Here is a 227,435-nt window from a genome sequence, read left to right on the forward strand (position 1 = left end):
CCCATCGAGCTGTAAGGCGTTCGCGCGCCGTCAGGCGGTGCGTCCGGTCCCGAGCGGCCCGGACGCACCGCCTGACGCGTTCTATAGGATCTTCCGGGTGAGCAAGAGGACCCACACGCGCCGCGGAACCGCACGTCCGGTCAGGCTGCTCGGGGATCCGGTCCTGCGCACCGAGTGCGATCCGGTCCGGACGTTCGACCAGTCCCTGGAACGCCTCATCGACGACATGTTCGTCACCATGTACGAGGAGGACGGCGCCGGGCTCGCCGGCAACCAGATCGGCGTGGGCCTGCGGATCTTCGTCTACGACTGCGAGGACGACAAGGGACGCCGGCACATCGGCCACGTCGTCAACCCGACGCTCGTCGCCGCCGACGGGGACGTCCTCGTCGAGTCGGAAGGCTGCCTGTCGGTCCCCGGAATGCGCTTCGAGACCCCCCGCCACTCGCACGCCGTCGTCGAAGGCGTGGACATGAAGGGCAAGCCCGTCCGCGTCGAGGGCACCGGCTACTTCGCCCGCTGCCTCCAGCACGAGTGCGGCCACCTGGAGGGGAAGGTCTACATCGACGTCCTGTCCGGGGAGGCCCGCAAGGAGGCCATGCGGGCCATCCGCGCACTCCGCGAGTAGGACGCCCCCTTCCAGGACGCCCCCTCGCGGACGCTCAACCGATCCTCTGCCCGCATTCAGGGGACATTCAGGTTGAGATGGGAACCTCTGCGAAGATGTGGAGGGGGACTGTGCACAGTGGTTGAACGTACGGTGAACGGCACCAAGGCGGCGGAAGCGACGCTGCTCGTCGTCGAGGACGAGCCCAACATCCTGGAACTCCTCGCCGGCAGCCTGCGCTTCACCGGATTCGACGTGGTCACGGCCACCAACGGCGCGGACGCGGTGCAGGCGGCGCGGCGGCACCGCCCCGACCTCATCGTCCTGGACGTGATGCTGCCCGACATCGACGGGTTCGACGTCGCGCGGCGGCTGCGGTCCGGCGGCGACCACACCCCGGTGCTCTTCCTCACCGCGCGGGACGCCGTCCAGGACCGCATCAAGGGGCTGACGATCGGCGGCGACGACTACGTCACCAAGCCGTTCAGCCTGGAGGAGGTCATCGCCCGCATCCGGGCCGTCCTGCGGCGGTTCCGCGGCGGCGTGACCGAGCCGCCGCCGCGGATGGTGTTCGCGGACGTCGAGCTGGACGAGGACAGCCACGAGGTGTGGCGCGGCGGCAAGGCCATCCAGCTGTCTCCGACGGAGTTCAAGCTGCTGCGCTACTTCATGGCCAACGCGGGCCGCGTCGTGTCCAAGGCGCAGATCCTCGACCACGTGTGGAACTACGACTTCCGCGGCGACGCGGGCATCGTCGAGTCGTACGTGTCCGCGCTGCGCCGCAAGGTGGACAACACCGAGCCGCGCCTCATCCACACCCTCCGCGGTGTCGGCTACGTGTTGCGCGAGCCGTCGAGAACGGGCTGATGGCCACGCGGGTCCCGGCACCGGCGGCAGGTCCGGCGCCGGCGGGCGTCCTCGCCGGGGAGCGGCACCCGTTCCGGGGCATCGAGCGGCTGTGGGGCCGGACGTCGCTGCGCGTCAAGCTGATCGCCGGGATGCTCGTCCTCGTCACGCTCGGGATGACGGTGATGAGCGCGGCGGGCGCGTCGGTGCTGCGGCAGTACCTCGTCGGGCGCGCCGACGACCAGCTGCGCGGCTCGGTCGGGCGGGCGATCGACCAGGTCGTCCCGCAGCTGCGGAGGGGGCAGACGCAGATCACGGTGCGGATCCCGAGCGAGATGTACGGGCAGGTCCGCACCACCGACGGGCGCCCGCTCGGGCAGAACGAGGCGTGGAGCGAGTCCGGCCATCCGCGGCTCCCGGCGGACCTGAACGGGCGCATCGACCGGCCGTTCACGGTGTCGGGGACCGGCGGCTCCACGTGGCGGATCCTCGCCGAGCCGATCCCCGGCGGCGCCCTGATCGTCCTCGCGTTCAGCCTGGACGAGATCGACCGGACGGTCCGGCGGCTGGTGGCGATCGACGCGATCGTGGGGCTGCTGGTACTGGCCGTCCTGGTCGTGCTCGGCGTGTGGGTCGTCCGGGCGAGCCTGCGCCCGCTGTCGGCGGTGGAGGAGACGGCGGGCGCGATCGCGGCGGGCGACCTGTCCCGGCGCGTCCCGCAGGCCGATCCGCGGACCGAGATGGGCCGGCTCGGCCGGTCGCTGAACACCATGCTCGGGCAGATCGAGGCGGCGTTCGGCGCCCGCGCGGAGTCGGAGGCGGCGGCGCGGCGCTCGGAGGAGACGGCGCTGCGGTCGGAGGAGCGGATGCGGCGGTTCGTCGCCGACGCGAGCCACGAGCTGCGCACGCCGCTGACCGCGATCCGCGGCTTCGCCGAGTTCTACCGGCAGGGCGCGGCCCGCAGCCCGGCGGAGCTGGACCGGCTGATCGGCCGGATCGAGGAGACCGCGTCCCGGATGGGCCTGCTCGTGGAGGACCTGCTGCTGCTCGCCCGCCTGGACCGGCAGCGGCCGATCGAGCGGCGCCCGGTGGACCTGCTCGCCGTCGCCGCCGACTCCGTCCAGGAGGCCAGAGTCCTCGCACCCGAGCGCACCATCGACCTGTCCGTCGAGGGAGGGTTGGCGTACCAGGTGCTCGGGGACGAGCCGCGGCTGCGCCAGGTGCTGGGGAACCTGCTCGGCAACGCGATCGCGCACACCCCGGAGGGCACGCCGGTCGAGGTGCGGCTCTCCCCCGGGACGCTGCGCGGGTCGCCGGCCGCGGTCGTCGCCGTCGCGGACCAGGGGCCGGGCCTCTCCCCCGAGCAGGCGGAACGCGTCTTCGAGCGGTTCTACCGCGCCGACGACGCCCGCTCGCGCGACCACGGCGGCGCGGGCCTCGGCCTCGCCATCGTCGCCGCGCTCGTCGCCGCGCACGAGGGCACCGTGGAGGCCGACTCCGCGCCGGGCGAGGGCGCGACGTTCCGGGTCCTCCTGCCGCTGTCCGACGACTAGCGGGAACTCGCGGCGCGCGTTCAGCGAACGTTCAGGCGGGTGCTGTTAGGTAACTCGCACAGGGCGCGCCCCGGTCTCGACGGAGACCGGGAGTACGCGCCCTGGCCAGCGTGAAGGCCCGGGGGCAGGCACCGCGGCCGGGGGGACGGCGCGCCGCCCGTCCCTTCGGCCGCGGTTTTTCATGACATATCGGCGTTCAGCACACTTTCAGGTTGGCTCCAGGCGTCCTGCAGCCCCCTGCCGCAGTCTCGATGGTGAGAGAACGACAGGGGGATCCACATGAACGCCGACCGGCCGCAGCAGCCGCCCTGGGAGCCCGTCCAGCCGGGCTTCGCCCACGCTCCGTGGACGGGGAGCGTCCCGCCGCCGGCGGAGCCCCGCCCGGGCCCGTTCGGCACGGCGCGGCGCAAGCTCGCGGCGGTGGGGGCCGCCCTGGCGCTGACCCTCGGGGCGGGCGGCGCCGGCGCCGCGATGACGCTGGCGCTGACGCACCAGAGCACCGTCTACGCGAGCCCGACGGCCGTGTCGGGCACCTCCGCCAAGGGCGGGACGACCGCGCAGGTCGCGGCGGCGGTCCAGCCGAGCGTGGTGTCGATCCAGGCGCAGGTGCCGGGCGGCACCTCCGGGGGGTCGGGCGTGATCCTGCGCTCGGACGGCGTCATCATGACGAACGCGCACGTGGTGTCGGGCGCCCGGCAGGTCGCGGTGAAGTTCAGCGACGGCAGGACGGCGTCCGCCCGCGTCCTCGGCGCCGAGACCCGCGACGACATCGCGGTGATCAAGGCGGAGGGCGTGTCGGGCCTCAAGCCCGCGACGCTCGGCGACAGCTCCGCGCTGGCCGTCGGCGACCAGGTCCTCGCCGTGGGCAGCCCGCTCGGGCTGGACGGCTCGGTCACGTCCGGGATCGTCAGCGCCCTCGGCCGCGAGATCCAGGAGGGCGACTCCGACCCGCAGCTGCCGCCGGGCCTGCGCGGGCAACTGTCCCAGCAGCAGCAGACCGTGATCAGGAACGCCATCCAGACCGACGCCGCCATCAACCCCGGCAACTCGGGCGGCGCGCTGGTGAACGCCTCCGGTCAGGTGATCGGCGTCAACACCGCCATCCTCACCGCCGGGAACAGCGAGGGGAACATCGGGGTCGGCTTCGCCATCCCGATCAACTCCGCGAAGGAGACCGCCGGCCAGATCATCGCCGGCGCCAAGGGCTGACCCGGGATCGCCGTCCGTTCCGGGCTCTGGGGGGAGCGGGCGGACGGGCGGAGTCCCGGGGCAGGGGGTCCTTCCGGCCGGGCCGGGCTCGGGAGGACCGTGCAAGGGAGAACGGCCGCGCGACCACTCTGGGGGTCGCGCGGCCGTTCAGCTCCGCACCGTCACCGCGGGCCGCCGCTTCACCTTCGCCAGCATCCGCCGCGTGGTGACCATGGAGTACTCCCTCGGCAGGGTGCGGATCCGCAGCGGAAGCCGCGGGTACACCAGGGCCAGCGCGCCGACCAGCAGCCGGAAGCGGCGCTCCCGTCCGGCGTCCCACTTCCACCCGTACTGCTCGCGGATCGGCGCCGGCATCAGCCCCGCGGTGAGCAGCCGCATCGCCGCCATCCCGGGCGGGCCGCTGAGCGCGCCCGGACGGGGGTTAATCGAGCGACAAGATCACCGGGGCCTGCGACAATGGGGTCATGTCCGCCCCGATCCATGTCCGCGGCTCGGTCTCCATCCCGGAGTCCGAGCTCGGCTGGCGTTTCTCCCGCTCCTCGGGCCCGGGCGGGCAGCACGTCAACACCAGCGCCACCGCGGCCGAGCTCTCCTTCGACGTGGCGAACTCCCCGTCCCTGCCCGAGCACCTGCGGGCCCGCGCCCTCGACCGCCTCTCCGGCCGCCTCGTCCGCGGGGTCCTCACCATCCGCGCCGAGGAGTACCGCTCCCAGCAGCGCAACCGGGACGCCGCCCGCACCCGCCTCGCCACCCTCCTCGCCGAGGCCACGGCCCCGCCCCCGAAGAAGCGCATCCCGAAGAAGGTCCCCCGGGGCATCAACGAACGCCGCCTGGAGAACAAGAAGCGCCGCTCGGCCGTCAAACGCCAGCGCACCACCCGCTGGGACTGACCGGATCCACCGGACGAGCAGGGAGAATGCCCTAGGCTTGCCTCGTAGCCACGCAAGGGCAGTGTCACCATGGGACCGTGGGCGGGGCCGACTGCCCACCGATCGTCAGGACTGAGCATGAGGGCTTACGACCGGCTGCGCTCGACCGCAGTAACGATCATGGAGCGCCTGGACGCGTACGGCGTGGAGCTGGACGACGAAGGGGTGCACGTGATGATGAGCCCGGTCAACCGGCACGAGCTGGCGATCTCGCGCCTGCTGCGCCAGTTGCTACCGCAGGTCGGCCCGGACATGGTGGCGCACTCCGGTACGCCGGAAATCGACGACCCGGCCACAGGCCGGCTACGCCGGCCCGACCTGGTGGTCGTTCCAGAAGCCGCGCTGGCGCGTCCCGGCCAAACGTACCTCCGGCCCGAGGACGTGGAACTGGTCGCCGAAGTGGTCTCCGTGCCCAACCCCGAGAACGACTACGAGAACAAGACGATCGACTATCCCGCGATGGGGATCCCGACTTACCTGATCGTTGATCCGCGCAAGTCGACGGTCACGGTGTTCAGCGACCCGGGGCCCGCGCCCGAAGGTACGCGGTACCGCGTTCGGCATGACTACGTGTTCGGCGACCAGGTCGATGCGGGTAGCTATGCGATCGACAGCGGCGCCTTCCTGCCTTATGAAGGGGACGGCTGAGCGGGGTGGTCCGCGGCGGCGTCGATCACCTCGTCGAGGACGTCGCGGGAGTTCGCCAGCTCGGTGATCATGCGGTCGATGCGGTCGCGCTCGGCGGTGAGGTCGGTGACCAGCTTGGGGGTGGCGATCTCGGACGGGCCGCCGTCCGCGTCCCGCATGCACGGGAGCAGGCGTGCGATCTTCTTGCTGGACAGGCCGGCGGCGAACAGCTCCTGGATGCGGATCACCCGGTCGACCGCCCGCTCGGGGTAGTCGCGGTGGCCGCCCGGGGTGCGGTCGGGCGCCAGCAGCCCCTGCTGCTCGTAGTAGCGCAGCGACCGCTCGCTGACTCCCGTGCGCTTCGCGAGCTCCCCTATCCGCATGTGGCCCTCCCGCGGGGTTGAATCTGACACCGATGTTAGCTTTTACCGTGTCGGTATGACGAACACAGCGGAGAACCGGCTCTACGACTACAGTCCCATCACCGAACGCCCTCCCCTCCACTGGCCCGCCGACGCCAAGGTCGCCGTGTACGTCGGGCTCAACATCGAGCACTTCCTGATCGACCGGCCGTCCACCAGCATCTGGCCGGGCACCGCGGACCTCGTCCCCGACCCGCTCAACCACGGCTGGCGCGACTACGGGACCCGCGTCGGCATCTGGCGGACGATCGAGAGCATGGACCGGCACGGCGTCCGGCCGAGCGTGCTGCTGAACTCCGCGGTCGCCGAGCACTACCCGCAGATCATCCAGGCCGGGCTCGACCGGGACTGGGCCTGGCTCGCGCACGGCCGGACGAACTCGATCCTCCATACCGGCATGGACCGCGACGAGGAGCGGCGCTTCCTCGACGAGGTCGTCGGCACCATCGCCGACGCCACCGGACGGCGCCCGCGCGGGTGGTTGGGCCCGGGGCTCACCGAGACCTTCCACACCCCCGAGCTGCTCGCCGAACTCGGCCTCTCCTACGTGCTGGACTGGACCAACGACGACCAGCCGTACCGACTGAAGGTCCCCGGCATGATCAGCGTCCCGTACACGGTGGAGCTCAACGACCTGCTGCTGTTCGGCCGGGGGTTCACCGGGCCGGAGTTCCTTCAGGCCGTCAAGGACCAGTACGAGCAGCTGCGCGCCGACTCCGAAACGAGCGGGCGGGTGATGGCGCTGGCCCTGCACCCGTTCGTGATCGGCCAGCCGTACCGGCACAAGTACCTGGATCAGGCGCTGGAGTTCCTCGCCTCCCAGCCCGACGCCTGGCTGACCACCAGCGACGACATCGCGGAGCACTACCTGGCGACGACCGCTTGAGAAGGGGCGGTCAGCGGAAGAGGGCCTGCCGCGTCCCCATGATGATCCGGTCGTGGGGACGCAGCGTCCTCATGATGGTCTCCAGCTCGGGACGGGCCATGGCGACGCAGCCGGCCGTCGGACCCGTCCCGATGTGCATGAAGATGGCCGAGCCGTTCCCCTGGACGATCGGGGAGTCCGGCGGCCGGTTGTAGTTGACCACCACGGCCTGCCGGTAGGGGCCGTCCTTCATGATCTGCGAGAGGTTCTCGTCGGCGGGCAGGCACGTGCCGCGGTAGTAGCGGTTGTAGCGCTCGTCCCCGATGGTCGAGCCCCAGCAGTCGCCGGTGTCGCGCAGGGTCCGGTACAGGAGCGCGGTGCCAGGGTCGCCTTCTCCGAACGCCTCGGTCAGGCTGTAGGAGCCGGTCGGTGACGTGCCGTCGCCCTCGCGTTTGGCGCCGGGCTCGGCGTAGCCGTTCCGGCCCACATGTCCTGGAGTGCTCAGAACCGTTTTCCACGAGCGTCCTTTGCGGACGCATTCGGTGACGGTCACCTCGGTCGTCCCGTATGCGGCCGCCACCGCGAAGACCACGTGCCTGGCGGCGCCCGGGTCGTAGCGCGACTCGCCCCGGTTGAGCGCCTGGCATGGATCGTGTCCGGCACTCTCCTTGGCGGACGCCTGGGGAACGAAGACGAACGGCGCGGCGAGCGCGACCGCGCAGCATGCCACGACCCGTGTGACGCCCATGGATTCTCCCTGTGACCTCGATGATCGTCCCGCGGTCGATCTCTACCCGCGGCAAGGTCATCTCACCCGGCGTCACCCTGTCCCCGCGCGCGGCGCCCGTCCCGCGGAGGGAACGGGACGGGCGCCGGCGGGGTCAACTGAAGTACTCGATGAAGGGCGTCTTCCTGTCCGCCTGGGAGGCGGTGCCGGCGCTGACGACGGCGGTCGTGCCGGGGCGGGCGTCGACGTCGGAGGCCTGGACGGAGCCGCTGCGAGCGGGGCCGTTCAGGGTCGTCCAGGCGGAACCGTCGTAGTGCATGTACTGCGCCGCGGTCCCGGTGGTGATCGGGAGCATGACCACACCGGAGCCGCCGTCGGACGACATACCGATGCCCGCGGCGTTCAGCGGCGTGCCGATCGTCGTCCAGGACGTGCCGTCGTACCGCAGGATCGCGTTGGTGACCTGGGCGTTCTGCCGCACACGCAAAACGTGCACGTTCGTCGGCGAGGTGGCGACCATGCGGTGAAGGGGGCCCTGGTTGCCGGGGACGCCCAGGTTGCCCGGAACATCGATCCTCTCCCAGGACGTGCCGTCGAAGTGCATGACGAGGCCGGTGACGGACGTGCCGGTGGCGGCCGTCGTGCCGGCGAGCCACACGTCGCCCGCGGCACGGACGTCCACCGCGGTGATGGACGACGAGGGCGGCAGCGGCACCTGCGGGTCGACCCAGGCACTACCCGTCCAGCGCAGGATGGCGCCGGGGCCGCCGGCGGCGGCGATGCCGGCGATGGAGTAGCCGGTGCCGTCGGGGGCGGCGGACACGGCGGTCGGGAAGCCGACCAGCGGATAGGCGACCTGGCTCCACGCCGTGCCGTTCCAGTAGAGGCCGAGGGTTCCGCCGAGGTTGTAGCCGATGATCCACGCCTTATACGCCAAGACGCCCGGAACAGGGAGGTTCCGGGCGTCTTGCGGGAGCCGGGCGAGGCTGTGCCGCTCTACTCGCCCTTCCAGTTCGGCTTGCGCTTCTCGGCGAAGGCCGCCGGGCCCTCCTGGGCGTCCTTGGACATGAACACGGGCAGCGTGATGTCCTGCTGCTTCTTCCACGCCTCGCCGGACGTCCAGTCGGCGGACTCGACGATGACCTTCTTCGTCGCCGCGAGCGCCAGCGGGGCGTTCTCGGCGACCTTGAGGGCCAGCTCCTTGGCCGCGGCGAGCGCGCCGCCGGACTCGGCCAGCCGGTTGACGAACCCGAGCTCGGCCATCCGCTCCGCCGGGTACTTGTCGCCGGTGAGGGCGATCTCCATGGCGATGTGGAACGGAATGCGCTGCGGCAGGCGCAGCAGCCCGCCGCCGGCGGCGACCAGCCCGCGCTTGGGCTCCGGCAGCCCGAACTGGGCGTCCCGCGCCGCGACGATCATGTCGCAGGCCAGCGCCACCTCGCAGCCGCCGGCGAGCGCGTAGCCCTCGACGGCGGCGATCAGCGGCTTGGCCGCCGGGCGCTCGGTGACGCCGGCGAACCCGCGGCCCTCGACGGTGGGGTTGTCGCCGGTCAGGAAGCCCTTGAGGTCCATCCCGGCGCAGAACGTCCCGCCCGCGCCGGTGAGGATGCCGATGGACAGGTCCTTGCGGGAGTCGAGCTCGTCGACGGCCGCCGCGATCCCCTTCGCCACCTCGCCGTTGACCGCGTTGCGGGCCTCGGGGCGATTGATGGTGATGACGAGGACTGCGCCGTCTTCTTCGGTTAGCACCGCGTCGTTGCCGGGGGGCGTGGGGGGTCGTCCCCCCTCGGGCGATACAGCGTCGGTCATGGGTGCCTCACTTCGGCTGGAAGCGGATGCCGCCGTCGAAACGGATCGTCTCGCCGTTCATGTAGTCGTTCTCGATCAGGGACTTGACGAGGTGGGCGAACTCCGACGCCTTGCCCATCCGCTTCGGGAACGGGACGGGCGCGGCGAGCTTGGCCTTGAACGCCTCCGCGGCCTCGCCCTGGCCGTAGATCGGGGTGTCGATGATGCCGGGGCAGATGGTGTTGACCCGGACGCCGATCGCGGCGAGGTCGCGCGCCGCCGGCAGCGTCATGCCGATGATCCCGCCCTTGGACGCCGAGTAGGCGATCTGCCCGGTCTGCCCTTCGATGCCGGCGATGGACGCGGTGTTGATCACCACGCCGCGGGCGCCGTCCTCGTCGGCGGGCTCGGTCTTGGAGATCGCGGCGGCGCCGATCCGCATCAGGTTGAAGGTGCCGATCAGGTTGACCCGGATCACGGTCTCGTAGGAGGCGAGGTCGTGGGGGCTGCCGTCCCGGTTCACGGTGCGCGAGGCCCAGCCGATGCCGGCGCTGTTGACGATGACGCGCAGCGGAGCGCCGGTGTCGACGGCGGCCTGGACGGCGGCCCGCACCTGCTCCTCGTTCGACACGTCCGTCTTGACGAAGACGCCGCCGACCTCGTCGGCGAGCGCCTTGCCCTTGTCCTCGTTCAGGTCGGCGACGACCACCTTGGCGCCTTCGGCGGCCAGCGCGCGGACGGTGGCCTCACCGAGGCCGCTCGCGCCACCGGATACGACGGCGGAAACTCCGTTCAGGTCCATACAGCGACACCTTACGTGAGGGACCGAATGTGGTTCGGGATGATGGTAGCCGGACGTCGTTCGCACGCCCCGCCCGCACCCCCGTGGACCGCCGAGCCGCGATATTACCCGTCGGTACGATAGGCGGGCGTTTGCTCCCCGTGACTCAGGGCATGCGGCAGCACATGAGTGAGCGTCCGGCACAGAGCCAGTCCTACCCCGGCCGGACCGGGGACATGGCACCCGAACCCCGCGACGAGATGCTCGACTACACCGGCCGCGACCTGCTGCGCGGGCGGCGCGCGCTGATCACCGGCGGCGACTCCGGGATCGGCCGCGCCACCGCCGTCGCGTTCGCCAAGGAGGGCGCCGACGTCGCGATCACCTACCTGGAGGAGGAGGACGACGCCCGGCACACCGCGAGCCTCGTCGAGGCGGCCGGACGGCGGTGCGTCACGTTCGGCGGCGACCTCGCCGAGGAGCGGCACTGCCGCGAAGTCGTCGAGCACACCGTCCGCCGGTTGGGCGGGCTCGACCTGCTCGTCCTCCACCACGGGACGCAGACGCCGGTGAAGGACGTCCGGGAGATCGACAACGCGCAGCTGCGCCGGACGTTCGACGTGAACGTGTTCGCGCTGTTCTGGATCGTCCAGGAGGCCCTCGACCACCTGGGGCCGGGATCGAACATCATCATCACCGGATCCATCAACGGGCTCCGCGGCAACAAGACGCTCATCGACTACTCCGCCAGCAAGGCGGCCGCGATGGCGCTGACCACCTGCCTCGCCCAGAACCTCATGGACCGCGACATCCGCGTGAACTGCGTCGCCCCCGGCCCGGTCTGGACTCCCCTGATCCCGGCCACCTTCGACGAGGAACGCGTCGAGAGCTTCGGGCAGCAGGCGCCGATGGGACGCGCGGCCGATCCCGACGAGATCGCGCCGTCCTACGTGTTCTTCGCCGCGAACCGCCTGTCGTCCTACTACACCGGCCAGACGCTGGTTCCCGCCGGCGGAGAGATCCATCCGGGCTGATGCGGCAGAGCGACCCGAACGAGCCCGGCTACGGACGGCGGAAGCACGGCAGGGGATGGGTGTATCTCGGCCTCGACGGGCGTCCCCTGGTCGATCCGGCCGAGAAGGAGCGGATCCGGTCCCTGGTCATCCCGCCCGCCTGGAAGGACGTGTGGATCTGCCCTGACGACGACGGGCACATCCAGGCCATCGGGACGGACGCGGCCGGACGGCGCCAGTACCTCTACCACGAGACGTGGCGCGAGCAGCGCGACCGGGAGAAGCACGAGCACGTCCTGGAACTCGCCGAGCGGCTGCCGAAGGTCCGCGACACGCTCAGCAATTTCCTCGCCGGACGAGGATATTCGCGAGAGCGGGTGCTCGCCGCGGCCGTCCGGCTCATCGACCTCGGCTTCTTCCGGATCGGCGGCGAGGCGTACGCGGCGGAGAACCAGACGTACGGGCTGGCGACCGTCCTGCGCGAGCACGTCACCTGCCGGCGCGGCCACGTGACGTTCGAGTACCCGGCCAAGGGCTCCAAGGAGCGCTACCAGGCCGTCGCGGAAGAGAACGTGTGCAAGGTCGTGAGCGGGCTCAAGCGGCGCGGCGACGGCGGCCCCGAGCTGCTCGCCTACCGCACGCGGAACGGCTGGCACGACGTCACCACGTCCGACATCAACGACTTCGTCCGGGAGGTCACCGAGGGCGACTTCACCGCCAAGGACTTCCGGACCTGGCACGCGACCGTCCTCGCGGCGGTCGGGCTCGCGGTGTCGGTGCGCGCCCCCGACGGCGACGCCGCCCGCAGGCGCGCCATCGTCCGCGTGGTCAAGGAGGTCGCGTCCTACCTGGGGAACACTCCGGCCGTCGCACGGGCGTCCTACATCGACCCCCGCATCATCGAGCTGTACGAGCAGGACAAGACGATCGCCCCCGCCCTTGACCGCCTCGGCGTGGACGCCGCCGAAGGCGAACTGGCGACCCAGGGCCCGGTAGAAGAGGCCGTCCTGGACCTCCTCCGCTCCGCCCCCTGACCCGGCACGGGGGCTGCCCGGCGGAGAGCCGGCTCGGCAGCCCCGACCCGGCGACAACCAGCCCGCCAAAGGATCGCCCGCCCGGCCAAGGGCTGTTCGGCGGGCGGTTACCAGGCGGAGACGTGGTTCTCGGTGTGGCGGTGGGCGGGGGGTGCCGCGGGGTCCAGGCGATACAGCGCGTAGGCGTGCTGGATCACTGGGAGGGCCACGTTGCGCACTCGGACGCCGCCGGAGGTGAGGCCGCGCTCGGTGCCCTTGTGGGCGTGGCCGTGGATCGCCAGGTCGGCGCCGGCCTCGTCGATCGCCTCGCCCAGCAGGTAGCTGCCGAGGAAGGGGTAGATCTCCGGCGGCTCGCCTTCGAGGGTGTCCGCGGCGGGCGAGTAGTGCGTCAGGCTGATCGTGACGTCGGCGTCCAGTTCCAGCAGGGACGCCCCGAGCCGCCCGGCGAAGTCCTTGGTGTGGCGGACGAACGCCTTCATCTCCGGCTCGCCGAAGTCGCCGGCGCACCTGCCCTCGAACCCGCCGCCGAACCCCTTGCCGCCGGCCACGCCGAGCCGCGTCCCGTCGCAGTCCAGGACGGTCCCCTCCCCTTCGAGGACGGTCACGCCCGCGTCCCGCAGAATGCCGGCGATCTCCTCCTCGGCGTCGCTGTGGTAGTCGTGGTTGCCGAGGACCGCGATCACCGGGACGCCGAGGTCGCGCAGCTCGGCCGCCGCGACGCGGCCCTCCTCGACCGTCCCGTGCCGGGTCAGGTCCCCGGCGACGAGGAGGACGTCGGCGCGGCCGGCCAGCGCCGACAGGTGCCCGCGGTACTCCCCGGCCGCCTCGGGCCCCATGTGGAGGTCGCCCGCCGCCGCCACGTGGATCATGAGATCCGCTCCTCCCCCTCGGGCGCGGGGACCGCCACGACGTGCAGCTCGTTGCAGATCTCGCGGCCCCCGGCGGCGACCCGGGCGGCGTCCTCCACGTCGCGGCGCCGCTCCTCGCTCACCACCTCGCCGTGCAGGTGCACGACGTCGCCGCGGACGTCCACGCGGATGCCGAGCTCGTAGGCCTCCGCCGCGAGCCTCTCCTGGATGTGCGCGGACAGGTATTGCGCCTGGTCGGTCATGTCGTCCCCCCTTCGGTCACGGCACGTCCTCCCCGATGACGTCCAGCCGGGCCAGCAGGGTCAGGAACGCGTAGGCGTAGGGGGACGCGGCGGTCTCGGCGGCCACCCGCCGCCAGTCCACCTGCTCCCGCAGCGCCCGGCCCACGTGCAGGAACCCGCCGAAGTCGCAGGCCGTCTCGGTGAACGCCAGCAGCCGCATGATCATCAGGTCGGTGGCCGGGAGGACGGGCATGAACACCGCGCCGACCGCCATCTCCTCGGCCCGGCCGAGCAGCTCGTCGTCCACCGGCCGGCCGGACGGCGTGTGGATCAGGTCGATCGGCTGATCGCCGTCGTAGGCCTTCTCCAGCCAGTTCTCCGGGCTCCGCTGGTGCGTCATGCCGGCGGCGGCGAGGGCGTCCAGGGCGGCCTGGACGTCCCGCTCCCGCACCACGAAGTCGACGTCGTGCGTCGACACGGCGGCCCCGTGCGCGTACGCGGCGAACCCGCCCGCGAGCGCGTAGCCGATCCCGGCGTCCCGGAGCGCGGCGGCGGCGCGCTTCAGCGCGAGCATCAGGCCGTCCGCCGCGCCGCCGAGGCCCGGCGGCCCCGGTCCCGCGGTGCCGGACCCGCGCGGCGCGACGGCCCGCGGGTGTGTCCGCACGTCCCCCAACGTGTACCCCTGGTCTTTGGCGGTGCCGTGGGACTACCCGGGGACGCGCGGGTCATGCCCCGTTCGTCAGCCGACCGAGCGGTAGGCGGCGGGCGGGGTGGGGGTGGTGCCGAGGCAGGTGGCGATGGGATCCTCGATCGAGCACCATCCCGGCTTGCGCACCGGCACGTACCCGGACGGAACGCCCCGGTTCGCGATGAGCGACCGGTAAGTGGGAACGGCGTCGGTCGGACGGCGCTCCAGGGACGGGTCGGTCAGCGCGTCCACCGTGTACAGGCCGAACCGCGGCCGGTAGCTGCCCCACTCGTAGTTGTCGGTGAGGCTCCAGTAGTTGTAGCCCATCATCTTCACGCCCTCGGCCATGGCCCGCTGGATCCAGTAGATGTGGTCCCGCAGGTGGTTCGAGCGTGTGTAGCCGTCCGGGCGCGGCTTGCCGTCGTCGGTCGGCATGCCGTTCTCGACGATGTAGACGGGCAGGTTCGGCACGCGGCGCTGGTAGTTCTTCAGGACGTAGTACAGGCCCTCGGGTTCGGGGTCGATCCTCCAGAACTCCCCGGTCAGCGAGTGGACCGCGGTCAGGTTCTCCAGGTTGGCGCCGTAGTAGTAGTCGAGGCCGATGAAGTCGAGCTTGTCCGTGACGTCGTTGAACAGCGCCGCGTCGAAGATGCCGTTGAGGGCCGACCCGTAGGCGACGTTACTCGACACGGGGGCGCCCGGGTCGACCTGGTGGATCATGTCGTAGGCCGCGCGGTGCGTCTTGATCAGGGCGTCGCGCATCTTCATCATCTGCCCGAGGTCCATCGGGCGTGTGGTCAGCTCTTTGTAGATGTAGGTGCTGGCCTCGTTGAAGGTGATCCAGATGACGCCCTGGCCCTTGTACCTGTCGACGATGTAGCGCGCGTTGCGCAGCCAGTCCTCCTGGGTCTTCGGGTTGTCCCAGGCGCCCTGGTCGGCGACCCATCCGGGGTACACCCAGTGGTCGAGCGTGAGCATGGGACGCATCCCGTTCGCCTTGATCCGGCGGACGAGGTCGTCGTAGTACGCGAGCGCCCCGGGGTCACGGTGGCCGCGGCGCGGTTCGATGCGGGACCACTCGACGGACGTCCGGAAGACGCTCACGCCGAGCCCCTTGGCGAGCTTCAGGTCGCTGGGGTAGCGGTTCCGGAAGTCGACGGAGTTCCCGTACGGGTCCTCGACCCCGGGGGCCTCGTTCTCGGCGTATCTCGTCCAGTTGCTGTCGGGGAACGACCCTTCGCTCTGGAAACCGCTGGTGGCGACGCCCCAGAGGAAGCCGGGCGGGAACTTGGCGGTCGTGGGCTTGGCCTCCGTCGGCTGGCCGGTGGGAGTCACGGCGGTGGCGGGGGACGTGGCGGTCAGCGCCAGCGCGACCGAGAGGGCGAAGGCTGGGAGGAGATGGACGGGGCGTGCTCTGCCGGGCCTGCCGAACACGGGGCTCCCTCCGGTCACAGGACATGAATCTCCTTCGCACTACAGGGGGGCTCGCCGCCGCCGTCAATGGCCGGACATGGCCGGATCCGGCAACCTCACCCCGCGCCCCGGCTGTGCCGCACATCACAGATCAATAAATGAACCACACTCTTAACGGCCGCATGTGACTCACTTCACAATTCGCTAATTCCCTCGATCATCCATGCTGGCCGGGCGGTAGACCGCAGTCTCAATCGGACGGCCGTCCGATGAAGAAATGGCTTCGTGATTTGCCAGCCGTCACGGACGCTGGCTAGCTTCCTGCCCGGTTCATGCGGCACATCGGCCGCCCGGACAACAGAACACGCAACCCGGCGCACGGCGGCGGCGCGCCCGGCCACCAACCAGGGCCGGCGCGGACCCCCAGGTCGTCCTATCCAGGGACCCCGCCCAGAGCCGCCCGCCGGAAGCCGAATCCGTGCAGCCATGAGGCACGGAACCGGAAGCGGCCGCCATTTTCGGAAACGGCCGCGGCATCCCGATCCCATGATCAGTACCGGTGGGTGACGGCTGCCCGGTAGGCATCGACCGCGAACTCTGGAGTCATTCTGCATACCCCCCGAACGACCCTGAAGACCGGATTCACCGTGGGCGGCCTCGTCCTCACCACGACCACCGCGCTCGGCGCGTCCGTCCTCGCGGCGGGCCCGGCGCAGGCGGCGGTCCCGCAGCGGGCGACGCTCGCCGCGGCACCGGCCGCGCAGGCCGCCACGGCGAAGGCGACGGCGAAGCAGTCCCGGGCCGCGAAGCAGAGGAAGCGCGCCGCCTACGCCGTCAAGTACGCGGCGAAGCAGATCGGCGACCCGTACCGCTACGGCGGCACGGGCCCCGGCTCGTGGGACTGCTCGGGACTGGCCGGCGGCTCCTGGCGCAAGGCCGGGGTGAAGCTGCCCCGGACCACGCAGCAGATCTACCGCGCCGTCAAGAAGAAGGTCTCCTGGAAGGGCGCCGTCAAGGGCGACCTGCTGTTCTTCTACGGCGGCAGGACGCACATGGGCATCTACGCCGGGCACGGGTACATGATCCACGCGCCGAGTTCCGGCCAGCGCGTCAAGAAGATCAAGCTGACCAAGTACTACAAGCGCAACTTCAGCGGCGGTGTCCGCCCGGGTCTCTGACCCGGCGGCGCCGCGAGGCCCCGGCACCGGCTCCCCTTGGCCGATGCCGGGGCCTCCCCCTGTCCCGGCCGGGGCACCGGTCACGCGAGGACCGGGTAGTCGGTGTAGCCGCGGTGGTCGCCGCCGTAGAACGTCGCCCGGTCCGCCTCGTTGTAGGGGCCGCCGGCCCTGATGCGGGCGGGCAGGTCCGGGTTGGCGAGCCACATCTCGGCGAACGCGACCGCGTCGGCCACCCCGTCCCGCAGCGCCTCGGCGCCGTACTCGGGCCTCGCGGGGAACGACTCCGGCGTCGGATGCGGGTTGAGGATCAGCGTCCCCGGCCACACGGCGCGCAGCCGCCGGGTCATGTCCCGGTCGCCGAGCTCCATGATGTGCAGGTACGCGAGCCCCAGCGGGGCGAGCGCGGCGAGCAGCGCCGCGTACAGCTCCGCCGTGTCGCTCTCGCTGACGCCGTTCGCGGTGCCGCCGGGCGACACGCGGAAGCCGACGCGGTCGGGCCCGATCGCCTCCGACACCGCCCGCGCGACCTCGACGCCGAAGCGGATGCGGTTCGCGATCGTCCCGCCGTAGGCGTCGGTCCGCGTGTTGCTGCCGTCGGCGAGGAACTGCTGGATCAGGTAGCCGTTCGCGCCGTGCAGCTCGACCCCGTCGAACCCGGCGTCGATCGCGTTGCGCGCGGACGCGGCGAACTCCTCGACCGCCTGCGCGATGTCGTCCACCGCCATCTCGCGCGGGACGGGGTGGTCGAGCATTCCGTCGGGGGTGAACAGCCGCTCGCCGGACGCGAGGGGCGACGGCCCGAGCGGCGCGCCCCCGTCCGGGTACAGGACGGGGTGCCCGACGCGGCCCGCGTGCATCAGCTGGGCGAAGATCCGTCCGCCCTCGGCGTGGACGGCGTCGGTCACCGCCCGCCACGCCGTCACGTGCCCGTCGTCGTGCAGTCCCGGCGTGAGGATGTAGCCCTGGCCCCGGACGCTCGGCTGGGTTCCCTCGGTGATGATCAGCCCGGCGACGGCGCGCTGCCGGTAGTACTCGACGGTCAACCCGGTCACCGCGCCGTCCTCGGTGGCTCGGCTCCGGGTCATCGGCGCCATCACCAGACGGTTGGACAGCTCCAGCTTGCCGGCCGACAGCGGCTCGAACAGCTCCTGCATGATGTCCTCCTAGTGGCGTCATCGCTGGCCATGAAGCTACGAGCGACCACTTAGGGGGCGAATCCGTAGGGTTTCGGTATTCGGCCCCGTAGTTTTGGAGGCGTGCTCTACGGGCGGAACGACGAACAGGCGCGGATCTCCTCGCTGATCGACAAGGCGCGCGACCACCGGCGCAGCGGCGTCCTCGTGCTGCGCGGAGAGGCGGGGATCGGCAAGTCGGCGCTGCTCGCGCAGGCCGCGGACCGGGTGCCGCGCGCGCTGCGGGTCACCGGGATCGAGGCGGAGTCCGGGATCGCGTTCGCGGGACTCAACCAGCTGCTGTGGCCCGTCCGCGACCGGCTGGACGCCCTGCCGGCCCCGCAGGCCGCCGCGCTGCGGTCCGCGCTCGGCGAGACCTCCCCCGGCCACGACCGCTTCACGACCGGCCTCGCCGTCCTCACGCTGCTCGCCGACCTCGCCGACGCGGACGGCCCCGTCGTGGCCGTGGTCGACGACGCGCAGTGGCTGGACACCGCGACCGCGGAGGCGCTGCTGTTCGCGGCGCGGCGGCTCGCGGCCGAGGGCGTGGTGATGCTGTTCGCCGCGCGGGACGACGCGTTCGCCGCGACCGGGCTGCCGGAACTGCGCCTCGGCAGGCTGCCGCGCGCCGACGCCGAACGGCTCCTCGCCGCGCGCGACCTGGCGCCGATCGTCCGCGACCGGGTCGTCCGGGAGGCGGCCGGGAACCCCCTCGCGCTGCACGAGTTCGCCGCCGCCGACGCGCGCCGGCGGGACGACGCGCGGCCGCTGCCCGTCACCGACCGCGTCCTCGGCGCGTTCCAGGCGCAGATCGGCCGGCTGCCGGAGGGCACCCGGCTGATGCTGCTGATCGCGGCGGCCGAGGGGCGCGGCCACATGCCGAGCCTGCTGGGCGCGGCGAGCACCTTCGGGGTCGGCCTCGCCGACCTGGAGGAGGCCGAACGCGCCCGCCTGGTGGAGGTCTCCGGCCGCACCATCGCCTTCCGGCACCCGCTGATCAGGGCGGCCGCGTACCAGGGGGCCGTCGCGGCGCGGCGCCTCGCCGTCCACCGGGCGCTCGCGGAGTCCGCCGACGACATGGACTGCCGCGCCCGGCACCGCGCGTCCGCCGCCCTCGGGCCGGACGAGGACGTCGCCGCCGAGTTGGAGGACGCGGCCGTCCGGGCCCGCTGCCGCACCGGATACGGGACGGCGGCCGCCCTGTACCGGCAGGCCGCCGACCTCACCCCGGACCCGCCGGCGCGGGCCGCGCGGCTCGGCGCCGCCGCCGACCTCGTCCTGCTGGCGGGACGGCTCGACGAGGCCGAGGAGCTCGCCGTCCAGGCGGAAGGGCTCGGCCCCGCGCCCGCCGACCGCGCCCGGCTCGGCCGCGTCCACGCCGCCGTCGAGTACGAGCGCGGCGACCCCCGCGCCGCGGCCCGCCGGATGGTCGACCGCGCCGCCGGGGACGACCGCGCCGCGATGCTGCGGACCGGCGCCATGTACGGGTGGACGTCCGGCGAGCTTCCCGCCGTGCTCCGGGCGGCCGAGCTGCTGCCGGACGACCCGGCCGTGTGCGGCCTGGCGCTGCTGGCCCGCGGCGACCACGCGGGCGGCGCGCCGCTGCTCGCCGGGCCGGTCGCCGAGGCGCTGGACGGCACCGGCGACCGCGTCCGTGGCGCGCAGCTCGCGCTGATCGTCGGGGACGACGCCGCCGCGCTGGAGCTGGCCGCCGCCGAGGTCGCCGACGGCCGCCGGCACGGCCGGATCGGCGAGCTGCCGAACGTCCTGCAGGTCCAGGCGCAGACGCAGATCGCGGCCGGGCTGCACGCGGACGCCGAGGCCACCGTCGCCGAGGCCATCGCGCTCGCCCGCGACACCGGCCGCCCGCACCGCGAGGGCCGGCTGCGCGCCGTCCTGGCCCGGGTCGCCGCGATCGAGGGCGACGAGGCCCGGCTGCGCGAGCTGATCGCGCACGCCCCGTCCTCGGCGGGCGGCATCGCCGACAGCGCGCTCGCCCTACTCGACCTCGGTCTCGGCCGGCATGACGACGCGCTGCGCCGCCTCGAAGAGATCTCCCGCGGGCATCACCGGCACGGGAGCCTTCTCTCCGCCGCCGACCAGGTCGAGGCCGCCGTGCGCACGGGGGCCATGGACGTCGCCCGCGAGGCCCACTCACGCTTCAGCGCCTGGGCCGAGGCGGTGAAGCAACCGTGGGCGCTCGCCGTGTCACTGCACTGCGAAGCTTTGCTCTCTGACAGTGAAGAACCGTTCGTGCAGGCCGTGCGGTTGCATGAACAGTCAGGCCGGCCGTTCGAGAGGGCCCGCACGGAACTCCTCTACGGCGAGTTCCTGCGCCGGTCCCGCCGCCGCGCGGACGCCCGCGGCCCGCTCCGGTCCGCTGTGTCGATCTTCGAACGCCTCCGCGCGGCCCCCTGGCTGGACCGGGCACGCGCCGAACTCCGCGCGACCGGCGAGTCGGGGACGTCCGTCCCCACCGCGCCGGACCTCCTCGACCGTCTCACCCCGCAAGAGCTTCAGGTCGTCCGGCTGGCGGCTTTGGGGACGAGCAGCCGCGAGATAGCCGCGCAGCTGTTCCTGAGCCCGCGGACCGTCGAGTACCACCTGTACAAGGCGTACCCGAAGCTCGGCATCTCGTCGCGCAGGGAACTCTCCCGCCTCACCCTGGAGCCCGTGTGAAAGACCGCGCGTACGCCTCGCTTCAGGCCCTCGCCGTCGGGGACGCCCTGGGCTCCCAGTTCTTCGTCCCGGCCAACCGTGCCGCGTTCGAAGCGCGAACCCTCCCCCCAGGCCCCTGGCAGTGGACGGACGACACGGAGATGGCCGCGTCCGTCTACCTCGTCCTGACCCGCCACGGGGCAATCGACCAGGACGCCCTGGCCGCGAGCTTCGCCGAACGGCACGACTTCGACCGCGGCTACGGACCGTCCACCGGACGGCTCCTGCGGCTCGTCCGGGAAGGCGGCGACTGGCGGACCCTCGCCCGGGAACCGTTCGACGGCGCGGGCTCATGGGGGAACGGCGCCGCGATGCGGGTCGCGCCCCTCGGCGCGTGGTTCGCGGACGACCCCGCCGAGGCGGCCCGCCAGGCCGCCCTCTCGGCCGAGGTGACGCACCCGCACCCCGAGGCGGTGGCGGGTGCGATCGCCGTGGCCGTCGCCGCCGCCATCGCACCCTCCCGGCCGCCGCCCGGCAAGTTCATCGACGAGATCCTCCGGCTCGTCCCGCCCGGGACGGTCCGCAAGGGCATCGTCGACGCCCGCCGGCTGCTGACCATCGGCGACCCGTCCACCGCGTCCGCCGTCCTCGGCAACGGCCGGCACGTCGCCGCCCACGACACCGTGCCGTTCAGCCTCTGGGCCGCCGCACGCCACCTCGGCGACTACAAGGCCGCCTTCTGGACGACCGCGGCGGCCGGCGGGGACGTCGACACCACGTGCGCCATCGTCGGCGGCATCCTCGGCTCATCCCCCGCCGACTGGCTGGAGCACTGCGAGCCGCTGCCGTCCTGGGCGCTATGAAAGCGTCCGCTGGAGGAACTCCTCCGTGAGCCTCCAAGCGCGCGCCGCCGGCTCCGGCTGGTAGAACATCGGCGCCTTCCGGTTGTGGAACGCGTGCCCGCCGTCCTCCTGGACGTGGATCTCCATGCCGTCCCGTCCGTCCACGGCCCGCTCCACCTTGGCCACGTCCTCCCTGGGGATGTAGGGGTCGTCGCCGCCGAAGTGGAACTGCGTCGGCGCCTGCACGGCGTCCAGATGCTCCAGCATCCCCGGCACCCCGGACCCGTAGAACGACACCAGGGAGTCGACCTCGGCCCGAGCGGCCAGCAGGTACGCGAGCGTCCCGCCGAAGCAGAACCCGAGGACACCGACCTTGCCCACCTCCGGCAACCCCTTCAGCACGCCCAGCGCCGCCGCCGCGTCCTCCACGCCCTTCTCCCAGTCGAACTGGGAGACCATCGACATCCCCTTGGGAAGGGCCTCCTCGTTGTGCTCGGTGGTCCAGTTCGGCTCGATCCGCCAGAACATGTCGGGCGCCCCCACGACATATCCGAGCGCCACCAGGTCCTGCGCGACCGCCTCCATGTAGTCGCCCACACCGAAGATCTCCTGCACGAGCAGGACACCCGGCCCGCCGCCCTCGGGCGCCCACACCCGCAGGTCGAACTCGCCGTCCGGAACTACGACTTTCTCGATACGACTCATGTCAGCCGATGATGGCGTAAACCGCGCTCGCGTGCGCCACGGTCTTCCCGTCCGCCGTCATGTCGATCTCCGCGAACGCCAGCGTCCGGCCCAGCTTCGTCAGCTCCACCTGGACGAACACGTCCCGTCCCACCACCGGCCGCTGGAACGACGTGCTCAGCTGGACGGTCGTCATCGGCACGAACTCCCCCTTCGCCCCCGACACCGCCAGCACGACCGCCGTGTCCGCCGCCGCCATCAGCGCCTGCCCCGACAGCGCGCCGCCCTCCCGCGCCAGCCGGTCCGACCAGGGCAGCCGCAGCACCGCGGACCCGTCCCCCACCTCCTCCGGCACCAGGCCCAGGTCCAGCACCCAGGGCGCGAAGTTGTCACGGAGGATCTCCTCAGGCTTCAACGTCACCCCGACATGATGCACGCTGAGGACATGCACGAGGAGATCTTCCTGCCCGCCACCTACGCCACCGGGGTCCCCTACGGCACGTTCCGGAAGCTCCGCGCCGAAACGCCCGTCACCTGGGTCCCCGAACCCGCCGTCGGCCCCTGGCCCGCCGGCCCCGGCTACTGGGCGGTCTTCCGGCACGCCGACGTGAAGCACGTCCTGCGCTCCCCGGACCTCTTCTCCTCCAACCTCGGCGCCACCCAGATCCGCGACCCCGACACGCCCGAGGATCTCGCCTTCGTCCGCGCGATGATGCTCAACCAGGACCCGCCGGACCACTCCCGCCTGCGCCGCATCGTCGCCGCCGCCTTCACCCCCCGCGCCGTCCGCGCCCTGGAAGAAACGATCAACGACCGCGCCCGCGGCCTCATCGCCTCCGCCCTGGGCGAGGAGACCGACTTCGTGGACCTCGCCGCGGACCTCCCCGTCTGGACGCTCGCCCACATCATGGGCGTCCCCGACTCCGACCGGCGCCTCCTCTACGACTGGGCGTCCCGCGTCATCGGCTACCAGGACGACGAGTACGCCGGCCTCTCCACCGCCGACGCCGCCGCCATGACCCCCATGGCCCAGGAGGCCATGAAGTACCGGCCCACCACGTGGGCGCACCCGGACGGCCGCCCCGTCAACCCGCGCTCCTACACGGCCCTCGCCGACATGTTCGCCTACGCCCACGCGCTCGCCGCCGAGAAGCGGCTGCGCCCGTCCGGCGACATCATGTCCCGCATGCTGGAGGGCGGCCTCACCACCCACGAGTTCGAGAACATGTTCTTCCTCTTCGCCGTCGCGGGCAACGAGACCCTCCGCAACGGCATCCCGGGCGGCCTCCTCACCCTCCTCGACCACCCCGCCGAACTCTCCCGCCTCCGCGCCGACCCGTCCCTCCTCCCGTCCGCCGTCGAGGAGATGCTGCGCTACTGGCCCCCCGTCATGGACTTCCGCCGCACCGCCACGAAGGCCGTCGCCCTCTCCGGCCAGGAGATCGCCCCCGGCGACAAGGTCGTCGTCTACCACGCCTCCGCCAACCGCGACGAGACCGTCTTCCCCACCCCCGACCGCTTCGACATCACCCGCACCCCCAACGACCACGTCAGCTTCGGCTTCGGCCCCCACTTCTGCCTGGGCGCCCACCTGGCCCGCACCCAGATGCGCGCCATCTTCCGCGAACTCCTCCCCCACACCGTCACCCTCACCGGCACCCCCGTCCGCCTGGCCTCCAACTTCCAGAACGGCCTGAAGCACCTCCCCGTCCACCTGACCCCCGCCCCCTAACCCCGTCGCAAACCCCCCGCCGATCTCGGTACCCTTGCGGGACGGGTCGCTAGCTCAATTGGCAGAGCTCCGGACTTTTAATCCGTAGGTTGTGGGTTCGAGTCCCACGCGACCCACCCATCCCGACCAGGGCAAACACGAGATTGCCCCGGTTTGCCCGCCGCCGGTTCCGTCCCGGTTCGTCCCCACGTTTGCTCGACGTTTGCTCGGCGGCTCGATCCGGGCTCCGTGCGCGCTCCGTCCGGACTGCTGGGCCCGGCCCTGCTGAAGGCCCGTAGCTCATGTTCCGTATTGGTGCTGTCGACGACGGGACGGGTCAGGAGCGTGCTCGGCGTAGGTCGGTTCGCCGCCGGATCGGGCTGAGCGTGGCGGGCGGCGAAGGTTTGGGAATGCGGAGTCGGCGATTGGGGCGCCCTTGCGTTCGTATCCGTCGCCCGGATTCCAGTTCGGTTCTCAAGCGGTCGAGGTGGACGAGAAGCTCGCCATGGAGCGGCCAGTCAGGGCTGTCGGCCCGCAGCATCTCGGTCAGCTTTACGCGCTCTTCGCGCGCGGCGTCCAGGTGGGAGGCGAGCGAGTCCTCGAACTCGGTGGTTCCTGTGGCGAATTGCTGCCGGCGCATTCGCCCGTAGGTGCTCATCGCCGAGGCCAGGTGTCCTACGGTCGTGGCCAGCTGGATGCGGGTGTCGCTCCTGGATAGGGGGTCCTCGCTCCCCTGCTCAGGCTCGTTGGCATGGTCGGCGAGGCAACGTGCGAGGCCGCGGATGGTGATTCCGCAGTGTTCCAGTGCGACCAAGGTCTCCCGCAACGCCACCATTGACCGCAGCATTCCGACGCCCTGCGGGTTGAGGCGGATGCTCTCCTCGGCATGCACGAGTTCGCCGTCCACGCGTTGGACTTCCCGGCTGAGGGAGCGGGCCTGGAAGAGCAACTCGTCGAACGTGCGTGGCTCGGGGCGCTTCTCCACAGCGCCGGCGATGTCGTGGAGGTGACGGGCCATGGTACCGCTGAGGTCCTCTAGTGCCTCCTCGGCTGCCTGGATCTTGACGGGCGAGGTCAGGATCCCGGCGGCCAGGCCGGTGAGCGCGCCGACGAGGGTCTCCACGATCCGCCCCTCGGCCGCGGCGCCGGTTTCGAGGGACAGGATGAGCATGGCACTGATCGGCACCTCGAGAATGTAGTTGCCGAGCCGCATCACGAATCCGCAGATCAGCGCGGCCGTGATGGCCAGGCCCAGGCTCCACCAGCTGAATCCAACCAGGCTCGACAGCAGTGCCGCGACCATCACACCGACCACGACGCTGACGACGCGCTGCCAGACATGGTGGATGGTCTGGTACAGCGTGACCTGGACGACGAGGATTGCGGTCAGAGGGGCGAGTACGGGCCTTGGGCTGGTGCCGGGCAGCCATGACGCGAGTTGGAACGAAAGAACCGCAGTCACGGCGAGGCGGGCGATCACGATGGCCGTAGGCTGTGTGCGCAGCCGCTTCAGGCGCACCCGCACCGGTATGACTGCGGTGCGGGCTGCTGCACGTATCCGCTGGTCACCGCTCATCTCACAGCCGACGGCCGGTCACCGGTTCAGGCGCTCGAACGCCAAACGGACGGCCATCGCCCCCTCTCCCACCGCAGAGGCGACCCGCTTGATCGAGCCGCTCCGCACGTCGCCGGCGGCCAGCACGCCGGGGAGGTTGGTCTCCAACGGCAGGGCCTGCGGGCCGCCGGTGCGCACATATCCCTTGTGATCGAGGTCGACCGTGCCGGACAACCAGGCGACGCAGGGGTCGGCTCCGATGAAGACGAACAATGCGCGAACCTTGAAGCGGCGGACTTCACCGGTCCGCTTGTTCTCCGTGACGACTTCCTCCAGTAGATCGTGACCGTGCAGTTCACGGACCTCGGTGTGCAGGAAAACGCCGATCTCGGGGCAGTGCTCGATCCGATCGATGAGGTAGCGCGACATGCTCTCGCCGAGCTCCGCGCCCCGAACGAAGAGCAACACGCGAGTGGCGTGCCGGGCCAGGAACACGGCTGCCTGACCAGCGGAGTTGCCGCCGCCGACGATGGCCACCGGCACGTGCCGGCACTGCAGCGCCTCAACCTGAGTCGCCGCGAAGTACACGCCGGCACCATCGAAGTCGTCTAGGTGCGGGACGTCCAGTCGGCGATAACGGGCGCCGGTCGCGATGACGACCGTGCGGCCGGACAACTCGCCGCCTCCACCGAGGTCGACGGTGTACCGGCCATTGCCCACCCGCAGGCCCATGGCGTCGCCGGGCACGTGGAGCTTCGCCCCGAACTTCCCGGCCTGGATGACCGCCCGATCGGTCAGCTCCGCGCCCGAAATGCCGGCCGGGAAACCGAGGTAGTTCTCGATCCTGGATGATGTGCCGGCCTGACCTCCGGTGGCGATGGCATCGACGACCATCGTGTCCAGGCCCTCCGAAGAGCCGTACACGGCCGCGGCCAGCCCGGCCGGGCCCGCGCCAATGACAAGCATGTCGTACGCCGACGAGGCCGGTGCCGGTGGCGGCAGCCCGAGCAGCCGTGGGAGTTCGTCGTCCCCCGGATTGCGCAGCACCCGCTCACCGTTCAGGATCACGACGGGTGTCTCCGACGCTGGGACGCCGAGCTCTCTGAGCAGCGATTCGGCGTCCTCATCGTCCTCGACGTCGATCCATCGGTGCGGCAGCCGGTTGCGCGCGGCGAAGTCGCGCAGTCGGCGGCAGCTGGGAGAGAACCGCGAACCGATGATCCGCAGCCCGGCGCCCTGCTCGACGAGCAGGGCGCGGCGGATGAGGAACGCGCGCAGAACGATGTCGCCGAACCAGGGCTCCCTGCCGGCCAGCTCGCGCAGCCGCCGTGGCGGCACCGCGATCACTTCGCCCGGCTCCTCGACGCGGGCGGTGAGGAACGTGGGCTGACCGGTCAGCAGGCCCAGCCCGCCGAGGAAACGCCCCGGACCGTGCACCCGGATGACTTCGCCCTTGTCGAGCATCGCCACCGTCCCGGCCAGGATCAGGAAGAAGTCGTAGGCACGGTCCCCTTCGGAGAAGAGGACGTCGCCACGGCGGGTCGGGCGTCGTTCCCCGTATGCCGCGACCAGCTCGACCTGCTCCCGGTCGAGCCGGGGGTAGGCGCCGTACAGATCAGATGTCTCTTCCAAGGGCTTCCTCCACCCACGTTCTGAGTGGACCAGCAGGTACGGCGCCCGCTCTCTGGTCGATCACCTTCCCGTCACGCATCAGTAGGAGCGTGGGAACGGCACGCACGGCGAAGCGCTCCTGAATGTATGGCGCCCGGTCGATGTCGATCTTCACGAGCTTCAGCCGCCCGGCCATCTCGTGGGCGATGCGCTCCAGTACCGGGCTGACCGTGCGGCACGGCGCACACCAGGTCGCCCACAGGTCGATGATGACCGGGACCGAGGAGCGCTCGGCCACCTCGGCGAAATCCTCGTCTCCGGCTTCTGCGATCCACGGGAGCGGCCGGTGACAGTTGCCGCAGACTGGACCACCGTCGGCGGCTGCCGGCACACGGTTCTTCTTGCCGCAGTGCTCGCAACGGATGATCATCGGCTCCTCCCGCTGGCGTGGGCGGGTCGCCCCCGTGAGGGTCAGTCCTTGACCTCGATGTGGCGGTCCTTCTCGGTCGTGGCCTTGGGGACCGTCACGGTGAGCACGCCATCGCCGAGGTTCGCGTCGACCCGTTCAGCGTCGATGTCACCGGGCAGGTACACGCGGTACTCGAATCGGCCGCTGCGCCGCTGCTTGCGATGCCGCAGCCCACGGCTCTCCCTCTCCTTGACCTCTCCGGTGATGGTCAGCTCCCGATCGTGCAGTGATACGTCGATCTCGTCCTTCTTCAGGCCGGGAAGTTCGGCCTCGATTACATAGGCGTCGTCGGTCTCGCTCACGTCCGCCGCAGGTGCCCAGGGCATCTCCGTGGTGGTGCCGGCGAAGGCCGCGTTGACCAGCTGTTCCATCTGCTCGTAGAGGGGGTCGAATGCCCGCGGCCTCGGGGTGAGCATCGTGTCTCCGGGGTGGCGGATGCTGGGCAGTGCCATGGTCTGATCCTCTCGTTGGGGACGTTCTCTGAGTGGGACGTTGCCCGTCCGGCCGGTCCGGCACATCCTCAGAGGGTTGTTTGTTAGGCGTTGTCTCGTTTAATGGCGAAGAGTCCTGATTCGGGTTCTTCGGCTAGGTCTCGGCCGACGAGGCGTTTGAGTTTGGCGCGGACGCCTTCGACGGTGTTCTTGCTGGTGGCGGGCAGGTTGAGGGCCAGGGCGACGTCTTTGGTGCGCAGGCCGCCCGGGTTGTCGGCCAGGACGGCCAGAATGTCGCGGTAGGCGGGCGGGAGCGGCGGCCCGGCGGCACCGGCGAGTTCCAGCAGTGTCTGGTGGGTGACCTCGAGCCGTTCCAGCTGGTGGCGGGCTTCGGCGAGCTCGGCGGTGAGCCGCTCGACCCGGGCGCGGGCCGCGTCACGGTCGTCGGCCAGGCGGCGCAGGAGCTGGTCGGGGACCGGCGGCGGCCGACCGGTCACGCGGCCGTGCCTGAGGCCGGAGGCGGGGTGCCGCGCCAGCGGGTGGTGGTGCCGGTCAGCCGGCGCGTCATCCGGTCGGTGGCCGCCCAGTACAGGTGGGACTCGCTGCTGGCGGGCAGCTTCTCGTGGTCGCGGGCCAGCCGCCGGTGCAGCATGGTGGTGCCGAAGGTCTGCTCGGCCACCCACCGCTTGGGCACCGGGGTGAACCCTTTGGTCCCGGGTTCGGGCTGCACCACGGTGACCGTGATGCCCAGCCCGGCGCCGTGGCCGGCGACCGCGTTCTTGAACCCCGCGTCCACCCACGCGGTCCGCACGCCCGGGTTGTCGATGGCGACCCGGTCCAGCAGCTCGATCCCGATGGCGTTGTCGTGCACGCTCGCGGCGGTCACCACCACCGCGATCAGCAGGCCCAGCGCATCGGTGGCGATCCCGCGCTTGCGGCCCCGGCTCTTCTTCCCAGGGTCCAGGCCCGTGGTGGCCGAGGGGACCCCGGCCGCGGCGTGCACGGTCTGCGAATCCATCACCACCGCCGACGGGTCTTCGGCCCGTCCGGCGACCTCACGGACCCGGCCGCGCAGCAGATCGTGGATCGTCTGGGTCAGCCCGTCATCGCGCCACCGGGCGAAGTAGTAGTACACCGCCGAGCGGGGCGGCAGGTCATGCGGCAGGTACTCCCACCCGCAGCCCGTCCGTTCCTGATACAGGATCGCGTTCACGATCTCCCGCATCTGATACCGGCCCTGATGCCCCGACACCGACGGGTGCCGCGCCTTCCACGCCGCGATGACCGGCTCGATCAGCGCCCACCGCTCATCGGACAGGTCACTGCGATACGGCTTCCGGCCGCCGGCCACACCCTCGAGCCCCATGCCACCCACAGCAACCCAACGGTGACGCATCGTCAATGAGCCGTAACGAAACCCTCACCAACCCACCCAACCCAGACAAGGACATTCCCTGTCAAACAACCCTCTCAGAGTTGACAGGTCTGGACGGGGCGGCGCCCGGTCAGCCGACTTCCCGGATGTCGGGGTCCTCAAGATCGAGCCACCGATCCACGGCCCGCAGGACCTCGGCGCTGATCTTGCCTTTGGAGTAGAGCCGGCGCAGCTTCTCGCGCTGCGTCCGCACCAGTTCGCGGCGGAGGCCTAGGGAGTCGGTGACCTCCTCGTCGAGGTCCTCGCCGAATTCGGTGCGAATCTGGTCCAGGAGATCCTCGTACAGCTGGTGGAAGGTCCTGCCGGTGCGATCGTCGACCTCGCCGTTCTCGATGAGCTCGTCCAGCCGTGCCAGGGCTGCTTCCACCACTGCCTTTCGCGCCTCCTGGTACTCGATCCGAACGCGGTCGGACTCGGCCAGGCCGAGCCGTCTCAGCAGGCCGGGCAGCGTGGTCGCACACCCGAGCAGGGTGATGAACACGACGGCGCCGGTCACGAACAGCCGCTCTCCGCGTCGTTCCGGCGGTAGGCCCGGCGCCGACACCGGCAGGGACAGCACGATCGCCAGTGAGATCGCGCCTCGCATGCCGCTCCAGCCGATGGCGAGCCGCTCGCGCCAGTTCAGATGGTCGAAGGCGACGTGCCGGCCGGGCAAGTACCGGGAGAGCGGGAAGACGAACTGGGTCCAGGCCAGCCGCAGGGCCACGATGGCGGCCGTGACCGCGGCCGCGCCCAGGATCGCCGGCGACCATGCCGAGCCGGTCAACTCGCGCACGATGACGCGAATCTCAAGACCGAGCAGCACGAACAGCGCCGACTCCAGGAGGAAGACCAGCACCTGCCAGAACAGATGACCGGGCAGCCGGGACGCCGGCTGGAGCATGCCCTCTCCGCGGGTGCCCAGATAGAAGCCCGCGCAGACGGTGGCGAGTACCCCGGAGAAGCCGAGTTCGTCGGCCGGGACGAACGCCAGGTACGGCGTCAGCAGGGACACGATGATCTGGCTGGCGGGATCGCGGATCCGGCGGCGGAGGCGGGACGCGATGAACCCCACCGCCAGGCCGTACGCCACGCCGCCGGCGACGACCTCGGCCAGCCGTGCGATGCCGTGGCCGATGGTGAAGGGTGTCGTCAGCGCCTCGACGGCCAGCACGAAGGCGGTGAGCGCGACGGCGTCGTTGATGAGGTTCTCCCCTTCGACGATGGTCGCGATCCGGCTCGGCGCGTTCAGCCGCTTCATGATCGAGATCGCGGCGACGGGGTCGGTGGGGGCCACGGCGGCACCGAGGGCGACGGCCGCCGCCCAACCCAGATCGGGCAGGACCCCGCGCAGGACCACGGCGACGGTGAAGGTGGTCACCGTCGTCAGGCCGATCGCGAGCGCCGTGATCGGCACTGCGTCCGCCTTCGCCTCGCGCGGGGAGCTGAAGAACGCGGCGTAGTAGACGAGCGGGGGCAGGAAGCCCAGTAGCACCAGTTCCGGTGGCAGCTCGATCTCGGGCATGCCGGGCAGGAACGCGGCCGCTGCGCCGAGGACGACGAGAAGGATCGCGTCGGGTATCCCTAGGCGCGAGGACAGGGCCCGGGAGAGCAGTAGCACGGCCGTGATGACCAGGCCGACGATGAACAGGGATTCCGAACCCATGATCGCGGCCTTCCCGCGGGAGACCCCGTCCAGCCGAACAGGCAGGTAGCGAAATGTACAAGCGGGACGGATTTTCCGGCGATCACTGCCGGGGCGAGTGAATCGCGCCAGTAGCGGCGGCTACCCGGACTGAGGATACGAGGCGCATCGCGGCACACGCAGGGTGTGGACGTGACCGAAGTACCTCTGCTGGGTTCGAAACTGCAGCCCCCCGCCCCTCCGCCAGGGCTGGTGGAGCGGCCACGCCTCGGCCGCGTCCTCGACACCGCGCGGCAACACCCGATGACGCTGGTGAACGCTCCGCCCGGCTGGGGGAAGTCCGTGCTGCTGAGCTGGTGGACGAGGGCGACCGACTTTCGGGTCGGCTGGTTCGGCATCGAAGACGGGGACGACCCCCGATTCTGGTGCTATCTGCGGGCCGTACTGATCTCCACGGGGGGTTTCGCGGGGCATGCCCTGCCGTCGCCGGACGAGATGCGCCATGAAGAGTTCCTGCCCCGGCTGGCGGCCGAGCTGGCCGAGCTGCGCGATCCCGTGGGCATCGTTCTCGACGATTTCCATCGAATACGGGACCCGCGGGTCTTGAAGGGGCTGGAGTATCTGGTTCAGCACGCCGGGCGGGCACTGCGGGTGGTCATCGTGACGCGTGGTGGCCCGGGACCTCCACTGGCGCGCCTGCGGCTCGCCGGGGCGGTCACCGTGCTGGAGGCAGCGGAGCTGTCCTTCACCATGCCGGAGACCGTCGAACTGCTGGCCGCACTGGGCCTGGAGCTGCCTGACCGCTACACGCGCATCCTGCTCCGGCGCACAGAGGGCTGGCCGGCGGGCCTGCGGCTGGCGGGGCTGTCCATGCAAGGACATCGTGATCCGCTGCGCTTCGTCGGTGGGCTGACCGGCGACCACGAGACCATCGCGGGCTATTTCACCTCGGAAGTGCTGGACAGACTCGACGGCGCGCATCTGGAGGTCCTGCTGTACGGCTCTGTGCTGGAGCGGATCAACGGCAGCCTGGCGGACGCGCTGACCGGCCGGTCGGACGGGGAACAGATCCTGGCCGAGCTGGGGAACGCGGGGGCATTCCTCGACCCGGTCGACGACCGGCGCTCCTCGTATCGCTACCACCATCTTCTCGGCGAGTTCCTTCGTCGTGAGCTGGCCAGGCGAGAGCCGCGGCAGGTTCCCCACCTGCATCGGCGGGCGGCCGCCTGGTATGCCGCGCGGGGCTCGTCCCCGGACGCGCTGCACCACGCCCTCCTGTCCTTGGACTGGCGGATGGCCACGGACCTGCTGGCCGACCATTGGCCCGATCTCGTTGTGTCGGGTCCGGACCGGCCGCTCTGGGCGTTCGATGCCGCGCCGCCAGAAGCGGCATTTCGCGTCAACTCGGATCTTGCGCTGGCCTGTGCGTTAAACCAGCAGATTCTCGGCGATCGGCGAGGTACCGACCGTTACCTGCGGCTTGCCGGTGATCAGACCACCGAGGCCGACGACGACAGGATCACGGCGATCCGCTTGGCGCGGTCGGTGGCGGTGGGTGACGTCGCCGCGACGTTCTCCCAGGCGTCACGGCTCCTCGCACACCGGGACGGCGATCGCACCCGCTCTGTCGCCCTTTCCGCACTCGGCACGGCCCAGCTGGCCACCGGCGACCTGCGCATGGCAGAACGGGTACTGGACGACGGGCTGGCCGCGGCCGAGCGGGCGGGCCTGGAACGGGTCCGGGCCGCGTGCCTCAGCAGGCTCGCCGTGGTCCGTGCGCTGCTCGGCGAACTCCATCTCGCGGAGCAGGCCGCTCAGGATTCGCTCGGCTTCGCGACGTCCCCCGCGGCTTGCGGATACGCCCAGCTGGCCCTGGCGATCACGCATCACGAATGGGGGGAGGCTGACGAGGCGGCCCGATACCTGGATCTCGCCGACAGCAACGGCGACCAGTTGCTCGCCGCACTGATCAGCATCGTCCGGCTGTGGTTGCTCCAGGCTGGCCGATCCCAGGCCGGAGCGGACGAGGTGTTGCGCGAGGTCCGCCACCAGCTCACCGGCTGGGCGGTGCCGAGATACATCGCCCACCGGTTCACCGCCGCCGAGGCGGCGCTGCGGACGAACTTCGGGGACACCGGCACGGCCGCGAGGCTACTGGCCGACCAGGTTGGGGCGTCGGGCGGCTCGGCCCCGCTGGCGGTCGCGCTCGCGCGCACGCAGCTGAGAAACGGCGATCTGGACGCGGCGATACGGACGGCCGCCGGAGCTCCGAACATGGAACTGGGGGGCAGCCTGGAGGCGGGCCTCCTGGAAGCGCTGGCCGCCGACCGCCTCGGCCAGGACCGGCACGCGTCCGCGATCCTGGAGAAGGCCCTGCAACTCGCCGATCAGGAGCGTTTCCGGGGTGTGTTCATCCGCGAGGGCCCGGCCGCGCGGCGGCTGCTGAGCGCCCACCTGGACTCCGGGACGGCATACTGGCCGTTCGTCCTGGACATCATCGAGTGCGCCGCCGAGCGGACGGACCACCCCGTCGCGCCGCTGACCGAGCGGGAGCTGACGGTGCTGCGGTATCTCCAGAGCGTCCTGACGACCGAGGAGATCGCGGCCGAGCTGCACGTCTCGGTCAACACCATGAAGACGCACATGCGCCACATCTACCGGAAGCTCACCGCCTCCCGGCGCCGGGAGGCGGTGCGCAAGGCGCGGGAGGCTCAGCTTCTCTGAGCGCCGCCGCTCTCTTGTCCGCTGCGGTGACGGTTCCGGAAGGCTCGGAACAGGCGGAGCGGGAACAGCCCGATCAGCGGAGCGCGCTTGCCGAGATCCTCGCGATCCTCCCGGTTGAAGGCACGGGCGTAACGGGCGGCGTCCGCGGCGGTCTCGTACTCCTTGGCACCTCCGGCCGCGCATTTCCGGTCGCAGATCCACACCAGCATGTTCCCTTCACTGGTGAACCGCGGACGGTGGCCGAGAAGACGGCAGGCGAGCGTCACTCCTCGTTCCCCCTGGCGTCTCCAGGGCCGTACCTGCTGCGCGTCAGCCGCCGTAGGCGCCCCTCCTTGATCGCCTCGCCCAGCGCTTGCCTGAACCGGCCGGGGCCCCAGCTTCGGGCGCTGACCCGCTTCGCCAGGTCGCGCCGCTCCACCGGGCCCACCCCGGTCGCGTGGACGAGATCATCGATCTCACGGTCGAGTTCGCGCTCGGAGACCGCCGTCGACCGGCTTGGCGTGCCCGCGGTTCCCATCATTCCCGGCGAGTAGGTCTGCGAGCCCCCAGGCCCGGGACGGAAGCGCTGCGGCCTCGCCATTTCCCGCTTGCGGCGCCGGGCGGCGCGCTCCCCTGCGCGGCGATCGCGTTCGTCGGACCGGCGCCTGTCCTCGGCCGACAGTTCCCGCTCCAGTGCGGCCCGCCGGAGGCTCTCCTGCTCCTGCGGCGTGGTGGCCTCGGCCTCCTCCGCGGTGAGCGGACGGGCGATGTTCTCCAGCGACTGCTGTTCGGCGCGGACGCCGAAGATCAGCTCCGCGAACCCGCCCAGCATCATCGCCCCGCATCCGATGAAGAACCCGACGGCGACCAGGTCCAGCCGGCCGCTGCCGATGAACTGACCGAAGAGCGCCGGGCCGGTGATCCCGCCGGCCGCGGTGCCGACCGCGAAGAACAGGGCGATGGCCAGGGCGCGGGTCTCCATCGGGAAGATCTCGCTGACCGTCAGGTAGGCGGAGCTGGCCCCGGCCGAGGCGACGAAGAAGCTCAGCGCGACCAGGATGATGAACGTCGTCGAGGTCAGGAGGTCGGCCATGAGCAGGGCGGCGGTCGCCGCGATCAGCGCCGCGGAGCCGAAGTAGGTGCCGGCGATCATCGGCTTGCGGCCGACGGTGTCGAAGAGGCGTCCGAGCAGGAGCGGCCCCATCAGGTTCCCGAGCGCGAACGCGGCCAGGAAGTAGGGCACCGTGCCGGACGCGACGTCGAAAAAGTCGCTGAGGATCGTGCCCAGGTCGAACGTGACGGCGTTGTACATGAACGCCTGCCCGACGAACAACGACAGCCCGAGAACGGTGCGGTTGGGATAACGTTTGGCCGTCACGCGGGCGATTTCGCGGAAGCTGATCGACCTGCGCTGCCGCACGGTGATGCTCTGCGCCGGAGGGGGCAGCGGCTCCCCGGTCTCGGTCTGAACCTCCCGCTCGATCCGGTCGACGATCCGTTCCGCCTCCTCGTCACGGCCATGGATGAACAGCCAGCGGGGGCTCTCCGGAACGTTCCGGCGCACCACCAGGATCCCCAGCCCGAGGACCCCGCCAATGGCGAAGGCCAGCCGCCAGCCGAGGTCCGCCGACAGCAGGGCATCGTTGAGGAGCAGCACGCTGCCAAGGCTTCCAATGGCCGCGCCCAGCCAGTAACTGCCGTTTATGGCGAGGTCCACCCGGCCCCGGTTGCGGGCGGGGATCAACTCGTCGATGGCCGAGTTGATGGCCGCGTATTCACCGCCGATGCCGGCCCCTGTGAGGAAACGGAACAGGAACAGGTACCACGCCTCGGTCGCGAACGCGGTCGCCACGGTCGCCACCAGGTACAACCCCAGTGTGATCATGAACAGTCTCTTGCGTCCGAAGCGGTCGGTGAGCTGGCCGAAGAGAAGCGCGCCGAGGCATGCGCCGGCAACGTAGAAGGCCGCGGCCGTGCCGATGTCGCCGCTGGAGATGTCGATGCCGCTGCCCGGCTCGGTCATCCGGGCGGCGATCGAACCCACGATCGTGACCTCTAGCCCGTCCAGTACCCAGACGGTGCCCAGGCCGATCACGATTCTCCAGTGGAACCGCGTCCAGGCCAGGCGATCCAGCCGAGCGGGAATCTGGGTCTGAATCGTGCTCAATTCGCCGGCATTCGTCATCCCGTTACCCCCTTGAAAGCGGGTCACTGTCATCGACCAGCGTCTGAGTGAGGGGGTGAGGGGACGTCACCCATGCGGGGTGAAACGGACCCGGTTCCGGCGTCACCCTCATCGGGTGACGCGTTCTCACCCGGTCCCGCGCGACGCTGTGGGACGAAAGGTCCTCCTCATACGGAAGGGAGGTTCGCATGAGCGCCACGGGATTCGCGACCTTCGACAAGACCATCGACAAGACGAACCGCGTGCTGAATGAGATCGAGCATGCCCACGGGTGGTCAAAGGAACGACGGAACTGGTCCTTCGATGCGCTGCGCGCCGTTTTGCACGCTTTGCGCGACCGGCTGACCGTGGACGAGTGTGCGCATCTCTCCGCCCAACTCCCCTTGCTGGTCCGCGGTGTGTACTACGAGGGCTGGGACCCCAGCCGAGTGCCGGTGAAAATGGACAAGGAGGAGTTCCTCCAACATGTCCGGCGTGGCTTCCCGCACGAGGTCGACGGTGGTATGGAGCGGCTGGTGTCCACCGTCCTGCAGGCGCTGCGGCGATACGTCACAGAAGGTGAATGGGAGGACATCAAGTCCAGCATTTCCCGGGACCTGCGCCCGCTCATTCCCGTCTAGGGCGTCGGTCGGGCCGGGGGTGACTCGGCCTTCGTGCCGTCGGAACTCTTCCTGGTATGCGCGTCTGGAGGGTCATCAGAATGTTCGAGGACCTGCCGCGCCAATTCGACGCGTGAGCGGATGTCGAGTTTGCGGAAGACCTGCCGCAGGTGGAACGCGACGGTGTGAACGCTGACGGACAACTGATCAGCGATGCGCTGGTTGGTGAGCCCTTGGGCGACAAGCCCGGAGATCCGCTGCTCGGTCCCGGTGAGGCTGTCCCAGCCGGCCGCGGGACGTTCGCGGTGGTTCCAGTGCCGTCGGCGTTCCCCCATCCGCCGCAGGCGCCCCCGGATCCGGGCGGCATCGCGTTCGGCGCCGGCCGCCGCGTAACAGGAGAGAGCCTTGTCCAAACACTGAATCCTCTGGCCGCGCGCGCCGCCCGCCCCGTCCAGCAGCATGCCGAGGTCCTCGTAGGCGGAGGCGCACGCCCAGTGGTCGGCGTGCTGGGCGGCCGCGTTTCGCAGGAGGTTCGGATCGCCGTGCAACAGCCCCCGGGCGTGCTCGGCGGCGGCGGCCAGGCTGGGCAGTCCCGGGTTCATTTCGGCGAGCCGGTCGGCCGCCGCTACGACCTCCTCGGCCGGTCCGGGCTCACCCGCCGCGACCGCCGTCCGGACCAGCCAGGCCGCCGCCGTCGGCTCGCAGGTCAGCGCCCGATTGTGCTCCGCCAGGCCGTCGAGGAGCAGGCTCAATGCGGGCAGGGCGGCCCGCGGCCCGTCGCACGCCTCTGTCACCTGCGCCCGGACCAGCTCGCTACGGGTCAGGTCGAAGGGAGGGAGTGCCGGGCCGCCCGCGTTCTCGCCGCCGAGGCTGTGCTCGGTGGCCGTCTCGAGATCGCCGGAGCGCAGCGCCGCGAAGGACAGCGCGGACCGGGCACAGGCGCCCAGCAGGTGCGCCCCGCCCGCGTCGGCCGCCTCCAGAGCCGCCCTCGCTCCGCGGATCGCCTCCTCCGGACGCCCCTCCGCGAGGTCGATGCGTGATCGCACGATCGCCGGTCCGGCCGCCCAGCCGTCCCGTCCGATCCCGTCGGCCCCGCCGGTCCCCAGCACCATCGCCCGCCGTGCCTCGTCCATGAGCCTGACGTCCACCAGGAACGAGGCCAGGATCAGACCGGGGTGGAGCCGGCACTCATGCACGCCGTCGTTGAACGCCTGCCGCACACCGGTCCGTGTGAACTTGAGCGCGCCGATCAGGTCGCCCTCGTCCCAGCCGTTCAAGGCAAGGACGATGAGCGCCCCGGTCACCAGACCACGACCGGGCACGTCGTCCGCCTTGACGATCGCTCTGGCCCGGTCCAGTACGCTCCCGCTCTCCTGCAGCCCGGCCTCGGCCTGCAGGAGGGCGAGTTCGGCGTGGTCGCGCACCTCGGCCGGCAGATCCGGCATGTCCAGCACGGCCTTGGCCGAGTCAAACGCCTTGGCGGCCTGGCCCATCGGCACCAGGACGAAGGACAGCGCGGTCAGCAGTTCGGCGGTGGACGGGCCGGACGCGCACTGGTCGAGCGCGGCCTCCGCGAGCTCCGCGGCTCCCACCAGGTCACCGGCGGCGACCAGCGTCCGCATCGCCGTCATCGTGCGCGCGAACCACCGCGGGTCGGCGGGCTCGGTGAGATCGAGCGCCCGGCGGGTCAGCTCGGCGGCGACCGCCGGGTAGGTGTCGAGCATCTCCGCGCTCGCCCGGTCCAGGCTCTGGAGGACCTCCGGGACGCCCGGTACCGCCCCGGCCATGAGGTGGGTCGCTGCGGCCTTCACCCGGCCGCCGTGCTCCAGCAGGTTCCTACCGATCTGCACGTGCAGCGCTTGCCGGACGGGACCGGGAATATCCATGATCATCGATTCGCGCACCACGTCGTGCCGGAACACCAGAGCCTCTTCATGCGCCGCCAGCAACCCTGTCGCCAGTATCGCCTCCAGTGACGGCAGCAGTTCGGAGGGGGTGATGCCAAGCAGGTCGGCGGCGACCAGGGGATGGAATGCCGGCCCCAGCATCGCCGCTACCTCGAGAAGCCGCCGGGCCGCCGGATCCAGATCGTCCAGTCGGCCATGGACGACGATACGGGCCCGCTCCGGCAGCCGGGAGGTGATGAGGCGGGCCTGGCCCTGGGAGATCACCACCCCGCCCTCGTCGAGCAGTCCGTTCATCAGCTCGAGAAGCAGCAGCGGATTACCGCCCGCCCGGTCCGCGAGCACGCGCAGGTCGGGATCAGGGCGCGCACCCAGAGCGGCGGTGACCAGGTCGGAGACGGCCTCACCCGACAGCGGGCGAAGCTGGAGCAGGGTCGCGCCGCCCGCCTGCAACCGGAGGAACAGCCGGTCGAGCTCGGTGCCACCGGAGCCGGTATGGCGTGCGAGGATCCAGCACACGGGAGACGACGCGAGCCGGATCGGCAGCGTACGCAGCGCGAGGACCGTAGCGGGATCAGCCCATTCCAGATCGTCCAGGACGACCAGCAACGAGGTGGAGCGGGCCCGCCGCTCCAGCGCGGCCCGCAACCGCTCGGTCGGCCGGTCCTGTCCGGCCGGCGGTGGGTTCGGGCCGGGCTCGTCGAGTACCGACAGCAACATCTCCAGTATCGCGGGCCGATGCAGTTCGGGGGCCGTGTCCGCGACCAGCACCGCGAAGCCCTCGTCAGCGGCTCTCTGTGCGGCCTCCTCGAGCAGGCGGGTCCGCCCGATGCCCGCCTCCCCCTCGACGAGCATGACCCTCGGGCCGTCGACGCGCGTCAGTAACTCGTCGATGCTCGCTCGTTCCTGTTGACGACCGAAGGTCGTGCCCCGTGTCGGCGGCCTGCCGTCCATACAGGGCAACGTGCCCTGGATGGCGCAGGGCGATACGCGATCGTCAACGCGCCGCTGTCCTGTTTTTAGGCAGGGTCAAGTCAACATTGGACAAAGGCGGATCACCTGGGGACCATCTGCCGCAACCCGGTCAAAGCGGCAGTCCGGGTCACAAGAGCAGGTCGAACATGCGCTGGACCCGCTCCCACTGCGTGGTCTGCGGGTTGCGCCGGTCCGGGAACATGATCCGGAAGGCCTGCGACAGCGCGTAGGAAAGGCCGCCCGCGATCTCGGGGAGCTTCTCATCGGTGGCATCGCGGACCGCGAGATCCAGCGGCGGCCGCCTCGCCAGCAACTCCAGGATCGGCTCGACCTCGATCTCCTCGTCCAACCGGCGGAACCGGTGGATGCTCTCCTGCAGGCCCTTCGTGATCGGCAGGTCGAACGGCTCGATGATGTCGCGCCCGTTCGCCTTCGCCTTGGCCTGTCCGTTGAGGAGCAGGTCGTACAGCTTTGCGTCAAGGAACTCGTGGTAGCGCCGCAGATCATTCTTATCGACATCCAGCCCCGCGGCCGCTCTGAAGAAGCGCTCGAACCTGCTGATTCCTATCACGGCCATGCCAGTTACCTCGCCTGTCGTCTCCTGAAAGGAGGAGAAGGAAGTCCAGTTCGTACAGCCTTCCCGCTCGGAGAGGGCGTCACATCGTCAGATCTTGTAGGACCAGATCCGCGCGACAAGGTCGTGCGCCCAGGCCGGCCGGGTGCCTGACCCCCGCGAGCCCGCCTGGACAGGTGCCCTTCCGCTCACGGCGAGTTCACGGACGCGCCGCGGTGGCGCGAGCACAGACCTACACGGTCGGTGGATGTGCCCGATCACCTGATGACGCAGCGTCGGTCACTAAGACGTTGCCATCTCCGGCAACCGTGCACGCCCTCCCACCGTAATGCGCGGTGGGAACCATCGGAGGGAAGCTGATGGCCAGAGCAGTCGGCATAGACCTCGGCACCACCAACTCGGTCATCGCGGTGACCGAAGGCGGTGAGCCCCGGGTCATCCCCAATGCGGAAGGATCACGGACGACCCCGTCCGTGGTGGCCTTCACCGAACAGGGGGAGAGGCTGGTCGGGCAGTTGGCCCGGCGGCAGGCGATCCTGAACCCGAAGGGCACCATCACCTCGGCGAAGCGCTTCATCGGACGACGCTACGAAGAGATCGAGACCGAGAGGGACGCGGTCTCCTCCGACGTGGTAGCAGGGCCTGACGGAACTGCGCGCTTCGACGTGCGCGGCAAGCAGTACGCGCCGGAGGAGATCTCGGCGCTGGTCCTGCGCAAGCTGGCGGACGACGCCGGAAAGTCGCTCGGCGAGAAGGTCACCGAGGCGGTCATCACCGTGCCCGCCTACTTCAACGACGCCCAGCGGCACGCCACGAGCGACGCGGGGAAGATCGCCGGGCTCGAAGTCCTGCGCATCATCAACGAGCCCACAGCGGCGGCACTGGCCTACGGCCTCGACAAGAAGGCCAACGAGACCGTGCTGGTGTTCGACCTGGGCGGCGGCACGTTCGACGTCAGCCTGCTGAACATCGGCGACGACGTGGTGGAGGTCCGCGCCACCTCCGGTGACGGCCATCTCGGCGGCGACGACTTCGACCGCCGGATCGTCGATCACCTCGCCGATGACTTCCAGCGGGAGAACGGGATCGACCTGCGCGCGGACCCCCAAGCCCTGCAGCGGCTGTTCGAGGCCGCCGAAAAGGCCAAGGTCGAACTGTCCACGGTGTCCCAGACACAGCTCAGCCTGCCGTTCATCACGGCCGACGCCAGCGGCCCGAAACACCTCAACACCTCGCTGATGCGCTCCACGTTCGAGCAGATCACCGCTGACCTGATCGAGCGCTGCGTCGGCCCGGTGGAACGGGCGATGAGCGATGCCAAGGTCACCGCCGACGACATCGACGAGGTCATCATGGTCGGCGGGTCCACCCGGATCCCCGCCGTGCAGAGCCTCGTCCGCAGGCTGACCGGCGGCAAGGACCCCAACATGTCGGTCAACCCGGACGAGGTCGTGGCGCTCGGCGCCGCGATCCAGGCCGGCGTCCTCAAGGGCGAGGTCAAGGACGTCCTGCTGCTCGACGTCACGCCCCTGTCGCTCGGCGTGGAGACCATGGGCGGGGTGATGACCAAGATCATCGAGCGCAACACGACCATCCCCGCCCGCCGCACCGAGACGTTCAGCACCGCCGAGGACAACCAGAACGCGGTCGACGTCGTGGTCCTGCAGGGTGAACGGGAACGGGCCGCCGACAACCGGGTGCTCGGTCGCTTCCGGCTGGAGAACATCCGCCCCGCGCCACGCGGCCAGCCGCAGATCGAGGTGACGTTCGACATCGACGCCAACGGCATCCTCAATGTCTCCGCACGCGATAAGGACACCGGCGCCGAGCAGCGCATCACGATCAGCCAGAGCTCGAACCTCGACGAGAGCGAGGTCGAACGCATGATCGCCGATGCGGAGCGGAACCGGCAGGAGGACGCCCGGCTGCGCGCGCAGGTCGACGCGCGCAACGAGCTGGACTCGGCCATCTACCAGGTCGAACGCCGGCTCGGCGAACTCGCCGACACCGTGCCCGTGCATGAGAAGGCGCGGGCCGAGGGGCTGATCGAGGACGCCCGGCAAGCCATCAAGGAGGAGGCGCCGCTGGACCGGCTGCGCACGCTCACCTCCGAACTCCAGCAGATCCTGCACGGCTTGGGAGCGACCACCGGAGCGGGCGCGGGCGAGCGTTCCGCTGGGGCGACGACGGAAGGCTCGGACGAGGATGTCATCGACGCCGAATTCACGACGGACTGAGCAGACCGGGCAGCCAGTCGGCCAGGACCGGCCACTCGAGCAGCCCGAGCACGCCGAGCAGGAAAGAGCCGCCGAGGCGGCCGGCCGCGATTCCGGCGAGGTCGAACGGCTCCGGGCGCGGATCGAGGAACTCGAGGACCTGTGGCGGCGCGCGCTCGCCGATCTCGACAACCTGCGCAAGCGCATGACGCGTGAACTGGAGACGCAGCGCCGTGCCCAGCGGGCGGAGGTCACCGCGATGTGGCTGCCGGTTCTCGATGACCTCGAACGCGCCCTCCAGCACGCCGAGTCCGATCCGGCCAGCGTCATCGAGGGCGTTCGCAGCGTCCGGGACCGGGCCGTGTCGACGTTGCGCGACCTCGGTTACCCGCGTCGCGATGACCTGGGGGTCCCGTTCGACCCGGCCCGGCACTCGGCGGTCGCCGTGCGCACCGACCCCGACGTTCCGCCCGGCACAGTGGTCGAGGTGCACCAGCCGGGCTACGGCGACGACGAGAACCAGTTGCGTCCGGCGCTGGTGTCGGTGTCGGCCAAGGCCGGTGACTGATGGCCGTCCGAGATCCGTACGAGGTGCTCGGGGTCTCCCGGGACGCCGACGAGGACGAGATCCAGCGCGCCTACCGCAAGCTCGCCCGTGCCCATCACCCCGACATCAACAAGGACCCCGGAGCCGAGGAGAAGTTCAAGGACGTCTCCGAGGCCTACGCCATCCTGTCCGATCCGGAACAGCGCCGCCGCTATGACGTCTTCGGGCCTGACTTCCGGCGGGTTCCGGAAGACGTCGACCCGGACATGTGGGCGCGTTCCCGTGCGGGTGCCGCCACGGGCGCCGGCCCCTACGCCACCACGGGCGGCGTCTACACCGGCGGGTTCGGGGAGGACATCGACGTGGAGGAGTTGTTCGGCGGGATCTTCGGTGGCCGCCGGCGGGGCGGCGGTCGCTGGTCCGCCTGGTCGCCGTCTCGCGGTGCCGACCAGGAGGCCGAGATCGAGGTCAGCGTCGAGGAGGCGTACCGGGGGACCAGGCGCACCATCACCCTCGAGCGTCCAGAGGGCCCGCGGAACCTCGACGTCACCGTTCCCGCCGGTGTGACCGACGGCCAGCGCATCCGGTTGGCCGGGCAAGGCGGGAGCGGCGACACCGCTGGAGACCTTTACCTGGTGGTGCGGATCGCCCCACATCACCGCTACCGCGTCCAAGATCGCGACGTATACACCGACCTGCCGCTCGCTCCGTGGGAGGCCGCCCTCGGCACGACGGTGGGACTGCAGACGCCCGGCGGCGAGGCCAAGGTGAAGGTGCCCCCCGGCACCTCCAGTGGGCGACGGCTCCGGCTGCGCGGACGCGGGCTGCCCAATCCCCGCGGTGCCCCGGGCGACCTGTTCGCCGAGGTCCGGATCGTGGTCCCGCCCGAGCCGTCCGAAACGGAACGCCGGCTGTTCGAGGAGCTCGCCTCAGCGTCGCCGTTCGACCCGAGGAGATCGTGATGGAACATCTGCTGCCCGGCACGGTCTACGCCATCATCCCGACCCGTCCCCGGCGGATGGACCTCGACGCCTTCGCCGATGCCGCCGGAATCCATCCCGAGCTGGCACGCCGGCTGGTGCGTCTCGGGCTGCTCGACCCCGAACGCGACCCGTCCGGCCGGCTCTGGTTCCCGCCCGCGCAGGTCGCCGCGTACGCACGCCTCGAACGCCTGCGGACGGGGCTCTGCCTCAACTACGCCGCGCTGGGACTCGTGGTCGAACTGCTCGACCGCATCGCCGAACTCGAGCGGGAACTACGCATCCAACACCACACCGGAGGCCGAACGTGGACCCCAACCGCCTGACCCAGAAATCCCAGGAGGCCCTGCACGACGCCCAGACCAAGGCCCTGCGCTTCGGGCACGTCGAAGTGGACGGCGAGCACCTGCTGCTCGCCCTGCTCGACCAGGCCGGCGGACTGGTCCTGCGGCTGCTCACCGATGCGAAGGCAGATCCGGCACGGTTGCGGGAGGCGCTGGAGGCCGAGCTAGGCCGCCGCCCGAGCGTGAGCGGTCCGGGGACCGAGCCCGGCAAGGTGCTGGTGACTCAGCGGCTCTCCCGCCTGCTCGAGACCGCCCAGCAGGAGGCCGAACGGCTGAAGGACGACTATGTCTCCGTGGAGCACCTGGTCATCGCACTGCTGGAGGAGGGCTCGGCGACGGCGGCGGGCCGGCTGCTGCACCGTCAGGGCATCACCAGGGACTCCTTCCTGGAGGCCCTCACCCGGATTCGCGGCCACCAGCGGGTGACGTCCACTATGCCCGAGGTCGCCTACGAGGCGCTGGAGAAGTACGGCCGGGACCTGGTGGCCGACGCCGCGGCAGGCAAACTCGACCCCGTTATCGGCCGGGACGCCGAGATCCGCCGTGTCGTCCAGATCCTGTCCCGCAAGTCCAAGAACAACCCGGTGCTGATCGGCGACCCCGGCGTCGGTAAGACCGCCATTGTCGAAGGGCTCGCCCGACGCATCACCGACGGCGACGTCCCCGAGGGCCTCCGCGATAAGACGATCTTCAACCTGGACATGGGCTCGCTCGTCGCGGGCGCCAAGTACCGGGGCGAGTTCGAGGAACGCCTCACCGCCGTGCTCAACGAGGTCAAGGCGGCCGAGGGCCGAATCCTGCTTTTCGTCGACGAGCTCCACAACGTCGTCGGCGCGGGCGCCACCGAAGGCGCCATGGACGCCGGCAACATGCTCAAGCCGATGCTCGCCCGCGGCGAACTTCACATGATCGGCGCCACGACAGTGGAGGAGTACCGCAAGCACATCGAGAAGGACGCCGCCCTGGAGCGGCGTTTCCAGCCCGTCCTGGTCAACGAGCCCACCGTGGATGACACCGTCTCCATCCTGCGCGGCCTGCGCGAACGCCTGGAGGTCTTCCACGGCGTGAAGATCCAGGACGCCGCACTGGTGGCCGCCGTGACGCTCAGCCACCGCTACATCTCCGACCGGTTCCTGCCGGACAAGGCCATCGACCTGGTCGACGAGGCGTGCGCCATGCTGCGCACCGAGATCGACTCCATGCCCGCGCCACTGGACGAACTCACCCGCCGTGTCATGCGCCTGGAGATCGAGGAGGCCGCACTGTCCAAGGAGGAGGACGCGGCGAGCAAGGCCCGCCTGGAGAAACTCCGGAAGGAACTGGCCGAGCTGCACGCCGAGGCCGGCTCCATGCGCGCCCAGTGGGAGGCCGAGCGCCAGGCACTCCGCAAGGTGCAGGCGCTGCGTCAGGAGATCGAACAGGTCGGGCAGGAGGCCGATCGGGCCGAGCGCGACTACGACCTCAACCGTGCCGCTGAGCTGCGGCACGGCCGGCTGCCCGAGCTGGAGCGGCGGCTGCGCGCCGAGGAGGAGCGGCTGACCGACAAGCAGAACGGCGGCCGGCTGCTGCGCGAGATCGTGACCGAAGAGGAGATCGCGGCGATCGTGTCCCGCTGGACGGGCATCCCGGTCAGCCGTCTGCAAGAGGGCGAGCGGGACAAGCTGCTCAGGCTCGACAAGGTTCTACACGAGCGGGTGGTCGGACAGGACGAGGCCGTCCAGCTGGTGTCCGACGCCATCATCCGCGCCCGCTCGGGCATCAAGGACCCGCGCCGACCCATCGGCTCGTTCGTCTTCCTCGGCCCCACCGGCGTCGGCAAGACCGAACTGGCCCGCACCCTCGCCGCGGCCCTGTTCGACACCGAGGAGAACATGGTTCGCATCGACATGAGCGAATACCAGGAGCGTCACACCGTCAGCCGGCTGGTCGGCGCGCCCCCCGGCTATGTGGGATACGAGGAGGGCGGCCAGCTCACCGAGGCCGTCCGGCGCAAGCCCTACTCGGTCGTGTTGTTCGACGAGATCGAGAAGGCGCACGGCGACGTCTTCAACACGCTGCTCCAGGTGCTCGACGACGGCCGCCTGACCGACGCCCAAGGCCGCACCGTCGACTTCCGCAACACCGTGATCATCATGACGTCCAACATCGGGTCGGAGCATCTGCTGCAGGGCGTCACCTCGGAGGGCGACATCGAGCCGGACGCCCGCGCCCGTGTGATGGGCGAGTTGCGCCGGCATTTCCGTCCCGAGTTCCTCAACCGGGTCGACGACATCATCCTGTTCAAGCCACTCACGCTGCCGCAGATCGAGCAGGTCGTCGACCTGATGTTCAAAGACCTTCGCGCCCGGCTGGCCGACCGGCAGATGCACCTGGCGATCGACGAGGACGCCCGGCGGCTGATCGCCGAGCAGGGCTTCGACCCGGTGTACGGCGCCCGCCCGCTCCGCCGCTTCATCGCCCGCGAGGTCGAGACCCGCATCGGCCGCGCGCTCATCGCAGGTGACGTCCGGAACGGTGCGACCATCCACATCACCGTCGCGAACGAGGAACTGAACGTCCGCTACGAGAACCCGGAGTGACCGGCCGGGCGCGCCGGCCTACTCGCGGTGGACTTCACCCGATTCCTTGTCTGTGCGGACGCCACGCCAACTCGGGTGCCGCAACCGGCCATCACCGGTCCACTCGGCGAAGGCGACCTCACCGACCAGTTCCGGTCGCACCCAGCGGGCGTCCCGCGCATGCTGAGGAGGCACGTCGGGAACCGGCGGGTCGTCCTGCCGCAACGGCGCGAGACGCTCGGCGAGGTCGTCCAGGATCGCCTCGGTGAAGCCGGTACCGACCTGACCGGCATATCTCAGCCGTCCCCGCTCATCGTTGACGGCCAGCAGGAGCGCGCCGATCCGGTCGGCGCGGCGGCCCTCCCCCGGCTTCCAGCCGACGATGACCACTTCCTGGATCCGGAAGTTCTTCGTCTTGGTCCAGTCCCGATGCCGTTTCCCCGGCCGGTAAGGGGAGTCGACGCGCTTGGAGACCACGCCCTCCATGCCGAGACGGGACGACTCGGCGAAGACGTCCGCGACGTCGTCGTGGGAAATGGTCGTCTTCCAGCGCGGTCCCTGCAGTTCGAGTGCGTGGAGAACTCGGCGCCTCTCGGCGTAGGGCAGGGCGATCTGCGACTCGTCACCGCGGTGCAGCACATCGAAGATCACGTAGGAGACGGGGTCGGCCTGAGCCAGCGCCTTGATGCGGTGTGGCCGACGCAGGTGCATCCGTGGGCCGAGCGCCTTGAACGAGGGCCTGCCGTCCGGTCCGAACGCCACGATCTCCCCGTCCAGCACCACCGGCACGTCGACCGCGGCGGCGAGCGGGGCGAGTTCGGGCCAGGCAACGGTGATGTCCTTGTCGTTGCGCGACATCAGCCGTAACCGTCCATCGCGGATGTAGGCGACAGCGCGGACTCCGTCCCACTTCAACTCGGCCGCCCAGCCTTCCATGGTCGGCAGTTCCCCCAGCACGGCCAGCATCGGCGGATACATCGGCAGGCTCCCCATGACCACGACCTACCGCCCAGCGGGCGGCAGGATGCCGGCCGACCGCAATAATCAGGGAAACTCGGGTCTTCCCCGCGCGAGCGGGGTGGTCCGCGGGTCGTGCGGTTGCGGGACGAGACGCCCCTCGTCTTCCTCGCGCGGGCGGGGTGGTCCGGCCTGCAGGACGCCGACCTGCTGGAGGCCACCGTTCTCCCCGCGAGCGGGGTGGTCCGGGGGACGCTGGGCTTGTTATGCGATCTCTGGCGAGGGGACGCCCAGGACACACCGCCCAGAGGTGGGCAAGACACACCTTTGAGAGGGCATTACGGGCACACTCTGCGGCGCGACGGAGATTCACCACGTGCGCGTCGACAGCACGCCGACGGCGGTGATGGGGTGTGGGATTACTGGACGTGTCGCCCCATCGACACGCGGCTATGGGATCGTGAAGCGGGATGGGATGGTTAGGCGGGCGTTGGGTGGGGTGGGGGCTGGAGCCGGTTTGGGGCGGATCCCGTACTGAATTCGAACTGGCGCTAGATCTGACTGGCGCCAGGTGGAAATGAGGAACGACGGAGCTCCCAGATCTGATCGTCGCTGCTGGGCCGACCAGTCAGGCGAACCAGCGGCGGCCCCGGCGCGGCCAGGCGCGTTTGGGCGATGTTGACGAACTCGCGGCGCTTGGCTTCGATCCCATCCCGTAGCGCGAACCAGTCGGTATCGGAGGTCCACCCGCGAGCCACCTGGAGGCCTACCGGCCAGAACGCCGCATCAATCTCCTGAGCGGCTTCTACGACCTCATGGTCCGCGATCAGGGCCACCATCGCCAACGCTTCATTCCACGGCCGCCAGTCGAGTGGCGTCGGGATGCACACGCCCTCTTCCGCTGGAGGCATGCGCCGACCGTTCACCTTCCCCAGCTCCACGAGCACGTTGGAGGACTCGCGTAGAACCAGCGCGCAGACCTCTGCCCGGCGGTCGCGTGACCATTGCAGTTGCTGCAGGCGATGGCTCAACGCGCCACCCACGATGACACCGAGCAGCGTGGTGAGCACAGCGCCGACGGTAGTGATGAAGAGGCTCATGTCCAGGAGTGTGGGCCCGGCCACTCCTTCGTTCTGCCGACCAGGTCACAGAGCAGGAGGCGAGGGACCCCGTGACATCGTGACAGGCGTGCAAGCCACCTACTGAGCAACCGGATGCGGCAAAGAGCGCCATCCAGGGACGCATGAGACATGTGCTGTGCGACTGTGCCGTGTGCCGACTCAACTCGCACGGGCCCTCTGCTCCGAGCCATCGTTGGCCGGGCGTGTTTGCTCGTTGTCTGCTCGGCGGTTCCGAACCGGACTAGCACGGAACGGGATGTAGCGGCACGAGGATGGTGCTGGATGTGGACAGAGCGGTACAGCTTGATAGTGAGAGCACTGTTCTGATACGACAGTTCCGGCTTTTAATCCGTAGGTTGTGGGTTCGAGTCCCACGCGACCCACCACCCCTGACCAGGGAAAACACCATCCCCCGGGTGCGCTGGGGAACATGCCTGGGGCCCGCCTGGGGCCGACCTGGGGCCACAACCAGCCGGTTCCGGGCACGCGTCGCTGACGTCGCCGGGGCTCCGATCCGATCGGAGACCGGGCAGCAGCGATCCGGCATCCGGACCTCCTCGGCACCAGACGCGGTCTGCTGTTCAGTTAGCCCTTCCGCGGCAGACGACACAGCACATGGAGCGGATGCTCACCATTACGCAGCAGGCACGTGGTGGACCGGCCACCAGCGCGGGCGGCGGCGGGTCGCCCTCTGGGGCCTGATGGTCGCCGCCTGCGTCGGGTGCCGGGCACCCGCCACCCGGCCCGCAGTACATGGGTGGCGGTCTGCTCGGCGGCGGTGTGCGCGAGTTTGGGGAGCACGCCGGTGTAGGTGTCGGCGGTCAGCACGATGCTGGAATGCCCCAGCATCTCCTGCACCACCTTCAACTCCACCCCCGCCGCCAGCGCCAGCGTCGCCGCGCCGTGCCGCAGGTCGTGCAACCGCACCGGCGGCAGCCGGTGCTCGGCCAGCATCTTCTGGAACACGTGCGTGAGCTGGCCCGGACTCACGGGATCGCCGTTGAGGTTGGTGAACACATACCCGCTGTCGCGGTACCGGTCCCCGTACGCGGCGGCCTCTGCCTGCTGCCGGTCCCGGTGCGCCCGTAGCGCGGCGATGGTGGTGCGGTCCAGCGCGATAACGCGGGCGCTGTGCGCGGTCTTGGGCAGGCACGCCGTCAGGCGGCCGTTCCGCCGCTGCAGTTGCTGGCAGATGGTCGCGGTGCCGTGCTCCAGGTCCACATCCATCCAGCGCAGCCCGGCCACCTCACCACGCCGCAGTCCTCGCAGCGCGATCAGATGGTAAGCGGCGTAGAGCCGGTGGCCGCGGACGGCGTGCAGGAACGCGGCGGTCTGCTCAGCCGTCCACACCGCCACCGCCGGACGCTCCCCGGTCCGCTCCCACTCCTCGACACGGGGCGGCGGTCCACACCACCGCACGCGGCCGCCGCGCCACCGGCATCACCAGCAGCGCCGCAGGGTTCTCGACGATCAGCCCGTCCCGCAGCGCCGTGTTCAGCGCGCTGCGCAATGTCGAGCGGATCCGGTTCAGCGTCGCCTGCCGGATCCGCCGCCCCTCGGCCTGATGGTCGTGCACGATCGCGGCGAACATCTCCCGCACGTGCTCCACGGTCAACTCGCCAAGCAGCAGTCCGCCCAAGTGCGGGTCCAAGTAGAGGCGGACATGGTTGGCGTACCCGGCCACCGTCGAAGCCGCCCCCGCATGGTCGCGCAGCCACCGGTCCAGCCACTCCCCCACCGTGACCGCCGTGCCGGTCGGGCCACGCAACCGCGCCAATGCCTCCTCGGCCGCCTTGCGGGTGGGGTAGCCGCCCCGTCGGACCCGCCGACGCTTACCGTCCAGCCCGGCGCCGAGCTCCAGCCTCAGATACCAACTCCCATGGCCCCGCTCCGTCTGAAGCCGGGGACAGTTGCGTCCAACGGCCCGGCCGGTCCGCGGATCCTCACAACCGCACCGCCGGTACACCCCACCGCCACTCCTCGCTCTTCGCATGCACTCATCGTGTGCGCGACGAAACGCCGCCGCTATCCGCCGCCATAAACAACACGCTGGAGCTGGACCCGGCGGTGCCCCAGCGAAGCGGAAACCTGACTCGAGATCCTGCACGGAACCGAGTGCGGCTCACTCGGCGCCCGTGGCCGTATCAACCGGGGTGAGGGCGAGCCAGCCCAGCACATGCTGCTGCAGCGGTGGTCGCGGGTCGAGGTGATGCCCGGCAGGCCAACCGAACGTGCTCGCCAATGGCCACGCCGAGCAGGAACGCCGGCGAGACGCGCACCGGTTGCCGGGTGGTCACAAAAATGATCGCCAGCATGATCTGGGGCCCGGCCAGCATGTCAACCGCCCAGCTTCACGACCAGCGAGCGCAGGTGAGGTGTCGCGGCGTTCTCCTGGCCGCGCTTCACCCACGCCGCGATGTGTTCGCTGACCAACTCGGCGAGGCTCGCACGCTCGTCATCGCTGAGCTCAACCGTGGTCGTGGTGCTGGTCCGGCAGTCGTAAGCCGTGAAGAGAATGTGTCCGACTGCCTGTTCGGCCGCCGGGGGCTTGCGGTTGCGCTGAGCATGCCACCCGGCACTGCTGTTGACGACGCCCCAACCATGCAGGGCTTCGCAATTGGTGAGTTCGAGCCTCATGGGCCGGCACCTCTCGCCGCAAAGGGGCGGAGCCGCACCCTACACAGATACCCTACGCGGGTGTGGCGGCCACACAAGCCAACCGGACGACACGCCTACCACCGGCCACGAACGGCAACCGATCCAGACCCTGCGGAACCAGGCCGGCAAACTCGAACTCACCGAAGCGATCTGCGCTTCTCGTCGACCCGCCGCTTCCACCGGCCAACCCCCGAGGCAGAGGGGTGGGTCAGGCGATGGCGGCAGGACGACGACCTTGCCTGAGAAGGTCCCTGCGGCCACCCGGGCGTGACCGATGCCGGGTCTGTCAGTGGGACCTGCTCGGCTACGTCGCCGCCAGAGCTTTCCGCGCCCTGGCCTCTCACTGCGGATATGGTCGTCGGCACGGGCAACGTCCGAACCGCGCCTCCACCGCCACAGTGGTGAAGCGGCACGAGCAGAGAACGTCCGACCTCCGCACTATGGTGCGTCTTCATGAACACACTCCACACCAGCGTCGATGAGAAGGCCCGGGCGTGAGCCGCTACAGGGGACCCGCCACCCTGATCAGCAGTGGGGGAGTCGAGGTCGAGGTCTACGTCGATCTGCGCACCAAGCAGCGGGAGTGGTCCGGGACCGCGACCATCTCCGACTTCGATGCCAGCGACCCTCACGACCAGACGTTGAGACTTCCCGACGGCCGCGAGGCACAAATCACGCTCGGCGATTCAGAAACCTGGTCTGACGTCATCATGCTGGTCGGAAGCGGTCCGCCGCCTTTCGCCTGAGCAGATCGCCCAACCGGCGACCTGAATGCGCCCTCGCCCGGGTAGGCGATCGCCAATGACCAGCGCCTCGCACCCGCGAATCCGGCCTGGGTGGCGCCGGCGATGCCGCGGCGATCCGGTCCAGACGGAAGCCGCGAAGATTGGAGGGCCGCACGGACGCTTCGCCCGAGCGGCTGTGGGAGGTCGTCGAGGGGATCGGCGGGGAACACGGCTGGTACTCCTTCCCCATCGCCTGGCGGGCACGGGGCCTTCTCGATCGGCTGGTGGGCGGTGGGGCTTCGGCGGGGCCGCCGGGACCCGCGCCGGCTGCGCACCAGGGAGACGGTGAACTTCTGGCGCGTAGAGGAGATCGCGACCGGGCGGCTCCTGCGGTTGCGCACCGAAAGCGGCTGGCTGGCTGGCCTGGCTGGAACTGAGGGTTTCTGAGAAGAACGGGAGGAGTCTGCTGGAGCAGCGGGCGCTGTTCCACCCGAGAGGACTCGCCGGTCACACGTACTGGTGGGCACTCCGGCCGTTCCACGACCTGATCTTCGGCGGATGTGCCGCGGCATCGCCTGGCCTACCGGTCACCGGCCGGGGTCGGCAGGAGGGGCTTTGGCGCGGGAGCGGCCGGCCGACCGACGGGCGAGTTCGTCGCGTTCGCGGGTGACCTCGGCGAGTTCGTGCTGAAGTTCGAATATCCGGCGGATGGCGGGCGGGGTCATTCCTTCGCCCATCATCGTGACCACTTGCTGGACGCGGCCGATCTCGTGCCGGCTGTAGCGGCGCTGCCCGCCGGCCGAGCGCCGCGGCGAGGTGACGTGCTGGTCGTCGATACGGCGCAGGAGCGCCTGTTGCGCCTGCAGCCTGTCGGCGACCTGCCCGACGGTGAACAAGGCCGCGTACGCGTCGTCCATCGGCAGCTTCATCTGCTGCTTCCCCTTCTCATCGTCCCGCCGGTCGTGGCTCCCCCACGGCGGCGCCCGGACCCGGCGATGCCGGCCGGTTCAGTTCCGGATGGCCTTCTGGGTCTCGCCGGCCTGGACAGCGACCTTGCGAGGCCTGGCCGTCTCCAGGACCGGGATGCGGACGGCCAGGACCCCGTTGTCGTAGGCGGCCCCGATCGCGTCGGCGTCCAGTTGCTCCGGCAGGTAGACCCGGCGAGTGAAGGCCCCCATCGTCAGTTCACGGACAAGGACGCGCTCGTCCTCGTCGAACTCCTCCTCGCGCCGCGCGGTGACCGTGAGCACGCCGCGGTCCACGGTGACCTCGATCGAACCGGGGTCGACGTCCGGCAGGTCGAACCGGGGTCGAACTGGCGCTCGAACGTCTGGACGAACGGGTCGAGCGACGTCAGCACCTGGGACCCGAGTCCGACCCGCTGGATCGTCTTCCCGAGGAGCGGCCATCTGCGTCATCTCCGCCTCCCCTCCATATGCCGGGACTGCCTACCTGCACGCAGCCGGAGCACTCTTGATCGATGAAGACAACCAAGCAATGTGATCTACGAAACTCTGTAGTGACCGAAGTAGATTTTCGAGGGAGCGTCAGGTAATGTTCCTCTCATCGAAGAGAGACGAGTCCAAGAGAGGCGGCAGAGGACGAACTGCCGTCAGGTATGGATGACACAGGCCGGGCGTGCCGGGGCCAACGCGGTGAAAGGGGCTCCGGCAGCCGGGCGGCCAGCGAATCGCTGGGCGCAACGAAACACGGCACGACGCAGTACGCAAGGAAACACGCGGTACAGGTAGTGATGTCGAGGAAAGGAGGGGCCGACGCCATCGGGATCGCCCGCAGCAGGCTCCAGTCACGCCGCGCGGGTACCGCAGCTCCACAGATTGGACGGTGGTCTACGGTCACGCATACGCGATCCCCGCGGCCCCGCTCTCGTTCGAGTGGCGGACGCGGAGGACCAGCTCGTCAGAGCCGGTAGATGGTGTTGTACCTCTGGGCTCCGGCGCCGCAGTCTGGCGCCGGAGCCCCTGTCGTCGTCCTGCCGACCGAAGGCAGTACGGAAGGTTTAGTGAAGACATCCCAGCCGGCGACCAGCCGGACCAGCACCGCGCGCAGGCAACGACCCCGGACGACTCCGGCGGGCTTGAAGACAGGTTCGACGACGAGGACTACCCGGCTTACAGCATGGGCCGCGCCGCGGAGATGCTGGGCGTCCCCCCCGCGTTCCTGCGCAGCCTGGACACCGCCCGGCTGATCGGGCCGCCATGCTCTGCCGGCGGTCACCGCCGCTACTCCCGCTACCAGCTGCGCCTGGCGCAACGCGCCCGCGACATGGCCGACCAGGACACCCCGCTGAAGGCCGCGTACCGCATCATCATCCCTCGAGACTCTGTATAGACAGGTCCCGGGGAGTCGTGTGCTCATCTCGACGGCACCGATGTCCCAGCGCAGCCGCTCCGGGAGCCGCCGCCTCTACCCGGCCATGGACTGCGCAACCTGAAATCGATGGGGACGACGACGGCTGGTCTGGCGGGGCCGTGGATTCCTCTTCGGCCGGAGTCAGGTGCCTGGAGAGCCTCCAGGGTGGAGCGGGGGCCTAGGGCGGACGTCGAGATCCGCGCCCGGTTCGGCAGCACGGCCACCGCACGCAGGCCGGGCATGGTCCGTTCGTCCGAGGGCCTGCGCCATCTCCATACCGTCGTCGGGCCCTTGCGCCCGACCTGGAGTACCGAGCCCGCCGGACGGCCACCCATGCCGGATCGCGGCGCTGGGCTTACCCGATCCTTGAACGATCCTTGCCGATCCGGCTGCTGGGTCAGTTGCTGGACCGGGCGCACGAGATGCCGCCGCAGCTCATCGCACCACTGGTCGCCGAGGAGGTGCACGCGAACGGAGGCCGGGACGTCTCGATCCTGCTGCAGGACTACGCGCAGCTCACGCTGGTGTCCCTCCCAGGCCGGGGCCTCAAGGAGATCGAGCCGGTGCCGTTGGTGTGTTCCCGGTCCGGGCAGGCGTTCCTGTCCGAGACCGCCGTCGAGCACTCGCACGCCGACGGGGTGAGAATGTTCCTGCCCCTGTTGGACGGCAGTGACGAGATCGCGTGATGGCGCTCACTCTGGGCGTCATCGACGACGACGACCGCCGACTGCTGCGGCGGCTGGCCGGCCTGGTCGCCGACATGCCGGTCACCAAGAACGGCTACACCGACCAGTTCTTCCAGGCCCGGCGGCGTGAACCGATGAGCGTGTCCGCGGAGATCCAGTGGTCACTGCTGCCACCGCTCACCATGACGACGCCGCAGGTCGCCATCGCCGGGATCCTCGAACCCGCCTACGACGTCGCCGGGGACAGCCTGGACTACGCCCTCAACGACGACATCCTGCACCTGGCCGTGATCGACGCTATGGGCCACGGCCTGAACGCCGCCGTGCTGGCCACCGTCGCCGTGGGCGCCTACCGTCACGCCAGGCGCGCCGACGCCGGCCATCCGGCGCCCTTGCTCATCCGGGGCCACCACGTCCTGCGCGCCTTGGAAGGTCCCGGAACGCTGCCCGTCGGCGTCGGCGGCCCGCCCCCCTGATCAACACCCGGCGGCTCCGCCCCGGCGACCGGATCCTGGCCTACGCCGACGGCCTCATCGAGAACACACCACCGGTGGGGAGCAGTTCGGCGAGGACCGCCTGATCCGCCGCCATCGAACGCGTCGGGCCCACCGCCGCGACCGTGCAGCAGATGGTCCGGAGCCTCTCCCACACGCTCAAGCGGGAGAGAGGCGGGATCACCAGCGACGACGCCAGCCTCTTCCTCATCGAATGGCGGAGCGGCACCGCCGACCACCTCGCCAGGTCACAGCTGTGACCGTCCCTCGTCGGCGTCAGACCTCGCGCCGATGGACACAACACCATCTCCACGTCGATCCGGGCTCCATACCGCCGACGACTGGATGATCGGACTCCTGGTAGTGCGCTCGGCCGTGCCGGTTGGGCCAATTGTCGGAGTACGCCCCCAGCCGCAGTCAGACCCGCAGCCTCGTCCAGGTGTCGCCGAGGGCTTGGCGGCCTGGCCCTTGCAGACGCGTCCCGGCACGGCCGGGCACACTCACCCGCGTTAGGTGGTCACTCTCGTCGGACCGACGTGATGCCGAACCCTCTATGTTGAGTGGTGAAGGCCCTGCGGGCAGTCGGAGCCGAGGAGATGAGGCCCATGAGCGGGACTGTGGCCGAGGTCTGGGTCGAGGCCGGCGGGGGCCGTGACATGGTCCGCGCTGATGCGATCGTGATGCTGAGGCTGGATGACACCGGACGGCTGACCGCCCAGCTTCGCGACGACGCCAAGGTCAGTGTGACCCTCCTGAAAGGCTCGTCCGGCGCCCACCCACCCGATGACTTCCATCGTCAGCTGATCCGCGTGGTCGCAGAGCTCGCCGACTCCAGCGGCGCGCAACTCGTCCGCGCACGGCACGAGGGGGGTGCCTGGCGCTGGATCAGTGAACCTCTCTAGAGGCACGCTGCGATGCAGGTACCGCGCGCAAGGTGGGCCGGCAGGTACAGCGGCTGGAGCGGGAGATGGGCGTGCGTCTGCTTGAGCGCGCCACGCACCATGTCACCCTGACGCCGGCGGGGGCGGCGTTCCTGGTCGAACTCCTCAACGGTCGTCTCAACGTGGGCATCGGCCGTGCCGCACTGGCACCGAGCGGGGTCGCCTCACACCTGTTCCGCCTGGACTGTCCGGAGTTCTGCCTGTACGAGGACACCGCCGACAGCGTCCACGCCGCGGGATAGGCGCGGCCATTGGGATCATGCGGCGACTTCAGCATGGACGTCCGCGGTCGGATGGACGATGAGGGCGCGGTCCAGCCCGGTGACGCGGAGCAGCGCGGCAACCTGCGGGCATGGGGCGGCGACTCGGAGGATGATGCCGAGTCCGGCGGCGCGCCGTTGGATACCGATCAGCACGGCCAGCCCCGCCGCGTCGGCGGACGCCACCTCCCTCAGGTCGAAGATCAGCAGGCGGCCGCTGTGCCGCAACACGGCGATCAGGTGCTCGCGCAGCGCCGGAGCGGCGGCTCCGTCCAAGGTGCCCGTCAACGCGACGATGGTGTGGCCGGGACGCCGGTGAGCGGGCATCCTCACTTCGTCGGGAACTCGGACGAGTTCCGCGGCGGTGGACGCGGCGGCGGTGAATGTGGTCACGGTGATCTCCGATCACAGGTAGGCGGGAGCGCTGTACCCGGACGGTCTGATGATGGGCCGATTGGCCGGGCTCGACGTCTCGCGAGGGCTCTCCCCGCCGGTCGCCACGGAGACCGGGACGGTGAAGAGACTGACGCGCCGGCCGTCGGCGTGGATCGCCGTGAGCAGCCCGGATGGAAGGGAGTCGAACCAGGTCAGCCGCACCACCCGGGCGCCGGCCGGGCCGCGGATGCGCAGCCGGCGGGGACGCGGGGCGCAGCAGCCGCAGCCGCAGCCGCAGCCGCAGAGTGGAGGGTGGGGTGATGACAGGCTGATCGTCGTGCCTTGTCCGCCGGTGTTCCGCATGGCCGGCGCCTTCCTTGAAGTTTCGATCTGTGCGGCGAGTGGGTTTTCATCGGGAATGTTCGCCGGATACTCGGATCTTACCTGAACAATCTTCAATATGAAAGAAAGGTGGGGAATATTTGCTTGGCGAGGGACTGCGACGTCAGGAATATCGGGGCCGGAGCGTGAAAAAAACCGTTCCACCTCCGGCCGAGTTCCATCGCGGCAACGGTTAGCAGCGCAAGTGATGGAGTGTGCGCCAAATCGCCTGTGGCAGCAGACGGGTCGCCGGGCTTGGCTGGGGTCGCGGCCGGTCACTGCTGGTGATCGCGCCTGCTGATCCGGGGCCGCCCGCTCCTCCCCGAGCCGGACGGCCCTGGACCGCCAGCCGTCCGCCCGTCCACGATCCGCCACAGGGGCGTCCCCGGGTGCCGTGCGGTTCAGCGTGCTGCCGGATGTTCGCACAGTCGTCCGCCTTCGGACTCCCAGACGCTTCGGGCTGCCGATCCGGTCCAGGCCGGATCATGCGGGTCTGCGGGTACGGCCAGGGCGGCCAGCAGGTCGGGGGCGGACAGATGGTTGGCGGGGTGGGCCGCCAGTTCCAGGGCCGCCCGAGCCGCCGTGCGGCCGGTGGGGGCCGGGACGGTGAGCAGGTCGATGCGGTGGCCGTCGGCGTAGATCGCGGTGAGCAGCCCGGCGGCGGGGTTGTGGAACCAGCTGAGCCGAACCTCCCTTGTGTCGTTCGGGCCCTCGACGCGGAGTCGGCGGGGGTGGGTGTCCCAGTCGGCCGCCCGCAGCATGATGTGGGCGATGGGCCGATGCCCGTCCGGCGGGCCGTGGGCCTGCAAGGCCAGAACGAGCCCGGGCAGTTCGGCGACCGGATCGGCCGAACGGGGCCACCAGCCGCCGTCCAGTGGCGTGCGGCCCGGGCCGGTGCGGTCGGCAGGCGCGGACGGCCGCAAGGTCAGCCGGGGAGTCGAGTACGCAGAGAGGCTCATGGTCGTTCTTCGTTCAGCGGCGATTCGCATGAATCTGTGCCCCTTTCCCCGGGAGCCTCGGATGGAGACCCCAGGGCGGGTTGTTCATCAGGACGGACCGACCCGATGGATCAGTGGTGCCCCGCAGATGCACGGGGTTATCGACGTGAGCAGTGCCCCTTGTTCGTGGTGAGCCGGTAAAGCGGATCACCCCAAGAAGGGGTATGTCATTGTTTACCGAATACCTTTATCTTACCCTCGAAGCGTCCGATATTACCGGTATCTGAAGTAAACTTTGATTGCCTCCCCTGTACCTTTACTTCACTTCGGCCGGGGCCAGCACCCACATTCCGCGTCCAGTGAAGGGGCGGGATCTCCGCTTCCGGCGACGATTTCGGTTTCCGGATGGACACTCTCAGTCAGCATCAATTCCCGTCGAGGATAGGAGGCCTCTCGGGGGTTCCGAGGGCGGGGCGCGCCGGCACTGGTCAGCTGGGGGTGCGGAGGGCGAGGAGCGGCACGTCGTCCTCGCAGCAGGGCTCCACGCGCTCCAGGAGCTTGTCGCACAGGTCGGGCAGGGAGAGCTGGGCCAGGTGGGAGCCATCGAGGCGTGTCCCGGTGAGATCAGGCTCGCCGAGGAGCGGTCGGTGCTCGTCCGGGAAATGCGTGCCGCCGTCGCCGGTGCTCAGCAGGGGCGGGGGATAACCGGCGTTGCACCAGCGCAAATGCCATGGCCCGGCCGGGCTTCCTTCGACGCGGCCGAACACGGCGAATATGCCCGATTGTCCAATCGGGCGTGCGGCGAGGCAGGGCTTTGACGCGACCCACCTCCGGTCACCGGCGAGATCGTCGGCCTCACGGGCGGCTCAACCGCGGCGGGTGGAGATGTCGCAGGAGGCCAGGATCTCCTGCGGCATCGCGACACCGGTCTCGACCACGGACCTGGCCAGAGCAGCCTCCGCCGAAGAGGGCGCCGCTCCCGGTGGGATGACGAGAAGCAGGATCGGGTCCGCGCGGCCAGTGGTGACCGCGACCATGTGTTCGCGGTGGGCCAGCCAGCCCACCCTGACCTCGCGCCCCCGGACGATGATGCGGAGCGGGACGGCGTCCCAGTCGTCGAAGTCGATGTTCACGCGGGTGACCGTGTTCCCCGGCTCGGTCAGGGCGGCCACCAGTTCGGTGAGTTCGGCGGTGGTGTTCCGGGATCGAGGCCACCAGCCGCCGTCCATGACTCCGCGTCCCGCGCGGCCAGGGGCCAGCCGCAGGCGTGGCGCCGGCGGCATCGCGCTCTCGGCCGACGAGGGTGTGGCGGGCGCCAGGTCGAGCTGCGTGGTTTCGCGGGCCATGGAAGGGCCCCATTCTCGGTCAGAACGAGACCGGTTCGTATACCGCCGGGGACGGCGCCGGCATGGCGGCCCGCGCGCGAAATGCCCCCGACATCACGAGTGTACGTCACGGAATGTGCACATCTGGATTTGTAGGCTTACCAGTGACCGGCAAAACTCACCGGCGCCGCGACGGCTTGTGGATAGCACCGCGATGGCATGCCAAGGGCGTAAACTCGTGGCGACGAGGGATTTCTCGATGCGGGCGGCCAAGCCCGCGTCCCCTGGTTTCTCGAATCGCAGGCCCCTCTTAGGGCCAGACAGGTCCGGCGCTATGACGCCGCAACACCATCCCGTCCAGACTATCGGCCGCCTTCCCGGGGCCGCCGGCCTGACCCTTGAACGGCGCGCCGACCACATCGTCAGCGGCGAACTCGACGTCTCCTCCACCCCGTCCTTGCGCGAGCGCCCGCATGTCGCGCTGCAGGCCGCCGACCGGGCGGCCGAGAAGAGCGGGATTACGACGTGACAGGCGACGATCTGCCGGCGACCGTCTGGGGGCCGCCGAACATGTCCCGGGGCGCGGCCGACGGACGGCGGCTGGCCGCGTCGTTCGGCCTCATGGCGGCAGTTCTGGACGGGGTCGCCCTGCCCAGGCTCCTGACGCTCGTGGCCGAGCGGGCCCGCGCCATGGCGGGCGTTCCGCTGGCGTTCATCGCCCTGCCCACCAAAGAAGCCCACACCTTGCGGATCGATGTCGCCGTCGGTGCAGGCAGCGACCGGATACGCGGGCTGACAGTGCGACGCGGCCGGTCGATGCTCGGCCGCGCGTTCAGTTCCCGCCGGGCGCTGTCCGCGCGGATCGTCGCCGACCAGACGCTCAGCGGCCTGCCGGCCGGCCCGATCCTGATCCTGCCGCTGGACACCGGGGAGGCCACGCGCGGTGTGCTCGCCGTCCTCGGACGGCCGGGCGCGGAGGCGTTCAGCTCATCCACCGCCCGCCAGCTGCTGCTGTTCGCCGACACCTCCGCCCGCCTGGTCCAGCTGGCCGAGGACCGCCGCGCGACCGACCTTCCGGACCCCGCGGCCGCACAGATCATCGCACTGCCCCCGCCGCGGCCCACGCGAATGTGACATGCGCTAGCGGGGATTCACTGACCCCTTTTCATCCGTCTGGGCGGGCACCGATCACGGCATGATCGCGATGGGGACGTTCGGCGGGCGACGTGAAGAAACCCCTGGTAGACGAGTTGATCACCACAACCACCACGTCCGAACCAGGGGCTCCGCATGCTGTTCTATCGCGCCGCCGTCGATTTGTTGCGTCCAACGCTGAACTACCTGGCCGGAGTGATCCGGCGGCACCGCAAGGCGATCGGGTCGACCTGGCGGTTGCTCAACCCCGGGCAGCAGGCCCTGCTGGTGCTGGCCCACCTGCGCAAAGGCCAGACGTTCGCCGAGCTCGGGGCCGGGGCCGAGGTGTCGACGAGCACAGCCTGGCGGTATGTCCAGGAGGCGGTGGCGCTGCTGTCGGCGCGGTCACCGAAGCTGGCGGCGGCGCCGCGCAAGGCCAGACAGGACGGGCTGCACCTGCTGGTGCTGGACGGCACGCTCATCGCGTGCGACCGGGTGCGGGCCGACCGGCCGTACTACTCGGCCAAGCACCGCTGCCATGGAATGAACGTGCAGGTCATCGCCGGCCCTGACGGGGCGATCCTGTGGACGTCCGGGGCGCTGCCCGGCCGGACGCACGACCTGACCGCCGCCCGCGTGTGGGGCATCCTGCGCGAGCTGGACAAGACCGGGATCATCACGCCGGCCGACAAGGGTTATCAAGGCGCCGAGGCCTGCGTCGTCTTCACCCCGTACAAGGGACGCGACAAGCCCGAGGCCCAGAAGCAGGCCAACCCTCGCACGCCAGGCTCCGCGGCCCCGGCGAACGCAAACGCCCAGCTCAAGAGTGGCGGCTCCTCCGCAGGCTCCGCTGCAGCCCCGGCAAGGCCGGCCACCTCGTCAAGGCCATCGCCGTCCTACAGAACTACGAAGCCACCCGAGGATGAAAAGGCTCAGGGTCGAGTAGACGGTCCAGCCGTTCGTCCACTGCGGGGCCGGCGCTGACCGTGCCGCCGTAGAGCGCGGCGCGTTCGGCCATGCCGGCGAGGCCGAGACCTGCGTCGCCCGGCGATGCCTTCTTCATACTGAGCGAACCTGAGGCGACTGTTAGAACGGCGCTCAGGCCGGGTGGCCGCCGGCGCGGGTTCGTCGTCGGTCGGGCCGCTGTCGTGCACGACGATGTGGACCTGGCAGGGGTCGGCCGCCAGGCTCAGGTCGACGGTGGTGCGCGGGGCGGCGTGCTTGAGGGTGTTGGTCAGGGCCTCCTGCAGGATGCGGAAGGCGACCAGTTGCACGCCGAGGTCCAGCCGGTCGGGGCTGCCGGATCGCAATCATCGCAACAGCCGATTTCGCAGCGCTCGGATCTCGTGCTCCAGGGCGACGTTCGACTCCTTGCGGTGCTCGATGATCACGCTTGTCTCGATCGGGGCTGGGAGACACTTGCGCACGGAAGCAGCCGAGGCTCCTCGGAAATAGCTCTAGTGAGGTGATCTCAGGGATTTTGAACCGGACAACGAGGCTTTCTTTGGCCTGAAGGGTGCGGTTCGGGGAGACACATGGGCATCACGATCCCCCCGTTCACCGCCTGGAACAAGACGAACGTGCTCATCGGCCGGTAGAGCAGCAGGAGCACACCGATCAGGCCGACCGTGGCCCACGTCCAATTGATCCGCAGCATCAGCTCGCCGGGGCAATTGACCGACATCGCCAGCCCCGTGAGCAGGTCGACCGAGACCAACATCCCGACGGCGCGGTCATCGCCCGCTTTGCGCAGCAGCAGCACGGCACCGACGGCGATGAGCAGGAGCTGCACGCCCCAGATGGCCACCCCCCCGCCGGCGAGCGGTACTGGTCCAAGCAGACCAGGAGCGCAGCGCCCGCCGAACCCAGCTGCCACAGCCCGACCGTGATGACCGTCGCCATGTCGAACGCCCTGCTGAACCAGACTTGGAACCCGCCGCCGATCACCGCTGGTCATCTCGCCATGTGAGAACGCATCAGCCTGCCGGGCCGGCCGGGACACGGCATGCGCTGGGACGAGGCCGCCCTCGATCGGCTCCGCGTGCGGTGAGCCGCCCGGCCCACACCGGGAGTGCCGCACCCATCGCGAACTCAGGTTCTTCTACCAGGCATGAAGCCGAAGTGAAACAAGCCGATGGTACACACTTGATCACTTCGAGAAGCAGCGAGGAGACACAATTATGGCTGAACACCGGCTCTCCCGGTAGGACATGACGTGAGTCGGCTCCGTCCTTATCTTGCTGGTCACAGCTTGATGCGCCCCCGTGGCGGCTCTATGGGAAATCACATCATTGACAGGGAGAGACTTGTGAGGCGAATGCTGGGCGCCGTGCTCCTCGCCTTACCGCTGCTGCTCCCGGTGAGCGCGCATGCGCAGGGCCCGAGGCCGCCCGTGATCATCTTCGATACCGATATGGACTACGACGACGTGGCCGCGCTGGCCTACCTCGCCGAGGAACACCGGCTGGGCAGAATCGACTTGCGCGCCGTCACAGTTGTCAACAACGGCGGAGGGCTGCCTGGGCGGGCGATCCGCAACGCCCGCTGCGTGGTCGAACGGCTCGGGCTGCACGGCGTCCGGGTGGCCGACGGCTCGAACTCCGCCCCCAACACGTTTCCTGAGGAGATCCTGCAAACCGTCGACAGGGTGGTCACGTCAGTGACCCCGGGATGCGACGCGACGGAAACGCCCTCGCGGGTGCGCGCTCCGCAACTGATCCGGCGCGTGCTGAAAGAAGAGCCGGGGGCCCGGATTGTCGTCACCGGGCCGCTGAGCAATGTGGCGGCCGCGCTGCCTGAAGCAGCGGGGCGGATCACGTCGATGGGCGGCGCCATCGGCGTGCCGGGAAACCTCTGCTGTGGCACCCCGCCGGAGTTCGACGGCACGCAGGAGTTCAACTACTGGATCGACCCCGCCGCTTCGCAAACCGTCATCAGGCACAATCCCCAGCCGGTGCACCTGATGCCGCTCAACGCCACCGACGACGTGCCCATTACCCAGGAGTTCCTCGACCGGCTCCGCGCAGATCACCATACGCCGGCGGCCGACATCGTCTTCAAGGCCTACACGCACCCGGACATTGAGCCGCTGATCTCGGCCGGCCTGTTGTTCTGGTGGGATCCGTTGGCCGCGATGACCACCGTCCACCCTGAGATCGTCAAGTCCACCACCGGACGTGTCGATGTCGTGACCGACGGCCCGGCGGCCGGACGCACTTTCCTCTCCCCGAAGGGGCGGTCGATGACCTACGGCGTCGCCGCCGACAGAGCAACCTTCGAGGAACGTTTCCTGAACACCCTCAACGGCCGGAGATAACCGGGAGTCACGGCGGGCCGACCTTGAGCGCGTGCGACTCGGTCGGGCTACTTCCGGCTGGAGAGCGAACAGGACCGTGACGGAGGAGATGAAGACCGTGAGCCAGGCGGCCTCCATGCCGCCGGCGACCGACCCGGATGTTCAGGTGGGCGATCTGGTCTGGTTCGATGATCGGTGGAGGCAGCGTCCTCAACGGGCGGGCGTTGGCGATGCCCTGGTGAGGCCGATGCGTGTTGTAGTGGGTCTCGAACTCGCCGAGTGCGTGAAGCAGGTGCCGCTGGTTCCAGATCAACATGCGGTCCAGGAGTTCACGGCGGCAGGTCTGCACCCACCGCTCCATCACCGCGTTCACCCTCTGTATCCGCACCCCGCTCAGCACCGTCTGGATTCCGGCATCGACCAGGACAGCGTCGAACAGTCGGGGACTTGCCGTCCCGGTCGCGGATCAGGAACCGTGCCCGGCAGCCGGCATCCTCCAGGTCCATGACCAAGTTCCGCGCCGCCCGGGTCACTCACGCTGCGGTCGGGTGGGCGGTGGCGCCCAGAACCCGGCCCAGGTGGTGACCGAACGCTCAGGTGCCGGATCGATGCCGGCCTCCTTGAGGATCTCCCAGACCGTGGAAGGCGCCACGTTGATGCCGAGCACCAGCAACTCGCCGTGCACCCGCCGATAACCCCAGCTCGGGTTCTCTCGCACCAGTCGCAGTACCAGCAACCGTATGGAGCGGACGGTCGGTGGCCGGCCCGGCCGCTTGGGTTCGGATCGGGCGGCGTGCCCGCCCCAGATCAGGTCCCGGTGCCAGCGCAGTACTGTGTCCGGCCGTGCGAGCGACAGGAGCTCCTCCTGGCTTGCCTCCCATCACGGAAGCCGGGGCACCTCACCTTTCAGGACGGGGGCGTTGAGGAGCCGGAACCGCAGGTTCAGGGCGGGGCTGATCACCCTGTGCTCGTCGCGGACGCAGTCCCCGCGATGGACGGCCATCCGCAGCCGGTGTGGGCGATTCCAGGCCGGATGCACCGTCCGGCGGGTGTGAAAGCATGCGGCTGTGACGCCCATTGCCACCCGTGAGGGAGCCGCCCGGTTCGCCGCCCGTCTCCTGGCCACCGCCGCCGCTCCGCTCGACCCCGCCTCGGCGGACGGCCCACGGGTACTGCACTGGCCGGGGCGCAGGCTGCTGGTGCAGCGCGGGGACACCGAACTGGCCGTCCGCGACCTGGAGGGGGCGGGGGCGGAGGCCCGTTTTCCCGCGCCGTGGCCTCGCCGGTACGGCTCAGTGGCGGTCTCTCCCGCCGGTGATGTCGCCGTGTTCGCCGGCGTGCACGCCTTGCGGGCCGTGGATTCGACCGGCGCCGTGCTGTGGGAGATCCGCCACGGTTGCTGGTCCGCCGCCGTGTGCACGACGGCCCATGCCTCGTTCTCCGAGTACGCCGACGATTACCACCACGGCCACGCCGACAGCGGCTCGGCGGCCTTCTCCTCCGACGGCAAGGTCCTGTGGGCTCACGTCCGCGGCCACATGGGGCACGACACCGAGGAGGAATGGCTGATCCTCGACGCCGCCGACGGCTCGCTGCTGGCCCGGGTCGCGACGATGACCGTGGGATCGGGCTCCTTCCACTTTCCTCACCCCGATCCGGCGTACATGGGGCTGTCCATCGCGGAGGGCGAGGAGAGTTCACCCGTGCTGTGGGGACGCTGGGACGGTACGCAGCTCACCGTCCAGCGATTCGTCGAGGAGGTCTTTCTCGCGGTGAGTCCGTCCGGGGAGCACTTCCTGACGACGGATACGGGGCAGTGGGCCCTCTACCTCCACCAGGCGGAAGACGGCACGGAACTACGGCGACTGAACGCCGGGGACGCCGTACCCCTCCTTCGGGAGACGACCGCGCTCGCTGGGACTTCGAAGCGGCGTTCCCGTACGACGACATCGCCGTGGCCGGCACCGAGTACTACGCGAAGGTCCCCCGCCACTGGCTCGTCAACCCACACACAATGGCCCTGCGAGGATCAGTCGTCTACCCCTTCCCTGTCTCGGGGCCTCCCCTGTCGGCAGGAAAAGACGCTTGGTGCACGGTCTCCAAGGATCAGACCGCTCTCCATCTGTGGGACCTCCCGCACCGGGAATGAGGCAACAGCCCGTGCCCGGTGCTCAAAGCTGCTCGTCCCCCCGAACGGTGGTTCGCACCGGGACGGCTCTCCTCAACGCCGCCGAGCCTCTTCTCCGTGCTCGGGTTGACGTCCTGCGGTCCTTCCGGCTGTCCTGGCGAAGACAGCAGGTCGCCGCTCCGATCGTCCGGCGGTGCGGCGGAAGCCCGGCCAGCTCGGCACGGGGCGGCTCGGTGCGCGATCCTGTCCCCGGATCCCTTTTGAGTAGTGAACCCGCCACGGCGGATCCGACGGCGATTGCCACCCGGACCGGCGTCGAGCTCCAGGTAGAAGTACCAGGTACCGTGCCGCGGATTCCACGTGGCGCCCTCGTGACGCAACTGTGGGCAGCGGGAAGAAAGTTCCTTTCCGTCCGCACCACGGCATTTACACCTCCTGTACGTCGACCCATTCATCGAAACCCGGGGCTACATGCCAATTTGCCGCCGTTTCACTAACGCGTGCAGTTCTCGGTCGGAACTGACGAGCTTTCGGCAGACCGAGCCACAAGGGTGGCCGCCAGGCGCAGCGCCGCTCCCGCGGGTCCTGAGCCGGATAGTGCGGGGGATCTCTGCCAGGTAGGTGAACTCGTTCACGATGCCCACGACGCTGCAATCGAACCGGTGCGAACGCCTTGCCAAGTCGATCCAGGTCTACGGGCAAGCAGAATCGCCCTTCATCTGCACCTTCCTCGGCCCGGAGCAGATCGCCGCCACCGCCGAGACACGCCGGCAAGGCGGCTGGCACGGCACCGGCGATATCGGGTACCGCGACGCCGACGGGTTCATCTACATCGTCGACCGCAAGAAGGACATGATCATCAGTGGCGGCTTCAACGTCTTCCCGCGGGAGGTCGAACAGGTCATCCACACGCTCCCCGGCGTCAACGACTGTGCCGTGATCGGTCTCCCCGACGATAAGTGGGGCGAAGCGGTCACGGCGGTGGTCGAGCCCAAGAACGGCCACGAGATCGACCCGGCGCTCGTCATCGCCACCTGCCGGGAGGCGCTGGGGCCGGTGAAGGCCCCCAAGTCCAGGGCTGGGCCGACCCGGCCCTGAACCCCAAGACCCTCATCCGTTATTACGACGCCGTCGCAAGGAAGACACGACCGGGAACGGTGAGCGATTTCGCCCGGCTCTTCATGGTGCCTGGAATGTTCCAGTGCGGCGGCGGCCCCGGCACAACCTCCTTCGGCACTCTGACCGCGATGGAGAAATGGCTTCGCCACGGCATCGCTCCCGACCAGATCCTCGCCACCAATGCCGCAACGGGACGAACGCGGCCACTCTGCCCCTACCCCGCAGGTAATCATCTTGGCGGCAGCGTCGAGAAGGCCGAGAACTTCCGATGCGAAACCCCGCGGCCGCACCACAACGTCCGGTAAGCGATCAGGAAAGGCTCAGACCTACCAGTCGCCGAGGTCGAATAATCTAACCGCGACCGCGGATGGCGCCGACGAGGGTGGGGTGGTCGTGGTCGGTCTCGATTTGCTGGCCGTCTACACGGACCTGGTAGCCGTCCAGGTCGAGTTCGACGCCGTTGGCCTGCAGGATGCGCGGCCGCCCGATGGTCTGCGGCCGCCCGATGGTCTGCGGGCGGACGGTGGTGTGGGCGCGGGTGGGTCGTTGACGGGTCACCGATGTTCATCCGAATTTTCCGGTGATGTAGTCCTCGGTGGCTTTCTTGTCGGGCGTCTGGAAGCTCTTGGCGCTGGGGCCGGTTGCGGGGGTGGCGACAGGGCGGCGGGGGATGCTGCCGATGGCCGCCAGGGCGGCCAGCGCCGCGGCGGCGGCGAGCGCGATGAACAGGGCGGGGTAGCCGCCGAGGCCGGCGGCCAGGGCGGCGCCGGCGGCGGGGGCGATGGCGCCGGCGATGGTGACGGGCGCGGCCATGACGCCCGACAGGGAGCCGTAGGCGGCGGTGCCCCACCGGTCGGAGACGGCGGTGGCCTGCAGCAGGGTGGCGATGCCGCGCGTGGTGCCGGCCAGCACGGCGATGGCGATGAGCAGCGGAAGGGGGCCGGGCACCGCGGCCAGCACGAAGGTGGTGACGGCGGAGCCGGCCAGGATGCACACGGTGCGGGTCCGGACGCTGCTGCGGCGGACCAGGGCACGGTAGCCCAGCCGACCGGCGACCTGCCCGACGCCGCCGAGGCCGAGTGCCCAGGCGGCGATGCCACTGGAGGCCCCGCGCGCGGTGAGCAGCGGAATGAGGTTGGTCAGCACGGCGAACATCGAGAACGCCGACAATGTCAACGCCGTGGTCAGCAGCAGGAACGGCGTACTGCGCACCACCGTGTGCACCGCGGCGCCCACCTGGTCACTGCCGTCGTCGCGGCCGACATCGCCATCGTCCGCGGCATCGTCCGCGGAGGCGGTGCCGTGCTCGATGGGCGGCGGCCACGGGCGGCGCAGCGCGAGGTAGTGCAGGGGGATGGTCACGGCGGCCAGGACGACGGCGAGGACGAGGTAGACGGCCCGCCAGGACATCTGGGTGGCCAGGGCACTGGTGAGGGGTGCGAAGACGGTGCTGGCCAGGCCCGCGACGAGCGTGAGGGTGGTCAGGGCACCCAGGTGGTGGGGGGCGTAGTAGCGGGTGAGGGCGGCGAACGCGGGTTGGTAGAGCACGGCGGTCATCGCGGTCCCGGCCAGCAGCCACGCGGCCACGAACCAGCCCAGGTTCGGCGCGGCGGCCAGGCCGATGACGGCAAGGACGCCGAGCACTGAGCCACCGGTCATCGGCAGCCGGGGGCCGTGCCGGTCCAGCGCGCGGCCGAGCGGGATGCCGCCGAGCGCGGCCAGGATCAGCGCGGCTGAGAACGCCGCGGTGATGGCGCTGGTGGACCAGCCGGTGTCGCGGCTGATCCCCGGAGCCAGGACCGGGAAAGCGTAGTAGAGGACGCCCCAGCTGGTGATCTCGGTGACGCACAGCGCGAGCAACGGGACGCGGGAGGCGACACCGGTGTCGACGGCGGGGCGGGCCGCCGCCGACACCGGGACTGAGGATTCGCGGCTCACGGGGCTAGTTGTCGCCTCGTTCGGCGTCGCCGGAATAGCCGTGCACGCTTCCGGTCGCAAAGCCCAGTCCGGCGGGAGCGCCGATGCCGATGGCGACCGGCTCGGGCGCCGATCCGCCGCAGCACGAGCCGCCTCCGGCTTCGTCCGCGGTGACCGCGGCCGGTGTCTCGGCGGGTTCGGTGCCGCAGGAGGTGCCGCAGCCGTCGGCGGCGGCGCCGGGCAGCTGGTCCTCAGTGATCAGGTTGGTGGAGCAGACGCCGGTTTCGGGGAGGTCGAGTTCGACGGCGTCGGCCGCGGCCCGGTCTCCGGCCAGGGCGGCGACGATGGAGCGGACCTGCTCGTATCCGGTGGCCATCAGGAAGGTCGGGGCCCGGCCGTAGCTCTTCATCCCGACCAGGTAGAAGCCGGTCTCGGGGTGGACGAGGTCGCGTTCGCCGTGCGGGGGGACGGTGCCGCAGGAGTGGAAGTTGGGGTCGATCACCGGCGCGAGGCGGACCGGCGCCTCGGTGGCCGGGTCGAGCTCGACCCGGACTTCGCGGAGCATGTCCAGGTCGGGCCGGAACCCGGTGGCCGCCACCACGGCATCGGCCTCGATGACGCGCTCTCCGTCCGGGGTGGTGCCGGCGACCTGGACGGGCCCGGTAGCGGGGCCGCCGGCGGGTGCGGCGAAACCGGTGATCGTGAAGGACCGGACCAACTCGATCTCCCCGCCCTGCACGGCGGCCTTGAGGCGGGTGCCCAGCGCGCCGCGCGCCGGGAGACCATCGGCGTCGCCGCCGCCGTACGAACGGGCGACCGACGCCGATCGGACGGCCCAGGTGATACGGGTGCCCGGCGCGGTCTTGGCGAGTTCGGCGAGGGCGAGCAGGGTGTTGGCGGCCGAATGGCCCATGCCGACGACCAGGGCGTGCTTGCCGGCGAAGCGGTCGCGGTCGCGGCCCAGCACATCCGGCAGCGGCCCGGTCAGGTAAGGGGCGGCCTGGTCCTCGCCCGGGGCGGACAGGCCGGAGTGGCCGAGCGGGTTGCTGCGGCCCCAGGTACCCGAGGCGTCGATGACGGCGCGGGCGGTCAGGTCGGTGACGGCGCCGTCCGGGCCGACGGTGCGGACCAGCAGCGGCTGCTCGTCGCGGCCGACGGTGCGGGTCACGTCCACGCCGCGCCGGGCGACGGCGACCACGCGGGTGCCGGTGCGGATCCGTTCGGCCAGCTCAGGCACCCTGGCCAGCGGGGCCAGGTAGTCGCGGACCAGCTCGGCGCCGGTCGGCAGCGCCTCCGGATCGGGCAGCGTCCATCCAGTGGGCTCCAGAAGTCGGCGAGCGGCGGCGTCGGTGTCGTACCGCCACGGCGAGAACAGCCGGACGTGTCCCCATTCGGAGATCGCCGCCCCGGCGGCCTCGCCGGCCTCCAGGACCACGAAGTCCAGGCCGCGTTCCGCCAGATGAGCGGCAGCGGCCAGTCCGACCGGTCCCGCCCCGATGACCACCACCGGCAGATCGCCGGAGTCTGCGCTGTCAGCACAGCCGCCCCCGGCGCTGGTCTTGGCCCCGATCACGGTGACCGCCGGGTCCGGGGGCTGCTCGGTGTCGGCGCAGCAGCTGCTGACCCCGCAGCGGCTGCCCCCGGCCGCCGGCTCGGGCGCCTGCTCGGTGGGCTCCTGGGACTGGTCGTTCTCGCTCATGATCTCCTCGCTGCGTTGTGCGGGTGGCTTTGCACGGGTGGCCCGTGGAACGGGCGGTTCGGGTCCGAGACAGGTGCGGTGGCGGCGGTGGCCACTCGGTTGCGGTGAGGGTCCGCACGGCACGCTGATGCAGATTCCCCCACGGTCGTCGTGGAAGGTGACGCGGGTCGCTGAGGCGAACGAGCGCGCCGCGTACCTTTCGTCAGAGTCCGATGGCGCCGGCCGCATCGTGGATGTAGGCGGCGAGCTGACCGGCGACGTAGTCGGCATCGCGGCTCACTCCGCGCACGGTGTTGGAGGAGAACGAGCGCTGGAACTCCAGCCCCAGGTAGACCAGCCCGGCGTGAGTGACGGAGATCCCGTGGACGTGTGCGGGCAACCCCGCGTCGTCCAGAGCTCCCAGTGAGCGCAGGTAGCCGAGATCGGGCCGGTATCCGGTGGCGTACAGGGCCACGTCGACCTTCTCCCGCCGCCCATCCGGCCAGACGACCCCGTCGCCGTCGAATGCGGTGAACATCGGCTGACGGTCGAACCGGCCTGATTCCAGGGCGTTGCGGTAGTCACCGGTGTCGAGCACGAGCGGGCCAGGCACGAGGTGCCCGAGCCATGGGCCGGAAAGCAGGTCGAAGCCGCTGGTCTCGAGCCAGTGGTGCAGGTCGTGGCCGCCGATCCGCTGGTGCATGAAGGAGATCGGCTGCAGGGTCGCGATGGTCACCGAAGCGACCTCGGCCAGTTCGTAGGCCACCTGGACGCCCGAGTTGCCGCCTCCTACGACGACGACTCTCTGGCCGGCGTATCGCTTGGGGTGACGGTACTGCGCGACGTGCAGGATCTCGCCGGTGTAGTCCTCCTGGCCTGGCAGGACGGGCTGGTACGGCTTGCCGAAGGAGCCGCTGGCGGCGACGATCCCGGCGGCGGGGATGGCCTGACCGTCGGCGGTCTGGACGACGAACCCCCTGCCACGGGATTCGACATCGCTGACTCGTGTCCCGGTACGGATCTCCACGTCGAGGTGGGCGGCGTAACTATCCAGGTAGTCGGCGACCTCGTCGCGCGTCGGATAGCGGTCGGGATCGCCGGGGAAGGGGAAGCCGGGCATCGCGCTGTAGCGGGCGGGAGAGAACAACGTGAGGCTGTCGTAGTAGCCCGGCCAGGAACCTGAGGGGCGATCGCCGGCCTCCAGGACGAGGGGCCGCATGCCCGCATCACGCACGGCACGCGCTGCGGCCAGGCCGGACTGCCCGGCTCCGACGATGACGACTGGATCGGTTGATGTGGTCATGCCCGAGAACATATACGTGATTAGAGATATGTCAAAGCAGCGGTATGTGGTTGAATGACGCTGGAGGGGAGGATCCATGCCGCAAACCTCGACCGTGCCCGCCGCTCCGGACGCCTGCATGGCTGCCTGCGCAGCGTCCGGCACGACAGCGCCCGACGAACAGCAAGAGCCGGTCGAGCTCAGCCCTGCCGTGCACGACTTCCTCAAGGCGCTGGCCAGCCCAACCCGGCAGCGCATCATGCTGTTGTTCGCCCGGGGCGCGGAGCTGTCGGTGAACCAGGTGTCCCAGCTCGCCGGAATCAGCCAGCCCCGGGCCTCCGAGCAACTCGCTGAGCTGAAAAAGGGCGGCATCCTCACCTCCCGCAGGGAAGGCAAGGTCGTTCTGTATCGCGCCGATAAGGAGACCGTCGCCTCCGCTCTGTCCAACCTGCAGGCGTATCTCCAGCATTGCTGCTGATCGCGGAGTGGCCCCTAGCCTATTTCGGACCGGGGCGCCCTGCAGCGCCACGGGCCGAGGCGAACGCGTCCACGTCGATCCGCAGCCGCACGGCCACCGATTCACCGTCCGGGCCGAGCCGCTGAACCGTCATCTCCTCGGACAGCGCCCGAAGCCAGCGGCCGATCGCGGCGGGCAGGAACCAGAAGGTGATCGGGGGCAGCAGTTTCCAGAGCGGCAGCCGGGGGCCGTTGTCGACGTCGAAGGCCGTCAGCAAGGTGATGTAGGAGACCGCCATGGCGGTGATGTGGTGGCCGCCACCGCATCCGGCGTGCCGCGTACCCGACGCCTGCGGCGGCGATGCCGGACGCACCCGGCAGGAGATGGCCGAGCCTGAGGTTCCGATCACGACGGGCATCCGGTCCCTGGTCCTGTTCGCCTTGACCGCGCTCGCCGAGATCGACGGCGCCCAGCTGATCTGGTAGGGCATCCGCGAGCACAAAGGCCCTGGTGGATCGTCGCGCTCGGCGTCTACGGCTCCGTCGCCACCTTCCAACCCGACGCTGAATTTGGCCGCGTCCTCGCTGCTTACGGCGGCGTGTTCGTCGCCGACCCGCTGGCTTGGGAATGGTCCTCGACGGCTACCGGCCCGACCGCTGGAACATCGCTGGTGCCTTGGTCTGCCTGGTCGGCACCTATCTGATCATCATGTACGCCCTCGAACCTGTCACCGGTACCGCCCGTCCGCCGACTCTTCAGTTCTCCGGGCGGAGCTCGCCGAGGAGGTTCTCGACGCGCTTGCGGATCTCGTCGCGGATGGGGCGGACGGCGTCGACGCCCTGCCCGGCGGGGTCGTCGAGGGTCCAGTCCAGGTAGCGCTTGCCGGGGAAGACCGGGCAGGTGTCGCCGCAGCCCATGGTGATGACCACGTCGGAGGCCTGGACGGCGTCCACGGTGAGAATCTTGGGAGTCTCGGCGGAGACGTCGATGCCCTCCTCGGCCATCGCGGCCACCACCGCGGGGTTGACCTGGTCGGCGGGCTCCGATCCGGCGGAGCGGACCTCGACCCGGTCGCCGGCCAGGTGGGTGAGGTAGGCGGCGGCCATCTGGGAGCGTCCGGCGTTGTGCACGCAGACGAACAGGACGCTGGGCTTGGCAGAGCGAGACTGATCAGGCATCGGTGTTCCTTCGCTGGTCGAGCCTGGATTGGTCGAGGCCGGGTCGGCCGGGGTCGGGTTGGTCGAGGGTGGTGAGCAGGTCGGTGACGAGCAGGTCGAGCTCGTCGCGGATGCGGCGGATCTCGGCCGGCGGCTGGTGGGCGGGGTCGGGGACGGCCCAGTCCAGATACCGGGTGCCGGGCAGGAGCGGGCAGGCGCCGCCGCAGCCCAGCGTGACGCCGCTCGGCGGCGAACCGCTCGGCCAGCACCACCAGATGGGCGCCGACTTTGGAGGTGCCGCGCAGTTGCCGGTAGGACTCGGCGACCAGACGGCGGGCGGTCTCGGCGGAGACCAGACCGTGGAACCGGTCGGCCAGCCGCGCGGCGATGCGGTCCAGCAGCGCGTCGCCGGGTGTGACGGTCACCGTGGGCCTCCCCCGCACGTCTCCAGGCCGATGCGGGTCATCGCCGCGTCACCGCCCGGCGGCCAGGGACCGGCGACGCAGCCACAGCGACACGTACACCAACCCCACCAGGACAGGGACCTCGATAAGCGGGCCGACCACACCCGACAGCGCCTGGCCGGAAGTGACACCGAAGGTGCCGATCGCGACGGCGATGGCCAGCTCGAAGTTGTTGCCGGCGGCGGTGAACGCCAGCGTCGCGGTGCGCGGGTAGGGCAGCCGGACGGCGCGGCCGAGGGCGAAGGATCCACCCCACATCAGCGCGAAGTAGACCAGCAGCGGGACGGCGATGCGTGCGACGTCGACCGGCTGGTTGGTGATGGTGTCGCCTTGCAGGGCGAACAGGATGACGATGGTGAACAGCAGCCCGTACAGCGCGACCGGGCCGATCCGGGGCAGGAACCGGTCCTCGTACCACGTGCGTCCGCGGGCGCGTTCGCCGAGGCGGCGGGTGAGGTATCCGGCCGCCAGCGGGATGCCCAGGAAGACCAGCACGTTCACCACGATCTTGCCGGCCGGGAAGTCCGCCTCGTCGGTCGCCAGCCCCAGCCAACCGGGCAGGACCTGCAGATAGAACCAGCCGAGCGCACCGAACGCGATGACCTGGAAGACAGAGTTGAGTGCGACCAGCACGGCGGCGGCCTCCCGGTCGCCGCACGCCAGGTCGTTCCAGATGATGACCATCGCGATGCACCGGGCCAGCCCGACGATGATCAGGCCGGTGCGGTACTCGGGCAGGTCGGGCAGAAAGATCCAGGCCAGCGCGAACATCACCGCCGGGCCGATCAGCCAGTTCAGCCCGAGCGAGGCGAGCATCAGGCGGCGGTCGCCGGTGACGGTGTCGAGCCGGTCGTAACGGACCTTGGCCAGCACCGGGTACATCATCACCAGCAGGCCCAGGGCGATCGGCAGCGAGATCCCGCCGGCCTCGACCTTGGCGAGCGCGTCGTCCAGCCCGGGGACGGCGCGTCCCAGCCCGAGACCGATCACCATCGCCGCGACGATCCACACCGGCAGGAACCGGTCGAGGGTCGACAGCCCCGCGACCACCCCGGCTTCCCGCGGACGAGTCGTGGTGCCGGAGTCCTGCGTGCTGGTCACGTGCACGGCCTCTTTCGCCGGTGGGTCTGGACGTCGCGGGCGGCGGCCGCCAGCTCGCCGAGTTCACCCGCCACCTGCTCCAGCGCTTCGGGCCGCAGCCGGTAGTAGGTGAACCGCCCGCAGGGCTCGGTCTCCACCAGTCCGGCTTCACGCATCGCCCGCAGATGGTTGGAGATGTTGGTCTGCCTGGCGCCGGTCTCCTCCACGAGGTGACAGTTGCACAGCGCCTCAGCGGCCAGCAGCGACACGATCTGGGCGCGCAGCGGGTCGGCCAGCGTCCTCAATAGATCAGTTTGAACTGACATCACCACAAAATGATACAACGACAAGTCACCGCGGTCCCACCCACCGGCACTGAGCTGGACAAAGTGCGGCGCATCACGCCCGCACGCCGTGACCGTCCACCGCCTTCCGTCTAGTGCACACCGTTGGTCACCGCGGCAGGCCGGTGCGGCCGCAAACTGCCGGGCCAGTGCAGCCCCCGAGCCCAGTCACGTTAGGGCGATCCCTTCAAATCCCTAGCGCGACTGGAACAGGGGTGCCGGCCTGGGGCTGTCTGGCCCGTGGCCGGTCCGCTCTGCCGGATCCGGTTGGTCAAAGCGGCCGCGGCGCCAGGGCCCGGTGATGGCATAGGTACGGCCGGGCGGTGTCAGGTCGGTGGTGGAGCCGAGGGTGTTGACGAACAGGGTGGAAGCACCAGACCTGCCCGTAGCCCTCGCGGAACCCGTCGGCGCCTGGGGCGTCGCCGTTCTTGGCGTCGCCTCCGCTGGTGGAATTGAAGTAGATGCCGCCGTCGCCGTACCAGCAGCCTTCCAGGGGGTGAACTTGGCGGCCCCGGCGGCCAGGCCCTGGTTGGCGACGGTGGTGGCGCCGTTCAATCGGGGCCGGGGACGTTGAAAGGACTCGCGTCCGACGGTCAGGCCCATGCCACCGGCCCGCTTGTCGACCACCGCGGCGCGAACCGCCTTGGCCAGGTCTCCGCCACCCCGCCGAGGCGCCACCCACCCGGGGGTCGGATGGTGAGGCCTGTCGGCGCCGACCAGGCGCGGATGGAGGTCGCTGTTTGTGGCCCCAGGCGGGCCTCAGACGCTAATGCCCATCCGGCGGAGGGTGGCTTGCCGTCCGCTCGGTCACCAGGTGACGTCCAGGCGCTGGGGGCCGCAGAACATCGGGCTCTGGACCTCCTGGTAGGGGGCGTCGGGGGTGAGGAGGCGGAGTCCGGGCAGGCGGTCCAGGAGGACCTCCAGCGTCGCGGAGATCTCCAGGCGGGCGAGTTCGGCGCCGAGGCACAGGTGGATGCCGTGGCCAAAGGACATGTGACGGCGCGCGGTGCGGCGCCGCGGGTCGAACTCGTCGGCGTCCGGGCCGAACACCGCCGTGTCGAAGTTCGCCGACTCCAGGCCGATGATCATGCGGTCGCCGGCCTGGAGCGGTTCGCCGCCGAGGTCGGCCGTACGGCGCACTGTGCGGAAGACCCAGCGGATGGCCGATCCGTGCCGCAGCCCCTCCTCGCGGACGTCGGGCAGCATGGAGCGGTCCGCGAGAAGAGCCTTCCAGCGGTCCGGGACGCTGAGCAGCTGGTACACGGTCGAGCCGATCGTGTACGCGGTGCTTTCGAGTCCGGCGACGAAAAGCTGCCAGGCGTGAAACGCGACCTCCCGGTCCGAGAGCGGGCGCCCGTCGATCCGGCCTGCGGCCAGGCGGGTCAGCAGGTCGTCGGGCTGCTCGGCGGCTGCGCGGCGCTGAACGGCCGCGGCGGTGAAGTACGACTCCAGCCGCCGCCATTCGTCGCTGCCGACGAAGCTCGCGGGCAGCATCGCGGTGATGGCCAGGGAGAGCCGGGCCAGTTCGTCGGCGTCCTCGTTCGGTACGCCGACCAGCCGGGCGATGACCGTCGCGGTCAGCGGCAGCGCGATGTCGCCGACCACGTCGGCCGGACCGCCGTCGGGCAGCGCGCCGACCAGCTCGTGCACCCGCTCGGTGATCCACGGCGTGGCTTCGGCGATCGGGGTGCGGGCGAAGCCGGGGCGCAGCAGGTCGCGCAGGGCGGTGTGCTCGGGGGGATCGCTCTGGGTGATCAGGGACGGCGGCGGCGGTCCGTCCCCGTCACCCTCCAGTACGAAGTTGCCCTCGTTACTCAGCGCGTCCGAGTCGAGCAGGGCCTTGCGGGCGAACTCGTGCCGTGACACGAAGCCCAGCCCGGGAGCAACGTGCGACACCGGGCAGCCCGACGCGCGCTGCTCGGCCAGGCCGCGCCGCAGGACGTCGACCGGGGCGACCGCCAGGGGATCGAACGCCGCGCTCTTGCCACCGTCCATGCGAGCCTCCTTCGAAGCATGTGACATTTGACACCTGCGTAGATTATTCAACGTCTGTGGTGAACGTCAACGTCATGACAAGGAGTCGCTAGGGTTCGCCGTGTGAACGCAGAGGGGAAGAACACATCGAAAGGGCGCCGCGCGAAGCGAGCCGAGGCTCCGGCGGCGGGGACGCGCCGCTCGCTCGTCGAGGGGCAGATCCTCGACGCGGCGACCGAGTTGTTCGCCGCGCGCGGTTACGCGGGGACGAGCCTTCAGGACATCGCCCGGGAGACCGGGCTGACGCGCCCGGCCCTCTACCACTACTTCCCCAGCAAGGAAGCGCTCCTGCTGCGGCTGGTCAAGGAGGTCGCCGTCGGGCCGGCGAGCGAACTGCGGCAGACGCGGATGCGCGAGGACCTGTCCGTCGCCGACCGGCTGCGGGAGATGGCGGCGTCGGTGGCGCGGCTGCAGGCGCGGCACCCCGAGCGGTTCCGGCTGCTGATCCGGTCCGAGGCCGACCTCCCGGACGAGATCTCCGAGGCCTACGACACCGCGCGGCGGGACGTGCTGCGCGAGTTCACCGCGCTCATCTCCGAAGGCATCGGAACCGGCGAGCTGCGCGCGGTCGATCCCCGCGTCGCGGCGCTCGGCATCATCGGCCTGTGCAACTGGGTCGCCTGGTGGCACAAGCCCGGTGACGACGAGGCCGATCGGCGCGTCGTGACGGAGCTGGCGGGTATGGCGGTGGCGACGGTGCTGGCGGGCGACCCGCGAGAGGCGTCCGGCACCGGGGTGGCCCGCGTGGTCGAACTGCTCAAGCAGGACGTCACGGCCCTGGAGACGCTGCTGTCGGCGCAGCGGGACTGAGGGCGGCCGAGGACCCTCCACGCCGGACTCGCATGGCAGATGCGGTGTTCGTCCGTCGCCCATGATTTGACGCGTGTGTAGAATTATCTTCATCTTAGTCAAACATGGAGGTCGGGCGTGCGTACGTATCGGATCGGGCTGGTGGTCCCCAGCTCGAATGTGACGGTCGAGTCGGAGATGCCGGAGCTGTTGCGCCGGCACCCGCAGGCCCGCTTCTCCTTCCACGGCAGCCGGATGCGGATGCAGACCGTGTCGCCGGAGCAGCTGCGCGCCATGAACGCCCAGCGGGAACGCTGCGTGCTGGAACTGGGCGACGCCGGCGTCGACGCCCTGCTCTACGCCTGCCTCGTCGCGCTGACGGCCGCCGGCCCCGGCGAGCACCGCCGGGCGGAGGCCGCGGTGGCCGAGCAACTGGCGGCCGGCGGGTCGGCGGCCATCGTCAGGTCGAGCGCCGGCGCCCTCGTCGAGGGCCTGCGCGCGCTGGGCGCGGAGCGGATCGCGCTGGTCACCCCGTACCTGCGGCCGCTCGCCGAGCAGGTGGTCGGCTACCTGGAGGCAGAGGGCTTCACCGTCGCGGACTGGCGGACGCTCGAAGTGGCCGGCAACGCCGAGGTCGGCTGCATTCCGGGGGACCGCGTCATGGCGGCCGCCCGGTCGCTCGACCTCGGCGGCGCCGACGCGCTGGTCATCTCCGCGTGCGTGCAGATGCCGTCGCTGGACCTCGTCGCCGCCGCGGAGGAGGAGTTCGGCCTCCCCGTGCTGTCGGCGGCGACCGCGGGAGCCTTCAGCCTGCTCACCGGGCTCGGCCTGCCGGCCGACGTCCCCGGCGCCGGGCGGCTGCTGCGACTCGACGTTCCACAGCCGGGCCACCGCGTCCGGTAAAGACAGGAGGTTGTCACCATGTCCGAGCGGCTCGCTCACAAGGCCCGCGGGGTCGACCACGTCGCCTATCCGACGTTCGATCCGGCCGGGACCGTCGCGTTCTACCGCGACGTGCTCGGCTTCCCGGTCGTCCACTCCATCTGCGCCGCGGGCTGGGGGCCCGAGAAGCACCCCGACTTCATCCACTTCTTCTTCGACATCGGCAACGGCGACCGGCTCGCGTTCTTCTACTACTTCGGCCTCGCGCCGTTCGGGGGCGGGTCGAAGGGCGACGCGTACTCCAGGTTCGCGGCGGAGGTGCCGGACTACTTCGTGCGCTCCCGCCACCTCGCGATCCACGTCGACGGCGAGGAGGACCTGCTGGAGTACCGGCGGCGGCTGGACGGGAGCCGGTGGCCGGTGGAGATGCAGATCCAGCACGAGACCATCGAGTCCATCTACACCCACGACCCGAACGGCTACATGATCGAGGTCACCCGCGCGCTGCGCCCCGTCACGCCGCAGGAGGACCTCGACGCGGCCCTGACGATCGACGCGCTGGTGGACGTCGTGTCCGGCCCCGGAGAGCCGAGCATGGCGGCGCTGCTGGAGCGCAAGGCCGAGCTGATCGTCGAGCGTGCGGCACGGTGGCAGGAGCGCCACGGCGAAGGGGCGCGGGAGGCGCAGAGCGCGCGGGGGCAGGCATGACCACGCTGTTCGTCCTCGACGTCCCCGAGAACGTGCCGTTGGTCGAGGTGGCCGGCCGGGACCCGGCGGTGTCCGTCGGCCGCGTCGGCCCCTATTACCGGATCACCTCACCGGGCGCGATCGTGATCGACCGCCGGGCGACCGGCTGCCGGCACGCGGTCTGGTACTCCAGCGTCGCCGGGCTCGGTGCCGCGCGCATCACCCAGCACGACAAGGACGCTCTGCGCGTCGAGCCGGCATGAGCGGCACGCGGCTCGGCTCGGGGCGCTGGGTCGACGCGGGCGCGTTTCCGCCCGGCACCACCGAGAGCACCCATCAGCTGACCACGGCCGACGGGGCGAAGGTCAGCGGGGTGCTGCGGACGGTCGCCGGGGCCACGACCGTCGTGTGCCTCGCGCACCCGCGGCAGGACGTGACCCACCACGTCCTGGTCCCCTACCTGCTCGCGGGCGGCTACGCGGTGTGGACGCAGGGCACCCGCTCGCCCAACAACGACCTGTCGCTGCTGCACGAGCAGGCGCTCCTGGACCTCGCGGCCGGCCAGTGCTTCCTCCGCGAGCGGGGCTGGGTGTCCGCGGTCAGCCTCGGGCATTCCGGCGGGGGGCCGCTGTTCGCCTTCTACCACGAGCAGGCGAACGCGGCCCCGGACGAGCGGATCGCGCGCGGCCCCTCGGGGCGGTCGACCGGGCTGGCCGAGGCGGAACTGCCCGTCCCGGACGCGGCGGTGTTCCTGGCCCCGCACGTCGGGCAGGGGCAGCTGCTGATGCGGCTGATCGACCCGTCGGTCGCGGACGAGGACGATCCGCTGTCGGCCGACCCCGCGCTGGACCCGTACGACCCCGCCAACGGGTTCGTGCCGGCACCGGCGTCCTCGTCGTATCCGCCCGAGTTCGTGGCGCGGTACCGGCGGGCGCAGCGGGAGCGGGTCGCGCGGCTGGACGCGCTCGCCCGCGAACGGGCGGCCGAGGCCGCGGACGCGCGAGCCGCCTACGCCGCCTCCGGCGACCCTGCCGACCGGCGGCGCGCGCTGGCGCCGCGCCTCCTGACCGTCTACCGCACGGACGCGGACCTGCGCGGCACCGACCTGTCGCTGGACCCCAACGCGCGGCCCTACGGCTCGCTGTTCGGTCGGCGGCCCGACCTCAGCGACTACGGCCTGGTCGGGTTCGGGCGGCTGGCCACGCCGGACGCCTGGCTGTCGACCTGGTCGGGGCTGTCGAGCAACGCCGGGTTCCTGCGGTGCGCCCTGGGAGTCCGGGCGCCCGCGCTGCTCATCGGCCTGAGCGGCGACCAGGCGTGCTTCCCCGCCGATCTCGACGCGATGGCCGCGGCGCTGGGAGCGGACGACCTGACCCGCGCGGAGGTGGCCGGGACGCATTTCGGCGGCCCCATCGCCGAGGGCGGTCCGAGCGGCGCCGCGCTGGCGGCCGGGGTGATGCTCCGCTGGCTGGCCGAGCGCTTCCCCGCCGCCCGCACGGCCGGCTGAAGCGCGGCGCCGCCCGTCCGTGGCAGGTCTGACCTGCGGACTCTTGACGGAATGACGATAGTGTCGAATAATCAACGCAAATGTAAATCGCGGGCGCCGATTCTGCCCCGATCTGCAGAGGAGCGACCCCACATGGCATACGTCATCGGCATCGACGTCGGCGGCACGTTCACCGACGCGGTCCTCGCCGACGAGAGCGGTGACATCGTCGCGGCCAAGGCGCCGTCCACCCCGCCGGACTACTCCGCGGGCGTGCTGGACGTGCTCGCATCGCTGTCCGAGCAGCTCGGCACGACCGTCGAGGACGTGCTGGCCGACACCCACCACATCGCGCACGGGACGACGTCGTCTCTCAACGCGCTGGTGATGGGCAACGTGCCGACGGTCGGCTTCGTCACCACGCGGGGGCACCGCGACTCGATCTACATCATGAACGTGGAGGGCCGGTACCTCGGCGGCTCGCCGGACCAGCTGCAGAACGTCCTGGGCCAGACCAAGCCTCCGGGCCTCGTGCCCAAGCGGCACGCCTGGGAGGTCAACGAGCGGATCGACCGGGACGGGCGGGTCGTCGTCCCGCTCGACGAGGAGGACGTGCGGCGCGCGGTCCGCGCCCTGCTGGACGACGGCGTCCGCGCGATCGCGGTGTCGCTGCTGTGGTCCTTCCGCAACCCCTCGCACGAGCGCCGGATCCGCGAGATCGTGCACGAGCTCGACCCGGACGTGTTCGTGTCGCTGTCGTCCGAGGTCAGCCCGCGCATCCGCGAGTTCGCCCGGAACGCCACCACGATCATGAGCACGCAGGTCGGCCCGGGGCTGCGCGACTACCTGTCCAACCTGGAGGACAAGCTGCGCCGGCGCGGCCTCACCGGTCCGCTGCTGGTCATGCAGAGCAACGGCGGCGCCGTCGCCGCGCGCGAGGCCCCGGCCGCGGCCATCAGCACGGTCGGCTCGGTGCTCACCGGCGGCATCGTCGGCTCGGTGTCGCTGGGGCGGCAGCTCGGGCACCGCAACATCATCAGCACCGACGTCGGCGGCACGACCTTCCTGGTCGGGCTGGTCGTCGACGGCGAGCCGACCCGGGCGTCCACGACGATCATCAATCACCACCCGATCAACGTCCCCACGCTGGAGGTGCACGCCATCGGCTCCGGGGGCGGTGCCATCGCGTGGATCGACCCCGGCGGCAACCTGCAGGTCGGCCCGCGCAGCGCCCAGGCGGTACCGGGACCGGCGTGCTACGGCCAGGGCGGCACCGAGCCGACGAACACCGACGCCAACCTCGTGCTCGGCATCCTCACCGAGCGCGGCCTGCTCGGCGGCAGGCGGGCCCTCGACCTGGAGGCGGCGCGGGAAGCCATCCGCACCCGTGTCGCCGAGCCGCTCGGCCTGTCCGTGGAGGACGCCGCCGCCGCGATCCACGCCATCCAGAACGCCCAGACCGGCGACCTGCTGCGCAAGGTCGTCGTCGAGGCCGGGCACGACCCGCGCGAGTTCGTGCTCTACGCCTTCGGCGGCGCCGGTCCCGCGCACTGCGCCGGCTACGCCGCCGAACTCGGCGTCGGCCAGGTGGTGGTGCCGCTCGGACAGGTCGCCTCCGCCTTCTCCGCCTACGGTCTGGTGGCCTCCGATCTGGCGCTGGCCGCCGAGCTGTCGGACCCCTCGCCGTTCCCGATGGACCCGGCGGCGGTCGAGAAGAACTTCGCGCAGTTGGAGAGCCAGGTCCGCGAGGGGCTGGCCCGCCAGAAGGTGCGGTTCGCCGACGTCCGGCTGTACCGCGAGATCGACATGCGGTACTCCATGCAGCTCGCCGAGCTCGCCGTGCCCGTGGACGACGGGCCCGTCGGCGAGGGGCGGATCGCCGCCGTCGCCGCGCGGTTCGAGCGCCGCTACGCGGAACTGTACGGAGAGGGCTCCGGCTTCCGCGAGGCCGGCATGCAGGCGATCACCTACCGCGTGCGGGCGGTCGGCGTGCTGCCGTTCTCGCCCGCGCTGCCGGCCGTCGCGCCGGCCGACGGCCCGGACCCCGCCGCGGCCCGCGTGGGCAGCCGCCCGATCCGGCTCGGTGCCGGCGGCTACGTCGACACCGCCGTCTACGACTACGCCGCGCTGGGCGCCGGGCACCGCATCACCGGCCCGGCCATCGTCGAGGTGCCCACCACGACCGTCGTCGTCCCCGCCGGCACCGCCGGCACGGTGGACGGCCTCGGCAACCTGACCATGACCCGCGAGGAGGCGGCCCGATGACCATGCCAGTCGCAGGCTCCGAGCAGTTCGCCAGCCGGCCCGTCGACCCGGAGGCGCTGGCCGCCTCGTTGCCGGCGTCGCTGCCGCTGCACACGGTGAGCCAGGAGCAGATCGACGCACTCGACCCCCTGACCTACGAGGTCGTCCGGCACCGCCTCTGGTCGGTCACCGAGGAGATGGGCGAGGCGCTGAAGCGGATGTCCGGCTCGCCGATCGTCACCGACGCCAACGACTTCGACTTCGCGATCGGAGACGAGCTCGGCCAGGAGGTGCAGGTCGGGCTCTACAACACGATGCTGGTCGGCGCCGTGGACCTGGCCGTCTACTGGACGCTCGCCAACCGCGCCGCCAACCCCGGCATCGCCGAGGGCGACATGTTCCTGTGCAACGACCCCTGGGTGGGCGGCGGCCTCCACCAGAACGACGTGATCGTCTACCAGCCGATCTTCTACGAGGGCGAGCTGTTCGCCTGGACCAGCGGAATCTGCCACGAGCCCGACCTCGGCGGCGTCGGGCTGGGCTCGTTCTCGCCCGCCGCGCAGGACGTCTTCTCCGAGTCGGTGCCGACCCCGCCGGTGAAGGTCGTCCGGGACTTCACGATCCAGAACGACATAGCGGACCTGTACGTGCGCCGCTCGCGCGTGCCGATGCTCGTCGGCCTCGACCTGCGTGCCCAGGTCGGCGCCAACAACGTCGGCCGGGAGCGCCTGCTCGCCGTCATCGAGCAGTACGGCGCCGACACCGTCAAGGCCGTGATGAAGCGGATGATGGCCGACGCCGAGCACCGGCTGCGGGCCAAGCTGACGAGCCTGCCGGACGGCACCTGGCGCGCCACCGGCTACCAGGACCAGTCGCACGAGGGCGACCGCGGGCTGCACAAGATCACGGTCGCGATGACCAAGGCCGCCGACCATCTGACCTTCGACTTCACCGGCACCGACCCGCAGGCGGGCGTGATCAACTGCACGTACGCGGGGATGCGCGGCGGCGTCATGCTCGCGCTGCTGCCGATCCTCGCCGGCGACATCCCCTGGTCGGCGGGCGGGCTGATGCGCTGCTTCGACCTGATCGCCGAGGAGGGGACGATCAACAACGCGACCTTCCCCGCCGCGGTCAGCCGCGGGCCGATCGGCCCCGCCTGGCTGACCGGGACCCTGGTGGCCGAGTGCCTGTCGCAGATGCTCGACCGGTCGGTCGAGCTCGGCCGCAGCGTCCAGGCGTCGTGCTGCGGCACCTGGGACACCGCCGTCATCGCCGGGCTCGACGAGCGCGGGGACGTGCCGGTGCCGTTCCTCAACATCCTGATGGAGCCCATGGCCGGCGGCTACGGCGCCCGGCCGCACGCCGACGGCATGGACACCGGCGGGCTGTTCTGCATCCCGATGGGACGGGTGCCCGACACCGAGATGTCGGAGTTCCTCTACCCGATCCTGATGCTGTGGCGCCGCGAGGAGCCGGACTCCGGCGGGAGCGGCCAGTACCGCGGTGGGGTCAGCGCGTCCCTCGCGATGACGCCGTGGGGCACGAACACGCCGATGGGCCTCGTGCTGGCCTCGGCGGGCAAGGCCGTCGCGCAGAACAACGGCCTGGCCGGCGGCCATCCCGGCAACACCGGCCTGGAGATCATCGCCCGAGACACCGGGGTCGCCGGAGCGCTCGGCGGCGGGCGCATCCCCGCCGACCTCGCCGAGGTCGGCGGGCAGCAGGAGGTCGGGCAGAACTACTCGCAGACCTATCTGGCGCCCGGCGACGTGTTCTACATGCATTGGCAGGGCGGTGGGGGCTATGGAGACCCGCTGCGCCGCGACCCTGCGGCGGTCGTCGCCGACCTGCGCGAAGGGAAGATCACCATGACCGGTGCGCGCGACGTCTACGGCGTCGTCGTGAGCGGGGACGGAACAGTCGACACCGCCGCGACCCGGGACGCGCGGGACGCGCTGCTGGCCCGGCGCCGCGAACGGGCCGCCATCGACGCGCCCCTGGACTCCGACCCGATCGATCCGGCGGCGGCGAGGCGCCTGGACGTGAATCTCGTCCTCGTCGACGACGGCGGCCACCCGGTCGTCGGCTGCGCTCATTGCGGCCACCGGCTCGGCGACCGGCGCCACGGCCCCGCAATGGCGCTCGCACGCTACGACGGACCGCCCGAGGACGCCGGGCCCCAGGTCACCGCGCGCGCCGCCGACTACGTCGACGCTCCGGTGGTCTTCCGGCAGTACTGCTGCCCGAACTGCTGGACCGCCATCTACTCCAGCGTCGTCCCGGCCGACCACGCGGACCACGTCTCCGCGCTGGAGCGGCTGCTGCCCGCCGAGGCCGGGGCCCGATGAGGCTCGCATCGGTCGCGGTGCTCGGGGGCGGGCCGGGCGGGCTGTACGCGGCCCGGCTGATCAAGCTGGCCCGCCCCGGGTGCGTCGTCGACGTCTACGAGCAGGCCACCCCGGAGACCACGTTCGGGTTCGGCGTGGGCCTCGCCGCGGGGACCCAGCACAACCTGCGCCAGGCCGACGAGGCGTCCCTGGCCGACATCATCGACCACAGCCATCCGCACGAGATGAGCCTGCGCGTCGGCGACCGGGTCGCGAGCATGCCGAACGGGAACCTGCTGGCGATCGCCCGCACCACCCTGCTGACGGTGCTGCAGCGGCACGCGGAGGCGGCCGGCGTCCGGCTGCACCACGGACGGCGGGCGGACGCCGACGCGCTCGACGCCGACCTCGTCATCGCCGCCGACGGCGTCAACAGCGCCACCCGTGACCGCCACGCGGCGGACTTCGGCGCGCAGGTCGAGTCGGGCGACGGCCTGTACCTGTGGTGCGGAACCGACGCCGGGCTGCCGAGCGCGCTGTTCATGCCGGTCACCACGAGCGCGGGAACCTTCGTCACGCACGCCTATCCCTACGCTCCCGATCGCAGCACCTTCCTCGTCGAGACCGATGAACGGACCTGGAGGAACGCCGGTTTCGCCGGCACCACCGAGGCGCTGGCGTCCGGTCCCGCCGACGCGTCCGACGAGACCGCGCTGCGCTACCTGGAACGCGCCTTCGCCGACCCCCTGCGCGGTCACGCCCTCATCGGCAACCGGACGCGCTGGCTGCGGTTCCGCACCGTCCACTGCGAGCGCTGGCACCGCGGCAACGTCGTGCTGCTCGGCGACGCGGCCCACACGGCGCACTACTCGATCGGCTCCGGGACCAAGCTCGCGATGGAGGACGCCATCGCCCTCGTCGCCGCCCTCGGCGAACACGGCACGCTCGCCGACGCCCTCGACCACTACGAGGCCGAGCGGCGTCCCGCCGTCGAGCACCTGCAGGACGTCGCGGCCCGCAGCCGGCGGTGGTGGGACTCCTTCCCCGGCCGCCTGGACCTGCCGGTCAACCGGCTGCTCGTCGCGTACATGACCAGGGCGGGCAAGGTGACCCTGGCCCGGTTCGCCGAGTCGGCACCGCACGTCGTCGGCGCGGCCCTGGCCGAGTATGCCGGCCGCCCGTGCCCCGGCGACCGGCCGCCCACCGGTGACGCGCTGATCGACTTCGTGCTCCGCCAGCCGCTGCGCCGCGACAGGATCGCGGTCCCCGACCGGACCTCCCTGCCAGAGGGCACGATCGTGGACGTCGAGTTCGCCGATGCCGATCCGTGGGGACCCAAAGCCGACGCGGTCCTGAGCCGCTTCGACCAGGCGGCCGGCTCGGACGCGGCGGCGGTCCGGATCGCCGGCCCGCCGGACCGGGACGATCTGCTCAACCGCCTCGAACTCGGCGACCGGCTCCGCGGCCGCGGCCTCCCGGTGATCGTTCGAGGCCCCCGCGAGTTCCTGCCCGATCTCGCCGCCGGCCTGGTCGCCGGCCGCGCCGACCTGGTGGAGGCCTGCTGAGCCATGGCACTCGCCGACCACGATGAAATCGACCATTCCGCCAAGGCGCCGCCGTTCCCGCCGGAGGCGGTCCGCCGCTACCGCGCGGCCGGCCTCTGGGAGGAGCTGACACTCGCGGAGCAGTTCCACGCCGCCGCGGTCCGGCACGCCGACCGGCCCGCCGTGGTCGCCTCCGAAGGGCGGCTGAGCTACCACGACCTGGACCGGCGCACCGATCTGTTGGCCGCGGGCCTGCACGCCGCCGGGCTGCGGCCCGGAGATCCGGTGCTGTTCCAGGTCACCAACCGGCTCCACACGATCCTCGCCTGGTACGGCGTGCTGAAGGCCGGGCTCGTCCCGGTGGCGACGCTCGCGCTGCACCGCAGGCACGAGCTCGGCCAGATCGCCGCCCGCACCGGGGCGCGCGCCCACCTCGTAGAGGTCGATCCGGAGGACAGGTTCGACCTGGTCGCCCTGGCGGACGAGCTGCGGCGCGACGCGCCGGCACCGCGGCACGTGATCACTGCGGGCGCGGCGGAGGACCGGCCCGGCTGCCTGCGGCTCGAAGACCTCGGCGCGGACACCGACCCGGCCGAGGCCCGCCGCCTGGTCGAGCGGATCCAGGACCGGCTCGACCCCGACGGCGTGGCAGTCTTCCAGCTGTCCGGCGGCACGACCGGCGTCCCCAAGGTGATCCCGCGCCGGCACGCCGAGTACTGGTACAACGCGGCCGCCTACGCCCGGTGCCTGGGGTGGGACGCCTCCAGCCGGGTCGGGCACATCATCCCGATCATCCACAACGCCGGAATCGTCTGCGGCCTGCACGCGGCGCACGGTGTGGGCGCCCGCCTGATCCTCGGCTCGCCGAACCCGGGACGGTCCCTGCCACTGCTGGCCAGGGAAGGCGTCACCGACCTGGTCATCGGGCACGGTCACTTCCAGGACGTCGCCGACCAGGGCATGGGGGCGCTGGCCCCCACCCTGAAGCGCGCGATCCTGTCCGGCGCCAAGATCCCGCCGCGGCTGATCGAGCACATCGAGCGGCTCGGCGTCTGGCCCGGCCAGCTGTTCGGCATGGCCGAGGGCTTCTTCGCCGTCACCGGGCCGGGCACCCCGCGCGAGGCGCGGGCGCAGACGGTGGGCGAGAAGTTGTCGCCCCTGGACGAGTTCGTGATCCTCGAACCCGGCACCGAGAACCCCGTCCCCGACGGGGTCACCGGCGAGCTGTGCTGCCGCGGCCCGTACACCATCCCCGGCTACTACGACGCTCCTTCGCACAACGCCGGAGCGTTCACCTCGGACGGCTTCTACCGCACCGGCGACCTGGCCTCGGTGCGGGTCTTCGGGGGCAGGCGCTGCCTCTCGATCGACGGCCGCATCAAGGACCTGATCAACCGGGGCGGAGAGAAGATCAACGCGGAGGAGGTCGAGCTGCTCCTGCTCCACCACCCCGGCATCGCCGAGGCCGCGCTGGTCGCCATGCCCGACCCGCGGCTGGGCGAGCGCGCCTGCGCCTTCCTCGTCCCCGCCGGCCCCGAGCTGACCATGGAACAGGTCCAGCACCATCTCGACGGCCTCGGCGTCGCCAAGTACAAGTGGCCGGAACGGCTGGTCTGGGTCCCCGAACTGCCCCGCTCCAACGTCAACAAGATTGACAAGAAGACCCTGCGCAGCTGGGCCCGGAACAGATGACCTCTCCAGCGGCACTGGGCCGAGGTCAGGGACCGAGCAGCCCGATCAGCGCGCCAACGTCCCGCAGCGCTGAGATGCTGCTGGAGCAAGGCACCACCCTCTGTGGCCTCGACGATGTTCTGCTCCGTCGAGCCGGCCACCGCGTGGTGGCCGTGCCGCGACAGCGCCTCCGACAGATCGGAGTAGTAGCGGGTGATCTCATCCTGTGCGCGGCGCCACGCCTCGTCCCCGTCGTCGACGTGCTGGAGGCGCTCCTCGGCGCGGCGGGCGAGCCGCACGGCCGGGTCGGCGGCCACGGTCCGCCGGTGTCGGGGACCTCCACGGCACAGCCGAGCTGGAGCAGCCCCGTGGCTGCGAAGCGCTGCAGTTCGACGATCGCGGCGTCCCGGCGGTCGCCGGTCTCGGTGAGCTGCTCCTCACGCCCCTGCGCCTTGGCACGGGTCTCGCCCGCCCTGCGGTGCTCGCCGTCCAGGCGCCGGATCGCGGTCTCGAGTTCGGCGATGCGCTGCTTGGCGTCCTGCAGCCGGTCGCGCAGCTCGTCGACGGACGCCAGCAGATCCGGGATCGCCTTGCGTGCACGGGTACGCAGCAGGTCGGCCTGGCACGGATGACCCCGTCCGCCGACGAACCACGACCACAGACCCGACCAGCGCCCCTCCCCCAGCGCCAGCTTCTCCCCCGTCGCCGCGCTCACCGCGACCGGCTGATCGGTCTGCTCGTCCGGCACAGTGGCTCCGTCCGGCACAGCGTCCGCGACCTCCCACCGGGCGGCCAGCGCCAGCAGGTCCGCGACCCGCTCCGGCGGCAGCGCCCGCAGCGTGGCGGCGATGTCATGATGCTTGACGACCAGCTCGGACACGAACCTTTCCAGGTAGGCGATGAGCCGGTCCTTGTAGACCAGGAACGCCTCCTCATCGACGTCCTGGAGCTCGATGGTGCGTTGCAGCCCGCTCATGAACGCACTCGCGTTCGCCGCGAGGCTGTCCGGCCGGTTCATCAGCTCCAGCAGCGGTTGTGCACCACGGCCGGATCGGGATACCCGGGCAGGTCCCTCAATGCGCGCAACCGCACCCGGATGTCCTCCAGAGCGACCGCCTGGAGTTCCCCGCGACGGCCGATCTCCTCCTCGTACACCTCCAAGGCCCGCTCGGCCGCCTCCCCCTCGCGGCTGAGCTGGTACAGGAAGCGGGCCCGGTAGAAGTCCTCCACCGTGGTGACCCGGCTTGTATCGGGGTCGGCACGCAGGTTCCCCCAGTCCGCCAGGCTGCCCAGCGCCTTGTCGACCGTTTTCTGCGGGACCGGGGCACCGCCGTCGCGGCGCAACGCCTCGGCCACGTCCTCGGGCCTCAGATGCACCACGAACCGGCGCTTGCTCTCCACGAAGACGCCCATGACCCGGTCCAGCTGCTCCATCACCATCCTCGGTCGAATCGCGGCGGCATCCAGTATGCGACCTCTCGCCACCGCCGCCGCCTTGAACGACCGAACACGCAGCGCTCTAGAACGCGCACGCAAAGCTAACGAACGGTGCGCCGCCCCGCGCAACGATCTTGAGACCGCCCGGCAGAGCCGACCGGCGCAGAGCTCGTCCTGCCCGCTCGACGGGCGGGTCACCCCACCATTGGCCCTCCGTACTTGCACGGCGATCGGATGAACCTCTGCGGGCGGAACACAAACCATGTTGGCTCGTTGTCAGCTCGGCGGTTCCGAAACGGATCGGCGCGGCTCCTGACCCCGTCGAAGGCGGCGAGGTGATCCTCTTCGGATGGGCCGAGGCAGGCCGCAGCGACGGATGTTTCCGATGCGACGCCTTCGGGCCGCTCAGATATCCACCCATGGAGGTGGCGGTGAGGTGAAGTCGGAGTGGTCACGGCAGGGTCCCCTCGGAGGGAGCCGGACGGTGGCTCGGCCGTGACGGATATCTGTGCAGCGCCCGAAGCAGCAAGGGGAGGCCGATCGCGGCGGGCAGGAACCAGAAGGTGATCGGAGGCAGCAGCTTCCAAAGCGGTAGGCGGGGGCCGTTGTCGACGTAGAAGGCGGTCAGCAAGGTGATGTAGGAGATTGCCATGGTGGTGATGTGGTGGCGCTGCCATCCGCGCCACCGCATCCGGCGTGCCGCGTACCCGACGCCTGCGGCGGCGAGCGCCAGGGCTCCGAGGATCAGCAGGTAGGCGGTGTGGGGGCGGGCGGCGGCGATGCCGGACGCGGTGACCGCGACGAGGACCAGGGCGCCGAGGTAGATCCTTCCGCGACGCGGGTGCCGGCCCGGTCGTTTGGGGACGCGCATCGCGTCGATCCCGGTGATGACGGCGGTCAGCCCGGCCCCGATATGCACGATGATCACACCGTCCAGCAGCATGGTTCTCACCCTTCGGCCCGGTCGGTCTGTGCGGTGAGGAACTCGGCCAGCAGGTCGGCGACCAGAGCGGGCCGTTCTTCCATCAGCAGGTGACCGGCACCCGGCACGATCACCAGGCGTTCGGGGCGCCCTCGGGTGCCGGGGATGTCGCCGTGCAGCCGCTCGGCCCATTCGGGCGGGAAATGCACGTCCTCGGCACCCCAGACGATGAGTGTCGGGGTGTCGAATCGGCGGAGTGCGCCGAGCGCGGCGGCGGTGTGGGCCTGATTGGCGGGGTCGAGTTGGAGGCCCAGGAACCGGCGGGTCTTGGCGCGCCGGTGGGCCGTGGCGAGGTTGGCGGCGATGTAACCGTCGACCAGTTCGTCGGTGAGTGCGTCCGGATCGTGCACGGCCTTGCCTGAGGCCAGCGCCCATCGGAAGAGCGGTCGCCGCGACCATGCCCAGAGCACCGTGCGGCCGATGACGGGCAACTGGGTGGCCCGGACGAACGGCAGTTCTTCCGATGAGGGCCAGTTGTCGTAGGCTTCGGCGTCGGCCAGCACCAGCGCGGTGATCCGGTCCGGATGGTCCGCGGCCAGCAGCTGCGCGACCGCGCCGCCTTGGTCGTGGCCGACCATGGCCGCCTTGTCCAGGCCGAGTTCGTCCAGCAGTCCGAGCATCGCTGCGGCCTGGGACGGCAGCCGCCAGTCCGCGTCCGCCGGGGTCTCGGTGTCGCCCAGCCCGAGCAGGTCCGGCGCCACGCACCGGAACCGCCGACGCAACCGGGCGATGACACGCCGCCACACGAAGGACGAGAACGGGCAGCCGTGCAGCAGCACCACCGGCGGTCCGTCCCCCTCATCGAGGTAGGCGATGCGGTTCTCGCCGATCCGGGCGTGCCGTTTGGTCAGATCGTTCTGCTCATGTCCGGTCATCACCGGCCACCGCCGTCTCCTCGGTCAGGCACAGGGCCAGGTCCAGGACTGCGGGGATGCACGGGTCGGCGATCGAATAGAAGATCCGGTTGCCGTCCCGGCGAGCCGCCACCATGCCTCGGTCGGTCAGCCGCTGCAGCTGGTTGGAGATCGCCTGGGGCCGCATCCCCACCTGCTCGGCCAGTTCCCCCACGGGCACCTCGCCGCCACGGTGCAGCGCGTGCAGCAACCGCAGGCGGGTGTCGTTGCCCAGCACCTTGAACAGCACCACCAGCTGCGACGCTTGAAGCGGTGTCAGCAACGGCCGCTCGGCCAGGGGCGGCTTGCCCGCCCGCGCCGGTGGTGTCAGCGGACGCCCTGGTTCGTGTGCCGGCGGGCAGCACTCTCGAGCTTCATCCTGCACAACCCCACTATCACACTATTTTGTGTAATTGTGTAGAGCGACTCCGGGTGGTTCCCGGAGAGTGGACGGGCAGGGGCGCCGGAGTGGTGCGAGGATGCGGCCATGGCTGACCTCCGCAAGCGTGAGCCCCAGGCGATCAAGGCACACTTGGCCACGGTGATACTGCACGGTGATCGCGTGGAGATACGCCGGAGAGGGTTGGCTCGCATGGCCAGCGATCGGCACACGGTGATCCCTCTGGCCGAGATCGTGCAGAGTCCGGCTGGCCCCGGGCCGCCGGTCATCAAGACGCGGGGGCCGTACCGGTCCAGCGCGCGGCCGACCGGGACACCGGCCAGCGCGGCGACTATGAGCGCGGCGGTGATGGTCGCGGTGGACCAGCCGGTGTCGCGGGTGATGGCAGAGGCGAGGACGGGAAAGGCGTAGTACAGCACGCCCCAGCTGGTGATCTCGGTAACGCAGAGGGCGAGCAGCGGGACGCGGGACACCGTGCCGGGGCCGGCGGCGGAGGTGTCCGCCGCCGGCCCCGGCACGGGAATCAGGGCGTTGCCCCGTCAGGCACCGCTGTGTTCGGCCTCTCCGGAGTAGCCGTGCACGCGCCCGGTCGCGAACCCCACTCCGGCGGGTGCGCCGATGCCGATGCTGACCGGTTCGGGGGCCGCGGAGCCGCAGCATGACCCGCCACCAGGCTCGGACTGGACGGCAGGGGCAGGCATCGCCTCGGTGTAGCACGATGTCCCGCAGCCGCCATCCTGGCTGGCTCCCGGCAGCAGGTCGTCGGTGACCAGGTCGGTGGAGCAGACACCGGTTTCGGGCAGGTCGAGCTGGACGGTGTCGGCGGCTTCACGGTCGCCGGCGAGCGCGGCGACGATGGAGCGGACCTGCTCGTACCCGGTGGCCATCAGGAACGTGGGGGCGCGCCCGTAGCTCTTCATCCCGGCCAGGTAGAACCCGGGCTCGGGGTGGGCGAGGTCGCGTTCGCCGTGAGGTGGGACCGTCCCGCAGCTGTGGAAGTTGGGGTCGATCATCGGAGCGAGCTTGGCCGGCGCCTCGGTGGCGGGGTCGAGGTCGACGCGGACCTCGCGCAGCATGTCCAGGTCGGGACGGAATCCGGTGGCCGCGACGACGTTGTCGGCCGGGAGCGTCCGTGCGCCGTCCGGGGTGTCGCCGGTGACCTGGACGGGTCCGGCGGCGGGGCCGTCCTCGGGGACGGTGAAGCCGGTGATGGTGAAGCTGCGGACCAGGTCGATCTCGCCATCGTTCACCGCCTGCTTGAGACGGGTCCCCAGGGCTCCGCGCGCGGGGAGGCCGTCGGCGTCTCCGCCGCCGTACAGCCGGGCCACCGATGCGCCCCGCACCGCCCAGGTGATGCGGGTTCCAGGCTCGCTCTTGGCGAGTTCGGCCAGCGCGAGCAGCGTGTTGGCCGCCGAGTGGCCCATCCCGACCACCAGGGTGCGGCGGCCGGCGAAGCGGTCCCGGTCGCGGTCCAGGACGTCCGGGAGCGGCCCGGTCAGGTACGGGGCGGCGTCCCGCTCGCCGGGCGCCAGGAGACCGGAATGCCCCAGCGGGTTGCCGCGGCCCCAGGACCCGGACGCGTCGATGACCGCTCGGGCGGTGATGTCGTGCACGGCTCCGTCCGGGCCGACCGCGCGGACCAGCAGCGGACGCTCCTGGCGGCCGACCGTCCTGGTGACGTCCATCCCCTGACGGGCGACGGCCACCACCCGGGTACCGGTGCGGATCCGCCCCGCCAGCGCGGGCACCTTCGCCAGCGGAGCCAGGTAGTCGCGCACCAGCTCGGCACCGGCCGGCAGCGCCTCGGCCTCGGGCAGGCGCCAGCCGGTCGGCTCCAGCAGCCGCCGGGCGGCGGCGTCGGTGTCGTACCGCCACGGCGAGAACAACCGGACGTGCCCCCATTCCGAGATCGCCGCGCCGACCTCGTCCCCGGCCTCCAGGACCAGGAAGTCCTGGTCGCGTTCGGCCAGATGCGCGGCCGCGGCCAACCCGACAGGCCCGGCTCCGATCACCACGACCGGCAGACCGTCCTGCTCACCCTCGGCGAGGCAGCCGCACCCGGCCTCGGCCTTGGCCTCCTGGACCGTCTTCTCGGGGTCCACGACCTGCTCGGCGTCGGTGCAGCAGGCCTCGACACCGCAACAGCTTGCTTCGCCGGCGGACGCGGCGGGCGCCTGGTGTCCGGTGTTGTCGTTCACGATGGCTCCTCGGTGGTTCTGTGATGGATCTTGCCTCAGGTGAGGTGATCAGGGGCGAGCGCGGTAGGCGGCGGTGGTGGTGCGGTCGACGTGCGCGGCCGAGCGGCACGCGGGAGTGCAGACCTCGCCGCGGGTCTCGCGGAAGGTGATGCGGGCGCCGTGGCGGCGGTGGGCGGCGATCCGGGCGAGCAGCGATTCCATCTCGACTCCTTGTTTAGATGTCTGTCTAAGCAGGCGCCAGTTTGCATCACTGGGTAGATGGCCGTCAAATTAGATGTATGCCTAAGTTGATGGAGATCGAGGATGTGTCCGCCACCGACGTCTGCTGCGCACCCCTGAGTGGCCCGATGCTGGACGAGGCAGAGGCAGTCGAGCTGGCGAAGGTGTTCAAGGCGTTGTCGGATCCGGTGCGGCTACGCCTGCTGAACATGATCGCCTCTGCGGACGGCGGCGAAGCCTGCGTGTGCGACTTGACGGGCGCGTTCGAGCTGACCGGACCGACGATCTCCCACCACCTGAAAGTGCTGCGCCAGGCCGGTTTGATCGATGGTGAGCGACGCGGCACGTGGGTGTACTACCGCGCGGTGCCGGAGCGGCTGACACGCTTGTCGGGCTTGTTCGCCCTGCCCGCCCTGACACCGGCATAACCCCAGCAGCCCCGGCAGATCCGGGCGGTAGGGGCGACTGAACCCGCCCGTCGCGGCGACCACCATCGGGGCGGTGAAGACCTCACCGCCGGCCGTGACCACCTCGAACCGGCGCTGACCACCACCGGTGAGGGCCACGACCTTCTCGACACGCTGCCCGGAACGGATGCCGGCGTCCAGGCGCGCGGCGTAGTCGGCGAGGTAGGCCACGACCTCGTCCCGGGTGGGATAGCCGTTCGGGTCGCCGGGGAACTTCGCCCCGGGCAGAGCACTGCGCCGGGCAGGGGAGAAGAGGGTGTCAATCCCCTCGAAGCGTGGAGACGGTGTTATGCCACTTCGGCCTTGCACTGGGCCGTTGACGCCCTCCGCGCTTCTGCCATCTGACGCGAGTACGAAGTCTGCACGGTCTATGCAACCTGGTCAGTTCGGATTGCACAGTCCGCCTCTGTCCGCCGGCTCACCGGGCTGCTTAGGCTCGAAGCGCCTCGAGGCCGTTTCCTGGCATCCGAGGTTCAGAGAACGACGCACTACGTGCCCGTCCTCGGCGGGCCCGCCACTTGCCGGGCCGAGATCCCGGAGAAAGACCTTTCATGTCCTCAAGGCACACAGACCCGCACCTCCCGCTCGGCGACCCTCGGCAGGAGATCCGCGACGCCGAGCCGCCCGAGGGCCTCGCACCGGACTCGGTCATCCGGCTCGACGACGCCGACGAGATCGACACCGACGTATTGATCATCGGTTCGGGAATGGGCGGCGGGACGTTGGCGTACGCGCTGCGGGAGGCTGGGGCCCATGTCCTGATGGTCGAGCGCGGCGGATTCCTGCCGCGCGAGCCGGAGAACCACGATCCCGTGCACATGTACCTCAAGGGGCGTTACAAGAACGCCGGCTACTGGTATGACGGGCGCACCGGGAAGCCCTTTGCGCCGGGCACGTACTACTGGGTCGGCGGGAACACCAGATTCTACGGCGCGTCGTTGCCCCGGTTCCGGCGCAGCGACTTCACCGAGGTCGAGCATCAGGAGGGGCGGTCCAAAGCCTGGCCGTTCTCCTACGAAGACCTCGAGCCCTACTACGGCGAGGCTGAGCGCCTCTTCGACGTTCACGGTCAGACCGACGAGGACCCGACCGAGCCACACCACTCCACGCGATACCCTTTCCCGCCGCTCCCGCACGAGCCCGCTGTCGAACGCCTCGCGGAGTCGATGCGCGTCCAAGGCCTCAACCCGTTCCACACTCCGAACGCGATGAACATCACGAGCCGGGCCGAGCGCATCGCGGTCGCCACCGCCGACGGCTGTCCGGACGACACCGGGATCAAGGCCGAGGCGGAGAACAAGGTCATCGTGCCGGCCTTGCGGTCCGGGCATGTCAAACTGATGGTCCGTACTGAGGTCACCCGTCTGCTGCCCTCCGATGACGGGCGGCGGCTCGTGGCCGCTGAGGCCCGCCACCTGGGACGCGTCATCCGGATCAACGCCCGGCGAGTCGTACTCGCCGCAGGCGCCGTGAATTCCGCGGCGCTGCTGCTGCGATCGGCCACCCGCGCCCAGCCCGACGGCCTCGGGAACTCCTCGGGATTGCTGGGACGCAACTACATGGTCCACAACAGCACCTTCCTCGTCGGGGTCAATCCGTTGCGGACGAACGACACCCACTGGCAGAAGACCCTGGGTATGAACGACTTCTACGAGGCAGGCGCGAGCAACCGATATCCACTGGGCAACCTGCAGATGCTGGGTAAGCTGCAGGCTCCGATGCTCAAGCCCGCACGGCAGTGGGCTCCGATGTGGGCGCTGAAATTCATGTCCGCCCGCAGCATCGACATCTACCTCACCACCGAGGACCTGCCCTCTCCTGACAACCGTGTCCGGGTCGACGGCGACAGGATCCTCATCGACTGGGTTCCGACCAACGTCGCGCCACACCACGAACTCGTGCGCCGAGTCACCCGCATCGTTCGGAAGGCCGGCTACCCCTTCATCTTCACCCAGCAGATGGGCATCGAGACGAACTCGCACATGTGCGGTACCGCGGTCGCGGGCCATGATCCGTCCACGAGCGTCCTCGACGCGACCTGCCGCAGCCATGACCTCGACAACCTCTGGATCGCCGACGCATCGTTCTTTCCGTCCTCGGCGGCGCTGAACCCCGCTCTGACGATCGCGGCCAACGCCCTCCGGATTGCCCCGTCCATCGTGGCCGGACTCTGACGAACTGCCCACCAATGAAGCAGGGCCGGCACCGTCGCGTCAGAGACGGAGGGTGCCCGCGGCTTGTCCCGCCCACCACGTACGAGACAAGCGGCGGATGAGCTGCGTGCGCGCTGTCAACGCTCGCCTTAAGTCAATGGTCCGGCAAGCGCGAAGTCCTGGCCTGCTCGCGACGTCAGCGGTGGTGAGCGCTGGGCGCGTCATCGGAGACTTTCGGGCTCCCCGAGCAGGTCATACCGGGTACGGGTCGGGACGGCGTGGTCGAGCGGAAGTCGCCCGAAGAGATCACGCCGTTCCCCGGCCGGTGACGGGCCTCATTGCTCGCGCTGTTCTCCAGAGGGAAGCGACAGCCCTATCGGCGGGCAGACTGGAGGCCGCCGTGGCCCGAGCCGGATCGGCGTGGGGCCACGGCGGCGCTTGGAGTGGTGGTGGACCTGGGGTGATCGTCGGTCCGGGTGGTGTCAGAGGTGCTGTTCGGTGGCTCGGTTCTGCGCGTACTCGTCCTGGCGCTCGTCGGTGATGTAGGCCGGGACGGGGAAGTCCCACCAGCCGGGCACCCACGGGCCGGCGGCGTCGCGGTCGGTCGGCACTTCGATCAGCGCCGGAGCGCCCGAGTCGACGGCCTTCCGCAGGGTCGGCTCCAGCGAGGCGTCGTCCTCGATCTTCCACGACTGGATGCCGAACGAGCGGCCGAGCGCGGCGAAGTCGGGGCTGTAGGGCAGCCCGTCGGGGTAGGAGAACTCGGTGCCGATATGGCGAGAGGTCTGTTTGCGCTGCCCGCCGCGAATGGACATGTAGCCGGCGTTGTTCTGCACCACGAAGATCACCGGGGCGCCGGTGGTGACGCTCAGGGCGATCTCCTGAGCGGTCATCAGGAAGTCGCCGTCACCCAGGACGCAGACCACCGTCCGGTCGGGGCGCCCGAGCTTGGCTCCGACCGCGGCCGGAACCGCCCAACCCATGGATGAGAAGCCGCCCGAGGTGAGATGGGTGCGCGGCTCGTAGACGGGGAACGTTTGCTTGACCGCGCCCTGGGTGTTGCCCGACCCGGCGACGATGATCGCGTCGCGCGGGAGCACGTTGCGCAGCGCGCCGAGCGGACGCTGGGAGGTGAAGGGGAAGCGATCGCTGTCCCGGCGGGTGGCCAGTTGTTGCTCCCACTCATTCTGCAGTGTCTCCAGCTCGGCCAGATACTCCGAGCGTGGGGCCGGGAGCCTTTCGGGCAGGGCGGCCACGATGGCCGCGACGGCCCGTTGGGCGTCGGCGACGATCCCGACCTCGGCGGGGTAGTTCTTGCCGATCTCGTGCGGGTCGATGTCGATGTGGATGAGCTTGGCGTCGGGAATGGAGAAGGTGATGCCCTTGGCATAGCTCGACGCCGACCAGTCGGTGAAGCGGCAACCCGCGGAGACCACAACGTCGGCGGTGCTGGCGATGCGGTTGCCGGTGATGGTGCCCGTCTGGCCGACGCTGCCGGCGAACAGGTGGTGGTCCTCAGGGAAGGCGCCCTTGCCGTTCCAGGTCGTCACGACCGGAATCTGCCAGCGTTCGGCCAGGGCGAGCACCTCGCCGGCGGCGTCGGCGGTGATGGCGCCGCCACCTACGACGATGACGGGACGCCGGGAGCCGCGCAGCACGCCTGCCGCGCGCTCGATCGCCTCCGGGTCGGGGTGCTGGCGGCCGACGGGCAGGCGCCGGGCGAGGTCGTGCAGATCGACGTCCGCGGCCTCGGCCTGCACGTCCATCGGGACCTCCAGGTGTACCGGGCCGGGACGTCCGGTCAGCATCGAGTTGAAGCAGCGGTGGATCACGAACGGCAGCTCCTCGACCCGGGTGACGACCCAGTGCCGTTTGGAGACCGCCTCGGCGACCTTCGGGAAGTCGTTGGCCGTGTAGCGTTCCAGTTCCTGCAGCAGGCCGTGCCCGCGCATGTGGGTGGGCGGCCCGCCGGTGATCACCAGGCAGCTGGTCGAGTCGGTGAACGCGGTGCCCATGCCGATCACGGTGTTGCTGGCGCCGGCGCCGATGGAGGTGATGGCCGCCATGGGCTTTCCGGTGGCACGCCAGTAGCCGTCGGCCAGGTGCACCGCGCTCTGCTCGTGGAAGGTCTGCACGAAGGGAATGCGCGAGTCTTCTTCTAGGAAGGCGTCGGTAAGCGACCAGATTCCGTGGCCGGGGATGCCGGCGACGTAGGGGACGCCATAGTTCTTCAGGGTCTGGGCGACGATCTGGCCACCGGTCAACTTCGGCATGAGAGTTGTCCTCGTTGTCTCAGGATCGGATACCGGCAGGCGGTCTACCTGACCTCTCGCGCGGCCCAGGCGAAGCCCTGCCGGCACAGCCGGGTCACGTCGGGATTCTGCAGGTCGTCGAGGTCATGGCCGACCGCACTGTAGAACACCCGGCCGCGCCCCCAGGTCCGCGTCCAGGCCTGCGGCATGGTGCGTCCGTCGAGCCAGGCCAGCTGGTCCCCGGTGAACCGAGTCTGGGCCAGGACGTGGTTGTTGGGGTCGACGGACATGTAGTACTGCTCCGAGGCCACGCGGAAGTCGGAGACGCCGGCGGTGATCTCGTGGTCACGGTCGACGATCGTGACCTCGTAGGGGTACTTCACGCCCTCACCGGCGGGGTGTTCGAGGAAGCTGCCGCCGAGCAGCCAGTGGTACTTCAGGCTGGTGCGGAACGCGGCGGCCGCGCCGTGCCAGGCGGCGATGCCGGTACCGGCCTGGACGGCCTCGAGCAACCGGTTCTCCTGGGCGGTGGTGAGGCCTTCGGAGAGCAGGGCGTTGTTCCAGTTCAGGGCGATCAGGTCGTAGCCTGTGAGATCGGCGTCGAGGGAGAAGACGTCGTTGGTCTCCTTGACATCGAAGCCCAGTTCGCCGAAGACCGGGCGCGCCCACTGGGCGGCGACCTCGTACGGCTTGTGGCCGCGCCATCCACCGTACAGATACATCACGCGGGTCATGAGGTCCCCTTTGCGGTCGTCTCGAGCCTGGCCTGACGGGCCCGCAGCTTCTGCGCGATGTCGATCGCGTCGCCTTCGGGGGCGGTCGACTTGCGCTCGGGCTTGGCGATGAAAAGGTAGGCCAGGCCGGCGGCCGAGACGATCAGGAAGCCGATGAGTGCGATCCACCGGTCGACGAAGGGCGCGTCGGCGTCTCCGGTGGGGGCGGCGAGCAGGATCATCGCGATGATCCCGTAGGCCAGGGCCAGGACGTTGACGATCGTTCCAGCCCTGCCCAGGGTCCATGCTCCTGCCGGGCGCCACCCCTTGAGCCGCATCCGCAGGGCCGCGAAGACCACCATCTGGAACGCCAGGTACCCGGCGAGCATCTGGAATGCCGCGATCTTGGTCAGCGAGTCGGGTGAGACGTAGACGAACACGAAGATCAGCAGCGGCAGCACGTTGACCGCGATGAGGGCTGTGAACGGCACGTGGAAGCGCCGGGAGAGCCGGTTGAAGATCCGGCTGCCGGGGAACATGTCGTCGCGGGCGAAGGAGAACACGATCCGGCTGGCCGCCGCTTGCTGGCTCATCACGCCGGCGATGAACGAGGTCAGGGTGACGATCAGGACCAGCTTCGTGCCGAGGGTGCCGATGGAGCCCTGCAGGATCGCGGGGATCGGGTTGGAGTCGGCCCCGGATACGATCGCCGGCAGGTCCGGTGCGGCCAGGGCGTATCCGGCGAAGGCGAAGACGGCGGCGAGACCTCCCACGACGACGGTGAGCTGCATGGCCCGCGGGATGCTCCGCGCCGGGTTCGGGACCTCCTCGGCCACCTCACCGCACGCCTCGAAGCCGTAGAAGAGGAACAGGCCTACCAGCGAGGCGCCGACGAAGGTGCCGAGGTAGCCGCTCGGTCCCGCGGTGCCCATCGTGTCGAAGAAGATCGTCGGGGAGTTCTCCCGGGAGAAGATCAGCAGGTACAGCCCGACCAGGACGATCCCGATGAGCTCGGCGGCCAGACCGATCTTGGAGATCAGCGCGAGGGTGCGGGTGCCGAAGCTGTTGCACAGGAAGCACACGATGGTCACCGTGACGGCGATGAGCAGCCGCTGCCCCGAGCTGGAGGCCACGCCCGGCTCCCGAGCGGTGCCCAGGAACAGGCTGGCGGCGAAGTCAGAGCTGAACAGGGCCGTGCTGGTGATACCGATCGTGATGCAGGCGAGGTAGGTCCAGGCCGTGAACCAGGCGTAGCGCCCGCTCCACAGCCGCCGCGACCACTGGTAGAGGCCCCCGGCGAGGGGGAACTGCGAGACCACCTCACCGAAGACCAGCGCGACCAGCAGCTGCCCCAGACCGACGATGACGATCCAGAAGATCGATGGGGGGCCCGCGCCGGCCAGCCCGACCGCGAACAGCGACACCACGCCCACCAGGGGCGACAGGTAGACGAAGCCCAGCGCGAAGTTGGCCCAGAGGCTGACCTTGCGGTCGAACCGCTCCTCATAGCCGAGCGCGGCGAGCAGCTCGGCGTCCTCGGACTTGCCGACCGGTGCGGTGGGCGCCGCACCGGAGCCTTGATTTTCACCCAGTGTGGTCATGACATTCCTTCAGAAGGCCAGGGCGAGACGTGCCACACCGCTCGTTTCGCCGTGCCGGCCGCCGACCCCGGAAACCGGCGTCGGCGGGGGGTTAGGTGGCGCCCCAGGGGGCGTGAGGGCGGCGGATCAGCATCGAGGGAAGTCCTGATCGGTCCACTCGAGGCGGGCCGAGCCGTAACGCGCCGCGCGCAGATCTCCCGAGCGGGCGTGACCTTCGAAGTTCTCCAGCCTGGAGGCCCGGCCGCAGCGCTCACCGAGCTCAGCGCTGATGCGTGCGTCCTGCACCTCCTGGTGGGTGACGGTCTTCAGGTACTTGCCGACCCACAGGCCGCCGGTGTACCTGGCGGCACCCCTCGTCGGGAGCACGTGGTTGGTTCCGATCACCTTGTCGCCGTAGGGCACACAGGTCTTTTCGCCTAGAAACAGCGCACCGTAGTTGCGCATCTTCTCCAGAGCAAGCCGGGGCTCGATGGTCAAGATCTGTACGTGCTCGCTGGCGTATTGGTCGGCCAAGGCCCACGCGTCGTCCAGGGAAGCGACGAGGTGCACTTCGCCGCGGTCGCGCCAAGCCCTGCGGGCTACCGGCGCGGTGGGCAGGGTCACCAGTTGTTCCTCGATGTGGTCCATCGTGCGCCGTGCCACCTCTCGCGAAGTGGTGATCAGCACGCATGGGGAGTCCGGGCCGTGCTCGGCCTGGCTGAGGAGGTCGGTGGCGACGACGAAGGGGTCCGCGTGTTCGTCGGCGACGATCAGCGTCTCGGTCGGGCCCGCGAACAGGTCGATACCGACCTCGCCGAACAACTGCCGCTTGGCCTCGGCCACATAGGCGTTGCCGGGACCGGCGATCATGTCGACCACGCCGACGGTCTCGGTGCCCAGCGCGAGTGCCGCGACGGCCTGCACCCCGCCGAGCACGTAGATCTCGTCGGCACCGGCCATGGACATGGCCGCCACGCTGATCGGTGGCGGCGTTCCCCTGTCCGGAGGCGTGGTGGCCGCGACCCTCTCGACGCCGGCGACCTTCGCGGTCACCACCGTCATGTGCGCCGAGGCGGTCAGTGGGTACCGGCCCCCGGGAACATAGGCGCCGGCAGCCGAGATCGGGATGTTGCGCTGCCCGAGGTACACCCCGGGTAGCGTCTCGACTTCGAAGTCGTGAAGCGAGTCCCGCTGCGCCTGAGCGAATCCGCGGACCTGGCGCTGCACGTACCGAAGGTCATCGAGCACGGTCCCCGGCACCGACGCCAGCACTTTGCCGATCTCGTCCGCCCCGAGGCGAAACGACTCGGGGCTCCACGAGTCGAACTTCTCGGAGTAGTGGCGGACCGCGTCGTCACCGTTGGCGCGCACGGCCGCGATGACCTCGGCGACGGTCTCGACGATCTCCGGAGGGCTTGTTCGCCCGGGCCCCGAGGCCCGAGCGGCCTTGACCAACGTGCTCGGTGTCGACACTGCACACTCCTTGTGGATGCTTCCGCCAGTTACACGGGGATGACGTTGCGGAGAACCGCTGGTGGGGGTGACGACAAGTGTGCGGCTACGGCAGAGCGCCACGGCAGATACAGAAGGTGCAACAATCTCCTGAAGTTCTGCACGAAGTGAGGTATCCAGTGGTCGAGGTCCTGACGGTTCGCCAGGCGCTTCAGCTCGAAGTCTTCCAACGGACGGAGGTCCGGGTCTACGCAGGTGAGGCGTATCTGGACCGGCCGGTCCGGTGGGTCCACGCGGGTGAGATCCCCGACATCCACCGGTTCCTCTCCGGCCAGGAAATGCTGCTGACCGCTGGGCTCGGCATGGGCGAGACCGCGGATCTCCAACGTGCCTTCATCCGCCGGGTCGCGGACGCGCGCGCCTCCGTTCTGGTCATCGAGCTCGCCGGCCGGAGATTCGACACGATGCCCGCCGCGGCCATCGAGGAAGCCGAAACGGCAGGCCTCACCCTGGTCGGGCTGCGCGACGAGATCCCGTTCGTGGAAGCCTCCGCCCAGGTGCACGAGGTGCTGGTGCAGGGCCGGATGTCGCAGATGATGGCCGACGAGGCCACCGGACAGGCGTTCATGAACCTGCTGCTCGCCGACGCGGACTACCTCGCGATGGTCGACGAGGTAGCCCGCCGCACCGGGCACCCGATCGTGCTCGAGAACGTCGCCCACCAGATGCTGGCCTACTCGGGCGCTACCGCAGAGTCCGACGCCGTCGTCGCGGACTGGGAGGCGCACTCACGCGCCATCCACGAGCGGCGAACACCCGCCATCAGCCGGGGATGGCATGCATCTGCGGCACGGCCAGGCTCCTTCCGCGACGACTCCGCCTGCGCCCGACGGGCGGTGGTGCTGCGAGGCGAGTCGTGGGGATGGATTCATCTGCTGCACGGGGCCACTCAGCCAACGTCCGCGGATCTGAACGCCCTGGAACGCGCCACCGCCGCCATAGCCATCAGTCTCCTGAGCGAGCGGGAGAGCGGGGCCCGTTCGGTCCAGCGGCAAGGAGCCCTGCTCAGCCGGCTCATGCTCGACGACATCTCAGGCGAAGAGTTCGTCCAGAGCGCCCTCGGACTCGGCAGGGACCTGCGCGGCAAGCCCCTCCTCGTCGTCGTCGCCGCCCGGAGAAGGGGCGATGAACGCGATGGCTCCCCGGTCCAGTCCGTCGAACACGCCATCCGCAGGCTCAGGCTCAACGCCGTCGTCGGCGACATCGGAGATTTCGCCCTCGCCGTCGTCGCTCTGGACCGCGACATCGCCGAAGACCAGCTCACTCGAAGCCTCACCGAAGGCGGCCACTGGGGCGGCATCAGCCGACTGGTGCCCGCGACACTCCTGACCACCGCGGTTCGCCAGGGCAGGAGCGCGGCATCCGCGGCGACCGCAACCGAGGCCGACCACTTCCTGCGCTTCGACGACCTCGGTGCCCTGCGACTCCTGGTCGCGCTCGCAGAAGGCCCTGAACTGGCCCGCTACGTCGAGGACGAACTCGGGCCGATCCTCTCCCACGACGCGCAGAGCTCGAACCCCTTGCTTCCGACGCTCCGCGCCTTTCTCGACACCGGAGGCAACAAGGCACGTACGGCCGAGCTCCTGTTCGTTCAGCGGCGTACGCTGTACTACAGGCTCGACCGGATCAGCAGGATTCTCCGCCTCGACCTGAGCAGTAGCGACGCCCAGCAGCGACTGCACCTCGCTGTGCGTGGACATGGCTTGCTTCGGCATTCGGCACCTCGCCGCAAGTAGCCCCGATCACAGTCAGCGCCACCCAGCTGCAAGGCCGTTGGCCTCCCCGTTCCTGCCGGTACGTCTGGTTCAATGGCGCGAATGAGATCAGTTCGGGTCGGGTTGTCCCTCCCTCCGCAGTTGCCGCCCGCGCGCATCCCACGGATCGCGCGGCATGCCGAGGATGCCGGTTTCGACGAGCTCTGGCTTGCCGAGGACTGCTTCTTCGCTGGAGGCATCGCCGCCGTATCGGCCGCCCTGGCCGCCACCGACGACATCACCGTCGTCATCGGGATCCTGCCGGCCGCCGCCCGCAACGCGGCCTTCACCGCCATGGAGTTGGCCGCCCTCGCGGAGCTCTACCCACATCGCGTCGTAGGCGGGCTCGGACACGGCATGCCCGGCTGGATGCGCCAAGTCGGCGCCGCCCCACGGTCTCCCCTGACCGCGCTGCGCGAGCGGCTGGAAGCGGTGCGCGCCCTGCTGGCGGGACAGACCGTGAGCGTTAATGGCGACTACGTACACCTCGACGCCGTCAAACTCGACCACCCACCGGAAACGCCACCACCCGTTCTGGCCGGTGTTCGCGGGCCTAAATCCCTGGAACTGGCCGGCCGCAGCGCCGACGGCGTCATCCTGGCCTGGCCGGTCACACCCGGCTACATCGAGCATGCCGCCGACCTGGTCGCCCAGGGACGACGCGAAGCGGCCAGTCCGGACCCGGGAAAGCTCTTGGTGGGCACTCCGATAAGCCTTGACCAGGACAAAGCTGCAGCCGCGGAACGACTGCGCCCGCTCGTCGCCACCGAACTGAATTCTCCATCCAGCCAAGCACACCTGGAACCCACCGGCCTGGCCGAGAAGGTGAACGAGCTTCGCGCCATGTGCGCATCCCTGGACGAATTCGCCGCCCGCATTCCCCGCGAATGGATCGAGACGCTGACGGTCTGCGGTACAGCACACGACTGCGCCAACGCCGTTCACGCCCTTCACCAGGCCGGCGCCGGGTCGGTCGCACTGTCTCTGCCCGGCTCCTTGACCCGGGAACAGATCACGCATCTTGGACGCGAACTGCTTCCCGAACTGCGCTAATGGCGGCGGAGGCCAGGTAGGCGGCGCCTATGAGCGACATGGCGGCGATGCCGGTCTTGGCGGCCGAATGGTCGCTCTGGCCGATGCGCAGTTGCCACTACAGCGTTCTGGGCTGGCCGGCTGTGCGGTGTAGCAGCCGGCGGGCGTTGGACGTGGTGAGGGCGCGCCAGGTGGCCGCCCCGGGTGGCGGGGGCGCCGTGTCCAGGGAGCGCAGGTGCGCTTCGACGACGAAGTCCGGCGTCCAGCAAGAATCGCTGCCGTACAACAGGCGCCCGGTGCCGAACGCGGCGGCCAGCGCGGGAGCTTGGTGAGGGAAAGGGGTTCCCGCCAAGTCGTACCAGAGGTCGCCCAACTGCTCCCGAACGCTGTCGTCCGAACCGCCCGCGGGCTTGGGAAGCACGAAGCGGAACAACTCCAGCCGGTCGGTGAGCGCAGGCAGGACGCCTCCGCAATGCGTGAAGACCCAGGAGATCCCCGGGTGACGGGCGAGTACCCCCGACAGCGCCAGGTCCGAGGCGGCTCGTGCGGAGTCGAAGAGGAATTCGAGCATGGGACGTGGCCTGCCGAGCGCCACCGCGTCGGCGTGCGGCGGCGAGGTCGGGTGGACGAACACCACGGCGCTTCGCCGGTCAAGTTCCTCCCATAGCGGCTCAAACCGTGGGTCTCCCGGATAGGTGCCGTGGTGGTTGGACTGGATCGCCACCCCGTCAGCTTGGAGAACGTCCAGGGCGTGGGCGGCCTCGATTAGCGCCCCCTCGATGTCGGGGAGAGGCAGGGCGGCCAGGTGGCCGAACCGCCCGCGGTACCGGACGTGCATCGCAGCGGCGAACTCGTTGACCCGGCGGCTCAGCGACCGCGCGGCGTCGTCGTCCCCGAAGTGCGTGCCCGGGGACGACACCGACAGCAGCGCGGTGCCGATTCCGTGCCGGTCCATGAAGGCCACCTGCCTGTCGGCGTCCCATTCCGGCCAGCCGGGCATGCCGTCGGGGTTGACGTGCCCGGCGGCGCGAGCCTCGGCCACATAGAAGTCGGTGACGAAATGCGCATGGACGTCGATCAGCGGAACGGAGTCCTCAGCAGGGCTGGATTCCATCATTCCCCTCAAAGCATCGAGCCGTGACATGGCAGGGCGGAAGGGTGCCGCACCATGCTTCACACGACGATAAGGAGCCCATCGGACCCCAAGGTGAGTTCGCCCTTGTAATGGTCGGTCATGCCCTGGGTGAACAGGCGGCGGGCCATGAAGCCGGACGGGTAGGGCGTGAGATGGGTGAGGACGAGTTGCTTCACGTCCGCCTGCTGCGCCTGCTTGGCCAGGGCGATGGTGTCGGCGTGGTAGCGGATGGTGCGTTCGGCGACCTCGGCGTCGTGGGTGCGGCCCATGTCCCGCATGTGGGGGATGGCGCGGCGGACGAGGTGGGTGGCGTAGGCCTCGTGGACGACGAGGTCGGCGTCCTGCATGGCGGGAAGGTTGACGGGGCTCACCTCGGTATCGCCGCTGATGAAGACCTTCTTACCGCGGTAGCCGAGGACGTAGCCGAAGGCGGGTGAGACGGGATCGTGGACGACGAGCCGGGCGTCGATGGTGACGCCGCCCTGGTCGTAGACGCGGACGGACCGGGTACCGGGCGGCATCTCGATCTCGGTGGGGACGGCGTCGGCCGCCGCGCCGCTGGCGTCGAGGGTGCGCATGTTCGCCTTGCGGTATCCGTGGTCGAGCGCGTAGGCGGAGTTCAGGCCCTCGACGACCTTGTCGAGACCGACCGGGCCCCGAACATCGAGCGGTTTCTCGCGGCCCCAGATCCAGGTCGCGTTGATGAGGGAGCCGAGTCCGTTGAAGTGGTCGGAGTGGAAGTGGGTGATGAAGACCCGCTCCAGCGCGCCGAAGGGGACCTTGGAGTCGGAGAGCGACTTGGTGGTGCCCTCGCCGGCGTCGAACAGGAACAGCTTGCCGCCTGCGGCGACGAGCGTGCACGCCTGGGCGCGGGCGGCGCTCATTTCGGGCGAGCCGGTGCCGCACAGCAGGACGCGAATGTGCTCTTTGTCCTGGACGAACGCGTGGTCGGTGTCGTCTTTCAGACGGTCGCGGATTACGGAGTCGACGATGCGGTCGCGGCTGAGGTAAACCGTGGCCGCCGCGACGATCGAAACGGCGATCAGTACTGCAAGGACGATCCGCAATCTTTTCAGTTTCACGGGTTCTCCTCTGAGGGGTGGGTGCGGCTCCTCTTACGAGGAGGCGGAAGCAAGGAGGGTCAGCCAGCCGGGCGTGGAGCATCCGGTGGAAGGGGAGGCAGGTGGGAGAAGGGTGAGGACGGTCCGGTCGGGCCTGACGACGACCGCGGACGTGCCCATCCGCTGTAGCCAGCCGCCGAGGACGCTTTCCCGTCCGATCCCCGGCACGCCGTCCGGGGGATGGATCTCGATGCCGTCAGGACCGACGCGCACGACCGTCGCGTGCAGGACGGCGGCCAGGCGCGCGGTCACCGGGGTCTCCGGGCGGGTGGTGACGATGGCGAAGCCGGGGCCGATGAGGTCGTCGAGCCTGCGGCGCGCTCCGTCGACGGTGACGGAAGGCTGGGGCATGAGGGTCCCCGCCCATCGGGATCGCGCCACGAGAGGTCCCGGTCGCAGCCGGGGCGAGACGCCGCGCAGCATCAGCGGGGTCACGGCGGACATCCGGAGCACCCTGGCCAGGGCGGCGCGCCGCAGGGACGCGGCCGGGCCCTGACCGCCGGTCATCGCCCACCCGGTGGACACCGCCATCCGAATGATGCGGGTGACGTGCGGTTTCCGTTCCCTCTCGTAGGTCTCCAGGAGCCCGTCGCCGCGGATCGGGTCGGCGTCGGCCGCGGCGAGTTTCCAGCTGAGGTTGGCCGCGTCGCGCAGCCCGGCGCACAGGCCCTGCCCGATGAACGGCGGAGTGAGGTGGGCGGCGTCGCCCAGCAGGAAGAGCCGCCCGCTCCTCCACCGGTCGGCCACGCGGGCCCGGAATGTGTAGGAAGCACTGCGGATCACCTCGATCTCCGAGAACGAGACGCCGCGGGTCCAGGGAGCGAGGAGTCGGGCGAGCGAGCCGGGGACCGTGAGGTCCTCGGCGGTCTCGCCGGGGCGCATCCGGAACTCCCAGCGGTAGCGGTCCGGGCCGATCCTCATGAAGGTGGCGGCCCGGCGGGGGTCGCAGATCTGGTCGACGCCGTCCCATGTGTCGAGTCGCCGCGCGCAGCGCCCGTCGACCACGAGCCACCGCTCGGTGAACCGCAGGTCGCGCATCCGCGTGCCGATGGCCTCCCGGACCAGGCTGTTGGCCCCGTCGCACCCGAGCACGGCTCGTGCCTTGACGGTATCGGCGACCCCGGTGGCCACGTCGCGCAGTCTGACCTCGGCGGGCCGGACGGCGTCCCCGGGGTCGATGTGCTCGGCCTCGACGCCGGCGCGCAACCGGATCTCGGGGTACTCGCCGAGAGCGGCGCGCAGCAGCCGTTCCAGGTCGGGCTGGTCGAACAGGTTGGCCTGGGGCCAGCCGTGGACGCCGACGAGTTCGTCACGCCGGTACTCCGCGATGACCCGGTGCCGCCCATCCAGCAGGCGCATGCCGAGGGCCGGCCTGCTGACGGCGGTGAACCTCTCGGCCACGCCGGCCTTCTGCAGAATCCGCAGCACCTCGTCGTCCAGGTGGACGGCCCGGGGCAGCGGGTAAACGTCGCGATGCCGCTCGACGACGAGGCTGCGCACTCCGTGCCGGGCCAACAGGATCGCGGCCGTCAGCCCGGTCGGCCCGGCCCCGATGATCAGCACGGGCTCGGCGGTCACGCCGTGACCTCGTGCGTGAAGGCGTACCTCTCGAGTTCGGCGGTCAGCGCGCTCGTGTCTTCCCCTCCGGTCAACCGGATGCGGGCGTGCGGTCGCCCGTCGCGTGTCTCGACCCACACGTGCCCGGTGGCACCCGCCTGGCCCAGCGCGGCCTGCACCAGACGGCGTACGGCGTCCTCGATGAGCGCGGGTTTGAAGACCTTGCCGATGGGCGTCGTCGGCAGGCTGTCCACCACGTGCACCGCCTTGGGGGCCGCCGCGGGCTCGGGGGCGCGGGCGCGCGCCCAGGCGAGCAGGTCCGCCTCGTCCGCGCCGGCGCCCCGGGAAAGGACGAGGTACGCGACGGGCACCTCACCCGCATGCGAATCGGGCGCGCCGACGACGGCCGCGGCGGTGACGTCGGGATGCCCGAGCAGTGACTCCTCGATCGGCCGCGGGTCGATGTTGTGGCCGCCGCGGATGATCAGGTCCTTGGCGCGGCCGGTGAGGTAGACGTAGCCGTCGGCGTCCACCCTCCCGAGGTCACCGGTGAGCAGCCACCCGTCGAGAACCTTCTCGGACGGGTCGGGCGCGGGCCCGTCCGGTCCGGGTCGCAGGTAGCCGGGGAAGACGCTGGGCCCCTTGATCGCCAGGACTCCCGTCCTTCCGGTCGGGCAGTCGGCCGGCGGGCGATCCGCCGGGCCCAGCGTCACGGCCTTGACCTGCTGGTAGGGCAGCCGGAGCCCGACCGAGCCCGGACGCGGCGCGAACGCGGGGGTGGCGGCCGTCGCGCAGGTGGCCTCCGTCAGCCCGTACCCCTCCAACATCGGGACCTTGGCGGACTCCTCGAACCCGCGCCGCACCTTCCGCGGCAGCGGAGCCGCACCGACGGCCCCGGCGCGCAGGCTGGAGATGTCGACGTCCTCGGGCACCTCGGGCAGCCCGGCGTAGACCGTCGGCACTCCGGAGAAGCTCGTCACCCTGTAGTGCTCGATGATGCGCCAGAAGTCGTCCATGAGCACCCCGTCCCGGTAGCCGAGCGGTCCGAGGCTGACGACCGGCGTCCCATGCAGGAACGGACCCAGCCCCGTGACGTGGACGGCGTTCACATGGAACAACGGCAGGCCGGACAGGACGACGGCGTCGTCGAGGTAGGCGCCTGAACAGCCCAGCGCCCAGGCCATGTAGACCTCCATGGCGTGGGTGTGCGGGGCCACCTTGGGCACCCCGGTCGTCCCGCCGGTATGGAAGTAGGCGGCCAGGTCGTCGGGACGGGGGCGACGTCCCGTGCACAGCTTGTCGGGCGGCTGGCGCGCGGCGGCCGCGTCGAAGTCCGCTCCCATGTCGCCTGGCGGCGAACCGGCGGCGGCCAGGATGAACTGACCGGGCAGCCGGGCGGCGATGCGCTGCGCCTTGTCCCACAATCGCGGCGACACGCCGGGCCCGGGCGCCAGCAGCAGCCGCGCACCCGTGAGGGTGAGGATCTCCGCCAGGTGGTCCTCGGCGAGCATCGGGTTGACGGGATTGGCGATTCCCACGGCCTGGGCGCCGAGCAGGGCCGCGTAGGCGGCCCCGGAGTTCGGCAGCATCGACGCGACGACACCGCCTTCGGGAACGCCGAGGTCAAGGAATGCGTTCGCGGCCTGATGCACGCGCTCCAGCAACGTGCCGTACGTCCAGCATGGGGCCTCACGCCAGGCCCGGCCGCGCTCTCCGAGCAGATACAGGGCGGGCCGGCTGGGATACGCGGTGGCAGTGCGGCTGAGGAGTTCGTACGTGCTCGCGGGCAGGTCGCGTTCGTCCAATGGGACCGCCTCCACGGCGGGCAGGTCCTCGGGCAGCAGGATGAGCGGACGATTGCCGTGCGTGTGCGGCGCAGCGGTCATCGGAATTCTCCTCGGATACGGAGGTCAGGAGGGGCGCATCGCCTTTGCGAGGGCGAGCAGCCGCGTCAGGTCGAGTTCGTTGTCCGCGCGCAGGGCCGCGATCGCTTCGCGCAGCAGGGCAGGGGACGGAGTGCTGCCGAGGAAGTCGGCGGTGGCGGGCGGTCCCCACTGGGCGAGCCCGGAGGCCGACATGGCGGCCCAGCCCGGCTCGACGGAGGCATCGAAGCGGTCGCCGTCGGTGAAGTGCTCCAGCAGCAGCCGGTCGGGGTCGCGCCAGTAGTCGAAGATCTGGCTGCCCTGGATATGCCGGCCGATTCCCCACGAGCGGCGGTAGCCGCGCTCCTTCAGGTACTCACCGCCTGTGGCCAAGGCATCAAGGTCGGCGACCTGGTAGGCGGAGTGGACGTAACCGGTGGACGGGCCGAGGTGCATCGCGAGGGTGTGATGGTCGGCCGGCTCGCCGCCCCGGTCGCAGCGGATGAACGCCATGGTCGGGCCCCGGCCACGCTGACCGTCCAGGTAAAGGAAGTCGCTGACGATCAGACCGAGGTGTTCGAGGAACCAGTCGAGGTCCCGCAGGAAGACCGGGGTGGACAGCACCACGTGGCCCAGCCGCTCGACCCGCGCGGGCTCCTGCGGTGGACGCTGAACGGCGTTGACCCGGTCAACGCGCGCGCCGTAGTTGAGCGTGAGCGGCCGCTGCAGATCGAGGCCGCCGTGCTCCGGCGCGCCGTGCACGACCCGGACTTCGATCCCCGAAGGCGTCCGGGCGCCGGCGTACCGGCCGCCGCCTTCCAGATCGGCGACCTCGCCGCCGGTCGCGTCGGCCAGCCGCCGCAGGTCGCGAAGGTCGGCGGCCTGAAAGACCGGGCCGGCGAACCGGGAGGCCGGGGACTTGCGGATGACGAGGCAATCGGTGCCCGGCAGCACCCCGCGCAGCCGCAGCGCCGCGGGCGTGCGCTCGACGGTGGTGAAACCGAAGTCACGGGCGAAGGTCTCGGCCCGATCCAGGTCCGGCTTGCCGAACTCCAGCCAGGCGAGGTCAACGACCTTGATAACGGGATCGGCGGCCCGCCCCTGGTGCTCGCCGCGCAGCGCACCCTGTTCACTGTGCAGGCCCTTGTGCGGATCAGTGTGCATTTCCCCTCCTCAGACGGACGCGACGGGGGTGCGCTGCTCACCGAGGTCCAGAGCACCGTCGTCGGTTCGGATGCGCAGGGTCATGACGTCGCCGTCCTTCAGGTAGGCGGGGTTGCCCTCTTGGCGCCGGAAGAAGGTCTTCCACTTGACGTGCGCGGGCAGCAGCGCGCCAAGCTTCTCGATCAGCAGGCCGGGCGAGCGCAGCGCGGTGCCGCCCGGGGTACCGGTGAGCAGCACGTCGCCGGGCTCCAGCGGCTGGAAGCGCGACAGCAGGCTCAGCGCCCGCGCAGGGGTGACGATCATGTCGGACGCCGTGCCGTCCTGCCGGATCCGGCCGTTGACCGCGCAGGTCAGGCGCAGGTCCGTCAGCCGGGCGAGGTCCGCGGCCCCGGTGAGCAGCAGCCGCGGCCCGAGGGGCGTGAAGGTCGGATAGGACTTGCTCTCGTAGAACTGGGTCTTGGGCAACTGCAGATCGCGCGCGCTGACGTCGTTGGCGATGACCAGACCCGCGACGAAATCGGCCATATTCTCATCGGTCACCTCCGTCCCGACCGGCATCGGGGCGCCTATGACGAGCCCGAGCTCCACTTCGTGGTCGAGCAGCCGCACGCCGTCCGGGCGCAGAACGGTCGCGTGCGGGCCGGTGATCGATCCGGACGACTTGCGGAAGAACGCGGGCGGCACCCGGTCCGGGTCGAAGTTCGAGTCGACGGCATGCGACCGGTAGTTGACCATCTGCGCCACCACCCGGCAGGGAGGCGTCACCGGCGAGAGCAGCGTCTCGGCCTCCACAACCGGCTCGGCGGCCCCGCCATCGCTCACGGCCGCCTCGATCGCGGCGCGGTCGGCCAGCAACTCGGCGGTGGTGGCCGCGGCGGTCCTCACAGGGACCAGGCCGCCGGGCGTATCGATCCGCCAGCCGGCTGATGTTCTCACGATGGGCACGGTCATGGGCTGTTCCTTGCATAAGTGCTGGTGCCTGGGAGGGAAGCATCAGACCTGCCCGACCAGAACGTCAACGTCTATCAGTACTGATACTTTCATCAGTACTGATAGACGTTGTATCTTTCAAGCGTGAACGACACAGCACGGAGCACGCATCCGGCCAACCGGATGGACCGGCGCAAGGCCCGCACGCGGGCCGCGTTGATCGCGGCGGCGCAGCGGCTGCTGGCAGGGCGGCACGGGACCGAGGCGAGCATCCAGCAGATCACCGATGCCGCAGACGTCGGGTTCGGCTCGTTCTACAACCACTTCACCAGCAAGACCGAACTGTTCGACGCCGCCATCTCCCAGGCCCTCACCGACCATGCCGACCTACTCCGCCGGGCCACCGCCCACTTGAACGACCCGGCAGAGGTCTTCGCCGCCTCCGTCCGCCTCACCGCCCGCCTACGCGACACCCACCCCCAGGTCTCGAAAATCCTCCTGCACAGCGGCCTGCCCTACCTCACCGCCGGTCAAGGCATGCCCGAACACGCGCTCCACGACCTCCAGGCCGCCCACGCCGCGGGCCGCCTGGACATCGGCGACCCCGAACTCGCCGTGGCCTGCGTCGGCGGCGCCCTCCTCGGCGCCCTCCATCTCCTCGACGCCCGACCCGACCTCGACCCCGACACCGCGATCCAACAGGTCACCATCAACCTGCTCCGCATGTTCGGCCTGAAGGCCTCCGAAGCCCACCACCTGGCCACCCGGCCACTCCCCGACCTCCCCTGAGCCCCGAGAAGTTGCTCCTCGAACGCTGGTTACTCGGCGAGGGCCAGGACGGTGCACCACCGCAGCGCGCTGATCCTGGCGACGACGATGATCGACAGCGAGGCGACCAGGGTGATGTCGATGAGCATCAGGGCCAGCCGTTGACGTCGACCATCCCGCCCACCAGCGCCGGGCCCAGGAAGCCGCCGCCGGCCCAGCTGCCGGTGTACATGCCGGCGTAGGTGCCGAAGACCTTGGCCGAGGGCGCGAGCAGGTCGTGGCGAGCCGGCTATGATCCTTGGTCCCGGGTCAGGCTCTTGCGGGCCGCAGTGGGCGGCGAGGTCAGCATGGGTGTGATGGCTTCCACGAAGGCCTCGGACGACCGGTCACCGGCGAGGTGGACGAGCTTCAGGTACCGGCTCTTGCGTTCGACCAGCGTCCCGATCCTGCCCGGCGGCGAGGTGGTCACCTCGGTCTCAACCCTGCGGTTTTACGAGCGGGACGAGATCGAGGCGTCGCTGAACGCCGCCGGGTTCGAGGTCGACGAGGTCTTGGACGTGCCGGACCACCGGCCGGGCCTTGAATGGGTCTTCGTGGCCCGCGGGCCCTGACGCGGAGTCAGGAAATGCCGCGGAAGAAGGTGTGGATGTCGTTCGCGAGCAGCTCCGTCTCCTCCATTGCGGGGAAGTGACCGCCCTCGGTGAACTCGCTCCAGTGGCCGATCGCCTTCCACGGGTCCATCGCGCGGCGCATGAGCGGGTGCGTGCCGAACACGGCCCATCCGGACGGCACGTCGGAGGGCATGAACAAGTCGATTCCGGAGTGCTCGGACTCGTAGTAGAACTGCGCGCTCGACGCGCCGCTGCGGGTGAACCAGTACAGGCTGATGTTCGTGAGGAGCTGGTCGCGGTCGACCGTCTCGTCCGGCGTCCGGTGGTCGCCACTGGTCCTGGTCTTGAACTTCTCGGCGATCCACGCGAGCTGACCGACCGGCGAGTCGGTGAGCGCCGCGCCGATCGTGTCGGGGCGGTGGTCCTGCATCAGGAGGTACCCGCGCTCGGCCACATCCTCGGTGCGCATCGCCTCGAGCTGGGCGGTCTCGTCATCGGACAGACCGTCGGGGTACGGGAACTTCTCGCCGAGCAACCCGAGCACCCGGGGGTCGCTTCCGGTGTGCGTGCCGATGACGCGCTCCGGGTAGAGCGCCGCGAGGCGCCCGGTGGTGCCCGCACCGATGTCGGTGCCGTGGGCCGCGAACCTCTCGTAGCCGAGACGCGTCATGATCTCGGCGTAGGCATCCGTCGTCCGCGCCAGCTCCCAGCCGGTCCCTGACAGCGGGGTGGAGAACCCGAAGCCGGGCAGCGACGGGATGACCACGTGGAACTCATCGGCCAGCAGCGGGATGAGTTGCTGGTACTCGACGAACGAGCCCGGCCAGCCGTGGTTCAGGATCAGCGGGGTGGCCTCCGGGTTCGTCGATCGCGCGTGGACGAGGTGGAACGTCTGGCCGTCGACGACCGTCGTGAACTGTTCGTACTCGTTGAGCTTCGCCTCCTGCGCACGCCAGTCGAACCCGTCGCGCCAGTACTCGGCGAGCTCCCTCAGGTACACCAGCGGGATACCGCGGCTGAAATCAGTGCGATCGTCCCGGCCCGGCACGGGGATCGGCCAGCGCGTGCGTGCCAGCCGGTCACGCAGGTCGTCGACGTCGGCCTGCGGGATGTCGATACGGAACGGTGTGAGTGCGTTGTTCTCGTGCATGACTCCGACGCTCCCAGGCAATGCGGAAGGTTGGCTTCCGCGATTGCTGGAAGGATCGAGAACATGTTGGAGACCTCCGCCCGCCTGCTCGAACTGCTGTCATTGCTCCAGCTCAAGCGCGACTGGACGAGCTCCGAGCTCGCCGGCCGCCTCGACGTGAGCACGAGGACGGTGCGCGCCGACATCGGCAAGCTGCGGTCGCTCGGCTATCCCGTGAACGCGCGCCCCGGTGTCGCGGGCGGATACCGGCTGGCCGCCGGGACGGCGATGCCCCCGCTGCTGCTCGACGACGACGAGGCCGTCGCCGTCGCCGTCGGACTGGGTGCGGTCGCCACCCAGAGGCTCGGCGTCGAAGAGACATCGCTCACCGCGCTCGCGAAGCTGGAGCAAGTGCTGCCCTCGCACCTGCGCCGGCGCGTCGAGGCGGTGCGCGAGGCGACGAGCGTCGTTCCAGGGGCTCGACCGCCGCTCGATCTCTCGATTCTCGGTGCGGTCGCCGCCGCGATCCGCGGCCACGAACGGCTCCGGTTCGGATACACCAAGCCCGGGGGCAGCGAAGCGGCCCGCCACACCGAACCGCAACGGCTGGTGAGCTGGGGGTCGCTCTGGTACCTGCTCGCGTGGGACCTCGACCGTGATGACTGGCGGATCTTCCGCGTCGACCGCATGGTTCCGCACGCACCGACGGGCGAGCGGTTCCAGCCGCGCGTGGTCTCGGAGGACAAAGTCGTCGAGTACGTCGTCAGGCGCGTCAGCAAGGCGGCCTGGAAGTACCGCGCCCGGGTACTCGTGCATGCTCCCGCCGCCAGGGTCGCCGCGAAGATCCGCATCCCGGTCGATATCGAGGTGGTCGACGAGTCCACGTGCCACGTCGAGCTGGGTTCCGACGACCCGGACCGGCTCGCGCTGTGGATGACTCAGTTCGACCTCGACATCGAGGTGATCGACGGAGACGAGCTCGCGGCGGCGTTCGATCGCCTCGCGACGAGGTTCCGCCGCGCGGCGCGTGGCGCATCCACGACGTGAATCTCGACCGTCTGCGCCCCCGCTTGCGTGACAGTGATGCCCAGCCTCGCAGTGGCGGACCTGGGCGTCGATCGGAAAGTTGGCACGCGAACGCGGTCCCCGTCTTGATCGACTGGCTTGGACATCCAAGATCATCGGGGATCGCGTTCGTCGTTCTCGACCAGGCCACCCGCCCCGCCGTGCCCCCCGCAGGCCGACCGGCTCATCTCAAGATCTGAGAACGCATTCGCCCTGGGCAGGACCTCGACGCCACCACGCTGGTGCGTGCGCTGGGCACCTGGTTCGGCCAACCGGCCTGAGCACCGTATTAACGGTCGTCTCAGGTTCGCTCAGTAGGAAGCAGGCGTCAGATACGCGATGTAACCCGTGTAGGAGGCCAGTGATGGCAGTCAACGCAGCGCCGTCCGGGGAAGCGCCACCCGGCCGGTTGGCCGGTCGATGGGTGCCGTGGTTGGTGATCGGCTTCTGGATGGTGCTGGCGGCGTTCATGGTGCCGCTGAGCGGAAAGTTGAGCTCGGTCACCACCGACAGCGCCGCGGACACCCTGCCGGCCAGTGCCGAGTCCACCAAGGTGGCGGTGCTGGAAGACAGGCTCCCCGGCGGTGACGACAACACGTTCGTCTTCGTGTACCACCGCGCCGGCGGCATGACCGACGCCGACCGCGCGACGGTCGAGCGTCACTACAACACCCTTGCCAAGCGGTACCCGCCGAAGGCGGCGGCCCCGGCCGACGGCGAGGACGAGGGCCCGCCGACGAGATCCTCCACCGACGGCAAGGCGATGATGTTCACCCTCCCGGTGAGCACGACCTACGGCGAACCGGAGGCCATCGTCGGCCCGTTGCGTGACGCCGCGAAGGACCGCCCCGCCGGCCTGGAACTCGACGTGACCGGCCCGGGTGCGATCGACGGCGACATGGACGCCGTCTTCGACGGCATCGACCTGCAGGTCTTCCTCACCACCGTCGTCGTCGTCACGCTCCTGCTCATCCTCACCTACCGCAGCCCGGTGTTGTGGTTGATCCCGCTGGTGGTCGTGGGCGCGGCCGCACTGACCGCGATGGCGACCGTCTACCTGCTCGTCAAGGGCTTCGGCATCGTGGTCAACAGCCAGAACTCGGCGCTGCTGACGATCCTGGTATTCGGCGTCGGCACGGACTACGCGCTGTTGCTCATCGCCCGGTACCGGGAGTCACTGCACCACCACGAGAACGTCCGGGTCGCGATGGTCCACGCGCTACGCAGCGCGGCGCCGGCCATCGTCGCGTCCGCGGCCACCGTGGTCGCCGGCCTGCTCTGCCTGCTCGCCGCGGACCTGAACAGCACCAGCGGGTTGGGCCCGATCGGCGCGGCCGGCATCCTGTGCGCGCTGGTGGCCATGCTGACGCTGTTCCCGGCGGTGCTCGTGGTGCTCGGCAGGCGGATCTTCTGGCCGGCCATCCCGCGGTTCAGCACGGCCGTGGAGGAGAAGCCGGGGCTGTGGGGACGGCTTGGCACCGCCATCAACCGCCGCCGGTGGGTCGCGACGCTCGGCTCGTTCGGAATCCTCGCCATGCTCGCCATCGGGCTGGCGGGCAACACCGGCCCCCTGCGGGAGCAGGACCAGTTCCTGTCCGCGCCGGAGTCGGTCACCGGCTTCACCGTTCTCCGCCAGCACTTCCCAGAGCTCGGCGGCCAGCCGATGACGATCTTGACGCGGCCGGCGCACCAGGAGCGGGTGCTCGACATCGTCAAGGACACGCGCGGTGTGGCCATGGCCATCCCGGAGGAGACCAGCGGTGGCTGGGCCAACATCTCCGCGTTCCCGACGGACGCGCCGGAAACCGCCGCCGAGTACGACACGATCAAGCGGGTGCGCACCGCCGTGCACGCGGTGAGCGGGGCGGAGGCGATCGTCGGCGGGCCGAGTGCGGAGAACCTCGACACCGAGGTGACCACCAGCCGCGACCAGAAGCTTGTGATCCCGCTGGTGCTCGCCGTCGTCCTGATCGTCCTCGGGCTGCTGCTGCGCGCGATCGTGGCCCCGCTGGTCCTGATGGCCACCGTGATCGTCTCATTCGCCGCGGCCTTCGGCGGCAGCGTGTTCGTCTTCGACACGATCCTCGGGTTCAAGGGCATCGACTATTCGGTGCCGCTGCTGGCATTCCTGTTCCTGGTGGCGCTCGGCGTCGACTACAACATCTTCCTGACCAGCCGGGCCCGGGAGGAGACCGTGCGTCTCGGCACCAGAAGGGGCATGCTCAAAGCCCTCTCCGCCACCGGTGGCGTCATCACCTCGGCAGGCGTGGTCCTGGCGGCCACGTTCGCGGTCCTCGCCACACTTCCGCTGGTGATGCTGATCGAGGTCGGGTTCCTGGTCGCCTTCGGCGTCCTGCTCGACGCCCTGCTGGTGCGGTCGGTCCTGGTGCCCGCCCTCACCCTGCTGATCGGCCGGCGGATCTGGTGGCCGAGCCCGCTGTCCCGTCCAGCGGCGGAGCTGCCGGACGGTCAACAGTCGCTCGCCGACAACGCGGAGCCCACGCTGCAACGGTAAGCGCGGCGGCACGGACGAGATCCGGGACGGGGCCCCAGCCCCGTCCCGGATCTTTCCATGGGTCCGACCGGCCGCCGGCCTCCGTCCTGCGCCGTGCGTCGGGGCTAAGGTCGGCGTACCGTGTCCTCCCCGGTGGTGAGCCGCGCGGGACCATGCCCGAGGGCTGCCAGCCTTTGGTCCTGCGCCGTGCGGCCGGGGCCAGGGTCGGCGTACCGTGTCCTACCCGGCGGTGAGCCGCACGGGACCATGCCCGACGGCCGCCAGCCTTTGATCCTGCGCCGCGCCCCTGGGGCGGGGGGCAGCGCGCCGCGATGTCCTACCCGGTGGTGGGCCGTGCGATCGGCGCGGGCGGGGCCGCGGCCGGAAGGTCGACCCGAAGCAGCGCGCCACCGCGTGCGGAGCGGGCGACGGTGGCCCGGCCGCCGTGGGCGTCGACGACCCGCTGCACGATCGACAGCCCCAGACCGGATCCCGGCAACGCCCGGGCGCTGTCGGCACGGTAGAACCGGTCGAACACCCGCGGTACGTCGGCGGCGTCGATGCCGGGCCCGGCGTCGTCGACCTCGAGCACCGCCGATGCGCCCTCGGCGCGGAGCCGGACCTGGACCGGCTGGTCCGCGGGAGACCACTTGCCGGCGTTGTCGATGAGGTTGAGCACCGCCCGCTGGAGCGCAGCGGGACGTCCGCTCACCCACACGGAGGTCACGTCGAGCGCGACCTCGATGTCGGGTACGCGGGAACGCGCCCGGGTCGCGGCGGCCACCACCACGTCGGCGAGGTCGAGCAGCTCGGTGCTCTCGTCGCTGACGTCGCCGCGCGCCAGGTCGGTCAGCTCGGCGGCAAGGGTGCTCAACTCGGCCACCTGGGCGCCGAGATCGTTGAGCAGCCGGGTCCGGCTCTCCGCCGGCAGTGCGCTGTCCAGGGTGCCGCGCCGATCGAGCCGGATCAGCAGCTCGACGTTGACGCGCAGGCTGGTGAGCGGGGTCTTGAGCTCGTGGGCGGCGTCCTCGGCGAGCAGCCGCTGGGCCCGCCGGGAGTCCCGGAGCGCGGCGAGCATGTCATTGATCGACTGGATCAGCCGCCGGATCTCCCCACCGCCCTCATCCGGGATGTCGGCGTCGAGATCCCGGGTGTGCGCGACACGTACCGCGGCGGCGGTCAGCCGGTCGATCGGTGCCAGCCCGGTCCGCGCCACGGTCCGTCCGACAAGGGCGCCACCGACCACGCAGAGCAGCCCGATCAGCAGCATGACCAACCCGAACCGGGTGATCGGGCTGTCGTCGTCGGCGACGCGAGCCACCTGGACCGCGCCGTCGCCCACCCGCAGCGTGTAGATGAAGTAGCCGTCGTTCGACTCCACCAGATCGGCCGACGCTCCCTGCGCCACGCGCCCGGCGGGCTTGCTGACCGGGGGCAGCGCGGGCTGGCCGGCCGGTGTCCGGGTCGAGCCGTCGGGCAGGATGACCCGCACCAGCCGACCGGATTGGAGATACGGCGGTAGCTGGACCTGCGCCAGACCGGTGCGCTCCGCGTTCGTCGCCAGGACGCGGGAGTCGGCGCGTAGCTGATCCTCGGCGGTGTCCTGCAGCTCCCAGTTCAGTAGCTCGATGCCCGCCTGGAAGGCCGCGAACACGCTGACCGCGATGGCCGTCGCCGCGATCACCGTCAGCCTGGTCCGCAGGGACCGCCGGCGCCACCATCGGGTCAGCCGGCGCGGTTCCCGACCGGCGGGCCTGCTCACGGAGGGGTCTCCCGCAACGTGTATCCCAGGCCGCGCAGCGTGTAGATCAATCGCGGCTCACCCTCGGCCTCCATCTTGCGGCGCAGGTAGCTCACGTATACCTGGAGGTTGTTGGCGGTGGCGCTCATGTCGAAGCCCCAGACCGCCTCGAACAGCGCGTCGCGGGTCAAGACCCGGGTCGCGTTGCGCAGGAGGACCTCCAGGAGGGAGAACTCGGTCCGGGTCAGGCGCAGCGGCCGCCCGCCACGCCACGCCTCGAACCTGTCGGGATCGAGCCGGACGTCGGCGAACGACAGGATCTGCGACTCCTCGTCGGGCGGCGTGCGCCGGCGCAGCAGGGCCCGCACCCGGGCCAGCAACTCCTCGGTGGCGAACGGCTTGGGCAGGTAGTCGTCGGCGCCCGCGTCCAGCCCCGCGACCCGGTCGGAGACCTGGTCACGGGCGGTCAGCATCAGCACCGGCAGATCCCGGCCCGCGGCCCGCAACCGCCGGCAGGTCTCCAGCCCGCCGAGGCGGGGCATCATCACGTCGAGGATCAGCAGATCCAGCGTGTCACCGCCGGCCCCACCGACCCCGTCGAGCACGGCGAGACCGTTGGCGACGGTGCTGGTGTCGTAACCCTCGACCTGGAGCACCCGCTCCAGCGACTCACGGATGGCCCTCTCATCATCCGCGATCATGATCCGCACGCCGGCCCGCCCCCTTCCAGTCGATGCTTTTGCCGCTCATTGTCCCCGACCAACCTGAGACCAGCATTAGCGCGTCGCTGGGGACCGCGCTCTCACGGATACCTAATACTGCGACGGCCCTGGGGCTTGCTCTTGGTCGGCGCGGCAGGCTTGATCGGTGGACGTCGATGTCGGTGAGTTGGGTGGCTGGGCTGGATGAGCTGGGTATCCGGGTGGACCACCGGTTCGGGCGGTTGAGCCGCGGCGGGGGCCATGGCGTATGTGCGGGGTCTGCTGGCCGGGCTGGAGCGCAAGAACGGGTGGCCGCTGCCGAGTTCGCCGGTTGTACATGGCCGCCTCCCAGATCGAAGACCGGGAACGTTGCCGGGCGGCCGGGGACGTGGAACGGGTCGCGTCCGTACAAGGGGATGCTCATGCTGATGACGGGGTCTGCGGCTCACATCACGTTGTCGGTCACCGAAGGAGAAGCGGACTGCTTCCTGCGTCTGCGGGTGCGGAGCGCCATTGCCAGGACGACCGCGAGAACGAAGGCTCCGGCGATCCAGCGGACGCCGAGGGCGTCGAGCCATGTGGTGACCTGCCCCTGAATGTCAGTGACGGTACCAACGATCGGGTCGTCGGCGGAGGCTCCGGCGTTGAGGCGCAACTCGTACCAGCCGTAGTAGCCGACATAGACGCCTGCCAGGAGCAGGAACACCCCGCTGGCTCGCGAGACGTGGGGAAGGACCGCTCGGGTCCTTCGGACGGCGGCTTCCTGGGCAAGGGCGACGAGGAGGGCCAGCAGTCCGACGACCAGGCCCATTCCGACACCGTACGCGACGAACGCGGCCAGCCCGTCCAGCAGATCGCCGCCCCCGGAGACCAGCCCGGTGACGGCGAGGAACGGCGCGATGGTGCACGACAGGGAGGCGACCGCATAGGAAGCGCCGTATCCGTAGAGGCCGACGAACGAGCCGGTCGGCCCGCCGACGTTCAGGCGCGGAAGCCGCAGCAGCAGTTCCCGCCCGGACGCCAGCCAGACGCCGAGCACGATCAGGAGCCCGCCGGTCACGACGGTGACCCACGGCAGGTGCCGCTGGATCGGAGCGGTCGCGACGCTGATCACCAGGCCGAAGATTCCGAAGACGGTGATGAAGCCCAACGTCATGGCCGCCGTCAACCGCAGCGCCCGCGCCGCACCACCGGGCCCGGAAACCAGCAGGGCCAGGAACGAAGGCAACATCGCGAAGCCGCACGGATTGAAAGCCGCGACCAATCCGGCGGCCAACGCGAGTGCGAGGTCGTCCATTTACAGGGCGTGCTTGTCGATGAGGGAGGACAGCTTGGCCTCGTCCAATGGACCCACCGCCGAGTGGCTGCCACCCTCGGGGTTCACGATCAGATAAGAGGACTGCGAGGTGACCTTGAAGTGCTTGTAGAGGGCACCGGTCCGGTCGTCCAGCTGGACGATCCCGGACGTGCCGGTGCGCGAAACGAACCTTTCCATCGCCGCTTTGTCCTTGTCGAGCCCGGCGACGCCCACGAAGGCGACCTTGTCGCCGTACTTCTGAGCGGCCTTGGCGACCGCGGGCCCCTCGGCCTGGCATTTGGGGCACCACGGCGCCCAGAACCAGAGCACTACCGGCCTGCCTGCCAAGCTCTTGCCGTCGAACGCCGTTCCATCGAGCTTGGCTCCCTGGAACCTCAGCAACGCGGGTGCTTCCTTGACGGGCGCCTTGCTCGACGCCGCGCTCGTCGGTGCTGAAACCGTCGCCGACGACGCGGCGACACCCGGCTCAGCGGTCTCACCACCGCATGCGGTCAGCACGATTGCCAGCGTGGATAGGGACAGACTGAACATCTTCATGCCGTCACGGTAGATCTGCTCCGTCCACGCCGACCCTTACATGTCGATGACGTCACCGCCCGGACCGAACCAAACGCCCATCCCAACCTTGTGCCCGCCGAAAATTGCGTCCGTGCAGGTGAATCGGGCAGGGAGTGGGCTCTGCGGCGGGGCTTGGTGGCGGTCGGCGCAGAGTGGCCATGACCGCGGGTCCGTGGCCGGTGTGGATCTGGGCGACGCCCGCGCGGTCGGTCAGGCGCGAACGCCCCGCGTGAACTCAACGGTTGGGGGACGAATCCCCCTCCCCGGGCGACAGGCGCCGCTCGGCCAGCGGGCCGTGTCGCGTTCAGTGGACGCTGATGCCGCCCGCCGTCGACTCCCGTACCACCAGGTCGATGCGATGACGCTCGGCGGTTTCCCGTGCCGGGCCGCCGGCGAGATGTCGAAGCAGGGCCTCCGCGCAGTGGCCGCCGAGGTCTCTTGGGTGCTGGTCCAGCGCGGTGATCGACGGCTGGACGAACTCGAACGGAGTGCTGTCGACGCACGCCGCGACCAGCAGGTCGTGGCCGACGCGCAGGCCCCGCTCCCGGGCGGCGTCGAGCACGCCGAGGGCGGCGCCGTCGGGCGCGCTGACGATCGCGTCCGGGCGAGGCGGCTTTGTGAGCAGCTCCCGTGTCACCTGCCACACCTTCGACCGGGTGGCGTTGAAGGCCGTGTCGGACAGTTGCGGGACGATTCCGCGCGCTTCGCACCAGCCGAGGTAGGCCGAGTGCAGGGTCCGGCCCCACGAGGAGTTGTCGCCCGGCGCGATGAGGGCGGGCATGGTCGCTCCCTGGGCGACGAGGTGGTCGAGCAGCTCGACGAGCGCGGCCTGGTGATCGCCTTCGACGACGCCCACGGGGGGCGGCCCGTCCCCGAGGTACCGTTCACTGGTCACCACCGGCTTGCCGGAGGCCATCAGTGCCGCCACGTCGAGATCGTCGACGAGCGGGTCGACGACGATGAGCCCGTCGACGTAATCGCTCACCAGTGCCGCGGGCATGTCCGAGGCTTCGAGCAGCGTGACCGCGAAGTGGTCGGCGCGCGCGCGTTCCGCGGCTCCGAGGACGAAGCGCATGTAGAACTCCATGCCTGCCACCTGGCCGGGCAGGGAGATCCCGAGCACGCCGAGCCGCCCGCGCCGGAGGTTGCGCGCCGCCGGGTTGGCGGTGTAGCCCAGGGTCTCGGCGACCATGACGACCTTCTCGCGGGTGTTGTCAGAGATCCGTCCGCTGCCGCCCAACGCGGCCGACGCCGTCGTACGTGATACGCCGGCCGCGCGGGCGACATCGAGGAGGGTCACCGTATGCGTCCTGGGCACGTTTTCACGATATCCGACCCAGGCTCAGGCGATCACGAGGCGTCCGGCCGGGCGGCGTCGTACACGAATTCGCCTCCCACCATCGTCATGAGAACCTTGGTGTTCGTGATGTCCGCCGGCGGGATGTGGGGCAGCCTGCGGTCGATCACGATCAGGTCGGCGAACTTTCCCCTCTCGATCGAGCCGGTGGTCTTCTCCTGGCCGAGGTCGTAGGCCGCGTTGATGGTGACCGCTTTGATCACGTCCTGGACCGACAGGCCGGGATCGGTGCCGAGCCGTCCCATCTCGTAGTAGGGGTCGGTCGACCTGGTCATCCGGGTGATGCCGACCTGCAAGGCGAACCATTCGTCGAGCGGGTCCACCGGCCAGTCGCTGCCGTAGGCGACCCGCGCTCCGGCCCGCCGCAGGCTGCCCATCGGCTCGACCCGGTTGAAGCGCTCGGGCCCCAGATAGTCCTTGAGAGCGTCGATCATGTTCGGACCGGGCTTGGCCCATTGGAACGACATGACCGGGGTGACGTCGAGCTCCTTGAAGCGTCCGAAATCCGCCGGGTCGACGTTCTCGGCATGGCCGATCGACAGGCGCGGCGGCTTGCCCCGGACCTTCCGGCGGACGTGCTGGAACGCGTCCAGCGTCTCGCGCACGGTCCGGTCGCCGATGGCGTGGACGTGCGAGCCGATGCCCTCCCGCGCCAGCCTCAGCGTCAGGGCCTTGAGCGCCGGGAGCTTGATGAACGGTTCGCCGGTATGGGTGCCGGGCTCCCAGTGGGGATCGTCGGGCGTGCCGGTGTTGACCCAGTACGGTTCCAGCAGGGCGGCCGTCTGTGACGGGTACTGCTCGACGCCGTCTCCGAAGATCTTGACGTTGTTGATCCGAAGTCCCGGCGCGACCGTGGTCCCGGAGTCGTATTCGTCACGCAGCGCCAGCACGCGCCGGGCCGCCGCGCCCGGGTCCGCCACGTCGTCGTCGCCCATCCGGGGCGAGGCGAAGATGCGGGCGGTGAGGTCTCCTTCCTGGCGAACCGCATCGAAGGCGGCCAGCGACGCTTCGGTGGTGGCCGCCTCGCGGGCACTGGTGACGCCCTGGGCCCTCATCGCCTTCAACGCGGCCCGGACGGCGGTCGGACCGTCCGGCTCCAGCGGAGGCGGCGCGGTCGGACCCGCCTTGATGCCGTCACGGGCGCCGTCGGCCAGGAATCCCGTGGGGTTGCCCTGCTCGTCCCGCTCGATCCGGCCGTCGGGTGGATCGGGCGTGGCCGCGGTGATGTTCGCCAGTTCCAGCGCCCGCGAGTTCACCAGGCTCGTGTGGCCGTCGCGGTTGTTCACGATGATGGGCCGCCTGGTGTTGAGCGCGTCGAGCATGGACTTGTCCACCTTGACGCCGTCGGGGAGCATCGACTCGTAGTACCAGCCGGTGACGCGCAGCAGCCCGTCCGGCTCCTCGCGTTCCGCGGTCTCGTCCAAGCACTCCTGGATCTTGGCCTGGGTCTGCGCGACGGTCAGCGAAGCCTGCTGCAGATCGCATCCGGCCAGCGCCCGGCCGGCGCTCAATGGGTGCATGTGCGCGTCCTGGAGACCGGGCATCAGCATCTTGCCCTGGAGGTCGATGACCTTGGTGCGGGAGCCGATGAACCGCTTGACCGCATGGTCGCCGCCGACAAATACGATCTTTCCGGCCTGTACGGCGACCGCCTGGGCGATCGTCTCTCTGGCATCGACGGTATAGACGTAGCCGTTCGTGAACACCGTGTCGGCCTTCTTCGCCTTCGCGGTGGCCGGCTGCGGCACCACCGCGACCGCGACGGACGCCAGACCCATGCCCAGCACCGCTCGGCGGTCCGTCGAGTAGCCTCGTCTGAACACACGGACCATTTGTTTCTCCTCTCAGGCATGCGGGTCCAGAGCCCGCAGCCGGGGGTGGCGACCGCCCGGCTAGGGCGTGTCGGCGAGCGTCCCGTAGGCGTCGGGACGCCGAGTGGACAGGAACGGGAAGAGTTCGAGCCAGTCCCGGCGCTGGTCGAGGTCGAGGTCGGCGACGAGCACGGCCGGCTCGTCGCGCGGCGCCCGGACCAGGACGCGCCCGTACGGATCGGAGATGAACGAGCTGCCGTAGAAGGTCAGCGGCGGCTCCGCGCCTATGCGGTTGACCGCGACCATGAACATGCCGTTGGCGATGCCGCTCCCGGTGATCACCTGCTGCCAGAGCGGCTGGGTGTCGAAGTCGGGATGGCCGGGCTCCGAGCCGATCGCCGTCGGGAAGACCAGCACATCGGCATCGGCGATCGAGTACGCACGGGCGACTTCCGGGAACCATTGGTCCCAGCAGGTCGGGAAGCCGAGGCGCGCGTCGTCCAGTGGCAGTACGGGGAAGGCACCGCTCCCCGCCGGCCCGGGCAGGAAGTAATGGTCTTCGTGATAGCCCCTGGTCACGGGGATGTGCAGCTTGCGGGTGCGGCACGCTACCGAGCCGTCGGCAGCGACGACGATCGCCGTGTTGTAGCCGCGTTTCTCTCCGTCCACGCGCTCGAAAAGCGACGCGTGGACGTGGATCCCGAAGCGTTCGGCCTGCTCGGCGGCAAAGCGGTACGTCGGTCCCGTGATCAGGTCCTCCGGGACCACCTCGCCGGACGTGAGGCCGTCGGGAGTGCTGGCGAAATAGGGCGACAGTGTCAGTTCCTGCAGGCAGACCAGGCGTGCGCCATGCTCGGCGGCGATGCGCACGCCTTCGGACAGGGCGCGCCGGTTTTCTGCGGGGTCGGGGTGGAACCGCTGCTGAACCACCCCGACGCGCAGCGGCGCGCGCTCGGGGTCGCGCGTGCGCGCGGGCGACGCCGGTGGCTCGAACGCGGTCAGTACACGCATCTACCTGTGGCTCCTGTTCAGGTGCTCGATGTGGGGTTCTCCGGTGGCGGCGTTCAGTGCCGTGGCAGCAGGGCTTCGTCGCGGACCATCGCCTCCTCCCGCGTCCGGTCCAGGTTGCGGGTGAGCAGCCAGTACAGGCCACCGGCGACCGGCAGGCCGACGAAGATCGAATAGTCGACGCCGCCGAGCTGCTTGGCGAGGAAGCCGGTGAACGGCGTCGTGACCATGAACGGGACCATCAAAGCGATCGCGACGAGATACGCGGTGATGCCCTGCGAACCCCAGCGGCCGTAGATCCCGTTCGGGTTGAAGATCTCCCCGATCACGTACTTGCCGCGCCGGACGAAGAAGAAGTCGACGAGGTTGACGGCGGTCCAGGGCGTGAAGAGATAGGCCAGGAACACCAGCGCGTTGCCGTAGAACTCGTTGAACCTGTCGATCCCCACGGACTGCGCGAGGCCGAAGACCACCAGCGACATCAGCGCGATCGACCCGGCGCGGGCCCGCTTGGTCGGCTTGAGCGCCCAGAACGAATCGGCCATCGAGAGCATCGTCAGGCTGCCGCCGTACTGGTTGACCGCCATGATCGCCACCAGCCCGACGAGCATCAACAGCACGAGGACCGCGCCGAAGCCCGCGAACAGCGAGTCGCCGGTGCGTCGGATCGCGGTCACGGGATCGGCGCCGGGCACGGCGGCCGACACGATCGAACCGAGCACGAACACCCAGATCCCGGAGATCGCGCTGGGCAGGTAGGTCCACCAGAGAGTCGAGCGGACGCCCACACCGGCCGGCAGATAACGCGAGTAGTCGGACACATACGGCGCCCAGCCGAGCTGGAAGCCCGCGACGATCACGAACACCGACATGAACGGCGCGAGCTCGAACGGACCCGGAGTGAACGAGGGCAGCCTGTCGCTGGTCAAGGCCGCGTACGTGCACAGCACCAGCAGGACCAGCATCGGCCACATCAGCCAGCGGTACACGCGGTGGATCCAGTGATAGCCGCAGAACGCCAGCACCGCTGCGAGCAACGCGGCGATCAGGTACCCCAGGCTCTTCGGCATCCCACTGAGCGAATTCGCCGAAGCCCCCGAGAGCAGCGCGTCCGAGGTGTTGTACGCGACATAGTTCACCAGCACGAACACCCAGACGGTCAGCGCCGCACCGACATAGCCGAACTGCGGGCGGGATTGCACCAACTGCGGCAGTCCGAGCTGCGGGCCCTGCGCGGAGTGGAACGCCATGAAGAAGGTGCCGAAGAGTGAACCGAAGACCGTGGCGACGACCGTCCAGAACAGCGATGCACCGATCGACAGCGTGGCGAAGCCGGTCGCCAGGCCCGTGAGGTTGACGCTCGCGCCGAACCAGACCGTGCCCAGATGCCACGCCTTGCCGGTCCGCTCCTCGTTCGGAATGAAGTCGATCGACCGCGCCTCCGCTCCCAGCGGCGGTGAGCCGCCGCCGCTGGCGGGCGCCTGCGAGTGGACTGTCCCGGTCATGGGCTGTCCTCTTTCCTCGTCCCCTCGCCCGGCTTTTCGTGCGGAATCGATTCCGCAATGAAGCTGGACGCATGTTGGCGCCCGAAGCGTAAGCTGTGCGGGATCGATCCCGCAATACCCTTGCCTCGTAGACCTGCGGGAACCCCGAGCCCGAGGGATGACCCACCGTCAAACCCCCCAGGGGTTTTCCCCTACCAGGCAGGCCGGGACGCCACGCTTCGGTCGCCGCTGCACCAGATGACGCGCGGGTTCTGCGCCGGGAACGTCTTGATCAGGTCGAATCCACGCCCGTCAAGGACACGAGCGAGGGTGATGTCCCCGACCACGTGCTGGGACGGGCTATCCAGAACGATGGCGCCGATCGGTCGTCGGCCCCATACGCCGCGTACGCAGGCCGATGCCCGACGCCGAATTCCGCGGCGCCGCGCTGCGCAGGACAATGTCGCCGTCCCAAGGAGCCGGAGAACACGCCAGCGTGTCGAGTACGTCCGGCAGGGTTTGGGGTTCCAGGCTCACCCCACCTGGGGGCCGGCGTCCATGATGCGGAGCGCGGTCGCGACCCGGCGGTAGGAGCCGGCGCAGACCTCGCACAAGTCCTGGGTCAGGACCACGACGGGTCGCAGTTCGGTCAGCAGCGCGGTGTCCAGGGTGTAGAGGCCGGAGCCCTGGTGGGCGGCCACGTGCGGACCTCTGTCCTCGTGCAGCCGCTGCCGGTGTCGCTGCGCGATCGGGAAGGAGTTGGATCATGGGATGTCGCCTTGGGTGGGTCAGGGTTCCAGCAGGGTGCGGCCCACGTAGTCGCCGGGAGCGGTGGCGCCGCCGGGGACCGCGAAGATGGCGCTGGACTCGTGCCGGAGGTAGCGGGTGAGGCCGTCGGCACCTGCGAGTTTGCGCTGCACCTGGATGAAGCCGGTGGTGGGGTCGGCCTGCCAGGCGACGAACAGCAGGCCGGCGTCGGGCGCGCCGTCCTCCCGCTGGCCGTCGTGGTAGGAGAAGCCGCGGCGCAGCATGGTCGCCCCGCCGTTGGAGGCCGGGGCGGCGACCCGGATGTGGGCGTCGCCGGGGATGGCGAGGGTTCCGTCCGGACCGGTCGCGGCCAGATCGGCCGGTGCGGTCTCGGTGCCGCCCGACAGCGGGGCCCCGTTGTCCTTGCGGCGACCGATCACACGTTCCTGCCGGTCGACGGACAGCTGTTCCCAGACGTCCAGCAGCATCCGGATGCGGCGGACGACCGCGTACGAACCGCCGTCCATCCAAGCCTCGGGACCCGTAGCGCTGGCGAAGATCTTGCCGTCGAAGCCGGGGTCGGACGGGGCCGGGTTGCCGGTGCCGTCGAGCTGGCCCATCAGGTTGCGGACGGTGCGCGGGCCTTGGGCGGCTCCCCGGGCACGGTTGAAGCCGTTCATCTGCCAGCGGACCCGCGCGGTACGGGACGCGGTCTTCTGCAGCACGCGCAGGGCGTGCACCGCGACCAGCGGGTCGTCGGCGCCGATCTGCACCCACAGGTCGCCGTCGCTTCGAGAGCGGTCGAGGGCGTCGCCGGGGAAGGGCGGCATCTCCACCAGCGCGGAGGGCATGCGGTCCTCCAGCCCGGTCTTGGCGAAGAACGTGCGGCCGAACCCGAACGTCACGGTGAGCGAGCACGGCCCGGCGTCGAGGGCGATCTGGTCGTCGCCGGTGGGCGGGCGCCCGGCCGTCATCGCCTCGGCCGCTCGCGACCAGCGGCGCATGAGCTCCGCCGTCGCGGCGCGGTCCGCGCCGGGCTCCAGGTCGAAGGCGACCAGGTGTCCGCATGCCTGCGGTGGAGTCGTGATCCCGGCCTGGTGGCGGCCGTGGAACGGGACGGCGGTGGCGCCGACCACGGCGAGGGGCGTTTCGGTGCCGCCGCTCGAAGGCCGGCCGAGCGCGCCCGCCGCGGCGCCGCTCGCGAGCCCCGCGATGCCTACGCCGCCCGCCACGCTCAGCACTCGGCGCCGGGTGACGCCGGAAGATTGATCGGGTCGTTCCATGGGTGTTCTCCCGGGGGTTCCCGCGCGCCGGCCCCGGCATGGCCAAGGGGCCGGCGCGCGGGGTTCGGTCACTGGTCGGGGCGGTACGTCGCCGGCTTGACCGGCGCCTTGACGCTGATCGGTGCCGAGGCGGCGAAGTGCAGGACGAAGGTGACGGTGTCGCCGGTCCGCGGCCTGCGTTTCAGGTCCATCAGCATCAGGTGCAGTCCGCCGACGCGCAGCGTCAGCCGGCCGGCCGCCGGGACGGGCAGTTCCTTCTCATGCTTCATGGCGCCGTCCGAGGTGGTGCGGTGCATGGCCACCTCTGCCGCGATGTCGCTGGTCACCGACGTCAACCGGTCCGCCTTCGTCCCGGTGTTGGCGATGGTGAGGTATCCGGCGGCGAGGTCGGCCAACGGCGGCTCGGGCACGTAGGCGCCGGACACCGACAACCGCGGGCGGCCCTGTGCGGCCTCGTCCGGTGAGGACGCGTCGGGCGACGACGACGCGTTCGACGATGAGCAGGCCGCCAGCACGGTGACGGACGCCAGCACGGCAGCCGCGGCTGCCGGGCGCCTCACATCTCCCCCTTGACGAGCTTGGGCAGGTCGGCGATATAGCGCTGGGCCGTTGTCCCGGAGGTGTAGATCATGTGGACCTGGTCGTCGGCCGGTGAGAACGCCAGAACCTGCGCGCCGTGCGTGACGTTCCAGCTTCCGTCGGCGTTCTTGACCGGCTTGTCCACCGAGACGCCGACGCTGCGGGCCGCTTTCTGGACGGCGGAGAAGTCTCCGCTCAGCCCGATGAACCGGTCGTCGAACGCCCTCAGCCACTGGTGCAGGCGCTTGGGTGTGTCACGGCCCGGGTCGGTCGTCACGAAGACCACCCGGAGCTTGCCCTGGTCGGCCGCGGGCAGCTTCTTGACCGCGTTGGCCAGGTCGGCCATGGTCGTCGGGCACACGTCCGGGCAGTGGGTGTACCCGAAGTACAGCACGGTCGGTCTGCCCGCCGTCCGCTCGGCCAGGTCGAAGGGCTTGCCGTCGTCGTCGGTCAGTTCCAGGTCCGGTTTGGGCATCGGCCGGTTCGGCCGCACGGCGTTACCGGCTCCGGGAGCCGGGGGCGACACCGGCGCGGACGCCGCGGCGGGCGCCTGACCGTCCGACGGGTCGTCGCCGCAGGCCGCGGCACCCATGCAGATCGCCGCGATCACGGCGGTTCCGCCCGCCACGCCGGCACGCCGGCGGGAGGAACGGGATGAAGCATGCGTGAAAGCACGCACAAAAGCCTCCATTGAAGGACTCGCCATCGGCCCGAAGGCTCACGCGATGGCGCACGAAGGGAGGCGGCCCGACTCGCGCGGCAGGAGCGCGCGGCACGGCCGCAGGGGGCATCCGCACCAAGCCGTCCACGATCACGAGCGACCGCGACCGACCAGGCGGTACGGGAAAGAGGCCGAGCGGCGATGACGCCGCCCGCGCCGTCAGCGGTTCACACGGCCGGCGGCGGGCCCCGGCGTATCACCGCGTGGTGCAGCAGGACGATCTCACCGGGCACGTCCTCCACCCCGGGAGTGGCCCCGGCGGCGGGTATTACAGGCAGTGCGGGCAGGCCCGCGAGGATCGCGCCGAGCAGCGCTCGCAGCGGAGCGGTGAGCGTGCCCGTCGCGCGCCGCGATACCCGGACCAGGGTCCACAGAGCACGGTCACCGCGGTGCACCACCGATCCGAGCACTGCGGCGGCGGCCAGATGCAGTGCGAACATCGCCGGTCCCGGCATCAGCGACGCGCCCATGCCCGACCCGGCCACGTGACCCGGCATCGCCTGAGCCGCCGGTGGCATCCCGCCGTCGGGGGCTCCCGCGACCGCATCGTGGCATTGCCCCACAGCGAACACCACGTGCAGGACCATCTGGCCGCACAGCAGTGTCGCGATGATGCCCGGCCTCGATCGCTCCCGTCCCGCCAGAGGCGTCACCAGGAACAGCATCACCAGCCACCCGGCAAGCAGGGACCGCCATGGGAGTCCCGCATGCGAGGCCAGAGCATGCGCGCAACCGGACACCGACACGCAGACCGCGGAGAACGCCACCGCCCGGAGCACCCGCATGCCCGGATCGGCGCGATCGGCCTCCGCCGTACCTCCGGCCGGATGCTCTGTCATCGGGAACGCGTTCGTCCTTCGCTCATCAGGTGTGCACCACCGCGTGTACTACGAACCGTAGTACACGCCTCCCCCACGCTCGACTCGCCCCTCGGGAGCGCTGCTGCCGGTCTGCCGGAATGGTCACGCCAAGGTCCTCGGCCGACCGTCGTTCGCCTTCCTGGCCCGTTGGACCGCACTGGGAGGCCGACGGCCCGGAGGCGTTGCAGCGGGTGCGACGTCAGGAATGAGGGGGCACGGCGAGCTTGAGGAGCAGGGCGGCCAGCTCGACCGGCATGGTGATCATGCAGTCGTGACCTGTCGGCAGTTCCCAGATCTGCGCGGGGGCGCCGTTGGGCTGAATTGCGGGAACAGGGCGGCGTTCGAAGCCTTCCGGCACGACGGTGCAGTGGATGTGCGTCCGTGCGATCGCGTCCGCGGCCGGGTTGCCCAGCTGAACGGGCTGCTGGAGGCAGCGCACCGGCTGATCCGACAGCATCGCTTTCAGCCAGGCGACGTCCGCCGTATCGGTGACCCCGAAGAGTCCCAAAGGCGGTGGCAGCTCCGGCAGTGGCGGAACCCGCCAGCCGCTGCCGGACTCCAGGGCCCGGTCGATGAGGACCTGCGTGACGGGCATGACGTCGACCGCGCTCTCCCCGTCCTCCGGGACCATCGCGTCAAGGTAGACCAGATGTGCGATCCGGTGCGGGATCTCGTTGGCCACGGACGAGATGACCAGCCCGGCATAGCTGTGCCCGAGCAGCACCACGTCGGTGAGGTCCTCTTCGGTGATCAGCCGGACGATGTCGTCGACGTGCGTGTCCAGCCCGACCTCGGGACCGAGCAGATGCGCCTTGTCGCCATAGCCCGTCAGCGTTGGCGTGACCACCCGGTGCCCAGCCTCGGTCAGGTGCGGGACCACCCGCTCCCAGCACTGCCCGCTGTGCCAGGCGCCGTGTACCAGCAGATACGTTGACATGATCCTCGCTCTGTCTGTGCGTTCGCATCGCGATGTGGGTTGGAGGCGGCGACCGCGCACGGTCGGCGCCCGCCTGATGACGGCGTCTCGCCCTTGCCGGGAACGCTCTGCCACGGCCCGGACCGCACCGGCCTCCGCGCCGTCCGAACCTCTGATGAAGAACTAGTCCGTACACGGACATAATCAACCGTAGCGACCGCCATCCATCGCGTCAACCGCATGTTGCCCACAAGAACGTGCTCGGGTAACGTGACCACCCGATATATTCCGTACACATACGAACCACAGGAAATAGCTGACTCGACAGAGCCAACCGCCTGATCGGAGTGGAGATGGCGACGACACGCTTCCATGCGGCGGACCCACAGCTCGAGGTGCTGTACAAGCGACTGTCCGAGGGAGACCTGCAACCCCTCTGGAAGTTGCGGGGCCTCCTGACGCCCCAGCCGGTGGTCCGGAGCGTCCCGCATCGCTGGGCGGGTAAGGAACTACGTGAACTGGGCGCCCGTGCCGGAGCTCTCGTTGCCGTGGATCACGGCGGGGATCGGCGCGTTCTCGCGTGCTGCAACCCAGGCCTCGACGGAGCACCTTTCGCGGTCTCGACACTCTGGACCGCCGTCCAGTTCCTGGGCGGTCACGAGGTCGCGCCCGCCCACCGCCACACACCCGCCGCACTGCGCTTCGTGGTCGAAGGAAGCGGAGTGTTCACTCTGGTCGACGGCGACCCCGTGCACATGGAGACCGGCGACCTCATCCTCACCCCCAGCTGGACCTTCCACGAACACCACAACCCGACCGACCGCCCCATGATTTGGATCGACGTGCTGGACCTGCCCATCGTCGCCGCTCTCGACGCCGTGTTCTTCGAACAGGGGCGGTCGGAGGAAGCCGACACCTCGACATCCGACATCTCGGCATCCGAGCGCTGGTACGGCGGCGGCCCCGGCCTGACCCCCGTCCCAGGGCCCGCGCTGCCCCAACACCGATCGCCCCTGCTCGCCTACCGCTGGTCGGCCACGGACCGAGCACTGACCGAACAGCTCGACGCGTCCGGCGCCCATCACGCTCGCATCCGCTACACCGACCCCGTCCGCGGCGGCGACGTCATGCCGACCATGCGATGCGAGATCGAGCGCATCCAGGCGGGCGCGCGCACCGAAACGGTGCGGCAGACGGGCGGTCGCATCGCCACGGTCCTGCACGGGCGCGGGCGGATGCACGTCGGTGACCAGACCTACGACGTCGAGCCGGGTGACATCGTCGCGATTCCGTCGTGGACCCCGTGGTCGGTCGAGGCGGACCTCGAAATCGACCTGTTCTCCACGAGCGACGCACCAGTGCTGGAGGCGCTCGGACTGTTCAGGAACCAGGCGATCGATGGAGCGGACTCTTGACCACGACCAAGGTGCCCACCCTGATCGTCGGCGGCGGGATCTGCGGGCTGGCGACCGCGCTCTCGCTCGCGCGCGCCGGGCGGCCGGTCCACCTGCTGGAACGGGCCGAGGAGTTCACCGAGATCGGTGCGGGGCTCCAGTTCGGTCCCAACGCGAGCCGGGCCCTCGATGCGCTGGGGGTGCTGGAAGACGTCCTGCCGCTGGCGGTCCGGCCCACGAGGGCGGTGATGATGGACGCGTACGCCGGAGAACCGCTCACCACACTGGAACTGGGCGAGAAGTTCCATCGCCGGTTCGGCTATCCCTACCTCGTCCTGCACCGAAGCGATCTACTCGATCTGCTGCTGGCCCACTGCCGCGCACATGCTCTGATCACCTTGGAGAACCGGCGGACGGTCGTCGACGCGCAGGTCCGGTCGAACGGTGCCACCGTCGTCTGCGCGGACGGATCCCGCTACGAGACGCCGGCCCTGATCGCAGCCGATGGACTGCACTCCACTCTGCGGCGGCATGTCGTCGACGACACGGCCACGTGCAGCGGGTACGCCGCCTACCGCGGGACCCTGCCCATGGAGAAGGTCTCACACGCCATCGCACCGGACGACGTCGTGTTGTGGGTCGGCCCCGGGGTGCATCTCATGCAGTACCCGGTACGGCGGGGTGAGTTGTACAACCAGGTCGCGGTCTTCCAAAGCAGGAGATTCCTCTCGGGCCACACTGGAGCCGGCGAATGGGGCGGCCCCGAGGAACTCGACGCCGCGTTCGCCGGCGCGTGCGGCCCCGTCCTCGACGCGGTGTCGCGGATCGGGCGGGATCGGTTCTGGGCGATGTTCGACCGGAGGCCGGTCGACACCTGGATCAACGGCCGGCTGGTCCTCATCGGAGACGCGGCACACCCCATGCTGCAGTACCTGGGGCAGGGCGCCTGCCAGGCGCTCGAGGACGCCGTGGAGATCGGGTACCGCCTCCAGCGCCACGATTCCGACGTCGATGCCGCTTACCGGGCTTTCGAGGCGGCCCGGCTCCCCCGTACCGCCCGCTGCCAGACCAGCGCGCGCCCGTGGGGAGATTTGTGGCATACCGCCGATCCGCTGCTGATCGCGGTGCGCAACCGGCTGTTCGCCGCCAGGGCGTCGGACGACTACCGCGATGTCGAATGGCTCTACGCCCCCGCGGAACCCGGAACCGCAGCGCCGGGACTCACCGCCTCCACGGCCGCCGTCCAGCCCGAGCGATTCGTCCCCAGGAGATCGACATGCGCTATCTGAGCTTCCGGGCCGCCGCCGGCCCGGTCCGCGCCGGTGTGCTCGACCCGGCCGCGTCCGGAAAGGTCCATGACGTCACCGACCTCCTGCCTCCGGGCGAGGGCTCCCCGATGCGAAGGCTCATCGCAGCGGTCGCCGCCGGGCTGGACGTCGAGGGGACGCTGAGCCGATCGCCGGTGCTCGACCTCGGCGACGTCACCGCGATCGCACCGGTACCGGATCCGACGAAGGTCGTCGCCGCGCCCGTGAACTACCGCAACCACCAGAGCGAGATGGGGCAGGCCGGCCATATCGACTCGCTCGGCGTGTTCCTCAAGGCGCCCTCCTCGGTCGTCGGTGCGGGCGCGGTGGTCACGCTGCCCTACCACGACCGCCGGTTCGATCAGGAAGGCGAACTCGCCGCCGTCATCGGGAAGACCGCTCGCCATGTCACGGAGGCGGATGCACTCGATCACGTCTTCGGCTACACATCCCTGCTCGACATGACGATGCGCGGCGGCGAGGACCGCTCCGTGCGCAAGTCCTTCGACACGTTCACCCCGACCGGCCCCACGATCGTCAGCCCGGGCGCGGTGCCGCCGGTCGAGGAGCTGGAGCTCCGCCTCTGGGTGAACGGCGCGCTGCGTCAGCGCGCGGACCTCAAGGATCTCATCTGGGGCCTGCCCAAGCTCATCGCCTACGTGTCGACGGTGATGACGCTCGGTCCCGGCGACATCGTCACCACCGGAACACCCGAAGGCGTCGGGGAGGTCTTCGACGGGGACCGGATCGACGTCGAGGTGACCGGCCTGGACCGGCTCACCGTCACGGTCTCCAGCGCCGGCGCGGTCGCCTGCCCGACCCGCGGCGCCGGCCGCGGGCCGAGGCCCCCGGAGCGTCTCACCCCGGTCTCCGAGCGCAGCTGAGGTAGCCATGTGCACGACATCGGTCCTACTCGACCCTCGGCTACCGGAACAGCAGGGCCTGGAAGCCGAGGCGGCCGCAATACGCACGGCTCTGCTCGCCGAGCGGGCCGCCAAGGATCTCGGGCAATGGGATGTGATGGCGTCGCTGTTCGCGCCCGATGCCAGGATCTCCGTGTCCTGGTTCCAGGGCCGTGCCGACGACTTCGTCGAAAGCGCCCGCGCCCGGAGCGCACGCGGCGGCAGCCCGTCGTTCCACGAGATCGGGGCGATCTCGGTGCTGGTCCGTGGCCACCGCGCGCTGGCGGACGCCGGCTGTGCCGTCCATGTCCGCGGGGTACTGGGCGATGTGCCGGTGGACGTGGTCAGCCGCGGCCGGCTGTGCTGGCGCGCTGAGCTGGTCGGCGGTCGCTGGCTGATCGCCGGCATGGACATGATCTACTTCCGGGACGGCATCTCGGCCGTCGAGCCCGGCGCACCGCTCCCCCTCCCGGAGTCGCCCCGCCCACGGCGCGCGAGCTATCAGTACCTGGCGCTGCTGCTATCGGCCGCAGGTCATCCCATCGCACCGGATCTGCCCGGGTCGGACCGGCCCGATCTGATCGAGTCGCTGCTCTCCGCGCAGCGGCAGTGGTTCTTCTCCTGAAAGGGGTCTCGCTTTGAGCTCTGTGACACCACCAGACGGACCCTCTATCGCCACCAACGTCGATGACGATTTCACCCTGGCCGCCGCCGGCGACCTGCTTTCGCCGGGGACGGTGGCGGTCCATGAGCGCAACCGGGAACTCGTGCGCCTGCTCCGATCCGCGGACGCGACAGTGGCGAATTTCGAGGCTCCGGCGATCGACCTGCGTGAACCCGGACACGAGCCGGTCGGCGGGGGCCCCGGCTGGCCGCTGGTCTCGGTACCCGCCGAACTCCCCCGGTTCCTGAAGGGGTGGGGGTTCGACATGGTCGGGTTCGCCAACAACCACGCGGTCGACTGGGGACCCAAGGGCGCACGCGAAACCATCCGCCTGCTGGACGCGGCGGGCATCTGCTCCGCAGGTTTCGGTGAGACGCGTGCGGCCGCGCGGGCTCCCGCCTTCTTCGCGTCGCCGAAGGGCCGGGTCGCGTTGGTCGCCTTCACCGCGACCTTCCGCGAGAGCAGCGCCGCGATGGACGCGCTCGGCCTCACTCCCGCCGTCCCGGGGGTGAGCGCCCTGCACACCACGCCGATCGACATCGTCACCCGCGAGCAGTTCGGGGTTCTTCGCGAGATCGAAACGCAGCACAGTGCGGGCGGATACCGGTTCAGTGCGCCGCCCGGCGGCGATGAGCTGAGGTTCCGCGGCAATCTGTTCCGTGTCGGCGACAAACCCGGAACCGTTTTCCAGATCAACCCCGACGACGAGATCGATATCTTGCGCAGCATCCGGGAGGCCAAGCAGCGGGCGAACTTCCTGGTGGTGTCGGTGCACAATCACGAGGAGCCCAGTAGCGAGAACCCGGTGCGCAGCGGCGACGGCAGCGCCTGGCCGAGCCAGGAGCCCCCGGACTTCTTGCAGACCATGGCCAGGGCCGCGATCGACAACGGCGCGGATGCCGTCATCGGACACGGTCCCCACGTGTTGCTGGGAATCGAGATCTACAATGGCCGGCCGATCTTCTATTCGCTCGGCGACCTATTCGGCGGTTTCGAACAGGTTGATCTGCTGGCTGATACCGTTCCCGCGGGATTCGATGCGAAGCGGGAGACCGTCGCCGAATACTGGGAACAGTGGTGGGCGTATTACGCAGGCGACCGCACCGTCTACCAGAGTGTCATCGCCGAGTCCCGCTTCCGCGGCAACCGGCTGGCGGAGGTCAGGCTCCATCCTGTCGACCTCGGGCAGCAGCGCAGGCTGGCGGACCGGGGCTATCCCGAAACGCCGTCCCCCGCCGAGGCGCTCAGCATCCTGCAGCGGCTGCAGCGGCTTTCCGAGCCCTTCGGAACGAAGATCTCGATCGAGGGCCGGGTCGGGGTCATCCGGCTCTCCTGACGCGCGACCGTGGGGCCTCTTCTGGAGCACGTCCGCCCGGCCCGCGCCCGGGCCGGGCGGACGCCACGCTAGGTGGCCTCGTCAGGCGGCTCGCCCTGGAACGCCACGCGGGCGAGATCGCGGACGAAACCCGTCCGATCATTGGGGCGCAGCGCCTCCAGCAGGCGCTGCTGGACCGACTCGACTTTGGGATGAACATCCTTGAGCCAGGTCATCGCGTCGCATGTCAGGTTGAGGATCCGGCCGCGACCGTCCTCCGGGTCTCGCTCGCGGTCGATCCACCCTTTGCGCGCGAGCCTGTTCACGATGTCGGCCGTACTGGACTTGTCCAGCGCCGCCAGCTCGCCGAGCCGGCGCTGGTTGATACCCGGCCACCTTCCGACCACGTGCAGCACCGCATACTGCGGGCCGGTCAGCCGACCGTCCATGATCTCAGCCCAGTACGCGGTGTGCACCTGCTGAGCGCAGCGGATCAGGTGGCCGGGCGCGGACAACTCGAGAATCGGGTAATCGGCTCGGCGCCCGGCATGCAGCTCATGCTCGGACAGCCGGGCGACGGCCGCCAGCCCATGTGAAAAGGCGGCGCGGCGCGGCGCCGGTACGGGCGCCAGCAAGGCGTCCTGAACGGCGCTGACTTTCGGGGTGATGGACGACAGCGCGAGGGCCGCGGCCGATGTCAGCGTCAGCAGGTAGCGGCGGCCGTCCGCATCGCTCCGTTCTCGCTTGATCCACGCCTGCCTGGCCAGCCTGGCCACCACATCCGCCGTCGACGACTTGTCCAGCGATGCCAGCCTCGCGACCTGCTGCTGATCGGAGCGGGGAAAGGCCGCGAGCACTGACAGCACGGCGTACTGAGGCCCGGTGAGCTCCCCGGGCACCAGCTCGCCCCACAACACGTTGTGAACGGTCTGGGCCCGTCGTATGAGATGGCCGGGGATCGACACCAAAGGCATCGGGCTGACCGCACCACCCTGCGGTCGGTCAATACCGCGAGCACTCAAAGAAGCACTCCCTCCACGAGTGCCTGCGAGTATAGCAACGATGGTCCGTGTACCTACAGTTGGCACAGCACGCCGACCGTCTGATGGCTCCGCCGATTTATGCGATCCCGCCTGTCATGATCAGTCAAGCCGGACGAATCGAAGTAGAGGAATCATACGGCTCGTCTTTTTCTGATATTCGATGACAGCCGGTATCTGGGCCACGACTTGCGCCCAGACGGCGTCCCGCGCCTTTCCGGTGATCTCCTCTGCCATGACAGGGAATCTCTCGACGCCCACCTCGACCTCCGTCCGCGGGTTGGCCATCAGGTTGCGGTACCACGAGGGGTTCTTCGGTGCCCCTCGGTTGGAGGCGACGACGACGATGCTTCCGTCGTCCTGGGGGAAGTACGTCATCGGACTCACGTACTGCGTGCCCGTCTTCTCTCCCACGTGGTGCACGAGAATGATCCGCGCACCCTCGTAGGGGCCGCCGACACGCCCTCCGTTCGCGCGGAAATCAGCGATGACCTGTGCATTCAGATCAGGAACGTTCGCCAAGTCCTTGTGTTCTTTCACGTCGCGCAGGTCGGTCATGACGCTCCTTGCTCCGTATCGTTACTATCATCAATAGTGCCCGAGGTTCATGGGGGCCACTAGGTGGCCCCCATGAACGACTTCACGAACACTCGGGGTTCAGGCCGGCGGAGGCTCCACCGGTGACGCCTGCACCTCCGTTGCCGTTCGGGTGCCGGCCCCCCGGGCCTCCGGCTTGGCGCGTCCGGTGCCCGTGATCCCCAGCTGGAGAGTCGGTACGCGATGGGTCTCCGGCCCGGCCAGGACGGCGACGGCGGCGGCGCCCAGCAGGCCCGCGAACAGCCAGGCGACCTGTCCCCAGTTGTCGGGATCGTTGTGGACGAGCGACTGGGCGATGACCGGAAGGAGCCCGGTCAGCACGATGCTGATCATGAAGCTGACAGCCATACCGGAGAACCGGATGTGTGCGGGGAACATCTCCAAGAAGGCGGCGAGGAGGATGGCCGTCGTCATCGCCAGGAAGATGTCCATGAGAACGAATCCGGCGAGGTAGATCACCGGCCACTCGCCCGCGTGGACGGCTCCCAGCCACAGCGGGATCAGTGCCGCGCAACCGGCCAGCCCGATCAGGAAGACCGGCTTGCGGCCGATGCGGTCGGACAGCATCGCGAAGACGGGGATCGTGATGCTCATCCCCAGCGCGGAACCCGCTACGAGGATCAGCATCAGCGACCTGCTCAGCCCGATCACGTTGGTGCCGTAGGACAGGCCGAAGACGTAGACCATGCCGGCCGGCGTGAGGCACAGCCCGGACACCACGACGCGAAGCACGGCACGCCAATGCCCCCGGAACACCTCGACCAGCGGGACCTTTACCGTCGACGCGTCCGGCGCGCGCCGGCCGCCGACCTCCGGCTCGACGAGTCTGCGACGCAGCACGAACGTGAGTGCGATGACCAGCGCGCTCGCCCAGAACGGGATCCGCCATCCCCAGGCGAGCATGGCGTCCTTCGACAGCAGAGCGGTCAGCGGCAGGAACACCACGCTCGCGACGAAGTTTCCGAACTGGGACCCGCTCTGCGTCCAGCTGGTGTACCAGGCACGCCTGCGGTCCGGTGCGTGCTCGAAGGCGATGAGCGCCGATCCGGCCTGCTCGCCGCCGGCGGACAGCCCCTGGATCACCCGGAGCACGACCAGGAGCACCGGGGCCGTGGCGCCGACCGCCGCGTAGCTCGGAAGGCACCCCACCAGGAAGGTGGCGATGCCCATCGTGAGCAGGATCGCCAGCAGGATCTTCTTGCGACCGACCTTGTCGCCGAGGTGCCCCCAGAGCACCGCACCGAACGGACGGGCGACGTAGGCGACACCGAAGGTGCCCAGCGCCAGGAGCGTCCCCAACGAAGGGTCGGGAAAGAAGACCTCGCCGAAGAAGAGTGCGGCGGCGGTCCCGTAGATGAGGAAGTCGTAGTACTCCAGAGTCGTACCGAAGAATCCCGATGCGGCCGCCGTGCGGACATTACGTCTTTGCACGGCATCGGGCGGTGCTGCGGTAGCGGGCATGGACGAGCCCTCCAGGGTCTTCAGGGCGGACACGGGGTGGGTTTCGACGGTGGGCCGAGCCGCCAGTCCGGCCCCCGACCAGGGATAGTCCGTATACGGACCACTTGGTCGAGTCAACGTACCTGAGCACTACAGGGCACGCAATACCCTTGACGAGCCGTGGTGTGACGCATAGCCTTCTTTATGTCCGTATACGGACTAGTTTGCTCAGCGGTCCGCGCTGGCGGACACAGGGGGTGTGCGCGCGGCCCCGGAGTCACCGGTCACTGCCATGACGCACGGCCGCGTATCACGGCATTCACGAAGAGGAACCGCATGCAAGGAATACGCGGTGTCCAGGGAATCCTGGGGATTCCGGCACCGGTCAACGAGCCGATGTTCACCCTGGCCGAACGCGATCGGCGATGGGCTCGGCTGCGGGAGCTGATGGACGCCGAGGGCGTCGAACTGCTCATCGTCCTGCCGGAGTCGATCACGTCCGACTCGCTCTACATCGCGGACACGGCCGGAGTGACGATCTTTCCGCGTGCGGGCGATCCCGTCCTCATCCTCGGTGGGGAATCGAGCAATCTCGCTGTGGAACGGCCACAGTGGATCGAGGACCGCCTCAGCGCGACCGAGCGCGGCTCCAGCGCCGTCGAATACGGCAGCACGACCGCGAACGTCCTGCGCAGCCGTGGTCTGGTGGGCAGGAGAACCGCGATCGCCGGTCTGCAGGGCGATGCGCTGTCGTCCGTGCGCCAACCCGACGGGTATGCCGTGTACACCACGGTCCGGCGTATCGCCGAGGCGGTCGGCCCCGGAAACGTCGTGAACGGGACCAATCTTCTCGGCCGCGCCCGGTACGTCAAGGGCGACGAGGAGATCGCCCGGCTCGCCGCGAGTGTCCGGGTGGGCGAGGCATCGCTCGCGGCGATGGCCGCCACGGCGGACGTCGGAGTGCCGCAGGCCGAGGTGTTCGGTCAGATGCTGCTCGCGCAGGTGCGCGCCGGCGCCGACGCACTGGCCGTGGCGTGGGCACCCGGCTCCTGGGGCGAGGCGCGGCACCGGTACGTCACCACGCCACCGGGACTTCTGGAGCGCGGAACCTACGTGTCCACCGAGCTGATGCCCGAGATCCGCGGGTACCAGGCGCAGGTCGCGCAGCCCATGGTGATCGGCTCGCCCTGCGCCAGGGCTCAGGAGATCTTCGACCGCAACGCGGCCGCCTTCGACGCGGCGCTGGCCGCCCTGCGTCCGGGCGCGCGATGGGGCGACGTCCTCGCCGCCGTCGAATCCGCCGCGGGCGGGGGCGACGGGGTGATGTTCCCGTTGCTGCACGGGCGCGGGCTGGGCAACGACGGGCCGTTGCTGGTACCGGGCCTGGACGAGACCCGCGTGCCCGAGCAACCGATCGTGGCCAACACGACCTTCGTCCTCAAACCGTTCCTGCAGGTGCCGGAGGCACCGGCTGCCTTCGCGCGCCAGCACGACGTCACCTGGGGCGACACGATCGTCGTCACCGACGCCGGGGCCCGGCGGCTCGGTACGCGACGGCGGGAACTGATTGTGCTCGACGAGTGACCATCACGAACCCACGTTCCACGAAAGGCAACGATGAGCGAGATACAGGCCGATTCCGCGACCGCGTGGCGGTCGGTCGAAACGGCGGACGGCGCCATGAACGTCTACCGGGCAGTGCCCGCCGGCGCCACGGACACCGCCGTGATCGTCCTGCAGGAGGCGTTCGGCGTGAACGAGTACATCCAGGACGTGACCCGTCGCATGGCCGGGCGTGGTCACCTCGGATGCGCTCCCGACCTCTTCCACCGCAACGGCGTCGGCGTGCTCGGCTACGACCGGCACACCGAGGCGATGCCGCTGATCGGAGCCATCGGCGTCGACGAGATCATCGCCGATGTGCGGGCCGTGGTGGACGGCCTCGCCGTGCATGACGGGATCCCCGCCGAACGGATCGCCGTCATCGGGTTCTGCTTCGGCGGCCGGGCGGCGTTCACCGCGGCCACGGCGATCGGCGGCCTCGCGGGCACGGTGGTGTTCTACGGGCCGGGCATCGCCGCGGGCCCGCACGCCGTCCTCGACCGTGCCGATCGGCTCGACGCGCCGATCCTGATGCACGTCGGATCCGAGGACCCGACGATCCCGGCAGACCAGATCGCCGCGATCGACGCCGCACTCGCACGCACGTCTGTTCCGGCGGAACAGCACGTCTACCCCGGAGCGGGACACGCCTTCGCCTGTGACGCCCGCCCCGCCATGTACGACGCCGGCGCGGCCGCCCTCGCCTGGGACCGCACCTTCGAGTTCTTCGACAAGCACCTGCCCCGGACGCGCGCCTTCGACCAGGCTCCGTCCGCACCTGACAGTGACGCCACGATCCGGCACCTGGCCCGCTGACCTCACCGTTCACCCGTCGAGGCGCCCGGACGACTTCGAACTCGGCTGCCTGGTCAACGGCGAGCAGCAGATGCAGAAGGGCCGGACACGGGACGTGGTCTTCCCGGTCGGTGAGCTGATCGCCCGGCTGTCGGCGGTGACGCCGCTGCTTCCCGGCGACCATGCGCGACCGCATGGTCTCCGGCCACTGAGCGCCCGATCTTCCCCCAGGAGGTAGTTATGTCGCTGCACGGGCTGTCCTCGATCACGGTGGGTGTCCCCAACCTCACCGAAACACGCCGCTACTACACGGAGTTCGGGCTCGCCCCGGAGCCGGACGGCTGGCTGTCCACCCGGGACGGCGGACGCCAGCTGCGGCTGGTGCGGACGCCGACCCGCCGGCTGGCCGAGGTGGTGATCGGCGCTGACCACCCGGACGATCTCGACGCCGCCGCCGCCCGGCTGGGCGAGCTGGGGATTCCGGTGAGCCGCGGCAGGGGCTCGATCACCGCCCTGGAGCCGGTCGCCGGGTTCCGCGCGACCGTCCGCGTCACCGGGCGGATCGTCCAGACCGGGCAGCCGCCCACCCCGTACAACGGGCCAGGCCGGATCGAGCGGGCCGACGGCCGGGCGCCCGGCGTGCTGCGCGATACCCCCGTGCGGCCACGCAAGCTGGGACACGTCGTGCTGGGCTCGACCGACTACGCGACGACCCGCCGGTTCTTCGCTGACGGGCTGGGTTTCAGGACCAGCGACGAGATCGCGGGCCGCGGCGCGTTCCTGCGCTGCTCCACCGATCACCACAACGTGCTCGTGCTGGACGCGCCGGTCGACTTCCTGCACCACAGTTCCTGGCAGGTCGACGACATCGACGAGATCGGCCGCGGCGCCGCGGCCATGCTGGAGGGCGACCCGGAACGGCACGTCTGGGGCCTGGGCCGCCACCACGCCGGTTCCAACTTCTTCTGGTACCTGAAGGACCCCGCGGGCAACTTCTCCGAGTACTACTCCGACATGGACTGCGTCGTCACCGACGAGCTCTGGCGGCCGGAGACGCTGGAGGGCGCGAAGGGCCTGTTCAGCTGGGGGCCGCCGCCACCACCGTCGTTCCTCCATCCGGAGGACCTGGCAGCGCTGATGACCGGCGCGCACCAGGCGAGGTGAGCACGATGCCGGAGAAAGAGCATGATGTCGCGATCGTCGGATTCGGTCCGGTCGGGCAGCTCCTCGCGCTGCTGCTCGGCCGCCAAGGTCACGACGTCCTGGTACTGGAGCGTTGGTCGCAGCCCTACGACAAGCCGCGCGCGGTCCACTTCGACCACGAGATCGGCCGTATCTTCCAAGCCGCGGGCGTCTCCGATGACGTCATGGCGGTCACCGACCCCGTGCCCGACTTCTACGAGTGGCGCAACGCCGAGGGTGAAGCGCTCCTCCGGATCGACTGGAGCGGGCTCGGCCCCAGCGGCTGGCCGACTGCGAACTTCTTCTCCCAGCCCGACCTGGAGCGAGTGCTGTCCAAACGGGTCGAGGCACTGCCCCACGTGAAGATCCTTCGCGGTTACGAGGTCGTCGAGCTCGTCCAAGACGAGAACGGTGTGCTGTTGGACGCGGCCGGACCGGTCGCCGAGCACCGGCGCTTCCGCGCCCGCTGGGTGATCGGCGCCGACGGCGCGAACAGCTTCGTGCGCCGGCACATGGACACCCCCGTCACCGACCTCGGGTTCTTCTACGACTGGCTCATCGTCGACACCGCGCCGCATGACGAGCGCGAATGGTCCCCGATGAACTGGCAGCTGTGCGACCCCGCGCGCCCCACGACCATCGTCTCCGGCGGCCCGGGCAGGCGGCGGTGGGAGTTCATGCGGCTGCCCGGCGAGACCAGCGACGAGCTCAACACCCTGGAGACCGCCTGGCGCCTCCTCGAACCATGGGGCCGGCACCCCGGCAACACCACCATCGAACGGCATACCGTCTACACGTTCCAGGCCCGCTGGGCCGACGACTGGCGCGCCGGGCGCGTCCTCCTCGCCGGTGACGCGGCCCACCAGATGCCGCCCTTCGCAGGCCAGGGCATGTGCTCGGGACTGAGGGACGCCATCAACCTGGCCTGGAAGCTCGATCTGATCCTGCGCGGAACGGCCCGGCCCGGCCTGCTCGACACCTATACCAGCGAGCGGCGGGCACACGTCCGGCACGCGATCGGGATGTCGATCGCTCTCGGCGAGGTGATCTGCGTGCTCGACCAGGATGCGGCCGCGGAGCGCGACCGCCGCATGATCGCCGGCGGCGCGGCCCCGGACACCGTGCTGCCGCCGATGCCGCCGCCCGTGCTCGGGGACGGCGTGTTGCAGCAGGACTCCGACGGGGTGCGCCTGCCCACGGTCGGTCACCTCACACCGCAGCACCGCGTACGGTACGGCGGCGCGAGCGGCCTGCTCGACGACGTCACCGGCTTCGGCTTTACCGTCCTCACCGACGGTCCGGCCCCCGAGGGCGTACTGGACGAGAGCAGGCGGGCGGTTCTCGCCGACATCGGCGCCACCGTCGTGCCGCTGACACCCGACACCGACCTCGACCACGCCTACCTGCCGCATCTCCGCGAACACGGTCACGTCGCCGCCGTCATCCGCCCCGACTTCTACCTCTACGGAACGGCTGCGACCGCGGGCGACCTGAGCGCTCTGATCGACCAGCTACGCGACCAATTGCGGATCTGACCCCCAATGATGCGGCCGTGCGGACGATCGAAAGCCGAGCTCGGATGAGCTGCAAGTTCCTTCGGGCACTGAGCCCTTTCAGGAGGTGTGAGACTCGCGGACCTGTCGAACGTGACAGGTCTGTTCCGCCGCCCTCACCCCTCCAATACCCTCCGCTTTACTTAAGATAGCCTTACCTAAATTCTGCCTCTCCCTGGAGGTCGTGGGTGTCTCAGTCAGGGCGGGCAGTCCTGGTCCAGGCCATAGCCGGGCAGCGTCGCAACGTCCTGTCGAGCTCGCTGATGGTCGCCGGCCATCAGGCGGGCGAGGCGTTCGTCCCCTTCGTGATCGGCGTGGTGATCGACCAGGCGGTGGCGGGCGGGATCGGTGATCTCGTCCTTTGGCTGGGCGTCCTCGGCGGGGTCTACGTCGGGCTCAGTCTCAGCTACCGGTTCGGCGACCGCGCTGCGGAGCGGGCGTCCGAGCAGGCCGCGCACGAGCTGCGGCTGGCGTTGACCCGGCGGGTTCTCGACCATCGGGGCGGCGCGGAGGCCGGGCGGCTGCCGGGCGCCCTGGTGAACATCGCCACCGCTGACGCGGCCCGCGCCGGCGCGGTGAACCTGGCCGTCCCCGCCGGGATCGCCGCCATCGCCGGCCTCGGGCTGACCGCGGCACTTCTGCTGCTGATCTCACTGCCGCTCGGCCTGCTGGTGCTGCTGGGCACGCCGCCGCTGCTGTGGTCGTCGCACCGGCTCGGCAAGCCGCTGGAGCGGCGTAGCGAGACCGAGCAGGAGCACGCCGCGCAGGCGTCCGGTGTGGCCGCCGACCTGGTGTCGGGCATCCGGGTGTTGAAGGGGCTCGGTGCCGCGGACCACGCGCTGCGCCGTTACCGGCGGACGAGCCAGGAGTCGTTGCGGGCCACTGTGAAGGCGGTGCGGGCCGAGGCCGCCTACGAGGGTATGGCGCTCGCGCTCAATGGCGCGTTCCTCGCCGTCATCCTCCTGGTCGGCGGCCGGCTCGCGGCCGACGGTCACATCACCGTTGGCCAGCTCATCTCCACGGCCGGGCTTGCCCAGTATCTCCTCACGCCGCTCACCAACCTGTCCTGGGTGAACGGGGAGCTCGCGCAGGGCCGGGCGTCGGCCGGGCGCATCGCCGAGGTGCTGTCCACTCCTCCGGCCGTGACGCCCGGGTCCCGCGCCGTCCCGGACCCGGCCACCGGGAGGATCTCGCTGCGCGGTCTGTCCGGCAGGGGGATGCGCGGGATCGACCTGGACGTCGCGACCGGCGAGTTCGTCGGTGTCGTGGCGACCGATCCGGCCGCCGCGACCTCGCTGCTGGCCCATCTCGGCCGTGCCGCCGATCCGGAGGAGGGCTCGGTGGAACTGGACGGGGTGGCGCTGACCGAGTTGGACCCCGAAAAGCTGCGAGCCGCGATCCTGGTCGCCGCGCATGATGCCCGTCTCTTCGATGGCACGGTGCGCGACAACCTGCTGGACAGGCGGGACACGGAACTGGAGGCCGCCTTGGCGGCGGCCGGTGCCGACGAGGTCGTTTCTGTCCTGCCGTCCGGCCTCGGCACCGTTCTCGATGAGCGGGGCCGGTCCCTGTCCGGTGGGCAACGTCAGCGGTTGGCGCTGGCCCGGGCCCTGGCCGCCGATCCCCCGGTCCTCGTCGTCCACGATCCGACCACGGCGATCGACGCCGTCACCGAGGCCCGCATCGCCGAGGGGGTTCGCGCGCTGCGCCGCGGCCGCACCACGATCCTGGTCACCACGAGCCCTGCCCTCCTCGCCGTTACGGACCGGGTGGTCCTGATTCATGAGGGAGCGATCCTCGCGGAGGGCGTCCACGGATCCCTTGTGGCCGAGCATGCGCCCTACCGAGCGGCGGTCCTGTCATGAGCGAGGCGACGGAGCGCGCACTGCTGCCGGTCGCGAGCGGGCGGAGGACCCTGCATGCCGTCGGTGGCCTGCTGCGGCCGCGGGCCTGGAGGGTCGCCGCGGGGCTGGCGGTTCTGGTGGCGGGGGTCCTGGCGGGCCTGCTGGTGCCGCCGCTGGTCGGGCGCATCGTCGATCTGGTCGTCGACGGGCGTGGTGCGGACTCGATCACCTGGCCGGCGATTCTGCTGGTCGTGGCCGCCCTCGGTGAGGGGACGCTGTCGGCTGCCGGGATCGCGGAGCTGGCCAGGGCCGGGGAGAGCGCGCTGGCGGAGCTGCGGGAGCGCTTTCTGGGCCGCGCCTTGCGGCTGCCTCTGGGACAGGTCGAGCGCGCCGGGTCGGGGGACCTCACCTCGCGGGTCATCAACGACGTCACCGTCATCGCCGAGGCGGTACGCGAGGCGATGCCGGCGATGGTCCGGTCGCTGATCACGATCGGGCTGACGCTGGGCGGCCTGGCCGTGCTGGACTGGCGGTTCCTGCCGGCGGCGCTGATCGCCGTGCCGGTGCAGGTGCACACCGTCCGCTGGTACGTGCGGCGGGCCGGGCCCTTGTACGCGGCGCAGCGGGTCGCGGTCGGGGCGCAGCAGCACCAGTTGCTCGGCACGATCGACGGTGCCGCGACCGTCCGGGCGTTCCGGCTGACCGAGGCGCATCTGGACCGGGTGGGCGGGCGGTCACGGGCGGCGGTGGAGCTGCTGCTGCGCGGCATCGTCCTGCAGACGCGGTTCTACAGCAGGCTGCACATCGCGGAGTACCTGGGGCTGAGCGCGGTGCTCGTCGCCGGTTTCATGATGGTGCGCGACGGGACGGCGACGGTCGGCACCGCGACGGCCGCCGCCCTGTACTTCCACGGATTGTTCGGGCCGATCAACATGGCGCTGTCGCTGGTGGACGACGCCCAGGCCGCTGCGGCGGGGCTGACCCGGCTGGTGGGCGTCGCCGACCTGCCCGAACCGTCCCGGGACGCGACGGCCGGGACGCCGCGGGACGCGTCGGTCAAGGTGACGGCCCTGAACCACGCCTACGTTCCGGGACGCCCCGTGCTCCACGATGTCACGCTTGAGGTCCCGTCCGGGGAGCGTGTCGCGCTGGTGGGTGTGAGCGGCGCGGGCAAAACCACGCTGGCCAAGCTGATCGCCGGGGTGCACCGGCCGAGCGAAGGGTCGGTACTGGTCGGCGGCGTCGAGCCGGCCCCGGAGGCTCCCGCACCGGCCGCCGTCCTGGTGACCCAGGAGGTCCACGTGTTCGCCGGGACGCTCGCCGACGACCTGCGGCTGGCCGAGCCCACTGCGACCGACGCGCAGGTGCGCGCGGCCCTCGACCGCGTCGGGGCGCTCGACTGGGTGGAGCGGCTCCCGGACGGCCTGGACACAACGGTCGGCGACGGCGGGCACGCCCTGACGATCGCGCAGGCCCAGCAGCTCGCGTTCGCCCGGGTCGTGCTGGCCGATCCGCCGGTCGTCATCCTCGACGAGGCGACCGCTGAAGCGGGCAGCGCGGGTGCCCGGAGCCTGGAGGACTCCGCCGAGGCCGCGCTGGAGGGGCGGACCGCCCTGGTCGTCGCACACCGTCTCGCCCAGGCCGCCGCAGCCGATCGCATCGTTGTCCTGGACGCCGGCCGCGTCGTCGAGTCCGGCACGCACACCGACCTGGTGGCCGCGAGAGGTCGCTACGCCGCACTCTGGTCCGCCTGGTCCAGCCGTCGCCTGCACAAGACCTGAGCCCCGGACCGCGGCCGCCCGAGCCACAGGCGGTCGGGAATGTCAGCCGTCGAAGCGGCCTGCCCTTGATCTTTGACCCCTTTCCAGGGGACCTAGTCGCGCTGCTCCTTCGGACCGCCGGAGGGCTGAACGGCCGGCTCGTGCTCCGCCGTGTGATGGCGGCCGATCGGTATCACCAGCGGCGTGCCGCTAACGGGATCGGTGGTCACCTGGCACCGCAGGCCGAACACGTCCTCGACGGCGATGGCCGTGACGACCTCGGTGGGGTCGCCCTCGGCGACGATCCGGCCGGACTTCATGGCGACCACGTGGTCGGCGTAGCGGCAGGCCTGGTTCAGGTCGTGCAGGACCATCACGATGGTCCTGCCCTCGCGCCGGTTCAGGTCGACGACCAAGTCGAGGACGTCGATCTGGTGTGCCATGTCGAGATAGGTGGTCGGCTCGTCCAGCAGCAGCACCCGCGTGCCCTGGGCCACCGCCATCGCGATCCAGGCCCGCTGGCGCTGGCCGCCCGACAGTTGGTCGACCGGGCGCAGGGCCAGGTCGGTCATCCCGGTCGCGGCCAGCGCGGCGTACACGGCGCTCTGGTCCGCCTTCGACCACTGCTTCCACCAGGTCTGATGCGGCGAGCGGCCCTGGTTGACCAGGTCCAGTACGGTCATCCCCTCGGGGGTGACCGGCCCCTGCGGGAGGATGCCCAGACTGCGCGCGAGTTTCCTGGTGGGGATCGACTGTAGCTCGCGGCCCTCCAGGTACACCGCGCCGCCTTTGGGGGCCAGCAGCCGCGCCAGCGCCCTGAGCAGCGTGGACTTGCCGCACGCGTTGGCGCCCACGATGGCGGTGATCCGGCCCGGCGGCACGACCAGATCCAGGTCGGTGACCACCGGCTCGCCGCCGTAGGCCAGTTTGAGGCCGCTCGCGCGCAGCTCCGGCCCGGCGGCGCCGTTCGCCGTGCCGTGCATGGGGTCGTGCATGGGGTCGGCCATGGGGGTCAGCCTCCGGAACCGGCTCGGTTGGCGCGCAGGAGCAGCCAGAGCAGCACGGGCGCGCCGAACACGCCGCTGACGATGCCGACGGGCAGCTCCGTGCCGGGAACGATGACGCGGGCGATCAGGTCGGAGCCGACCACGACCAGCCCGCCGGTCACCGCGGAGGTGACCGGCGGCGGCCAGGCGGTGCCGCCCAGCCGCTGGGCGATCTGCGGGGCCATCAGCGCGACGAAGGCGATCGGGCCCGCGGCCGCCGTGCCGAAGGCGATCAAGCCCACGCCGGTGAGCATCACCGCCAGGCGCGCCCGTTGCACGGGCGTGCCGAGCCCGGCGGCGACCTCGTCACCGAGCTGGAGCGTGCGCAGCAGGCGGCCGAGCCCCAGCGCGGCCGGGACCAGCACCACCATGGCGACCGCCAGCGGCAGCGTCTCCGCCCAGTCGCGGCCGTTGAGATTGCCGACCATCCAGCCGATCGCGGCCTGCGCCTGGTACTGGCCGCCCCGGGCGAGCAGGAAGTCGGTCGCGCTGATGCACATCCACGAGACCCCGATGCCCACCAGGATGATCCGATACCCCGTGGCGCCGCCCCGCCAGGCCAGCACGTACACCAGCAGCGCGCACGCGACGGCGCCGAGCAGACCGAGCACCTGCAGGCCCAGGCCGCCGTCCCAGCCCAGCACGATCCCCGCCACCACGGCCGTGGCCGACCCCTCGGTCAATCCGATCATGTCGGGGCTGGCCAGCGGGTTGCGGGTCATGGTCTGGAACAGGGCACCGGACAGCGCGAAGGCGATGCCGACGAGCAGCCCGGTGAGGACTCGTGGCAGCCGCAGATCCTGGACGATCAGCACGTTGCCCGGATCGCCCGTGCCGACGACGGCCCTCGCCGCGTCCCCCAGGCTCATCGAGAAGTCGCCGATCGACACGCTGACGCACAGCAGCACGAACGTGACGGCCGACAGGACCAGGCACACCCCGATCAGCCGCAGGCGCAGCATGCCCGAAACCGGTGGCACCCGCAGCCGGAACGTCCGCGGAGCGGGAAGGTCCCGTGCGGGCGCGTCGTGGGCGGGCGCGTCGTGGGCGGGCGCGTCGTGGGCGGTCACGGCTCACACCTCCGCGAGGCGGCGACGGCGGACCATCGCGATGAAGAAGGGCCCGCCGATGAAGGCGATGAGAACACCCGCCTGGATCTCCACGGGCCGAATGATCATCCGGCCGATGATGTCGGCGGCCAGCAGCAGCCCGGGGGCGATCAGCGCCGACAGCGGCAGCAGCCAGCGGTGGTCCGGACCGCGCCCCGCCCACTGGACCAGCACCCGCGCGATCTGCGGGACGACCAGGCCGAGGAACACGATCGGGCCGATCACCGCCACCGTCGCCCCGGTCAGCAGCATGATGGCCACCATGCCCTGGATCCTGATCAGGCCGGTGCGCCGCCCCAGCGAGGCGGCCACGTCCTCGCCGAGCGCCAGGCTGTTCACCGCGGGCGCGCAGACCAGCGCCAGGACCGTTCCGACCACGGTGAACGGCAGGATGTCGACCACCACGTCGCCGCTCAGGTCGGCGAGCGAGCCCGCCGCCCAGAACCGGTACCGGTTGAGAGCGTCAGGATCGGTCACCACGATCGCGCTGGTCAGCGAGTTCAGCAGCGCGGTCATCGCGATGCCCGCCAGCGCCAGCTTCACCGGGGTCAGCCCGGAGCGGCCGGTCCTGGCAAGGGCGAAGACCACCACGCTGGCCAAGGCCGCCCCTCCGAACGCGAACCACACGTACTGGTACAGCGCCCCAAAACCGAACACACCGACCGCGAGCACGACACCGAACGCACTGCCCGCGCTGACGCCCAGCAGGCCGGGGTCGGCCAGCGGATTGCGTGTCAGCGCCTGCATGAGCGTCCCGGACAGACCGAGCGCCGCGCCGGCGACCAGGCCGAACAGCGTGCGCGGCACCCGCACCGACCACACCACGTTGTCGACCACCCGGCTCGGCGGATCGCCCGCCAGGGTCTGCGCGACCCGTCCCGGCGACACGCTCAGCGCGCCGAGCGCCAGCGACAACAGGCAGAGCAGGACCACGCCCCCGGTGAGCCCGGCCACTAGCAGGACCCGGCGCGGCAGGCCGCGCACGGTCACCACGATGTCTCCACGTTCCGGCCTTCTCCGATCGCGGGCCAGGCCCGAGAGCCCGGCCCCGGCACCATGTCGGCTATGGGTGTCGGCTCGCGAGGTCAGCTCGCGGGCTGCTCGACCTTGGTGGCCGGGTTCCCGTCGACGGCCGCCTTGAGCTGCGGAACCAGCCGGTCGATCACGAACGGCAGGCTGAGCACGGACTGGAACGAATACGCCACCCCGTAGGGAGTGTTCTCCCCGACGTACACCTCCCTGCCCTGCTTGACCACGTTCAGATCGGCATACAGCTTGTCCGCGTGCAGCTTGGGCATCTCCTTGGCCACCTCCGCCACGGTCCAGACGATGACGTCCTGGTCGAGCAGGTCCGTCCGCTCCTTGCTGATGCTGACGCCGAACTCCTTGGTGCCGACCACCTTGTCCAGATCCTCCGGAAGGGAGAAGCCGAGCAAGGCGAGCGTCCGCGTCCTGAGGTCCTGGCGGCCGTAGACGAAGTGCCCCTCGTACGGCGTCCCGGTGACGGCGGTCTTACCGTCGAACTCCGGGTTGTCCGCCCTGGCCTTGGCGAACTTCTGCTCGAGCGCGGTCACCAACTTGCCGGCCTCCGCGTCCTTGCCGAGCGCCTTGCCGATCATCTTGGTCTGCTCCTGCCACGGGACGCCGTAGTCGACGTACTGCTTCGGCTGGGCCACAACCGGCGCGAACTTCGACAGTGACTGGTACTGCTTGTCGGTCAGCCCTCCGTACACCGCCAGGATCAGGTCCGGCCTCAGGGCCGCGATCTTCTCCACCTGCGGGCCCGTCCCGGTGTCCTTGAGGACGGTCGGCAGGGAAGCACCGCCCACCTTGTCCTTGGCCCAAGGGCCGATCGCGCCGGGATACTCACCGAACCACTCGGTGGTACCGACGGGCACCTTGCCCAGCGCCAGCACGGCGTCCTGATCGGTGAGCCCGACCGTGACGATCCGCTTCGGCTCGGCCTTGATGGTCGTCTGACCGTACTTGTGCGCGATGGTCACGGGGAACGCGCCGCCCGCGGCACCCGCCGCGGCCGGAGTGTCGGCCTCATCGGATCCGCACGCGCTGGCCAGGGCGGTGGTGAGAAGGAGCGAGACGAACGCCGCGATCAGACGCGCGGCCCTGGGAGGTCTGAGCATGGGGGGTGCTCCTTCGTCCGGGTCCTCGGTGGGACGGCCGCCCTGGGGCAGCGCGCCGCGACCAACGACCTCGCTGAATCTAAGGATAGGCTTACCTAACCGAGGGGAGCCCAACTCAACCGTTCGCGCGAAGACAGCCCCACCCCAGGCCACGGGCGGTCCGGACGCCCCCTAGGGCGATGCCGGTCTCCGCTCACCATGCTGGACCCCACATGCTGGAAGCCGCTTCGGACCGAGGTTCAGCCGAAGAACGCGCCGCCGCGCGTAGCGATCGACCGCACGCTCTCCCCGACCCGGACCACGATCATCCGCTTCGGATTCCGGACCGAGGGAAGCCGATCCAGGAAGTCCTCGCTATGCCAGACCCGGTCATCGCCGACGACGCCCTCGGGCACCACCGGATCGAGCCCACAAGCGATGACGAGGTTGCATGTGCGCTTGGTCGTGGCCCTTGTACCGGCTTGTCAATCTGCGGAAGGCTCGGTGCTCGCCCATCCGACTCACTGCCGTTGTGCAGGCCGTTCTCACCCCCCACCACCAGCCCGGATGGGGTTGGAATCAGCTGGGTGTATGCGCTCCCGTCTGAAAGCAGGTTAGCTTTGTCCGGCCTGCTCTCCTGAGTTGTTGTGCTCCCGGCCGGCAGCGGAGTGTGTGCTCTGTAGCCACCACAGTTCGGAACGGACGTGATACAGAGCGCCTAGCCCCATCGGCGGCATGTTGCCGTACACCCCGTGATGAGCCCCCTCGGCGACAGGGAGCAATTCGTGCCAGACGCCGACCGCATCGCTAGAGCCGTAATGCCGCCACAGGCGCCGTTGCGCCGACCGGTGCGTGCCTGACAGATCTCGGGCGAACCGAAGAAGGCTGTCCTGCCGATCCCAGTACTGCACCAGTGTCGCCTGCCGCACGCCAGGCCCGATCAGCAAGCGATATGCAAGCAGTCCACTGTCCGCACTTTTGACCAACTCCCGCAGCATGCCTGGGAGCGTGAGCAGGAGCGGCAGCCAGTGCCCGACCCTACGCCACTTGTTGATCCTGATGCCCACCAGGAAAACCACGACCGGCTCCGCATTGTCGGCCACGACCTTTCCCGACCGAGGGGCTGATCGAGCAAGGTTACGCGACCACTCAGGCCGCAGCAGAAGTCGCAGAACATCCCTCAAAGCAGCAAACACCTGGCCGCACTCCCCCGATCAACAGTACCTCCCATCACCGTACTGCCTGCCTGCTTCAACCGTCACAGCAGAAAACCTTCGATCCCGGGGGCCCGACATTGTGTTCTGACACCCTGCCTAAACTCTGTTCCGCAACGCTCGGGCATCCGGTTCGCTGATCTTGCTGCGGAGCAGGTGATCGGCGCGGATCGGCTGAATGTAAGCCGATGTTCACCGGCCTGTCGGTGCGTCACTTCCGCAGGTGGTGCGGATCGACGACAACGCCGCCGGCCAGCGTCGAGGGCACTGGGCGCCACCGAGATGAACCAGACCTACGAGGTCCACCGTGCTGGCGAGTTCGGAGTCCTCCAGCAGTGGCCGGTGATGGGCGGCGTCGACGCGCAAGATGCTGGCCAGGTTGAATGCGGCGGCGTACGACGAGCTCGCCGTCGGAGTTTCCGGGGCCCAAGTCTCTCGGGAGTCATTACGACGCCACGACCTCTGACCAGGTCAAACTCGTGCACCGCCTCCGTGGGCGCAGCCGAGAACGGTCTTGAGGTTCACCTGCGGCGCTCCGGAACCGGTGCCGGCGGAAGGGCGTCGTATCGATCATGCTGAGAGCTGAGGACTTCATGGCGTCGGCCGATGTGGACACCGACGTGGCGGCCAACGTGCTCGCCTATGTGGCCGAGTTGGAGCGGCGTGGTGTCGTCGTCTCCGAGGTGGAACACGAGCCGGACGCCGATGGCACGGAGGAGTGGTCCTTCCGCCTCAAGATCGCGAATCGGTGGCTGGTGCGCGTCATGATGCCGGTCTGGCCGCTGGAATGGGTACAGCGCCCCGAGAAGTTTGAGGAGCAGCGGGCAAACGTCGAGTGGCAGGGCGACATTTACGTTGACGGCAGCCTGGACGGCCCGGACGACTTCGACGGTGAGTACCCGACCTGGGAGGAGGCCGTCGAAGCGGGCGTCCGCATCGCCCAAAGCGCTGAGCAGGAGGTCTAACCGGCCTGAACGGTCACCGTAGGTGGTGGCTGCCATGGACCGGCGGCAGCGGACGATCATGTTCACCCCGCGGCACAAGGCTGCGAGGCCAGCAGGCATACGACGTCAAGAACGACCGGAAGAGCAGCCGTGCCGCCTGGGCTTGCGGATCATAATTCCGCTGCTTGACCAAACCTGCTGGATGGGCTTGGTCAGCCAGATGAGCGCCGTACGGCCCGGGGCCCGATTTTGCGCCGGGATCCGGACGACGGCGGGGCGCCCGTCGGGGTGCGAGCGATCTGCTATTGCGGGACGTGTTGTGCCAGCGCGCCCGCCAGGGTGGCACAGCGCGGTGGCCAGGGTGCGCAGGTGGCGGTACCAGGCCGGGCCGGTGCGGCCAGGTCCGTGCCGGTGCCATCGGCGAGCCGGGATGTGCCGGTCCGGGAGCTGCTGGGCTTCGTCCGACGTCGGAATCGCCATGCGACCATGGCCCACCGTCGCTCCTGGAGTGGGCGTTGGAGGCTGGAGCAGGTCGAGCGGCTCAGCGAAGGACGCGGTAGCGGATGTGCGTGGCCTCCGGTGTGTCGATCACTCGGACGATCTCCAGCTCGACCTCCGACGGCAGGACGTCGAACAGCCGGCGGCCACGGCCCAGAAGCACCGGGATCAGGTGGATCTGCACCTCGTCCAGCACCTTGGCCTCCAGCGCCCGCTGCGCCGTGTACCCGCCGCGCACCTGCACGTCCCGGTCCCCGGCGGCGGCTTTGGCCTGCGCCATCGCGCTCTCGATCCCGTCGGTCACGTACGTCACCATCGGATAGCCCCAGCGGGCGGCCGGCCCGGGCGGCCGGTGACTGGGCACGAAGATCGGCAGACCGCCGTGATCACCACCCCAGTGGTCCATGAGCTCGGCGGTGCGCCGTCCCGCGAGGACCGCACCCGCCGCCTTCCATTCGTCGTTGAACCGCCCGACGGGCTCGGACGGGCCACCGGCGTCCGCGTCGGCCCACTTGTGCAGCCGCTCGCCGTCCTCGCCGCCGAGGAAATCGTCGGAGTCGGCGATGTAGCCGTCGAGCGACATCGACATGTCGAGCACTGACACAGACATTTCAACCTCCAGTGGTGTCGATCCGAACCGGTAGGCGAAGACGGCCGGTCGGTCCATGCCGATCGGCCCGGACCGGAGAGGTTCGGGATGCTCGCCAGCCTGGCGATGGCAGGTGACAGAGTTGTGACACTCGGGTGAAACCCGCCACTGGTACAAGGAGGTGATGTTCCGCGTGCTGGCCGTTGACGTGCTCGGGCCGTTGCGCGTCTCAGTGGACGGGCGGCCGGTGGAACTGCCGGCCGGGCGGTTGCACGCGTTGCTGGCCGTGCTGGCGATGTCGGCGGGCCGCACCGTCCCGACGAGCAGGTTGGCGACCGCGGTCTGGGGCGCGGACACGCCCGGCGACCCGGGGACCAATGTTCGGGCGAACGTGAAACGGCTGCGTCGCGCCCTGGGCTCCGCGGCCCCCCTGGTCGTGGCCCGGCCGGGCGCGTACCAGCTCGCCGTCGACCAGGACAGTGTCGACGCCCTTCGCTTCGGCCGCCTGCTGGACGAGGCCGCCGCGGCGCCCGACCCCGTGGTCGAGCAGTCCCGGCTGGCCGAAGCGCTGGCACTGTGGCGCGGCACGCCCTTCGACGGAATCGCGTCCGACTGGCTGGAGCAGTCCGTGGCGCCCGCACTGCAGGAGCGGTACCTGACCGCGCTGGAGCGGCGGGTCGATCTGGGCCTCGCAAGCGGAGCACCGCCCGACCCAACCGAACTCACCGAGTTGGCCGAGCGGCATCCGCTGCGGGAATCCCTCTGGGCGCGGCTGCTGCGGGTGCTGGAAGCATCCGGCCGTCCCGCCCAAGCGCTGGAGCGGTACGAGTTGATCCGACGGCGGCTGGCGGACGAGCTCGGCGCCGACCCCAGCCCTGAACTGCGGGAACTCCACGCCACCCTCCTCGCCGGCGGCGCCCCGCGCGGTGGAGGCGCGGTGCCCAGGCAGTTGCCCGCCGGCACCGACGGTTTCGCCGGGCGGGCGGCGGAGCTGGCGGCTCTGGACTCGCTCCTGCGCCCGCCGGACCAGGCCGGGCCGGACGGGACGAGGTCTCGGTCGCCGCTCATCGCGGTGATCACCGGCACGGCCGGCATAGGGAAGACCACGCTGGCCGTGCAGTGGGCGAACCGCATTGCCGACCGCTTCCCGGACGGTCAGCTCTGCATCGATCTGCGCGGATACGGCCCGTCAGGAGAGACGGTGTCCTCGGCGGCGGCCATCCGCGAGTTCCTCGACGCCTTACAGGTTCCACCGCAGCGGATCCCGGAGGGTCCGGCCGCGCAGGCGGGGCTGTACCGCAGCCTGCTGGCCGGGCGGCGGATGCTGATCCTGGTGGACAACGCCCGCGACGCCGGCCAGGTCGTCCCGCTGCTGCCCGGGACACCCGGCTGCCTGACCATCGTCACAAGCCGCGATCAGCTGGCCGGGCTCGTCATGACCTATGGCGCGCGTCCGATCACCCTGGGGCTGCTGCCGCCGGAGGAGGCCAGGCGGTTGCTGGCTCTCCGGCTGGGCGCCGCCCGGATCGCCGCCGAGGTCGAGGCGGCGGACGACATCGTCGATCGCTGCGCCGGGCTGCCGCTGGCGCTGGCGATCGTCGCCGCCCGCGCCGCCATCCATCCCAGGCACCCGCTCGCCGCCCTCGCCGACGAGCTCCGCGACGGCCTCAGTGCCCTGGAGAGCACCGCCGACATGCGGGCGGTCTTCTCCTGGTCCTACGACGCGCTGAGTGACGCGGCGGCACGGCTGTTCCGGCTGGTCGCCGGGCTGCACCCCGTCCGGGACGGCACGATCGCGACCGCGGCGAGCCTGGCGGGCGTCCCGGCCTCGCGGGTACGGGCGCCGCTGGCCGAGCTGACTCGCGCCAACCTGCTCAGCGAGCACGTCCCGGGCCGCTATTCATGCCACGACCTGCTGCGCGCCTACGCATGCGAACTCAGCCAGGCCCACGACACGGACCGGGAGGCCGCGCGCCACCGCCTGGTGGATCACTACGTCCACACCGCGAGCGCCGCCCAGCGGCTGGTCGGCGGAGATGTAGAGGACGACATCGGCGCCGACCCCGCCGCGCCCGGCACTCCGGGTGTCTGCGTGACCGGCTTTTCGGGACGTGATGAGGCGATGGCCTGGTTCGAGGCAGAGCGTCCGGCCCTGCTCGCCGCGCTGAGTCTCGCCGAGGATCTTCACCTCGACCGGCAGGTCTGCCGACTGGCCCGGGCGTTGTTCGTGTTCCTGCACGGACGGGGCCACTGGCACGACCGGGCTGAGACACAGCGAGCCGCCGTGACCGCCGCCGAACGGCTGGGCGACCTGGTGGAACAGTCGCGCGCGTACCGCGACCTGGCCTTCGCACTGGCTGACCTCGGTCGCTTCGACGAAGCCCACCGCAGCCTCGACCTGGCCCTGGAACACTCGCATGACGACCTCGCCGGACAGGCGTGGACGCATTACCGCCGCGACATCGTGTACGCCCTGCAGGGCCGGGAGGCCGACGCGCTCGACGCCGCGCGACGCGCACACGAGCTGTTCGACGAGCTGGGCGATCAGGTCGGCCGGGCCATCGCGCTCACCGACCTCGGCTGGTACCACGGCCGCCTGGGAGACCACGGCCAAGCGCTTGAGTTGTGCGAGCAGGCCCTGGTCCTGCACCAGAAGCTCGGCAACCTCGCCTACGAGGCCCACGCGTGGTCGTGCCTGGCCGACGTCCACCTCCGAATGGGCGACCCCGGCCGGGCCATCCCCTGCTACCACCAGGCCGTGGACCTCTTCCGGAAGTTCGACGACCCGTACGCCGAGGCCAGCACCCTCGCCCACGTGGGCGCCTGCCACCACCTCGCCGGCGACCTCGAAGCCGCCAGCGAGCAGTGGCGCCACGCATACGCCCTCCTCGGCGACCTCGCCTCCACCACCGTCGACCAGATCCACACCCAACTCACGATCATCGATACGTCCGCCGCCAACGCCTTCCTCCGACACCTGAAGCCCTCACCGGAGGTTGATCGACGCCGAGTCGCCACGGGGAATTCCTGACACGCAGCCAAACCCACATCCCATACCCGCGACTACGTGCGCGCGGAGCCTGGCTCCGCCTCCCTCGGGACATCAGCTCGGCCGCATGCACCGGGCGTCTTTGAAGGCATCGACATCTTCGCCCAACCTCTGCACGGTGCCTCGTCCTCGCGGAGGCCGAATTCGGCACCCTGCGTGAACTCCTCGGCAATTACGCACCACAAGCGAATGTGTCAGCACCCCAGGTCGGTGCTACGGAAGGTTGTCTCCCAGTGTGCCCAGGTGTTCAGGCGCTGCCGGTATATGGCCGTAGCGACGTCGGAGGCCTGCTCCGCCGAATAGCACGCGCAGCGGCGGCCCCGGTGACTCCACGACGGACAGGGCGGGCAATCGCTGCCCGCTGGGAGATGGCGGCCGCCACCCGGAGCGGGGCGTGGACGGAGTAATCGGCGGCCGCTCCCATGGCCAGAATGGCACCCAGAGCACCGCGCGGCGCCCCGAGAGGGTGCCGTCGGGCGCGCGAGTGAAAGCGGTCAGCCTGGCGCCAAAGGTACCGGCGATGATCAGCGGCTACCGGGAGCTCGCCGAGACGGCCGTCGTGGCATTGATGAAACTCGGGCCGCCGAAGTTCGCCGAGATCGACGGCGGGTGTTTCGGAGCGGGTTGCAGCCTCGCCCTGGCCTGTGATGTTCGCATCTGTTCGCCGACTTCGCAGTTCGGCATACCCGCGCTCAAGAACGGCCTCACCTACGAACCGGTCTTCGTGCGACGGCTGGTGGAGGTCGTGGGTTCTGGGCCGGCCGGTCTGCTTCTATACGGAGGGGAGCGCTGGAACGGCCACGTGGCAGCCGCACGTGGCCTCGTCGACGACGATGTCCATCAGGACCGCGCCGCGGTTCCAACGCTAGCAATGTGAGAGGACACCCATGGATCTGCGTCTGAGCGGTGCGCGCGCGATTGTGACAGGGGGCTCGCGCGGAATCGGGCTCGCCGTAGCCCACCGTCTCCTGGCGGAGGGGGCGAGGGTAGCGCTTGCCGCCCGGGACGAACGGCGCCTCAAGACGGCCGCGGACGGCCTTCGCGCCGCGTACGTCGACGCCGACGTCCTCGCGATTCCAACGGACACCACCGACGACGCCTCCGTCCGAGCCATGGTCGACAGGGTCGTGGCCGCGTGGGGCGGCGTCGACGTCCTGGTGAACGCGGCCGCCCAGCCAGCGTTCGCCTCCGCGCCCCCGGCCCTCGCCGATCTGACCGACGGCGAGGTGCAGCGGGACTTCGACACCAAGGTGCTGGGCTATCTGAGGTGCGCCCGAGCAGTCGCCCCGCACATGACCGCGCAAGGCCAGGGCAGGATCGTCAACATCTCCGGTCTCAACGCGCGCCGCACCGGCTCCGTCTCGGGCACGATACGCAATGTCGCCGTCGCCGCCCTCACCGCCAATCTCGCCGACGAACTCGGGCCTCACGGCGTGGGGGTCACGGTGGTGCATCCCGGAATGGTGGAGACCGAGCGCACTCCCCGGCTCATCGCGGACCGGGCCGCGTCCACAGGGTCCACCGAGGACGAGGTGCGCGCTGCTCTCGGCGCGAGGACGAGCCTGCGCCGCCTGGTCACCGCCGACGAGGTCGCGGATGTCATCGTCTTCCTCTGCTCTCCTCGGGCGGTCGCGGTGACCGGCGACGCGGTGACCGTGGCGGGCGGCAACCACGGCACGGTGCACTACTGAACGCCGCGAGGTCCGTGATCGGAGCACCCGGGACGGGCTGTTGGGTGGTTACTGGTCGCCGCACAGGTATCGGGTCACCATGTCCACCAGCTCGTTCTCGAACGTCTCGACAGAGGTGGTCTGCGGACGGGCCATGATCTTGTGGGTGTTCAGCTCGACGGTGGTGACGATGAGGTCCGCGGCGGTGTCGAGGTCGCGCACGCGGACGTCCGGGTGGCGGGCCAGCAGATCGCGCACCTGACCGACGCGCGTCTTCTCGTGCCGGTCGATCGTGTCGAGCAGGTTCCGTGAAAGGGGCACCTCCTCGATCATGATGCGCAGCAGGCGCGGGTCGTCACGGTGGTTGTCGATGGCGTCGCGGACCAGTGTCCGCACCGCCGCCTCCAGGCTCCCGGCGGACAGATCGACCTGGTCGGCTCGCGTCCAGGTGCCGCGGTCGAGGTGCCGCACCGCCAGCTCGGCGAGGATGGCGTCCTTGTTCGGGAAGTACTGGTACAGCGAGCCGATGGAGATGCGGGCGCGTTCGGCGATGCGGTTGGTGGTGCCGGCGGCGTAGCCGTACTCGGTGAAAACGTGAGCAGCGGCGGTGAGGATGCGCTCGCGGGTGAGCTCGGCGCGCACCTGGCTGGGCTTGCGACGTGGCTGAAGACGGCGGTCGGCCGACGGCATCCGGGGTCCTCCTGGGGTACGGAAAAGCGAGTAGCCAAAGAGCTGAGCTATTGCTCACAATAGCCTTATGAGCTGGGAAAACAAGGCCATGACCGAGATGGGGCAGGTGCCGCGGCATCTCCGGTCGAACATCCCGCACCGGGTGACGACCGTGGACGAGGTCGAGACGATCGTCGGCCGCCCGGCGTCGGCGGTCATGCTCAAGCAGATCAGCGCCCTTGACGAGGGCTGCCGGGCCGTCCTCGCCCAGTGCCCGATCGCGGCCTTCGGCTACAGGGACGGGAACGGCGCCGGCAGGACGACCTTCATCGGCGGAACCCCGGGGTTCGCGCGCGTCCACTCCCCCACGCGGATCTCGTTCGCCCTGTCCGAGCCCGGCGCCCCGCGCGGCCCGGTCTCCTTCTTCTTCCTCCTGCCGGGCGTCGGGGAGATCCTGCGCGTCAACGGTTCGGTGGCCGAGCGCAGGGGCGCGGAGACGACCGTCGACATCGAGGAGGCGTACGTCCACTGCGCGCAGGCCGTCCTCCGCTCCCGCCTGTGGCAGCCGCCCGCCCCGGCCGAGCCCGCCGCCGAGATCACCGGTGACGGGCCCCTGTGCCGTCCCGGCGTCGCCGATTTCCTCGCCGCGGCGCCGTTCCTCGCGCTGTCCTCCTGGGACTCCTCCGGTGGGAGCGACACCAGTCCGCGCGGCGACCGGGAGACGGTGGCGCGGATCCTGGACGGCCGCACGCTCGTCATCCCGGACCGCAAGGGCAACAAGCGCGCCGACACGCTCCACAACCTCCTGGAGGACGACCGGATCTCGTTGGCCGCGCTCGTCCCGGGACGCAGCGGAGTGCTGCACGTCCGCGGCCGAGGCGCGATCACGACCGATCACGCACTGCTGGAGACGATGGCGCTGCGCGGGATGCCCCCGCACGCGGCACTGCTCATCGACGTCGAACACGCCGAACTGACCGGCAACGACGCCGTGGCGCGCTCGCGGCTGTGGAGCCCCGGCACGCGCCTCGACCGCGGCGCCGCGCCGGACCTGGTCGCCCTGGCGGGAGAACACCTCACCGCCAACTCCGTCACCACCGACGGCGGACCGCCCGCGTTCCTGCTCAAAGCCGTCGGGGCGATCCCTGGGATCAACCGGCTGCTCAGGCTGGCGACCAACCGCCTCTACCGGTCCGGGCTGCGGAAGGAAGGCTACGAGGACATCGAGGACGGCGCGGGCGATCGGCGCCGCGGCTTCGTGCGCCGCCTGCTCCGGCGCCCCGCCGACGACGGCGCCGACGACGGCGGGGCGCGCAAGCCCCTGCGGGAAGTGCGGATCGCCGAGGTGCGCAGGGAGACACCGACCGCGCTCACCTTCGTGCTGGAGGACACCGGCGACGGCCAGGGGTCGTTCGACTTCCGGCCCGGCCAGTACTTCACGCTGGTCGCCGACATCGACGGCCGCACGATCCGGCGCGCCTACTCGGCCACCTCGGTGCCCGGCTCGTCCCGGCTGGAGGTCACCGTCAAGCACGTCGAGGACGGGCGCTTCTCCACCCACGCACATCGCGACCTCCGCGCCGGAGACCGGCTCGCCGTCCGCGGCCCGTCCGGCTCGTTCCACACCGAGCCGCGGCTTCCCGAGGAGATCGTGCTGGTCGCCGCGGGCAGCGGCATCACCCCGATGATGAGCATGATCCGCACCCGCCTCGCCGACCGGGCGGGCCGGGGCCGGATCGCGCTGCTCTACAGCAGCCGCGGCGAAGAGGAGATCATCTTCGCGGACGACCTGGCCCGGCTGGAGAAGGACGATCGCGATCGACTGTCGGTCACCCATGTACTGACCAGCAGGGACGGCCGACTCGACGCCGCAGGTGTAGGCCGCTGGATCAACGAGCTGCAACCGAGCCGGGACGCCCATTACTACCTCTGCGGTCCCGAACCGCTCATGGACACCGTGCGAGACGTCCTCGCGGGTCTCGCGATCCCGGACACTCGGGTGCACCACGAGCGCTACACCAGCGGAGCGGACGCCACGACCGCGGCGACCGCGCCGCAGCAAATGACCATCGAGGAGGACGGACGCCCCGTGGGCACGGTCATGGTCGAACCCGGCCAGACCCTCCTCGACGCGGGACTCGCGGCAGGGCTCCCGATGCCGTACTCGTGCACCGTCGGCAACTGCGGCGACTGCATGGTCAAACTTCAGACCGGAGAAATCACGCAGAATGAACCGAACTGCCTCACACCGCAACAAAAAGCGGACGGCTACATACTGACCTGCATAGGCTGCCCGCTGTCGAAGGTCACCCTCGACATCGCCGACCCCTGATCACCGCCGCGCGCGGCTGAGTACCGCACGGCGACGAGCCGGCGCCTCCTGCGGGCGTGATGGACGATCAGGACCGGACGGTGGGGAACTTCACCCCGGTGAGGTCTTCGGAGACGGCCCACAGCCGCTGCTGGACGGCCACCTCGTACGACTGCGGGCTGGAGGTGACCAGCCGGGGGTGGCCCATGACCTCGTTGCGTCCACCGGGACCGTAGTACTGGCCGCCGAGCGCGGCGGGGTCGGTGGCGGCGCGCAGGGTCGGCAGCGCGCCCATCGCCGGCGTCTGGGTGATCAGCGGCGCGAGCCAGGTGAGCGGGAGCCGGAAGGCCGCGGGGGTGTTGCGGGCGAGCTCGGTGCTGGATATGCCGGGGTGCGCGGCCACCGCGACGGTGGTGCCGTGCGCGGCGAGCCGGCGCTGCAGCTCGTAGGTGAACATCAGGTTGGCCAGCTTGGATTGACCATAGGCGGCGACCCGGCTGTACGACCGCTCCCACTGCAGGTCGTCGAAGTGGATCGCGGCCCGGATGCGGTGGCCGGTGCTGCTGACCGTCACCACGCGCGAGCCGGGCACCGGCAGCATCAGGTCCAGCAGCAGCCCGGTGAGCGCGAAGTGGCCGAGGTGGTTGGTGCCGAACTGCATCTCGAAGCCGTCCCGAGTGGTCTGCTTCGGGGTGTACATCACGCCGGCGTTGTTGATCAGCAGGTCGATCCGGTCGAGCCGGGACCGCAGCGCCGCCGCCGCGGTCCGGACGGAGTCGAGCGAGGTCAGGTCCAGCGCCTGCACGGTCACGTCACCGGTCATGCGGGCCGCGGCCTGCTCGCCCTTCTCGACGTCGCGCACGGCGAGCACCACGGACGCCCCGCGCTCGGCGAGCGCCCTGGCGGACTCGTACCCCAGTCCGGTGTTGGCCCCGGTCACCACGGCCACCCGCCCGCGCTGGTCCGGGATGTTCGCCGTCGTCCACTTCTCGCCCATGCCGGGCTCCTAACGTACCGAAGGTATCTTGTGTCGACGACACTAAGGTACCGCCGGTACGCTGTCAACGTACCGATGGTACTTAAGTTAGGCTGGCGATCGTGACCTTCCAGCGGGCACGAACCGAAGAGCAGCGGGAGATCCGCCGGCGGACGATCCTCGACATGGCGTCGGCCATGCTCGACGAGATGCCTGTCGCCGCGGTCACCCTGAACGAGCTCAGCCGCCGGGTGGGCCTGGCGAAGCCGAACGTGCTGCGCTACTTCGAGTCCCGCGAGGCGGTGCTGCTGGAACTGCTGGACCGGTTCCTGCAGGAGTGGCTCACGGAACTGGCAGGCGAGTTGGCCGCCGGCGTCGACGAGAGTCTCCCCATGGCCGAGCGGGCGGCAGCGGTGGCCGAGATCCTCAGCCGCTCACTCTCCGGCCGAGTGGTGCTGTGCGACCTCTTCGGCGCGCAGGGCAGCGTCCTGGAACACAATGTCTCCGTCGAGGTCGTAGCACGCTACAAGCGCGCCTCCCTGGAGCGCCTGACGACCATGACCGCGCTGATCCAGAAGTACCTGCCGGAGCTGGGCGAGAACGCGACACAGTTCAGCCTGCAGGCCATGGTCATGGCCGGCGCGCTGTCGGCGTACAGCACCCCGCCGCCCAGCCTGCAGGCGGCCTACCAGGCCGAGCCCGACCTGGCCCGCTTCCACTTGGACCTGAAGGACTCCTTGAAGGTGACCCTGACCGCGACCCTCCTGGGTGTGCTCCCCCGCCACTGACCTGCGTCGCACTGGACAGGCGATGCGGCGACCATGCCGTCAGAAGCCCTCACGATGAGCCCGACGTGTCATGTGCTCGGCTGGGGGACCTTGCAGTTGGCGGTGGGGTTGAGACCGATGTAGTTGAGCGGACCGGAGGCCAAGGTGATTCCGATCGTGGCGATTTTGGCGCAGCTGCCGTCGAACTGGGCGTAGTAGTCGCGCTGTCCCGCGGCGAGCGCTCCAATGATCAGCCAGGCGACGAGCATCCACCGTCCGGACCTCATCGCTACCTCCAGTGACCGCTTCGCCGACCCTGGCGTACGACAGTAACGACAAGATCGTCCATAGTTAAGCAAGTCGGGCCGGGTGTGTCATGTCACCGACGTCTCACGCGGCCGCCACCCCCGAAGAAATGGGCGGACCGCGCGAGCGAGGTGGCGCCCGCCCAGAAGCATCCCGCGTACAGAGGCCATACGCGTGGCGGGCGTCGGGCGTGCCCGCCACGCGTGGGGAAGGGAGGCGTCAAGCCGCGCCTAGGGGCGGTTCTGGTCGATCTGCATGACGACCGCCTTGGGCTCGGTGAAGAACTCCCGGCTGAAGTCGCCGCCTTCGCGGCCGACGCCCGACGCCCCGACACCGCCGAACGGCGCGCGCAGGTCGCGGATGAAGAAGCAGTTCACCCAGACAGTGCCGGCGCGGAGCGCCGCCGACACCCGGTGCGCCCGGCTCAGGTTCTCGGTGAACACCATGGCGTTGAGGCCGTACGGGGTGTCGTTGGCCTGGCCGACCGCCTCGGCCTCGGTGTCGAACGGGGACACCACGACGACCGGCCCGAAGATCTCCTCGCGGCAGTGCGGCGCCTCCGGCGGCATGTCCGTGATCACCGTGGGGCGGATCGACCAGCCCTCGCCGAGCCCACCGGTGCGGATCCGGCCGCCCTCCGCCTCGACGGTCTCCACGTACCCGCGCACCTTCTTGTAGTGCTCCTCCGAGGCGAGCGGGCCCAGCCGGGTGTCCGGGTCGGAGGGGTCACCGACCTCCATGGCCTCGGCGGCGGCGGCGAACCGGCCGAGGAACTCGTCGTAGACCTCGCGCTGCACGTAGAGCCGGCTGCCCGCCAGGCACACCTGGCCGGCGTTGGTGAAGATCGCCCGGATCGACCAGTCGACAGCGTTGTCCAGGTCCGCGTCGGCGAACACCAGGTTGGCGCCCTTGCCGCCGAGCTCCAGGCTCACCGGCACCAGGCCGCCGCCCGCGGTGCGGCCGATGACCCGGCCGGTGCTGGACGCGCCGGTGAACGTGATCCGGTTGATCCCGGGGTTCTCGATCAGCGCCTGACCGGCCGATCCGGGGCCGTGGCCGTGCACGACGTTGAGGACGCCGGAGGGCAGTCCCGCCTCGGCCGCGAGCCGCGCCAGGATCGTCGCGGAGGACGGGGTGTCCTCGGCGGGCTTGAGCACGACCGTGTTGCCCCAGGCCAGCGCGGGCGCGATCTTCCAGGTCTCCAGCATCAGCGGGAAGTTCCACGGGGCGATGGCGGCCACCACCCCGGCCGGCCCGTAGGCGGTGTAGGCGTGGTGGCCGCTGTCCATCGGCAGCGTGTCGGCCGCCGCGAGCTGCGCGTGGTCGGCGAAGAACCGCAGGTTGTGCGCCGACCGGCCGACGTCGTTGCCGACGCTCTGCGAGACCGGCTTGCCCATGTCACGGGTGTCGGCCATGCCGAGCTCCCGTGCGTGCTCCTCGACCAGATCGGCGAGCCGGTGCAGGAGGCGGCCGCGTTCGGCGTAGCCCATGCGCGGCCAGGGCCCGTCGTCGAACGCCCGCCGGGCGGCCGTGACGGCCCGCTCGACGTCGCTCGCGGAAGCGAGCGCCACCTGGGCCCAGGCCCGCCGGGTCCAGGGATCGACGGTGTCGAAGCGCGCCCCGTCCTGGGAGTCGGCTTCCTCACCGTCGATGAAGTGCCCGAAGAACTCCATGTGCTGTCAACCCTCTTCCTCTGTTGTGCCGGGAGCCGGCGTGCCGGCGGCTTCTCGCTCGGCGAGCGTGACGCCGCCGGCGGCCCAGTGCGTCGATGGGAGCTCGTGGACGAGCACCCGCACCCGTGCGGGATCGGTGCCGGTGGCGCGCACGACCGCGTCGTGCACCTCACCGATCAGGGCCCGGACCTGGTCGGGCGGCCGTCCCTCGGCCAGGCTGATGTGGACGAGAGGCATATCGGGTCCTCCATTTCACCGCTGTGCCGTCAGTGAGGGGATGAGCCGCAGCGCGTTGCCCGCGAGGAGCGCGCGCTCGACCGCCGGGTCCAGTCCCTGGTTCCGGATCGTCGCGACCGCGTCGACGTCGGCGAGATCGAACGGCAGGTCCGTGCCCAGCAGCACCCGCTCATGCCCGACGTCCTCGATCAGGCGGCGGAGCGCGGCGTCGTCGAACACAGCGGTGTCGAAGTACAGCCGCCGCAGATGAGCGCGCGGCGACGCCGGGATCGTTCCGGCCTCCCGCTTGCGCCGCCAGCCGAGGTCCAGCCGGGGAACGAGCCCGGGCAGGCAGCCGCCGCCGTGCACCAGGCACAGCACCGGATCGTGCCGGTCCAGGACGCCCCCGAAGATCAGCCGGGCGGCGGCGAGCGCCGTCTCCGCCGGGTAGCCCAGCAACTGCACCAGGTGGAAGTCGCGGAGCCGGGCGGGTGACGACGCGCGGCTGGGATGCACCAGGCAGAACGCCCGTCGCTCGGTCAGCAGGGCCCACAGGTCCTCGTTGACCGGGTCGTCGAGTTCGCGGCCGCCGCCGAAGGTGCCGACCGTCAGCCCGGCCATGCCGAGTTCGTCCAGGCACCGGGCCGCCTCCCGGGCCGCGCCGGGCAGGCCCACCGGCACCGTCCCGAGCGCCGCGAGCCGGCCGTCCCCCTCGGCCGTGTACGCGGCGAGCGCGTCGTTGGACCGGCGGGTGACCTCCATGACCAGCGTGTCGTCCGGCGAGGTCGATCCGAACACGAACGGCGGCGCCGCGACCAGCTGGACATCGATGCCCGCCGCCTCCAGGGAGGCGAGGCGCTGTCCGGCGTCGTACTGGTCCGCGGGCAGCGGGATGCGGGCGCCCTGGGCGACCCCGGACAGGCCCGGGTCCAGCAGCAGCGTTCCCGAATCCACCTGGGACAGGTCCGCGAGGCCGCGGTCGGCGAGGTGCCGGAGCAGCGGCATGGGCAGCGCGTGCGCGTGGACGTCCACCGCCGCCGGGCCGTCCGGTGCGGGAGCGGGCCCCGGCGAGGCGGGCTCGCTGGTCGATCTCATGCCTACCTCCGAATCAAGTTTCCAATAACCATTATGATTGATTCGGCTCCGCTAGACAATGACCTTGCGTTACACCCCAGGTCAGAGGGCATGCGACCGACCTCGACTATTGACTCTAACCAATATGATGGTTAGCCTCGGGCGAGCGGTGGGCGCCGGTGCTCCCGGGTCGTGCCCGCCGGTCGCGTACCGAGTCGAGCGAGGAATGCACATGTCGAAGATCTCGATCAGTTCCAGCAACGCGCCCAAGGTCGGCTTCTCCTCGGGGACCGTTCCCCCGCTGTCGCAGGCGATCGTGCACGGAGACCTGATCTTCTGCTCCGGGACGGGCCCGCTGGACCCGGCCACGCGCACGATCGTCTCCGACGACCTCGCCGAGCAGGTGCGGCAGACGCTCACCAACCTGGTCGCGGTCGTCGAGGCCGCGGGCGGCACCAAGGACTCGATCCTCAAGTGCAACTGCTACCTGCGCGACGCCTCCCAGTTCCCCGAGTTCAACCAGGCGTACCGGGAGTTCTTCGCCGACTGCGAGAGCTTTCCCGCGCGCACGACCGTCAACGCCCCGCCGCACCGCGCGGGCGTGCTCGTCGAGGTGGAGTGCGTCGCCGCCGTCGCCGAGAAGCGCTGAACCGGCCGGGTGACGAAACCGCGCATCGGACGCGCACGAGAGAAAGGCCACCGACCATGACCGAGCCGTACCGCATGCCGGTCGTCGATCTGGACGCGATCGCCGAGCGTCTGGGCAAGAGCGGCAAGCGCGTCGAAGTGCTGTGGCAGCACAGCGAGTCGCTCGCCTTCGTGGCGCGCGGGCGCGAGTACCGCTCCGAGTTCCACCTCAACCCGAGCGACGAGGTGATGTACACGATCCGGGGCGAGCTGCGCCTGCACAGCAGGCAGCCGGACGGTACCGAAGTGGTCGACGTGATCCCGGAGGGGTCGGCGATCTTCACGCCGTCCCGCCTCCCGCACTCGCCCCGGTTCGATCCGGACGCGTTCATCATCGTCATCGAACGCCTCCGCCGTCCCGGCGAGCTCGACCGCTTCCAGTGGTTCTGCCAGGGATGCGGCGAGTTCCTGCACGAGGAGTCGTGCTTCGTCGAGGACTACACGGTCGACCCGGTCGGCAAGGCGTACCAGCGCTTCTTCGACGACGTCGAGGCCCGCACCTGCGGCGCCTGCGGCGAAGTGCTCCAGCCCTACTGAACCCGTCGCGCCGCCGACCCCGTGCGGTCTCAGGGAGAAATCAATATGGAACGAACGCAGGTCGCCATCATCGGCGCGGGCCCGGCCGGGCTGCTCCTCGGCCGGATGCTGGAACTCGCCGGTGTCGACGCGGTGATCCTGGAGAACCGGACCCGGGCCTATGTCGAGGGCCGGATCCGGGCGGGCATGCTGGAGCACCGCACCGCGCGGCTCCTGGAAGAGCTGGGCCTGGACGGGCGGATGCGGGCGGAGGCCGCGGTCCACCACCTGTTCGAGCTGCGGTTCGACGGCCGGCGCCACCAGATCCCCATGGCGGAGCTGACCGGCGGCTGCACCGCCGTCATGTACAGCCAGCAGGAGATCGTCCGCGACGCCGTCGAGGCCCGCGTCGCGTCGGGCCTCCCCCTGGAGTTCGACGTCGACGACGTGCGGCTGGAGGGCCTCGACGGCGCCGGGCCGACGGTGCGCTACCGGGCGGCCGACGGCACCGAGCACGTGCTGGCCTGCGACTTCATCGCGGGCTGCGACGGCTTCCACGGCGTGTCCCGCGGCTCGATCCCGGACGGCGTGCTGACCGCCTACGAGCACGACTACCCCTTCGCGTGGCTCGGCGTGCTCGCGGACGTCCCGCCGTCCACGTTCGAGCTGATCTACGCGTGCCACGAGCGCGGGTTCGCTCTGCACAGCATGCGCTCGAGCAAGGTCAGCCGGTTCTACCTCCAGGTCGCGGCCGACGAGGATCTGGCCGACTGGCCCGACGACCGCATCTGGCGCGAGCTCCGGGTGCGGCTCGGCACCGACGACGGCTGGACGCTCGCCGAGGGCGCCATCACGAAGAAGAGCATCACCGCGATGCGGAGCTTCGTGGTGGAGCCCATGCAGTACGGACGGCTCTTCCTGGCCGGGGACGCCGCCCACATCGTCCCGCCGACCGCGGCGAAGGGCCTCAACCTGGCCGCCGCGGACGTCCGGCTGCTCGCCGACGCGCTGTGCACCTGGTACGAGTCCGGCGACCGGTCCGCGCTGGACCGCTACTCCGAGGACGCGCTGCGCGGCGTGTGGCGCGCGCAGCAGTTCTCCCGGTCCATGACGTCGCTCCTGCACCACGACCCGAGCACCCCGATGGAATGGCGGCTGCAGCACGCCGAGCTGAAGCACCTCTGCACGTCCGAAGCGGCGATGAAGAGCTTCTGCGAGAACTACGTGGGGATGCCGCCGGTGGGGCGGATCCACCGGCGCGACTCCCGAACCGAGATGACAGAGAAGGTCCGCCCATGACGAACGACACCGGAGCGCTCGATCGGGCGGCGGAGCGCCTGGACACCGCGCAGCACACCGCCGAGGCGGTCGAGCAACTCCCCGGAGGGCTCACCCCCGCGGACGCGTACGCGATCCAGGACTCGGTGATCGGCCGCCGCCTGGCGCGGGGGGAGCGCCCCGCCGGGCTCAAACTCGGCTTCACCAGCAAGGCCAAGATGGAGCAGATGGGCGTGTCCGAGGTGATCGTCGGGCGGCTCACCGACGCCATGCGCGTCCCCGACGGCGGCGAGGTCGCGCTCGACCGGTTCATCCACCCGCGCGTCGAGCCGGAGGTCGCCTACCGGATCGCCCGCGACGTCACCCCGGACGACGGGGAACTGGCCGTCGACGCCGTCGCGCCCGCGCTGGAGATCATCGACTCGCGCTACCGCGACTTCCGCTTCAGCCTGCCCGACGTGATCGCCGACAACGCGTCGTCCGCCGGGTTCGTCATCGGCTCCTGGCAGCCGGCCGGCGTCGACCTGGACGACCTCGCCGTCCGGCTCACCGTCAACGGCGACACGGTCGAGACGGGGTCCACCAGCGCGATCCTCGGGCATCCGGACCGCGCCCTTCCCGCGCTGCTGGAGATCGCCCGCCGGCAGGGCATGGCGCTGCGCGCCGGGGACGTCGTCCTCGCCGGCGGGGCGACCGCCGCGGCCCCGTTCCCGCCCGGCCGGGTCGTGGCGGACGTCGCCGGGCTCGGCAGCGTGTCCGCGGTGGGCCGCCGCGGCTGAGGGAAGGCCGCGGCCCCCGGGCCTCGGCCCCGAACCGGGGAGGACCCGCGTCCTCCCCGGTTCAGTCGTTTCCCGGGACATGACCGTGCCGATGCGCGAAAGGCGGGCCGGACGTCGCGTCCGGCCCGCCTCCGCCCGTGGTGCGAGGGACTCAGCCCGCCGGCTCCTGGATGAGCTCCTCCACTCTGACCGGCTTCTTGATGAGCTTGTACTTCTCACTCAGCCGCACCAGCTCCTCGATCGAGTCCCGCTGGAACGTGGCGGGCCAGGCGATCATGTTGATCTTCTTCGCCTGGGCCGGCGGGATCTTGGCGTAGGACGGAAGGATCGCGCGGACCTCGTCCGGGTGCGCGTTGGCGTACGCCTGCGACCGGCGCACCGCCGCGTCGAACCGGCGCACCACGTCCGGGTTGCTCTTGGCGTAGGCCGTCGAGGTGAAGTACGAGGCCACCGCCAGATTCGGATGGGTGTCGGCGTAGTTGTTGAGGATGGGTCGGGCGCCCTGCTCCAGGAGGGTCGTGACGAACGGTTCGCACTCCCAGGCGGCGTCGATGCGTCCGGTATCGACCGCGGTGACCATGTCAGGGAAGCCGAGTTCCGTGAACTGGATCGAGTTCGGGTCCACGCCGCGCTTCTCCAGTGCGGCGCGGATCGTGACGTCGCCGATGTTGTTGAGCGTGTTGACCGCGACGCTCTTGCCCGCCAGGTCACCGACGTCCCGGATGTCGCCGTCCTTCGGTGCCAGCACCTGGCACGCCTCGTTGGCGTTGGGCGCGATGCCCACGCCCGGCGTGATGACCCGCAGCGGCACCCCCTTGCTCTTCGCGATGATGAGCGACACGTTGTTGGAGAAGCCGAACTGGTTGCTGTTGCTCATGACGGCGGGGACGATCGCCGCGCCGCCCGCGGCCAGCTGCGGCTCGATCTTGAGCTTCTGAGCGCTGAAGAAGCCCTTCTGGACGCCGAGGTACAGCGGGGCGACGTCGGTGATCGGGATCAGGCCGACCTTCACGGTCGTCACACCGTCGGCGTCGGTGCTGCCCGCCGAGGTGCCCCCCGAGCCGCAGCCCGCGGCCAGGCCGACCGTCAGCGCCGCAAGGGCCACCCGGAGCCCACCGCGTCGGATCGTTCTCATCATGGCTGCACTCCTCGTGAGTGGGACACGGCGATCGTGCCGTACTGAGTAGAACGATTATCTTCAATTCACCAGAGAAAGCAACGGTGTACCGAGGGGAGATGCACCTGATAACCTGCAATCGTTATGATGAATCATGAGGATGGCTACATCGTCCGAGCCGAGACCGTCCACACGATGGACGCGGCGGCGCCCCGCGCCGAGGCCCTCGCGGTCCGCGGTGAGCGCATCGTCTCGGCCGGCTCGTTCGACGCCGCCCGCGCGGCCCTCGGCGAGCACGCGCCCGTCCTGGACCTGGGCGGCGCGGCCGTCGTGCCCGGGCTGATCGACACCCACATGCACCTGCTGTGGACCGGACTCGCGCACGTCCTGCTCGATCTGTCCGGCGAGCGCAGCATCGCGGGCATCGTCGCGGCGACGCGCGCCTGGGCCGACGCCCACCCCGACGCTCCCTGGGTGGTGTCGGCCGACGGCTGGGAGATCGAGGACATCGCCGAACGCCGCCTCCCGACCCGCGACGAACTCGACCGCGCCTGCCCCGACCGCCCCGTGCTGATCCTGCGGTGCGGGCACCAGGGCGTGGCGAACTCGGTCGCGCTGGCCCTCGCGGGCCTGACCGACGGCGCCCCCGACCCGTCCGGCGGCCGTCTGGGCCGGGACGCCTCCGGACGGCTCGACGGCGAGCTGATCGAGCCCCCCGCGATCGAGCTGGTCCGGCGCCACGTGCCCCCGCAGGACGACCGGGCCCGGCGGGCCGCCATCGCGGTCGCGGCGCGGCAGGCGCTGGCCGCCGGCCTGACGTCGGTGATCGAGCCCGGGCTGCGGACCGAGGAGATCGCCGGCTACCAGGGGATGCACGCGGACGGCGAGCTGCCGCTACGGGTGACCGCGATGCCGCTGCTCACCGCCGGCGCGTCCGTCGAGGACGAGATCGCCCGGCTCTCGGGCCTCGGGGTGCGAACCGGCTTCGGCGACGACCGGCTGCGCCTCGGCCCCGTCAAGGTGTTCCTGGACGGCGGCGGCTCGCTCGGGACGGCCTACCTTCGCGATCCCTGGCCCGGGCGGTGCGGCGACCACGGGCAGCTCCTGCTCGACCCGGACACCATGCGCGCGCTGGCGTCCGGCCTCGCGGCGCGCGGCTGGTCCCTGGGGGTGCACGCCGTCGGGGGCGGCGCCCTCGACCTGCTGTTCGACGTGCTCGACCACGCCGATCGCACGGCTCCGGTGAAGCCGCTGCGCTGCCAGGCGATCCACGCCTACCTGACGCCGTCGGAGCGCAACGTGGCCGACGCGCGGCGGCTGGGCGTCGTCGTCGCCACCCAGCCGACCATGCAGGAGCAGTTCGCCGACCGCCTCATCGCCCAGCTCGGCCACGACGCCGCCGCCGCGGCGACGCCGCTCGCGACCTGGCACCGCGCGGGCGTCCGGCTCACGGGCGGCTCCGACTCGCCGGTCACGCCGTACGAGCCGCTGCGCGGGATCTGGCAGGCGGTCACCCGCCACCACGCGCCCAGCGCCGGGCCGCTCGGCCCCGACCAGCGGCTCGACGTCGCGGCCGCCCTGCGGATGTACACCGCCGACGCCGCCTACGCCGCGTTCAACGACCACGCCGTCGGCGTGCTCCGGCCGGGCATGCGCGCCGACTGGGTGGCGCTCGGCGCCGACCCGGCCCGGTGCGCCCCGGACGACCTGCGCGACCTGCCGGTCCTGGCCACCGCGGTCGACGGGGAGATCCGCCACCGCGCCTAGCCGCCGGCCCCCGGCGCGGGCGCCGGGGGCGCCCGCGCCCGCGTCAGTCGATGACCGAGGTCGGCGGGCTGTGCCGGCGCACGGCGCGGCGCACCTGCGCGGGGTCCTGCGACTCGACCGCGTCGACGAGCGCCACGTGGACGCGGAAGGTCTTGCTCGCCGCGAACAGGTCGTCGGAGCTGACGTCCTCGATCTCGTTCTCGATCGTGTCGAGCATCGTGTTGTAGATGACGCGCAGCACGGTGTTGGGGGAGATCGCCGATATCCGCCGGTGCACCGCCCAGTTGGCCCGCAGGAAGGCCCTCGCGTCGGTGCGCTGCTCGTCCATGCGGTCCAGCAGCTCGCGCAGCTCCGCCATGTCCGCGTCGGTGCGGTGGGCGGCGGCGTCCATGAGGATGGGCTCCTCGAGCGCGTCCCGTACCGCAAGGCAGTGCGCGCTGTTGACGCCGTTCTCGCGCAGGCCGAGGATCAGATGGTTGACCCGCACGTGGCTCGGCGGGCGCAGCGTGAACAGCCCGCCCCCCGGACCGGGCTTGGCGGCCACCACGCCGCGCGTCTCGAGCAGCCGGACGGCCTCGTTGATGGTCCCGACGGCGACGCCGTACTCCTGGCGCACGTCCTCCTTGGTGCCCAGCCTGCTCCCGTCGGGCAGCGCGGACTCGATGATCTTCCGCTCGATCTCGTGCGCGATGGCCTCGGCACGGGACGGCCGCCACTCGGTGCGGCCACTGGGGTCAGGACGACTCATCGATTGCTCTCCATGCCTGGGGTCGATCGGATGGCGGCTGGTCAGCGGTGCCGGGCGGCACCCCGGCACCCTTGACAGATAATCATCATAGTGAATACCTTCACTATACGGCTGGACGCCGTCCTGTGGCGGACAGCGTCCCACGAGAACTTTCGCGGAGTTCCCGGCGTGCGCCCGAACCCGCCACATGTGGCCGACGGCGGCCGCCCCCATTGACGCGGACGCGGCCGACACATGCCCGGAAGGAGCTTCCGTTGACCCGGACCTGGACCATGCCGATGTCGGAATCCACCGGACCGAGACGGCGCCTCCCGCGATCGCCGAAGCTCGGCGACGGGGTTCTCGGCGCCGCGGGCCTCGTGGCCGCGCTGGCCGTCCTCGAACTCGCGACGATCGCGGGGGCGCTGCCGGAGAAGACGTTCCCCCGGATCAGCAGCGATCTGCGCGAACTCGTGAACCTGACCGGCGACCCGGCACTCTGGACCGCGATCGGCCACACGCTGCAGGGGTGGGCGGTCAGCTTCGCCATCGCCGTGGTGATCGCGGTGCTCCTGGGCGTCGCGATCGGCTCGAACGAGATCCTGCGGGCCGCCACGACCGCGCTCATCGAGTTCATGCGCCCGATCCCGTCGGTCGCGCTCATCCCGCTCGTCGTCCTCGTCCTCGGCACCGGCCTGCAGAGCAAGATCTTCCTCGCCGCGTTCGCCGCCGGCTGGCCGGTTCTCATCGCCTCCATCTACGGCATGCGCGACATCGAACCGGTCGCCCTCCAGACGGCGCACGCGTTCCGGGCGCGGCCGCTCGACCGGCTGTTCCTGGTGGTCCTGCCCAACGCCGTCCCCTACATCGCCACCGGCCTGCGCGTGGCGTCGACCACCGCGCTGATCCTCTGCGTGACCGCCGAACTGGTGATCGGTGCGCCCGGACTCGGCCAGTCGATCACCGTGGCGCAGGCGGGCGGCCAGTACCAGCTCATGTACGCGCTCATCATCGCGACCGGGATGCTCGGGGTGCTGCTCAACCTGGTGTTCGTCGCGATCGAGAAACGGCTCCTCCGGTGGCACCCTTCGCAGCGAGCCCAGGAGGTCGTCCAGTGAACCGGCGCGCCATGCTCCTCGGCATCCAGATCGGAGCGCCCGTCCTCGTCCTGCTCGGCTGGGGGCTGTGGTCGGCGGGCAGCACGAACATGTTCTACCCGCCGCTCACGCGGATCCTCGCGGTCTTCAAGGACACCTGGCTGTTCGACCGGGTCGGCTCGGACGTCGTCCCGAGCCTGATCAACATGTTCGCCGGGTTCGCGCTGTCGATCGTCATCGGCGTCCCGCTCGGCATCCTCGTCGGCCTGGTGCGCAGGCTCCGCACGGCCGTGACGCCGCTCATCGACTTCGTCCGGGCCATCCCGCCGCCGGCGCTGATCCCGTTCGGAATCGTCGTCCTGGGGGTCGGCGTGACGATGAAGGTGTTCATCATCCTCATGGTCAGCCTGTTCCCCATCCTGATGCACACCATCGACGGCGTGCGCGGCGTCGATCCCAACCTGCTCGACAGCGCGCGCGCCTATCGCGTCAGCCGGCGCGACCGGCTCGTCCACGTCATCGTCCCGGCCGCCGCGCCGCAGATCTTCGCCGGCGTGCGCGTCGCGCTGTCGCTGTCGCTGATCCTCATGGTGATCAGCGAGATGGTCGCGAGCACCAAGGGGATCGGCTACTTCATCCTCGAATCGCAGCGCACCTTCGCGATCCCCGAGATGTGGTCGGGGATGGTGCTGCTCGGAATCCTCGGATTCCTGTTCAACTTCGCCTTCGGCATCGTCGAGCGCCGCTCGCTGCGCTGGCACCGCGGAGCACGAAAAGGAGCGTCCTGATGACCAACGAAACGCCGATCCTGGAGGTCGAGGGCCTCGGCAAGGTGTACGGCACCGGCGATCAGGCGGTGCACGCGATCGACGAGATCGGCTTCACCGTCGAACGCTCCGAGTTCGTCTGCGTTGTCGGTCCTTCGGGCTGCGGGAAGACCACGCTGCTGCGCTGCCTCTCCGGACTGATGCCCGCCACGAGGGGCCGCGTCCGCATCGAGGGACGGCCCATCGACCGCACCCCGGAGGACATGGCGATCGTCTTCCAGGACTACAGCAGGTCCCTCTTCCCGTGGATGTCCGTGGAACAGAACATCGCCTTCCCGCTGCGGCGCAAGAAGCTCGACCGCGGGAAGCGGGGGAAGCTGATCGCCGACTCGCTGGAGGCCGTGGGCCTCGCCGACGCCGGCGCCCGCTTCCCGTGGCAGCTCTCCGGCGGCATGCAGCAGCGCGTGGCCATCGCCCGCGCCCTCGCCTACGAGCCCCAGATCCTGCTCATGGACGAGCCGTTCGCCTCGCTGGACGCGCAGACCCGCGCCGACCTCGAGGACCTGACCCTCAAGCTCCGCCACGAGTACGGCGTCACCGTGATCTTCGTGACCCATGACATCGACGAGGCGGTCTACCTCGCCGACCGCGTGATCGCACTGACGAACCGTCCCACCCGGGTGCGCAGCATCGTCGAGGTCGATCTGCCGCGCCCCCGCGACCAGCTCACCACGAAGGAGCTTCCCGGCTTCGCCCGGCTCCGCGGCCGGGTCTACCGGGAGGTGCGGCAGCTCGGCGACGACGCGGACAAGATCGTCGCCAGCACGTCCAGGGGCTCCTAGCGCCGTCCGGAGGCGCGTCCGCTCGCCCGGCCCGGACCCGGTGCAAGGCCGGCTCCTCACGGAGGCCTACCGATCGAGGGCTCTACCGGTCGAGGATCAGGCGCGGCGAGCGGCAGCGGGAGACGCAGGGGAACATCGTGTTCCCGGCCGCGCGCTCGTCCTCGGTCAGCACGGAGTCGAAGTGCTCCACGTCGCCTTCGAGCACGGTGGTCTCGCAGGAACCGCAGATTCCCTCCAGGCAGGAACTGGGGATCGGGACGCCGCCCTCCTCAAGGACGGAGAGCACGGTGCGGTCCGGCGGGACGTGCAGCGTGACGCCCGATCTCCGCAGGACGACGTCGAAGGCACCGGGCTCGCCCGGCGAAGGCTCGGTCCGGGGCTCGAAGCGTTCCGCACGCAGGTCCGGGACCCGCTCCTCCATCGCGGCCAGCAGAGACGCCGGGCCGCAGCAGTAGACGGCGAGGCCCGGCGCTGACCCGCCCGTCCCGGAGGCTTCGCGGGCTTCCGCCAGGGCGGCGTCCAGATCGAGAGGGCCGTACTCCTCCTCCGGCCTCACGACGACATGCTCGCCGTAGCGTCCGAGTTCATGGAGGAAGGCCATCGACGTCCGGGTGCGGCCGCCGTAAAGCAGCCGCCACGGCGCGCCGGCGGCGGCGACGGCGTGGGCCATGGGGAGAAGCGGCGTGATGCCGATGCCGCCCGCCACGAACAGGTGGCTCGCGGCCTCGGCCAGAGGGAAGTTGTTGCGCGGGCCGTCGTAGCGGACGAGCGAGCCGGGCCGCAGCGAGTCGTGCACGTAGGCCGACCCGCCGCGGCTCGGGTCCGCGCGGAGCACGGCGATCCGCCACCGGTGGCGGTCGGCGGGGTCGCCGCACAGGGAGTACTGCCGGGTGGGAGCGCCGCCGGGGATCAGGTCGATGTGCGCGCCGGGCGACCAGCGGGGCAGCGCGGCGCCGTCGGGCGAGGCCAGCGTGACGGACAGGACGCCGTCGGCCTCCCAGGTCAGCGACCGCACGAGCAGGTCGCTCATTCGACCATGAAGGCGGCCGCGTCCAGCCGGAGCAGCGCGTCGTCCTCGGTGAAGGCGACGCCGACCGGATCCTCGCCCGCCGCGACGGCGTCGATCTGCCGCTTGAGCAACCGGCGGAGCATGACGACGCCGCGATCGGTGGTGGCCAGGTGCTCGGCGGCGTGGTCGGCGAAGTCGCCCTGGCCCTTCTGCGCCTCGTAGTCGCCGGGCATCCGCTGGTGCTCCTCGTCGGTCAGGTCCTCCCACGGACGCCCGTCGAAGCGGGTGCGGATCTTCGCGATCGCCTCGGGGTTCCCGGTGCGGAACACCGTGTAGACGCGGAACGCCGTGTCGTCCAGGGGGACGACCCAGCCGAGGGAATCGGCCGGGCCGAGGACGTCCAGCACCGGGTCGGGGACGATCCGCAAGTTCGGCGGGGCCACCTCGGTGCGGCGCCGGTAGGTGCGCCCGTCGTCGAGGCGGCGGTCCTGGACGCTGCGGACGCCGAGGCCGGTGAGCTCCCACCGGACCTCTGGCAGGACGCCCATCTCGCTGACGAACTGCACGCCGGAGAACGAGCCGTGCAGGATCGGGATGTGGAACGGGTCCATCACGTTCTCGAAATGCTGCAGCCAGTTGAAGTCGACGATGACGGGGCCGCCCGCGCCGATGCTCCGGTCGTCGGCGACCAGCGCCTCGCCCTCCCCCAGGTGCTCGAAGATCGAGAAGCGCGGGAAGACGGGCATCCGGTCCGGCGGGCCCATGTAGGCGAAGATCAGCCCGGCCCATTCGCGCAGCGGGTACCACGGCTGGCGGACGCGGTCGCGGTGCCGCCCGCCCTCGGGCTCGCAGGGCTGGTCGAGGCAGGCGCCGTCGGTGCCGTAGAGCCATCCGTGGTAGCAGCACCGGATGCCGTCGTCCTCCACCTTGCCGTAGTAGAGCGAGGCACCGCGGTGCGCGCAGTTGGGGTGGACCAGGCCCGGTTCGCCCTTGCGGGTCCGGAACAGGACGAGATCCTCGCCGAGAATCTTGATCTTGCGCGGGGTGGTCGTGGCGTCGGCAAGCAGGGCGACCGGCTGCCAGTAGCGCCGGAACAGCTCGCCGGCCGGTGTGCCGGGACCGACGTGTGTCAGTTCCGGATTGTGCGTGGCGGCGGCGCGCCCGTAGGCGGTTTCCATCGGCATGCGGGCTCCTCGGTCGATCGGTGGGGTGAGCGAAGCGAGCCGGACAGGGCGCTCAGGCCGAGGCGGCGGCCGCGGTGCGGGTGGTCGCCTCGATGAGGCGGACCAGCTCGTCGAGCAGGCGGCGCATCAGGTCCTCGGTGACCTCGTCGGGAAGGAGGGTGCCGTCAGGGGTGAAGCGCTCGTGGGAGCGGAACACGGTGATCTCGGGCTGCACGACGACCGGTGCCTGGATTCGGTGGAGCACCTGGCGCAGGACCGTCTGGCCGCGGGCGGTGCCGAACTGGGACGGGGACGCCCCGAGGATGGCGACGGGTTTGCCGCGGAGGCTGGAGTCGTCGGCGGGACGGGACGTCCAGTCCAGGGCGTTCATGAGCACCCCGGGGATCGCGGAGTTGTACTCGGGGGTGGCGATGACGACGCCGTCCGCCTCCTTGATGCGCCGGCGCAGATCGGCGACCGGGGCGGGGACGTCCTCGCGCTCGCGGTCCTGGTCGAAGAGCGGCAGTGCGCGCAGGCGGTCGCAGAGGTGGACGGCGACGCCCGGCGGGGCAACGGCCTGGAGCGCGCGGAGGAGTCCGGTGTTGTGGGAGGTGCGGCGCAGGCTCCCGGAGAGGGCGACGATGTCGAGAGTCATGATCGGCCCGTCACCGCGCCGCTTCGGAGGGCCGGATGTCGTAGGAGATGCGGCCCGCGGGCAGGTAGAACAGCGCGATCAGCGCGCCGCCGCGCACCTCCGGATAGTGGTGGCTGCCGGGCGCGGGGGCGGTCCAGCCCGCGCCCTGCCAGCCCCGCGGGCCGAGGAGTTCGGCGTCGGGGCTGATGGGCGCGACCATGTTGACCTCTCCGTACGGGTGCGCGTGGTACTGCCCCCGGTAGCGGGCCACGCTGTCCATGTAGACGGCGGTGATGCTGAAGTAGGAGGTCTCCTCCGAGGGCGCGGTGATGAGACCGCGCCGGTAGCGCGGGCCGTCGACCTCGGTGTCGGCCGCCCAGCCCTCCTCGAGGACTCCGATTCTGATCAGCCTGGACAATTCGTCGTAGAGCCCGGTCCCCGCCGAGTACGTGGCGTTCAGCCAGGATTCGAGCTCCTTTCCGGCGGTACGGTTCTTGATCTCGCTCAGGAACGGAATGCTGCACTCGATGAGTGCGCGCTTGCTGTCCATCGCCGTCCTTCCAGGATTCAGTGATGTCCGGAAATCGGTGACGATCCGTGCGCCCCCGACAGGCGGATGGCCCCGCCGCGGACGAGTTTCACACAGGGTTTCGTTACAGTCAATAGCTGTAACGAAACGACCTCGGGCCACCCCCTCCCCGGCTATCCTTGGCGCCGGAGGTGCACAGATGAGCAACAGCGACCAGGACGACCGGGGCCGGACGCCCCGGGGCGGAGCCGCCGGCGCCCGTTCGTCGCGCGCCGGCGGCCGTCCCCGCGATCCCGCGATCGAGCACGCGATCATCCAGGCCGCGCGCAAGCGCCTCGCCAGCGACGGCTACTCCCAGATGACCATCGGCGACATCGCGGCCGACGCGGGCGTCACCCGCCCGACGCTGTACCGCCGCTGGGCGACCAAGTACGACCTGGTCGTCGACGCGCTCAAATACGGACTGCGCATGCAGCGCGAGGCCTATCCCGCCATTGACTGGGATCGGCTGGAACCGGTCGACGCTTTCAAGGAGGCCGTGCGCCGACTCGACCCGCGCTACAACAACAAAGCCGCAATGGCCCTGCATGGAAACTTCATGGCCGAGGCCGATCGCGAACCGAGGTTGCTGGAACAACTGCGCGAGCACGGCGTGGGGCCGCGCTGCCAGGAGCTGATCACCACGCTCCATCTGCTCAGGGAGCGCGGCGCGGTACGCCCGGACATCGATCTCGACATCGTCGTGACCATGTGCTTCGGCAGTTACTTCGCGGACTACCTCCGCACGGGCGAAAGCCCCGGCGCCGATTTCGCCGACCGCATCGTCGACACCGTGTGGCCCGCGATCGCCGCCGACCACCGTGACGTCCGCACCGGGAGCGGCGCGCACGGCTGACCCCGGCTACTCGCCGCTCGCGGCCGACCGCGCGGGCGGCGCGGCCGGCGCCGAGCCCCGCACCTTCCGCGCCGTCGGATAGGCGTACGGCCCGAGCAGCAGGAAGAGAAAGGCCGTGGCCACGAGAGCGCCACCGCAGAGGTAGAACGCCGGGTCGTAGCCGCCGAGCCTGTCGTAGAACACGGCGAACAGGAGTCCTCCCGCGCTGGCACCGAGCACGAAGATCGCGAACATGGCCCCGTAGATCTGCCCGAAGCTGCGCAGGCCGAAGTACCGGCTCGTGAGATAGCTGGCCAGGTCGACCTCGAGGCCCACGGCCAGGCCCAGGCAGACGGCGCCGAGGACGGGCGAGACGCCTGTGCCGATCAGCACGAAGGCCACCACGGGGACGAGTTGCTGCACGAAGGCGACGCGGGGCCCCCGGAACCGGTCCAGCAGCATCCCGGCGACCGGCCGCCCGACGAGCGAGGCGATGCCGACGGGGATGAGGACGGCCGCCGCCGCGGCGCCCGTCATGCCCCGGTCCGTCAGCATCGGGACGAGGTGCGTCATGCTGCCGTTCAGGGAGACCGAGGCGACGAACGTCCCCGCCGCGAGGATCCAGAACGACCGCATGCGCAGCGCCCGGCGGCGTTCGATCCCGGGCGCCTCGCCGGCCTGCTCCGTGCCGGGCGCCGGGCGCGGGGCGTCCCCGGTGAGCCGCCGGCGCTCCTGCGCGTTCGGCTCGCGGATGACCAGGATCCACGGAGGCAGCGCGACGACCAGCAGGAGCACCGCCAGGCCCGCGTAGGCCCCCCGCCAGCCCACGTGGTCGATGAGGAACTGCGTGTACTGCGGTATGAGCGAGGTGCCGAGCCCGATGCCGCATACGGCGATGCCGATCGCCAGACCCCGCCGCGCGTCGAACCATCCGGCGACGGCCTTGGTGTAGGGGGGCGGCTGCTGGGCCGCGCCGAGCAGGGAGACCAGCATCGAGATCGCGTAGAACACCGGCAGCGAGTCCGGCGTCAGCGCGAGCAGCGCGATACTGCCGGCGAAGGGGACGAGCGCCGGGATCATCACCCGGCGCAGCCCGAACCGGTCGATGAGAAAGCCGAAGAGCAGGACGCCGAGCGCGGCCACCGGCCCGGCGAGGCTCTTCGCGCCGCTGACCTCGGTGCGCGTCCAGCCGAAGTCCTCGCCGAGTTCCTTCATGAACAGGCCGACGGTCTGCAGGACGAGCGGTGAGGCGCTCACGGTCAGCGCCGCGGTACTCCCCCAGACCACCAGCCACGATCGTGTTGTGAGGTTCATGGACGCCACGAGATTCTCCCGTCGCCGAAGATGATGAACACCTCGCCTGGAGGACCGGCCCTGCGGCGTGGTGCGCTCATCTTGCTGGGGAGATTAGTTACAGTCAAGCCTTGTAACTTAACTGCCTTCGCGGAACACCGGCGGCGCCGTGACCTCGCACGACATCTCGGGCGGCTTTCGTTACAGCTATTGACTGTAATGAATCAGCATGGCAATATCCCCGCCACGAACCCGCCGGCGGGAGGATGACCCTTGGACGTCCACGAAGCGCTCTACACCACCCGGATGATGCGCCGGATGCGGCCCGACCCCGTCCCGCTGGAGACGCAGTGCCGCATCCTCGACGCGGCCATCCGCGCGCCGAACGGGGGCAACACGCAGCGCTGGCACTTCCTGGCCGTCGACGACCCGAACCACAAGCGGCGGCTCGCCGAGCTCTACCGCGAGTGCCGGGAGCTGGAGTACCGAGACCTCGCGGCGGGCACCCTGGGCATGACGGTCCCGGGCGACGACGCGGGCCGCGCCGAGACCATGCGGAAGATCAAGGCGTCCGGCGGGTACTTCACCGACCACTTCGGGGAGATTCCGCTCCTGATCTTCGTGTTCGCCGTGGACGACCACGGCGGCGCGAACATCTATCCCGCGATCTGGAGCGCGTTCCTCGCCGCGCGGGCCGAGGGCGTCGGCGGTGTCATGAGCACCGTCCTCCGGTACGCCGAAGACACGGTCACGGACATGCTGGGCGTCCCCGTGGAGCAGGGGTGGCGGCTGACGGCGATGCTGGCCTTCGGCTACCCGCTCGGCCCGTGGGGCGTCGCGGCCAACCGCCGCCCCGTGCACGAGGTGGCCTCCCGCAACCACTGGAGCCGCCCGTTCGGCGCCGAGGTCCCCGAACCCTTGTGGAGCGGCCCCGCGGAGAGTTCCGCGAGCTGACCGGAGTCGTCCGGCGCCACCGCACCGGCCAAGACCGGGCGCTAGTCGAGGACGAAGATCGTTCCCGTGCCTCCCTTCAGGTGCACCGCCACACCACCAGGGATTTCCACCGCACCCAGGGACCGGGTCAAGCACCACTCCTCGTCCGGAACGCCGGCCGGATGGAACGGGCCGTGCCGTTCGCCGGTGGTGATGTCCCAGGCCGTCAACGCACAGCCGTCGAACCGGCCCGTGGCGGTCGACTCGCGGTACGCGACGAACAGCCGGCCGTCCCGGAGAAGGGCTTGTGGACCGGGAGCATCGTTCAGATCGCGGACCTCGATGCCGGGGACGTCGCGAGACCACGACTTCTTACCGGTCCGGACATCGAAGGCGCGCAGGGCCGTCGAGTAGCGTGCTTCATCGCCCGTCCCGGTGCGGAGGTTCTCGGCGAAGACCGCCGTACCGGCCGCGGCATGCAACGGCCCGCGCTCGCCCGGGTCGCCCGACCTCAACCGGGTTCGGTCCTCGCCCGGCAGCCACCACTGCGGCCGTCCGTCGGCGACCCGGATCCCGGCCAGATTGTGCGTCACCGTCGTCTCCGCGGCTTCGCCAGCTGATCGCCGGATCTCGCGGGCGTCGACGACCGCCACGCCATCGGTGACCCCCACCGACACCTGCTCGAACCGTTCCACGCCGCCATCCCGCCTGACTTGCCAGGACCACAACGGCCGACCATCGCCACCGCCGATCCGCACCAGCCGATGACGGGGATCGACATGGCTCTTGTCGCTGTAGCAGGAGACGATCGTCAGCACGTCGCCGCCGACCGGGATGACTTCGGTGGGCCGGCAGCCCTCGTCCAGGACGAACCGCCACGACGTCTCACCCCCGAAGGTGAACCTGCTGAGCGCGCCGCGCTCGGTGGCGCCGGGTTCGTCCCGAGCCGGCCGCAGGTCGATCGTCACACGGCCCTCGCCGACCGAGACGACGCGCGCGGTGTCCGGTACCACGAAATCCGCTCGCAACCTGCCGGAGACCGTGTCGAACACCAACACACGGGTCCTGGCGCGCAAGCCGTCGATGAACAACGTCCGCGGTGCGTCAACGAAGACAATCGTCGCGAGGAACCGCCCATCCGGGCTGACCGCCGTGCTGCCGATGTCCACCCGGTTGGGCCGGTGCCGTGGGCCGCGTACCCGGGCGTCCCACCCGGTGGAACGCCCAGCGCCGGGCTCCGCTCGCCGGATCCAGCATTCGCAGGCCGCGTGCCTCCAGCACCGCCAAGCCGCCGGCCGTTCCGATCACGGACAGGCCCGCAGAGCCGGAGGGCCCGCGTCCGCGCGACGGCGTGGACCACGCCACCGCGCCGCTCAACGCCGGGGCGACGGCAGCCGGGGCCGGACGGTCCGTCGTCACCCCCTCGGTGTTCACCGCGACCACCCACGATGGCACCACGCCGACCGCTATGGCCACGGTGAGCAGCGGCATGGCTGCGACCGGCCCGATTCCGGCGGCCAGCCGCAGGCCGTACCGCGGGACGACCCCGTCCACGGAGTCCGCACCCGGCCACCGCAGGCTGCCCATCGCCGTCGCGAGGGCGCCGAGGGCCGCCAAGACGAAGGCCAGCAGCATCAGCGGCAGGCTCAGATCCACACCATTCGCCGGGCCCGGTGTCGGCATCCACAGCACCACCAGGACCGACGCGGCCACACATCCAGCGGCGAAGACCGAACTCGCGATGCCCCGTACTCGACGCCGGCGACCGGTCTGCGCGTTCCGCGAACCCGGGCGGGTGGCCCAGACACTCCACAACCAGGCCAGGCAGGCCACCGTCAACGCCAGAGCCAGCCCAGCAGACCAGCTTTCCGGATCGTCCGGACGCCGCCCGGTGCGCTGGTACTCGTTGACACCTTCACCGGGGATGTTGGCGACAACAGCTACGCCCACGCCGCACAGCGCCGATGTCACGCCAGCGCTCACCAGGGGGTTCTTCGCCATCATCCGCAGGCGTGACATCGCATACCTCCGGGGGGGTGCGGTAGCCGACCGAATCCTGAGGGACGGCCACGACGTATGGACCCCGATTGGCCAAGCTCGGCCGGCTCCGGGCGCCCTGCCCCTCGTCAGTACGTCTCAACCTGACTCAGGGTCCAGATCGCCCAGGCGACCGTCGCCAGCGCCAGCGCGATGGCCACCAGCCCGAGAGTGATCCCGGCCCGCGCCCGGCGACGGTCGGCGTCCTCGTCACCCCGCATGCGCTGGAGAGCGACGCCTCCGGAGACCAGCGCGCTGATGACGGTGGGCACGAACAGGTATACGGGGAGAAACCGAATCCACGGCGACGCGAAGGACGGCGACCAAGGGCAAGCGATCATCGCCACGGCGAGCGCACCGAGCACCAGGGACGCCGTCCCCCTCGCCTTCCGCGAAGCCCGCGCCTCGCCGATCGACCCGACGGTCTGCTGTCCAGAACTCATGGTCTAGAACGTAGGCGGCGACCGGTGCCCAGCCTTGAGCACTGATACTCAACTACACGTGAGCACCCGATCGGCAGTACCTGAGAGGGCATCGCCCACATCGCGCCTCGCGAGGACGCCGCAGCCGGATCGACTGATGGAAGATCCGGGGTCCGTAGGGAAGCGGCGGAGCCGGATTCATGCTGGCAGAGCGATTGCCGGGCCGCTCGCGGTGGACGGCGGTAGCGTGCACAATGCTCTGCACGGTCACCTCCTTCCGGCCGGCTGGTCCTCATCTTTCCCGTAGGCGTGAACATGGACGTTGAGAAGCATGCGGTCCCCGTTCAGCCTGGCCGGTTCGCGAACCTCCGGTCCAGGCTCCGCGACGGGCAGGACCGCCTGCCGACCTCGGTCTTCGTCGTCGGCACGCTGTTCTCGGGCTCGACCCTGCTCGGGCGGGACATGACCGCTCGGATCCGGGGCGCCCACTACGTCGGTGAGCTGAACAACTTCACGCAGATGCCCGAGTACAGCCACAAAGACGCCGGACTGGTCTGCGGGCCCTGCTCACTGCTCGGCAAGGAGTGCCGGCACTTCACGGACGCGCTCCGGGAGCGGGTGTCGTACGACGACATCCTCGGCATGCACCGGCGGTTCGCCCGGTCACTGGGCGTTTCGGTGGTCGTCGACGGAAGCAAGTACGTCGCCTGGCTCCGGCAGGCCGTCGAGCAGCAGCTCGCCGACCCGACGAGCCGGGCGACGCTATCCGTGATCGTCACGGCGCGGAACCCGATCGCCTTCGCGCTCAGCTACCAGAACCGGACGGGGGAGCCGCTGTGGCGGGGCGCGGGCATCTGGCGGGACACGTACGTGGACGCCCTCCGCACCGTCAACACGTACGGTCTGCCGCACATGGTCGTCCGCTACGAGGACTACATGGCGCGCCCGGAACGGTCCCTGGAGCGGTTGGCCGGCTTCCTGCACCTTCCGCTGGACGCGGAGCCCGACAACACGAGGATCCATGACACCGGCGGCAACTGGAGCTCCTTCGTCCCATATGTGGGGAAGGAGCAGTTGGAGGGCTACATTCGGCGGCTCGACGGTCCCGGGCGTGCGGAGGCTGAGGACTTCGTGAGGCATGCGCGGGCGTACTGGAACGACGAGAAGCCCCGGGAGGACACCCGCTGGCGGCGCAGCCTGAAGGCCGGCGAGGCCAACGCGGTCCTCAGCACTCCGGGACTTACCGACGTGGCGGGCATCCTCGGCTACAACGTCGCGGAGGTCGTCCACGCGGCCGTCCAGGGCGCACCGGCGAAGCCCCGCAAACCCATGCCCGCCACCGAACAGTGATCCTCGCCGTCTCGGCGTGCATCCTGAAAGCGCGCCTCTACCTCTTCGTCGGACTGCGTGCTTGAGGATCTCCCGGAGCCTTCTGGCGGACGGCGGTGAAACACGCGAAGCCTTGACGTCACATGGGGAGGAGACGGAAGCAACGGACCGTGACCAGGTGAGAGCATGGATCCATGGAAGTCGGCGGCGGCCCTGGTGGTGACGCCTCGCACGGTCCAGGCGCATGACAGCCTTCCGGAGGGACGGCTACGCCCGGCTGCGCGACTACGCCGTGATCGGGGACGGTCGGAGTGCCGCGCTGATCGCCGCCGACGGGTCGGTGGACTGGCTGGGAATGCCGGACCTGGACTCACCCTCGATGTTCGCCGCCGTCCTGGACCCCGTCCGGGGCGGGCATTTTCTGCTGGAGCCGGCGGAGCCGTTCACGGTCGCGCGCCGGTACCTGCCGGGCACGAACGTGCTGGAGACCACATTCACCACCGCCCGCGGCAGTCTGCGGGTCACCGATGCGCTGACCCTGGAGGGCGACGGGACGCTGGGGCCGATGCGGGAACTGCAACGGCGTTTCGACGGTGTGGCCGGGACCGTGCCCGTGCGCTGGAGCGTGCAGCCGCGGTTCGGTTACGGCGCTCACCGTCCACGCATCACAAGGCGCGCCGGTGTACCGGTGGCGGAGGCAGGCGGGGACGCCCTCGCCGTCTGTGCCTGGGACGCGGGTGAGCCGGAGTGCGCTGACCAGGCGATCAATGGCCGCCTTGAATTGAGAGAGGGGCGGCGAGCCCTGCTGGCGATGCCGTTCGCGCACCAGGAACCGCTCGTCCTGCCGACCCGTTCCGAATGCGATGCCCGTATGGAGCACACCATCGCGGCCTGGCAGGGCTGGTCGCGGGAACGTTCGTACGAAGGCATGTGGCGCGACGCCGTGCTGCGCAGCGCACTGGCGCTCAAGCTCCTGATCTTCGCGCCCTCGGGGGCGATCGCCGCCGCGGTGACATCCTCACTGCCGGAACACATCGGAGGCGAACGCAACTGGGATTACCGCTTCTCCTGGGTCCGCGACTCGGCGTTCACGCTCGACACACTACTGCGGCTCGGATGTTCCACCGAGGCGCACGCCTACTTCTGGTGGCTCATGCACGCCACCCAGCTCACGCATCCGCGACTGCGGGTGCTCTACCGGCTGGACGGGGGCCCCGACACGCCGGAACGGGTACTCCCCCTGGACGGATACCGCGGTTCCAGACCGGTGCGGATCGGCAACGCGGCGGGCGCCCAGAACCAGCTGGACACCTACGGTGAGCTGATGCAGACCGGCTGGCTGCACGCCGGCGCCGCCGGACGCCTGGACGCGGACATCGCCCGGCGCCTGGCCGAGCTGGCCGACTTCGTCTGCGCCGCCTGGCGGTCGCCGGACTCGGGGATCTGGGAGGTCCGCAGCGCTCCCCTGCACTTCACGCATTCGAAGATCATGTGCTGGGTCGCGCTCGACCGTGCCATCGACCTCTGCGAGCGCGGCCTGATCCCCGACCGCGGCTCGGACCGCTGGCGACTCGCCCGCGCCCAGGTGCGCGACTTCGTCGAGACACGCTGCTTCTCCCCCCGTCGCCGCTGCTACACGCGCTCCGCCGGCAGTTCGGACCTGGACGCCGCCGTGCTCTCCGGCCTTCTCCACGGCTTCTCGCATCCCGGCGATCCCCGCATGCGCACCACGGTCGACGCGGTGGCACAGGAACTGCGGCACGGTCCGTTCGTCGACAGGTACTCCGGCGAGGACGGGTTGAGCGGCACCGAGGGCGCGTTCCTGGCCTGTTCCTTCTGGCTGGCCGAGTGCCTCGCCCGCACCGGGCGCCTCGCCCAGGCCGTCGCGTTGATGGACGACCTGATCAGGCTGGCCAACGACGTCGGCCTCTACGGCGAGGAGATCGATCCGGACACCGGCGCCTTCCTGGGAAACCTGCCCCAGGGGCTGAGCCACCTGGCGTTGATCAGTGCCGCGTGCACCATCGACTCGGTCGCGGGGAAGGCGGGCAGGTGAGCGCCGGGGGAACCGCTGCGGGCGCGTTCGTCGGCACACTGGTCCTGACCACCGTCCTGCGCACCGCCAGCGAGTTCAAGCTCACCCGGATGGACCTGCCGTTCCTGCTCGGCACCGCCGTGACCGGCGACCGGGCCCGCGCCAAGGCGATCGGCTACCTCATGCACTTCGTCAACGGGGAGCTGTTCGCGTTCGTCTACTACGCCGTCTTTCTCGCCATCGGCCACGCCGGCTGGTGGCTCGGAGCACTCTTCGGTCTCATGCACGGGATCTTCGCCGGCACCGCGCTGGTGAACGTCCTGCTGCCGTTGGTCCACCCGCGGATGGGCAGCCCGATGACCAGCGCTCCCAAGGCCGCCCAGCTGGAACCCCCGGGCTTCTTGATGCTCAACTACGGACCCAGCACGCCACTGGTCACCGTCCTCGCCCACGTTGCCTTCGGAGCAATAGTCGGAGGTTTCACTTCGCTCGGCACCCCTGGATGATCCAAGCGGTGCGTTCGTCGGCAGGGAGGCTGGCCTTCACTTCTGCGCGGCGGTGGGGTACTCGCTGGGTAGGTCGAAGCGGGAGAACAGGTCAGCGTCGAGGAAGGCGACGACCCGGGTGATCGACGTGTCGTCGATCGTGAGCACATGGATGGCGTGTGCCCAGTGCACACCGGTAGGCCGCGACGGCCGGCTGTCCATTGGCCTGCGTGGGCATGAGCCGCGACGTGCCCGGCCGGTCGAGCACCCGGGAACCGATGAAGCGTGCGACGGCGTCACGTCCCTCGAACCACGTCGAGAACGGCGGCATCTCGAAACGGGCGGCCGCCCGTAGCAACTGCACCAGCGTGGTGATGCCGGCGTTCTCCAACGCCGACACACAGGCTTCGAGCAGCCTGCGCAGTCGGGGCTCCACCGGTTCGGTGATCTCAGCCTCGTTGGGAGCCGTCCTTGCCAGTCGGGCCCGGGCACGCTGCAGGATGCTCTTGACCGCGACCGGCGAGATGCCGAGCAGGTCGGCCACCTCGACGGCTCGCCAGGCGAGGACGTCGCGCAGGATGAGCACGGCACGTTGCCTGGGTGGCAGCAGTTGCAGTGCCGCGACGAACGCGAGACGCAGGCTCCCGCGTGACTCGATGACCCACGCCGGGTCAGAAGGTCCTGGCCGGGTCGATGCGGTCGGGTACGGCTGCAACCAGCCGATGTCGGTTCCGTCGGGGGTGCCCGGCACGTTGATGTCACTGCTCGGGCCGGCCATCCCAGACGGCAGCGGTCTGCGGGCGTTCTGCGCGGAAGCCGTCAGGCAGGCGTTCGTCGCGATCCGGTACAGCCAGGTGCGCACTGAGGATCGATGCTCGAAGGACGACCCGTCGCGCGGCTGGAGCTCACCGCCGATCGTGGCCTTCGTCGTCGCCGGGGCCGTCCTCCTCGGCCTCTTCGTCCTCCACGAGCGGCGCGCCGACGCCCCGCTCGTGGACCGCGACCTGGCCGCCTCGCATCGCTTCGCCGCCGGCAATCTGGCGCGCGGCCTCGGAGAGTTCGCCAGCCTCGGCCTGTTCTTCGGCCTGTCCCATCTCCTGCAGGTCCAACTCGGCCACTAGGCCCTGGTAGCCGAGGCGTTGCTGATGTCGATCATCGCCGGTGCGGTCGTCGTCGCGCCCATCGCCGAATCCCTCACCGGCAAGGCGCCGGGCCCATCCCGGCTGGACGTTCTTCCTGGCCCCGCCGGCGATCGCGGGCGCCGGTTTCGGGCTCCAGGAAGACCCGACCGCCGCCCACAGTCGCCGATCCGGCGAGGGCAACGCGACCCACTCACGGAACGTTCGTCCCGCCGGAGCGAACGGACGGCCGCGACCGTCGGCTATGAGCTGCGCGACACGTGACCGGGGCAGTTTGATCAGCAGCGCCGCGCTCCGGCGGTCCAGTGCGGCGAAGAAACGTCCATCATGCCGCAGACATGGCAGCCCCATCATGGTCGAACGCGTGATCGCGCTGTCGGCGAGCATCGGCTCGGCCAGCTCCCAGAACAGCTCTTCCGGAGTCACAGTGCCCTCCCGTGCCGTCGTCGGTCGTCGCCATGTTCGATCCGCCGTGGGCGGCCGACTCATCGGTCGTGTCGTGGAGGGCGGCTACTGTGCTGGGCATGGAAACGGCCGACGCCGACGCGGCGGCGCTGCTGGAAGCCGCGCGGTCGGGTGACGAGGTGGCCTTCGAAGCCCTGATGGCACCGCACCGGCGAGCCCTGCACCTGCATTGCTACCGCATGCTCGGCTCACTGACCGAGGCCGAGGAAGCCCTTCAGGACACCCTGCTGCGGGCCTGGCGGAGCCTCCACACCTACCAGGCTCGCGCCCCGTTTCATCACTGGCTGTTCCGGATCGCCACGACGACCTGCCTGAAGAGCATCGAGCGCCGCAACCGGACACCCACCGTGCTGGCCGAGGTCGGCCAGCTGCAGCCATACCCCGACCGGCTTCTGGACGAACTCGACCCCGTCCACGTGGTCGAGCAACGCGAATCGGTCGCCCTGGCCTTCGTGGCGGCCCTGCAACTACTGCCCGCCACACAGCGCGCGGTGGTACTGCTGCGCGAGGTGCTGTGCTGGAGCGCAGCCGAGGTCGCCGACTATCTCGGCACCACCGTCCCCGCGGTCAACAGCGCCTTGCAGCGCGGCCGCGCCACCCTGCGCTCCAAGGCCGCACCTTCAGAGCGTGCACTGGACGCGTATGAGCAGCGGATCCTGCGACGGTTCGTCCGGTCCTGGCAACGACGCGACCTTGATGCGCTGGCGGCCCTGCTGCGTGAGGACGCCGTCCTGCGCATGCCGCCCGAACCGGTCGAGTTCGTCGGACGCGCGGCGGTCATCGGCTTCTTCGCCACCCAGCCCGCCGGCGGCCGCCTGGAGCGGATCCGGCTGGTGCAGACCGCCGCCAACCGCCAGCCCGCACTGGCCGCCTACCTGCCGGACGCCACCGGTACTTGCCTCGGCTACGGCATCATGGTGCTGACCATCCACCCGGCGGGAATCGCCGAGATCACCGGGTTTCCGAACGCCGACATCTTCGGCTGGTTCGCTCTCCCGCCCTCACCCCCTGAGCCCTCGCATCCGCCGGTCAACGCCCCCATCCACGTGTGACGGCGCAACCGAAGGTCAGCGCGAGGCGGCCATCGCACAGGTCATGAGGGTCTGCAAGAACCAGATCCACCTCATTGGCCACTCGCGGAGTTGGGCGCGCCGGCCGCCGGGGCAAATGGCCGTAGGACGAGCGCCATGGCACCGATGAGTCGTCATGCTCCCGAGGATCTGTCAGGGTGCACGGCCGCGCCGCGGCCCGATCCCCGGGAGAAACCGTGGATGTCCTCGCCATCGCCGACCAGTACTACGACGCCTGGATCCACCATGCCGGTGACATGACCGACGTCCCATTGGCCGCCGACCTCACCTTCACCGGCCCGGTCGCCAGCTTCCGCACCGCCGACGGCTACCGGGCGATGGCCCGGAAAGCGGGCGCCGCCGTGCGCGGCTTCCGCGTCCGGCACCGATTCGTCACCGGCCAGACGGTCTGCTCGATCATCGACTGGGAAAACAGATCACCACTCAAGGCTGGGCCTCCCCCAGCCCCTGCAACGGATGGACGGTTCGGCAGACCGCCGACCACCTGACCGGCGGGCTGCTCCTGATCGCCCAGGTAGCCGAGGGCACCCCCCTCGACCCCGCCGAAGCCGACGCCCAACGCCAGGCCGACACCGACCATCTCGGCACCGACCCCGCCACGGCTTTCCGCGCGGTGGCCGAACGCTCGCTGGCCGCCTTCAGCGAACCCGGGGCGCTGGAACGGCAATCCCCCTTCCTCGCCGGACCGTCACGCGCCTACGAACCTGATCCCATCGAGAACGATCGCGGATCGAGGACGTGATCCAGGCCGCCACCGCCGCCGTTCCACCAAGCCACCTTTTGTCCTTGCCACCCAGGCGGCCGGACCATCGCGGTGATCTCCGCCGCGTGTGACCGCTCCCCGAACCCGGCAGGCCCAGACCCGTATGACTCTGAAGGCCGGTCGCCGTGTCGAGGCATCAAGGGCGGTTCAGGGCACGAACGATGAGTTGGCCGACGACGAGGTAGAGCAGCGCGGCGAATCCGTAGTTCAGGACAACACCGAGTGTGGCGTCGTCGGGGGTGAAGACGTCTCCGAGGCCGAGGACGAGGGCCTTGGCGACGCTGTAGACGCCGTGGACGAAGCCGTTGCCCTGGTTGGCGTCGAAGACCACGAACAGGATGTGCAGCAGGAAGATCACGGCGACGGTGCCGGTGACCCCGCGAACGACGGTGGCCACAGCCGCTGAGCCGTCATGGCGGCGGCGGGCGTCGTGGCGCGACTGATACGGGTCTACCCCAGGGTGAGGCGGCGGCGGGTGAGGGCCCTGGCCGTATGGGGGAGCGTGGCGGGGATCTTGACCGTACGGGGGAGGATGTGCCATGCCCACGCATTGTAGGGGCGTGCGAACTCGTCGTCACAAACTGTGTGGTTCATTCTTCCCGTTCGCCATTCGCAGCTCCCATAGACCAAAGTGATATCCAAACGCCGACATGACCATTGATCTGGAGACTGTCACTCTGCGCCGGACAACGTGTCGAGGAGGCGCAAGGTGGTGGGGTCGGGCGTCCAGCCGCCTCGGCGGGAGGCCTCGTCGAGCTTGTCGCGTATCTCGGCGACCTTTTCGGCGAGCTCGTCGTCCTTGCCCTCGCGGACGTGTTCGGCGATCTTCTCCAGGTGTTCGGTGACCTTGTCGGCGGTCTCCTCGTCGAGCCGTCCGCTGTCGGCCTGCCGGGCTATGCGTTGCTGGAGGGCGATCAGTGTCGATGCCGTGGACGGCGGGCGCGTCGCCGGTTCGGTTGATCGCGCCCTGCTCGGACCTTGGGCCGACGGACCAGTGGACTGGGAGGGAGCCGCGGCGGGTCGGTCTTCCGGCCCGATGACGGCGACCATGACGGCGACCATGATGACGACCACCGCGCCGAGTGCGGCGACGAGCAGCGGGCGCCGTGCGAGCCATGCCACCAGGGAAGACTGAGGCGGCAGCACCTTGGTGTGCGGACGGGCGTGCCGGGCGCCGGTCGGAGCAAGGGCGGGAAGCACCTCGGTGACGTTGGACGGCTTGTCCGTCACCGGGCTCGGGGTTCCAGCCTGACCGATCAGCTCCAGCACCTCGGCCACGCGGGCGGCGTCACTGGTCCGCCTCTCGGGGTGTTTCGCCAGAAGCCGCAATATCACCTGCTCCAGGTTCGGCGGGACCTCCGGACGCAGCCGTCCTGGCGGGACCGGGGGGTCGTGCAGGTGCCGGTGGAGCACCGACACGGAGGTGTCGGCCGTGAACGGCGGCTGTCCGGTGGACAGCTCATAGAGCACGCAGCCCAGCGCGTACAGGTCGCTGGCCTCGCCGGGTGGCTGCCCGAGAGCGACTTCGGGGGCCAGGTACCCGGCGGTGCCCACCACCTTTCCGGCCGCCTCTTCGGTGGCGGGGACGTGCAGGGGACGGGCGACGCCGAAGTCGGTGAGCTTGAGGACGCCGTCGTCGGACAGCAGCAGATTCGCCGGCTTGACGTCACCGTGCACCACGCCGGCGGTGTGGGCGGCGGCCAGCGCGCGGGCCGCCTGCGCCCCGAGCCCGGCCGTCTGCCCGGGCGGGAACGGTCCCCTCACGTCCAACATCGCGGCCAGGTCCTGGCCGGTGACCAGCTCCATCACCAGGAACACCCGGTCACCGTCGGCCGCCACGTCATAGACCTGCACCACGTTGGGATGCACCAGCCGCGCCGCGCCGCGGGCCTCCCGCCACACCCGCTCACCGACCGTGCCGACCGACTCGTCGCGGGTCCCCGCGGCCGGGGACGCGGGATCCAGCAGCTTGACCGCGACCCGCCGCCCCAGCGACATGTCCTCGGCGCACCACACCTCGGCCATCCCGCCCCGGCCGATCGGCTCGATCAGCCGGTAACGGCCCGCCAGCAACACCGTGCCATCGGCCGTGCGTCCATGTCGTCCCATAACCCCAGTTCCCATTAACGCCACCACAACGTCCGTCGCCAGGTGGCGCCAGCCGGATCGTCCGATCGACCCGTGTCCTTCCTCTTAGAGCGCTCGCAGCGACAGCGACGTCACGCTGGAGCCATCGCAGACCGCCACTGGGCCCGGGCCTCGTACGCTCACCGCCCTCGGCGGCGCCCGCGCCGGCCTCTGCCGGCAAGCAGTTCATCCACCGGGAAGGCCCCGCCCCTACGGGGGCGAGGGGCGGGGCCGGCGCCGAGGGATGCCTCAGTCCGATCAACATCCCGGCACACGGTCACGGCGGGGAATCCGCAACCTCTTAGCTAGCAAGCGCCGCATGCTCCAGATCTGTCACACCTTCGCCGGCAGGGGCCAAGCCCGAGCACTTCCCGGCCTTCGTCGGCATCGCCGCCACGCTCATCTGCCACCGCCGAGACTCCCCAAGCGAAACGAGGTTTTACGGCGGACGGTTGGTGGATCTCGCCTAGGCGCATGGCCCGGGGGGCCTGTCGGCTCGCAGGTGGACTCGGCGGGGCTGGGATGCGGTCTGGCAGTGCAAGCCGGTCGAGCGCGGGATGCTGCAGCGACGGCGGGATCATCCCGACCGTCTGAGCACCGGCCAGCGCGAAGAACAGGGCCATCACCCTGAGTTCCGTGGTCATCGACGCTGCCAACGTCGACGCGGAGCGCGCCTTCTGGCACCGGCTGCTCGGTGGCTCGATTCATCGCACGCCGACCCATCACTTCATCCAGGCCCCCGGTCTCCCGGTGGTCGTCGTCAGTCCGCTGCCGGACACGCCGCGCCGAACTGACCGGACGGCGCGTCCCAGCAGCTCAGGGGGTTCGCGGGGTTTGCGGGGTCGGGACGGCGGTGGCTTAGTGCGCCGGCCTCGGCGTCGTCTCACTTGGTCGTGCTACTAGTCGGAGCCCTACCGGGGTGAGGGTTCCGTCGGCGACGCGACGTTGCTCGATGTCCCGCAGTACGGCGAACCAGCGTCGGCCGGTGGCATCGTCGGGCAGCCATCCGCCGAGATAGCGGTGCAGGTAGGGCACGCGGGCGGATTCGGTCAGGTCGAACTGGGTGGCGATCGCGTCGGTCATCGCGGCTCCGGTGTGCGACGGGTCGCCGTCGCGGTGGCGGCGGGTCCAGTGCTGGAGCGGCTGGTCGGCCGGCTCGGCGGGCCCGCGCCATCCGGGCAGGCCGGCGGACGAGATCAAGGCGGCGATGTCGTAGAACCAGGCGGCGGTCGTCCGGTCGGCGCGTTCCCAGGCGAACTCGTCGGCGATCAGAAGACCGTCCGGCTTCAGGAGGGCCTTGGCCCGTGCGACCGCCGCGTCGAGGCGGTCGACGTGGTGCAGCGACAAGGAGAACAGCACAGCGTCGAAGGGTCGGTCACGGTATCGGGTGATGTCGGCCTCGATGACCGGGGCTGCGTTGTCCTGTGCGGCGGCCACCTCGTGCGGGTCGCTGTCGATGCCGGTCACCTCGTAGCCGCGGTCCTGCAGAGCGGCCGCGAGTTCACCGCGGCCGCATCCGGCGTCCAGGACGCGGGCGGGGGGCGCGGGCAGGTGTTCGGCGAGAAAGGCCAGTTGCTGGGCCGTCGATGTGATGGTCACGGCAGTAGCCTCGACCGGCTTCGCCATGAGCGCCACTGCGGGTTTGTATGACTTCCCATAAACTCAACACATGCTTGATACGTGGACCTTGCGGGTGTTGGTGGAAGTGGCCGACCGCGGCTCGTTCTCCGCGACCGCCGAGGCGCTGACCATGACGCAGCCGGCGGTCTCACGCCAGATCGCCGGGCTGGAAAAGCGGCTCGGCATCCACCTCTTCCAGCGGTTGCCCCGCGGAGTGCGACCCACCCCCGCCGGAGAGGTCGCGATCGAACTCGCCCGCGACACCATCGCCCGCCTGCGGGCGATGGAAGACCACCTGGCCGCCTTCGCCACCCTGGACGCCGGCCAGCTGCGGCTGTCCGCCTTCCCGAGTGCGAACACGTTCCTCGTGCCGGAGGCCATCCGCCGCTTCAGTGACGCCCATCCCGGCGTGACACTCAGCCTCAACCAGACCGACCAGGGTGATCCGCTGATGCCGGTCCGGGACGGCCGCGTCGATCTGGCCCTGGTCACCTCCTGGCAACCAGTGAACGACCAGGCCGCCGTGGAACTGATCCCGCTGCTCGACGAGGAACTCCTCCTCGCCCTGCCCTCGCACCACCCACTGGCCCGGCACACCTCGGTTCGCCTCCGTGACCTGCGGAACGAAACGTGGATAGAAGGCGCCCACCCCGACTGCCTAGGCCCCATCCCGCGCCTCGCCGACGTGCTGGGCAACCCACCCCGCATCGGGTTCACCTGCGACGACTGGAACGGCAAGCAAGCTCTTGTCGCCGCCGGCGCCGGCGTGACCCTCGTGCCCACCTTGGCGCGGGCCACGATCCGCGCGGACGTTGCGTTGCGCACCACCAGCCCGCCGCTGCCGGCGCGCCGGCTGTTCGCCGCCGTGACCGCATCTCCATACCGGCCGCCGGCGGTGTCGGCGATGCTCACCCTGCTCACCGCCATCGCCGCACAGCATCGAACCGACCGGGGTGAGAAGGGGTTGTGAGAGATGCGGCCCGGTTCGGTGGAGCATCGTGGATCGGCCGATGCTCTCCAGCGCGGCGGTGGCCACGGGGCGGCCGTGCCGCCCGATGGCCGTCCCGGCGTCGGCTCGCAGGTCCGCGTTTCGTGTGCGTCGTCGACGACTAACTCCACCAACCGACCAGGTCGCTGTGCATGTCCCTGATGCTTTGGGGGGCCTTGCGGGGAGAGCCGGTGTCGTAGGGCGGCTGCGGGTCGTACTCAAGGAGGAGCTGGGCGGACTGGGCGGTCTCGGCTCCGCTCAGCCGGGCGATGACCTCCAGGGCCAGGTCGATTCCGGCGGACACTCCGGCACCGGTGACGATCTTTCCTTGGAACACCACCCGCTGCTCGGTGGGCTCGGCGCCGTACTTGCGCAGTTCGTCGTAGGCCAACCAGTGCGTGGTCGCCTTCTTTCCTTGCAGGAGGCCGGCCGCCCCGAGCAGCAGGGATCCCGTGCAGACGGACGTGGTGTACGTGGTGTGCTCGTGCGTTGAGCGGATCCAGTCGATGACGGGGTCGCCCTGACGGGCCATCTCCCGGGTGATGTTTCCGCCGGGCACCAGCAGGACGTCGGGATTCGGAACATCCTCGAAAACGTGGTCGACGTCGATGTGCAGCCGTCCTTTGGCGTCGGCGAGCCGGCCCCTTTGCGCGGCGCAAACGACGACCTCGGCATCTGGGACGGCCGAGAAGAATTGGTAGGGGCCCAGAGCGTCCAGGATGGTCACCTTGGGGAACAGGGCGATGGCGATCTGCATTGCTTCCTCCTCTTGGCAGGGCCGTCCGGGTTCACGGCCATCAGTGATGGCCGTAGACGTGGCGCGGCCTCCCGGATCCAGTTGGGAACACTGGGCTGTTCCGGCGGTGCCGGCCGATCGGATGAGCGGATCGGCGTGAGTCCAGACGGCGATGGTCCACCCGGCAGAGCCGACGCACGCCGGCCGCTGGCCGATCGGTGTGATGGTGAGCCGGGGGTCATAGAAGCAGCATCAACCGACCTCGCTATGAGCACCACTTCAGATTTGTATCAGTTGCCATAAACTCAGCGCATATGTCGCGTAGGGCACGTGGCCGAACTGCACCAAGATGGATCAAGCGCCGACAAGACCGTGATCAGACTGGACGCACAGGCGCCCCTGGCCCGCCATCGCCCCTGTCGGCGCGCCCGCGAGGCGAGCTGGTGCACCGCAGCGGGTGAGCGGCCGACGACCTCGACGATCTCAGGCACGGGGACGCCGGCGGAAGAACATCGCTCAGGACGACGAGCAGCGCCATTCGTCCAGCGTGACCGGGTCGGCCGGGTCGTGGAAGCGGGCCTGACCAGCGGTGCGGGCAGCCAGGTGCCAACGTACCGCTCCCGGGCGCGCACGCTCGCCGCCCAGGGCGTCCAGCGCAGTCCTGATGACGGTGGCCGTGACCACGCTCAGCCAGGCGGCAGCCCGGCGTCGGGGCGCCCGCCCGGCTTGAACGGCGCGTCCAGATCCGCCCGGCCCGCGGCAAAGGCACGGTCTGACCTGGTCCTATGTCAGGTCGGTGTTGGTACCGTGATGTCGTGGAATTTGGCATATATGACCTAATTCCGAAACAACCGCACCCGGACCCGCGTGTAGCGGGCCGGGTCGACCCGGCCGGGGTGTGATGCCATGCCCCGTCACCGCACCGCGCCTTCCAATGGCTCCGGAGAGCTGCTGCAGACGCTCGAGGACCTCACCGGCCGGATCCTGGAGGGGATCGAACTCCAGCAGGCCCGTGTCGAACTCGCCGCCGCGTTGCAGCGCCAGGTCCTCTCCGCCCGACTACCGGTCCTGGCCGGCCTGCAGGTGGCGGGACGGTACGCACCCGCGCGGGCCGGGCTGGACATCGGGGGCGACTGGTACGACGGCTTCCTCATGCCGGACGGATCCGTGGGGTTCGCGATCGGAGACGTCCAGGGGCACGACGTCGAGGCCGCGGCTTTCATGGGGCAGGTGCGCACCTGTCTGCGCGCCGTCGCGGTCGCCACCACGGACCCGGCGGAGGTGCTCCAGCGCACCAACGATCTGCTCGTCGCCATGGACTCCGAGCTGTTCGTGACCTGCACGTTCCTGCGCTTCGACCCCGTCACGAACGAGCTCGCCGACGCCCGCGCCGGGCACGTACCCGCCGTCTGGGTCACGGCCGACGGCCGCTGCGACATCGTCCTGACCGACGGCGGTCTGCCGCTGGGCATCTACGCCGGCGAGAGCTACCCGTCGACCCGCCGGGTGCTGACCGACGTGGGGGCGTTCGTCCTGCTCACCGACGGCGTGGTGGAAGGCCCCGGCTACCCCATCGAGGAAGGGCTCGCACAGGTGGCGAACCTGGCCGTCGACGCCTGCCGGACCGACCCGGGCGAGCTGGCCGCTCGGGTGATCAAGGTGGCGGAGCTCACCGGCCACACCGACGACGCCGCGGCTCTCGTCATCCGTTACGGAGGGCTCCAGCAGCGGCAGGACGAAGGGTGAGCGGCGGTGTCGTGTGCGGCTGAGCGACGTCGGCTGTACGCCGCCGACGGCCTGCGGCTGGCTGCCGTCGTGGTCACCTACTACGTCGCCGCCAAGATCGGACTGGAGCAGCAACTGGTGCGAGGGCAGGTCACGCCTTTCTGGCCGCCCACCGGAATCGCTCTCGTCGCCCTGATGTTCTGGGGACCGCGCATGTGGCCGGGCATCGCTCTCGGGGCATTCCTGGTGAACGTGATGCTCGGGCCGGGGATCGTCCCCGTGCTCGCCATCACGGTCGGCAACACGCTCGCTCCCGTCTGCGCCTACCTCCTCCTGCGGCGGGCAGGATTCCGTCTCACTCTCGACCGGCTGCAGGACGCCCTGGCGCTGGTCTTCCTCGGCGCGCTGGGCGGCATGCTGATCAGCGCGACGATCGGCGCCGGCGTCCTACTGGCCTCTGACGCGGTGTCGACCCGTGACTTCTGGCCGACCTGGTCGGTGTGGTGGACGGGCGACGCGATGGGTGTCTTGATCATCGCGCCGCTCCTGCTGGCCGCGCGCACCGTCCGATGGCCGCGCGGCGTCCCCGTCCTGCGCTGGGCCGAGGCGGTGGCCCTGCTGGGCGGCACGGCGGCGGTCACCGCGCTGGCCACCGACACCTCGCTCCAACTTCTCTTCCTCGTCGTCCCGTTCCTGATCTGGGCGGCGTTCCGCTTCCAGCTGGTCGGCGCAGCGCCCTGCGCGCTGATCGCCTCCGTGATCGCCGTCTACGCGGGGGCCGTCGGGTCGGGCCCGTTCTCGGGCCGGGATCTGCTCGCCATGATGATCATCCTGCAGGCCTTCAACGGCACTGTGGCCCTGACGGCCCTGCTGCTCTCGGCGGTCGTCACCGAACGGAACCACACCCTCGAAGAGATCGAGAAGGTCTGCGGCCACCTGAAGGGGGCGCTGTCCCGGCTCGCGCTGGAAGAGAAGCGCGACGGGACGCCTGGCGCATGGGCGCCCACCCGTCCGAAGGAACCCGATCACCGAGGGCGGCGCCGCGCTTGATGCCGGGCGACCTTTGTGCACCCAGCGCCCCTCGGGCCAGCGCCAGGGACCCGGGCCCGGGGACGACGCCGCCATGGGTGGTGAACGAGCACGGCATCGTCGTGTTCCGGAACGGGCCGCACAGCGGCGGCTGGGGCACGCCGCCGAGGAGGTCACGCGACGGCCGGCCGCGAATCTGGCGGCGACGGCTCCCCTACCCCGACTCGTGGTCACTCTCACCGCCGCATTCGAGACTCCCCGGCGGGGAAAACTTGGGCCAAGACCAGGCGGGTTCGTCGTCACTCCGGCTGCGGCCCTGTGCCTTCTCTCCGCACGGGTGCGCGCCGACAGCGGTTGCGCTCAGGCGGGCCGGCGACGTACGGGGTGCCGGGTGGCGGCGGCCTGGCTTGTCACGGGAGGGCGGCGGACAGGCGGGAGTGGAGGGTGGGCATCCGGTCGGGGGTGGTGGCGAAGGTCGCGGGGAGGTTCTGCTCGGAGAGGATCTCAAGGAGGATCGCGAGCTGGTGCGGGCTCTCGTCCGCCAGGAGTTCGTCGGCGTGCGACACGGTGAGGGTGGGGCGGTCGAGATCGCGCAGGCAGTCCAGGAAGGCGTCCCAGTTGTGCCCGAAGTAGGCCGCGAATCCCAGGGCCCGCGCCGCCTCGCGGAAGAAGGCGGCGCGGGTTCGGCAGGCGTGCCCGTCGACGACTGCCGGCACCGGGTCGCTGGTCACCGTCAACCAGGGCGGCAGCGAGGTCATCGGGCGGGCCTGTCCTAGGAGATCCGGTAGAAGTTCGAGTAGTGGTCCGGGGTGAAGTAGACCGTGCCGGTGCTGCTGTGGACGATCCGGTACGCGTCCCTTGAGGAGCCCTCCGTCCGCGAGTAGACGTCGTACTCGTGGTAGGTGGCGCCGGCGGGCAGCTGGCCGTCGTAGTTGTGGTAGACGCCGCCAGTGTAGTTGGACAGGCCGTCCGGCCAGGAGTACCAGCCCGCGCTGGACGGCCATCCCTTTCCGCCCCACACCGAGGCCGCGTAGCGGCCGTCGGAGCAGCGGGAGATCGTGCAGGAGTCGTAGACCGTAGCGCTTGCCGGGACGTCGACCGCGACGCCCGTCGCGCACGTCGCGGCGACCAGGGTGACGGCGGCCCGTGTTGGCCAGGACGGTCGGGAGCGCTTTCCGAGCACAGGTGCCTCCTACGACGAGTACCTCCCGGAGAAGTTCCCCCTCATCGGGCCGGCCACGTCGGGATCGGGAGCGAACAGCCGTCATGATGACCACGCAGATCGGCATGATCCAGCACAAAAGCCCACAAAAATGCGTCACCGATCCGCGAAAGGTGACGGCCCCGGGTGGTCGCGCGCCTGGGGCAGTCCTGCCGGGTCGCCGGCGATGCACTGCTCGACCGGCTGAGGACTTCGGACAGCCGCGACGCACCGTCGAACGCACGGCGACCGGGTGCTCGTCGCCGCCGCTGTCAGAGATCACCGGTGCTGTCAGAGATCACCGGCGGATCGGTGATCGTGCACGATCCGGCCGGTCGACCAAGGCGTCATCGCCTCGGTCAAATCTGGCGCCGATCGGCACGGCGATGCGATGGCCACGTCCCCTGAATACAAGGTTCAAGACTGTTGCATCACCGCCCCGCCCGACGCCGGTGACCAGGCCGAAAATGCCAGTTTTGAATCAGTCGGTTGAACGAGCACCGCTCTGTGTCTTAAGCGATGTCCTGTCCGGCGGAAGAAAGCGCGGCTACTGCCGTTCCCTTAACACACAGGTGTCAGGCAAACCTGGACTTCGCCAAACTGGTCAGCGCTTTTATAACTTTTCTGCTGGGGCGACACCCGCCTTCGGTCGGCCGGCGCTGTCGGCGCGCTCCCGACACCGGAGTTCGTCCGGGACGGTCGCGGGCGGCGCGGTCGGGGGCGATGGTCGCCTTCCTCCCGCGCCGACCGGCGGGGCCCGGGCTCAGGGGCCGACGTGGTTCCGCGGACGGGACGCGAGGTGCTCCCCGACCCGTCCGACCAGAAGGGTCATCTCGTAGCTGATCTGGGCCGGGTCGGCGCTGGCGTCGGAGAGCACGGTCAGCGAGGCGCCCTCGCCCGCCGCGGTGACGAACAGGAACGCGTTGAGCATCTCGATGATCGTCTGATGGACCTCGCCCGCGCCGAACTGGGCCCGCGCGCCCTGCGCGAGGCTCTGCACGCCGGCGGCCAGGGCGGACAGGTGCTCGGCGTCCTCCTGGCTCAGGCCGGCGGACGCCCCCATGAGGATCCCGTCCGCGGACTGCACCACCGCCTTGTTCACCTGGGGCACGCGTTCGACGAGCCCGTCGATCAGCCAATCCAGCCGGTTGGTCGAATCGCCTCGCAGCTGCGTCACGTGGCTTCTCCTCTTCCGAAAAATTAGGCGGGTTCGGGGACGGCCGAATGTTGCCACATGTTGCCATCGGCGGACCATCAAGGTGACCGGAATTCCAGACGCATGATCAAACTTGCGGCCCGGTGAAGCCGAGTTCGGCCATCCGGTGCCCACCGAGCCTGAGAGAGACACCATGAACGACCACGTCAATCATGACCGCGTTGACCTCGGCCGTTTCGCCCGGTGAGGAGCCCACGCCGCCGGCGTTCGATCCGGTTCTCCCTTGTCGGCCTGATCATCGTTCCGATGGTCTCCCTGATCACGCTGTGGGGCTTCGCGGCGCAGAGCACCGCGTCCAAGGCCATCAACCAGCGCAACCTCGACACCACCAACGAGATCTACGGCGGCGCCGCGCAGCCGACGCTGGTCGCCCTGGCCCAGGAGCGGCAGGAGTCGGTGATCTGGCTGAGCCGTAACAACCGGCTGCCGCGCACGTCAATGGACACCGTCCGCAGGAAGATGGACGGCACGATCGTCCAAATGAACAAAGCTGTTAACTCTGACAAATTCCAGGCCACGCTGACCCGCGCGATGAAGCAGCGGCTGTCGGTGCTGCTGGAGAGGCTCAATGGCATCGGCGAACTGCGAAGCCAGGTCGACTCCCGCACCCTGACGAGGCTGGAGGCGTTCGACGCGTACAACGAAGTCCTCGAAGCCCACTTCCAATACGTCAACGTGCTGGTGGCCGGTGACGGGCTCCAGCAGTCCGCCCACACCGCCGCCATGTCGCGCGGCATCGAGTTGCGCGGACGGGAGATCGCGCTGGTGGGCGGTGTGCTCTCCGACGGGGGCCGGATGTCCTTCGGCGAGCACACGGCGATCAGCAGGCTGGTGTACGAGCGGCGATTCCTGGAGGGTTCGAACCTCGCCGAGCTCCACCCGGCCATCGCCGCTCCCTTCAAGCAGGCGCTGGCGTCCCCCGCCGAGAGGAACTTCACCACGACCGAGGACAAGATCCTCGCGACCCGTCCCGGCGCGAGGCTGCGGATCGCTCCGACCGAATGGAAGGCCGTCGCGGGCGCCTCGATCGTGGAGATCGACGGCGCGCTCGGCAAGTCCCGGGCGGTGAACGCCGCCCAGGCGAAGGAGGACTCCGACGAGACCCTGCTGCGCCTCGCCCTCATCGGCGCCCTCGGCCTCGTCGCGATCACCCTGACGGCGCTCCTCATGTTCCGCTTCAGCCGCCGCATCAGCCGCGACCTGCTCGGTCTCCAGGGCGCCGCGCGCACCATGGCCGAGGAGCGGCTGCCCGACGTGGTGCGCCGCCTGAGCCGCGGGTACGAGGTCGACGTGGCGACGGAGGCCGCGCCGCTGGAGGTCGGCCGGACGGCCGAGGTCTACAACGTGTCGGCCGCGTTCTCGTCCGTGCAGCGCACCGCCGTCGAGGCCGCGGTCCGCCAGGCCGAGCTGCGCGCGGCGGTCAACCAGGTTTTCCAGAACCTCGCCCGGCGCAACCAGTCGCTGCTGCACCGGCAGCTGGCCATGCTGGACACGCTGGAGCGCAAGGCGTCCGACCCGGACGCCCTCGCCGACCTGTTCGCCATCGACCACCTCACCACCCGCATGCGGCGGCACGCCGAGGGCCTGATCATCCTGTCCGGAGCCGCGCCCGGCCGCGGCTGGCGGCACCCGGTCGGCGTCCTGGACGTGCTGCGCGGCGCCATCGGCGAGATCGAGGAGTACGCCCGCGTCGAGGTGGTCAGCACGGCGGAGGAGGGCATCGTCGGCTCGGCCGTCGCCGACCTGATCCACCTGCTGGCCGAGCTGATCGAGAACGCGACCGTCATGTCGCCGCCGAACACGCCGGTCGAGGTCGACGCCGGGCTGGTGGGCCAGGGCTTCGTGGTCGAGATCCAGGACCGCGGCCTCGGGATGAACCCGGACAAGCTGGCGGCCATCAACGAGCAGCTCCGCCGCGAGCCGGAGTTCGACCTGACCCACGGCGACCAGCTCGGGCTGTTCGTCGTCGGGACGCTCGCGCACCGGCACGGGATCAAGGTGGCGCTGGAGCCGAACTCCTACGGCGGCATCAAGACCGTCGTGCTGCTGCCGCACTCGCTGGTCGTCCCGGCGGACCAGGTCGGCCGCGCGAGCAGCAGGAGCACCGGCACCGAACGGGCGGACGCCCCGGACCTGCCCGCTGCGGACGGGGCCTTCGACCCGGCGCACACCGGGCCTCTGGACATCATCGGCCACGAGACGCAGGAGAACGCGATGGACCCCGTCGGACGGCACCGCGCCGCCGGCACCGAGCCGGAAGGCGGGCACGACCCGCTGAACATGCCGCCGCCGGCCCCGGCCGAGCCGAGCACTCCGTTCGAGCCGCAGCCGACCCAGCCGCCCCAGCCGGCGCCCCCGGCCGCGGGCACCCACGCGGGGATGCCGCGCCGCGTGCGCCGCGCGAACCTGGCGCCGCAGCTGCGCGACGCCGCACCGCCCGCCCGGGAGGAGAAGCGGCCGTCCGGACGGGGCGCCCGCTCGCCGGAGCGCGCCAGTTCGGTCATGGCCTCGATGCAGAGCGGGTGGCGGCGCGGGCGCAGCGAACCGCCGCCGGCCCGGCCCACCGGACGCGACGAGGAGGGCGAACGTTGACGGAACCATCGATCTCGACCGCTGAGGTGCGCCGGCGCCTGGACGGCCTCGGCGGCCGGGCGGAGCTGGTGGTCGGCGCGGTCCTGCTGTCCAGGGACGGGCTGGTCGCGGCCTGCTCCTCCGGTTTCGCCCGGGAGGACTCCGAGCATCTGGCCGCGCTGGTGTCGGGCGTGCAGGGGCTCGCCCGCGGCGCGTGCCGGCGGTTCGACGGCGGCGAGCTGCTGCAGAGCGTCATCGAGATGGACACGATGCTGGTGTTCATGGTGCCGGCGGGCGAGCACGCGTGCCTCGCCCTGCTGGCGGACGCCAACGCGGACGCGGGCGCGGTCGTGCTGCGGATGGTCGAGCTGGCCGAGGAGCTGGCCGAGCGGCCGCCGTTCATTCCTCGGCTGGCGGGATCGGGCACCAGGTGAGACCGGGTTGACCGATGAGCGATGACCGATGGCTCGACGGCGAAGCGGGTCCCGTCGTCCGTCCCTACACCGTCACGCGGGGCCGGACCCGGCTCCGCGACGACGGCCTCGACCTGATCTCCGTGCTGGAGGCGACCGGTGTGCCGATCCCCCGGCGGGTGCGGCTCGATCCCGAGCACCGCAGGCTGCTGGCGATCTGCCGGCGGCCGATCACCTTCGCCGACCTGGCGTCCGAGATCGACCTGCCCGTCGGCGTCGTGCGGGTGCTGGTCGACGACCTACGGGACGAGAACGCGCTCAGGGTGCTGAAACCGACTCCCACCGGCGACGTCCCGGACGAGCTCGTACTAAGGAAACTGCTGAATGGACTACGCGCACTCTGACACCGCCGTCCACCATCCGGGCGCCGGCGGAGGCGGCGGTCAGCTGACCGCCGCCAAGATCCTCATCGCGGGCGGATTCGGGGTCGGCAAGACGACCATGGTGGGCTCGATCAGCGAGATCCGCCCGCTGCGCACCGAGGAGCTCCTCACCGACCGGAGCGTCGGCGTCGACGACACCACGGGCGTGGACGGCAAGGTCAGCACCACCGTGGCCATGGACTTCGGCCGGATCACGTTCCCGGACGACCTGGTGCTGTACCTGTTCGGGACGCCGGGCCAGGAGCGGTTCTGGTTCATGTGGGACGAGCTGGCGCTCGGCGCCGTCGGCGCGGTGGTGCTCGCCGACGTGCGCCGCCTCGCCGACTGCTTCGGGACCGTCGACTACTTCGAGGACCGCCGCACCCCGTTCATGGTCGCGGTGAACTGCTTCGACGGCGCCGAGCGCAAGCGTCCCGAGGACGTGCGGATCGCCTTGGACCTGGACGATGACGTCCCGCTGGTGATGTGCGACGTGCGCAGCCGGAATTCGGCCAAGCAAGTGCTGATAACCATGGTCGAGTACGTTCTCGCCAAGACCACGTCCGGGCGCTGAATTTCTCGGCCTTTTGAAATAACCCGGTCCCTGGATGATCAAGAGGGCCATTATAGTAGCTTTCGCATGCCCCCATTCCCGCACCCAAAAGGGACCACATGTCGAAGACTCTGCCTTCTTTTCCCGCCGCGGACGAAAAGGTGCTCGACACCTGCATCCGGCTGCGCGAGATCGCCCCCGTGGTCGAAGTGGAGTTTCCCGGAGGCGTCGCCGGCTACCTGGCGCTGACCCACGACGCCGTGCAGGAGATCCTCGCCGGAGACAACCGGACCTTCCTGCGGGAGCCCGCGAACTGGCCCGCCCTCCACGACGGGACGATCCCCGAGGACTGGCCGCTGCGCGCCGTCGTCCAGGGAGGCCATCTGTCCACCAAGGACGGCGACGACCACAGGCGGCTGCGCGGCCTGATCGGGAAGGCGTTCACCCCCGCGCGGATCAAGACGATGGAGCCGCGCGTCCAGCAGATCGTGGACGACCTGGTCGACAACGTGATCGCCGTCGGCGACGGCGTCGACCTGGTCCCCGCCTTCACCGAGGCGCTGCCGATGTGGGTGATCTGCGAGCTGTTCGGCGTGCCCGTCCAGGACCGGCCGCAGATGCGCCGGTGGACCGCCGCTCTGCTCGCGCACACGACATCGCCGGAGGAGGCCTTCGCGACGCAGAACGCTCTCCAGACGTATCTGCATCAATTGGTGGAGCGCAAACGGGAGACCCCGGGCGACGACCTCACGTCCGGCCTGGTGCAGGCGCATGACGAAGGGGACCGGCTCACCACCGACGAACTCGTCGGCGTGCTGTGGCTGATGCTCGTCGCCGGCCACGAGACGACCGTCCACCTGCTCGGCCACGCCATTCTGGCGCTGGCCCAGCATCCCGACCAGCTGGCGCTGGCCAAGGCCGAGGACCGGTGGGGCGACGTGGTCGAGGAGACCCTGCGCTACCGCCACTCGGTGATGATGACCAGCTGGCGCTTCACCGCGGAGGACGTGACCATCGCCGGAGTCGACATCCCCAAGGGGCAGGCGGTCGGCGTCGTCTACCAGGCGAGCGGCCTCGACCCGGCCGAGCACGGCGAGACCGCGGACCGGTTCGACATCACCCGAGAACAGAACACGCGCCTCAGCTTCGGCCACGGCCCCCGCTACTGCATCGGCGCGTCACTGGCCCGCCTGGAGGGACGGCTGGCGCTCTCCACGCTGTACCGGCGAGTGCCCGGCCTCGCCCTCGCCGTCGACCCGGACGACATCCCCTACTCCCCGTCCTTCTTCACCATCGGCCCGCTCTCCATCCCGGCCACCCTCGGCCTCTGACGCACCGCCCCCGGCCCGGCGGCCCACCGCCGGGCCGGCCCACCCGCCGGGCCGGCCCACACCGAGCCACCCGCCGCAGCGTGCCGCGTCCGGCACGCGTCGGCAGCCTTTCGGCGCGGCGGAACAATGCCCCGCTCACTCCAGCCGTCCAGAATGGTCGCAGCGGCGCGTGCTCTTGCGACGCCGGGGTCCTGTGCCCAGGTGTTCCGCGTCACCGCGAGGCCTGCGCACAGTGCGGGATCAAGTTGGCCGGTGGGGCAGCCGGATCGATCCACAGTGAAGCAAGGTCGGGTCCCTGGTGCGCGCCCGTCGAGAAGGACAGCACACACGGAAATCACACGTCGGGGCGTTCGTTCAACTCGGCGATCTGGTGCTCGGGTGGCGTTGCTTCTGCGTTCGAGGTGTTGGCGATCCTGTCCAGGAGGCGACGCCAGATGCCGAACGCGATCTCCTCCTTGTCGCGGAGCAGGCCCATCCGGTTGCAGTGGAGGTGCAGCAAGCTCCCGGCGAGGGCCACGCGGTCCGTTCCGAGTTCGGCCGTGCGGTGCGTGATCCCGGCCGCGGCGGGCCGCCAGATCTCCACGGCTTCGCCGAGCACGGGGCTGCCGGGACCGCCGCCGGTGAGGTCCGCCCAGAGCGCGCGTCCCGCCGCACGGTATTCCGCGCCACCGATGTGGCCGGGGGCGGCCGACCTGGCGAGGCGGCGGCGGTCTTCGAGCGAGGGGAGCAGCAGCCGGCCCATGTGCTCCAGGCTGAGCGCGGTCATCGCCACACGATCTTCGGGCGGGGCCTGGCGCAGGTGCCCGAGCAGCAGCGTGGCGGCGGTGCTGTCCCGCTGAAACCAGCGTTCGGCGTGTCCGATCAGCTCGGTGCCGCCGTAGCGCTCGATCTCGCGGTTGTATGCGGCGAACGTGAACTCGATGATGCGGCCGCTGGTGGTGAGTGTGCGCGCCCATCGCGCGGTCTCGCCGAGGATCTTCTCGCGGAGCGCTTCGTCCGGAACGTGGAACCGGACGCGGAGGTGGGGCGCGGGGTCGCGATAGCGGATGAAGAACGGTTCCGCGACGCCGTACCGGGCGGTCAGCCGCTCGGCGAACGCGGCCAGGTCGCCTGTCACCAGGGCGTCGTGCGCGTCCGGTTCGGTGTAGAGCTTGATGTACAGCCAGTCGCTCCCGACCGGCTTGACGCGCTCGGTGAACGGCGCACGCCGCGTCCCGGATCTCCGCGGCGCTGTCCGCCCGGCGGAACCGGGATCGACACGCACGAGCGGGACCACGACCTCCGAGACGTACCGCTCCCCGGAGGCACCGGCGAGGAAGCCCTCGTCCGGTTCGGGCAGCGCCTCCTCCAGCAGCACGTCACCGCCCTGGGCCCGTGCCCGCGCCATCGCGGCGCGCAGTTCGGCCAGGGACGGCGCGCTCGTGAGGTCGAGCAGGATGGAGTTGTCGGACTGGATCAGGTGGACGCGGCGCGGCACCATCCACGTCTCCCTCCAGGTCCGCACGGCGTCGGCGAAGGGGCCCAGCGGATCCGTGTGCCGCCACCCCGCGTCCCGGGCGATGGAGTCCTCCCGCAGCCTCCAGCGTGCTCGCCGCAGGACGAGGCCGGCCCGTTCGATCCGCGGCAGGAACGGGGTGGCTTCGGCGAGGCGCTCCCACTCGAACGGCGAGACCCGCCGCGCCTGGGCGGTGGAGACCTCGACGAGGAAACGGCAGACGTTCGGTGCCTTTCCCAGGTTCAGCATCGAGCGCTGGGTCACGTGCAGGCGCCGGCCCAGCCGCGGGCTGAAGAGGTAGAGCCGTCCGCCGTCCACGCCGGCGACGACGTCCGCGAGCTCGACCCGCCGGCCGGCGGGCCGGTCGGTCGCCACGTTGACCGGTAGTTCCCACGCGTGCAGCAGCGGCCGTATCGACACGTTCGCGGCGCGGGCGTCCGAGGGAAGGTAGGTCAGCTCGACGGTCAGCGCGTCACCGATGAGCTCCTCCTCGGCGGCGGCCAGGTCCCGCAGCGCGGACCGGACGTCCGGCGCGAGCAGGTCGTGGAACCGTCCGAAGGTCCGGCCGCCGAGGGTGACGCCGATCCCGGTGACGGCGCCGCGCCACCCTTCGCCACCGGTGCCGGGGGGCGTGAGCTGCAGGTGGACGTCGATCGAGGGCCACCGGGGCCGGTCGTCGCCGGTCGTGTGCGCGGCCTCGGCGAACTCGGCGAGGAGGTGGTCGTCGAGGGAGACCTCGATGCTGCGCCGGGCCAGTGCGGTGGACACCAGCCGCACGAGCAGCGCCTCGCGTTCGGTCCAGGCCGGCGGATCGGCCTCCTCGCCCGGCAGCGGGTACGACCGCTTCGGGCACAGGTAGCCCGCCGGGGGCCCGAGACCGGACTCCTCGGAAAGAAGCTCCAGGACGGGTACCTCGGCGCCGAGCCCGTAACGCTCGACGAAGGCGCCGGCGTACTCCCGCAGTGCCGGCGGATACTGATCGGATCCCACGACGGACAGCACCCGGGCCGCGTCCTCCGCCAGGCGCGCCACCTCCGCGGGAAGGACGGGGGGCGTCGCGAAGGCCAGCGCGGAGTCGATCTGCAGTACCTGACCCTGGTAGTCCCCTGCGGCGGCCCTGGCCCGTGACTCGATGCGGGCGCGCAGGCCGCCGTGCACGTCGCGGTTCCGGTTGAACACCCGGATCGCGGTGTCGACGTCGTCGAGGGCCTGCGCCGTCACCGGGTCCACGACGGCCGGCAGCAGGGAGCGGAGCGGGGCGCCCGCGCCACCGGCCAGCATCCCGGGGCGTTCGGCGGTGACGAGGAAGTCGAGTTCGAGAAGCTCCCGGAGAAGGCCGTCGATCTTCTCCGCCGCGACACCGGGGTAGGCGGCGACCAGGTGAGCGCGTATGTCGCCGAGGGTCTTCGGTGACGTCGCGTGTTCGAGGACCGCGAGGACGGGTCCGTTCAAGCGGACACTGACCGCGCGGTTCTCTTTCGTCCCGTAACCGTCGGCGGACTGAAGCCACACCCTGCCGCGTCCCGTGCAGAGCAGATCGTTGTGGCGTACCAACAGCTCAGGGGCGAAGCCCGCATCCTTGGCGAGGCGTTTCGCCAGGTGCATCACCCAGCCCATGTCGGCTCTGGCCCGCGCCTGGCCGATCGCGGTGTCACCGAGCCGCGCCTGTGCTCCGGCGTCGAGCCGCGGGTGTGCTCGGCCGCCGGGACGGCCGAAGAAGCCGCCGGCGACCCCTGCGACGAGCCCGAACGGGGTGGCGCGAAAGCTCATCCTGTTGAGGTAGCGGCCGAGGCTCAGGACGGCCCGGCGCCGGTCCCTGGGGGAAAGGTCATCGAGGCGGTCGACGGCGTCGGCGAGGTCGGAGGTCGCGGACCGGATCGCGGACGACACGCCGCGCACGCTCCACAGCTTCAGGAGGGCCTGGGCATGGCCGTCCCGCCAGGCGTCCCCGGCGTCGTCCGCCCCGGCCGGGAACGATTCCAGGATGTCCAGCATCGGGCGGACAGGGAGCGCGGGTGCCCTGAGCAGGAAGAACCCGCTCGCCTTGTAGGGGCCGGTGTGCTTCATGCCGCGCTCGTGGCCGTCGGTGTCAGGAACAGCACCTCGTCCCATCGGGAGGCTCCGGGTGAGACCGTGCCGAGCAGGGCGAGCAGCACCCCTGCCGCGCCTTCGAGCAGCCCGGTGGTGTGCGACGGTCTGTCCGGCTCGGGCATGTCGGCGAACACGAAGGGATGCTCGTCCGACGCCATGGCGCACAACCGCGAGCGGGTGTCGTCCCGCATCTCCTTGAGGACGGGGTCGCCGGTCTGCGCGTAGGCCCGCGTGTAGACGGCGAGCAGCCCTGCCACACCGTGGCAGAGGGTGGGGGCGAACGTCCGGCGCTCCGATTCCGGGGCGTCCCGCACACGGGTGAGCGCCGCGACCGCGAGCGATGTGTCTCCGCTGATGGTGGCGGCCGACAGCAGCGCGGCCGCCACGCCGGGGGCGCCGTAGCACCACGCCGTACGTGCCGGGGCGTCGTCCCCGGTACGGACGGGCAGCCGGGATTCGGGGGCGGCCCGCAGGGCGCCGGGCCATGTCGGGCCGGCGCCGTCGTCCCACCGCCATTCCGCCAGCAGGTCCACGAGTTCGGCGACCCGTTCCTCCGCCTGCCGCCGCCTGATGCCCGCGCGGGCCGCCAGCGTCAGTGCGGCCAGCATTCCCGGCAGGCCATGGGAGAAGCCCAGGTTGTACATCCCGTGGGGAAACTGGTCATGGAACCAGGGCGCCGCCTTGGGGTACAGCCGGGGCGGGCAGAACCACTTCGGCGCACCGTCCGCGTCGACGGCCGTGACCTCAAGGAGGTAGGCGGCGAGGCCGTCGGCGGCTTCTCGCAGCCCGCTGCCGGAGGCCACCCCCACGGTCTCCGCGGCCTTCAGCACGGCGGCGAGCCGCCCTGCCGCACCATTGATCACGTCGTACTCGCCCAGGGCGACACCGCCGCGCTCCGGCGGACCCGGTGTCCGCTCGACCAGCCGGCCGGTCACCGATCGGAGCGACCTTCCATAGCGCGGATCGCGGCGCGCGAACTCGGCCAGCACCCAGACGAAGCCCGCCGTGCCGGTGAACAGGCCCGCCGAGACCAGGGGGTCCCGCGCGGTGGCCTCGACGGCGCGGCGGAGAACGGCTTGACCGGCTCTGAGATATCGCTCGTCATCCAGGACCTCGCTCGCGTGGAGAAGGGCGAGCGCAATTCCGAGATCTCCGCTTCCCAGATTCTCCCACCCATCGGCCGCGGGGGCGGCGGTCAATCGGTCGGCCACGTGGCGAGCGACCTCGGTGACCTCTTGACCGGTCAATTGCCTGCCCTGCACACCCACGATCGACCTGCCGTTTCTCGGTGCCCGTCCGGCGGAGCTCCGGGCCCTTGCCGGGCGAACCATTTTCGTACTGCGCCCGAGTCGGGCGGCCGGCTGAAATCGGTCCGGTGCTCCGACCGGACGGCCATCCGCCGAGGGCGCGGCGCCGGAACGTCCGACGCGGTCGCCGCGGGTCACCCGTGCCAGGCGCCGCGCCCAGGGCTGATCAGATGCCTTCTAGGCAGGTCGGCGTGGACTGGCAGGGGGCGGTGAAGCATGGACAGGAGTCAGTGCAGTCGAGGATTTCGGCGGACGTCGACAGCTCCGAGACCCGGACGTCGAGGTCGAACTCGTCCTGCGCGTCGACGCCTGCCTGGTCGGTGAGCGAGATCGTCATTGGTTCTCCGATCACTGTGGGAGCGAAGTCGGCACCGGTTCTCCGGCGCCGCCCTCAACAGGCCGCCGGCGATCGCGTTGAACGCGCAATGCACTCCGGCGATATTCCCCGGAGAGACGCTGGAACAACCCTTTCCAGATTGGAATGGTCCGGCCACGAACCCTTATCACCACATCACCGAGCGTACCAATACAACGGAATCTATCTAAGATCATCTAGAGGGTCAACAGCACGGGAATCACCCGGACCCGCGACCCCGGGCCACAACGCGACGACCTTGTGGAACGCACCAAATCATTCGCCATGCCCGTGGCGCGCCAGACGCGCGTTGCGACCGCCCGACGACGCACTCGCCGAACCAAGTACGGGCTGCGGGGCAAGCACCGCGCGCAGGCCACGGCGGCATACTCGCCCTTCTGCCACGTCAGGCGGGTGGACGGAGCCTCACCCAGGGGTGGAGACACCCGCGAAGGTGATCGAAACCGCAGCACCAGAATGGTTCCAGACGCTCTCAGTGACGGCGACCCGCTCGGTCGGTCAGGGGCGTTCGCTCAGGGGGCGGCGGTCAGCATGCGGGCCGGGTTGTCCACCATCATCGCGGTCATTTCTTGTTGGGTGATCTCGCAGGCCGCCATGATCTTCGTCATCGTCCGCAGGATGTGGCCGTAGCCCCAGCCGCCGTATTTGGTCAGGTAATGCTTGTGCCCGACGTCGTGGGAGAGCAGCAGTTTGTCGCCGTGGCCCCTGTCGATCAAACGGCGCAGGGCCATTGCCCGTTGCTGGTCCGACGGCAGCCACCACGCCAGTCCGTTGTGCTCGAAATAGCCGTTGTTGCCGCACAGGTCGTACTCGATGTAGCACCCGCGTGCGGCTAGAGAAGCGTGATGTTCCACCGCCTCGTCCAGGACGATGTCCGTGTGCGCCAACGTCCCGTCCATGTGACCCAGCACGACATGGCGGAGGGAAACACCCTGGCTTTCCAGCACGTCCAGGACGTCGTGGGCGTACCGGGTCGGCGGATGCACGTGAATCGAGATGGCCGCTCCGGTCTCCAGGTGCGCCTTGGCGGCCGCCTCCAGCACTTTCCGCTCGGCCGGATCGAGGGGGTCGGTGGTGCCGATCTCGCCGATGATCCCGGCCCGGACGCCGGTGCCGTCGATCCCGGTCGTGAGGTCGTTGATCATCCTGCCGGCGATCTGGTCGGCGGGCCGTGAAGCCAGTTCGGCGGGGTGCGCGGCGTGCACGTAATGACCGCAGCCGGCGATGATGTTGAGCCCGGTCGCGAAGGCGATCTCGCGGAGGCCGAGCGGGTCCCGTCCGATGTCGGCGTTGGTCACATCGACCACGGTGCGGCCGCCGAGGCGCTGGAACCGCTGGATCTCCTCGACGGCCGTGTCGATGTCCCCGAGGAGGCAGTTGTCCAGGTTCGCGTACGGGTTGCGCCGCATCCGGTCGAGATTGTGCAGTTGCACCTTCTCGTCGGTGAACGCCGCACGGCTGGCCCACGCGGGCCGTTCGACATAGCCGGTGAGGTCGATGAGCAGGTGTTCGTGGCTGAGTGTGATCCCCAGCTCGGACGCGTCGACGGGGCCGGTGACCGTCATGACGGAGGCCATGCGTGCTCCTTCTGCGAGGGTGACGAGGGGTCGGATCCGCCCAGCGTGGCGATGAGGTGATCCTTGGCGACCGTGGGCGGGAACTCCGCGACGATCCGGCCGCGGACCATGACGAGGATGCGGTCGGCGATGCGCTCGAGCTCCTCCAGGTCGTCGGTGGAGACGAGAACCGCCTTGCCCTGACCGGCGAGCCGCCGGATGTGGTGGTGGATCTCGTCGCTGGCGACCACGTCGACGCCCACGGTGGGGGATTCGAGCACCAGGGCATCGCTCTTCCCCTCCAGCCAGCGCCCCAGGAGCACTTTCTGCTGGTTGCCTCCGCTGAGCTGGGAAACGGGTTGGCCCGGGCCGGTGCACCGCACGGAAAGGACGTCGATCACGTCCGCGGCACGTCTGCGGGCCTCCTTGCGGTCGACGAATCCCGCCCGGCTCACCGTGGAAAGGGTCCCGAGGATCACGTTCGACTCGATGCTCCGGTCCGGGACGATGCCCTCCAGCCGGCGGTCCTCGGGAACGAAGCCGATGCCCCGTCCGACCACCGACTGCGGCGACCGGGTCGAGACGGGAACGCCGTTCAGGCTCACGGTCCCGGCGGACTTGGCCTCGCCCACCAGAGCGCGGACCAGCTGCTGCCGGCCGGACCCGACGATGCCCGTCAGGCCGACCACCTCCCCCGCGCGTACGTCGAAGTCGACACCGGAGAAATGGGGCCGGCAACTGAGCTTGTCGACTTTCAGGACGACTCCGCCGGGAGTGTTCCGCGAGAACTCCCGCTTCTCGACCTCGTGTCCCACCATGTGCAGGCTGATCTGCGCGGTGGTGACGTTCGCCGCGGGCGCGTCGAACACGTTCCTCCCGTCGCGCAGGATCGTCACGTGGTCGCTGATCTCCAGCACCTCTTCGAGGTAGTGGGAGATGAAGATGACGGACCTGCCCTCCCCGGCGAGCCTGCGCATCACCGAGAAGAGAGCCGCGCGCTCGGTGGCGGTGAGCCTGGCCGTGGGCTCGTCGAAGACGACCACGCGCGAGTCCTGGGCGAGGACCTTCAAGACCTGGATGAGCTGCCGCGCGCCGACCGTGAGCTCTTCGACCGGACGGGTCAACGGGACATCGAACCGGTATCGGGCGCTCAACCGCTCCGCCTGCCGCTGGAGCGCGCCGCGGCTGAAGTAGCGCAGGCCGGGGACGAGCCGCCGGGTCGTGTTGTGTCCGAGGAGGACGTTCGCTGCCCCGCTGAGCGAGGGAACGAGATCGAACTCCTGGTACACCATGCCGATCCCGGCCAGCAGAGCCTGCCGCGGGGTGTGGAGCCTGGTTTCGACGCCGTCCAGGCTGATGGTGCCCTCGGCCGACGGGTACAGGCCGCCCAGCACCTTCATCAGGGTCGACTTACCCGCCCCGTTGGCTCCGCACAGGGCGTGGATCCGCCCGGACTCCACGGTGAGGTCGACGTTGCCGAGGACCTGGTTGGAGCCGAACCTCATGCTGATGTTCCTCATCTCCAGCACGGCCTCACGCTCCCCGCGTCCGGTACCGCTCGCCGATCGCGCTCAACGTCACGGCGATGAGCAGGACGACACCGGTGACGGCCGTCTGCCAGAACACCGACACCCCGTACAGGTCCAGGCCGTTGGCGATGACGGCGAGCATCAGCACTCCGAGGACGGTCCCCCAGATGGACCCCTTGCCGCCTTTGAGCGAACATCCGCCGATCACGGCGGCCGTGATGACCTGCAACTCGTAGTTGGTCGCCGCGTTGGGCAGCGCGGACGCGGTCCTGGTGGCCAGCATCAGGCCGCCGACGGCCGCGAGCAGGCCGCACGCGGCATAGGTGATGACCTTGATGCGCGCCACCTTGATCCCCGAGAGCAGGGCCGCCCGCTCGGAGCCTCCGATCGCGTAGACCGACTGCCCGAACGCGGTCAGCCGCAGGACGCCCCACCCGGCGACGGTGACGAGCAGGAAGATCAGCCCGGACACCGGAACCCCGAGGACCCTGCCCTGGACCAGGTTCGCGAACCCGGCGGCGCTGCCCTGCGCGTACACCAGCTTCCCGTCGCTGACGATCAGCACCAGCCCGCGCACGAGGCTCATCGCGCCGAGCGTCGCGATCAGCGGGTTGATCCGGACCTTGGCGATCATGAACCCGTTCGCCGACCCGATGAGGGCGCCCAGCAGGAGGCCGCCCGCGATGCCGCCCACGATGGCGCCCGGCGACGGGTCCGCGCCGAAGAACAGGTAGGTGGCGACCCCGGCCATGGCGGCGACCGCACCGACCGACAGGTCGAACCCGCCGAGGATCAGCACCATGGTCTGGCCGATCGCGATCACACCGATGATCGACGCCTGCTGCAGGACGTTGATCAGGTTCTCGCCGTCCCGGAACTGGGGGTTCGCCATGACGAGGAACAGGGCGGGCAGCACCAGGATGATGCCGGAGCCGAACCTGTCCCACGTGCCGGCCAGCCACCGGAGAGCGGCGCGCCCGGTCTGGGCCTCAAGAGGGGGCCCGGATGCCTTCGTTTCCACCGTCATGTCAGAAGGCCCTGTACTGGGAGAGGTTGTCCTTGGTGCACACCGGTAGCTGCAGCACCGCGTCGGCAGGGGTCTTCGTGAAGTCCGGGGCCATCCGCGGGAGCGCGTTCATCACCATCTGGCCGAGGCTCGTCGGGTCCTGGATGACCACCCCGTACGTCCAGCCCGCGGTGATGGCCTCCTGCGTCGACTTCGGCAGCTCGCCACCGGTGAAGAGCACGTCGTCACGCCCGGCTTGGGTGTGGGCCCACTTGGCTCCGGGCGTCTCCACCCCGCTGCCGAATCCGTGGATCAGATGGATCTCGCCCTTGCCGAACCGCTGCAGCATGTTCTGCGTTCCGGTCAGGCCCTTGTCGGCGGACCAGTCCGTCGCGGTCTCGGCGACGATCTTCACGCTCGGGTCGGCGGCCAGCGTCTCGGTGATGGCCTTGAAGCGATCCCTGTCGGGACTCCCCCCGGCCAGGCCCCGGAGCAGCCCGATCTTCTTCTGCCCTTGGATGTTCTTCGTCTTCAGCGCCTGCAGGATCAGCTTGCCCATCTGCTTGCCGAACTCGGTGTCGTCGGCGCCGAGGTAGGGGAATCCCTCGATGGTGCCGCCCACCCCGACCACGGGCACGCCGCCCTGCTTCGCCGACCTGGCGGCGGGAAGGATCGCGACGACGTCGAGCGGCGTCACGCAGACCACGTCCACCTTCCGCGCGGCCAGCTGAGCCACCTGCTGGGTCTGGACCGAGGGATCGCCGGCGGCCGACACCAGCTTCAGATCGATCTTCGCCCGGCGCGCCGCCTCCCGGAGGGCGGCGGCCAGCGGAACCGCGAACGGGATCGCCGTGTCCCAGATCGAGAACCCCACGGTCAGCGTCTTCGACGAATCACGGCTCGGCGCGACGTTGCAGGCGGACGCGGCCCCCAGCAGGGCACCGGCGGCGCCCAACCGCAGGATCCGGCGACGGGTCAGGGCGGCCGCGGACGTCCTCACTGAATGTGACATGGAATCTCCGTAGAAGTTCGGCGCCGCCGAAGTGAGCTCGGTGCCGCTCGACGACCTCGCCGAGGCCGATGGCCAGGTGTGCCAGCGGGTCGGTGGATGAGAGTGAAGGAAGGTCGGCGCCCCGGTCTCCGGGTCGGCGATCGGGGCCGCCCGGCGTCCCGGGATGGCCAACTGTGACGTTAAAGAAGGATTAGAGACGCGTCCGGCCCGGGTTGTCAACCCCGCCGACGGGTTGACGCCCGATTCGCGGGCAACCCCAGCTCACGAGGTGGTTGACAGGACCCGCCCCGGTGGATCTAATGAGCTTTAACGTCACAGTAGACGCCTTCTCCACTCCCCGGGCCGGAGTCCGTCCGTCCCGACCTCCCTCGTCTAAGAGCCCGCGTCCGGGAATCCCCGTCCGGGGTGCCCCGGCGGGGAGCATCCGTCTCTATCGCGCCCCAGGCCGCCGGTCTCCCCCGCTAGCGGGCCGCCGGCGCCGTTCGATCGGAGAACGCACCACATGAGCAGAATCATCGTCGTCGGAGCCGGCCACAACGGCCTGGTGGCCGCCGCCTACCTGGCCAAGGCCGGGCACGACGTGACCGTTCTGGAGCGCCGGCACGTCGTCGGGGGCGCCTGCGTGACCGAGGAACTCATCCCGGGCGCGAGGTTCTCGAGTTGCGCCTACGTCAACTCCTCGCTTCGCCCGCAGATTATCCGCGACCTCGAGCTCGAGCGGCATTCGCTGGAGATGTACACCACCGACGTCATGAACTTCGTCATGGGCGAAGACGGCGACCACTTCTTCGTATGGCCGGAGATCGACCGCACCATCAAGGAGTTGGAGCGGATCGGCGAACGCGACGTCGACCGGTTCATCGAGTTCGGCATCCGGTTCCGCCGATTCGCCAAGCTCGTCGAGCCGTACCTGCTGGCGGAGCCGCCTTCGCTCAGCGAGCTGATCGGCGCATTCGAGCACGCGGGCGAGATCGACCTCTGGCACGAGTTCGTCACCGGGAGCGTCGACTCGATGCTGCGGCGCTACTTCAGCCACGATCTCGTGTCCGGCCTGTTCACGTTCTTCGCGCTGGTGTCGGTGTACGCCGGTCCGATGGATCCGGGGACCGCCTATGGGTTCAGCCACCATTCGTGGGGAGAGTACGACGGCGAGTTCGGCCGGTTCGGTTTCGCCCGGGGCGGGATGGGCGCGATCTCCGAGGCGATCGCGTCGGCGGCGCGCGAGGCCGGCGCGGTCATCCGGACGAACGCCGAGGTCGAGGAGATCGTGACCAGTGGGGGGCGGGTCCGGGGCGTGCGCTCGGGCGGCGAACTCCTCGCCGCCGATGTCGTGGTCTCCAGCGCGGACACCAAGCACACCTACTTGGATCTGCTCGGCCCCGACGCGGTGGACGGGTCGGTCCGGGACAAGGTCGAGTCCCTCGACTTCCGGGGCAGCATGGCGCGTGTCCACCTGCTGGTGAACGAACTGCCGCGATACCGCGGTCTGCCTCCGGGGCCGGGACCGCAGCATCGCGGGTTCACCCTTCTCGGCGGGACGCGGTCCGCGTATGAGAAAGCGTGGGATGCCCAGAAGCGGGGCGAACTGTGCACCGGCTATCCCATCGAATTGCTGATTCCCTCGGCGACGGATCCGAGCGTGGCGCCCTCTGGCATGCACACGATCTCGACCGGAATCCAGCAGTTGCCGTTCACGCTCGCCGAGGGTGACT

221 protein-coding genes, 1 tRNA gene and 5 pseudogenes (2 of these 227 running past the window's edge) are annotated in these 227,435 nt (G+C 70.3%); 101 read left to right on the top strand and 126 right to left on the bottom strand.

Translation table 11 applies throughout. The features are described 5' to 3' along the window. From BM339_RS16840 to BM339_RS16860, 5 genes are all read left to right on the top strand, one after another. Positions 1–15, top strand: partial view of a DivIVA domain-containing protein gene (locus BM339_RS16840; protein WP_083597678.1) — the end only. 1,041 nt of this gene lie to the left of the window's left edge; 15 of the gene's 1,056 nt are visible here — the last part of the coding sequence; its start codon lies beyond the left edge, outside the window; it ends in the stop codon at positions 13–15. An 82-nt stretch (positions 16–97) separates the two neighbouring features. Further along, positions 98–628 (top strand): peptide deformylase, encoded by a 531-nt coding sequence (def, locus tag BM339_RS16845; RefSeq protein WP_024934592.1) that lies wholly within the window; start codon positions 98–100, stop codon positions 626–628. A gap of 132 nt (positions 629–760) precedes the next feature. Further along, positions 761–1,474: a response regulator transcription factor gene (locus BM339_RS16850; RefSeq protein ID WP_021600070.1), complete on the top strand. Its 714-nt coding sequence runs from the start codon at positions 761–763 to the stop codon at positions 1,472–1,474. Further along, positions 1,474–3,006: a sensor histidine kinase gene (locus BM339_RS16855; RefSeq protein WP_021600069.1), complete on the top strand. Its 1,533-nt coding sequence runs from the start codon at positions 1,474–1,476 to the stop codon at positions 3,004–3,006. Before BM339_RS16850 ends, BM339_RS16855 begins: the two co-directional genes overlap by 1 nt. Positions 3,007–3,285: 279 nt before the next feature. Next, positions 3,286–4,215, top strand: a complete 930-nt coding sequence (locus tag BM339_RS16860; protein WP_024934591.1) for a S1C family serine protease — start codon at positions 3,286–3,288, stop codon at positions 4,213–4,215. Positions 4,216–4,362: 147 nt separating this feature from the next. Here BM339_RS16860 and BM339_RS16865 read toward each other — a convergent pair whose 3' ends face one another. Further along, positions 4,363–4,602 carry an oxygenase MpaB family protein gene (locus tag BM339_RS16865; protein WP_177287709.1) on the bottom strand — a complete coding sequence of 80 codons (240 nt, stop codon included), beginning with the start codon at positions 4,600–4,602 and terminating at the stop codon, positions 4,363–4,365. A 77-nt stretch (positions 4,603–4,679) separates the two neighbouring features. On the opposite strand from BM339_RS16865, the gene arfB reads away from it, so the two are divergent. Both arfB and BM339_RS16875 read left to right on the top strand, forming a co-directional pair. Further along, a complete protein-coding gene (gene arfB / locus BM339_RS16870; RefSeq protein ID WP_021598108.1) occupies positions 4,680–5,105 on the top strand; it encodes an alternative ribosome rescue aminoacyl-tRNA hydrolase ArfB in 426 nt (141 codons plus the stop codon). Between the two features lie 117 nt (positions 5,106–5,222). Then, entirely contained in the window at positions 5,223–5,792 is a 570-nt protein-coding gene (locus BM339_RS16875; RefSeq protein WP_075021453.1) for a Uma2 family endonuclease, read from the top strand. Here BM339_RS16875 and BM339_RS16880 read toward each other — a convergent pair. Next, on the bottom strand, positions 5,774–6,154 hold the full coding sequence (locus BM339_RS16880) for a MerR family transcriptional regulator (RefSeq protein WP_075021454.1): 381 nt from the start codon (positions 6,152–6,154) through the stop codon (positions 5,774–5,776). The two genes, BM339_RS16875 and BM339_RS16880, sit on opposite strands and share 19 nt — an antisense overlap. A gap of 55 nt (positions 6,155–6,209) precedes the next feature. Between BM339_RS16880 and BM339_RS16885 the strand changes: the two genes are divergently transcribed. Beyond that, on the top strand, positions 6,210–7,079 hold the full coding sequence (locus BM339_RS16885; RefSeq protein ID WP_075021455.1) for a polysaccharide deacetylase family protein: 870 nt from the start codon (positions 6,210–6,212) through the stop codon (positions 7,077–7,079). A 10-nt stretch (positions 7,080–7,089) separates the two neighbouring features. Here BM339_RS16885 and BM339_RS16890 read toward each other — a convergent pair whose 3' ends face one another. From BM339_RS16890 to BM339_RS16905, 4 genes are all read right to left on the bottom strand, one after another. Next, entirely contained in the window at positions 7,090–7,806 is a 717-nt protein-coding gene (locus tag BM339_RS16890; protein WP_021598105.1) for a L,D-transpeptidase family protein, read from the bottom strand. A gap of 133 nt (positions 7,807–7,939) precedes the next feature. Next, positions 7,940–8,722, bottom strand: a complete 783-nt coding sequence (locus BM339_RS16895; protein ID WP_075021456.1) for a hypothetical protein — start codon at positions 8,720–8,722, stop codon at positions 7,940–7,942. A 59-nt stretch (positions 8,723–8,781) separates the two neighbouring features. Continuing rightward, entirely contained in the window at positions 8,782–9,594 is an 813-nt protein-coding gene (locus BM339_RS16900) for a crotonase/enoyl-CoA hydratase family protein (protein WP_218163659.1), read from the bottom strand. Positions 9,595–9,601: 7 nt separating this feature from the next. Next, positions 9,602–10,375, bottom strand: a complete 774-nt coding sequence (locus BM339_RS16905) for an SDR family NAD(P)-dependent oxidoreductase (protein ID WP_021598102.1) — start codon at positions 10,373–10,375, stop codon at positions 9,602–9,604. Between the two features lie 164 nt (positions 10,376–10,539). Between BM339_RS16905 and BM339_RS16910 the strand changes: the two genes are divergently transcribed. Together BM339_RS16910 and BM339_RS16915 are read left to right on the top strand one after the other, a co-directional pair. Beyond that, the gene (locus BM339_RS16910; RefSeq protein ID WP_024934589.1) at positions 10,540–11,388 is read left to right on the top strand and encodes an SDR family oxidoreductase; all 849 of its coding nucleotides are present in this window, start codon (positions 10,540–10,542) and stop codon (positions 11,386–11,388) included. Continuing rightward, a complete protein-coding gene (locus BM339_RS16915) occupies positions 11,388–12,401 on the top strand; it encodes a DNA topoisomerase IB (protein WP_075021458.1) in 1,014 nt (337 codons plus the stop codon). The genes BM339_RS16910 and BM339_RS16915 overlap by 1 nt, the downstream gene beginning before the upstream one ends. Before the next feature lie 107 nt (positions 12,402–12,508). Here the strand turns inward: BM339_RS16915 and BM339_RS16920 are convergent, their stop codons facing one another. The 4 genes from BM339_RS16920 to BM339_RS16935 form a co-directional block, all read right to left on the bottom strand. After that, a complete protein-coding gene (locus BM339_RS16920; protein WP_021598099.1) occupies positions 12,509–13,270 on the bottom strand; it encodes a metallophosphoesterase family protein in 762 nt (253 codons plus the stop codon). Then, entirely contained in the window at positions 13,267–13,512 is a 246-nt protein-coding gene (locus BM339_RS16925; protein ID WP_021598098.1) for a BON domain-containing protein, read from the bottom strand. The genes BM339_RS16920 and BM339_RS16925 overlap by 4 nt, the downstream gene beginning before the upstream one ends. Positions 13,513–13,528: 16 nt before the next feature. Then, on the bottom strand, positions 13,529–14,155 hold the full coding sequence (locus BM339_RS16930; RefSeq protein WP_024934588.1) for a nucleotidyltransferase: 627 nt from the start codon (positions 14,153–14,155) through the stop codon (positions 13,529–13,531). 75 nt (positions 14,156–14,230) lie between these two features. Then, positions 14,231–15,631 carry a glycoside hydrolase family 1 protein gene (locus BM339_RS16935; RefSeq protein WP_256255377.1) on the bottom strand — a complete coding sequence of 467 codons (1,401 nt, stop codon included), beginning with the start codon at positions 15,629–15,631 and terminating at the stop codon, positions 14,231–14,233. Positions 15,632–16,239: 608 nt separating this feature from the next. On the opposite strand from BM339_RS16935, the gene BM339_RS49880 reads away from it, so the two are divergent. After that, positions 16,240–16,770: a C40 family peptidase gene (locus BM339_RS49880; protein WP_021599695.1), complete on the top strand. Its 531-nt coding sequence runs from the start codon at positions 16,240–16,242 to the stop codon at positions 16,768–16,770. A gap of 80 nt (positions 16,771–16,850) precedes the next feature. Here the strand turns inward: BM339_RS49880 and BM339_RS16945 are convergent, their stop codons facing one another. Beyond that, entirely contained in the window at positions 16,851–17,924 is a 1,074-nt protein-coding gene (locus BM339_RS16945) for an alkene reductase (RefSeq protein ID WP_075021459.1), read from the bottom strand. A 102-nt stretch (positions 17,925–18,026) separates the two neighbouring features. On the opposite strand from BM339_RS16945, the gene BM339_RS16950 reads away from it, so the two are divergent. Further along, positions 18,027–20,621 (top strand): helix-turn-helix transcriptional regulator, encoded by a 2,595-nt coding sequence (locus BM339_RS16950; protein ID WP_075021460.1) that lies wholly within the window; start codon positions 18,027–18,029, stop codon positions 20,619–20,621. Further along, positions 20,618–21,463, top strand: a complete 846-nt coding sequence (locus BM339_RS16955) for an ADP-ribosylglycohydrolase family protein (RefSeq protein WP_075021461.1) — start codon at positions 20,618–20,620, stop codon at positions 21,461–21,463. Before BM339_RS16950 ends, BM339_RS16955 begins: the two co-directional genes overlap by 4 nt. Here BM339_RS16955 and BM339_RS16960 read toward each other — a convergent pair. Further along, positions 21,458–22,147 carry a dienelactone hydrolase family protein gene (locus BM339_RS16960; protein ID WP_052357321.1) on the bottom strand — a complete coding sequence of 230 codons (690 nt, stop codon included), beginning with the start codon at positions 22,145–22,147 and terminating at the stop codon, positions 21,458–21,460. The two genes, BM339_RS16955 and BM339_RS16960, sit on opposite strands and share 6 nt — an antisense overlap. A gap of 1 nt (position 22,148) precedes the next feature. Then, a complete protein-coding gene (locus BM339_RS16965; protein ID WP_024934585.1) occupies positions 22,149–22,547 on the bottom strand; it encodes a PaaI family thioesterase in 399 nt (132 codons plus the stop codon). 6 nt (positions 22,548–22,553) lie between these two features. Here BM339_RS16965 and BM339_RS16970 point away from each other — a divergent pair, with 6 nt between their 5' ends. Both BM339_RS16970 and BM339_RS16975 read left to right on the top strand, forming a co-directional pair. After that, the gene (locus BM339_RS16970) at positions 22,554–23,858 is read left to right on the top strand and encodes a cytochrome P450 (RefSeq protein WP_256255378.1); all 1,305 of its coding nucleotides are present in this window, start codon (positions 22,554–22,556) and stop codon (positions 23,856–23,858) included. Positions 23,859–23,901: 43 nt separating this feature from the next. Next, a tRNA-Lys gene (locus tag BM339_RS16975) sits at positions 23,902–23,974 on the top strand. A gap of 200 nt (positions 23,975–24,174) precedes the next feature. Here the strand turns inward: BM339_RS16975 and BM339_RS16980 are convergent. The 7 genes from BM339_RS16980 to BM339_RS17010 form a co-directional block, all read right to left on the bottom strand. After that, positions 24,175–25,413, bottom strand: coding sequence for an FUSC family protein (locus BM339_RS16980; protein ID WP_083597680.1), 1,239 nt, complete (start codon positions 25,411–25,413; stop codon positions 24,175–24,177). 18 nt (positions 25,414–25,431) lie between these two features. Then, positions 25,432–27,024 carry an FAD-dependent oxidoreductase gene (locus tag BM339_RS16985; RefSeq protein WP_075021464.1) on the bottom strand — a complete coding sequence of 531 codons (1,593 nt, stop codon included), beginning with the start codon at positions 27,022–27,024 and terminating at the stop codon, positions 25,432–25,434. Continuing rightward, positions 27,008–27,433 carry a thioredoxin gene (gene trxA / locus BM339_RS16990; RefSeq protein WP_075021465.1) on the bottom strand — a complete coding sequence of 142 codons (426 nt, stop codon included), beginning with the start codon at positions 27,431–27,433 and terminating at the stop codon, positions 27,008–27,010. Before trxA ends, BM339_RS16985 begins: the two co-directional genes overlap by 17 nt. A 41-nt stretch (positions 27,434–27,474) precedes the next feature. After that, positions 27,475–27,924, bottom strand: a complete 450-nt coding sequence (locus tag BM339_RS16995) for an Hsp20/alpha crystallin family protein (RefSeq protein ID WP_021591213.1) — start codon at positions 27,922–27,924, stop codon at positions 27,475–27,477. A gap of 83 nt (positions 27,925–28,007) precedes the next feature. Continuing rightward, positions 28,008–28,400 carry a hypothetical protein gene (locus BM339_RS17000; protein WP_218163660.1) on the bottom strand — a complete coding sequence of 131 codons (393 nt, stop codon included), beginning with the start codon at positions 28,398–28,400 and terminating at the stop codon, positions 28,008–28,010. Then, the gene (locus BM339_RS17005; RefSeq protein WP_075021466.1) at positions 28,397–29,269 is read right to left on the bottom strand and encodes an IS5 family transposase; all 873 of its coding nucleotides are present in this window, start codon (positions 29,267–29,269) and stop codon (positions 28,397–28,399) included. Before BM339_RS17005 ends, BM339_RS17000 begins: the two co-directional genes overlap by 4 nt. A gap of 139 nt (positions 29,270–29,408) precedes the next feature. Next, entirely contained in the window at positions 29,409–30,983 is a 1,575-nt protein-coding gene (locus tag BM339_RS17010; RefSeq protein ID WP_075021467.1) for a Na+/H+ antiporter, read from the bottom strand. A 171-nt stretch (positions 30,984–31,154) separates the two neighbouring features. On the opposite strand from BM339_RS17010, the gene BM339_RS17015 reads away from it, so the two are divergent. Beyond that, a complete protein-coding gene (locus BM339_RS17015; protein ID WP_143118469.1) occupies positions 31,155–33,686 on the top strand; it encodes a winged helix-turn-helix domain-containing protein in 2,532 nt (843 codons plus the stop codon). Here BM339_RS17015 and BM339_RS17020 read toward each other — a convergent pair. Together BM339_RS17020 and BM339_RS17025 are read right to left on the bottom strand one after the other, a co-directional pair. Then, positions 33,674–33,895 carry a hypothetical protein gene (locus BM339_RS17020; protein ID WP_200871721.1) on the bottom strand — a complete coding sequence of 74 codons (222 nt, stop codon included), beginning with the start codon at positions 33,893–33,895 and terminating at the stop codon, positions 33,674–33,676. The genes BM339_RS17015 and BM339_RS17020 overlap by 13 nt on opposite strands. A gap of 53 nt (positions 33,896–33,948) precedes the next feature. Further along, on the bottom strand, positions 33,949–35,760 hold the full coding sequence (locus BM339_RS17025; protein WP_244938474.1) for an MFS transporter: 1,812 nt from the start codon (positions 35,758–35,760) through the stop codon (positions 33,949–33,951). A gap of 278 nt (positions 35,761–36,038) precedes the next feature. Here BM339_RS17025 and BM339_RS17030 point away from each other — a divergent pair, with 278 nt between their 5' ends. Beyond that, positions 36,039–36,470 carry a DUF2267 domain-containing protein gene (locus BM339_RS17030; protein WP_075021470.1) on the top strand — a complete coding sequence of 144 codons (432 nt, stop codon included), beginning with the start codon at positions 36,039–36,041 and terminating at the stop codon, positions 36,468–36,470. Here the strand turns inward: BM339_RS17030 and BM339_RS17035 are convergent. After that, positions 36,467–39,307 (bottom strand): helix-turn-helix transcriptional regulator, encoded by a 2,841-nt coding sequence (locus BM339_RS17035; RefSeq protein ID WP_075021471.1) that lies wholly within the window; start codon positions 39,305–39,307, stop codon positions 36,467–36,469. The genes BM339_RS17030 and BM339_RS17035 overlap by 4 nt on opposite strands. A gap of 148 nt (positions 39,308–39,455) precedes the next feature. Beyond that, positions 39,456–39,905: a DUF1931 family protein gene (locus tag BM339_RS17040; protein WP_021591220.1), complete on the bottom strand. Its 450-nt coding sequence runs from the start codon at positions 39,903–39,905 to the stop codon at positions 39,456–39,458. 356 nt (positions 39,906–40,261) lie between these two features. Between BM339_RS17040 and dnaK the strand changes: the two genes are divergently transcribed. The 5 genes from dnaK to clpB are packed head-to-tail and all read left to right on the top strand — an operon-like array spanning position 40,262 to position 46,568. Then, positions 40,262–42,139: a molecular chaperone DnaK gene (gene dnaK / locus BM339_RS17045; RefSeq protein WP_075021472.1), complete on the top strand. Its 1,878-nt coding sequence runs from the start codon at positions 40,262–40,264 to the stop codon at positions 42,137–42,139. After that, positions 42,108–42,686, top strand: a complete 579-nt coding sequence (locus BM339_RS17050) for a nucleotide exchange factor GrpE (protein WP_075021473.1) — start codon at positions 42,108–42,110, stop codon at positions 42,684–42,686. The genes dnaK and BM339_RS17050 overlap by 32 nt, the downstream gene beginning before the upstream one ends. Further along, the gene (locus tag BM339_RS17055) at positions 42,686–43,627 is read left to right on the top strand and encodes a DnaJ C-terminal domain-containing protein (protein WP_075021474.1); all 942 of its coding nucleotides are present in this window, start codon (positions 42,686–42,688) and stop codon (positions 43,625–43,627) included. The genes BM339_RS17050 and BM339_RS17055 overlap by 1 nt, the downstream gene beginning before the upstream one ends. Further along, positions 43,627–43,971 carry a chaperone modulator CbpM gene (locus BM339_RS17060; RefSeq protein ID WP_021591225.1) on the top strand — a complete coding sequence of 115 codons (345 nt, stop codon included), beginning with the start codon at positions 43,627–43,629 and terminating at the stop codon, positions 43,969–43,971. Before BM339_RS17055 ends, BM339_RS17060 begins: the two co-directional genes overlap by 1 nt. Next, complete coding sequence (clpB, locus tag BM339_RS17065; protein ID WP_075021475.1) at positions 43,953–46,568, top strand: ATP-dependent chaperone ClpB; 2,616 nt, start codon at positions 43,953–43,955, stop codon at positions 46,566–46,568. Before BM339_RS17060 ends, clpB begins: the two co-directional genes overlap by 19 nt. A gap of 18 nt (positions 46,569–46,586) precedes the next feature. On the opposite strand, the gene ligD is transcribed toward clpB, so the two are convergent. The 5 genes from ligD to BM339_RS17095 all read right to left on the bottom strand — a co-directional run bounded on the left by ligD (position 46,587) and on the right by BM339_RS17095 (position 51,262). Continuing rightward, positions 46,587–47,540: a non-homologous end-joining DNA ligase gene (gene ligD, locus BM339_RS17070; protein ID WP_075021476.1), complete on the bottom strand. Its 954-nt coding sequence runs from the start codon at positions 47,538–47,540 to the stop codon at positions 46,587–46,589. 515 nt (positions 47,541–48,055) lie between these two features. Next, a complete protein-coding gene (locus BM339_RS17075; RefSeq protein WP_143118470.1) occupies positions 48,056–48,604 on the bottom strand; it encodes a hypothetical protein in 549 nt (182 codons plus the stop codon). A 606-nt stretch (positions 48,605–49,210) separates the two neighbouring features. Continuing rightward, a complete protein-coding gene (locus tag BM339_RS17080; protein WP_075021478.1) occupies positions 49,211–49,981 on the bottom strand; it encodes a site-specific integrase in 771 nt (256 codons plus the stop codon). Continuing rightward, a complete protein-coding gene (locus BM339_RS17085; protein ID WP_075021479.1) occupies positions 49,962–50,402 on the bottom strand; it encodes a hypothetical protein in 441 nt (146 codons plus the stop codon). Before BM339_RS17085 ends, BM339_RS17080 begins: the two co-directional genes overlap by 20 nt. 560 nt (positions 50,403–50,962) lie before the next feature. Then, on the bottom strand, positions 50,963–51,262 hold the full coding sequence (locus BM339_RS17095; protein ID WP_021593276.1) for a hypothetical protein: 300 nt from the start codon (positions 51,260–51,262) through the stop codon (positions 50,963–50,965). A gap of 515 nt (positions 51,263–51,777) precedes the next feature. On the opposite strand from BM339_RS17095, the gene BM339_RS17100 reads away from it, so the two are divergent. Both BM339_RS17100 and BM339_RS49885 read left to right on the top strand, forming a co-directional pair. After that, on the top strand, positions 51,778–52,029 hold the full coding sequence (locus BM339_RS17100; protein ID WP_021593277.1) for a DUF4873 domain-containing protein: 252 nt from the start codon (positions 51,778–51,780) through the stop codon (positions 52,027–52,029). 155 nt (positions 52,030–52,184) lie between these two features. Then, positions 52,185–52,698 (top strand): annotated as a pseudogene (locus BM339_RS49885) (DUF2867 domain-containing protein); the annotation flags it as partial. Here BM339_RS49885 and BM339_RS17115 read toward each other — a convergent pair. After that, on the bottom strand, positions 52,596–52,925 hold the full coding sequence (locus BM339_RS17115) for a MerR family transcriptional regulator (RefSeq protein ID WP_256255379.1): 330 nt from the start codon (positions 52,923–52,925) through the stop codon (positions 52,596–52,598). The pseudogene BM339_RS49885 and the gene BM339_RS17115 overlap by 103 nt on opposite strands. 90 nt (positions 52,926–53,015) lie before the next feature. After that, a complete protein-coding gene (locus BM339_RS17120) occupies positions 53,016–53,258 on the bottom strand; it encodes an Hsp20/alpha crystallin family protein (RefSeq protein WP_256255380.1) in 243 nt (80 codons plus the stop codon). Between the two features lie 889 nt (positions 53,259–54,147). Between BM339_RS17120 and BM339_RS17125 the strand changes: the two genes are divergently transcribed. The 6 genes from BM339_RS17125 (at position 54,148) to BM339_RS17140 (ending at position 56,744) form a co-directional block, all read left to right on the top strand. Continuing rightward, positions 54,148–54,360: a MerR family transcriptional regulator gene (locus BM339_RS17125; RefSeq protein ID WP_075021631.1), complete on the top strand. Its 213-nt coding sequence runs from the start codon at positions 54,148–54,150 to the stop codon at positions 54,358–54,360. 398 nt (positions 54,361–54,758) lie between these two features. After that, complete coding sequence (locus tag BM339_RS50670; protein WP_218163661.1) at positions 54,759–55,067, top strand: hypothetical protein; 309 nt, start codon at positions 54,759–54,761, stop codon at positions 55,065–55,067. Next, positions 55,067–55,543, top strand: a complete 477-nt coding sequence (locus BM339_RS50675; protein ID WP_218163662.1) for a PP2C family protein-serine/threonine phosphatase — start codon at positions 55,067–55,069, stop codon at positions 55,541–55,543. The genes BM339_RS50670 and BM339_RS50675 overlap by 1 nt, the downstream gene beginning before the upstream one ends. 152 nt (positions 55,544–55,695) lie before the next feature. Continuing rightward, the gene (locus BM339_RS51420) at positions 55,696–55,821 is read left to right on the top strand and encodes a hypothetical protein (RefSeq protein ID WP_256255381.1); all 126 of its coding nucleotides are present in this window, start codon (positions 55,696–55,698) and stop codon (positions 55,819–55,821) included. A gap of 345 nt (positions 55,822–56,166) precedes the next feature. Next, positions 56,167–56,463, top strand: a complete 297-nt coding sequence (locus BM339_RS17135; RefSeq protein ID WP_143118471.1) for a hypothetical protein — start codon at positions 56,167–56,169, stop codon at positions 56,461–56,463. Between the two features lie 32 nt (positions 56,464–56,495). Then, positions 56,496–56,744, top strand: a complete 249-nt coding sequence (locus BM339_RS17140; protein WP_075021483.1) for a LysR family transcriptional regulator — start codon at positions 56,496–56,498, stop codon at positions 56,742–56,744. A 15-nt stretch (positions 56,745–56,759) separates the two neighbouring features. Here BM339_RS17140 and BM339_RS17145 read toward each other — a convergent pair whose 3' ends face one another. The 5 genes from BM339_RS17145 to BM339_RS17165 all read right to left on the bottom strand — a co-directional run bounded on the left by BM339_RS17145 (position 56,760) and on the right by BM339_RS17165 (position 59,802). After that, a complete protein-coding gene (locus BM339_RS17145) occupies positions 56,760–57,155 on the bottom strand; it encodes an STAS domain-containing protein (RefSeq protein ID WP_083597685.1) in 396 nt (131 codons plus the stop codon). Between the two features lie 12 nt (positions 57,156–57,167). After that, on the bottom strand, positions 57,168–57,500 hold the full coding sequence (locus BM339_RS17150; protein ID WP_075021484.1) for a hypothetical protein: 333 nt from the start codon (positions 57,498–57,500) through the stop codon (positions 57,168–57,170). Between the two features lie 419 nt (positions 57,501–57,919). Continuing rightward, the gene (locus BM339_RS17155; RefSeq protein ID WP_143118472.1) at positions 57,920–58,477 is read right to left on the bottom strand and encodes a DUF5994 family protein; all 558 of its coding nucleotides are present in this window, start codon (positions 58,475–58,477) and stop codon (positions 57,920–57,922) included. Positions 58,478–58,944: 467 nt separating this feature from the next. After that, entirely contained in the window at positions 58,945–59,223 is a 279-nt protein-coding gene (locus BM339_RS17160; RefSeq protein ID WP_143118473.1) for a hypothetical protein, read from the bottom strand. Positions 59,224–59,322: 99 nt separating this feature from the next. Next, positions 59,323–59,802, bottom strand: coding sequence for a DUF5994 family protein (locus BM339_RS17165; RefSeq protein ID WP_075021487.1), 480 nt, complete (start codon positions 59,800–59,802; stop codon positions 59,323–59,325). Positions 59,803–60,115: 313 nt separating this feature from the next. Here BM339_RS17165 and BM339_RS17170 point away from each other — a divergent pair, with 313 nt between their 5' ends. From BM339_RS17170 to BM339_RS17180, 3 genes and pseudogenes are all read left to right on the top strand, one after another. Beyond that, complete coding sequence (locus BM339_RS17170) at positions 60,116–60,310, top strand: hypothetical protein (protein ID WP_075021488.1); 195 nt, start codon at positions 60,116–60,118, stop codon at positions 60,308–60,310. Next, positions 60,307–60,915 (top strand): GAF domain-containing protein, encoded by a 609-nt coding sequence (locus BM339_RS17175; protein WP_075021489.1) that lies wholly within the window; start codon positions 60,307–60,309, stop codon positions 60,913–60,915. Before BM339_RS17170 ends, BM339_RS17175 begins: the two co-directional genes overlap by 4 nt. A 156-nt stretch (positions 60,916–61,071) precedes the next feature. Continuing rightward, positions 61,072–61,841 (top strand): annotated as a pseudogene (locus BM339_RS17180) (transposase family protein). A 6-nt stretch (positions 61,842–61,847) separates the two neighbouring features. Here BM339_RS17180 and BM339_RS52625 read toward each other — a convergent pair. Together BM339_RS52625 and BM339_RS17190 are read right to left on the bottom strand one after the other, a co-directional pair. Next, entirely contained in the window at positions 61,848–62,189 is a 342-nt protein-coding gene (locus tag BM339_RS52625; protein ID WP_369076951.1) for an ATP-binding protein, read from the bottom strand. Positions 62,190–62,386: 197 nt separating this feature from the next. Next, a complete protein-coding gene (locus tag BM339_RS17190; RefSeq protein ID WP_143118474.1) occupies positions 62,387–62,707 on the bottom strand; it encodes a hypothetical protein in 321 nt (106 codons plus the stop codon). 525 nt (positions 62,708–63,232) lie between these two features. On the opposite strand from BM339_RS17190, the gene BM339_RS17195 reads away from it, so the two are divergent. Next, positions 63,233–64,231: a nucleoside hydrolase gene (locus BM339_RS17195; RefSeq protein ID WP_021593297.1), complete on the top strand. Its 999-nt coding sequence runs from the start codon at positions 63,233–63,235 to the stop codon at positions 64,229–64,231. 7 nt (positions 64,232–64,238) lie between these two features. Here the strand turns inward: BM339_RS17195 and BM339_RS50680 are convergent, their stop codons facing one another. From BM339_RS50680 to BM339_RS51425, 3 genes are all read right to left on the bottom strand, one after another. Beyond that, positions 64,239–64,610, bottom strand: coding sequence for an integrase core domain-containing protein (locus tag BM339_RS50680; RefSeq protein ID WP_256255382.1), 372 nt, complete (start codon positions 64,608–64,610; stop codon positions 64,239–64,241). A gap of 129 nt (positions 64,611–64,739) precedes the next feature. Beyond that, on the bottom strand, positions 64,740–64,928 hold the full coding sequence (locus tag BM339_RS50685; RefSeq protein WP_218163664.1) for a hypothetical protein: 189 nt from the start codon (positions 64,926–64,928) through the stop codon (positions 64,740–64,742). A gap of 162 nt (positions 64,929–65,090) precedes the next feature. Further along, the gene (locus BM339_RS51425; RefSeq protein ID WP_021593300.1) at positions 65,091–65,213 is read right to left on the bottom strand and encodes a hypothetical protein; all 123 of its coding nucleotides are present in this window, start codon (positions 65,211–65,213) and stop codon (positions 65,091–65,093) included. 64 nt (positions 65,214–65,277) lie between these two features. On the opposite strand from BM339_RS51425, the gene BM339_RS17210 reads away from it, so the two are divergent. The 3 genes from BM339_RS17210 (at position 65,278) to BM339_RS49895 (ending at position 67,762) form a co-directional block, all read left to right on the top strand. Further along, positions 65,278–66,468 (top strand): hypothetical protein, encoded by a 1,191-nt coding sequence (locus BM339_RS17210; protein WP_218163665.1) that lies wholly within the window; start codon positions 65,278–65,280, stop codon positions 66,466–66,468. Positions 66,469–66,974: 506 nt separating this feature from the next. Beyond that, on the top strand, positions 66,975–67,436 hold the full coding sequence (locus BM339_RS17215; RefSeq protein ID WP_083597726.1) for an AMP-binding enzyme: 462 nt from the start codon (positions 66,975–66,977) through the stop codon (positions 67,434–67,436). Positions 67,437–67,450: 14 nt separating this feature from the next. Next, the gene (locus tag BM339_RS49895) at positions 67,451–67,762 is read left to right on the top strand and encodes a tannase/feruloyl esterase family alpha/beta hydrolase (protein WP_256255390.1); all 312 of its coding nucleotides are present in this window, start codon (positions 67,451–67,453) and stop codon (positions 67,760–67,762) included. A gap of 46 nt (positions 67,763–67,808) precedes the next feature. Here the strand turns inward: BM339_RS49895 and BM339_RS17225 are convergent, their stop codons facing one another. The 4 genes from BM339_RS17225 to BM339_RS17240 all read right to left on the bottom strand — a co-directional run bounded on the left by BM339_RS17225 (position 67,809) and on the right by BM339_RS17240 (position 72,355). Next, positions 67,809–68,015 (bottom strand): hypothetical protein, encoded by a 207-nt coding sequence (locus BM339_RS17225; RefSeq protein ID WP_075021494.1) that lies wholly within the window; start codon positions 68,013–68,015, stop codon positions 67,809–67,811. A 6-nt stretch (positions 68,016–68,021) separates the two neighbouring features. Then, entirely contained in the window at positions 68,022–69,395 is a 1,374-nt protein-coding gene (locus BM339_RS17230; RefSeq protein ID WP_256255383.1) for an MFS transporter, read from the bottom strand. 4 nt (positions 69,396–69,399) lie between these two features. Next, a complete protein-coding gene (locus BM339_RS17235; RefSeq protein WP_083597686.1) occupies positions 69,400–71,073 on the bottom strand; it encodes an FAD-dependent oxidoreductase in 1,674 nt (557 codons plus the stop codon). A 202-nt stretch (positions 71,074–71,275) separates the two neighbouring features. Further along, positions 71,276–72,355 (bottom strand): flavin-containing monooxygenase, encoded by a 1,080-nt coding sequence (locus tag BM339_RS17240; protein WP_075021634.1) that lies wholly within the window; start codon positions 72,353–72,355, stop codon positions 71,276–71,278. Between the two features lie 76 nt (positions 72,356–72,431). Between BM339_RS17240 and BM339_RS17245 the strand changes: the two genes are divergently transcribed. Next, complete coding sequence (locus tag BM339_RS17245; protein ID WP_021598041.1) at positions 72,432–72,812, top strand: ArsR/SmtB family transcription factor; 381 nt, start codon at positions 72,432–72,434, stop codon at positions 72,810–72,812. A 19-nt stretch (positions 72,813–72,831) separates the two neighbouring features. On the opposite strand, the gene BM339_RS49900 is transcribed toward BM339_RS17245, so the two are convergent. Further along, entirely contained in the window at positions 72,832–73,089 is a 258-nt protein-coding gene (locus tag BM339_RS49900; protein WP_075021496.1) for a hypothetical protein, read from the bottom strand. Here BM339_RS49900 and BM339_RS52465 point away from each other — a divergent pair. Both BM339_RS52465 and BM339_RS52470 read left to right on the top strand, forming a co-directional pair. After that, positions 73,088–73,276, top strand: a complete 189-nt coding sequence (locus BM339_RS52465) for a YnfA family protein (protein ID WP_021598039.1) — start codon at positions 73,088–73,090, stop codon at positions 73,274–73,276. The two genes, BM339_RS49900 and BM339_RS52465, sit on opposite strands and share 2 nt — an antisense overlap. A 29-nt stretch (positions 73,277–73,305) precedes the next feature. Beyond that, on the top strand, positions 73,306–73,494 hold the full coding sequence (locus BM339_RS52470) for a YnfA family protein (RefSeq protein WP_337959919.1): 189 nt from the start codon (positions 73,306–73,308) through the stop codon (positions 73,492–73,494). Between the two features lie 52 nt (positions 73,495–73,546). Here the strand turns inward: BM339_RS52470 and BM339_RS17265 are convergent, their stop codons facing one another. The 5 genes and pseudogenes from BM339_RS17265 to BM339_RS17290 form a co-directional block, all read right to left on the bottom strand. Next, entirely contained in the window at positions 73,547–73,969 is a 423-nt protein-coding gene (locus BM339_RS17265) for an arsenate reductase ArsC (RefSeq protein WP_021598038.1), read from the bottom strand. A 221-nt stretch (positions 73,970–74,190) separates the two neighbouring features. Continuing rightward, positions 74,191–74,391: pseudogene (locus tag BM339_RS52630) on the bottom strand (three-helix bundle dimerization domain-containing protein); the annotation flags it as partial. Positions 74,392–74,421: 30 nt separating this feature from the next. Further along, positions 74,422–75,405, bottom strand: coding sequence for an ACR3 family arsenite efflux transporter (gene arsB, locus BM339_RS17275; protein ID WP_235206339.1), 984 nt, complete (start codon positions 75,403–75,405; stop codon positions 74,422–74,424). 104 nt (positions 75,406–75,509) lie between these two features. Further along, a complete protein-coding gene (locus tag BM339_RS17280; protein WP_218163666.1) occupies positions 75,510–75,818 on the bottom strand; it encodes an ArsR/SmtB family transcription factor in 309 nt (102 codons plus the stop codon). Positions 75,819–76,643: 825 nt separating this feature from the next. Next, positions 76,644–77,831: a cytochrome P450 gene (locus BM339_RS17290; protein ID WP_075021499.1), complete on the bottom strand. Its 1,188-nt coding sequence runs from the start codon at positions 77,829–77,831 to the stop codon at positions 76,644–76,646. 102 nt (positions 77,832–77,933) lie between these two features. Here BM339_RS17290 and BM339_RS17295 point away from each other — a divergent pair, with 102 nt between their 5' ends. The 9 genes from BM339_RS17295 to BM339_RS17335 all read left to right on the top strand — a co-directional run bounded on the left by BM339_RS17295 (position 77,934) and on the right by BM339_RS17335 (position 89,524). Beyond that, the gene (locus BM339_RS17295) at positions 77,934–78,680 is read left to right on the top strand and encodes a TetR/AcrR family transcriptional regulator (protein ID WP_021598032.1); all 747 of its coding nucleotides are present in this window, start codon (positions 77,934–77,936) and stop codon (positions 78,678–78,680) included. Between the two features lie 117 nt (positions 78,681–78,797). Next, the gene (locus BM339_RS17300) at positions 78,798–79,562 is read left to right on the top strand and encodes a maleate cis-trans isomerase family protein (protein ID WP_111830487.1); all 765 of its coding nucleotides are present in this window, start codon (positions 78,798–78,800) and stop codon (positions 79,560–79,562) included. An 18-nt stretch (positions 79,563–79,580) separates the two neighbouring features. Beyond that, entirely contained in the window at positions 79,581–80,249 is a 669-nt protein-coding gene (locus tag BM339_RS17305; protein ID WP_075021500.1) for a VOC family protein, read from the top strand. Continuing rightward, positions 80,246–80,491 (top strand): hypothetical protein, encoded by a 246-nt coding sequence (locus BM339_RS17310; protein WP_075021501.1) that lies wholly within the window; start codon positions 80,246–80,248, stop codon positions 80,489–80,491. Before BM339_RS17305 ends, BM339_RS17310 begins: the two co-directional genes overlap by 4 nt. Continuing rightward, positions 80,488–81,735, top strand: coding sequence for an alpha/beta hydrolase (locus BM339_RS17315; RefSeq protein ID WP_075021502.1), 1,248 nt, complete (start codon positions 80,488–80,490; stop codon positions 81,733–81,735). Before BM339_RS17310 ends, BM339_RS17315 begins: the two co-directional genes overlap by 4 nt. Positions 81,736–81,867: 132 nt before the next feature. Then, complete coding sequence (locus BM339_RS17320; protein ID WP_075021503.1) at positions 81,868–83,979, top strand: hydantoinase/oxoprolinase family protein; 2,112 nt, start codon at positions 81,868–81,870, stop codon at positions 83,977–83,979. Continuing rightward, positions 83,976–86,309 (top strand): hydantoinase B/oxoprolinase family protein, encoded by a 2,334-nt coding sequence (locus BM339_RS17325; protein ID WP_021597881.1) that lies wholly within the window; start codon positions 83,976–83,978, stop codon positions 86,307–86,309. Before BM339_RS17320 ends, BM339_RS17325 begins: the two co-directional genes overlap by 4 nt. Beyond that, positions 86,306–87,853 carry an FAD-dependent monooxygenase gene (locus BM339_RS17330; protein WP_075021504.1) on the top strand — a complete coding sequence of 516 codons (1,548 nt, stop codon included), beginning with the start codon at positions 86,306–86,308 and terminating at the stop codon, positions 87,851–87,853. The genes BM339_RS17325 and BM339_RS17330 overlap by 4 nt, the downstream gene beginning before the upstream one ends. 3 nt (positions 87,854–87,856) lie before the next feature. After that, positions 87,857–89,524, top strand: coding sequence for a (2,3-dihydroxybenzoyl)adenylate synthase (locus BM339_RS17335; protein WP_075021505.1), 1,668 nt, complete (start codon positions 87,857–87,859; stop codon positions 89,522–89,524). Positions 89,525–89,549: 25 nt separating this feature from the next. Here the strand turns inward: BM339_RS17335 and BM339_RS51435 are convergent, their stop codons facing one another. The 5 genes from BM339_RS51435 to BM339_RS17360 form a co-directional block, all read right to left on the bottom strand. Further along, the gene (locus BM339_RS51435) at positions 89,550–90,479 is read right to left on the bottom strand and encodes a DUF2397 family protein (RefSeq protein ID WP_337959918.1); all 930 of its coding nucleotides are present in this window, start codon (positions 90,477–90,479) and stop codon (positions 89,550–89,552) included. A gap of 41 nt (positions 90,480–90,520) precedes the next feature. Further along, positions 90,521–90,937 carry a DUF2397 family protein gene (locus tag BM339_RS51440; RefSeq protein WP_256255384.1) on the bottom strand — a complete coding sequence of 139 codons (417 nt, stop codon included), beginning with the start codon at positions 90,935–90,937 and terminating at the stop codon, positions 90,521–90,523. A 454-nt stretch (positions 90,938–91,391) separates the two neighbouring features. Next, positions 91,392–91,883, bottom strand: coding sequence for a DUF2306 domain-containing protein (locus BM339_RS17350; RefSeq protein ID WP_075021508.1), 492 nt, complete (start codon positions 91,881–91,883; stop codon positions 91,392–91,394). Between the two features lie 5 nt (positions 91,884–91,888). Next, positions 91,889–92,797 carry an alpha/beta fold hydrolase gene (locus tag BM339_RS17355; protein WP_075021509.1) on the bottom strand — a complete coding sequence of 303 codons (909 nt, stop codon included), beginning with the start codon at positions 92,795–92,797 and terminating at the stop codon, positions 91,889–91,891. Further along, entirely contained in the window at positions 92,784–93,068 is a 285-nt protein-coding gene (locus BM339_RS17360; RefSeq protein ID WP_200871767.1) for an ArsR/SmtB family transcription factor, read from the bottom strand. The genes BM339_RS17355 and BM339_RS17360 overlap by 14 nt, the downstream gene beginning before the upstream one ends. Before the next feature lie 234 nt (positions 93,069–93,302). Here BM339_RS17360 and BM339_RS49910 point away from each other — a divergent pair, with 234 nt between their 5' ends. Further along, complete coding sequence (locus tag BM339_RS49910; protein ID WP_177287710.1) at positions 93,303–93,626, top strand: hypothetical protein; 324 nt, start codon at positions 93,303–93,305, stop codon at positions 93,624–93,626. Between the two features lie 128 nt (positions 93,627–93,754). On the opposite strand, the gene BM339_RS17370 is transcribed toward BM339_RS49910, so the two are convergent. Then, positions 93,755–95,413, bottom strand: a complete 1,659-nt coding sequence (locus BM339_RS17370; RefSeq protein ID WP_083597689.1) for an FAD-dependent oxidoreductase — start codon at positions 95,411–95,413, stop codon at positions 93,755–93,757. 48 nt (positions 95,414–95,461) lie between these two features. Next, positions 95,462–95,614, bottom strand: coding sequence for a hypothetical protein (locus tag BM339_RS49915; RefSeq protein WP_021591324.1), 153 nt, complete (start codon positions 95,612–95,614; stop codon positions 95,462–95,464). 89 nt (positions 95,615–95,703) lie between these two features. Between BM339_RS49915 and BM339_RS17375 the strand changes: the two genes are divergently transcribed. Then, positions 95,704–96,060 carry an ArsR/SmtB family transcription factor gene (locus BM339_RS17375; protein WP_218163667.1) on the top strand — a complete coding sequence of 119 codons (357 nt, stop codon included), beginning with the start codon at positions 95,704–95,706 and terminating at the stop codon, positions 96,058–96,060. A 69-nt stretch (positions 96,061–96,129) separates the two neighbouring features. Here the strand turns inward: BM339_RS17375 and BM339_RS48730 are convergent. Further along, positions 96,130–96,408: pseudogene (locus tag BM339_RS48730) on the bottom strand (FAD-dependent oxidoreductase); the annotation flags it as partial. 242 nt (positions 96,409–96,650) lie between these two features. Here BM339_RS48730 and BM339_RS17385 point away from each other — a divergent pair. Continuing rightward, positions 96,651–98,273 carry a GMC oxidoreductase gene (locus BM339_RS17385; RefSeq protein WP_083597690.1) on the top strand — a complete coding sequence of 541 codons (1,623 nt, stop codon included), beginning with the start codon at positions 96,651–96,653 and terminating at the stop codon, positions 98,271–98,273. A 461-nt stretch (positions 98,274–98,734) separates the two neighbouring features. Here the strand turns inward: BM339_RS17385 and BM339_RS17390 are convergent, their stop codons facing one another. The 4 genes from BM339_RS17390 to hisD form a co-directional block, all read right to left on the bottom strand. Beyond that, entirely contained in the window at positions 98,735–100,525 is a 1,791-nt protein-coding gene (locus tag BM339_RS17390) for a thiamine pyrophosphate-binding protein (RefSeq protein WP_075021510.1), read from the bottom strand. Positions 100,526–100,569: 44 nt separating this feature from the next. Next, a complete protein-coding gene (locus tag BM339_RS17395) occupies positions 100,570–101,238 on the bottom strand; it encodes a ThuA domain-containing protein (RefSeq protein ID WP_021591328.1) in 669 nt (222 codons plus the stop codon). Further along, the gene (locus BM339_RS17400; protein WP_143118476.1) at positions 101,235–102,818 is read right to left on the bottom strand and encodes an APC family permease; all 1,584 of its coding nucleotides are present in this window, start codon (positions 102,816–102,818) and stop codon (positions 101,235–101,237) included. Before BM339_RS17400 ends, BM339_RS17395 begins: the two co-directional genes overlap by 4 nt. A gap of 126 nt (positions 102,819–102,944) precedes the next feature. Next, positions 102,945–104,270 (bottom strand): histidinol dehydrogenase, encoded by a 1,326-nt coding sequence (gene hisD / locus BM339_RS17405; protein WP_083597691.1) that lies wholly within the window; start codon positions 104,268–104,270, stop codon positions 102,945–102,947. Positions 104,271–104,428: 158 nt separating this feature from the next. Here hisD and BM339_RS17410 point away from each other — a divergent pair, with 158 nt between their 5' ends. Then, positions 104,429–106,045 (top strand): PucR family transcriptional regulator, encoded by a 1,617-nt coding sequence (locus BM339_RS17410; protein WP_075021511.1) that lies wholly within the window; start codon positions 104,429–104,431, stop codon positions 106,043–106,045. 120 nt (positions 106,046–106,165) lie between these two features. Then, positions 106,166–107,116 carry an LLM class flavin-dependent oxidoreductase gene (locus BM339_RS17415; protein ID WP_218163668.1) on the top strand — a complete coding sequence of 317 codons (951 nt, stop codon included), beginning with the start codon at positions 106,166–106,168 and terminating at the stop codon, positions 107,114–107,116. A gap of 97 nt (positions 107,117–107,213) precedes the next feature. Here BM339_RS17415 and BM339_RS17420 read toward each other — a convergent pair whose 3' ends face one another. From BM339_RS17420 to BM339_RS50695, 6 genes are read right to left on the bottom strand one after another with little or no spacing between them, the layout of a single operon-like run. Continuing rightward, a complete protein-coding gene (locus BM339_RS17420; RefSeq protein ID WP_075021639.1) occupies positions 107,214–108,209 on the bottom strand; it encodes an amidohydrolase family protein in 996 nt (331 codons plus the stop codon). 59 nt (positions 108,210–108,268) lie between these two features. Beyond that, positions 108,269–109,312 carry an MBL fold metallo-hydrolase gene (locus BM339_RS17425; RefSeq protein WP_143118478.1) on the bottom strand — a complete coding sequence of 348 codons (1,044 nt, stop codon included), beginning with the start codon at positions 109,310–109,312 and terminating at the stop codon, positions 108,269–108,271. 33 nt (positions 109,313–109,345) lie between these two features. Beyond that, positions 109,346–110,929, bottom strand: coding sequence for a bifunctional 3-(3-hydroxy-phenyl)propionate/3-hydroxycinnamic acid hydroxylase MhpA (mhpA, locus tag BM339_RS17430; protein WP_075021514.1), 1,584 nt, complete (start codon positions 110,927–110,929; stop codon positions 109,346–109,348). Next, the gene (locus BM339_RS17435) at positions 110,926–112,794 is read right to left on the bottom strand and encodes an acyl-CoA synthetase (protein ID WP_075021515.1); all 1,869 of its coding nucleotides are present in this window, start codon (positions 112,792–112,794) and stop codon (positions 110,926–110,928) included. The genes mhpA (BM339_RS17430) and BM339_RS17435 overlap by 4 nt, the downstream gene beginning before the upstream one ends. Positions 112,795–112,818: 24 nt before the next feature. Beyond that, entirely contained in the window at positions 112,819–113,934 is a 1,116-nt protein-coding gene (locus tag BM339_RS50690; RefSeq protein WP_218163669.1) for a VOC family protein, read from the bottom strand. 9 nt (positions 113,935–113,943) lie between these two features. Then, positions 113,944–114,885, bottom strand: a complete 942-nt coding sequence (locus BM339_RS50695) for a fumarylacetoacetate hydrolase family protein (RefSeq protein ID WP_218163670.1) — start codon at positions 114,883–114,885, stop codon at positions 113,944–113,946. Positions 114,886–115,008: 123 nt separating this feature from the next. Between BM339_RS50695 and BM339_RS17445 the strand changes: the two genes are divergently transcribed. Both BM339_RS17445 and BM339_RS50700 read left to right on the top strand, forming a co-directional pair. Next, complete coding sequence (locus BM339_RS17445) at positions 115,009–115,653, top strand: TetR/AcrR family transcriptional regulator (protein ID WP_256255385.1); 645 nt, start codon at positions 115,009–115,011, stop codon at positions 115,651–115,653. A 335-nt stretch (positions 115,654–115,988) separates the two neighbouring features. After that, positions 115,989–116,243 (top strand): hypothetical protein, encoded by a 255-nt coding sequence (locus BM339_RS50700; protein WP_218163671.1) that lies wholly within the window; start codon positions 115,989–115,991, stop codon positions 116,241–116,243. A 7-nt stretch (positions 116,244–116,250) separates the two neighbouring features. On the opposite strand, the gene BM339_RS17455 is transcribed toward BM339_RS50700, so the two are convergent. Next, positions 116,251–117,393 carry an epoxide hydrolase family protein gene (locus BM339_RS17455; RefSeq protein ID WP_075021516.1) on the bottom strand — a complete coding sequence of 381 codons (1,143 nt, stop codon included), beginning with the start codon at positions 117,391–117,393 and terminating at the stop codon, positions 116,251–116,253. A gap of 63 nt (positions 117,394–117,456) precedes the next feature. On the opposite strand from BM339_RS17455, the gene BM339_RS17460 reads away from it, so the two are divergent. Continuing rightward, the gene (locus BM339_RS17460; protein ID WP_075021517.1) at positions 117,457–118,419 is read left to right on the top strand and encodes a helix-turn-helix transcriptional regulator; all 963 of its coding nucleotides are present in this window, start codon (positions 117,457–117,459) and stop codon (positions 118,417–118,419) included. A 382-nt stretch (positions 118,420–118,801) separates the two neighbouring features. After that, the gene (locus BM339_RS17465) at positions 118,802–120,952 is read left to right on the top strand and encodes an MMPL family transporter (RefSeq protein WP_075021518.1); all 2,151 of its coding nucleotides are present in this window, start codon (positions 118,802–118,804) and stop codon (positions 120,950–120,952) included. 316 nt (positions 120,953–121,268) lie between these two features. Here the strand turns inward: BM339_RS17465 and BM339_RS17470 are convergent, their stop codons facing one another. The 14 genes from BM339_RS17470 to BM339_RS17535 all read right to left on the bottom strand — a co-directional run bounded on the left by BM339_RS17470 (position 121,269) and on the right by BM339_RS17535 (position 136,036). Next, positions 121,269–122,693 (bottom strand): HAMP domain-containing sensor histidine kinase, encoded by a 1,425-nt coding sequence (locus BM339_RS17470; RefSeq protein WP_075021519.1) that lies wholly within the window; start codon positions 122,691–122,693, stop codon positions 121,269–121,271. Next, positions 122,690–123,373: a response regulator transcription factor gene (locus tag BM339_RS17475; RefSeq protein ID WP_177287711.1), complete on the bottom strand. Its 684-nt coding sequence runs from the start codon at positions 123,371–123,373 to the stop codon at positions 122,690–122,692. Before BM339_RS17475 ends, BM339_RS17470 begins: the two co-directional genes overlap by 4 nt. A gap of 445 nt (positions 123,374–123,818) precedes the next feature. After that, the gene (locus tag BM339_RS17480) at positions 123,819–124,670 is read right to left on the bottom strand and encodes a cytochrome c biogenesis CcdA family protein (RefSeq protein WP_075021521.1); all 852 of its coding nucleotides are present in this window, start codon (positions 124,668–124,670) and stop codon (positions 123,819–123,821) included. Next, positions 124,671–125,228: a TlpA family protein disulfide reductase gene (locus BM339_RS17485; protein WP_075021522.1), complete on the bottom strand. Its 558-nt coding sequence runs from the start codon at positions 125,226–125,228 to the stop codon at positions 124,671–124,673. It lies immediately after the preceding gene. A gap of 325 nt (positions 125,229–125,553) precedes the next feature. After that, positions 125,554–126,567 (bottom strand): LacI family DNA-binding transcriptional regulator, encoded by a 1,014-nt coding sequence (locus BM339_RS17490; protein ID WP_075021523.1) that lies wholly within the window; start codon positions 126,565–126,567, stop codon positions 125,554–125,556. Between the two features lie 32 nt (positions 126,568–126,599). Further along, positions 126,600–128,438 (bottom strand): amidohydrolase, encoded by a 1,839-nt coding sequence (locus BM339_RS17495; protein WP_218163672.1) that lies wholly within the window; start codon positions 128,436–128,438, stop codon positions 126,600–126,602. A gap of 60 nt (positions 128,439–128,498) precedes the next feature. Then, positions 128,499–129,428, bottom strand: a complete 930-nt coding sequence (locus tag BM339_RS17500; RefSeq protein ID WP_075021524.1) for a nitrilase-related carbon-nitrogen hydrolase — start codon at positions 129,426–129,428, stop codon at positions 128,499–128,501. A 53-nt stretch (positions 129,429–129,481) separates the two neighbouring features. Further along, positions 129,482–130,930, bottom strand: a complete 1,449-nt coding sequence (locus BM339_RS17505; protein ID WP_075021525.1) for a purine-cytosine permease family protein — start codon at positions 130,928–130,930, stop codon at positions 129,482–129,484. Between the two features lie 512 nt (positions 130,931–131,442). After that, a complete protein-coding gene (locus BM339_RS17510) occupies positions 131,443–131,610 on the bottom strand; it encodes a hypothetical protein (protein ID WP_218163673.1) in 168 nt (55 codons plus the stop codon). Between the two features lie 87 nt (positions 131,611–131,697). Continuing rightward, positions 131,698–132,939, bottom strand: a complete 1,242-nt coding sequence (gene efeB, locus BM339_RS17515; RefSeq protein ID WP_075021526.1) for an iron uptake transporter deferrochelatase/peroxidase subunit — start codon at positions 132,937–132,939, stop codon at positions 131,698–131,700. 68 nt (positions 132,940–133,007) lie between these two features. Then, positions 133,008–133,499: a copper chaperone PCu(A)C gene (locus BM339_RS17520; RefSeq protein WP_075021527.1), complete on the bottom strand. Its 492-nt coding sequence runs from the start codon at positions 133,497–133,499 to the stop codon at positions 133,008–133,010. Continuing rightward, positions 133,496–134,146 (bottom strand): SCO family protein, encoded by a 651-nt coding sequence (locus BM339_RS17525; RefSeq protein WP_033330508.1) that lies wholly within the window; start codon positions 134,144–134,146, stop codon positions 133,496–133,498. The genes BM339_RS17520 and BM339_RS17525 overlap by 4 nt, the downstream gene beginning before the upstream one ends. 260 nt (positions 134,147–134,406) lie before the next feature. After that, on the bottom strand, positions 134,407–135,078 hold the full coding sequence (locus BM339_RS48735) for a hypothetical protein (RefSeq protein WP_075021528.1): 672 nt from the start codon (positions 135,076–135,078) through the stop codon (positions 134,407–134,409). 220 nt (positions 135,079–135,298) lie between these two features. After that, positions 135,299–136,036 (bottom strand): alpha/beta hydrolase, encoded by a 738-nt coding sequence (locus tag BM339_RS17535; protein WP_075021529.1) that lies wholly within the window; start codon positions 136,034–136,036, stop codon positions 135,299–135,301. Between the two features lie 332 nt (positions 136,037–136,368). Here BM339_RS17535 and BM339_RS17540 point away from each other — a divergent pair, with 332 nt between their 5' ends. From BM339_RS17540 to BM339_RS17560, 5 genes are read left to right on the top strand one after another with little or no spacing between them, the layout of a single operon-like run. Then, entirely contained in the window at positions 136,369–137,430 is a 1,062-nt protein-coding gene (locus tag BM339_RS17540) for a cupin domain-containing protein (protein ID WP_075021641.1), read from the top strand. Further along, positions 137,427–138,698 (top strand): FAD-dependent monooxygenase, encoded by a 1,272-nt coding sequence (locus BM339_RS17545; protein WP_075021530.1) that lies wholly within the window; start codon positions 137,427–137,429, stop codon positions 138,696–138,698. Before BM339_RS17540 ends, BM339_RS17545 begins: the two co-directional genes overlap by 4 nt. Beyond that, positions 138,686–139,600, top strand: coding sequence for a fumarylacetoacetate hydrolase family protein (locus tag BM339_RS17550; RefSeq protein WP_075021531.1), 915 nt, complete (start codon positions 138,686–138,688; stop codon positions 139,598–139,600). The genes BM339_RS17545 and BM339_RS17550 overlap by 13 nt, the downstream gene beginning before the upstream one ends. 7 nt (positions 139,601–139,607) lie before the next feature. Continuing rightward, positions 139,608–140,243, top strand: coding sequence for a nuclear transport factor 2 family protein (locus BM339_RS17555; protein ID WP_083597693.1), 636 nt, complete (start codon positions 139,608–139,610; stop codon positions 140,241–140,243). Positions 140,244–140,265: 22 nt separating this feature from the next. After that, the gene (locus BM339_RS17560; protein WP_177287712.1) at positions 140,266–141,618 is read left to right on the top strand and encodes a CapA family protein; all 1,353 of its coding nucleotides are present in this window, start codon (positions 140,266–140,268) and stop codon (positions 141,616–141,618) included. 68 nt (positions 141,619–141,686) lie between these two features. Here the strand turns inward: BM339_RS17560 and BM339_RS17565 are convergent, their stop codons facing one another. The 3 genes from BM339_RS17565 to BM339_RS17575 all read right to left on the bottom strand — a co-directional run bounded on the left by BM339_RS17565 (position 141,687) and on the right by BM339_RS17575 (position 144,665). Further along, the gene (locus tag BM339_RS17565) at positions 141,687–142,571 is read right to left on the bottom strand and encodes a MarR family winged helix-turn-helix transcriptional regulator (protein WP_075021533.1); all 885 of its coding nucleotides are present in this window, start codon (positions 142,569–142,571) and stop codon (positions 141,687–141,689) included. 168 nt (positions 142,572–142,739) lie between these two features. After that, positions 142,740–143,195 carry a nitroreductase/quinone reductase family protein gene (locus BM339_RS17570; RefSeq protein ID WP_075021534.1) on the bottom strand — a complete coding sequence of 152 codons (456 nt, stop codon included), beginning with the start codon at positions 143,193–143,195 and terminating at the stop codon, positions 142,740–142,742. Between the two features lie 99 nt (positions 143,196–143,294). Next, the gene (locus BM339_RS17575; RefSeq protein ID WP_218163674.1) at positions 143,295–144,665 is read right to left on the bottom strand and encodes an MFS transporter; all 1,371 of its coding nucleotides are present in this window, start codon (positions 144,663–144,665) and stop codon (positions 143,295–143,297) included. A gap of 345 nt (positions 144,666–145,010) precedes the next feature. Here BM339_RS17575 and BM339_RS17580 point away from each other — a divergent pair, with 345 nt between their 5' ends. From BM339_RS17580 to BM339_RS17610, 7 genes are all read left to right on the top strand, one after another. After that, complete coding sequence (locus tag BM339_RS17580) at positions 145,011–146,258, top strand: M24 family metallopeptidase (RefSeq protein WP_177287713.1); 1,248 nt, start codon at positions 145,011–145,013, stop codon at positions 146,256–146,258. Positions 146,259–146,291: 33 nt separating this feature from the next. Next, positions 146,292–147,092 carry a dienelactone hydrolase family protein gene (locus tag BM339_RS17585; protein ID WP_083597695.1) on the top strand — a complete coding sequence of 267 codons (801 nt, stop codon included), beginning with the start codon at positions 146,292–146,294 and terminating at the stop codon, positions 147,090–147,092. Next, entirely contained in the window at positions 147,061–147,309 is a 249-nt protein-coding gene (locus BM339_RS51445; protein WP_256255386.1) for a fumarylacetoacetate hydrolase family protein, read from the top strand. The genes BM339_RS17585 and BM339_RS51445 overlap by 32 nt, the downstream gene beginning before the upstream one ends. Before the next feature lie 2 nt (positions 147,310–147,311). Continuing rightward, a complete protein-coding gene (locus BM339_RS17595; RefSeq protein WP_075021536.1) occupies positions 147,312–148,235 on the top strand; it encodes a VOC family protein in 924 nt (307 codons plus the stop codon). Between the two features lie 5 nt (positions 148,236–148,240). Continuing rightward, positions 148,241–149,788 carry a bifunctional 3-(3-hydroxy-phenyl)propionate/3-hydroxycinnamic acid hydroxylase MhpA gene (gene mhpA, locus BM339_RS17600; RefSeq protein WP_075021645.1) on the top strand — a complete coding sequence of 516 codons (1,548 nt, stop codon included), beginning with the start codon at positions 148,241–148,243 and terminating at the stop codon, positions 149,786–149,788. Positions 149,789–149,994: 206 nt separating this feature from the next. Further along, a complete protein-coding gene (locus tag BM339_RS17605; RefSeq protein ID WP_075021537.1) occupies positions 149,995–151,671 on the top strand; it encodes an ABC transporter ATP-binding protein in 1,677 nt (558 codons plus the stop codon). After that, positions 151,668–153,431, top strand: a complete 1,764-nt coding sequence (locus BM339_RS17610) for an ABC transporter ATP-binding protein (RefSeq protein WP_075021538.1) — start codon at positions 151,668–151,670, stop codon at positions 153,429–153,431. Before BM339_RS17605 ends, BM339_RS17610 begins: the two co-directional genes overlap by 4 nt. A 92-nt stretch (positions 153,432–153,523) precedes the next feature. On the opposite strand, the gene BM339_RS17615 is transcribed toward BM339_RS17610, so the two are convergent. From BM339_RS17615 to BM339_RS17640, 6 genes and pseudogenes are all read right to left on the bottom strand, one after another. After that, positions 153,524–154,417 (bottom strand): ABC transporter ATP-binding protein, encoded by an 894-nt coding sequence (locus tag BM339_RS17615; protein ID WP_083597697.1) that lies wholly within the window; start codon positions 154,415–154,417, stop codon positions 153,524–153,526. Between the two features lie 5 nt (positions 154,418–154,422). Further along, a complete protein-coding gene (locus BM339_RS17620) occupies positions 154,423–155,526 on the bottom strand; it encodes a FecCD family ABC transporter permease (RefSeq protein ID WP_075021539.1) in 1,104 nt (367 codons plus the stop codon). A 3-nt stretch (positions 155,527–155,529) separates the two neighbouring features. After that, a complete protein-coding gene (locus tag BM339_RS17625; RefSeq protein ID WP_256255387.1) occupies positions 155,530–156,558 on the bottom strand; it encodes a FecCD family ABC transporter permease in 1,029 nt (342 codons plus the stop codon). Between the two features lie 92 nt (positions 156,559–156,650). Continuing rightward, positions 156,651–157,706 carry an iron-siderophore ABC transporter substrate-binding protein gene (locus tag BM339_RS17630; RefSeq protein ID WP_075021540.1) on the bottom strand — a complete coding sequence of 352 codons (1,056 nt, stop codon included), beginning with the start codon at positions 157,704–157,706 and terminating at the stop codon, positions 156,651–156,653. Positions 157,707–157,945: 239 nt separating this feature from the next. Further along, positions 157,946–158,143 (bottom strand): annotated as a pseudogene (locus BM339_RS48740) (SidA/IucD/PvdA family monooxygenase); the annotation flags it as partial. Between the two features lie 156 nt (positions 158,144–158,299). Then, the gene (locus tag BM339_RS17640; protein ID WP_075021541.1) at positions 158,300–158,788 is read right to left on the bottom strand and encodes a monooxygenase family protein; all 489 of its coding nucleotides are present in this window, start codon (positions 158,786–158,788) and stop codon (positions 158,300–158,302) included. A gap of 683 nt (positions 158,789–159,471) precedes the next feature. On the opposite strand from BM339_RS17640, the gene BM339_RS17645 reads away from it, so the two are divergent. Continuing rightward, positions 159,472–159,864: a hypothetical protein gene (locus BM339_RS17645; protein ID WP_075021542.1), complete on the top strand. Its 393-nt coding sequence runs from the start codon at positions 159,472–159,474 to the stop codon at positions 159,862–159,864. A 520-nt stretch (positions 159,865–160,384) separates the two neighbouring features. Here BM339_RS17645 and BM339_RS17650 read toward each other — a convergent pair. Then, positions 160,385–160,951 carry a dihydrofolate reductase family protein gene (locus BM339_RS17650; protein WP_075021543.1) on the bottom strand — a complete coding sequence of 189 codons (567 nt, stop codon included), beginning with the start codon at positions 160,949–160,951 and terminating at the stop codon, positions 160,385–160,387. 163 nt (positions 160,952–161,114) lie between these two features. Here BM339_RS17650 and BM339_RS17655 point away from each other — a divergent pair, with 163 nt between their 5' ends. The 3 genes from BM339_RS17655 (at position 161,115) to BM339_RS17665 (ending at position 165,670) form a co-directional block, all read left to right on the top strand. After that, on the top strand, positions 161,115–163,961 hold the full coding sequence (locus BM339_RS17655) for an AfsR/SARP family transcriptional regulator (protein WP_075021544.1): 2,847 nt from the start codon (positions 161,115–161,117) through the stop codon (positions 163,959–163,961). A gap of 538 nt (positions 163,962–164,499) precedes the next feature. Continuing rightward, entirely contained in the window at positions 164,500–164,856 is a 357-nt protein-coding gene (locus BM339_RS17660; protein WP_083597700.1) for an enoyl-CoA hydratase-related protein, read from the top strand. 10 nt (positions 164,857–164,866) lie between these two features. Then, positions 164,867–165,670: an SDR family NAD(P)-dependent oxidoreductase gene (locus tag BM339_RS17665; RefSeq protein WP_075021545.1), complete on the top strand. Its 804-nt coding sequence runs from the start codon at positions 164,867–164,869 to the stop codon at positions 165,668–165,670. A 48-nt stretch (positions 165,671–165,718) separates the two neighbouring features. On the opposite strand, the gene BM339_RS17670 is transcribed toward BM339_RS17665, so the two are convergent. Beyond that, on the bottom strand, positions 165,719–166,339 hold the full coding sequence (locus BM339_RS17670) for a TetR/AcrR family transcriptional regulator (RefSeq protein ID WP_075021546.1): 621 nt from the start codon (positions 166,337–166,339) through the stop codon (positions 165,719–165,721). Positions 166,340–166,406: 67 nt separating this feature from the next. Here BM339_RS17670 and BM339_RS17675 point away from each other — a divergent pair, with 67 nt between their 5' ends. Continuing rightward, entirely contained in the window at positions 166,407–168,650 is a 2,244-nt protein-coding gene (locus tag BM339_RS17675) for a 2Fe-2S iron-sulfur cluster-binding protein (protein WP_083597701.1), read from the top strand. A 67-nt stretch (positions 168,651–168,717) separates the two neighbouring features. On the opposite strand, the gene BM339_RS17680 is transcribed toward BM339_RS17675, so the two are convergent. Then, positions 168,718–169,626 (bottom strand): SDR family NAD(P)-dependent oxidoreductase, encoded by a 909-nt coding sequence (locus BM339_RS17680; protein ID WP_021591401.1) that lies wholly within the window; start codon positions 169,624–169,626, stop codon positions 168,718–168,720. Positions 169,627–169,727: 101 nt separating this feature from the next. Between BM339_RS17680 and BM339_RS17685 the strand changes: the two genes are divergently transcribed. Continuing rightward, positions 169,728–170,393: a TetR/AcrR family transcriptional regulator gene (locus tag BM339_RS17685; RefSeq protein ID WP_075021547.1), complete on the top strand. Its 666-nt coding sequence runs from the start codon at positions 169,728–169,730 to the stop codon at positions 170,391–170,393. A gap of 68 nt (positions 170,394–170,461) precedes the next feature. On the opposite strand, the gene BM339_RS17690 is transcribed toward BM339_RS17685, so the two are convergent. From BM339_RS17690 to BM339_RS17705, 4 genes are all read right to left on the bottom strand, one after another. Further along, positions 170,462–170,659, bottom strand: a complete 198-nt coding sequence (locus BM339_RS17690; RefSeq protein ID WP_024934543.1) for a hypothetical protein — start codon at positions 170,657–170,659, stop codon at positions 170,462–170,464. Positions 170,660–170,908: 249 nt separating this feature from the next. Further along, positions 170,909–172,351: an aldehyde dehydrogenase gene (locus tag BM339_RS17695; RefSeq protein ID WP_021591404.1), complete on the bottom strand. Its 1,443-nt coding sequence runs from the start codon at positions 172,349–172,351 to the stop codon at positions 170,909–170,911. A 6-nt stretch (positions 172,352–172,357) separates the two neighbouring features. Then, positions 172,358–172,588 (bottom strand): tautomerase family protein, encoded by a 231-nt coding sequence (locus BM339_RS17700; RefSeq protein WP_021591405.1) that lies wholly within the window; start codon positions 172,586–172,588, stop codon positions 172,358–172,360. Positions 172,589–172,603: 15 nt separating this feature from the next. Beyond that, positions 172,604–173,662, bottom strand: a complete 1,059-nt coding sequence (locus BM339_RS17705; protein WP_083597702.1) for an amidohydrolase family protein — start codon at positions 173,660–173,662, stop codon at positions 172,604–172,606. Positions 173,663–173,873: 211 nt separating this feature from the next. On the opposite strand from BM339_RS17705, the gene BM339_RS17710 reads away from it, so the two are divergent. The 4 genes from BM339_RS17710 to BM339_RS17725 are packed head-to-tail and all read left to right on the top strand — an operon-like array spanning position 173,874 to position 176,901. After that, positions 173,874–174,290: a RidA family protein gene (locus tag BM339_RS17710; RefSeq protein WP_021591407.1), complete on the top strand. Its 417-nt coding sequence runs from the start codon at positions 173,874–173,876 to the stop codon at positions 174,288–174,290. Positions 174,291–174,346: 56 nt separating this feature from the next. Further along, the gene (locus BM339_RS17715) at positions 174,347–174,865 is read left to right on the top strand and encodes a 3-hydroxyanthranilate 3,4-dioxygenase (RefSeq protein WP_021591408.1); all 519 of its coding nucleotides are present in this window, start codon (positions 174,347–174,349) and stop codon (positions 174,863–174,865) included. A gap of 45 nt (positions 174,866–174,910) precedes the next feature. Then, positions 174,911–176,143: a 4-hydroxybenzoate 3-monooxygenase gene (locus BM339_RS17720; protein ID WP_021591409.1), complete on the top strand. Its 1,233-nt coding sequence runs from the start codon at positions 174,911–174,913 to the stop codon at positions 176,141–176,143. Continuing rightward, positions 176,140–176,901, top strand: coding sequence for a 2-keto-4-pentenoate hydratase (locus tag BM339_RS17725; RefSeq protein ID WP_075021549.1), 762 nt, complete (start codon positions 176,140–176,142; stop codon positions 176,899–176,901). The genes BM339_RS17720 and BM339_RS17725 overlap by 4 nt, the downstream gene beginning before the upstream one ends. Positions 176,902–177,052: 151 nt before the next feature. Here the strand turns inward: BM339_RS17725 and BM339_RS17730 are convergent, their stop codons facing one another. Beyond that, on the bottom strand, positions 177,053–178,039 hold the full coding sequence (locus BM339_RS17730; RefSeq protein ID WP_052357317.1) for an ABC transporter substrate-binding protein: 987 nt from the start codon (positions 178,037–178,039) through the stop codon (positions 177,053–177,055). A gap of 126 nt (positions 178,040–178,165) precedes the next feature. Between BM339_RS17730 and BM339_RS17735 the strand changes: the two genes are divergently transcribed. Beyond that, positions 178,166–179,785 carry an amidohydrolase gene (locus tag BM339_RS17735; protein ID WP_177287714.1) on the top strand — a complete coding sequence of 540 codons (1,620 nt, stop codon included), beginning with the start codon at positions 178,166–178,168 and terminating at the stop codon, positions 179,783–179,785. Between the two features lie 43 nt (positions 179,786–179,828). On the opposite strand, the gene BM339_RS17740 is transcribed toward BM339_RS17735, so the two are convergent. After that, the gene (locus tag BM339_RS17740) at positions 179,829–180,533 is read right to left on the bottom strand and encodes a FadR/GntR family transcriptional regulator (protein ID WP_021591414.1); all 705 of its coding nucleotides are present in this window, start codon (positions 180,531–180,533) and stop codon (positions 179,829–179,831) included. A 254-nt stretch (positions 180,534–180,787) separates the two neighbouring features. Between BM339_RS17740 and BM339_RS17745 the strand changes: the two genes are divergently transcribed. The 3 genes from BM339_RS17745 to BM339_RS17755 are packed head-to-tail and all read left to right on the top strand — an operon-like array spanning position 180,788 to position 183,218. After that, positions 180,788–181,630, top strand: a complete 843-nt coding sequence (locus BM339_RS17745; protein WP_218163675.1) for an ABC transporter permease — start codon at positions 180,788–180,790, stop codon at positions 181,628–181,630. Then, positions 181,627–182,397 carry an ABC transporter permease gene (locus BM339_RS17750; RefSeq protein WP_021591416.1) on the top strand — a complete coding sequence of 257 codons (771 nt, stop codon included), beginning with the start codon at positions 181,627–181,629 and terminating at the stop codon, positions 182,395–182,397. Before BM339_RS17745 ends, BM339_RS17750 begins: the two co-directional genes overlap by 4 nt. Further along, positions 182,397–183,218 (top strand): ABC transporter ATP-binding protein, encoded by an 822-nt coding sequence (locus BM339_RS17755; RefSeq protein ID WP_075021551.1) that lies wholly within the window; start codon positions 182,397–182,399, stop codon positions 183,216–183,218. The genes BM339_RS17750 and BM339_RS17755 overlap by 1 nt, the downstream gene beginning before the upstream one ends. 82 nt (positions 183,219–183,300) lie before the next feature. Here BM339_RS17755 and BM339_RS17760 read toward each other — a convergent pair whose 3' ends face one another. From BM339_RS17760 to BM339_RS17775, 4 genes are read right to left on the bottom strand one after another with little or no spacing between them, the layout of a single operon-like run. Beyond that, a complete protein-coding gene (locus BM339_RS17760) occupies positions 183,301–184,248 on the bottom strand; it encodes a PDR/VanB family oxidoreductase (protein WP_075021552.1) in 948 nt (315 codons plus the stop codon). Then, the gene (locus BM339_RS17765) at positions 184,245–185,411 is read right to left on the bottom strand and encodes a Rieske 2Fe-2S domain-containing protein (RefSeq protein ID WP_143118481.1); all 1,167 of its coding nucleotides are present in this window, start codon (positions 185,409–185,411) and stop codon (positions 184,245–184,247) included. The genes BM339_RS17760 and BM339_RS17765 overlap by 4 nt, the downstream gene beginning before the upstream one ends. A 52-nt stretch (positions 185,412–185,463) precedes the next feature. Then, positions 185,464–186,045 (bottom strand): NADPH-dependent FMN reductase, encoded by a 582-nt coding sequence (locus BM339_RS17770; RefSeq protein ID WP_075021553.1) that lies wholly within the window; start codon positions 186,043–186,045, stop codon positions 185,464–185,466. 10 nt (positions 186,046–186,055) lie between these two features. Beyond that, positions 186,056–186,574, bottom strand: a complete 519-nt coding sequence (locus tag BM339_RS17775) for a 4-hydroxylaminobenzoate lyase (protein ID WP_021591421.1) — start codon at positions 186,572–186,574, stop codon at positions 186,056–186,058. Between the two features lie 178 nt (positions 186,575–186,752). Here BM339_RS17775 and BM339_RS17780 point away from each other — a divergent pair, with 178 nt between their 5' ends. Further along, positions 186,753–187,448: a TetR/AcrR family transcriptional regulator gene (locus BM339_RS17780; protein ID WP_075021554.1), complete on the top strand. Its 696-nt coding sequence runs from the start codon at positions 186,753–186,755 to the stop codon at positions 187,446–187,448. Positions 187,449–187,454: 6 nt separating this feature from the next. Here the strand turns inward: BM339_RS17780 and BM339_RS17785 are convergent, their stop codons facing one another. Next, complete coding sequence (locus BM339_RS17785) at positions 187,455–188,741, bottom strand: MFS transporter (protein WP_143118482.1); 1,287 nt, start codon at positions 188,739–188,741, stop codon at positions 187,455–187,457. A gap of 252 nt (positions 188,742–188,993) precedes the next feature. Here BM339_RS17785 and BM339_RS17790 point away from each other — a divergent pair, with 252 nt between their 5' ends. After that, on the top strand, positions 188,994–189,674 hold the full coding sequence (locus BM339_RS17790; protein ID WP_075021555.1) for a nitroreductase family protein: 681 nt from the start codon (positions 188,994–188,996) through the stop codon (positions 189,672–189,674). Positions 189,675–189,715: 41 nt separating this feature from the next. Here BM339_RS17790 and BM339_RS17795 read toward each other — a convergent pair whose 3' ends face one another. The 3 genes from BM339_RS17795 to BM339_RS17805 form a co-directional block, all read right to left on the bottom strand. Continuing rightward, the gene (locus BM339_RS17795; protein WP_143118483.1) at positions 189,716–190,822 is read right to left on the bottom strand and encodes a PDDEXK family nuclease; all 1,107 of its coding nucleotides are present in this window, start codon (positions 190,820–190,822) and stop codon (positions 189,716–189,718) included. Further along, positions 190,758–191,672 (bottom strand): hypothetical protein, encoded by a 915-nt coding sequence (locus BM339_RS17800; RefSeq protein WP_143118484.1) that lies wholly within the window; start codon positions 191,670–191,672, stop codon positions 190,758–190,760. Before BM339_RS17800 ends, BM339_RS17795 begins: the two co-directional genes overlap by 65 nt. Positions 191,673–191,779: 107 nt before the next feature. Then, entirely contained in the window at positions 191,780–192,133 is a 354-nt protein-coding gene (locus BM339_RS17805; RefSeq protein WP_021591426.1) for a hypothetical protein, read from the bottom strand. 294 nt (positions 192,134–192,427) lie between these two features. Between BM339_RS17805 and BM339_RS17810 the strand changes: the two genes are divergently transcribed. From BM339_RS17810 to BM339_RS17820, 3 genes are all read left to right on the top strand, one after another. After that, positions 192,428–193,462 (top strand): sulfotransferase family protein, encoded by a 1,035-nt coding sequence (locus BM339_RS17810; RefSeq protein ID WP_075021558.1) that lies wholly within the window; start codon positions 192,428–192,430, stop codon positions 193,460–193,462. Positions 193,463–193,685: 223 nt separating this feature from the next. Then, entirely contained in the window at positions 193,686–195,497 is a 1,812-nt protein-coding gene (locus tag BM339_RS17815) for a glycoside hydrolase family 15 protein (protein ID WP_075021559.1), read from the top strand. Further along, on the top strand, positions 195,494–195,982 hold the full coding sequence (locus BM339_RS17820) for a hypothetical protein (protein WP_021591429.1): 489 nt from the start codon (positions 195,494–195,496) through the stop codon (positions 195,980–195,982). The genes BM339_RS17815 and BM339_RS17820 overlap by 4 nt, the downstream gene beginning before the upstream one ends. 91 nt (positions 195,983–196,073) lie before the next feature. Here BM339_RS17820 and BM339_RS17825 read toward each other — a convergent pair whose 3' ends face one another. Beyond that, positions 196,074–196,877 (bottom strand): RNA polymerase subunit sigma-70, encoded by an 804-nt coding sequence (locus tag BM339_RS17825; protein ID WP_256255392.1) that lies wholly within the window; start codon positions 196,875–196,877, stop codon positions 196,074–196,076. Then, entirely contained in the window at positions 196,867–197,526 is a 660-nt protein-coding gene (locus tag BM339_RS49920; protein ID WP_177287716.1) for a hypothetical protein, read from the bottom strand. Before BM339_RS49920 ends, BM339_RS17825 begins: the two co-directional genes overlap by 11 nt. 98 nt (positions 197,527–197,624) lie before the next feature. Between BM339_RS49920 and BM339_RS17830 the strand changes: the two genes are divergently transcribed. The 3 genes from BM339_RS17830 (at position 197,625) to BM339_RS52635 (ending at position 199,398) form a co-directional block, all read left to right on the top strand. Then, positions 197,625–198,617 (top strand): RNA polymerase subunit sigma-70, encoded by a 993-nt coding sequence (locus tag BM339_RS17830; RefSeq protein WP_083597732.1) that lies wholly within the window; start codon positions 197,625–197,627, stop codon positions 198,615–198,617. Positions 198,618–198,793: 176 nt separating this feature from the next. Next, positions 198,794–199,144: a nuclear transport factor 2 family protein gene (locus tag BM339_RS51450; protein ID WP_143118486.1), complete on the top strand. Its 351-nt coding sequence runs from the start codon at positions 198,794–198,796 to the stop codon at positions 199,142–199,144. Continuing rightward, a complete protein-coding gene (locus BM339_RS52635; RefSeq protein WP_369076952.1) occupies positions 199,072–199,398 on the top strand; it encodes a maleylpyruvate isomerase N-terminal domain-containing protein in 327 nt (108 codons plus the stop codon). The genes BM339_RS51450 and BM339_RS52635 overlap by 73 nt, the downstream gene beginning before the upstream one ends. A gap of 157 nt (positions 199,399–199,555) precedes the next feature. On the opposite strand, the gene BM339_RS17845 is transcribed toward BM339_RS52635, so the two are convergent. The 3 genes from BM339_RS17845 to BM339_RS17860 all read right to left on the bottom strand — a co-directional run bounded on the left by BM339_RS17845 (position 199,556) and on the right by BM339_RS17860 (position 203,145). After that, complete coding sequence (locus BM339_RS17845; RefSeq protein WP_075021562.1) at positions 199,556–199,816, bottom strand: hypothetical protein; 261 nt, start codon at positions 199,814–199,816, stop codon at positions 199,556–199,558. A gap of 275 nt (positions 199,817–200,091) precedes the next feature. Next, the gene (locus BM339_RS17850; RefSeq protein WP_177287717.1) at positions 200,092–201,528 is read right to left on the bottom strand and encodes a serine/threonine-protein kinase; all 1,437 of its coding nucleotides are present in this window, start codon (positions 201,526–201,528) and stop codon (positions 200,092–200,094) included. 876 nt (positions 201,529–202,404) lie between these two features. After that, positions 202,405–203,145: a class I SAM-dependent methyltransferase gene (locus BM339_RS17860; protein ID WP_177287718.1), complete on the bottom strand. Its 741-nt coding sequence runs from the start codon at positions 203,143–203,145 to the stop codon at positions 202,405–202,407. A 70-nt stretch (positions 203,146–203,215) separates the two neighbouring features. Between BM339_RS17860 and BM339_RS17865 the strand changes: the two genes are divergently transcribed. Then, positions 203,216–204,136: a LysR family transcriptional regulator gene (locus BM339_RS17865; protein ID WP_075021565.1), complete on the top strand. Its 921-nt coding sequence runs from the start codon at positions 203,216–203,218 to the stop codon at positions 204,134–204,136. 139 nt (positions 204,137–204,275) lie between these two features. Here the strand turns inward: BM339_RS17865 and BM339_RS17870 are convergent, their stop codons facing one another. Further along, positions 204,276–204,911 carry a DJ-1/PfpI family protein gene (locus BM339_RS17870; protein ID WP_021591442.1) on the bottom strand — a complete coding sequence of 212 codons (636 nt, stop codon included), beginning with the start codon at positions 204,909–204,911 and terminating at the stop codon, positions 204,276–204,278. Between the two features lie 885 nt (positions 204,912–205,796). On the opposite strand from BM339_RS17870, the gene BM339_RS17875 reads away from it, so the two are divergent. Further along, on the top strand, positions 205,797–206,636 hold the full coding sequence (locus BM339_RS17875) for a PP2C family protein-serine/threonine phosphatase (RefSeq protein WP_075021566.1): 840 nt from the start codon (positions 205,797–205,799) through the stop codon (positions 206,634–206,636). A gap of 6 nt (positions 206,637–206,642) precedes the next feature. Then, complete coding sequence (locus BM339_RS17880) at positions 206,643–207,665, top strand: MASE1 domain-containing protein (RefSeq protein ID WP_083597707.1); 1,023 nt, start codon at positions 206,643–206,645, stop codon at positions 207,663–207,665. 389 nt (positions 207,666–208,054) lie between these two features. On the opposite strand, the gene BM339_RS17885 is transcribed toward BM339_RS17880, so the two are convergent. From BM339_RS17885 to BM339_RS17895, 3 genes are all read right to left on the bottom strand, one after another. After that, positions 208,055–208,402, bottom strand: coding sequence for a barstar family protein (locus tag BM339_RS17885; RefSeq protein ID WP_075021567.1), 348 nt, complete (start codon positions 208,400–208,402; stop codon positions 208,055–208,057). A gap of 14 nt (positions 208,403–208,416) precedes the next feature. Continuing rightward, complete coding sequence (locus BM339_RS17890; RefSeq protein ID WP_075021568.1) at positions 208,417–208,827, bottom strand: ribonuclease domain-containing protein; 411 nt, start codon at positions 208,825–208,827, stop codon at positions 208,417–208,419. A gap of 781 nt (positions 208,828–209,608) precedes the next feature. Then, positions 209,609–210,022, bottom strand: coding sequence for a roadblock/LC7 domain-containing protein (locus tag BM339_RS17895; protein WP_021591446.1), 414 nt, complete (start codon positions 210,020–210,022; stop codon positions 209,609–209,611). A gap of 285 nt (positions 210,023–210,307) precedes the next feature. On the opposite strand from BM339_RS17895, the gene BM339_RS17900 reads away from it, so the two are divergent. From BM339_RS17900 to BM339_RS17920, 5 genes are all read left to right on the top strand, one after another. Further along, positions 210,308–212,653: a sensor histidine kinase gene (locus BM339_RS17900; RefSeq protein WP_075021569.1), complete on the top strand. Its 2,346-nt coding sequence runs from the start codon at positions 210,308–210,310 to the stop codon at positions 212,651–212,653. Continuing rightward, the gene (locus BM339_RS48750; RefSeq protein WP_024934533.1) at positions 212,650–213,066 is read left to right on the top strand and encodes a roadblock/LC7 domain-containing protein; all 417 of its coding nucleotides are present in this window, start codon (positions 212,650–212,652) and stop codon (positions 213,064–213,066) included. The genes BM339_RS17900 and BM339_RS48750 overlap by 4 nt, the downstream gene beginning before the upstream one ends. Positions 213,067–213,080: 14 nt before the next feature. After that, complete coding sequence (locus BM339_RS17910) at positions 213,081–213,449, top strand: DUF742 domain-containing protein (RefSeq protein ID WP_075021570.1); 369 nt, start codon at positions 213,081–213,083, stop codon at positions 213,447–213,449. Beyond that, complete coding sequence (locus BM339_RS17915) at positions 213,430–214,041, top strand: GTP-binding protein (protein ID WP_083597708.1); 612 nt, start codon at positions 213,430–213,432, stop codon at positions 214,039–214,041. The genes BM339_RS17910 and BM339_RS17915 overlap by 20 nt, the downstream gene beginning before the upstream one ends. A 98-nt stretch (positions 214,042–214,139) precedes the next feature. After that, positions 214,140–215,351 carry a cytochrome P450 family protein gene (locus BM339_RS17920; RefSeq protein WP_083597709.1) on the top strand — a complete coding sequence of 404 codons (1,212 nt, stop codon included), beginning with the start codon at positions 214,140–214,142 and terminating at the stop codon, positions 215,349–215,351. Positions 215,352–215,685: 334 nt separating this feature from the next. On the opposite strand, the gene BM339_RS17925 is transcribed toward BM339_RS17920, so the two are convergent. The 7 genes from BM339_RS17925 to BM339_RS17950 form a co-directional block, all read right to left on the bottom strand. Further along, a complete protein-coding gene (locus BM339_RS17925; protein WP_083597710.1) occupies positions 215,686–218,958 on the bottom strand; it encodes a lantibiotic dehydratase in 3,273 nt (1,090 codons plus the stop codon). Next, the gene (locus BM339_RS17930) at positions 218,910–220,148 is read right to left on the bottom strand and encodes a lanthionine synthetase C family protein (RefSeq protein WP_177287719.1); all 1,239 of its coding nucleotides are present in this window, start codon (positions 220,146–220,148) and stop codon (positions 218,910–218,912) included. The genes BM339_RS17925 and BM339_RS17930 overlap by 49 nt, the downstream gene beginning before the upstream one ends. A gap of 262 nt (positions 220,149–220,410) precedes the next feature. Beyond that, a complete protein-coding gene (locus BM339_RS49925; protein WP_021592823.1) occupies positions 220,411–220,581 on the bottom strand; it encodes a hypothetical protein in 171 nt (56 codons plus the stop codon). A gap of 551 nt (positions 220,582–221,132) precedes the next feature. Continuing rightward, complete coding sequence (locus tag BM339_RS17935) at positions 221,133–222,197, bottom strand: phosphotriesterase family protein (RefSeq protein ID WP_075021573.1); 1,065 nt, start codon at positions 222,195–222,197, stop codon at positions 221,133–221,135. Continuing rightward, entirely contained in the window at positions 222,182–223,696 is a 1,515-nt protein-coding gene (locus BM339_RS17940; protein ID WP_075021653.1) for a sugar ABC transporter ATP-binding protein, read from the bottom strand. Before BM339_RS17940 ends, BM339_RS17935 begins: the two co-directional genes overlap by 16 nt. 13 nt (positions 223,697–223,709) lie before the next feature. Beyond that, positions 223,710–224,732 (bottom strand): ABC transporter permease, encoded by a 1,023-nt coding sequence (locus BM339_RS17945; RefSeq protein ID WP_075021574.1) that lies wholly within the window; start codon positions 224,730–224,732, stop codon positions 223,710–223,712. Between the two features lies 1 nt (position 224,733). After that, the gene (locus tag BM339_RS17950) at positions 224,734–225,723 is read right to left on the bottom strand and encodes a sugar ABC transporter substrate-binding protein (RefSeq protein ID WP_081842460.1); all 990 of its coding nucleotides are present in this window, start codon (positions 225,721–225,723) and stop codon (positions 224,734–224,736) included. A gap of 502 nt (positions 225,724–226,225) precedes the next feature. Here BM339_RS17950 and BM339_RS17955 point away from each other — a divergent pair. Then, positions 226,226–227,435, top strand: the 5' portion of a protein-coding gene (locus BM339_RS17955) for a phytoene desaturase family protein (protein WP_075021575.1). It continues 479 nt past the right edge of the window; only the first 1,210 of its 1,689 coding nucleotides appear in the window; it begins with the start codon at positions 226,226–226,228; its stop codon lies off the right edge, out of view.

This window comes from Actinomadura madurae (assembly GCF_900115095.1).
Classification (GTDB): Bacteria; Actinomycetota; Actinomycetes; order Streptosporangiales; family Streptosporangiaceae; genus Spirillospora; species Spirillospora madurae.

Coding starts and splice junctions, on each gene's coding strand:
- BM339_RS16855 (WP_021600069.1), top strand. CDS start 1,474: ATGGCCACGCGGGTCCCGGCACCGGCGGCAGGTCCGGCGCCGGCGGGC.
- BM339_RS16860 (WP_024934591.1), top strand. CDS start 3,286: ATGAACGCCGACCGGCCGCAGCAGCCGCCCTGGGAGCCCGTCCAGCCG.
- BM339_RS16865 (WP_177287709.1), bottom strand. CDS start 4,602: ATGGCGGCGATGCGGCTGCTCACCGCGGGGCTGATGCCGGCGCCGATC.
- arfB (WP_021598108.1), top strand. CDS start 4,680: ATGTCCGCCCCGATCCATGTCCGCGGCTCGGTCTCCATCCCGGAGTCC.
- BM339_RS16875 (WP_075021453.1), top strand. CDS start 5,223: ATGAGGGCTTACGACCGGCTGCGCTCGACCGCAGTAACGATCATGGAG.
- BM339_RS16880 (WP_075021454.1), bottom strand. CDS start 6,154: ATGCGGATAGGGGAGCTCGCGAAGCGCACGGGAGTCAGCGAGCGGTCG.
- BM339_RS16885 (WP_075021455.1), top strand. CDS start 6,210: ATGACGAACACAGCGGAGAACCGGCTCTACGACTACAGTCCCATCACC.
- BM339_RS16890 (WP_021598105.1), bottom strand. CDS start 7,806: ATGGGCGTCACACGGGTCGTGGCATGCTGCGCGGTCGCGCTCGCCGCG.
- BM339_RS16900 (WP_218163659.1), bottom strand. CDS start 9,594: ATGACCGACGCTGTATCGCCCGAGGGGGGACGACCCCCCACGCCCCCC.
- BM339_RS16905 (WP_021598102.1), bottom strand. CDS start 10,375: ATGGACCTGAACGGAGTTTCCGCCGTCGTATCCGGTGGCGCGAGCGGC.
- BM339_RS16910 (WP_024934589.1), top strand. CDS start 10,540: ATGAGTGAGCGTCCGGCACAGAGCCAGTCCTACCCCGGCCGGACCGGG.
- BM339_RS16915 (WP_075021458.1), top strand. CDS start 11,388: ATGCGGCAGAGCGACCCGAACGAGCCCGGCTACGGACGGCGGAAGCAC.
- BM339_RS16920 (WP_021598099.1), bottom strand. CDS start 13,270: ATGATCCACGTGGCGGCGGCGGGCGACCTCCACATGGGGCCCGAGGCG.
- BM339_RS16925 (WP_021598098.1), bottom strand. CDS start 13,512: ATGACCGACCAGGCGCAATACCTGTCCGCGCACATCCAGGAGAGGCTC.
- BM339_RS16945 (WP_075021459.1), bottom strand. CDS start 17,924: ATGCAGGAGCTGTTCGAGCCGCTGTCGGCCGGCAAGCTGGAGCTGTCC.
- BM339_RS16960 (WP_052357321.1), bottom strand. CDS start 22,147: ATGAGTCGTATCGAGAAAGTCGTAGTTCCGGACGGCGAGTTCGACCTG.
- BM339_RS16970 (WP_256255378.1), top strand. CDS start 22,554: ATGATGCACGCTGAGGACATGCACGAGGAGATCTTCCTGCCCGCCACC.
- BM339_RS16980 (WP_083597680.1), bottom strand. CDS start 25,413: ATGAGCGGTGACCAGCGGATACGTGCAGCAGCCCGCACCGCAGTCATA.
- trxA (WP_075021465.1), bottom strand. CDS start 27,433: ATGATCATCCGTTGCGAGCACTGCGGCAAGAAGAACCGTGTGCCGGCA.
- BM339_RS16995 (WP_021591213.1), bottom strand. CDS start 27,924: ATGGCACTGCCCAGCATCCGCCACCCCGGAGACACGATGCTCACCCCG.
- BM339_RS17005 (WP_075021466.1), bottom strand. CDS start 29,269: ATGGGGCTCGAGGGTGTGGCCGGCGGCCGGAAGCCGTATCGCAGTGAC.
- BM339_RS17010 (WP_075021467.1), bottom strand. CDS start 30,983: ATGGGTTCGGAATCCCTGTTCATCGTCGGCCTGGTCATCACGGCCGTG.
- BM339_RS17020 (WP_200871721.1), bottom strand. CDS start 33,895: ATGCTGGTGTGGATCTGCGACCGGAAATGCGCGGCCGGAGGTGCCAAG.
- BM339_RS17030 (WP_075021470.1), top strand. CDS start 36,039: ATGAGCGCCACGGGATTCGCGACCTTCGACAAGACCATCGACAAGACG.
- BM339_RS17035 (WP_075021471.1), bottom strand. CDS start 39,307: ATGGACGGCAGGCCGCCGACACGGGGCACGACCTTCGGTCGTCAACAG.
- BM339_RS17040 (WP_021591220.1), bottom strand. CDS start 39,905: ATGGCCGTGATAGGAATCAGCAGGTTCGAGCGCTTCTTCAGAGCGGCC.
- dnaK (WP_075021472.1), top strand. CDS start 40,262: ATGGCCAGAGCAGTCGGCATAGACCTCGGCACCACCAACTCGGTCATC.
- BM339_RS17050 (WP_075021473.1), top strand. CDS start 42,108: ATGTCATCGACGCCGAATTCACGACGGACTGAGCAGACCGGGCAGCCA.
- BM339_RS17055 (WP_075021474.1), top strand. CDS start 42,686: ATGGCCGTCCGAGATCCGTACGAGGTGCTCGGGGTCTCCCGGGACGCC.
- BM339_RS17060 (WP_021591225.1), top strand. CDS start 43,627: ATGGAACATCTGCTGCCCGGCACGGTCTACGCCATCATCCCGACCCGT.
- ligD (WP_075021476.1), bottom strand. CDS start 47,540: ATGGGGAGCCTGCCGATGTATCCGCCGATGCTGGCCGTGCTGGGGGAA.
- BM339_RS17075 (WP_143118470.1), bottom strand. CDS start 48,604: ATGAGCCTCTTCATCACTACCGTCGGCGCTGTGCTCACCACGCTGCTC.
- BM339_RS17095 (WP_021593276.1), bottom strand. CDS start 51,262: ATGAGGCTCGAACTCACCAATTGCGAAGCCCTGCATGGTTGGGGCGTC.
- BM339_RS17115 (WP_256255379.1), bottom strand. CDS start 52,925: ATGGACGACGCGTACGCGGCCTTGTTCACCGTCGGGCAGGTCGCCGAC.
- BM339_RS17125 (WP_075021631.1), top strand. CDS start 54,148: ATGGGCCGCGCCGCGGAGATGCTGGGCGTCCCCCCCGCGTTCCTGCGC.
- BM339_RS50675 (WP_218163662.1), top strand. CDS start 55,067: ATGGCGCTCACTCTGGGCGTCATCGACGACGACGACCGCCGACTGCTG.
- BM339_RS51420 (WP_256255381.1), top strand. CDS start 55,696: ATGGTCCGGAGCCTCTCCCACACGCTCAAGCGGGAGAGAGGCGGGATC.
- BM339_RS17135 (WP_143118471.1), top strand. CDS start 56,167: ATGAGCGGGACTGTGGCCGAGGTCTGGGTCGAGGCCGGCGGGGGCCGT.
- BM339_RS17150 (WP_075021484.1), bottom strand. CDS start 57,500: ATGCGGAACACCGGCGGACAAGGCACGACGATCAGCCTGTCATCACCC.
- BM339_RS17155 (WP_143118472.1), bottom strand. CDS start 58,477: ATGAGCCTCTCTGCGTACTCGACTCCCCGGCTGACCTTGCGGCCGTCC.
- BM339_RS17165 (WP_075021487.1), bottom strand. CDS start 59,802: ATGGCCCGCGAAACCACGCAGCTCGACCTGGCGCCCGCCACACCCTCG.
- BM339_RS17170 (WP_075021488.1), top strand. CDS start 60,116: ATGACGCCGCAACACCATCCCGTCCAGACTATCGGCCGCCTTCCCGGG.
- BM339_RS17195 (WP_021593297.1), top strand. CDS start 63,233: ATGCTGGGCGCCGTGCTCCTCGCCTTACCGCTGCTGCTCCCGGTGAGC.
- BM339_RS51425 (WP_021593300.1), bottom strand. CDS start 65,213: ATGGCCGTCCATCGCGGGGACTGCGTCCGCGACGAGCACAGGGTGATC.
- BM339_RS17215 (WP_083597726.1), top strand. CDS start 66,975: ATGCCCACGACGCTGCAATCGAACCGGTGCGAACGCCTTGCCAAGTCG.
- BM339_RS17235 (WP_083597686.1), bottom strand. CDS start 71,073: ATGAGCGAGAACGACCAGTCCCAGGAGCCCACCGAGCAGGCGCCCGAG.
- BM339_RS17240 (WP_075021634.1), bottom strand. CDS start 72,355: ATGACCACATCAACCGATCCAGTCGTCATCGTCGGAGCCGGGCAGTCC.
- BM339_RS17245 (WP_021598041.1), top strand. CDS start 72,432: ATGCCGCAAACCTCGACCGTGCCCGCCGCTCCGGACGCCTGCATGGCT.
- BM339_RS52465 (WP_021598039.1), top strand. CDS start 73,088: ATGGCGGTGATGTGGTGGCCGCCACCGCATCCGGCGTGCCGCGTACCC.
- BM339_RS49900 (WP_075021496.1), bottom strand. CDS start 73,089: ATGGCGGTCTCCTACATCACCTTGCTGACGGCCTTCGACGTCGACAAC.
- BM339_RS17265 (WP_021598038.1), bottom strand. CDS start 73,969: ATGCCTGATCAGTCTCGCTCTGCCAAGCCCAGCGTCCTGTTCGTCTGC.
- arsB (WP_235206339.1), bottom strand. CDS start 75,405: ATGGTGATCGGTCTCGGGCTGGGACGCGCCGTCCCCGGGCTGGACGAC.
- BM339_RS17280 (WP_218163666.1), bottom strand. CDS start 75,818: ATGTCAGTTCAAACTGATCTATTGAGGACGCTGGCCGACCCGCTGCGC.
- BM339_RS17290 (WP_075021499.1), bottom strand. CDS start 77,831: ATGGACGGTGGCAAGAGCGCGGCGTTCGATCCCCTGGCGGTCGCCCCG.
- BM339_RS17305 (WP_075021500.1), top strand. CDS start 79,581: ATGTCCGAGCGGCTCGCTCACAAGGCCCGCGGGGTCGACCACGTCGCC.
- BM339_RS17310 (WP_075021501.1), top strand. CDS start 80,246: ATGACCACGCTGTTCGTCCTCGACGTCCCCGAGAACGTGCCGTTGGTC.
- BM339_RS17315 (WP_075021502.1), top strand. CDS start 80,488: ATGAGCGGCACGCGGCTCGGCTCGGGGCGCTGGGTCGACGCGGGCGCG.
- BM339_RS17320 (WP_075021503.1), top strand. CDS start 81,868: ATGGCATACGTCATCGGCATCGACGTCGGCGGCACGTTCACCGACGCG.
- BM339_RS17325 (WP_021597881.1), top strand. CDS start 83,976: ATGACCATGCCAGTCGCAGGCTCCGAGCAGTTCGCCAGCCGGCCCGTC.
- BM339_RS17330 (WP_075021504.1), top strand. CDS start 86,306: ATGAGGCTCGCATCGGTCGCGGTGCTCGGGGGCGGGCCGGGCGGGCTG.
- BM339_RS17335 (WP_075021505.1), top strand. CDS start 87,857: ATGGCACTCGCCGACCACGATGAAATCGACCATTCCGCCAAGGCGCCG.
- BM339_RS51435 (WP_337959918.1), bottom strand. CDS start 90,479: ATGAGCGGGCTGCAACGCACCATCGAGCTCCAGGACGTCGATGAGGAG.
- BM339_RS51440 (WP_256255384.1), bottom strand. CDS start 90,937: ATGGAGCAGCTGGACCGGGTCATGGGCGTCTTCGTGGAGAGCAAGCGC.
- BM339_RS17350 (WP_075021508.1), bottom strand. CDS start 91,883: ATGCTGCTGGACGGTGTGATCATCGTGCATATCGGGGCCGGGCTGACC.
- BM339_RS17355 (WP_075021509.1), bottom strand. CDS start 92,797: ATGACCGGACATGAGCAGAACGATCTGACCAAACGGCACGCCCGGATC.
- BM339_RS49910 (WP_177287710.1), top strand. CDS start 93,303: ATGGCTGACCTCCGCAAGCGTGAGCCCCAGGCGATCAAGGCACACTTG.
- BM339_RS49915 (WP_021591324.1), bottom strand. CDS start 95,614: ATGGAATCGCTGCTCGCCCGGATCGCCGCCCACCGCCGCCACGGCGCC.
- BM339_RS17375 (WP_218163667.1), top strand. CDS start 95,704: ATGGAGATCGAGGATGTGTCCGCCACCGACGTCTGCTGCGCACCCCTG.
- BM339_RS17385 (WP_083597690.1), top strand. CDS start 96,651: ATGTCCTCAAGGCACACAGACCCGCACCTCCCGCTCGGCGACCCTCGG.
- BM339_RS17390 (WP_075021510.1), bottom strand. CDS start 100,525: ATGCCGAAGTTGACCGGTGGCCAGATCGTCGCCCAGACCCTGAAGAAC.
- BM339_RS17395 (WP_021591328.1), bottom strand. CDS start 101,238: ATGACCCGCGTGATGTATCTGTACGGTGGATGGCGCGGCCACAAGCCG.
- BM339_RS17400 (WP_143118476.1), bottom strand. CDS start 102,818: ATGACCACACTGGGTGAAAATCAAGGCTCCGGTGCGGCGCCCACCGCA.
- BM339_RS17420 (WP_075021639.1), bottom strand. CDS start 108,209: ATGGAATCCAGCCCTGCTGAGGACTCCGTTCCGCTGATCGACGTCCAT.
- BM339_RS17435 (WP_075021515.1), bottom strand. CDS start 112,794: ATGACCGCTGCGCCGCACACGCACGGCAATCGTCCGCTCATCCTGCTG.
- BM339_RS50690 (WP_218163669.1), bottom strand. CDS start 113,934: ATGCACACTGATCCGCACAAGGGCCTGCACAGTGAACAGGGTGCGCTG.
- BM339_RS50695 (WP_218163670.1), bottom strand. CDS start 114,885: ATGACCGTGCCCATCGTGAGAACATCAGCCGGCTGGCGGATCGATACG.
- BM339_RS50700 (WP_218163671.1), top strand. CDS start 115,989: ATGGCTTCCACGAAGGCCTCGGACGACCGGTCACCGGCGAGGTGGACG.
- BM339_RS17455 (WP_075021516.1), bottom strand. CDS start 117,393: ATGCACGAGAACAACGCACTCACACCGTTCCGTATCGACATCCCGCAG.
- BM339_RS17460 (WP_075021517.1), top strand. CDS start 117,457: ATGTTGGAGACCTCCGCCCGCCTGCTCGAACTGCTGTCATTGCTCCAG.
- BM339_RS17465 (WP_075021518.1), top strand. CDS start 118,802: ATGGCAGTCAACGCAGCGCCGTCCGGGGAAGCGCCACCCGGCCGGTTG.
- BM339_RS17475 (WP_177287711.1), bottom strand. CDS start 123,373: ATGATCGCGGATGATGAGAGGGCCATCCGTGAGTCGCTGGAGCGGGTG.
- BM339_RS17480 (WP_075021521.1), bottom strand. CDS start 124,670: ATGGACGACCTCGCACTCGCGTTGGCCGCCGGATTGGTCGCGGCTTTC.
- BM339_RS17485 (WP_075021522.1), bottom strand. CDS start 125,228: ATGAAGATGTTCAGTCTGTCCCTATCCACGCTGGCAATCGTGCTGACC.
- BM339_RS17495 (WP_218163672.1), bottom strand. CDS start 128,438: ATGGTCCGTGTGTTCAGACGAGGCTACTCGACGGACCGCCGAGCGGTG.
- BM339_RS17500 (WP_075021524.1), bottom strand. CDS start 129,428: ATGCGTGTACTGACCGCGTTCGAGCCACCGGCGTCGCCCGCGCGCACG.
- BM339_RS17505 (WP_075021525.1), bottom strand. CDS start 130,930: ATGACCGGGACAGTCCACTCGCAGGCGCCCGCCAGCGGCGGCGGCTCA.
- efeB (WP_075021526.1), bottom strand. CDS start 132,939: ATGGAACGACCCGATCAATCTTCCGGCGTCACCCGGCGCCGAGTGCTG.
- BM339_RS48735 (WP_075021528.1), bottom strand. CDS start 135,078: ATGACAGAGCATCCGGCCGGAGGTACGGCGGAGGCCGATCGCGCCGAT.
- BM339_RS17535 (WP_075021529.1), bottom strand. CDS start 136,036: ATGTCAACGTATCTGCTGGTACACGGCGCCTGGCACAGCGGGCAGTGC.
- BM339_RS17540 (WP_075021641.1), top strand. CDS start 136,369: ATGGCGACGACACGCTTCCATGCGGCGGACCCACAGCTCGAGGTGCTG.
- BM339_RS17550 (WP_075021531.1), top strand. CDS start 138,686: ATGCGCTATCTGAGCTTCCGGGCCGCCGCCGGCCCGGTCCGCGCCGGT.
- BM339_RS17555 (WP_083597693.1), top strand. CDS start 139,608: ATGTGCACGACATCGGTCCTACTCGACCCTCGGCTACCGGAACAGCAG.
- BM339_RS17565 (WP_075021533.1), bottom strand. CDS start 142,571: ATGCCTTTGGTGTCGATCCCCGGCCATCTCATACGACGGGCCCAGACC.
- BM339_RS17570 (WP_075021534.1), bottom strand. CDS start 143,195: ATGACCGACCTGCGCGACGTGAAAGAACACAAGGACTTGGCGAACGTT.
- BM339_RS17580 (WP_177287713.1), top strand. CDS start 145,011: ATGCAAGGAATACGCGGTGTCCAGGGAATCCTGGGGATTCCGGCACCG.
- BM339_RS17585 (WP_083597695.1), top strand. CDS start 146,292: ATGAGCGAGATACAGGCCGATTCCGCGACCGCGTGGCGGTCGGTCGAA.
- BM339_RS17595 (WP_075021536.1), top strand. CDS start 147,312: ATGTCGCTGCACGGGCTGTCCTCGATCACGGTGGGTGTCCCCAACCTC.
- mhpA (WP_075021645.1), top strand. CDS start 148,241: ATGCCGGAGAAAGAGCATGATGTCGCGATCGTCGGATTCGGTCCGGTC.
- BM339_RS17610 (WP_075021538.1), top strand. CDS start 151,668: ATGAGCGAGGCGACGGAGCGCGCACTGCTGCCGGTCGCGAGCGGGCGG.
- BM339_RS17615 (WP_083597697.1), bottom strand. CDS start 154,417: ATGGCCGACCCCATGCACGACCCCATGCACGGCACGGCGAACGGCGCC.
- BM339_RS17630 (WP_075021540.1), bottom strand. CDS start 157,706: ATGCTCAGACCTCCCAGGGCCGCGCGTCTGATCGCGGCGTTCGTCTCG.
- BM339_RS17645 (WP_075021542.1), top strand. CDS start 159,472: ATGCTGAGAGCTGAGGACTTCATGGCGTCGGCCGATGTGGACACCGAC.
- BM339_RS17650 (WP_075021543.1), bottom strand. CDS start 160,951: ATGTCTGTGTCAGTGCTCGACATGTCGATGTCGCTCGACGGCTACATC.
- BM339_RS17655 (WP_075021544.1), top strand. CDS start 161,115: ATGTTCCGCGTGCTGGCCGTTGACGTGCTCGGGCCGTTGCGCGTCTCA.
- BM339_RS17660 (WP_083597700.1), top strand. CDS start 164,500: ATGATCAGCGGCTACCGGGAGCTCGCCGAGACGGCCGTCGTGGCATTG.
- BM339_RS17665 (WP_075021545.1), top strand. CDS start 164,867: ATGGATCTGCGTCTGAGCGGTGCGCGCGCGATTGTGACAGGGGGCTCG.
- BM339_RS17670 (WP_075021546.1), bottom strand. CDS start 166,339: ATGCCGTCGGCCGACCGCCGTCTTCAGCCACGTCGCAAGCCCAGCCAG.
- BM339_RS17675 (WP_083597701.1), top strand. CDS start 166,407: ATGAGCTGGGAAAACAAGGCCATGACCGAGATGGGGCAGGTGCCGCGG.
- BM339_RS17680 (WP_021591401.1), bottom strand. CDS start 169,626: ATGGGCGAGAAGTGGACGACGGCGAACATCCCGGACCAGCGCGGGCGG.
- BM339_RS17690 (WP_024934543.1), bottom strand. CDS start 170,659: ATGAGGTCCGGACGGTGGATGCTCGTCGCCTGGCTGATCATTGGAGCG.
- BM339_RS17695 (WP_021591404.1), bottom strand. CDS start 172,351: ATGGAGTTCTTCGGGCACTTCATCGACGGTGAGGAAGCCGACTCCCAG.
- BM339_RS17700 (WP_021591405.1), bottom strand. CDS start 172,588: ATGCCTCTCGTCCACATCAGCCTGGCCGAGGGACGGCCGCCCGACCAG.
- BM339_RS17705 (WP_083597702.1), bottom strand. CDS start 173,662: ATGAGATCGACCAGCGAGCCCGCCTCGCCGGGGCCCGCTCCCGCACCG.
- BM339_RS17710 (WP_021591407.1), top strand. CDS start 173,874: ATGTCGAAGATCTCGATCAGTTCCAGCAACGCGCCCAAGGTCGGCTTC.
- BM339_RS17715 (WP_021591408.1), top strand. CDS start 174,347: ATGACCGAGCCGTACCGCATGCCGGTCGTCGATCTGGACGCGATCGCC.
- BM339_RS17720 (WP_021591409.1), top strand. CDS start 174,911: ATGGAACGAACGCAGGTCGCCATCATCGGCGCGGGCCCGGCCGGGCTG.
- BM339_RS17725 (WP_075021549.1), top strand. CDS start 176,140: ATGACGAACGACACCGGAGCGCTCGATCGGGCGGCGGAGCGCCTGGAC.
- BM339_RS17730 (WP_052357317.1), bottom strand. CDS start 178,039: ATGATGAGAACGATCCGACGCGGTGGGCTCCGGGTGGCCCTTGCGGCG.
- BM339_RS17735 (WP_177287714.1), top strand. CDS start 178,166: ATGAATCATGAGGATGGCTACATCGTCCGAGCCGAGACCGTCCACACG.
- BM339_RS17740 (WP_021591414.1), bottom strand. CDS start 180,533: ATGAGTCGTCCTGACCCCAGTGGCCGCACCGAGTGGCGGCCGTCCCGT.
- BM339_RS17755 (WP_075021551.1), top strand. CDS start 182,397: ATGACCAACGAAACGCCGATCCTGGAGGTCGAGGGCCTCGGCAAGGTG.
- BM339_RS17760 (WP_075021552.1), bottom strand. CDS start 184,248: ATGAGCGACCTGCTCGTGCGGTCGCTGACCTGGGAGGCCGACGGCGTC.
- BM339_RS17765 (WP_143118481.1), bottom strand. CDS start 185,411: ATGCCGATGGAAACCGCCTACGGGCGCGCCGCCGCCACGCACAATCCG.
- BM339_RS17770 (WP_075021553.1), bottom strand. CDS start 186,045: ATGACTCTCGACATCGTCGCCCTCTCCGGGAGCCTGCGCCGCACCTCC.
- BM339_RS17775 (WP_021591421.1), bottom strand. CDS start 186,574: ATGGACAGCAAGCGCGCACTCATCGAGTGCAGCATTCCGTTCCTGAGC.
- BM339_RS17780 (WP_075021554.1), top strand. CDS start 186,753: ATGAGCAACAGCGACCAGGACGACCGGGGCCGGACGCCCCGGGGCGGA.
- BM339_RS17785 (WP_143118482.1), bottom strand. CDS start 188,741: ATGAACCTCACAACACGATCGTGGCTGGTGGTCTGGGGGAGTACCGCG.
- BM339_RS17800 (WP_143118484.1), bottom strand. CDS start 191,672: ATGTCACGCCTGCGGATGATGGCGAAGAACCCCCTGGTGAGCGCTGGC.
- BM339_RS17805 (WP_021591426.1), bottom strand. CDS start 192,133: ATGAGTTCTGGACAGCAGACCGTCGGGTCGATCGGCGAGGCGCGGGCT.
- BM339_RS17810 (WP_075021558.1), top strand. CDS start 192,428: ATGGACGTTGAGAAGCATGCGGTCCCCGTTCAGCCTGGCCGGTTCGCG.
- BM339_RS17815 (WP_075021559.1), top strand. CDS start 193,686: ATGACAGCCTTCCGGAGGGACGGCTACGCCCGGCTGCGCGACTACGCC.
- BM339_RS17830 (WP_083597732.1), top strand. CDS start 197,625: ATGGAAACGGCCGACGCCGACGCGGCGGCGCTGCTGGAAGCCGCGCGG.
- BM339_RS17850 (WP_177287717.1), bottom strand. CDS start 201,528: ATGGGACGACATGGACGCACGGCCGATGGCACGGTGTTGCTGGCGGGC.
- BM339_RS17865 (WP_075021565.1), top strand. CDS start 203,216: ATGCTTGATACGTGGACCTTGCGGGTGTTGGTGGAAGTGGCCGACCGC.
- BM339_RS17870 (WP_021591442.1), bottom strand. CDS start 204,911: ATGCAGATCGCCATCGCCCTGTTCCCCAAGGTGACCATCCTGGACGCT.
- BM339_RS17875 (WP_075021566.1), top strand. CDS start 205,797: ATGCCCCGTCACCGCACCGCGCCTTCCAATGGCTCCGGAGAGCTGCTG.
- BM339_RS17885 (WP_075021567.1), bottom strand. CDS start 208,402: ATGACCTCGCTGCCGCCCTGGTTGACGGTGACCAGCGACCCGGTGCCG.
- BM339_RS17900 (WP_075021569.1), top strand. CDS start 210,308: ATGGTCTCCCTGATCACGCTGTGGGGCTTCGCGGCGCAGAGCACCGCG.
- BM339_RS17910 (WP_075021570.1), top strand. CDS start 213,081: ATGAGCGATGACCGATGGCTCGACGGCGAAGCGGGTCCCGTCGTCCGT.
- BM339_RS17915 (WP_083597708.1), top strand. CDS start 213,430: ATGGACTACGCGCACTCTGACACCGCCGTCCACCATCCGGGCGCCGGC.
- BM339_RS17920 (WP_083597709.1), top strand. CDS start 214,140: ATGTCGAAGACTCTGCCTTCTTTTCCCGCCGCGGACGAAAAGGTGCTC.
- BM339_RS17925 (WP_083597710.1), bottom strand. CDS start 218,958: ATGGGACGAGGTGCTGTTCCTGACACCGACGGCCACGAGCGCGGCATG.
- BM339_RS49925 (WP_021592823.1), bottom strand. CDS start 220,581: ATGACGATCTCGCTCACCGACCAGGCAGGCGTCGACGCGCAGGACGAG.
- BM339_RS17935 (WP_075021573.1), bottom strand. CDS start 222,197: ATGGCCTCCGTCATGACGGTCACCGGCCCCGTCGACGCGTCCGAGCTG.
- BM339_RS17940 (WP_075021653.1), bottom strand. CDS start 223,696: ATGAGGAACATCAGCATGAGGTTCGGCTCCAACCAGGTCCTCGGCAAC.
- BM339_RS17945 (WP_075021574.1), bottom strand. CDS start 224,732: ATGACGGTGGAAACGAAGGCATCCGGGCCCCCTCTTGAGGCCCAGACC.
- BM339_RS17950 (WP_081842460.1), bottom strand. CDS start 225,723: ATGTCACATTCAGTGAGGACGTCCGCGGCCGCCCTGACCCGTCGCCGG.